This is a genomic window from Microcoleus sp. S1D4 (assembly GCF_036700765.1).
Taxonomy (GTDB): domain Bacteria; phylum Cyanobacteriota; class Cyanobacteriia; order Cyanobacteriales; family Microcoleaceae; genus Microcoleus.
The window spans coordinates 1-204,570 of the sequence record NZ_JAUBPP010000011.1; the positions used below are offsets into that span (position 1 = coordinate 1).

176 protein-coding genes, 1 tRNA gene, 1 pseudogene and 1 riboswitch are annotated in these 204,570 nt (G+C 45.2%); of the genes and pseudogenes, 96 read left to right on the forward strand and 82 right to left on the reverse strand.

Annotated features, from left to right (window positions below):
• The first annotated feature begins 81 nt into the window (after nt 1–81).
• The 4 genes from tnpA to hpsL all read left to right on the forward strand — a co-directional run bounded on the left by tnpA (nt 82) and on the right by hpsL (nt 5,041).
• Nucleotides 82–429: an IS200/IS605 family transposase gene (tnpA, locus tag QT998_RS13325; RefSeq protein WP_333093421.1), complete on the forward strand. Its 348-nt coding sequence runs from the start codon at nt 82–84 to the stop codon at nt 427–429.
• A gap of 984 nt (nt 430–1,413) precedes the next feature.
• Nucleotides 1,414–1,845 (forward strand): reverse transcriptase N-terminal domain-containing protein, encoded by a 432-nt coding sequence (locus QT998_RS27495; protein ID WP_442921590.1) that lies wholly within the window; start codon nt 1,414–1,416, stop codon nt 1,843–1,845.
• A 46-nt stretch (nt 1,846–1,891) separates the two neighbouring features.
• Entirely contained in the window at nt 1,892–3,235 is a 1,344-nt protein-coding gene (locus tag QT998_RS13330) for a group II intron reverse transcriptase (protein WP_442921592.1), read from the forward strand.
• Nucleotides 3,236–3,376: 141 nt separating this feature from the next.
• Nucleotides 3,377–5,041: a hormogonium polysaccharide biosynthesis protein HpsL gene (gene hpsL / locus QT998_RS13335; protein WP_333115006.1), complete on the forward strand. Its 1,665-nt coding sequence runs from the start codon at nt 3,377–3,379 to the stop codon at nt 5,039–5,041.
• A gap of 203 nt (nt 5,042–5,244) precedes the next feature.
• On the opposite strand, the gene QT998_RS13340 is transcribed toward hpsL, so the two are convergent.
• From QT998_RS13340 to QT998_RS13380, 9 genes are all read right to left on the reverse strand, one after another.
• The gene (locus QT998_RS13340) at nt 5,245–5,691 is read right to left on the reverse strand and encodes a hypothetical protein (protein WP_333093424.1); all 447 of its coding nucleotides are present in this window, start codon (nt 5,689–5,691) and stop codon (nt 5,245–5,247) included.
• Nucleotides 5,688–6,560 carry a ParA family protein gene (locus QT998_RS13345; protein ID WP_333115004.1) on the reverse strand — a complete coding sequence of 291 codons (873 nt, stop codon included), beginning with the start codon at nt 6,558–6,560 and terminating at the stop codon, nt 5,688–5,690. Before QT998_RS13345 ends, QT998_RS13340 begins: the two co-directional genes overlap by 4 nt.
• Before the next feature lie 237 nt (nt 6,561–6,797).
• Complete coding sequence (locus QT998_RS13350; protein WP_333115002.1) at nt 6,798–7,394, reverse strand: hypothetical protein; 597 nt, start codon at nt 7,392–7,394, stop codon at nt 6,798–6,800.
• A complete protein-coding gene (locus QT998_RS13355) occupies nt 7,381–8,535 on the reverse strand; it encodes an AAA family ATPase (RefSeq protein WP_333115000.1) in 1,155 nt (384 codons plus the stop codon). Before QT998_RS13355 ends, QT998_RS13350 begins: the two co-directional genes overlap by 14 nt.
• Before the next feature lie 321 nt (nt 8,536–8,856).
• Nucleotides 8,857–10,647: a translational GTPase TypA gene (typA, locus tag QT998_RS13360; RefSeq protein WP_333114997.1), complete on the reverse strand. Its 1,791-nt coding sequence runs from the start codon at nt 10,645–10,647 to the stop codon at nt 8,857–8,859.
• Nucleotides 10,648–10,709: 62 nt separating this feature from the next.
• The gene (locus QT998_RS13365) at nt 10,710–10,919 is read right to left on the reverse strand and encodes a hypothetical protein (RefSeq protein WP_333093431.1); all 210 of its coding nucleotides are present in this window, start codon (nt 10,917–10,919) and stop codon (nt 10,710–10,712) included.
• Between the two features lie 4 nt (nt 10,920–10,923).
• Nucleotides 10,924–11,697: a glucose 1-dehydrogenase gene (locus tag QT998_RS13370; protein ID WP_333114995.1), complete on the reverse strand. Its 774-nt coding sequence runs from the start codon at nt 11,695–11,697 to the stop codon at nt 10,924–10,926.
• 4 nt (nt 11,698–11,701) lie between these two features.
• Entirely contained in the window at nt 11,702–12,412 is a 711-nt protein-coding gene (locus QT998_RS13375; protein WP_333114993.1) for a serine hydrolase domain-containing protein, read from the reverse strand.
• Complete coding sequence (locus tag QT998_RS13380) at nt 12,409–12,981, reverse strand: serine hydrolase domain-containing protein (RefSeq protein ID WP_333114991.1); 573 nt, start codon at nt 12,979–12,981, stop codon at nt 12,409–12,411. The genes QT998_RS13375 and QT998_RS13380 overlap by 4 nt, the downstream gene beginning before the upstream one ends.
• A 643-nt stretch (nt 12,982–13,624) precedes the next feature.
• On the opposite strand from QT998_RS13380, the pseudogene QT998_RS13385 reads away from it, so the two are divergent.
• The 12 genes and pseudogenes from QT998_RS13385 (at nt 13,625) to QT998_RS13440 (ending at nt 22,483) form a co-directional block, all read left to right on the forward strand.
• Nucleotides 13,625–13,954, forward strand: a pseudogene (locus QT998_RS13385) (type II toxin-antitoxin system RelE/ParE family toxin).
• Entirely contained in the window at nt 13,941–14,327 is a 387-nt protein-coding gene (locus QT998_RS13390) for a helix-turn-helix domain-containing transcriptional regulator (protein ID WP_333114989.1), read from the forward strand. Before QT998_RS13385 ends, QT998_RS13390 begins: the two are co-directional and overlap by 14 nt.
• 59 nt (nt 14,328–14,386) lie before the next feature.
• On the forward strand, nt 14,387–16,564 hold the full coding sequence (locus tag QT998_RS13395; RefSeq protein WP_333114987.1) for a pentapeptide repeat-containing protein: 2,178 nt from the start codon (nt 14,387–14,389) through the stop codon (nt 16,562–16,564).
• A gap of 15 nt (nt 16,565–16,579) precedes the next feature.
• The gene (locus QT998_RS13400) at nt 16,580–16,756 is read left to right on the forward strand and encodes a hypothetical protein (protein WP_442921968.1); all 177 of its coding nucleotides are present in this window, start codon (nt 16,580–16,582) and stop codon (nt 16,754–16,756) included.
• A 273-nt stretch (nt 16,757–17,029) separates the two neighbouring features.
• Nucleotides 17,030–17,854 carry a M15 family metallopeptidase gene (locus QT998_RS13405; protein ID WP_333093436.1) on the forward strand — a complete coding sequence of 275 codons (825 nt, stop codon included), beginning with the start codon at nt 17,030–17,032 and terminating at the stop codon, nt 17,852–17,854.
• A 227-nt stretch (nt 17,855–18,081) separates the two neighbouring features.
• Nucleotides 18,082–18,660, forward strand: coding sequence for a pantetheine-phosphate adenylyltransferase (gene coaD, locus QT998_RS13410; RefSeq protein ID WP_194012120.1), 579 nt, complete (start codon nt 18,082–18,084; stop codon nt 18,658–18,660).
• Complete coding sequence (locus QT998_RS13415) at nt 18,543–19,229, forward strand: DivIVA domain-containing protein (protein ID WP_333093437.1); 687 nt, start codon at nt 18,543–18,545, stop codon at nt 19,227–19,229. The genes coaD and QT998_RS13415 overlap by 118 nt, the downstream gene beginning before the upstream one ends.
• A gap of 339 nt (nt 19,230–19,568) precedes the next feature.
• Nucleotides 19,569–19,895, forward strand: coding sequence for an acyltransferase (locus QT998_RS13420; protein ID WP_333114985.1), 327 nt, complete (start codon nt 19,569–19,571; stop codon nt 19,893–19,895).
• 89 nt (nt 19,896–19,984) lie between these two features.
• Complete coding sequence (locus tag QT998_RS13425; RefSeq protein WP_333114983.1) at nt 19,985–20,620, forward strand: acyltransferase family protein; 636 nt, start codon at nt 19,985–19,987, stop codon at nt 20,618–20,620.
• A gap of 261 nt (nt 20,621–20,881) precedes the next feature.
• Nucleotides 20,882–21,049 carry a hypothetical protein gene (locus tag QT998_RS13430; RefSeq protein ID WP_333090741.1) on the forward strand — a complete coding sequence of 56 codons (168 nt, stop codon included), beginning with the start codon at nt 20,882–20,884 and terminating at the stop codon, nt 21,047–21,049.
• 102 nt (nt 21,050–21,151) lie between these two features.
• A complete protein-coding gene (gene surE, locus QT998_RS13435) occupies nt 21,152–21,958 on the forward strand; it encodes a 5'/3'-nucleotidase SurE (RefSeq protein WP_333090739.1) in 807 nt (268 codons plus the stop codon).
• Between the two features lie 126 nt (nt 21,959–22,084).
• Nucleotides 22,085–22,483 carry a hypothetical protein gene (locus QT998_RS13440; RefSeq protein WP_333090737.1) on the forward strand — a complete coding sequence of 133 codons (399 nt, stop codon included), beginning with the start codon at nt 22,085–22,087 and terminating at the stop codon, nt 22,481–22,483.
• Between the two features lie 337 nt (nt 22,484–22,820).
• Here QT998_RS13440 and QT998_RS13445 read toward each other — a convergent pair whose 3' ends face one another.
• Complete coding sequence (locus tag QT998_RS13445; protein WP_333090736.1) at nt 22,821–24,047, reverse strand: LL-diaminopimelate aminotransferase; 1,227 nt, start codon at nt 24,045–24,047, stop codon at nt 22,821–22,823.
• Nucleotides 24,048–24,285: 238 nt separating this feature from the next.
• A complete protein-coding gene (locus tag QT998_RS13450; protein WP_194070951.1) occupies nt 24,286–24,609 on the reverse strand; it encodes a thioredoxin family protein in 324 nt (107 codons plus the stop codon).
• A gap of 144 nt (nt 24,610–24,753) precedes the next feature.
• On the opposite strand from QT998_RS13450, the gene QT998_RS13455 reads away from it, so the two are divergent.
• Entirely contained in the window at nt 24,754–25,497 is a 744-nt protein-coding gene (locus QT998_RS13455) for a lipoate--protein ligase family protein (protein WP_333090734.1), read from the forward strand.
• Nucleotides 25,498–25,976: 479 nt separating this feature from the next.
• On the opposite strand, the gene QT998_RS13460 is transcribed toward QT998_RS13455, so the two are convergent.
• Nucleotides 25,977–27,236 (reverse strand): esterase-like activity of phytase family protein, encoded by a 1,260-nt coding sequence (locus tag QT998_RS13460; RefSeq protein ID WP_333090733.1) that lies wholly within the window; start codon nt 27,234–27,236, stop codon nt 25,977–25,979.
• Between the two features lie 78 nt (nt 27,237–27,314).
• Between QT998_RS13460 and QT998_RS13465 the strand changes: the two genes are divergently transcribed.
• Together QT998_RS13465 and QT998_RS13470 are read left to right on the forward strand one after the other, a co-directional pair.
• Nucleotides 27,315–28,592 (forward strand): tetratricopeptide repeat protein, encoded by a 1,278-nt coding sequence (locus QT998_RS13465; RefSeq protein ID WP_333218045.1) that lies wholly within the window; start codon nt 27,315–27,317, stop codon nt 28,590–28,592.
• Nucleotides 28,593–28,881: 289 nt separating this feature from the next.
• Entirely contained in the window at nt 28,882–30,927 is a 2,046-nt protein-coding gene (locus tag QT998_RS13470) for an ABC transporter ATP-binding protein (RefSeq protein ID WP_333114979.1), read from the forward strand.
• A 550-nt stretch (nt 30,928–31,477) separates the two neighbouring features.
• On the opposite strand, the gene QT998_RS13475 is transcribed toward QT998_RS13470, so the two are convergent.
• The 4 genes from QT998_RS13475 to QT998_RS13490 all read right to left on the reverse strand — a co-directional run bounded on the left by QT998_RS13475 (nt 31,478) and on the right by QT998_RS13490 (nt 35,248).
• A complete protein-coding gene (locus QT998_RS13475; protein WP_333114977.1) occupies nt 31,478–31,696 on the reverse strand; it encodes a hypothetical protein in 219 nt (72 codons plus the stop codon).
• A 27-nt stretch (nt 31,697–31,723) separates the two neighbouring features.
• Nucleotides 31,724–32,941, reverse strand: coding sequence for a DNA double-strand break repair nuclease NurA (locus QT998_RS13480; RefSeq protein ID WP_333090726.1), 1,218 nt, complete (start codon nt 32,939–32,941; stop codon nt 31,724–31,726).
• Nucleotides 32,942–33,302: 361 nt separating this feature from the next.
• Nucleotides 33,303–34,097: an HAD family hydrolase gene (locus QT998_RS13485; protein WP_333114975.1), complete on the reverse strand. Its 795-nt coding sequence runs from the start codon at nt 34,095–34,097 to the stop codon at nt 33,303–33,305.
• A 410-nt stretch (nt 34,098–34,507) separates the two neighbouring features.
• A complete protein-coding gene (locus QT998_RS13490; protein WP_333114973.1) occupies nt 34,508–35,248 on the reverse strand; it encodes a DUF928 domain-containing protein in 741 nt (246 codons plus the stop codon).
• Between the two features lie 345 nt (nt 35,249–35,593).
• Between QT998_RS13490 and QT998_RS13495 the strand changes: the two genes are divergently transcribed.
• The 4 genes from QT998_RS13495 (at nt 35,594) to malQ (ending at nt 41,620) form a co-directional block, all read left to right on the forward strand.
• On the forward strand, nt 35,594–37,393 hold the full coding sequence (locus QT998_RS13495) for a CHASE2 domain-containing protein (RefSeq protein WP_333090722.1): 1,800 nt from the start codon (nt 35,594–35,596) through the stop codon (nt 37,391–37,393).
• Between the two features lie 741 nt (nt 37,394–38,134).
• Nucleotides 38,135–38,893 (forward strand): MinD/ParA family ATP-binding protein, encoded by a 759-nt coding sequence (locus QT998_RS13500; protein WP_333090720.1) that lies wholly within the window; start codon nt 38,135–38,137, stop codon nt 38,891–38,893.
• A gap of 198 nt (nt 38,894–39,091) precedes the next feature.
• Entirely contained in the window at nt 39,092–39,217 is a 126-nt protein-coding gene (locus tag QT998_RS13505; RefSeq protein WP_194070524.1) for a photosystem II protein Y, read from the forward strand.
• Nucleotides 39,218–40,111: 894 nt separating this feature from the next.
• Complete coding sequence (gene malQ, locus QT998_RS13510; protein ID WP_333090719.1) at nt 40,112–41,620, forward strand: 4-alpha-glucanotransferase; 1,509 nt, start codon at nt 40,112–40,114, stop codon at nt 41,618–41,620.
• 350 nt (nt 41,621–41,970) lie between these two features.
• Here malQ and QT998_RS13515 read toward each other — a convergent pair whose 3' ends face one another.
• Both QT998_RS13515 and QT998_RS13520 read right to left on the reverse strand, forming a co-directional pair.
• Nucleotides 41,971–42,852, reverse strand: a complete 882-nt coding sequence (locus QT998_RS13515) for a helix-turn-helix domain-containing protein (RefSeq protein WP_333090717.1) — start codon at nt 42,850–42,852, stop codon at nt 41,971–41,973.
• On the reverse strand, nt 42,849–43,643 hold the full coding sequence (locus QT998_RS13520; RefSeq protein WP_333090750.1) for a pseudouridine synthase: 795 nt from the start codon (nt 43,641–43,643) through the stop codon (nt 42,849–42,851). Before QT998_RS13520 ends, QT998_RS13515 begins: the two co-directional genes overlap by 4 nt.
• Before the next feature lie 430 nt (nt 43,644–44,073).
• On the opposite strand from QT998_RS13520, the gene QT998_RS13525 reads away from it, so the two are divergent.
• A complete protein-coding gene (locus tag QT998_RS13525; protein WP_333090716.1) occupies nt 44,074–44,865 on the forward strand; it encodes an LmeA family phospholipid-binding protein in 792 nt (263 codons plus the stop codon).
• 177 nt (nt 44,866–45,042) lie between these two features.
• On the opposite strand, the gene QT998_RS13530 is transcribed toward QT998_RS13525, so the two are convergent.
• From QT998_RS13530 to QT998_RS13545, 4 genes are all read right to left on the reverse strand, one after another.
• Nucleotides 45,043–45,960, reverse strand: coding sequence for a phosphatidate cytidylyltransferase (locus QT998_RS13530; RefSeq protein WP_333090714.1), 918 nt, complete (start codon nt 45,958–45,960; stop codon nt 45,043–45,045).
• 501 nt (nt 45,961–46,461) lie between these two features.
• The gene (gene cbiT / locus QT998_RS13535) at nt 46,462–47,055 is read right to left on the reverse strand and encodes a precorrin-6Y C5,15-methyltransferase subunit CbiT (RefSeq protein WP_194012222.1); all 594 of its coding nucleotides are present in this window, start codon (nt 47,053–47,055) and stop codon (nt 46,462–46,464) included.
• Nucleotides 47,056–47,183: 128 nt separating this feature from the next.
• Nucleotides 47,184–48,770 carry an aminotransferase class I/II-fold pyridoxal phosphate-dependent enzyme gene (locus tag QT998_RS13540; protein ID WP_333090712.1) on the reverse strand — a complete coding sequence of 529 codons (1,587 nt, stop codon included), beginning with the start codon at nt 48,768–48,770 and terminating at the stop codon, nt 47,184–47,186.
• A 50-nt stretch (nt 48,771–48,820) separates the two neighbouring features.
• Nucleotides 48,821–50,092, reverse strand: coding sequence for a glycosyltransferase (locus QT998_RS13545; protein ID WP_333090711.1), 1,272 nt, complete (start codon nt 50,090–50,092; stop codon nt 48,821–48,823).
• Nucleotides 50,093–50,393: 301 nt separating this feature from the next.
• On the opposite strand from QT998_RS13545, the gene QT998_RS13550 reads away from it, so the two are divergent.
• Complete coding sequence (locus tag QT998_RS13550) at nt 50,394–50,654, forward strand: gamma-aminobutyric acid A receptor, epsilon-like protein (protein WP_333114971.1); 261 nt, start codon at nt 50,394–50,396, stop codon at nt 50,652–50,654.
• 137 nt (nt 50,655–50,791) lie between these two features.
• On the opposite strand, the gene QT998_RS13555 is transcribed toward QT998_RS13550, so the two are convergent.
• Nucleotides 50,792–51,151 (reverse strand): hypothetical protein, encoded by a 360-nt coding sequence (locus QT998_RS13555; protein ID WP_333090708.1) that lies wholly within the window; start codon nt 51,149–51,151, stop codon nt 50,792–50,794.
• 121 nt (nt 51,152–51,272) lie between these two features.
• Here QT998_RS13555 and ychF point away from each other — a divergent pair, with 121 nt between their 5' ends.
• On the forward strand, nt 51,273–52,364 hold the full coding sequence (gene ychF / locus QT998_RS13560) for a redox-regulated ATPase YchF (RefSeq protein ID WP_333090706.1): 1,092 nt from the start codon (nt 51,273–51,275) through the stop codon (nt 52,362–52,364).
• A 20-nt stretch (nt 52,365–52,384) separates the two neighbouring features.
• Nucleotides 52,385–52,750, forward strand: a complete 366-nt coding sequence (locus tag QT998_RS13565) for a phage holin family protein (protein WP_442921969.1) — start codon at nt 52,385–52,387, stop codon at nt 52,748–52,750.
• 95 nt (nt 52,751–52,845) lie between these two features.
• Here the strand turns inward: QT998_RS13565 and QT998_RS13570 are convergent, their stop codons facing one another.
• The gene (locus QT998_RS13570) at nt 52,846–53,307 is read right to left on the reverse strand and encodes a DUF3531 family protein (protein WP_194070847.1); all 462 of its coding nucleotides are present in this window, start codon (nt 53,305–53,307) and stop codon (nt 52,846–52,848) included.
• A 15-nt stretch (nt 53,308–53,322) separates the two neighbouring features.
• Complete coding sequence (locus QT998_RS13575; RefSeq protein ID WP_333090702.1) at nt 53,323–54,342, reverse strand: Sll0314/Alr1548 family TPR repeat-containing protein; 1,020 nt, start codon at nt 54,340–54,342, stop codon at nt 53,323–53,325.
• Between the two features lie 389 nt (nt 54,343–54,731).
• On the opposite strand from QT998_RS13575, the gene QT998_RS13580 reads away from it, so the two are divergent.
• Nucleotides 54,732–55,403 (forward strand): ABC transporter ATP-binding protein, encoded by a 672-nt coding sequence (locus QT998_RS13580; protein WP_333090700.1) that lies wholly within the window; start codon nt 54,732–54,734, stop codon nt 55,401–55,403.
• 233 nt (nt 55,404–55,636) lie between these two features.
• Nucleotides 55,637–56,380, forward strand: a complete 744-nt coding sequence (gene rsmG, locus QT998_RS13585) for a 16S rRNA (guanine(527)-N(7))-methyltransferase RsmG (protein ID WP_333114968.1) — start codon at nt 55,637–55,639, stop codon at nt 56,378–56,380.
• 98 nt (nt 56,381–56,478) lie between these two features.
• Here rsmG and QT998_RS13590 read toward each other — a convergent pair whose 3' ends face one another.
• The 3 genes from QT998_RS13590 to rpiA all read right to left on the reverse strand — a co-directional run bounded on the left by QT998_RS13590 (nt 56,479) and on the right by rpiA (nt 59,824).
• Nucleotides 56,479–57,234, reverse strand: coding sequence for a Fe-Mn family superoxide dismutase (locus QT998_RS13590; RefSeq protein WP_333114967.1), 756 nt, complete (start codon nt 57,232–57,234; stop codon nt 56,479–56,481).
• A 216-nt stretch (nt 57,235–57,450) separates the two neighbouring features.
• Nucleotides 57,451–58,635 carry an aldo/keto reductase gene (locus tag QT998_RS13595; RefSeq protein ID WP_442921970.1) on the reverse strand — a complete coding sequence of 395 codons (1,185 nt, stop codon included), beginning with the start codon at nt 58,633–58,635 and terminating at the stop codon, nt 57,451–57,453.
• 472 nt (nt 58,636–59,107) lie between these two features.
• Complete coding sequence (gene rpiA, locus QT998_RS13600) at nt 59,108–59,824, reverse strand: ribose-5-phosphate isomerase RpiA (protein ID WP_333090695.1); 717 nt, start codon at nt 59,822–59,824, stop codon at nt 59,108–59,110.
• A gap of 214 nt (nt 59,825–60,038) precedes the next feature.
• Between rpiA and QT998_RS13605 the strand changes: the two genes are divergently transcribed.
• Nucleotides 60,039–64,484, forward strand: a complete 4,446-nt coding sequence (locus QT998_RS13605; protein WP_333090694.1) for a tetratricopeptide repeat protein — start codon at nt 60,039–60,041, stop codon at nt 64,482–64,484.
• A gap of 531 nt (nt 64,485–65,015) precedes the next feature.
• Here the strand turns inward: QT998_RS13605 and QT998_RS13610 are convergent.
• On the reverse strand, nt 65,016–69,233 hold the full coding sequence (locus tag QT998_RS13610) for a PAS domain S-box protein (protein ID WP_333218047.1): 4,218 nt from the start codon (nt 69,231–69,233) through the stop codon (nt 65,016–65,018).
• 19 nt (nt 69,234–69,252) lie between these two features.
• On the opposite strand from QT998_RS13610, the gene QT998_RS13615 reads away from it, so the two are divergent.
• Complete coding sequence (locus QT998_RS13615) at nt 69,253–70,437, forward strand: anion transporter (RefSeq protein WP_333114962.1); 1,185 nt, start codon at nt 69,253–69,255, stop codon at nt 70,435–70,437.
• 52 nt (nt 70,438–70,489) lie between these two features.
• Here QT998_RS13615 and QT998_RS13620 read toward each other — a convergent pair whose 3' ends face one another.
• Nucleotides 70,490–74,176 carry an alpha-mannosidase gene (locus tag QT998_RS13620; protein WP_333114960.1) on the reverse strand — a complete coding sequence of 1,229 codons (3,687 nt, stop codon included), beginning with the start codon at nt 74,174–74,176 and terminating at the stop codon, nt 70,490–70,492.
• A 182-nt stretch (nt 74,177–74,358) separates the two neighbouring features.
• Between QT998_RS13620 and QT998_RS13625 the strand changes: the two genes are divergently transcribed.
• From QT998_RS13625 to QT998_RS13640, 4 genes are all read left to right on the forward strand, one after another.
• On the forward strand, nt 74,359–76,332 hold the full coding sequence (locus tag QT998_RS13625; protein WP_333114958.1) for a hypothetical protein: 1,974 nt from the start codon (nt 74,359–74,361) through the stop codon (nt 76,330–76,332).
• Nucleotides 76,333–76,407: 75 nt separating this feature from the next.
• A complete protein-coding gene (locus QT998_RS13630; protein WP_106151135.1) occupies nt 76,408–76,524 on the forward strand; it encodes a photosystem II reaction center protein I in 117 nt (38 codons plus the stop codon).
• A gap of 354 nt (nt 76,525–76,878) precedes the next feature.
• Nucleotides 76,879–79,422 (forward strand): DUF3769 domain-containing protein, encoded by a 2,544-nt coding sequence (locus QT998_RS13635; protein ID WP_333114957.1) that lies wholly within the window; start codon nt 76,879–76,881, stop codon nt 79,420–79,422.
• Nucleotides 79,423–79,504: 82 nt separating this feature from the next.
• Nucleotides 79,505–80,173 (forward strand): hypothetical protein, encoded by a 669-nt coding sequence (locus QT998_RS13640; RefSeq protein ID WP_333090684.1) that lies wholly within the window; start codon nt 79,505–79,507, stop codon nt 80,171–80,173.
• 285 nt (nt 80,174–80,458) lie between these two features.
• Here the strand turns inward: QT998_RS13640 and QT998_RS13645 are convergent, their stop codons facing one another.
• Nucleotides 80,459–80,971 (reverse strand): phycobiliprotein lyase, encoded by a 513-nt coding sequence (locus tag QT998_RS13645; RefSeq protein ID WP_194009974.1) that lies wholly within the window; start codon nt 80,969–80,971, stop codon nt 80,459–80,461.
• Nucleotides 80,972–81,168: 197 nt separating this feature from the next.
• Nucleotides 81,169–81,495: a hypothetical protein gene (locus tag QT998_RS13650; protein ID WP_333218049.1), complete on the reverse strand. Its 327-nt coding sequence runs from the start codon at nt 81,493–81,495 to the stop codon at nt 81,169–81,171.
• Nucleotides 81,496–81,656: 161 nt separating this feature from the next.
• On the opposite strand from QT998_RS13650, the gene QT998_RS13655 reads away from it, so the two are divergent.
• Nucleotides 81,657–83,903, forward strand: a complete 2,247-nt coding sequence (locus QT998_RS13655) for a hypothetical protein (protein ID WP_333090746.1) — start codon at nt 81,657–81,659, stop codon at nt 83,901–83,903.
• Between the two features lie 320 nt (nt 83,904–84,223).
• On the opposite strand, the gene QT998_RS13660 is transcribed toward QT998_RS13655, so the two are convergent.
• Nucleotides 84,224–85,633, reverse strand: a complete 1,410-nt coding sequence (locus QT998_RS13660) for a (Fe-S)-binding protein (protein WP_333114953.1) — start codon at nt 85,631–85,633, stop codon at nt 84,224–84,226.
• A gap of 294 nt (nt 85,634–85,927) precedes the next feature.
• Nucleotides 85,928–87,349 (reverse strand): FAD-binding oxidoreductase, encoded by a 1,422-nt coding sequence (locus tag QT998_RS13665; RefSeq protein ID WP_333090680.1) that lies wholly within the window; start codon nt 87,347–87,349, stop codon nt 85,928–85,930.
• Between the two features lie 84 nt (nt 87,350–87,433).
• On the opposite strand from QT998_RS13665, the gene QT998_RS13670 reads away from it, so the two are divergent.
• The 3 genes from QT998_RS13670 to QT998_RS13680 all read left to right on the forward strand — a co-directional run bounded on the left by QT998_RS13670 (nt 87,434) and on the right by QT998_RS13680 (nt 90,593).
• Entirely contained in the window at nt 87,434–88,909 is a 1,476-nt protein-coding gene (locus QT998_RS13670; RefSeq protein WP_333218051.1) for an ATPase domain-containing protein, read from the forward strand.
• 176 nt (nt 88,910–89,085) lie between these two features.
• Nucleotides 89,086–89,457 (forward strand): response regulator, encoded by a 372-nt coding sequence (locus QT998_RS13675; protein ID WP_333114949.1) that lies wholly within the window; start codon nt 89,086–89,088, stop codon nt 89,455–89,457.
• Nucleotides 89,454–90,593, forward strand: a complete 1,140-nt coding sequence (locus QT998_RS13680; protein WP_333114947.1) for an ATP-binding response regulator — start codon at nt 89,454–89,456, stop codon at nt 90,591–90,593. The genes QT998_RS13675 and QT998_RS13680 overlap by 4 nt, the downstream gene beginning before the upstream one ends.
• 413 nt (nt 90,594–91,006) lie before the next feature.
• Here QT998_RS13680 and QT998_RS13685 read toward each other — a convergent pair whose 3' ends face one another.
• Nucleotides 91,007–91,861 (reverse strand): DALR anticodon-binding domain-containing protein, encoded by an 855-nt coding sequence (locus QT998_RS13685; protein ID WP_333114945.1) that lies wholly within the window; start codon nt 91,859–91,861, stop codon nt 91,007–91,009.
• A 354-nt stretch (nt 91,862–92,215) separates the two neighbouring features.
• Between QT998_RS13685 and QT998_RS13690 the strand changes: the two genes are divergently transcribed.
• The 5 genes from QT998_RS13690 to QT998_RS13710 all read left to right on the forward strand — a co-directional run bounded on the left by QT998_RS13690 (nt 92,216) and on the right by QT998_RS13710 (nt 97,293).
• Nucleotides 92,216–93,061: a Crp/Fnr family transcriptional regulator gene (locus QT998_RS13690; RefSeq protein WP_442921971.1), complete on the forward strand. Its 846-nt coding sequence runs from the start codon at nt 92,216–92,218 to the stop codon at nt 93,059–93,061.
• Nucleotides 93,062–93,536: 475 nt separating this feature from the next.
• Nucleotides 93,537–94,205: an HAD-IB family phosphatase gene (locus QT998_RS13695; RefSeq protein WP_333090672.1), complete on the forward strand. Its 669-nt coding sequence runs from the start codon at nt 93,537–93,539 to the stop codon at nt 94,203–94,205.
• A gap of 227 nt (nt 94,206–94,432) precedes the next feature.
• Nucleotides 94,433–95,062 (forward strand): methylthioribulose 1-phosphate dehydratase, encoded by a 630-nt coding sequence (gene mtnB / locus QT998_RS13700; protein WP_194067388.1) that lies wholly within the window; start codon nt 94,433–94,435, stop codon nt 95,060–95,062.
• A 144-nt stretch (nt 95,063–95,206) separates the two neighbouring features.
• Nucleotides 95,207–96,241, forward strand: coding sequence for a patatin-like phospholipase family protein (locus QT998_RS13705; protein ID WP_333090671.1), 1,035 nt, complete (start codon nt 95,207–95,209; stop codon nt 96,239–96,241).
• A 236-nt stretch (nt 96,242–96,477) separates the two neighbouring features.
• Nucleotides 96,478–97,293 carry an MlaE family lipid ABC transporter permease subunit gene (locus QT998_RS13710; RefSeq protein ID WP_333090670.1) on the forward strand — a complete coding sequence of 272 codons (816 nt, stop codon included), beginning with the start codon at nt 96,478–96,480 and terminating at the stop codon, nt 97,291–97,293.
• A gap of 117 nt (nt 97,294–97,410) precedes the next feature.
• Here the strand turns inward: QT998_RS13710 and QT998_RS13715 are convergent, their stop codons facing one another.
• Entirely contained in the window at nt 97,411–98,883 is a 1,473-nt protein-coding gene (locus tag QT998_RS13715) for an SGNH/GDSL hydrolase family protein (RefSeq protein WP_333218052.1), read from the reverse strand.
• A gap of 248 nt (nt 98,884–99,131) precedes the next feature.
• On the opposite strand from QT998_RS13715, the gene QT998_RS13720 reads away from it, so the two are divergent.
• Nucleotides 99,132–99,476 (forward strand): Dethiobiotin synthetase, encoded by a 345-nt coding sequence (locus QT998_RS13720; RefSeq protein ID WP_333090667.1) that lies wholly within the window; start codon nt 99,132–99,134, stop codon nt 99,474–99,476.
• Between the two features lie 47 nt (nt 99,477–99,523).
• Here the strand turns inward: QT998_RS13720 and QT998_RS13725 are convergent, their stop codons facing one another.
• Entirely contained in the window at nt 99,524–99,721 is a 198-nt protein-coding gene (locus QT998_RS13725; protein ID WP_333090665.1) for a hypothetical protein, read from the reverse strand.
• 250 nt (nt 99,722–99,971) lie between these two features.
• On the opposite strand from QT998_RS13725, the gene QT998_RS13730 reads away from it, so the two are divergent.
• Nucleotides 99,972–100,367 (forward strand): hypothetical protein, encoded by a 396-nt coding sequence (locus QT998_RS13730; protein ID WP_333090663.1) that lies wholly within the window; start codon nt 99,972–99,974, stop codon nt 100,365–100,367.
• Between the two features lie 15 nt (nt 100,368–100,382).
• Here QT998_RS13730 and QT998_RS27500 read toward each other — a convergent pair whose 3' ends face one another.
• Together QT998_RS27500 and QT998_RS13740 are read right to left on the reverse strand one after the other, a co-directional pair.
• On the reverse strand, nt 100,383–101,093 hold the full coding sequence (locus QT998_RS27500; RefSeq protein ID WP_442921555.1) for a glycoside hydrolase family 24 protein: 711 nt from the start codon (nt 101,091–101,093) through the stop codon (nt 100,383–100,385).
• A 798-nt stretch (nt 101,094–101,891) separates the two neighbouring features.
• Nucleotides 101,892–102,551, reverse strand: coding sequence for an NAD(P)H-binding protein (locus tag QT998_RS13740; protein ID WP_194067395.1), 660 nt, complete (start codon nt 102,549–102,551; stop codon nt 101,892–101,894).
• Between the two features lie 121 nt (nt 102,552–102,672).
• On the opposite strand from QT998_RS13740, the gene QT998_RS13745 reads away from it, so the two are divergent.
• Nucleotides 102,673–103,389: a DUF1997 domain-containing protein gene (locus QT998_RS13745; protein WP_333114941.1), complete on the forward strand. Its 717-nt coding sequence runs from the start codon at nt 102,673–102,675 to the stop codon at nt 103,387–103,389.
• A gap of 170 nt (nt 103,390–103,559) precedes the next feature.
• Here QT998_RS13745 and QT998_RS13750 read toward each other — a convergent pair whose 3' ends face one another.
• The gene (locus QT998_RS13750; protein WP_333114939.1) at nt 103,560–104,885 is read right to left on the reverse strand and encodes an O-antigen ligase family protein; all 1,326 of its coding nucleotides are present in this window, start codon (nt 104,883–104,885) and stop codon (nt 103,560–103,562) included.
• Nucleotides 104,885–105,469, reverse strand: a complete 585-nt coding sequence (locus QT998_RS13755) for a PEP-CTERM sorting domain-containing protein (RefSeq protein ID WP_333114938.1) — start codon at nt 105,467–105,469, stop codon at nt 104,885–104,887. The genes QT998_RS13750 and QT998_RS13755 overlap by 1 nt, the downstream gene beginning before the upstream one ends.
• Before the next feature lie 28 nt (nt 105,470–105,497).
• On the opposite strand from QT998_RS13755, the gene QT998_RS13760 reads away from it, so the two are divergent.
• Both QT998_RS13760 and QT998_RS13765 read left to right on the forward strand, forming a co-directional pair.
• Nucleotides 105,498–105,911: a hypothetical protein gene (locus QT998_RS13760; RefSeq protein WP_333090653.1), complete on the forward strand. Its 414-nt coding sequence runs from the start codon at nt 105,498–105,500 to the stop codon at nt 105,909–105,911.
• Nucleotides 105,892–106,062: a hypothetical protein gene (locus QT998_RS13765; RefSeq protein WP_333114936.1), complete on the forward strand. Its 171-nt coding sequence runs from the start codon at nt 105,892–105,894 to the stop codon at nt 106,060–106,062. Before QT998_RS13760 ends, QT998_RS13765 begins: the two co-directional genes overlap by 20 nt.
• An 830-nt stretch (nt 106,063–106,892) precedes the next feature.
• Here the strand turns inward: QT998_RS13765 and QT998_RS13770 are convergent.
• Nucleotides 106,893–108,200: a hypothetical protein gene (locus QT998_RS13770; RefSeq protein WP_333114934.1), complete on the reverse strand. Its 1,308-nt coding sequence runs from the start codon at nt 108,198–108,200 to the stop codon at nt 106,893–106,895.
• A gap of 256 nt (nt 108,201–108,456) precedes the next feature.
• Nucleotides 108,457–108,669, reverse strand: a complete 213-nt coding sequence (locus tag QT998_RS13775) for a hypothetical protein (protein ID WP_333114932.1) — start codon at nt 108,667–108,669, stop codon at nt 108,457–108,459.
• A gap of 585 nt (nt 108,670–109,254) precedes the next feature.
• Here QT998_RS13775 and QT998_RS13780 point away from each other — a divergent pair.
• On the forward strand, nt 109,255–109,428 hold the full coding sequence (locus QT998_RS13780; protein ID WP_333114930.1) for a hypothetical protein: 174 nt from the start codon (nt 109,255–109,257) through the stop codon (nt 109,426–109,428).
• A 121-nt stretch (nt 109,429–109,549) separates the two neighbouring features.
• On the opposite strand, the gene QT998_RS13785 is transcribed toward QT998_RS13780, so the two are convergent.
• Entirely contained in the window at nt 109,550–110,212 is a 663-nt protein-coding gene (locus QT998_RS13785) for a hypothetical protein (protein WP_333114929.1), read from the reverse strand.
• Nucleotides 110,213–110,790: 578 nt separating this feature from the next.
• Nucleotides 110,791–111,822, reverse strand: a complete 1,032-nt coding sequence (locus QT998_RS13790) for a YihY/virulence factor BrkB family protein (RefSeq protein WP_333114927.1) — start codon at nt 111,820–111,822, stop codon at nt 110,791–110,793.
• A 151-nt stretch (nt 111,823–111,973) separates the two neighbouring features.
• On the opposite strand from QT998_RS13790, the gene QT998_RS13795 reads away from it, so the two are divergent.
• Nucleotides 111,974–112,612, forward strand: coding sequence for a hypothetical protein (locus QT998_RS13795; RefSeq protein WP_333114925.1), 639 nt, complete (start codon nt 111,974–111,976; stop codon nt 112,610–112,612).
• Nucleotides 112,613–112,873: 261 nt separating this feature from the next.
• Here the strand turns inward: QT998_RS13795 and QT998_RS13800 are convergent, their stop codons facing one another.
• Both QT998_RS13800 and thrC read right to left on the reverse strand, forming a co-directional pair.
• Nucleotides 112,874–113,074, reverse strand: coding sequence for a hypothetical protein (locus QT998_RS13800; RefSeq protein ID WP_333114923.1), 201 nt, complete (start codon nt 113,072–113,074; stop codon nt 112,874–112,876).
• Nucleotides 113,075–113,125: 51 nt separating this feature from the next.
• Nucleotides 113,126–114,262, reverse strand: coding sequence for a threonine synthase (gene thrC / locus QT998_RS13805; protein WP_442921553.1), 1,137 nt, complete (start codon nt 114,260–114,262; stop codon nt 113,126–113,128).
• A gap of 120 nt (nt 114,263–114,382) precedes the next feature.
• Between thrC and QT998_RS13810 the strand changes: the two genes are divergently transcribed.
• The 4 genes from QT998_RS13810 to QT998_RS13825 all read left to right on the forward strand — a co-directional run bounded on the left by QT998_RS13810 (nt 114,383) and on the right by QT998_RS13825 (nt 118,564).
• Nucleotides 114,383–114,670, forward strand: a complete 288-nt coding sequence (locus tag QT998_RS13810; RefSeq protein WP_194009179.1) for a hypothetical protein — start codon at nt 114,383–114,385, stop codon at nt 114,668–114,670.
• Between the two features lie 266 nt (nt 114,671–114,936).
• Nucleotides 114,937–115,986, forward strand: a complete 1,050-nt coding sequence (locus tag QT998_RS13815; RefSeq protein ID WP_194067409.1) for a fatty acid desaturase — start codon at nt 114,937–114,939, stop codon at nt 115,984–115,986.
• Nucleotides 115,987–116,180: 194 nt separating this feature from the next.
• On the forward strand, nt 116,181–117,683 hold the full coding sequence (locus QT998_RS13820; RefSeq protein WP_333090636.1) for an AAA family ATPase: 1,503 nt from the start codon (nt 116,181–116,183) through the stop codon (nt 117,681–117,683).
• On the forward strand, nt 117,683–118,564 hold the full coding sequence (locus tag QT998_RS13825) for a ParB/Srx family N-terminal domain-containing protein (protein ID WP_333090635.1): 882 nt from the start codon (nt 117,683–117,685) through the stop codon (nt 118,562–118,564). The genes QT998_RS13820 and QT998_RS13825 overlap by 1 nt, the downstream gene beginning before the upstream one ends.
• Nucleotides 118,565–118,954: 390 nt before the next feature.
• Here QT998_RS13825 and QT998_RS13830 read toward each other — a convergent pair whose 3' ends face one another.
• The 3 genes from QT998_RS13830 to QT998_RS13840 form a co-directional block, all read right to left on the reverse strand.
• Nucleotides 118,955–120,262, reverse strand: coding sequence for a voltage-gated chloride channel family protein (locus tag QT998_RS13830; RefSeq protein WP_333114919.1), 1,308 nt, complete (start codon nt 120,260–120,262; stop codon nt 118,955–118,957).
• Between the two features lie 524 nt (nt 120,263–120,786).
• Nucleotides 120,787–120,909, reverse strand: a complete 123-nt coding sequence (locus QT998_RS13835) for a hypothetical protein (RefSeq protein ID WP_333114917.1) — start codon at nt 120,907–120,909, stop codon at nt 120,787–120,789.
• Nucleotides 120,910–120,941: 32 nt separating this feature from the next.
• Nucleotides 120,942–121,148, reverse strand: coding sequence for a hypothetical protein (locus QT998_RS13840; RefSeq protein WP_333114916.1), 207 nt, complete (start codon nt 121,146–121,148; stop codon nt 120,942–120,944).
• A gap of 97 nt (nt 121,149–121,245) precedes the next feature.
• Nucleotides 121,246–121,342: riboswitch (Fluoride riboswitch) on the reverse strand.
• On the opposite strand from QT998_RS13840, the gene QT998_RS13845 reads away from it, so the two are divergent.
• From QT998_RS13845 to QT998_RS13870, 6 genes are all read left to right on the forward strand, one after another.
• On the forward strand, nt 121,298–121,477 hold the full coding sequence (locus QT998_RS13845) for a hypothetical protein (RefSeq protein ID WP_333090631.1): 180 nt from the start codon (nt 121,298–121,300) through the stop codon (nt 121,475–121,477). Its footprint overlaps the riboswitch before it by 45 nt.
• 297 nt (nt 121,478–121,774) lie before the next feature.
• Nucleotides 121,775–122,878, forward strand: a complete 1,104-nt coding sequence (locus tag QT998_RS13850) for a Rho termination factor (modular protein) (protein WP_194070781.1) — start codon at nt 121,775–121,777, stop codon at nt 122,876–122,878.
• A 273-nt stretch (nt 122,879–123,151) separates the two neighbouring features.
• Nucleotides 123,152–123,847, forward strand: coding sequence for a Uma2 family endonuclease (locus tag QT998_RS13855; RefSeq protein WP_333114914.1), 696 nt, complete (start codon nt 123,152–123,154; stop codon nt 123,845–123,847).
• Nucleotides 123,848–124,085: 238 nt separating this feature from the next.
• Nucleotides 124,086–125,984, forward strand: coding sequence for a serine/threonine-protein kinase (locus QT998_RS13860; RefSeq protein WP_333114912.1), 1,899 nt, complete (start codon nt 124,086–124,088; stop codon nt 125,982–125,984).
• Nucleotides 125,985–126,459: 475 nt separating this feature from the next.
• A complete protein-coding gene (locus QT998_RS13865; protein WP_194070777.1) occupies nt 126,460–126,726 on the forward strand; it encodes a hypothetical protein in 267 nt (88 codons plus the stop codon).
• Between the two features lie 459 nt (nt 126,727–127,185).
• Nucleotides 127,186–128,532 carry an EAL domain-containing response regulator gene (locus QT998_RS13870; RefSeq protein WP_194070776.1) on the forward strand — a complete coding sequence of 449 codons (1,347 nt, stop codon included), beginning with the start codon at nt 127,186–127,188 and terminating at the stop codon, nt 128,530–128,532.
• Between the two features lie 291 nt (nt 128,533–128,823).
• Here QT998_RS13870 and QT998_RS13875 read toward each other — a convergent pair whose 3' ends face one another.
• Nucleotides 128,824–130,008: an RNA-guided endonuclease InsQ/TnpB family protein gene (locus QT998_RS13875; RefSeq protein WP_333114910.1), complete on the reverse strand. Its 1,185-nt coding sequence runs from the start codon at nt 130,006–130,008 to the stop codon at nt 128,824–128,826.
• Between the two features lie 194 nt (nt 130,009–130,202).
• Here QT998_RS13875 and QT998_RS13880 point away from each other — a divergent pair, with 194 nt between their 5' ends.
• Nucleotides 130,203–130,865: a response regulator transcription factor gene (locus QT998_RS13880; protein WP_194009191.1), complete on the forward strand. Its 663-nt coding sequence runs from the start codon at nt 130,203–130,205 to the stop codon at nt 130,863–130,865.
• Nucleotides 130,866–131,050: 185 nt separating this feature from the next.
• Here the strand turns inward: QT998_RS13880 and QT998_RS13885 are convergent, their stop codons facing one another.
• Together QT998_RS13885 and QT998_RS13890 are read right to left on the reverse strand one after the other, a co-directional pair.
• A complete protein-coding gene (locus QT998_RS13885; protein WP_333090621.1) occupies nt 131,051–131,776 on the reverse strand; it encodes a pentapeptide repeat-containing protein in 726 nt (241 codons plus the stop codon).
• A gap of 187 nt (nt 131,777–131,963) precedes the next feature.
• Nucleotides 131,964–133,163, reverse strand: coding sequence for a phosphoglycerate kinase (locus QT998_RS13890; protein ID WP_194009193.1), 1,200 nt, complete (start codon nt 133,161–133,163; stop codon nt 131,964–131,966).
• A gap of 185 nt (nt 133,164–133,348) precedes the next feature.
• Between QT998_RS13890 and QT998_RS13895 the strand changes: the two genes are divergently transcribed.
• The 3 genes from QT998_RS13895 to ylqF all read left to right on the forward strand — a co-directional run bounded on the left by QT998_RS13895 (nt 133,349) and on the right by ylqF (nt 135,075).
• Nucleotides 133,349–133,759: a universal stress protein gene (locus QT998_RS13895; protein ID WP_333090620.1), complete on the forward strand. Its 411-nt coding sequence runs from the start codon at nt 133,349–133,351 to the stop codon at nt 133,757–133,759.
• Nucleotides 133,735–133,968 carry a hypothetical protein gene (locus QT998_RS13900; RefSeq protein ID WP_333090618.1) on the forward strand — a complete coding sequence of 78 codons (234 nt, stop codon included), beginning with the start codon at nt 133,735–133,737 and terminating at the stop codon, nt 133,966–133,968. Before QT998_RS13895 ends, QT998_RS13900 begins: the two co-directional genes overlap by 25 nt.
• A 252-nt stretch (nt 133,969–134,220) precedes the next feature.
• Nucleotides 134,221–135,075, forward strand: a complete 855-nt coding sequence (gene ylqF, locus QT998_RS13905; RefSeq protein WP_333090617.1) for a ribosome biogenesis GTPase YlqF — start codon at nt 134,221–134,223, stop codon at nt 135,073–135,075.
• A gap of 19 nt (nt 135,076–135,094) precedes the next feature.
• Here the strand turns inward: ylqF and QT998_RS13910 are convergent, their stop codons facing one another.
• Complete coding sequence (locus QT998_RS13910; RefSeq protein WP_333090615.1) at nt 135,095–135,910, reverse strand: MOSC domain-containing protein; 816 nt, start codon at nt 135,908–135,910, stop codon at nt 135,095–135,097.
• Between the two features lie 345 nt (nt 135,911–136,255).
• On the opposite strand from QT998_RS13910, the gene QT998_RS13915 reads away from it, so the two are divergent.
• Nucleotides 136,256–136,969, forward strand: a complete 714-nt coding sequence (locus QT998_RS13915) for a carbonic anhydrase (protein ID WP_333114907.1) — start codon at nt 136,256–136,258, stop codon at nt 136,967–136,969.
• 171 nt (nt 136,970–137,140) lie between these two features.
• Here the strand turns inward: QT998_RS13915 and QT998_RS13920 are convergent, their stop codons facing one another.
• Nucleotides 137,141–138,328, reverse strand: coding sequence for a tetratricopeptide repeat protein (locus tag QT998_RS13920; RefSeq protein ID WP_333114906.1), 1,188 nt, complete (start codon nt 138,326–138,328; stop codon nt 137,141–137,143).
• Between the two features lie 560 nt (nt 138,329–138,888).
• On the opposite strand from QT998_RS13920, the gene QT998_RS13925 reads away from it, so the two are divergent.
• The gene (locus tag QT998_RS13925; RefSeq protein ID WP_194013129.1) at nt 138,889–139,161 is read left to right on the forward strand and encodes a GlsB/YeaQ/YmgE family stress response membrane protein; all 273 of its coding nucleotides are present in this window, start codon (nt 138,889–138,891) and stop codon (nt 139,159–139,161) included.
• Between the two features lie 253 nt (nt 139,162–139,414).
• Here the strand turns inward: QT998_RS13925 and sppA (QT998_RS13930) are convergent, their stop codons facing one another.
• The 3 genes from sppA (QT998_RS13930) to QT998_RS13940 all read right to left on the reverse strand — a co-directional run bounded on the left by sppA (QT998_RS13930) (nt 139,415) and on the right by QT998_RS13940 (nt 143,478).
• Nucleotides 139,415–141,235 carry a signal peptide peptidase SppA gene (gene sppA, locus QT998_RS13930; protein ID WP_333114902.1) on the reverse strand — a complete coding sequence of 607 codons (1,821 nt, stop codon included), beginning with the start codon at nt 141,233–141,235 and terminating at the stop codon, nt 139,415–139,417.
• Nucleotides 141,236–141,601: 366 nt separating this feature from the next.
• Entirely contained in the window at nt 141,602–142,651 is a 1,050-nt protein-coding gene (fni, locus tag QT998_RS13935; RefSeq protein ID WP_333114901.1) for a type 2 isopentenyl-diphosphate Delta-isomerase, read from the reverse strand.
• 143 nt (nt 142,652–142,794) lie between these two features.
• Complete coding sequence (locus QT998_RS13940) at nt 142,795–143,478, reverse strand: SDR family oxidoreductase (protein ID WP_333114899.1); 684 nt, start codon at nt 143,476–143,478, stop codon at nt 142,795–142,797.
• A gap of 79 nt (nt 143,479–143,557) precedes the next feature.
• On the opposite strand from QT998_RS13940, the gene QT998_RS13945 reads away from it, so the two are divergent.
• Both QT998_RS13945 and fghA read left to right on the forward strand, forming a co-directional pair.
• A complete protein-coding gene (locus tag QT998_RS13945) occupies nt 143,558–144,667 on the forward strand; it encodes an S-(hydroxymethyl)glutathione dehydrogenase/class III alcohol dehydrogenase (RefSeq protein WP_333114897.1) in 1,110 nt (369 codons plus the stop codon).
• 90 nt (nt 144,668–144,757) lie between these two features.
• Nucleotides 144,758–145,612: an S-formylglutathione hydrolase gene (fghA, locus tag QT998_RS13950; RefSeq protein WP_333114895.1), complete on the forward strand. Its 855-nt coding sequence runs from the start codon at nt 144,758–144,760 to the stop codon at nt 145,610–145,612.
• A 22-nt stretch (nt 145,613–145,634) separates the two neighbouring features.
• Here fghA and QT998_RS13955 read toward each other — a convergent pair whose 3' ends face one another.
• Nucleotides 145,635–145,919 carry a tetratricopeptide repeat protein gene (locus QT998_RS13955; RefSeq protein WP_333090601.1) on the reverse strand — a complete coding sequence of 95 codons (285 nt, stop codon included), beginning with the start codon at nt 145,917–145,919 and terminating at the stop codon, nt 145,635–145,637.
• 106 nt (nt 145,920–146,025) lie between these two features.
• A complete protein-coding gene (locus QT998_RS13960) occupies nt 146,026–146,940 on the reverse strand; it encodes a branched-chain amino acid transaminase (protein WP_333090599.1) in 915 nt (304 codons plus the stop codon).
• A 461-nt stretch (nt 146,941–147,401) separates the two neighbouring features.
• Here QT998_RS13960 and QT998_RS13965 point away from each other — a divergent pair, with 461 nt between their 5' ends.
• Nucleotides 147,402–147,770 carry a Lin0512 family protein gene (locus QT998_RS13965; protein ID WP_194010532.1) on the forward strand — a complete coding sequence of 123 codons (369 nt, stop codon included), beginning with the start codon at nt 147,402–147,404 and terminating at the stop codon, nt 147,768–147,770.
• 149 nt (nt 147,771–147,919) lie between these two features.
• On the opposite strand, the gene QT998_RS13970 is transcribed toward QT998_RS13965, so the two are convergent.
• Nucleotides 147,920–149,032: a hypothetical protein gene (locus tag QT998_RS13970; RefSeq protein ID WP_333114893.1), complete on the reverse strand. Its 1,113-nt coding sequence runs from the start codon at nt 149,030–149,032 to the stop codon at nt 147,920–147,922.
• A gap of 477 nt (nt 149,033–149,509) precedes the next feature.
• Between QT998_RS13970 and QT998_RS13975 the strand changes: the two genes are divergently transcribed.
• The 3 genes from QT998_RS13975 to QT998_RS13985 all read left to right on the forward strand — a co-directional run bounded on the left by QT998_RS13975 (nt 149,510) and on the right by QT998_RS13985 (nt 151,552).
• Nucleotides 149,510–149,650, forward strand: a complete 141-nt coding sequence (locus QT998_RS13975) for a hypothetical protein (protein WP_333090595.1) — start codon at nt 149,510–149,512, stop codon at nt 149,648–149,650.
• 68 nt (nt 149,651–149,718) lie between these two features.
• Nucleotides 149,719–150,201, forward strand: coding sequence for a YqhA family protein (locus tag QT998_RS13980; protein WP_333090593.1), 483 nt, complete (start codon nt 149,719–149,721; stop codon nt 150,199–150,201).
• A gap of 631 nt (nt 150,202–150,832) precedes the next feature.
• The gene (locus QT998_RS13985; RefSeq protein WP_333090590.1) at nt 150,833–151,552 is read left to right on the forward strand and encodes an SAM-dependent methyltransferase; all 720 of its coding nucleotides are present in this window, start codon (nt 150,833–150,835) and stop codon (nt 151,550–151,552) included.
• Between the two features lie 52 nt (nt 151,553–151,604).
• Here the strand turns inward: QT998_RS13985 and QT998_RS13990 are convergent, their stop codons facing one another.
• From QT998_RS13990 to QT998_RS14005, 4 genes are all read right to left on the reverse strand, one after another.
• Nucleotides 151,605–152,705: an iron-containing redox enzyme family protein gene (locus QT998_RS13990; protein ID WP_333114891.1), complete on the reverse strand. Its 1,101-nt coding sequence runs from the start codon at nt 152,703–152,705 to the stop codon at nt 151,605–151,607.
• Nucleotides 152,706–152,903: 198 nt separating this feature from the next.
• Entirely contained in the window at nt 152,904–153,431 is a 528-nt protein-coding gene (locus tag QT998_RS13995; RefSeq protein ID WP_333090588.1) for a rhodanese-like domain-containing protein, read from the reverse strand.
• Nucleotides 153,421–154,188, reverse strand: coding sequence for a sterol desaturase family protein (locus QT998_RS14000; protein ID WP_333114889.1), 768 nt, complete (start codon nt 154,186–154,188; stop codon nt 153,421–153,423). The genes QT998_RS13995 and QT998_RS14000 overlap by 11 nt, the downstream gene beginning before the upstream one ends.
• Before the next feature lie 15 nt (nt 154,189–154,203).
• Nucleotides 154,204–154,794 carry a type IV pilin-like G/H family protein gene (locus QT998_RS14005; protein WP_333114887.1) on the reverse strand — a complete coding sequence of 197 codons (591 nt, stop codon included), beginning with the start codon at nt 154,792–154,794 and terminating at the stop codon, nt 154,204–154,206.
• A 309-nt stretch (nt 154,795–155,103) separates the two neighbouring features.
• Here QT998_RS14005 and QT998_RS14010 point away from each other — a divergent pair, with 309 nt between their 5' ends.
• Nucleotides 155,104–155,664 (forward strand): Uma2 family endonuclease, encoded by a 561-nt coding sequence (locus tag QT998_RS14010; RefSeq protein WP_333114885.1) that lies wholly within the window; start codon nt 155,104–155,106, stop codon nt 155,662–155,664.
• 7 nt (nt 155,665–155,671) lie between these two features.
• On the opposite strand, the gene QT998_RS14015 is transcribed toward QT998_RS14010, so the two are convergent.
• On the reverse strand, nt 155,672–157,453 hold the full coding sequence (locus tag QT998_RS14015) for an AAA-like domain-containing protein (RefSeq protein WP_333114883.1): 1,782 nt from the start codon (nt 157,451–157,453) through the stop codon (nt 155,672–155,674).
• A gap of 175 nt (nt 157,454–157,628) precedes the next feature.
• Here QT998_RS14015 and QT998_RS14020 point away from each other — a divergent pair, with 175 nt between their 5' ends.
• From QT998_RS14020 to QT998_RS14050, 7 genes are all read left to right on the forward strand, one after another.
• Nucleotides 157,629–158,174: an NfeD family protein gene (locus QT998_RS14020; RefSeq protein ID WP_333114881.1), complete on the forward strand. Its 546-nt coding sequence runs from the start codon at nt 157,629–157,631 to the stop codon at nt 158,172–158,174.
• Nucleotides 158,175–158,303: 129 nt separating this feature from the next.
• Nucleotides 158,304–158,864 (forward strand): paraslipin, encoded by a 561-nt coding sequence (locus QT998_RS14025; protein ID WP_333090579.1) that lies wholly within the window; start codon nt 158,304–158,306, stop codon nt 158,862–158,864.
• Between the two features lie 116 nt (nt 158,865–158,980).
• Entirely contained in the window at nt 158,981–159,406 is a 426-nt protein-coding gene (locus tag QT998_RS14030) for a type IV pilin-like G/H family protein (protein ID WP_333114879.1), read from the forward strand.
• A gap of 199 nt (nt 159,407–159,605) precedes the next feature.
• Nucleotides 159,606–160,139: a type IV pilin-like G/H family protein gene (locus QT998_RS14035; RefSeq protein WP_333114877.1), complete on the forward strand. Its 534-nt coding sequence runs from the start codon at nt 159,606–159,608 to the stop codon at nt 160,137–160,139.
• A gap of 107 nt (nt 160,140–160,246) precedes the next feature.
• Complete coding sequence (locus QT998_RS14040; RefSeq protein ID WP_333114876.1) at nt 160,247–160,774, forward strand: type IV pilin-like G/H family protein; 528 nt, start codon at nt 160,247–160,249, stop codon at nt 160,772–160,774.
• Nucleotides 160,775–160,784: 10 nt separating this feature from the next.
• Nucleotides 160,785–163,235, forward strand: coding sequence for an AAA-like domain-containing protein (locus QT998_RS14045; RefSeq protein ID WP_333114874.1), 2,451 nt, complete (start codon nt 160,785–160,787; stop codon nt 163,233–163,235).
• 54 nt (nt 163,236–163,289) lie between these two features.
• Entirely contained in the window at nt 163,290–164,348 is a 1,059-nt protein-coding gene (locus QT998_RS14050; protein ID WP_333090573.1) for a potassium channel family protein, read from the forward strand.
• A 179-nt stretch (nt 164,349–164,527) separates the two neighbouring features.
• On the opposite strand, the gene QT998_RS14055 is transcribed toward QT998_RS14050, so the two are convergent.
• Together QT998_RS14055 and pyk are read right to left on the reverse strand one after the other, a co-directional pair.
• Nucleotides 164,528–164,599: transfer RNA gene (locus tag QT998_RS14055), tRNA-Thr, on the reverse strand.
• Between the two features lie 196 nt (nt 164,600–164,795).
• Nucleotides 164,796–166,583, reverse strand: coding sequence for a pyruvate kinase (gene pyk, locus QT998_RS14060; RefSeq protein WP_333090572.1), 1,788 nt, complete (start codon nt 166,581–166,583; stop codon nt 164,796–164,798).
• 471 nt (nt 166,584–167,054) lie between these two features.
• Between pyk and crtR the strand changes: the two genes are divergently transcribed.
• Nucleotides 167,055–167,945 (forward strand): beta-carotene hydroxylase, encoded by an 891-nt coding sequence (gene crtR, locus QT998_RS14065; protein WP_194010554.1) that lies wholly within the window; start codon nt 167,055–167,057, stop codon nt 167,943–167,945.
• A gap of 189 nt (nt 167,946–168,134) precedes the next feature.
• Here crtR and aroH read toward each other — a convergent pair whose 3' ends face one another.
• Together aroH and sppA (QT998_RS14075) are read right to left on the reverse strand one after the other, a co-directional pair.
• On the reverse strand, nt 168,135–168,542 hold the full coding sequence (gene aroH / locus QT998_RS14070) for a chorismate mutase (protein WP_333090570.1): 408 nt from the start codon (nt 168,540–168,542) through the stop codon (nt 168,135–168,137).
• Nucleotides 168,543–168,787: 245 nt separating this feature from the next.
• On the reverse strand, nt 168,788–169,606 hold the full coding sequence (sppA, locus tag QT998_RS14075; protein ID WP_333090569.1) for a signal peptide peptidase SppA: 819 nt from the start codon (nt 169,604–169,606) through the stop codon (nt 168,788–168,790).
• A gap of 317 nt (nt 169,607–169,923) precedes the next feature.
• Between sppA (QT998_RS14075) and QT998_RS14080 the strand changes: the two genes are divergently transcribed.
• Complete coding sequence (locus QT998_RS14080; RefSeq protein ID WP_333114870.1) at nt 169,924–170,994, forward strand: DMT family transporter; 1,071 nt, start codon at nt 169,924–169,926, stop codon at nt 170,992–170,994.
• A gap of 128 nt (nt 170,995–171,122) precedes the next feature.
• On the opposite strand, the gene QT998_RS14085 is transcribed toward QT998_RS14080, so the two are convergent.
• From QT998_RS14085 to QT998_RS14095, 3 genes are read right to left on the reverse strand one after another with little or no spacing between them, the layout of a single operon-like run.
• Nucleotides 171,123–171,410, reverse strand: coding sequence for a hypothetical protein (locus QT998_RS14085; RefSeq protein ID WP_333114868.1), 288 nt, complete (start codon nt 171,408–171,410; stop codon nt 171,123–171,125).
• Between the two features lie 50 nt (nt 171,411–171,460).
• Nucleotides 171,461–172,156, reverse strand: coding sequence for a phage tail protein (locus QT998_RS14090; RefSeq protein ID WP_333114866.1), 696 nt, complete (start codon nt 172,154–172,156; stop codon nt 171,461–171,463).
• Nucleotide 172,157: 1 nt separating this feature from the next.
• Entirely contained in the window at nt 172,158–173,369 is a 1,212-nt protein-coding gene (locus QT998_RS14095) for an AAA family ATPase (RefSeq protein ID WP_333114864.1), read from the reverse strand.
• A 47-nt stretch (nt 173,370–173,416) separates the two neighbouring features.
• Between QT998_RS14095 and QT998_RS14100 the strand changes: the two genes are divergently transcribed.
• From QT998_RS14100 to tcmP, 3 genes are all read left to right on the forward strand, one after another.
• Nucleotides 173,417–174,310, forward strand: coding sequence for a M20/M25/M40 family metallo-hydrolase (locus tag QT998_RS14100; protein ID WP_333114862.1), 894 nt, complete (start codon nt 173,417–173,419; stop codon nt 174,308–174,310).
• A gap of 69 nt (nt 174,311–174,379) precedes the next feature.
• Entirely contained in the window at nt 174,380–178,081 is a 3,702-nt protein-coding gene (locus tag QT998_RS14105; protein ID WP_333115008.1) for a hydantoinase B/oxoprolinase family protein, read from the forward strand.
• 102 nt (nt 178,082–178,183) lie between these two features.
• Nucleotides 178,184–179,479 (forward strand): three-Cys-motif partner protein TcmP, encoded by a 1,296-nt coding sequence (gene tcmP / locus QT998_RS14110; RefSeq protein ID WP_333114860.1) that lies wholly within the window; start codon nt 178,184–178,186, stop codon nt 179,477–179,479.
• Between the two features lie 63 nt (nt 179,480–179,542).
• On the opposite strand, the gene QT998_RS14115 is transcribed toward tcmP, so the two are convergent.
• Nucleotides 179,543–180,271 (reverse strand): DUF5131 family protein, encoded by a 729-nt coding sequence (locus QT998_RS14115; protein WP_333090559.1) that lies wholly within the window; start codon nt 180,269–180,271, stop codon nt 179,543–179,545.
• A gap of 222 nt (nt 180,272–180,493) precedes the next feature.
• Here QT998_RS14115 and QT998_RS14120 point away from each other — a divergent pair, with 222 nt between their 5' ends.
• Nucleotides 180,494–181,141, forward strand: coding sequence for an RNA polymerase sigma factor (locus QT998_RS14120; protein WP_333090558.1), 648 nt, complete (start codon nt 180,494–180,496; stop codon nt 181,139–181,141).
• Nucleotides 181,142–181,260: 119 nt separating this feature from the next.
• Entirely contained in the window at nt 181,261–181,581 is a 321-nt protein-coding gene (locus QT998_RS14125; RefSeq protein ID WP_333090556.1) for a 2Fe-2S iron-sulfur cluster-binding protein, read from the forward strand.
• A 149-nt stretch (nt 181,582–181,730) separates the two neighbouring features.
• Here QT998_RS14125 and treS read toward each other — a convergent pair whose 3' ends face one another.
• Nucleotides 181,731–185,114 carry a maltose alpha-D-glucosyltransferase gene (gene treS, locus QT998_RS14130; protein ID WP_333218054.1) on the reverse strand — a complete coding sequence of 1,128 codons (3,384 nt, stop codon included), beginning with the start codon at nt 185,112–185,114 and terminating at the stop codon, nt 181,731–181,733.
• 247 nt (nt 185,115–185,361) lie between these two features.
• On the opposite strand from treS, the gene QT998_RS14135 reads away from it, so the two are divergent.
• Together QT998_RS14135 and QT998_RS14140 are read left to right on the forward strand one after the other, a co-directional pair.
• A complete protein-coding gene (locus QT998_RS14135; RefSeq protein ID WP_333114857.1) occupies nt 185,362–185,565 on the forward strand; it encodes a hypothetical protein in 204 nt (67 codons plus the stop codon).
• A 27-nt stretch (nt 185,566–185,592) separates the two neighbouring features.
• Nucleotides 185,593–185,820 (forward strand): photosystem II protein, Psb35-related, encoded by a 228-nt coding sequence (locus QT998_RS14140; RefSeq protein WP_194011939.1) that lies wholly within the window; start codon nt 185,593–185,595, stop codon nt 185,818–185,820.
• Between the two features lie 192 nt (nt 185,821–186,012).
• Here the strand turns inward: QT998_RS14140 and QT998_RS14145 are convergent, their stop codons facing one another.
• Nucleotides 186,013–186,258, reverse strand: coding sequence for a DUF433 domain-containing protein (locus QT998_RS14145; RefSeq protein WP_333114856.1), 246 nt, complete (start codon nt 186,256–186,258; stop codon nt 186,013–186,015).
• 373 nt (nt 186,259–186,631) lie between these two features.
• On the reverse strand, nt 186,632–189,592 hold the full coding sequence (locus tag QT998_RS14150; protein WP_333114854.1) for an ATP-dependent Clp protease ATP-binding subunit: 2,961 nt from the start codon (nt 189,590–189,592) through the stop codon (nt 186,632–186,634).
• A gap of 384 nt (nt 189,593–189,976) precedes the next feature.
• Between QT998_RS14150 and QT998_RS14155 the strand changes: the two genes are divergently transcribed.
• Together QT998_RS14155 and QT998_RS14160 are read left to right on the forward strand one after the other, a co-directional pair.
• Nucleotides 189,977–191,392: an MBOAT family O-acyltransferase gene (locus tag QT998_RS14155; protein ID WP_333114852.1), complete on the forward strand. Its 1,416-nt coding sequence runs from the start codon at nt 189,977–189,979 to the stop codon at nt 191,390–191,392.
• Nucleotides 191,393–191,645: 253 nt separating this feature from the next.
• Nucleotides 191,646–192,632, forward strand: coding sequence for an SGNH/GDSL hydrolase family protein (locus QT998_RS14160; RefSeq protein WP_333114850.1), 987 nt, complete (start codon nt 191,646–191,648; stop codon nt 192,630–192,632).
• A gap of 234 nt (nt 192,633–192,866) precedes the next feature.
• Here QT998_RS14160 and gloA read toward each other — a convergent pair whose 3' ends face one another.
• From gloA to QT998_RS14180, 4 genes are all read right to left on the reverse strand, one after another.
• On the reverse strand, nt 192,867–193,295 hold the full coding sequence (gloA, locus tag QT998_RS14165) for a lactoylglutathione lyase (protein WP_333090542.1): 429 nt from the start codon (nt 193,293–193,295) through the stop codon (nt 192,867–192,869).
• A gap of 110 nt (nt 193,296–193,405) precedes the next feature.
• Nucleotides 193,406–193,915 (reverse strand): cupredoxin domain-containing protein, encoded by a 510-nt coding sequence (locus QT998_RS14170; protein WP_333114848.1) that lies wholly within the window; start codon nt 193,913–193,915, stop codon nt 193,406–193,408.
• A 19-nt stretch (nt 193,916–193,934) separates the two neighbouring features.
• Nucleotides 193,935–196,190, reverse strand: coding sequence for a heavy metal translocating P-type ATPase (locus QT998_RS14175; RefSeq protein WP_333090540.1), 2,256 nt, complete (start codon nt 196,188–196,190; stop codon nt 193,935–193,937).
• A 216-nt stretch (nt 196,191–196,406) separates the two neighbouring features.
• Complete coding sequence (locus QT998_RS14180; protein WP_193972516.1) at nt 196,407–196,601, reverse strand: heavy-metal-associated domain-containing protein; 195 nt, start codon at nt 196,599–196,601, stop codon at nt 196,407–196,409.
• A gap of 274 nt (nt 196,602–196,875) precedes the next feature.
• Between QT998_RS14180 and QT998_RS14185 the strand changes: the two genes are divergently transcribed.
• From QT998_RS14185 to QT998_RS14200, 4 genes are all read left to right on the forward strand, one after another.
• Entirely contained in the window at nt 196,876–197,574 is a 699-nt protein-coding gene (locus QT998_RS14185) for a DUF305 domain-containing protein (RefSeq protein ID WP_333090539.1), read from the forward strand.
• A 676-nt stretch (nt 197,575–198,250) separates the two neighbouring features.
• Entirely contained in the window at nt 198,251–200,176 is a 1,926-nt protein-coding gene (locus QT998_RS14190) for an efflux RND transporter periplasmic adaptor subunit (protein WP_333090538.1), read from the forward strand.
• Nucleotides 200,177–200,238: 62 nt separating this feature from the next.
• A complete protein-coding gene (locus QT998_RS14195; protein ID WP_333090537.1) occupies nt 200,239–203,352 on the forward strand; it encodes an efflux RND transporter permease subunit in 3,114 nt (1,037 codons plus the stop codon).
• A 143-nt stretch (nt 203,353–203,495) separates the two neighbouring features.
• Nucleotides 203,496–204,173, forward strand: coding sequence for a response regulator transcription factor (locus QT998_RS14200; protein WP_333090536.1), 678 nt, complete (start codon nt 203,496–203,498; stop codon nt 204,171–204,173).
• A gap of 168 nt (nt 204,174–204,341) precedes the next feature.
• Here the strand turns inward: QT998_RS14200 and QT998_RS14205 are convergent.
• A partial coding sequence (locus tag QT998_RS14205; protein WP_333218056.1) for a hypothetical protein occupies nt 204,342–204,570 on the reverse strand: 229 nt, incomplete at its 5' end.

Consider the following 204,570-nt stretch of genomic DNA (forward strand, 5'->3'; position numbering starts at 1 on the left):
ATTTTAAATCACCCTAACCTCTCGTCAGTCCTATCCTATGGTACTCTTGCTGCTTAAAAACTGTCCGAAGTATTGATCAATATGCACTTTGTTTTTATCCCGAAACGCCGTCAAGCCGTCCTGGTAGGCAAAATCGCGGAACGGCTGCAAGAAATTATTTTTGAGGTAGTGACTGAAAACAGATGGAAGATTATTGCTTTGGAGATTATGCCAGGTCGCGTACATTTATTGGTTAACGTTAAGCCGACTGATTCTGCTAGCTTTGTCATGCAGAGAGTCAAAGGCAGGGCTTCGAGTTACTTGAGGAAAGAGTTTCCTGAATTGTTGAAATTGCCTACTTTGTGGACTCCCACTTATTTTGTCGGTAGTGTTGGCAACGTTTCAACCGAAACTGTGAGAAAATATATCGAAGAACAGAGAAATAAATAATTTGCAACACTCGCAGCCTAAAGGCTACAACTGCGTTTCATCCCCGGCTTATTGACCGGGGTTCTCACGCGATACCCTATAGATGATGCAGCAGTCATATTTTACAAGGTCGCGAGTGTCAGTTAAGCCCGCCCCAGTCACGCGCACAATCGCGATCGATCTTTTGGCGCGCGATCGGCTTTAAGAATAAATAACCACACTTACCAAAATATTTTTGATTCTATTAATTCTACGTTCTATAGCCGTTGTCAAGCGTGGTGAGGTATGCCCTATGCCCAGCGGCACCTCATCTTTATGAGAAATGCTACACATCCCGCTCCAGTGTGCGTTTCGTTCTGAAAAAACCAAGAAATGGGGGGAATTCAGGCTCTAACAAGGTAATCCAATATGGATTGAGTTCGCACTTTAATCCCTTGTTAGATGACAACTTGTTCGTCTTGTGGGTGAGAACACTGTTCAAGTCCCATCCCGCTGGTGTTGCGGTGAAAGCATCACCCCTACGGTAGCGACTAGCTATCAATCCGTAAAGCGGGGTGAAAAGGCGGCAACTGGAAAACTTATTCTAGAATCCCGCCGAGCAGGAGTTTATGGGTAGCGAAAGCAAAGGTACATCCGAACCATCGTGAGAGAAAACCAGCGAAACAGGTTGATACGCGCTTGAGTCCCAAAAGGGCAAGGATTGGTAATAAAGGGACTTCACCCTCAATTTACCACAGGGTTGGCAATTACTGGCTTGACCAACCAAGCACTCTGTAATAAACCCGGTGGAAAGTACCACCCTAAAAACTCTAAACAAAGACGAACAGGAACGAAATAACCTACCGTTTGCTCTCTGAAAAAGTCGATTTTCAGAGTAGGTGCTAACCGTATGCAACGGCAAGGAGAGATTGGGTCAAAAGCGAAAGCTCCGCTGTAACGAGGGAGATATGCAGACAGACCCACGGTGTCTGGGAAGATAGAGTCTCCAGTAGCAATGTAAAAGTCATGAGCACGGTAAAACCGATGTATGAATGGAACAAGACTCCCTGGCGAAAGCTGGAAAAAGTCGTGTTCAAGTTGCAGAAAAGAATCTATCAAGCCGCCAATCGTGGTGATATGAAGGCACTTCGTAGACTCCAAAAGTTATTGATGAAATCCTGGGCTGCAAAATGCTTAGCGGTTCGTAGGGTTACTCAGGATAACAAAGGAAAAAAGACGGCAGGTGTGGATGGTGTCAAATCACTAACCCCAAAGCAACGCCTTGACCTAATAGGTAATATAAACCTGAGTACAAAGGTCAGCCCGACCAGGCGAGTATGGATTCCCAAGCCTGGTACAGAAGAGAAGCGACCTTTAGGAATCCCGACAATGAAAGACCGGGCATTGCAGGCGCTTGTTAAACTGGCACGCTTAACCAGAATGGGAAGCGCGTTTTGAACCGAACCAATACGGGTTCAGACCTGGACGCTCGTGCCAAGATGCTATCGGGGCAATATTTAATGCGATTAGGTATAAGCACAAATATGTGCTAGATGCCGACATCGCCAAATGCTTCGACAAAATCGACCATGAAGCGCTGCTTAAAAAATTAAATACATTCCCGCTTTTGTGCCGCCAAATCAGGGCATGGCTCCGAGCAGGGGTGATGGACGGACAGCAGTTGTTTCCAACACTTGAGGGTACGCCACAGGGTGGAGTCATTTCTCCACTACTGGCTAATATAGCTCTCCACGGGATGGAACATCGAATTAAGGAATTTGCCAAAACCTTGGACATCAAAAAGCCAAAAGGAAAAGGGCAAATAAGCTGGCAACAGAAATGTAAAAGCATATCCTTAATAAGATACGCCGATGACTTCGTAATTCTCCACGAAGACTTAACTGTTGTTCAAAAGTGTAAAGAGATTATCTCTGAATGGTTAAAAGGCATGGGTTTGGAGCTAAAAATTAGTAAAACAAGGATAGCTCACACAATGAGCAGCCATGAATGGCAGTCTCCAGGATTTGATTTCCTGGGGTTTAAAGTCAGGCAATATCCCTCTGGCAAATACACTAGCGGGAAAAATCCCCAAGGTGAACTACTGGGTTTCAGCACAATCATCACCCCAAGCTCAGCAAAAGTTAAAATACACCTCAAAGAAATCGCAAGAATAATAGACATCCACACAGTTAAGTCTCAATCACATTTAATTAAGAGGTTGAATCCTCTAATCATAGGGTGGGCTCACTATTACCGAACGGTTCCAAGTAGTAAAGTCTTCTATAAATTAGACTCCTTGGTGTATCAAAAACTCAGAGCTTGGGCAAATCATCGCCATCCGAAAAAATCGAAAACATGGGTGTCAAATAAATACTGGCAAACCATAGGCAATGATCACTGGGTATTCGCAACCAGGGAAGAAGGGATTAACCCTCTCCGGTTACGTAAACATGGTCAAATAAAAATCATAGACCATGCCAAAGTTAAAGGCGAATCGTCACCATACGACGGAAACCTGGTGTATTGGAGTACAAGAATGGGAAAACACCCTGAAAGTCCCAAAAGAGTGGCCACACTTCTTAAGATTCAAAAGGGTAAATGTTCTCACTGCGGATTACATTTTCGAGACGAAGATGTCATGGAAGTTGACCACAGAATTCCTAAATCAAAAGGTGGAAAGGATTCTTATGACAACTGGGACTTACTTCACAGACATTGCCACGATACAAAGACTGCAACAGATGGCAGTCTGGGTACAAAATCTAGCTGTAAAAGTGCTAAACCTAAGCCACCCTCACACACAGAATGGTTCTGGAAAGAGGATATGTTGGTAACGCGGTATGAGTGACAATCACCGAGTCATTGAGGAGCCGTGTGAAGAGAAATTTTCACGCACGGTTTTGGAGAGCGGCGGCTCTTGTGAGAGGGTCGCCGACTTTAATTACATCAGAGTGCCTTCAGCCTTCTACATAAATCCCTTCTAGAAGTTATGTTGAAAACCAAGCGCAAATCCAAAAAATCCAAACACAAGCACAGCGAAAAAACAACAGCACTCAGCAAAAAAGAAGTAGCCGCACAAAAACGCAAAACTTCAAAAAAGCGCAATGAATTAGTACAGGCGATCGTCATTTGCTGCCTGGTCAGCGCTGCTGTCAGCATCCCCCTGTTATTCGTAGCGCGCCCTAAGATTGCGATTGCAGGAGGCGTTGCTGTAGCCATTTTGCAGTTTTCCTACAAATACCCCCGTCAAGCTTTGTGGAGTTTTCTAATTTACCTCCCTTTTAGCGGTACAATTACTTACGCAATTGGCGGCGGGAATGCTGCATTTCAAGTAGCCAAAGATGCTTTCTACATACCCGCTCTCATCGGCCTCATTCAAAGCTGCAAAAAGAAACAGTTACCCCTGTTTATTCCGAAAGAAATGCTTTCAACCTTCAGCATCCTGTTGATGATGGCAATGCTGACTTTAATTTTTGTCAACGGGGAAATGCAGCTCAACCCGATGAAGGGCGACAAACCCATTCTGCAAGCAATTCTCGGCTTAAAAGTATTGATAGGTTACATACCGCTGATTGCTTGTACCTATTATCTGATCCGCACTAAAAAGGATTTGGTATTTTTTGGTAGAATGCACGTAGTTTTGGCGATCGCCTGCTGTCTTCTCGGTTTGATTCAATACCTGTTGCTGCAAAGTGGCAAGTGCGCCGGCACCAGAGGAATGACCGGAGAAGAATTATATAAAGCCACGCTGCAAGCTAGATGTTTTGTCGGAGGTTCTCTGGTATTCAGTCCCGAAGTCAAGTTTATCCGCTTACCGGGAACTTTTGTAGCCCCTTGGCAGTGGGCTTGGTTTTTAATTTCTAATGCTTTTTTAACCTTTGCTTCAGCCTTTTGCGATCCTTCATTCTGGTGGCGAGTTATCGGTTTATTTGGCATGGCATTAGTATTTACTAATGCAGTTATTTCTGGTCAAAGAGCAGCTTTAGTTATGGTTCCAGTTACCACCGCTATCCTGCTCGTTCTCACGGGTCAATTTGTTAATTTCAAACGATTTATTCCCATCGGTGCAGGATTGGCAATTCTGCTGTTTTTCGGTGCAGCAACTAATCCGGGAGTTGTCGAACAGCGGTGGGAGAGTTTTGTTGACCGCTGGAATGCTGCACCGCCGCAGCAATTTCTGTTTAATCAGTTCGAGCAGAGCCACAATTTTATCATTGACAAACCTCTCGGTAGAGGTTTGGGACGAGCTACTAATTCAACGCGGATCTTTGGTTTCACGCAGCTAATTGAGACTTTCCAACCTAAATTGATGTACGAACTAGGTTATCCGGGAATGATTGCTTTTCAAATCATGCTTTTACACTTAGCTTTTCTAACTTTTCGAGCTTACCGTGCTGTGAAAGACAAAAATTTGCGGAGTTACGGAGCTAGTTTTTGGGTTTTTGTGGGATTTATTACGATCAATCCTCAATACTATCCGCTGGATGTAGATCCAGTGTCAGTGTATTACTGGGTTTTGGCGGGGGCGATTTTAAAGTTGCCCAAAATTGACAAACAAGTGCAGGATGAAAAACACTTGGAACTTGAGGGACATGAGTTGGAAGTTCACGACCAATTAAAGGAGAAAAAGATTATTGCATCGGCTCCAATTTGAGCAACGTTATATCGGAAACGCTCTAATATCATCTCCAGTCGAACAATTACAATCATTAAGCCAGGTTCCTAGTGCGGGCTTGAAGCAGCAGCATAAAAGCGGAATTCAGTCCGCACTACGAGCCGTTTTTATTGTGTATGCTATTCCAGATCCCAGTTAGAAAGGCAAATTAAAACCCATTTTTTTGATTCAGATACTAATTTTTAAAGCGTTTGTCGATCGATATGTCGCGACAGCATCAAACTCTGTTTAATTCTACCAATAATTAGCTCAAACATTTTTTTTCGAGATGGATTCTTGCTACTCGGTGGCATCCCCAACTCGCAACACATCAAATTCAAGTCAGTTGCACTCATCGCCGACAATTTTTGCCTCACCTCTAATTCATGACCCTTCTTAGCTTGCAAACGCAGTTCTTCATAAACTTCTAAAACATTTCCTGCCGATAAATTAGCAGGCTTATTCACATCAGCAGCCGTAGATAATTGCGAATTTTTAGACCCAGCAGAAAGCACGCCCCGCTTAACTTGAGCCTCAATCCTGGTTAATTTTTTGGAAACCTCCCGCAAGATTTCCTTAAGTTCGCCAATTTCATCAATTAACCCCTCGCTTTCTTGCTCATTAGCACCAAATATTTCTTTTTTAATCATTTCAGATACGCCTCACACTCGCGCCACAGTTGCTCAAACTCTCTAACTAATTCTCGCGGCAGTTCTCCCTCATTAATCGCCCGTTTCAACCCGACGCTTTCCCGAATCGTCGATTCCAAAAATCTCACTTCTATGTTATTGTCTTTTGATATGTCAGCGCAAAGTCTTTTAACTTCTCTCATATAAAACTGAACTTCATTTGTCAGCAATCCTCCATAGGTTTTAGCTTTATTCATAAACACTGCTATCTTGGGAAACGGATAAGGTTCAATCCGTTTCTGGAGCGAGTTTAAAACTAAACTCAATCCCCTAGAACCAAAATAATCTGGATTGACGGGAATTAATATTAAGTCGCAGCAAGAGAGTACGCTATAGGTGAGGAGACTGAAAGAAGGCGAACAGTCAAAAAGCATCAAGTCGTATTTGGGGAGATTGGGAGAGTTGGCGATTTTGCCGCTGAATTGGCGGATGAAGTCTTTAACACTTTTTCCCTCAAATCCATCCAAATCCAACCAATACAGTTCTTCAACTGAAGGGATAAAATGTAATTGTTCGTCAATCTGATAAATCGTGTCGAAACCAACTGGAAATTTAAAGTTTTGTCCGGCTTTTTTAAAGACTTCGAGGGCGTCGTAAATTGTGAGTCTGTGCTTCAGAGATTTTTCGTACCACTTACCAAACTTATCATCTAAATGACCTGTATTTTCGTTAAGCCCGATCGCCTCTGTGAGCGACATTTGTGGATCTAAGTCTAACATCAAGACTTCTAAGTCGGTTCCTTGGGATATAATATTTCCCAGACTCCAAGTGACGGTAGTCTTTCCGACACCGCCTTTGAAGTTGATTACTGCTATTGATTTAGGACTCATGGCTGGCTTTGTTTGGATTTTGCTCAAATATAAATTAAAACATATTGTGGCGGTTAGTCGATCGCGCGATCGTACATTAGGGTCACTAGGTGCAACATTTTCTATAAAAAGGAAAGTTTGATATTATATCATTAACTAAGTAGAACAACTTAAACAAAACAGAAAACCCAGATACTCGATGGCTTTAAGAAATCGGGGATATAACAGAACATCATGTCACATCAACTAACTCATTCTTTACAACTGTAGCCGTTGCAACTCCGTACACGCATAACGGAGAGAAGGCAAAGTAATGCGATCGACTCCCTGAGGACATATTTCTCTAGCCAACTTTTTGGCCGCCCTTTCAGCTAGTTCAATCCTCTCTTTTGCACTCATTTTGTTATCTTTATAATCAGTATTTTCATTACATTCTTGCCCTTCCATATTGTTATTAATGTAATAAAACCACGTTTCAATATTTCGGGCGGGCACAAAAATAGCAACTTTCTCATTAGGCAGTCGCGGATCTTTGTTTAAATTACCTGCTGTTTCGTCTAATGCTATATTTAAAGAACGCATTCGATCGTCCAAGCTATCTTCATCAGCATCAATCATTACTACTACAGCAATATTTCTGTACTTACGGCTTCTATAACTTTTAATCAGCTCTGGATAATGCTTTAGTATCAAAGCATTGTTATTTTTAATTGTTTTCCCTTTAGGATTGCCAAAGTCTTTAATTTTGCGATCGTCCAAGCCCCGGCAGATCAGATATTGTCTGATAAATCGCTCTTGGTCAATATCTTCACAGAGAATAGTTACTTCTGGTAAATCATCTCTACTCGTCGTCATAAATCCATCCAAGTTCTATAAGCTTAGCAACTGATAAACCTTCTTCTTCTGTATCAGTAATTCGCCGCACGCGGACAGCTTCATTATCTCTTCGTTCAAACCAATAACCTGAATTGCTTGCTAAGTAATTAATTAATGAGGGGTGATGAGAAATTAACATTACTTGTGCTTGATTTTCCAGACAATAGTCCATCACCCTACCCCACCAAGGTTTTATTTCCGGTAAAGCCAGGAAATTTTCTGGTTCATCAATACACAAAGTAAAATTATCATCAGGAGAACAATATATTAAGGTGTATAGAGCAATTAAAGCTTTTTGACCGTGCGATAATTCATTAAGCCTATAAGCAGCCTTGCTGGGACGGGTAAAAGATGCTGACAAAATCCTAACATCACCGGATTTAGAATTTTGAAATGAATCAAATCCTGGGATAATCTTTTGTAATTCCAGCGTTAATTTAATGATTTTACCTTGAGATTCTTGAGATAAATAGCTGTACCAAGCTGCATAATTTGACATATCCCAGTTAGGTGAACTTGCCTCCTTAAGGCTTTCTGATTCCATTATATAAGGATTGATCTGTACAATAAAAAAGTTAGAAATCCGTTTTTTGAACCATGTAAGCATTTGATTGTCATGTCTCTCGTAAATAAAACCAATGCCAGAACGCGACCCATCAAAAAACGGTAAGTAAACACTTTCACGATTTGGATCGTCATTATATAGTCTAGCTTGGCCTAAAGACTTACTTTTATCTTCTGCATCTACCCAGAAATCAAACAGAGATTGTCCATCAAAATTCAAGCTTTCCAGACGCATTCTAGGCGGTTTAAACTCTCCTTGATGTTGTATTTCTAGGGTGTATTTATAAATGCCACCATTTCCTTGAATATCTAATTCAAAATTTTGAATGCCGGATTTTTGCCATCTAGTTAAGTCCTTGCGTGCAAACAAATCTGATACCCTATACTCTCGCTGTAAAGCTTGCTCGCCTAAAATAAATTTCTGTAGTTTTCTTAAAACCTCGAAAACGGTAGTTTTGCCCGATCCATTTGAACCCAGAAAGAGATTTAAGCTATCTACTGTCAATTCAAAATTAACCAGGCACCTAAAATTATTTACATAAATTCTCTTCAGCATAAATTTTATTGATAAACGTTAGGATAATGAGCCCTTTAAGAGTGAATGAGAAATACATCCGTTCTCCTACAAGACTTTGTACTTGCAAAGCAAAGTCAATTAGTTATTTTTATGTCTTGAAATGGTTCACCGAAAGGATTATTTAACCAATTATTAGTTAAGTTCAACGGGGGTTTTCATGGTTCCATCTGCTTAATTGCTTATCAAATTTAGATGGTTCTCCTAATTACTCGGTTGTTTACAATTATTAATATTGTCTTTAAATACAGTAGTTTGAAGTTGACAATAAGGGCTGGCAAAATTACCAGCCCTTAATTTGTTTTAGCGTTTGACCAACTTCTTGGACAGCTTCCGCAAGCGAATTGATTTCGGTGTTACTTCCACCAATTCATCCTGACCGATGTATTCCAAAGCGCGCTCCAAACTCATATCGACTGGTGCTTGCAATTGCGCCAATTCTTCACCGCCAGATGCGCGGTGGTTTGTCAACTGCTTCGACTTGCAGATATTGAGCTCCATATCTTCATCTCGGTTGTTTTCTCCGATAATCATCCCTCTGTAAACCTTGGTTCCAGGGGTAATGAAAAATACGCCACGGTCTTCAGCATTTTTCAGTGAATAAGTAGTTGCAGTTCCTTCTTCAAAGGAAATTAATACTCCGTTGCGACGGGCGATAATTTCTCCACCGAGGGGGCGATAGTCGAGGAAGCTGTGGTTCATAATTCCAGCGCCGCGAGTCAAGCGCATGAACTCGCCTCGGAATCCAATCAAACCGCGAGCGGGGACTGAAAATTCGATTTGGGTGCGACCGGTGCTGCTGACGTGCATATCTTGCATTTCTGCTTTCCGCTGACCGAGGCGTTCGATGCAGCCGCCGACTGCTTCTTCGGGTACGTCTAACACCAAACATTCAAAAGGTTCGCAGGGACGACCGCCGACTTCGCGGAAGATTACTTGGGGCTGGGATACTTGGAATTCGTATCCTTCGCGACGCATATTTTCGATTAGGATTCCGAGGTGGAGTTCGCCACGGCCGGATACGAGGAATTTGTCGGGAGATTCGGTTTCTTCGACGCGCAGGGCGACGTTGGTTTGGAGTTCTCGCATTAGCCGATCGCGAATTTGTCGCGATGTTACCAAACTACCTTCTTGACCGCAGAACGGCGAATCGTTCACCGAGAAAGTCATCTGCAAAGTTGGTTCGTCTACTTTGATTAAAGGTAGCGCTTGCGGGTCGTTGGGGCAGGTAATTGTCTCGCCAATATACGCATCAGCAAAACCAGCAACGGCGACAAGATTACCAGCAGAAGATTCTGGGATATCAATCCGCTTCAGGCCTTCAAAGCCCATCAATTTGGTAATTTTTGATTTGACAAGCGCGCCGCTTTCTGTGATTAAGACTGCTTGTTGACCAATTCTAATCGTGCCGTTGTGGATGCGACCGATGACGATGCGACCGACGTATTCTGAGTAATCTAAGGTGGTTACTTGCAGTTGTAGTGGCTTGTTGGGGTCGCCTACGGGGGGTGGTACGTGGTCGAGGATTTCTTCAAACAGGGGCTTCATATCTACCCCTTCGTCTTCGAGGTGTTTTTTGGCGTAACCGCTTAAGCCGGAACCGAAGAGATAGGGAAATTCGCACTGATCGTCGTCAGCACCTAGTTCGAGGAACAGATCCAAAACTTTATCGACGGCTTTGTGGGGGTCGGCTCGCTCGCGATCGATCTTGTTGACAAATACGATCGGGCGCAGTCCTTTTTCTAGGGCTTTTTTGAGTACGAACCGGGTTTGCGGCATCGGGCCTTCGTTGGCATCTACGATCAGCAAACAGCCGTCAACCATGCCGAGAACTCGTTCGACTTCGCCGCCGAAGTCCGCGTGTCCGGGGGTATCGACGATGTTGATCAGGGTTTCTCCGTACCTGACGGAGGTGTTTTTGGAAAGGATGGTAATGCCGCGTTCGCGCTCGATGTCGTTGGAGTCCATGACGCAATCTGGGATTTCTTCCCCTTCGCGGAAGATCCCGGACTGTCTGAGGAGAGCGTCTACAAGGGTGGTTTTGCCGTGATCGACGTGAGCAATGATGGCGACGTTGCGAATGGGAAGACTCATAATGCGTCCGAGACGTTAAACGGATTTAACTAAAGATTTCTTAATAATTGTAGCGCATTGAGTCAAGGGGCGATCGGGCGCTGCCGAATTGACATTTTGCCTGACCTACAGACGCCAGCATTATTAGGGATCTTTTTTATAATAAACACCAGTAGGGGCGATCGCCCCTGAAGACGCAACCAAAGAGCTGGCAAGCCGATCGATCGAGCATTTACCGACTTGCCTCGAAATAAAATCCCAGCCGTACAGTGTCCGAGAAGTGTTGCGAGCACAGGCTTAATCCAGCGTCTGCACGCCACCGCCGTTGACGAACAGCACCTGTCCGCTGACCCACTGAGATACAGGGGCTGCAAAGTAGAGAACGGCTCCGGCGATGTCTTCAGGCTCGCCCAAGCGTTCAAGCGGAGTATGGGCAAGCATTCGCTTTTCGACCTCTGGAGTCAGAACCGAAGCCAAGGCGGCCGTTCTGACAGCTCCAGGGCCCACGGCATTGACGCGAATTACCGGGCCGTAGTCGAAGGCCAGGTTTGCCGTCATGTGATTGATGGCGGCTTTGGAAGCAGCGTAGGCGCTGATGGCGGGGCTTTTGTTGATGGAACTCATCGACGACATATTGACGATCGAACCGTAGCCCGCTTTTTTCATGTGCGGCGCGCAGAGTTGCGACAGTCGCCACGCGCTGAAAACATTGAGTTGAAAGGGGCGCTCGAACTGCTGCTGCGAAATCTCGAACGGACTTTCTTTGCCGGCACCGCCGCCGCCAGCGTTATTGACCAGAACATGAATGCTTCCACACTCGGCGATGGTGCGTTCCACCAGACCAATTAAATCTTCGTCACGGAGCACGTTGCACTCCACAGCCAAAGCTTTGCCGCCACCGGCACCAATCTCATCGGCAACCTTTTGGGCGTCCGCTACTTTCAAATCGGCAATAACCACGGTGGCACCGAAATCAGCCAGCATCCGGCAACAGGCTGCACCGATGCCGTTGCCGCCGCCGGTGACGATGGCGACTTTGCCGCTCAAATCGAAAAGAGTTGTAGGCTGCATAAACTTAATTTCCTCCGATCAAATACCGGGCGACAGCTTCGTAAGCTGGTAGTGAAGTCGAATCGTTAGCGCTGTTTCCAGCGATGGGATGGGAGGCGAAACGCACGATGACCATTTCGGCTGCGGGGTCAATATAAATCGTTTGTCCGTGCACGCCACGCGCCGCAAAAGCGCCGTGGGCGTTTCCGGTATTCCACCACATATCCCGATAAGACCAGCCTGGTAATTCGGGATGGTCGGATTTGGCGAAAGCGGCTTTGCTGCCGCCGCCGGCGATATCTTCGATCGCGCGGGCGGGCAAAACCTGCGTGCCTTTCCAGCGGCCTTGGTTGCGAATCAACTCGCCAAAGCGTGCCATATCGCGCAAACCGGCGTTGTAGCCGCCACCAGCGAAGGGAGTACCCAGTTCGTCCACCGAATAGTAGCCGTCCTGTTCCATGCCGATTTTGCTCCACACGCGATCGGCCAGAAGTTCGTCCACCGACTTGCCGCTGGCGCGGGCAACCAGCCAGCCCGCGAAGTCAGCGTTGGGGGTTTTATAGCCGAAAGCTTCGCCGTGGATGCCGGCCTTTTTCACCGTTTTTAGCGCGGCGTAGTAGCCCACGGGCCCGCTGTAATCTTGGGGTTTGGGTAACGGGTTGCCGGCGCCGGAATACTCCCAGATTTCGGCTTTGGGGTTAGCGTATTCTTCGCTGAATTGCAGCGCAGTCGTCATGTCCAGCACTTGGCGCAGTTTTGGTCGCCAAAGGCGGAGTCTTTGAGTTCGGGAATGTATTCGGCTACCCGCTTGTTTTCGTCCAGCTTGCCTTCGGCGACCAAAACTGCGCCCAAGGTGCCGGTGAGAGATTTCGTCACCGACATCGCGGCGTGTTTGTTGTCGGCCGCCAGCGCACCAAAGTATTTTTCATAAACGATCGAGCCTCGGTGCAAAACCAGAATGCCGTCTGTGTAGTTTTGCCACAGCGATTCTTCCCATGTCATGTCTTTAGTGGCATTCAGCGGGCGGAATGCGATCGAGTCAATTCGTGGATCGAGACGGTAAGGCAGCGGATCTGGCGCGCCCAGTCCGCGTGAAACGTTGACGGCGGGCATGAACTCGTTCATGTGCGCGACGCTCCAGCGCAGGGCGGGAAACTGGAAAAACGAGCCGTCGGCGAATTTCAACTGCTTGTCTTTGGGCGCTGGGAAACCTTGCATCCAGCCCATTGCGATCGGATCGCTTTCCCGCGCGGAGAGAAATTTGTTTTCGGTTTGAGCCGAACTCGCGAAAGAAAAGACACTCATGCCTAAAAAAACAAATAAACAAACAAATGCAGAAACAGTAAATCCGTAATAAAAAAGTTTATTTTTACTTCGCATCGAAAGAAACCATAAAAAATAATGAGTCAAAGCGAGGCGCATCTTGCTTTCCTCGAAAGAAACGCTGCGCCGGCAACTAAGCCGCGCGCTGCAGCCAAACTTTCTATCATAACTCATATTCCGCAATTTTAACATACTTAAAATCTACATTATTTACCCTACATTGTCACATACCCTAATTGCTAATCAATGTAAATTTTAAACTATAAATTATACCTTTTAAGCAAATTTTTATTCAGTCAATATACAACGCAAAATTGTATTTATGACCTTATTAATTCATATAAAAAGTACAAAATAAATGTGATTTTTTTCTCGTTATTATGCTCTGGCTGATAATGCAGAGCGGGAGGTTCTGCCTCTCTTACCCTAAAATTCGGAAAAAAAGACTTGCACTACATAAGTCACGTCATCGATATCTAAACCGCATATTCAAGCCAGATGCAACATTGATAGATACAGATAATTTCAGATAATTTGTGATTGTTGCAAGAGGTATAGAGAAAAGTGAATTTGGTAATGTTTGGTTTTTTATTGTGAGTTAGGGCGATCGGCAAAACTTGAGATTATGGAAGTGCAACCCAGAGATATTAAGCGTTATATTAGACAAAATGGCACAGTTCCGTTTGCCGAATGGTTTGGCTCCCTGCGAGATGTTAACGCTAAAATCTGGATTGACAAGAGGCTGGAGCGGTTTAGCAGTGGCAATTTGGGAGACAGTCGTTCAGTTGGGGAAGGAGTTTGCGAACTTAAAATCGACTATGGCGCAGGCTACCGAATCTACTTTTGACAAGTGGGATCTGCGATCGTGCTTTTGCTGTGCGGTGGGGATAAAAGCATTCAAGACGAAGACATTAGCAAAGCTAAGGAATATTGGAGAGATTATGAAAGACACTAAAATGCCGGCTAGTGATAGCTATCATTCTTTTAAAATTTCCAATCTCAGAAATCCAAACTATTCTGCTGCTTACCTTTCTCTAATATTTGGAGAAGAGGAAGAAGGTGATTTAGAGATGGGAATAATGCGAAAAGCACTGCGAGATGTATTTGAGGCTTTGGGCGAACCAAAGATGTCTGCAGAGGATGCTAATTTGCATTTGGAAAAGTTAGATAGTTTGTTGTGGCGAGAAGGAAGCGCGACAATTTATGCTTTAGCCCATTGGCTGAAGGCTTTGGGATTGCAGTTAACGGTTGCGGTTGATGAAGGGGAGAAAGGGGAAGAGGAAGATGCTGTTGGTGGTGCTGAGTTAGCAGAAGTTGGTAATATTTGAACGGGCGCTAAATTCCCAAACGTGATTTTTAAAGTTTTTTTTGATTTCAGGGGAACACTATGTCAGAAACCGAACTAGATTTAGGATCTATAGCCGCGAGAGTATTGCAGCTTGAAGAAGAGCAAGTTATTCTGAAAAAATATTTAGCCAAACTTAAGAGGCAGTTAGAGGCACAGAAACAGCGATTTAACGATCGCCCCGAACCGCAAATGCTAGAAAGTTTGACTGCTGAAATTGCGTCCCTGCAACAGCCGTGTGGTTTGGGAAATAGCGATATGTCTGTCATTTCAGAGCAGCCGATCGAACTTGACACCGACACAGAAAAGCCAAAGTCAGACTTTCAGTATCAGTTAGTATGCGATCGTCCCAACAGTCGCGCTGTGTTGGTGGAGGCTCTATCAGTAGCACAAGAGCGGCTGATTATTGTTTGCCCTTGGCTTAATTGTAACAGCATTAATGATGAATTGCTGCAAAAAATTAGAGAATGTTTGAACCGAGGATGTTTGATAGATATTGGCTGGGGTTATCTGGGAGACAGGCAAAAAATCGGCAAAGGATGGCGCTACAATGCTTTAGCAGATTTGCAAGAATTAGAAAGCGAATTTCCCGATCTATTTTGTCTTTATTTATTTGGTACTCACGAAAACTTTTTAGTCTGTGATTCTAGTTTTGCCATGTTGGGCAGTCATAATTTGCTGACTAACAGCGACCAAAGTGCCGAAAAAGAAGTGGGAATTCGCACGAATGACTGCCAAATTGTCAAGCAATTAATTGAGCGATTTGATAGCAGCGAAGTATTAAATGAGGAGGAGATAGAAAGGCGGTTTGTAGCGAGTTCGGATTACTTGGATAGAGCGGATTATTTGGAAGGATTGGCGGATGCTGAAGATATTGCTTTAGAGGATAGCTGTGAGGATGTGGAGGATGAGTCTGAGGAATGTCTGGAACCTGTTGTTAGTGTTGAGGAGTTTGTGGAGCGTTACAGTGAGGGAAAAAGAGATTTTACGGGGATTAATTTAGCCGATGCTAATCTAACCGATAAAAACCTAGCTTCTGATGTCAACCTGAGCAAAGCTAATTTAAAACAAGCTAATTTAAGGGGTGTTAATTGGCAGAGGCTCAACCTCAGCGGGGCAATTTTAAACGGAGCAGATATGAGGAATGGACTTTTCTGTAGCACAAATTTTAGCGAATCTAAATTATGCGGTGTCAATCTTTCTAAGGCAAATTTATCCAGTGCCAATCTGGAGCGGGCAAACTTAGTTGATGCCAACATTGAGCAGGCGGATTTATCCAGTACCAACTTCGATCGGGCAAATTTAATCAATGCCAATCTTTCTCAGACTAATTTATATGCAGCCAATCTTTATCAGGCTAATTTATCAAGAGCTAACCTTGTTCAGGCTAATTTACAATCGGCTAAACTAGAAAAAACCAAATTGAGTAAGGCGAGTTTAAGAGGAGCAAAACTAGAAAATGCAAATTTTAGTGAAGCCGATTTGAACGGTGCCAACCTCAGCGGTGCTAAACTCAGTCAACAAACAAAATTCACAACTGCAAACCTCAGTCAAGCTAACTTAAGCGGGCTATACTTAAGAAAAATAGACTTAAACAATGCTGATTTGACAAATGCAAATCTGAGTAATTCTAACCTTTTAGAAGCCAACCTCGATCGAGCAAATCTCAAGGGTATTCAGCTTGAAGGAGCGATTTATAATGAAGCAACTTTATTTCCTACTGATTTCGATCCTGTGAAAGCTGGCGCTTACTCAATTGCTCCTTATGTATCGCTGCCAAATGTCGATCTAACTGGTAAGGATTTGAGCGGTGTTAACTTAAAAGGAGCAGATTTACAAGGAGCTAATTTAAGTTTAGCGCAATTGAATGATTCCGATTTTAGAGATGCGAATTTGAGTGGGGCAAAGCTTCAGGGAGCAAGGCTAGACAACTGTAATTTTAGTCGAGCTAATTTGAAGCAGGTAAACTTGAATGATGCAAGATTAGTTAGTGCCGATCTAACGACAGCCGACTTAACTGAAGCTGATTTGCGACAAGCTGAATTAAACAGTGCAAAGCTGGGTGGTGCTGACCTAATTTCAGCAGACCTCCGCGCGGCAAAATTACGCTATGCAGACTTATCGGGCGCTAACTTAACAAATGCAAAAATAGGGGGAGCGGACTTTCAAGATGCTACGCTCACTGGTGCAATTATGCCAGACGGATCTACTCACGAATAAAATTAGTTAAGGGGTTTGCTAAACAAACTATATTCAAAAAGTCTCAAATATACTCTGTTTCCAGAGCTAGCGGCCGACAAGGGTTGGACTCTGACAGAGATTACCACTCGATCGGGCGATCGCTACAGCACGCTGAAAAATTATGCCCGATCGCCCGCTAAGGCAATGGCTGACAAATTCGTGCTCTGCTAAAATTGGCGCGGACGTTTGATGTGCCGATCGCACAATTGTGAAATTTTGCCCAAAAGTAGCAAATGACACTTAAAATAAACCAGTACCAACCAGTTAGACCAAAACCGGCGGCATCGGAGCCCAACTAAAACATATTTGAGAGTTGGCGGAGGAGAAATGGCGAAGTCTGGAAGAGATGATATGTACTCAGCGGCAATTGTAGCTGTGCGATCGCCCGTATCGGTCTACAATTTGTAACGTTGAGCCTTATTGAAGTGCAGGAGTGGAGCTGGCTTGGATAACGCTAGTCTGTCAAGAAAACCCCCGCAAGCCTCGGAGCTTGTCGCCGACGAAATTCCAGAAGCAGTGCGAGACCACCCATACCCAGAAGCAGGATCGAGCCAGTCCAAGAAAAAAGGGCTGATTTGGAAACTGCTAGGGTTGGCGGCATTAGCCTGTGGGGTCAGCATTTGGCTGCACCTCAACTTTAACTTTTTCCCAGCCACCAGTCAGGCAGAGCAAAGTCAAAAAAACCCAGCAGCCGCGAGTTCGCCTTCGGGATCTGTCGCGAGTCCAACTACTAGCTCAAAACCCGCAACCCCAGACAACCTGCTGGGACACTTGCCTTACCCAGAAGCACCAGCCGCAGACTTGGTAAATGTCACCTCCGACGGTGGCATCAAACTCCGCAAAGCCGCAGCAGCCAAATATCAGGAAATGGCCAACTCCGCCGCAGCATCAGGGATCTATTTCGCCCCCATATCCGGCTTTCGCTCCGTAGAAGACCAACAACACGTATTTTTTGACGTGAAAGCCGAACGCAGGCAAAACGCCACCAAGCGAGCCGAAGTCAGCGCCCCTCCTGGATATAGCGAACATCACACCGGTTACGCGATCGACATTGGCGACGGCTCCGCCCCCGAAACTAACCTCAGTCAAAGCTTTGACAATACCCAAGCATTCAAATGGCTAGAAGCCAACGCTCCCGCCTTCAGCTTTGAAATGTCTTTCCCCAAAAACAACCGCCAAGGCGTCAGTTATGAACCTTGGCACTGGCGGTTTGTGGGCGACAGGCCAAGCCTCGAAACTTTTTACAAAGCTCATTCGTTGAAAAAGTAGAAGTCAGTTGTCAGTTGACAGTTGACAGTTGACAGTTGTCAGTTGTCAGTTGACAGTTGACAGTTGTCGGGAAAATCAAGGAAGATTTTCGTAATTCCCCGCTCTCCCACTCTCCCGCTCTCCCGCTCCCCCACTCTCCCCCTCTCCCACTCTCCCCCTCTCCCCCTCTCCCGCTCTCCCACTCTCCCCCTCTCCCCTTCACCCCCTCTCTCCGTTGGACCCAACTCGTGATTGCAATCTATCCAGGCAGTTTTGACCCCATTACCTTCGGTCACGCAGACATTATCGAGCGGGGCTGCAAATTGTTCGATCGGGTAATTGTTACCGTAGTCAAAAACCCCAGCAAAACCCCTCTGTTCACCGTAGAGCAGCGGATCGAGCAGATCCGGTGCTGTACCCAACACTTGTCAAACGTAGAAGTAGACAGTTTTGAGGGTTTGACAGTAAACTATGCTAAGATTCGACAAGCCAAAGTGCTGCTGCGGGGGCTCCGGGTATTAACAGATTTTGAAATGGAACTCCAGATGGCCCACACCAATAAAACCCTTCTGGGCGAAATTGAAACAGTTTTTTTGGCAACTTCTAACGAGTACAGCTTTTTAAGTAGTAGTGTAGTTAAAGAAATCGCCAAGTTTGGTGGCTCCGTAGATCATCTTGTTCCGAAACACGTCGCCCTAGATATTTACAAATGTTACGCCAGCAGGAACCAAATCGCATCGAACCCGATATTACCGCCGGCAGCGCTGAGAATGAATCACCTCAGAACACAGCCGCTTTCGGAGAACCCACCCGAACCCCAGGAGTAGACATCCAGCGGGAATTGAACCGGCTTGAGGAAATTGTTCTCGACAGTCCGCGCATTCCTCTGACCAGACGCACTCTGGTGGATGAAGAGCAGTTGCTCGATCAGTTAGACTTGGTGAGGCTAAATTTGCCGCTCGCCTTTGGGGAAGCCGAGATAATCATTCGGCACAAGGACGAACTGCTCGAAGAAGCCCAAATCTACGCTCAGGAAGTGATAGAAGCAGCAGAACAGCGAGCCGCAGAACTTTTAAACGATATGGGCCTGATCCAGCAGGCGAAGATCGAAGCAGATCAGTTGCGACAGCAAGTTTTGCTCGACTGCGAGGCAATTCAGCAGGCGACGCTGGCGGAAGTCGAACAAATTCGCTACCAGGCTCAAGAGGAACTGGAAGAAATGAGAGTTAGGGCGATGGCTGAATGCGAGGAAATTCAAAACGGCGCCGACGATTATGCTGACCAAGTGCTAGATAATATCGAGCACAAGCTCAGCGATATGCTGCGCGTGATCCGCAACGGGCGCGATCAGTTGGATAATGTTTCTGCGTCGCACATCCATCACAACAACGGTTAGCTAACTGCTTTTGACGAAACGGCGACTTAGGGGTAATTTTCTGAATTTGTAGGCGATCGTCCCAGTGGTAGAACAACGCTATTGCCCTTTCCGGCAGACTTGGCGCAAAATTGGGCGATCGAGTTCTAGAGAAACGGCACCGTCGAGTGTCCGACTCCCCACTTTGTGAATGTGAAAAATTTAATCATTGGTATCAGATTGAGGATTGTAGCAAGATTTTTTTGAATTGGTATAAGTTTTGTGAAAATAGGAGCAAAAATAATATTTTCTGCTAGGGTGAAAGTCCGTGAGGCATACAATTGCTGATTTGACCCTAATTTTTGGCATCTACTTTTTACCATGCAGAAAGCTGCTAATCGGTTCGCTGAATTTGATTTGATCCGAGCTTTAGCGATCGTCGGTGTTGTGATTATTCATGCTGGATTCTCGGCATTTCGCGATGACCGAATACTGTTTATCGCGATCGACACATTGCAACTGTTCTGCGTACCTGCATTTTTACTGCTGAGCGGTTTTTTCCTCACCAACAAAACCGACAATCAAAATAATCCCGCACAGATATTCAAAAAAAGACTGTCAAAAATTATACCTCCCTATCTGTTTTGGTCAGTAGCTTTGTACATCTTAAATAGTTGGGGATCGCTCCCAAAAATTGATTTACTGTGATTGTTCAGAGATATCTTGACAGGTTCAGTAATGCCTCCCTATTATTTCATCGTTGTAATTTTCAATGCTACGGTTGGTGGTGGCTGCGAGTGAAATTAAGAGTTTTAGAACCCCGAAAAGTTTTAATCTTGGGTTTAACAATTCAAACAATTTTTACCATGTTTTTTTACCTGGCAGTTTTCAAATACATATCAATACCTCTACCTTTGATGGAGCGCTGGATTTTTAGTTGGATTTTGCCATTTTCTGCAGGTCTATTTTTGGGCGCAACCTATGACAAAATCAAACCCGTTCTAGAACGCAGAAAAATGCAACTTTTAGGAGCAACTATCCTATTTTATCTAGCAAGCATTTGGGAATATTACCTGCTCGGCGAAGTTAATGCGGAGGAATGGTTTCTGCGATCGTTTTTTAAAATACCTGCTCAAGCATACGCAATTTTATTCGTCTTGTCAGTCCTGGCATTTTCTAAAAGGCTCGCATTTCCCGATAAAGTATCTGGGTCAGTCAAAATATTAGCTGCTTATTCATTCCCTATATATCTGCTAGATTCGACAGTCGTGCAATATGTGTTGTTAGTGTTTTATAAATTTATTGAACCCGTACATCCGCTGCTGAAGCTCGGCTTTTTAGTTACCGGGACGTTGTTGGCTTGTTTGGCGATTATTTACATCTTGCAGAAAGTTTTGCCCAAAAAATACAGCCAGTACATTCTGGGAATTTAAGCAGATTTTGTAGGTCAGCGGGTAGTCTTGCATATAGCCTTTCTCAAGCGTGGTGAGGATAGCCCTATGCCCTATGCCCTATGCCCCATGCCCTATGCCCCATGCCCTATGCCCTATCCCGGATAGTATCTCATAGGAGATCTCGAAAGGCTATAGCCTTTCTCAAAAAGGTGAGAAGTCAGTCGATTTTAGATTTTAGATTGAGGGATTCGGGGATTGAGGAATTGAGGAATTGAGCGATCGATCGATACCTCATCGAGAGTGAGACCAGCTATATCTCCTTACACCCTCGGTATCCGTTTGGCAAGGGCGGCAAAAACCGGACTGTTTACCTGCAACCACCAGCGCTGGCGAGCTCGCCAGCGCTGGTGGTTGCTTCCAGGTGAATCAGAAGGATTTGAATACTTTTTCGTCTCTGTTTTTGTTTGAGTCCGGTTAAACCATTGTCGGCAGAATTGAGGTTTCAAAGTCGAGCGATCGCCCTAGTTGAATCTAGTTTAAGATTATTCTCAGGCCTGTCAAAAAATTTCAATGAAACTTTTAATTAGCAACGACGACGGCATCTTTGCCCTAGGCATCCGCAGCCTCGCCAACGCTCTCGCCACCGCAGGCCACGACGTGAGCGTAGTTTGTCCCGACAGAGAGCGCTCCGCTACAGGGCACGGCCTAACCATGCACCAACCCATCCGCGCCGAAATTATCGAATCTGTTTTTGACCCCGCCATCAAAGCTTGGGCTTGTTCGGGCACTCCCGCCGACTGCGTGAAATTAGGTTTGTGGGCTTTACTTGACAAACCGCCGGATTTTGTGCTTTCCGGGATCAACCACGGGCCGAATTTAGGTACGGACATCATCTGTTCTGGCACGGTTTCGGCAGCAATGGAAGGAATCATGGAAGGCATTCCCAGCATTGCTTTCAGCCTCGCTAGCTATACTTCGCAGGAATTTGGGCCGGCGGTGGATTTTGCTGTCACCTTGCTGGGACAGTTGGAAAAACAGCCAATGGCTAAACCGACGCTGTTGAATGTCAACATACCAGCGGTGACACAAGCAGAAATTACCGGAGTGGCGATCGCCCGTCAAGGCATTCGGCGCTATTTCGACATATTTCAAAAGCGCACAGATCCGCGCGGCAAAACTTATTATTGGCTGGCTGGGGAATTGTTAGAAGATGTAGAAGAAACCGCCGATCCGTCGGTGGCTCATGCTATTCCTACAGACGTACAAGCTATCCGCAACAATAGAATAACCGTGACTCCGCTGCAATACAATCTCACCTGCCATCCCGACTTGCACTCGTTGCGCGATTGGCAATTTGAAGGTTTTTTCGAGCAGTGAGCTCAGATCGACCAGATCGCGGCTGTAAACTAGGAATTAAGGATAAAGTGCCTGTAAAGGTTTATGCCTTTGGCGTTACACAAGCTCTCAATTGGTTGTTAGTTTTTTTACTCCAGAAAAACAGTTATGAACGCTCCCACCTATAACACCCATTCTGTCACTTGCCCGATTTGCAACCGTTCCAGCGTCCTCGGCCCCGTTGGAATGGTCAGCGGACTGTTCACTTGTCCCCACTGCCATTCCCACATGGTAATTAGCTGGAGCGGTCATTTTGTGCGCGATCCTTTTAGTCTCAAACAAATGACGGTAGGAAAAATGCTCAGGCGTCAGAGCCGGCCCCTAGCTCGCCTCCAGCGAGACTTTGGGTTCGGCAAGCATTTTCCGCTGCTGGCAATTTTGGGAAGCGTGGTATTTTTGGGATGCGCGATCGCAGCTACGGAACAATCGCTGCCCAGACAAAATTCATTTCAAGGATTTTTAGAGTGGGTAAGCGGAACTGACAATTCCCAAGATGTCTCGCGTTAACATTTCTAAAAATAGATTTTCACATATCTTGTATGAAAATATCTATTCCTTTAGGTAGAAATAACGACAGAAGACTTGCGGATTTCGAGTTGCAACCGGGTTTTTGATGGTTGTGGCGGGCTATAACCTGTGTATTTTGTAAAAAACCCGGTTTACGATCGCCCTTGCGTAAGTGCTAGTAGTGGGAAATTATACCAATTTTCAAAAGTAGCCATACTTTTAAGAATTGGTATTAAATCCAAAAAAGCCGATCGCAAAACCGCAGATGCAAGGCAGATGCAATGCCGATAAACGCAGATTATTTGCCCAAAACAGAGCGATTGAATGCAGTGCAACTCTAATTGAGAAATTCCGCAATTTTGCTCGCTGCAACTGTTAAAATTTCTGGTGGCTCGACTAAGGCAAATCGCACGTAGCCTTCTCCTGATTTCCCGAAACCGGCACCGGGGGAAGCTGCGACTCCTGTACTCTCTACTAGCTGAGTGCAAAATTTGATGGAATCAGATGTCCAAGGTTGGGGCAGTTTCGCCCAGACGTACATGGTAGCGGGGGGTACGGGTACTTCCCAGCCGATGTTTTGTAGGGCGCTTACAAAGCTATCCCGCCGTTTTTTGAAGGTTTCTACACTGCTTCTGACGGTATCTTGAGGGCCTGTTAATGCGGAGACCGCTCCGTTCAAAATTCCTAAATATTGGTTGAAGTCTACTGCGGCTTTGATCTGTCGCAGGGCTGCAATTAGCTCGGAGTTGCCGATCGCGTATCCGACTCGAAAACCTCCCATGCTGTAGGATTTAGATAGTGTAAAAAACTCGATCGCCACACTCTTATCTCGATCGGCTTGAAAAATTGACGGTGCCATCAATTTACGGTTTTTCTCGATATCCTCCGAGGCCGCGCGCGCACCATCCACCGCCCCTGCGGCATCGTCAAACACCAAATCCACATAGGGGAAATCGTGTACTAAAACCAGATCGTGTTGGCGACAAAAAGCCACGGCTTTCTCAAAAAAAGCCAGCGGGGCGATCGCAGTTGTAGGATTGTGAGGATAGCTCAAAACCATCATCTTCGACTGAGCCAGCACGGGCATCGGAATATCTTCAAAAACTGGTAAAAACTGATTTTCTGCTAATATTGGCATCGGATAAATTTGACCGCCGGCCAAATACACGCCGCCTGCGTGGGAAGGATAACCCGGATCGAGCAACAAAGCAAAATCTCCGGGGTTCATTACAGCTAAAGGCATATGCGCCGTGCCTTCTTGGGAGCCAATTAACGGCAGCACTTCTGTTTCTGCATTAACTGAAATCCCAAATTTTTGTTCGTACCAGCAAGCTGCAGCTTCCCGGAAAGTTCGTGTCCCGTTAAACAGTAAATAGCCGTGGGTGCTAGAGTCTGACAATGAATGGGCGATCGCATCTGTAATATGAGCCGCCGCAGGCAAATCGGAAGAACCCAGAGACAAATCTATCACCTTTTTTCCCGCTGCTTTAGCGAGAGACTTTGCCCGATCCATATCGGCAAATACATTAAATTGCAGGGATTCTAAACGTTTGGCAAATTGCATATTTTTTGTGAATGGTTGAGGATATTATTGAATGTTTTTATAATTTTTGAACTATTCTATTTTTTGAAATTGCCTTTTAATTTGCTTGCGAACAAGATTTTTTTTGACTTACCGCAGAGAGCGCAGAGGGCGCTGAGTTTGAGAGGAGTATTGAGGAGAAAATAGAGATGTTCAAAAATATTTGTGCTTGCTCTAGTTGTGAGTTGGGAGTTGGCAACTCCCGCATCGTTTCCCAACTTTATAAGTGACCTTCGAGCAAACCGAGCAAAGTTTGTTTGGTAATAGCTCCCTCGTGGGAAAGCACTACTTCGCCATTTTTAAACAGTCTGAGTGCTGGGACTCCTTCAACTTTATACTGCTTGACAGTATTAGGATTGGGGTCAATTTCCATCTTGACCACTTTCAGCTCGCTGTAGTTGGTCGCCACCCAGTCTATCGAAGGCGCGATCAGTTTGCAAGGCCCGCACCAACTCGCCCAAAAATAGGCAAGCACTGGTTGCTCAGCTTTCAGGACTTCTGTTTCAAATTTTTCGTCGTTAATGACAATTACACTGTTGCTCATGGTTCTGCGATTAATTTTGCTATTTATTTCTCAAGCACCTACGGGCTTGAAACTTGCACCAACTTTGAAGACAGCTCCAAAAAACTGTTACTAATTTTAAAACATTCTGCGAATTATTGACTGTAAACTGAGGACTGGGGACTGATGGCTAATTCTGTTTGGCGTTTAATTCCGCTGCTGTCAGCGTCTGGGAGGTTGCAGATGGCGATCGACAAATGGCTGCTGCAACAGCATCTAGCCCAAAAACATCCGCCAACTCTGCGATTTTACACCTGGCAACCAACGGCGATTTCCTTGGGCTACCACCAGCAGCGCTGGCCGGAGTTTTGGGAGCAGCTATCTTGGCAGGGAATGCCTGTAGAATTGGTGAGGAGGCCTAGCGGCGGGCGCGCCGTGCTCCACCAAGGAGATTTAACTTATGCAGTGGTAGGGTCAGGATTTGGCAGCAGTCGCCTGAAAGCTTATCAGACTATTTGCGAGTTTTTGATTGAGGGTTGGAGGGCGATGGGTTTAGACTTGCACTACGGGGAAGCTAAACGGGGTTACATTCACAATCCGAATTGTTTTGGTACTGCGACGGGTGCTGATTTAGTTACGCCCGATGGCTGCAAGTTAATTGGTAGCGCGCAATTGCGCCGGGGCGATGCTATTCTGCAGCACGGTTCGATGCGCTTGCAACCGGATGTTAGTTTGTTCGATCGAGTTTTTGACGAAAAATCAATTCCTGTCAAATTACCTCTATCTGAAGGGGGAGATGATTTGATTGCAACTGTAATTGATGTTTTGAGTGCGGCGGCTTGTCGCTGTTTTGAGATTGATTTGGAAGTGCAGCCACTTTCGGAGGAGGAATGGCAGGATATTTGGGAAACAAGTAACAAGCTATTGTAAATTTAACTTTTGCGAACAGCCAAGACTGCCGTTATACAAGAGATTTATTGTATAAATATTCGCTCCTGGAAGAGCGAGACAGATCGGCTTGTTAGCAGTTAAATTGTCTGTTAAAAAACAATCCAACTTGTGTGAGTTAAGCCCCAAAGCCCGCCCTGGATATACAATATAGCCTTTCTCAGTAATATTAGGTGCTAGGAGTGGGCATAGGGCATAGGGTATAGGGCATAGGGCATAGGGCATAGGGCATACCTCACAAAGCTTTAGAACCGCTATAGAACTATTACAAAAGTCCTTTTCATCCAGAGTTATAATTTAAATGCGCGGCAGCTTGTACGCAGATAATTTCCAGATTGTTGATGAATTCTGAAAAAAATCTTTTTTTTGGCGTAACACTTGTTACACCTATGATTGCTTTGCTTCCGAGCGCTTCACTTCCAATGACGAGACGCTTGACAGTTCAGTAGAGTATTTACAATCTAATTTTTCTTTTTTAAACTCAACAAAATAAATTGAGTTCTCTCTGCTTCATGAAAATTGTCATCGCTCACTAAAACAACACTTTGGCTGCCGTCTGGCAACTGCGGCCCGAGAGTCATTCCCTCTAAATTGTACAGCGGAATTCCCAGTTCGCTCAAGTCGAGCAGCAACTTTTTCCTCACAGGCTCGACCATTGCCATTGTTCCTTTAAAACTCTTGATTCTCGAAGTATCTGTCGCCGCTCCAGCCGCTACTTGATAAATTCTAGCGCTGTATCCCGACAGCCCAAAAGAACGCTCTAAACTCAGAAATTGACCGCCGCCAACAGTTACTAATTCTGTTAAATTGTTCAACAAACTCATGGGAACTTGGTCTAGCTGGTAAAGATTTTCTGAGACTAATTGCGGCGTTTTATCGACGATGATATAATGTAAAATGCGTATTTTGCTTGCTTGTTCCGGGTCTGCATCTTGCATTAATGGTGCTGCCGTCGCTGCGAACAAGCGAAACGGATCTAGACCGCCCGGACTAAAGGTTTCTGGGTCGATGCTTAAAGATTCAAAACCTGAATTGTCCAGCACTCCTTGCTGCTGTTGTTCGTCGCTGGCATCGGGAATGTAGCGGTTGGGAATAGGTAAATTACCCCGCAATTTCCCGGTTGTGAGGTCAAATTCGCCGACAAAAGGAGGGATGTTAGCATGGGTAAAGCCTCCGCTAGCGACAAATACTGAATTGCGGGGAGAAAGGGCGATGCCTTCGGGATTTATGGAACCCCAAGCAAAGGTTTCACCGTCTGTTTTTTTGAGGGAGGTAACGCTTTCAACGGCAACTTTTTTCAGGCGAATACTTGCTGGATCGCTGGAGGCGAGATCGAGTCGGAGACTGTAAAATCTGGCTTCTCCGTTTTCGCTCTTGTCGTCGGAAAGAGCGTAAAATCGATAAGCTTTGGAAGTCACGCCACTAATACCTTTTGGATCGTAGGTAATTCCTGACAAGCCGCCGACTGGTGTTCCTTCAAAATTCATTTTTGGCAATTGATACTCTCCCAAAAATTCCAGGGACATTTCAGGAAAAGAGCGGTCTTTAGCAACTGCAGGAGGCGCGCAAGCGGTGCATATGGTTAACAGAATTAGGGTTAAACTGAATAAGCGCAAAAGCCGATCGCCCAGCGCCTTAAAATCCCAATAATTGCTCAGTATGCTAAATTTTATTTTCTTGCTCTTGTTGAACAGTTTGCTTTTGTGCCATCTTTGTGACATAATTTATACCATTTTGTAGATATGCAAAATTTGATGTTTCGAGCCCAGATGCCGAATCGCGGTAGTCATATTTCTTTTATGAGAAATTCTGTACCAATTGGGTGCTTGCTTTTTTTGTGGTTGTGTGCTGGTTCTATTGCTAGCGCCCAAACTAATCCACCGGGCCTCGATCAATTTTCTCCTAATCCTCTAGAAATTACCACCCCCGATCCGCTAGCTCCCGCCAGTGAGCCTTTGAGCAGCAGTCAGCGGGACGAACTGACAGCGGCTTTGGAACAGTTAAACTTAGAAGCAGCGGCTAAACTACAAGCTGGAGATGGGGCTGGTGCTTTTGATATTTGGTTCCGAGAATTGCGGCTGCGTAGGTATCTGGGCCCGGCGGCGGAAATTGCTGCTTTGAGTCGGGTAGGAAGTGTTGCTTGGAGTAGCAGTAAAAACATCGAACTACAGCTTATTACTAAACGGCTGGAAGCAATTTACAAACAACTGAAATCGCAAGTACCGATCGATCTTGATTTGCTCCAGGCTTTGGCTGCGGCTTTTAGCCAGGTGCGGGCTAAGGGCCCGACTGTAGAAGTTTACCAACAAATTCTCGAAAATGCGCGCCAAAACCAAGATATATTGGCTGAGGGTCGGATTTTAAAGGCGATCGGGCTAATTCACATTAATTGGCTCAGTTACGAAAAAGCTGCTCCCGTGTATGAGGAATTGGCAAGTTTAATTCAGGAAAACCGCGCTTTATTTGCGGCTAATGCTGGGGTACAAAATTCTGTTTTATCGGCGGGAAACGGCGCGCCGCCGCAGCCTGTAACTGCTCCAACTGAGGTGGATGCTTTGAGACAGTTGGCCTATGTTTACCAGCAGTCGAAACAGCCCCTAAAGGCGATCGCAGCCAGGGAAAAATTAGCATCCGTGTATCTTAACCTGCAAAACCCCAGCGCTATACCGCCGCTAAAAATGGCGATCGCCACCGATTACCAAAGTATAGGTCAAATCAACTTAGCAGCTCAATACTATCAGGAAGCTTATAATTTAGCTGTTCCCATTCAACAGTACGCTCAGGCTAGCGAAGCTTTAGACAAATTAGCATTGCTTTACCGAGCGCAAAAGCAGTGGGAGCCGACTTTGCGGATTTATCAAATGCAGTTGCTGTTGGAAGAGCGGGCTTACAATTGGTACGGATTGATGAATGCTTACGACAATATCGGTCAAGTTTATCAGGAAATGAAGGCTTACGATAAAGCTTTGGAATCCTATCAAAAAGGGTTGGAAGTAGCGAAAAGATTGGGACACCGAAAAGAGTATTTTGCTAAGAAGATTCTCAAGGTTAACAAGCAATTGCAAAGAAATTCGTAGTTGTTAGCAGGTAACAATGACAAATTGCAAGGTTAGTAATGTGCCGTTGCTGAATACAAATATGAATTCAAGATTTCCCAATTGCTATAAGCTAAGTATGGTGAGCTTTGTGATATCGCAAAAATTTGATTCATACCGTGAATCAGCAACGCCAGAACACCACATTTTGGTTGGGATTCGTTCCTAGGGCCCAACCTACTGTTTACTGCTGTTTGCTGATATTTGTGCAAGATATTGATTCTATTTGTTAGAATTATTAGTTAGATCTATTTTACAGTCTTTGCCATCAATGACCATTTCCTCACCAGTAGCAGATACCAAAAACAAATCCGGCCAGGAAACAGACTGGCGGTTATTCATGAGGTTGGCATCTTACGCAACCCGCAGCAAACGCTTGCTGATTATTTCGATCGCACTATTAGTACCGCTAGCAGTCTCAGGAGCAATTCAACCGATTCTGATCGGACAGGCAATTTCGGTAATTCGAGCGGAACCTACCTATGAGTTTTTGCGGGGATTGCCTTTATCTACTGCATTAAACGTGTTAGCAGTTTTGCTGATGCTAACTATAACATTTAGATTGGGACTGCAATCAGTTCAAGGCTATTTAGTCACGAAAGTAGGGCAAATAATTACAACTGATATTAGAAATGATTTGTTCGCCCACGTCACATCGCTAGCAGTGAGATTTTTCGATCGCACTCCTGTCGGTAAATTGATGACGCGCCTCACCAGCGATGTCGAAGCTTTGGGAGAGGTATTTTCGAGCGGGGCGATCGGGATTGTCAGCGATTTATTTTCAATTTTAGTAATTGCCATTTTCATGTTTACCATGCAGTGGCAACTAGCTTTAATGTTGGTGACAATCATGATACCAATTACTGCACTAATCGTTTATTTTCAAAACCAATATCGCCGAGCAAATTACACTACCAGAGAAGAACTTTCCGATCTTAACGCCCAACTGCAAGAAAACCTGACTGGTATTGGCGTAGTGCAGCTATTCCGCCGCGAAAGATTCAACTCAGAATTGTTTAGAGTCACTAACAAACGCTACATCAAAGCAGTTGACACCACAATCTTTTATGACTCTGCGGTATCTGCGACATTGGAATGGATTGCTTTAGTGGCAATTGGAGCCGTTTTGTGGCTGGGCGGTGAAAAAGTTCTGCAAGGTAGTCTTAACTTTGGTACTCTCTCGGCATTTATTTTATTTGCTCAGCGTCTCTTCGATCCGTTGCGGCAATTTGCCGAGAAATTTACCGCGATTCAAGCAGGATTTACCGCTGTCGAACGGATTAGCGATATTCTTAACGAACCGATCGAAATTCAAGATCGAACTATCGTACAGACAGAAGAAGGAAGAGGGCAGAAGGAAGAAGGAAGAGGAAAGAGGGAAGAGGGAAGAGGAAAGAGGAAAAAGGGAAGAAGGGAATATTATTCGCCGCTGTTAATTACCGGTCATCCTGAGACAATTTCCTATAACTTATCTTCAACTGAGCCAGAATTGGTAGAGACTAATCCAAGTCCCAAAACTTCAGAATATCGTCTATCAATCAACAATCGACCATCGACCATCGACCATCGACAATCGAATAAATTCGCATCAGGAGAAATCCAATTTGACAATGTGTGGTTTGCCTACAAAGATAACGAACACGTCCTGCAAAACCTCAATTTTACGATCGCATCCGGCGAAAAAGTAGCATTGGTGGGCCCCACCGGTGCGGGCAAAAGTTCGATTATCCGTCTCCTGTGCCGCCTTTACGAGCCGACGCAAGGACGCATTCTCATCGATGGTGTGGATATTCGCGATTTGCCTCAAGCAGAATTGCGCCGACACGTAGGCGTGATTATTCAAGATGGCTTTCTATTTGCTGGGGATGTGAAGAGCAATATTAGCCTGGGAGAAAATTACTCTATTGAGGAAATTGAAGCAGCAGCAGAAAAGACTAATGTTGCTCGTTTAATCGAACAGTTACCTCAAGGTTATGACACGCAATTGCGGGAACGGGGAACGAATCTTTCGGGGGGACAAAAGCAATTACTAGCGTTTGCTCGCGCGGCGATTCGCAATCCCAATATTTTAGTTCTAGACGAGGCTACTGCTAGTTTGGATGTGGGGACAGAAGCTTTAATTCAAGAGGCTTTGGAGCGTTTGATGGAAGACAGAACGGCTATAATCATTGCCCACAGGCTCTCGACTATCCGAAATGTCGATCGTATTTTGGTGCTCAAACGCGGACAGTTAGTAGAGTCTGGAACCCACGAAGAATTGTTGCAGCAAGAAGGGTTGTATGCCAGTTTGTACAAGTTGCAAATGCTGGGAAGTTAATATCTGAAGGAAGAAGGAAGTTCGGCAACGAGCAATGTACGGGATGTAACGGATGTAACGGATGTAACGGATGTAAGTCCGTCGGAAGAAGGAAGAGGGAAGAGGGAAGAAGGAAGAGGGAAGAAGGAAGAGGGAAGATTTGGCTCGTTACCAGGCTCTGCCTGGTAATGCAGGTGCGCAGGCTCTGCCTCTCTTTATCCCTCAGCTTCTGGAGAGAGGAGTGTTGCAGATTTAATTTATAGCGGTTCTCAAACAAGTGAGGTATGCCCTATGCCCTATCCCAGATAATACCTCCTATGAGAGCACAGAAAGGCTATATTAAATTTTAGTTTCTTAGAGCAATACTTCGGACAGTTTTATATCTAGTCGAGTCTCCGAAACCCTTGCGGGCTATAGACTAGACTCTTTTTTCAATGTTTGAGTTCAGCCCTAAGTTTCAGAAAATGCGTAAAAAATGGCAGGGCTTACTCTGTAAGGCTTACACGGCCGTTAAAAAACTGTCCGAAGTATTGTTAGAGAACAAATCAAAAAATTCAAATCTCAAATCGAATCACTTGCCAAAAATTATTTTCCGAAGGGTTTCCGGCAAGTGAGTTATATGTTGGAAAAGTTGATTTGGCCCGATGCCAAATAATAACTGCATCACCAGCACAATTGCTGCTAAAGCAATTGCTGTACCGATGCTAGCTTTCAATACTTTAAAAGCCCAATTAAATACTAGCCAAGATACAAGCAAGGAAGCAATTAAAATGATTAATTCTAGGGGCATATAACATTTTTAACTCTAATTTTAAATTTAAGCAATACTGCCACGTTTCCGGGTTTCCTTGTAAGAAATTCCGACATTTTTTAAGCCTGCTTTAATCATTTGCTGCTCTAACAAAGCGAAAAAGCGAGTTCGATCGCCCCCAGTGACAACTGCTTGGTTGTGAGCTTCTGCCAGCGTCACGGGATAGCCACCGCCTTTGTGTACTTGAGCCAGCATCATTCCTAGGGTTAAATCTAGCTGTGCTGCATCTTCTGCTACCCATTCCGGCACTTCTATTCTAGCAATTTCTGTGCCGACGTGAACGTAACAAAAATAGACGGTATTCAGGCCGTATAAATCTAAAATTCGAGCTTGGGATTTCCACAAGGGGCTTCTTTGTCCGGGCGAGAGGACTGTTGCCCACAAAATGGCATCGCGCAAGGGTTCAAATACTTGACAAGGTGCTTTTTCGGCGAAAGAAATTGTGGCGGCAAATCCGACGTTCGGGCAGTTTGTCATGCAGTCTGGTACTTCGTGGGTGCAAGCTTGAAAGCGCAAAAAAGATAAGGTTTCGCTACTGCGAGAAGCGCTTAAGTATCCTAATAGGGGAATTTTTGCTAAGCGCAATTTGTCCCAAGCTTCTAAAATTGGCTGCAAAATTAGATCGCGGGCTTCGCTGGGTAACTGTTCCAAAAACCAATAAATCAGGGAACCGTCTACCATTGCTAAAGCTGGCGCGGGCAATTTATCGTCGTTAACTTTTGCCCAATCGCAGCCCATTTCTGCCAAAGCAATTGCTTCGGAAACTGCGCGCCGGTATCCCATCCATTCTTCGGTTCTAATTCCCCACTGTCGCGAAGCATACAAGTCTTCGGGTTTGTAGAAAACCTCGGGCACGCTATCTAAAACTGGGTGGCGGCTTTGGCCGTAGTGCAGCATGACTGTGCCGATGTTTAGCAGGTAGCAGTAGGCGATTTCGTGATGGTTGGGCGATATTTGCGAGCCGTCTGTGGCAAATACTGTGTGGGCGGCGGGGGGTGCGGTGATGTAGGTGCGATCGCCCAAAGGCTCGATCGGAGTTGCAGCATTGAATAAAGTGCGATCGCGCCAACTTTCTTGCAATTCCACCAAATTGTCCTGTCCAGTTGCGGCCTTTGCTAGTAAATTCTGAGCCACTTCCAAGCGTTGGCGAGCCGCAGCCGCTTCCACATTCAAGTGTTGGCTCATTCCGTGCATTGCCTTAGCCGCTTTAGTTAAATCGAGCATTGGTTTTAAGCCTCAGATTGCTTTTCCGCATCGGAATGTAAGTCCTTGGGAAAAGATGGACTGGCATTCCGATGCGGAGAACTTGGAAAAGAAGGACTGGTATTCCGAACGATCGAACCTATTTTATTACGCTCGTCAGAAAAAAAATCGATTTTTTTTTCGGTATCCTTGATTTTTTGGGAAGTTTATGTTATGTTTATATTATAATCGAAACATATGCAAAAATATTTTTTACGCAACCATCCCATTATATAAAAATACCATACCAGCGCCGCAAAAGTCAACCAAAAAAGTGTAAAATTTCAAAATTTTTTTTGACTCTGCTCACAGAAAAAAAACCTAATTGCCAACAAGTCTAACATCAATATTCGTCGGGGAGCCAATCGGCCAAATCTCCGGCAAACTGAGACAGAGAAAGCAATTGAACTGGTGGATTTTGAGCCACCGATTCCCGTTCGGCCGAAGTATTGTAACCCCAATCAGCCAAAAATAACCTCACCTGAGATAAATCCGGCTGCTGCTTCACAGATAGCAAAGTTTTTAACCGGTCTTCCACAAACCAAATAGTCGCATCTTTGCCTGAAGCTGCCAAAAATTCCCGCAAAATTTGGTGTTTCGGCTTGTTGTATTCTTTGCCAAAAATCAACTCTGACGGCATTTGTACGCCCGCTAGCTGCAAAAGTTCCTCCACAAAACGGCCTTCCTTGGTCGTGACGATCGCCACTTTGACCGAACTCTCTTGCAACGAGTGCAGGCGATCGGCTACTCCTGGATAAAAGCGGTGCAAAGACAGCCACCCAGCTAAATCCTCAGCAATCCAACGATCGCGCAGTCCATCTAACATAGCACTGACAGACTGGGCTTTTAAATTATTTTCGGTCAATAAATGCGGGACAATATTGGGCCAGTCCAGCAAGATTTGCTCTGGGGTGATTCCTGTCACCAGCGCGCGGATCAGCAGGGGCATTTCCCAACCGGTTTCGATGGCGGGTCGCACTCGGTAAAAACTCAAAGCTAAATCTGGATCGGGGACTGTTTCGGCTGGTTTCCAAATTTGACAGTAGCTACGCCAAGCTGTTTGGAAATATTCGATTAGTCCGTCACAAATCACACCGTCAAAATCAAGAGCTAGAATTGTAGGAAATTTATTAGTCATCAGTCTGTCGATTTTAGATTTTAGATTTTAGATTGGGTGATGGTGCAATCATTTGGCAGTCATTAGTTGCTCAAATTTGGCTTGTGAAAAAGTTGCGTAGCACAAGCTTTTGATGGAGTCTGTCAACCGCAGATTTAAGACAGATTAACGGAGATTTACGCAGATGTATTTCTACATAATTTGTGGGTGAGTGCTAGAGGTTTGGTAAGCTGTTGTGCATTTAAATTGTAGATTTCGACGATCAATCAAAAATCCTCTCCCAATCTCCCCCTCTCCCAATCTCCCCCTCTCCCCATCTCCCCATCTCCCCCTCGCGCCCGGTATTTTTGACTTGGGGCGCGATCGGGTAAAGAAAGTCATTTTTCACGTCGCCACCAGCAGACGGACAAAACTTTAAGAAATGGCGAGTTTTAAAGAGGCCCAACTAGCGGTTGAGTTGCCACTGATTCGAGTCCTTGGGATTGCAATAATTGCGTCCACTTGGCTGTCAGCTTCGTATCCCCTGGTGTCTGACGGCGCATTTGGGCTAGGGTAGCGAGAGTTTCGTACCAAATCCCATTTTTAGCGTAAACGTTGAGCTTAGTCATTTGGTCGGAATTTGCCAAATCGCTTTTAAGAGTTCCCTGGGGTTCTATGCGCTGTACGAATCCTTTAACAATTAAATCTGCCGATCGATCTTCGGGGTCGCATACCATTGAAAACGACCATACGTATCGCTTGCCAACTTCCAGGGATTTCTTGTTATCGCTGCTAGCAGGAACGCTAACTCCCACAATCCCGGATTTGTCAGTTTTAAATGTTTTTTCGTAGACTACTTTCTCTTCGTTGTCGGTCAGCAAAGTAAACTCTATTTTTGCTGAGGTTTTAGGAACGTAGACAAAAATTGTGGGAGACTCTGTGAGAGTTAAACCGATATTAGTTGGAGGCACTAAGGGAGTAATCGATAAACCCGCAGGACAAAGCTTGCTGCCGCGATGCGTCCCTCCTTGTCGGCTGCCGGGGGCTGTGACATCGGGGGGCTTGAAATTAACATTCTGACTCAGCACTATCGGCCGGGATTGTGCCCGCATTCCTGCGAGGGAACTGGGGACGGTAAGTGCGATCGCAGCGAAGCCGATCCCCAGTGTAGCTAGATGTTGAAAACGTTTCATTTTTTTGTACCTTTCACTATAATATTGCAAACACAGGCTTTCGCTGATGGCGACAAATATTTTTGAGCGGTTGATCTAGGGCGCAGATACACAATTTTAACCTTGACATATCATCCATAACATTAATTAATTCGATCGGCAAGTCGATTGTCCGTCCCCAAAATCCGGCTGTCGAGGTCGCGAGTATCATTGCATACACATTCTGTCGCCGCAAAATGTAAATTTTTGTTACAAAACGGTCGGAGTTTCCGGATTTTCTAAGATGGAGGAAGTATGCGCTGCCGGCGGCTGCCAGCGAAACAACTGCTGTGCGGTGAAACGATTCAAACTTGGATACTGAAATAAATGAATAAAATATCTCATAAAATTCGATCGGCAGCAACTCAATTGAGTCAACTGTATAAACCATCACTAGCATTTGCTAAATCTGTATTAATTGCCAGCGCGGCAGTCACAATATCCTTGATGGGTGTCAGACAGCTAGGAATACTCGAACCGCTAGAATTAAGCGCTTACGACCAAATGCTGAGGTGGCGTCCCGACGAAAAGCCGGACTCGCGCTTGCTAGTTGTGGGAATTACCGAAGCAGACATTCAGAAACTGAAACAGTGGCCGATATCCGATCGCAAAATAGCTGAAATCTTACAAAAACTGGAAAAAATGCAGCCTGCAGTCATCGGTTTAGATGTACTGCGAGACGTACCTTTAGGAGACGGGCGCGACGAACTAACTAAAATTTTACAAAAGAGCGACAAAATAATCGGGGTATGCTTAGTCACCGACGGGAATCCAGACAGTCCCGGTTCTCCGCCACCGCCGGGGATACCAGAAAACCGGGTGGGATTTGCAGATTTTGGAGTCGATCCCGGTGGCATACTGCGGAGGGCTTTATTATTTATGAAACCGCCAAAAATTGAGGGCAACTCCACGGTAGAAAAACATCTTTGCAATGACAATTCTCAAGTTTTAGCTTCCTTCAACCTCCAGCTAGCACTCAACTACTTGCAAAGACAAAAAATTTATCCTCAACTGGCACCCGATCAATCTTTATGGCTAGGAAAAACTCAAGTCAAAAAACTAGAAAGCAATGATGGAGGATACAGCAATGCTGATGTCAGGGGATATCAAATATTAATTAACTATCGTTCCCGGCAGAATCTCGCCAACCAAGTTAGAATTACGGATATTTTAGAAGGGAAAGTTGACCCTAATTTAGTTAAAGATAAAATAGTATTGATCGGCTACACCACAGAAACCGTTAAAGATTTCTTTTATACTCCTTACAGCGGGCGGCGGCAAGACAAGCAATTCATGCCCGGTATTGTGGCACACGCACAAGTAGTCAGCCAAATTTTGAGTGCTGTTTTAAACAACAAACCGATGTTTTGGTTTTGGCCGGAATGGGCAGAAATTCTGTGGCTTTCGGGATGGTCAATTGTGGGAGCAACAGTAGCATCGCGGATGGCTCACCCAGCGCAGTTGGTGGGGACATTTGGAGCACTGCTGTTGGTGTGTGGCGGTTGTGGCTTTGGGATTTTTCTGTTGGGAGGGTGGGTGCCGGTGGCAGCGCCAGTTTTAGGATTAATCCTAACTGGTGCTAGCATTGTATCGGCAGACAGATTTAATAAAGCCGGATACGGGAAAGTAATTAGCGATCGAGTAAAACAAGTATTCAAAATCGAAATTGACCAAGCCCAAAAAGAACAGCAGGTGGCAGAAATCACAGAATCTGATTTCTTTAAAGAATTGCAGCAAAAGAAAGAGAAACTGAGAGTTAGCAAAAAAGAAACCCCTCAACCAGCACCTTCCCAACTGCCAGAAATAACAGCAAGTGCTGCAGAGCTTCCCAAGGCCGAAAGTGAGCCAGACGAATATTTAGCTCAGTTGCAGAAAAAAGCCAAACAGCAGAAGCAGCGCGCTACTGTGGCTAAAACTGTGACTGCATCGGAAAGCGGCTCAAAAACCGATGTGAACAATACCGAAAACGGCGCTAGTTCAAGGGAAACCAAACCCGATGAAGAGTTCAACGATTTGCAAGCGAAGGCAAAACAGATGCGGCAACGCCGTGCGGCTGAAAAGAAGATCAAAGAGGAAAAGATTGAGAGTTTAACAGACAAAGAAGATTTTGTCCAAAAGGAAGATTGACAGACTATTCGACGGCATCTGAAGTTGCATCCAAATCATTGTTTTTTTCCGTTTATACCTCTCATTAATTCCTGAGTTTATAGAGTCTGATTGATGGTAAATTTACGAAGGATATCATGTCCTATGGATTCCCATAACAAAAACGGTTCGTAGTGGGGACTGAAGTCACCACTACGAACGAAATGATAATTAAATAACTGTCGCTCGTTACTTGTTACTGTCGAAGATCCCGATCGTGCTGCTGGGGCGAAGAAGAGCCTTTCTTTGCATCGCTGCTTTGGGAAACAGAGGAGTGTGGCAGATATTTAAGTTATTAAATTTTCGTTGCTTAGCAGCAACGTCGGTTCATATCATATTCGGTCGATTACCATAACAAAAACGGTTCGTAGTGGGTACTTCAGTCTGCTCTTAAGTTGCGGAGGCTGATTGACGCACTACGAACTATACGAACTAATTTTACTATGGTTAGTCGAGGGGACACGATATCACACGATTTGTATAGGATATAAATCATTAATCTGTTGGGAGGATCTCAGTTTGGCAGTTGAGCGTGCGAGCTTCCCCGCGCGCGAGTACAATAGGCGAGTGTGGACGATCGCAATATCACAAAAAAAATGCTTTTTGCCAAATTGAGATGCTCTGAATCTGTTTATATACAAGTATAAAATAATAAATAATTTCAAGGTCAATAAATGACTAGACTTAAATAGATAATTGTTCCATCTTTGTAATAGGCGTATCATGTCCAAAATCATCTCTGTTCACTCTTACCGGGGCGGCACTGGCAAATCGAACACGACTGCAAACCTGGCATCTATTATCGCTCGCGACGGAAATCGGGTCGGCATTGTAGACACAGACATTCAATCGCCGGGGATTCACGTACTGTTCGGTTTCAGCGAGAGCAACATGGATCGCTCCCTGAACGATTACCTGTGGGGCCGATGTCCGATCGCCGAAACGGCCTACAATGTGAGTGAGTTGATACCAAAATTAGCGAATAACGGCAACCTCTTCCTCGTTCCTTCGAGCATTAAAGCAGGGGAGATAGCGCGAGTTTTGCGCGAAGGCTACGACGTGGGACTGCTTACCGACGGCTTTCAAGAACTGATAGACGTTCTGAATTTAGACTACCTATTTATCGACACGCACCCTGGGCTCAACGAAGAAACCCTGCTCAGCATCACCATTTCCGACATTTTGCTGCTAATTCTGCGTCCGGATCAGCAAGATTTTCAGGGAACGGCTGTCACGGTAGATGTGGCCCGCAAATTAGAAGTTCCTAGGATTTTGATGACGATCAACAAAGCCCCAGAATCTCTGGATTTTGAGGATTTGAAGCAGCAAGTAGAGAGTATTTACAACATCCCAGTTGGCGGGGTGCTGCCCCACAGCGAGAAAATGATGCTGCTAGCGAGTAAGGGGGTGTTTGCACTCCAATTCCCTAATGACCCTCTAACTAAGGTGGTGGAAGGGATTGCCAAACAGATTGTAGGATAATGGGTGTGTCGGTGGTCGGCCCGGATGCAATAGTTTCGAGCTCCATGCTTGCGAAACGATGTCCCCGATTGCGCCGGCGAGTGCCGGGGAGAAACTTTCACTCGCGACAATATTTGCTTGAAGAGTAAGGAGAATGGCGACAAAATGAGATACAAATAGATTATGAGAATTTGTTAAAAAACTTTAGGAGGAGCACTCATGGAATTTGATTGGCGCATACTAATAGTATTGATGCCCGTCTTGTTGGCAGGCGGCTGGGCTGCTTACAACGTCGGCGCTATAGCTCTCAAACAAGCGCAGAAATTGTTGAACAAGCAAACTTAAACTCAGCATTTTCACTGGTAATTTCGCAGCCGACTGTTTCTTGAGATACAAAAACAGTCGGTCTCTTTGTGCCTTGGCTCAACAAGAGCGATGGCTGATGTGATTGGCGGAGGGCGATTGGCGAATGATATCGTGTCCGGTAGATTGACATATCTCAGATTGGATCGCGCGTGCGTCAGTCAGAGCCTGCATAAGAGCGGACTCGGGGACACACGCGCGAACTGTTTTTGTGATGGTAATCTACCGGACATGATATGACTTACTGGATTGCGATCGTGGTTTGGAGCAGGGGTTAACGGCAGTTGCTTCATGTTTGGGAATTTGTTTGATTTTTGACCTGAAGGGCAATTTACGACTCTAGAGAGAGTTTGTGCAAGTCAAACAACAGTTATATTCAGGACTTGTGCAGAAACCGGGTGCGATCGCACAAAAATACAGTCCCGGACGCACCCACACACCTAGAAGCCGGGTTTTTTTACTCCTTCTGTGGGTGAGTGCGAATGAGGCGCATAGAAAAAACCCTGTTTCGACGCACCCGTGCGTAAGTGCTCAAATAGTTAGTAGCAAGCGCTACCGGGTCAGAGAAACCAATTGTCTATATTAGACGAATCCCATAATTCTTGTGGATCGGGCGCATAGAGCCTGCTTTTTAGAGGTTGTTTGGAATTAATCTATTGGGGCGAGGGCGTAAGTGAAGAGCTTGATGTTTTTGGCTGTACTCAGCAGTTGTGATGAGATGGCCATACAAATATTTAGCAAGTACGTTCCGGCAAAAAATATGAGACAATCGCCAAAGTATTTGCGCTGAAAAGATCCCTAAAAACTGCGAAGTTTAACCAATAGGGAATATCTGTCAAATTGTCAACGTTTAACTCCTATATCTAAGGATAGATTATGCTTTTTCCCCGATCGAGCGGCATTTTACTCCACCCAACATCTTTTCCCAGCCGATTCGGCATTGGGGACATGGGCATAGAAGCATATAAGTTTATTGACTTTTTAGTGGAAAGCGACCAGCAATACTGGCAGATATTGCCGCTGGGCCCTACTGGTTACGGCAATTCTCCTTATTCGTGCTATTCAGCAATGGCAGGAAATCCGATGATGCTGAGCCCGGAAATTATGCGGGACGAGCAATTGCTCAGCGATGAAGATTTAGATAGTTTGCCGGAATTTGCGCTGGATACTGTAGAATTCGATCGGGCGATCGCGCACAAAATGCCTCTGCTCAAAAAAGCCTGCGAAAACTTCAAAGCGAAAGCATCGCCGGTGCAGCAAAAAGAATTCTCGGGTTTTTGCCAAACCAAAGCGTTTTGGCTGGAAGATTATGCCTTATTTATGGCACTAAAAGATAGCTTCAACGGAGCTAGCTGGCACACTTGGGAACCAGAAATTGCCCGACGCAAACCGGAGGCGCTAGACAAGTGGCGGCAGCAGCTAAATACTGAGATTTATTACTACAAATACGTCCAGTTCGAGTTTTTCCGCCAGTGGACAGAGTTGAAACGCTATGCGAACCTGCGCGAAATTAAAATTATTGGCGACATTCCGATTTATGTAGCTCACGATAGCGCGGATGTGTGGTCAAATCCCCACTTATTCTGTTTGGATGAAGCAAGCGGAGAACCAGCTTTAATGGCGGGTGTTCCGCCGGATTACTTCAGTGCCACAGGTCAATTGTGGGGCAATCCAGTCTACAATTGGGAGGCGCTGCAAGCAAATAATTTTGAGTGGTGGGTGCAGCGTTTTGAAGCGCTTTTCGATTATGTAGATGTGAGCCGGATCGACCACTTCCGAGGATTTGACGCTTACTGGGCGGTGAAGCGCGGGCAGCATACTGCGATGGAGGGAAAGTGGATTAAGGCGCCGGGAACGGCTTTGTTTGAAGTAATTAATGAAAAGTTTGGGAACTTGCCGATTATTGCTGAAGATTTGGGGGTAATTACTCCTGAAGTAGAGGCTTTGCGCGATCGGTTCGAGTTTCCGGGTATGAAGATTTTGCAGTTTGCTTTCGGCGCGGGCCCGGAAGATCCTTTTTGGCCTTTTAATTACGATCGCAACTGTGTAGTGTACACGGGCACCCACGACAACGACACGACTGTCGGCTGGTTCAATCAACTGCAACAGTACGAAAGAGATGAGGTTTTTCGTTATTTGGGCTGTATCGATCCCCAAGGAATTCACTGGTCTTTAATTCGCATGGGTTGGACTTCGGTTGCTAATTTGGCAGTTGTGCCGTTTCAAGATTTGTTGGGTTTGGCTACTGATGCGCGGATGAATTTTCCGGGGAAAGCAGACGGAAATTGGGGCTGGCGGTATCGGCGCGAAGCTTTGAATTGGGAGGTGCGCGATCGGCTAAAAAACATGACTTACATCACCGGGCGCACTCCTAATAAAAATTGAACAAAAATGGGTAATTGGTAATTGGTAATCTGCTCGTGTCCGGTCAATTATATCAATTCCGGTTGCACTCATACATGATGTTAACGATTAACTGTTAACGGTTAACTGTTAACAGTTAATCGTTAATTTACTATTCCGATGCTATCGGAAACGATATTACCCGTAACAAAAATGGTTAGTAGTGCGTCCTAGCTTCCGCTTTCATGTTACGGAAGCTAGGACGCACTACTAACCTAATTAAGAGCGAGTGCGGTTAATCGATCGCGGATGATAGGAGTCAATAAAGAAGGAGATGTCACTAAAACTTATCGACGGCTAGTTATTAACTATTTCCGATTGCCTTTTTCCGATTAACCTTGATTTTTGGAATCGGCTGAAGGCTTGAGTTCGTCTGCTTTAAAAATAAGTTGTTTGGCGACTCCGGGGTTTCCGATTAGTTCTGGTTGTCCGTTATTCACAGCAATCATTACCCCGCCGGCGTTACCAGCTACAATTACCAATTTGCGATCGGCTTCCCAGGTTTGTACAGTCCCGGTCGGCAAAATTCCCTCAAATTCTGTTTTGCCATCGACTTCAATCTGCATCCAGGAATCTGCCTTAAAAGTGAGGCTAACCATCACTGGTTTGTTGCTAGATTTATTGGGATTTTGACCGGTTCTTGCTGCTTCGACAGCCTCGTAACTATTGGGTTTCTGTTTTTTTGAGGCGCTCGATGCTGAGGCTGCTAAACGAGCTTGTTCTTGCTTCCCGAGGGCTAGTTCTTCGGCTGTGGCATCTTTTTTGCCTGTCGCAGAATTGCCCATCAAGTGAGATAAGCCGTTGACTGAACAGATAATTAGAAATGTGTAAAAGATGTAGAGGTGCATCGGGCGCAATTGAGGCCCATCTTGCCAGGATAGCTTGGTGCTCGATCGCGCTGGCGGTTCAATCGGGAAAAAGTCCGCAAACTGATTGGCATCCAAACCCATTGCTTCGGCGTAGCGCTTGATCAAACCTTGAGTGTAGACCGGTTCGGGGAGTTGGTCGAGTTGACCCTCCTCGATGGCTTGCAGGAGATTTCGGCGAATCATTGTTACCACGGCTACTTTGTCCAAAGAAATCGAATGCTGTTCGCGGCACTGCCGGAGTTGAGCTCCTATTTCCGCTAGCTTATTTTGAGGTGGTTCGGGTTCTTGGGGGTGCAGTTTTTGCTTAGTTGTTTTGAAGAATAAAAACAATAAATTCTTTGTCATATGCTGTGCTCCTCGAGATTTGCTGGCACGCTTATTGATGTTAGGTTGACTAGATTCCATAAAAAAATAATTTCTGCATCTTCTAGGGGGCGGTAGCAGCCCGGTGGCAATATTGGCGAACCAGGCTGCTGCAATAGAATCGGGCCAATGGCTGTGCGGTGCAGGCGTACCACGGGATATCCCAACTGCTCGGCAATACGCCGAATCTGTCGGTTTCTCCCTTCTGATAGAATGATTTCTAACAGAGTTTGGTCTCCGGCGCGATCGAGAATTCTCACTTTTGCGGGCAAAGTCTTTCTACCGGACAGAATGATGCCCTGACGCCACGCTTGCAGTATGGTTTCCGGGGGATCGCCCCGTACCCAAACCTGATAAGTTTTGGCGATCGAGTGACGCGGATGGGTCAAACAAAATGTCAGCTTACCATTATTGGTGAGCAAGAGAGCGCCTGTGGAATCTGCATCTAAGCGTCCTACGGGATGAATGCCTTGACCATAGCGCAATTTTGGTGGTAATAAGTCGAGAACTTTCGATCGGGCTCTGGGATCGCGGCAAGTAGAAACTACGCCTGCTGGTTTATTGAGCAACAGATAGACACAAGCGGGTCGATCCGTTGGTTTCACTGGCACTCCATCGACTTCAATCAAATCGCGATCGGGATTTGCTTTTTGTCCTAAGCGAGCAATATTGCCATTAACTCGGACTCGTCCAGCGACAATCATCTGTTCTGCCAGACGGCGAGAGGCAATGCCCCACTGGGCGAGAATTTTTTGCAGCCTTTCATCAGACATGACGGGAGTGTGGGAACCGCCAACACAGGAGCGTTGGGGGAGGAAATACAATAGGGTTAATGGATTTAACCTTACTACCAATGTTGAATTCCTAGTCGGAATAAATTTTTATGGTGGGCAATCCTTACAGGGCGTTGCGCCCGGTGTAGATTGTCCCGATAAGATAACCCTGAATCTTTTTTGGCAAAAACTACGAGGGAAAGACTCGTGGCAAGCTATCGCCCCGCCGTTAGTTTGCTGTTAATTTGAGAGGTGTGGGTCTGACTAGACGATAATCAACACTACCATAAATCCCGTACATCCGGTTAAATTTATACGCTCGATCGCCAAATTTGCCTTGGGATCGCACAAACTGGGTTTGTAAGGCTGGATGCGAGTCCCAGTTAAAGTTCTGTGCTTGAATATTAAGGCTTATATTTTTTAATGGTTTATGACTGTCGATCGCAACTCACTTCAATTTGACAATCAATCTGGCGCTGCTAGCTCTGATGGAACTGCTAATCTCGCCGAGGGACAAGGAACACCACCGCCTGGTAGAGGCAGCCGGATCGCGAGTTCGGTGCTGTCTCCGGCGGTGCAGTTGTGGCTGCGATCGCAAGTTCAGCAGGTTGACGAGTTGAAGGTGAAAATTGAGGGGAGCGATCGACAAATCTTCAGCGGTGCGATCCCCAAAGTAACGGCGGCCGCCAGCGGTGCTGTGTATAAAGGATTACATCTAACAGAAGTTGCTATAGAGGGCTGTGGCATTCGCACCAACCTCGGTCAAGCTCTCAAAGGCAAGCCGCTGCGCCTGCTCGAATCCGTTCCCGTCACGGGCGTTTTGAGGCTCGCTCAAGCGGATTTGAATGCGTCGCTGAAAGCACCTTTGCTGGCTGATGCTTTGAGCGAATTTTTGCTGCCAATGTTACCGCTGACAGATAGCGAAAAATCTCTGAAATTGCAAGATTCTCAGATAAAAATTGAGGCGGGGAAGTTGACGCTTTCGGCGACAATTTTGCGCGCTGGCGGTAGCAAAATTCCTTTGGTATTGCGGACTGGTTTGCGGATTGTCAGCGGTAGCGAATTGATGTTTGAAGCACCAGAAATAGAAATCGATGGAGAATTAAAGAGTAGTGATTTCAATGATTTTAAAATTGATTTCGGACAGGAAGTTGCAATTGATGAGTTGATTTTGAGTCCGGGGGAGATGGTTTGTCGGGGTGGAATTAGAGTTTTGCCTTAGTTAGTTAACTGTTGACTGTTGACTGTTAACTGTTGACTGTTGACTGTTAACTTTAACCTGATTCCTCGGCAGAGCCTGGAATACATACCCCAATGCCCAATGCCCAATGCCCAATGCCCAATCCCCAATCCCCAATCCCCAATCCCCAATGCCCAATGCCCAATTCCCAATTCCCAATTACCGATTAATTAAAAAAGAGTCGATCGCCGGTAACAGCAAAGTCACAAAATAGTAGACTAAGGGTGCGGTAAAAACATAACTGTCAGTGCGATCGAGAATGCCGCCGTGACCGGGGATCAATTGTCCCGAATCCTTAACCCCCGCGTCTCGCTTCATCATCGACTCAGTTAAATCTCCCAACAAACTAGCAACCCCAATCAACAAACCAAAAATAGCCCCAGTATAGGGCCACCCAGGCCATTGTAAATACCAAGACCCGGCGACGGCCACGGCGATGCTGCCGCAAACGCCAAATACAGCACCTTCAACGGTTTTTTTGGGGCTGATGTGGGAGAGGCTAGTGCGGCCGAAGAATTTGCCGACAAAATAAGCCCCAATGTCAGCGGCCCAGATGCAGAAGAAAGCCAGCATCAGCGAAGTCAATCCTAAAGATAGGTTGCTGTGACTTGTCCAAGACAGGGACGGGTGAATGTTAACGGGCGCATTGCTGGCTACTGTTTGCGAAAATTGGGTTGTAGCAATATTTGCCTGGTCGAAACCGACTCGCAGCCGTACCCAGTAGCTAGGTAAATAACCGCCGTAGAACAATCCTAAAATTGAGGTAGCAATATCGGCGATCGTGGATAATTTAGGTTGGAATAACAGGTAAAAACAGATTAAGGTTCCGGCGAGGGGAAACATCGCGTCTACGAGTTGGGGGGCCAGGGCGGCAGTAATGAGCAGGCCTTGACTGACAGCTAAGGTAGTTTTGGCTGCAGGTGCAATGCCTTTAGCCCGGGCTAACTGAAAATATTCCAATTGACCGAGGTAGACGATGACTCCAAAACCGAGGGTGAAGTACCATCCCCCCATAATAATCATTCCCAAAGCTAGGGCGATCGCAACTATTCCACTAAAAATACGGGACCAAGGCATAAAATGAATTTCTCATAGCAGATGGTAAATCGGTCGATCAATTTTGGATTTGAGATTTGAGATTTGAGATTTACAAGGGCAGATAAATCTGGGACATTGAACCTCAGTCCAAATTTGGGTGAGCGACGATTGTACGTGCCGCGGTATCCGTCTTTGGGCTGTGATTCGATGCAAAAATGCAAAAATGCTGCGATGCAAGAATTGTTAAGGTACGGCTTCCTCCCTTGCACGGGCAACCCCCATCCCCAATCAATCTTCCAAAATCTCAACTCAGGCGGTCAATCCAACTATGCTCGCCCTCATTCTTAGTATGAACGTTAAGCGAACTTAAAAAAGGTTAAGAATTACATTTAGGAATGGGAATGGGGCATCGGGAATGGGGCATCGGGAATGGGGCATCGGGAATGGGGCATCGGGAATGGGGCATTGGGCATTGGGTATGTATTCCAGGCTCTGCCGAGGAACCAGGTTAACAGTCAACAGTCAACAGTCAACTGACTTCTAATCCAGCTTTTCGCCACTGAGAATGAAAATGGGATTGACGGCGGCAAAGGTTTGACTCAGGCCGCGAGTTTCTAAACGGTTGACGGCGGATTGGACTACTTCGATGTTGCGGACTTGCAACTCGGCGAAGCTTTCGGAAAGGGCGTAAAGATTTTCTAAATTCGATGCTGTGGCGACAACTCGACCGCGGGGCTGCAAGTACCGCCAGACTTCCTTGAGAATCATTTTAATCGGGCGACCTCCTTCGATGCAGACTCGGTGGGGGGGTTGGGGCAGATTTTCGAGGCATTCCGGGGCACTGCCTTCTATGACTTCTACGTTGTCGAGCTCGAATCGATCGCAATTTCTGCGAATTAAGCTGGCTACTTCTTCGTCCCTTTCGACGGCGATAATCCGACCTTTGGGACAAAGCAAACCTGTTTCTACAGCAATTGTACCAGTACCTGCACCAATGTCCCACACTACTGAATCTGCTTGCAGTCGCAGGTAGGAGAGTAACAGCAGTCGGACTTCTCGCTTACTCATGGGAATTCCCGGTAAACGTTCAAATAAGTCATCGGGAATACCAGGAGTCACGTAGGGCCAAAGCATAGTTTGATTTTAAATAGAAGGCAGTTGTCAGTTGTCAGTTGTCAGTTGGTAGTTGTCAGTTGTCAGTTTGGCAGTTGGCAACCCCAAGGGAGGAAAGCACTATTTGCTACTTTCGATCTCCTTCATATTTACTGTCGCACAACCTTGAGAGTTTGGAGGTCGGGATCGCTACAACCTGTGATTTTTCCGCCGGCGGCAAGGATTTGTTGCAGGTAGTCAACGGCTTCTGGGGTAATGATTTCACCGGGCATCAAAACTGGTATTCCTGGGGGATAGGGACAGATGAGCTCGGCGCACAGGCGATCGACCGCTTTGTCTGCAGCTACAGTTTCCACTGCGGAAAAGAAGGCATCGCGGGGGGAGAGGGGAAGAGGGGGAGAATGAGGGAGTCGGAGAGGGGGAGAATGAGGGAGTGGGAGAGGGGGAGAATGAGGGAGTGGGAGAGGGGGAGAGGGGGAGAGGGGGGAATGGGAACAATCTTGCTTCTTGCTTGTTGCTTCTTGCTGAAATATCGAGCTATTAAATCCGTTAAATCCCGCACATCGATCGCTGTCGAACTTGCTTCTTTCTGCTAAAACTGTGAAAGCTTTAACTAGATTGTCGATATCTGATTCTGTATTCCCCAAACTGATAATAAATGTGAGATGTTGCGGCATGGGAAGTTCTGCTGTGACTGCGAGTTCCGAGTGCATGATTTCATCTGCAAAAAATCCTGTGATGCCTAAATCGGATACTTTTACTGTTAGCCTCGTTCTGTCTAATGCGGCACAACCGGGCGTGTTTGATGGTTCTAAAACTGATAAGCCGGGAATTTGATTGAGACGATCGCGCGCTGTGTCTGCTAATAGTAAGGTTTGAGCCATTAATTCTTTGCCGTGGAGGGCGATTTGTTGGCGGGCGGCGTCTAATGATGCTAACAATAAGTAGCTGGGACTGGTGGATTGTACTAGCTGCAATGCTCGATCGAGTTTTTGGATATTTATACGATCGCCCTTGAGGTGCAGCATCGATGCTTGTGTCATTGCACCGAGGGTTTTGTGGATTGATTGTACCGTTAAATCTGCCCCGGCTGATAGGGCCGGTTCTGGTAAGTTTGGGTGAAAGTTAAAGTGCGCGCCGTGGGCTTCGTCTGCTAATAACGGGATGTTGTATTGATGGGTAATTTGGGTGATCGCCCGCAAATCCCCGCAAACGCCGTGATAGGTTGGGTAGACGACCATTACTGCTTTCGCGTCGGGATGTTGTTCTAGGGCTGCTGCTGTGGCTTCTGGGGTGATGCTGTTGGCAATATCCCAATCCGGGTTGTATTCTGGATTGACAAAAATCGGAATTGCGCCGGATAAAATCAAACCTGAAATCGCGGATGAGTGGATATTTCGAGGTAGGATAATTTTATCGCCGGGGCCGCAAGTTGCTAAGATGGCGGCGATAATTCCGCAAGTCGAACCGTTAGCCAAAAACCGAGTTGATTGGGCTCCAAATGCTTGGGCGGCTAATTCTTGAGCTTCGGCAATTGCACCTTCTGGGTTAAAGAGATTGTCTAACTCCGGCAATTCGGGCAAATCCGATCGAAATACTGTTGCACCGAATAAGTCAATTAATGGCCCTGAGATTCCTTGTCCGCGTTTATGTCCGGGGGCGTAGAATGGGGTGTGCGGATGATTTGTGCGATCGCGCAAAGCATCTAATAGAGGTGTTTTGGTTTGAGAGTTCATCCGTGATTGGCTAAATTTGCCTTTTCAGGAAGAGGGATATCAACCCTCCACTAAGCTAAGACTGGCTTACCTGTCAATATAACCTGTTCAATAATATCAGCCGCTTTTTTGACTCCGCCCGATCCCACAATTGCCTCTTGCATCTCGATCGCCCTTTTTTTATACGACTCTTGGGTTAGGACTTTCTCAATTGCCGATCGCAATTTAGTCACGCTCAATTCCTTCAAAGCAACCACTTCACCAACACCCGTATAAGCAATGCGCCCTGCCACTCCAGGCTGGTCATTTGCCACAGGAATTGCCACCATAGGCACTCCATTGCTCAAAGATTCCAGACTCGTATTCATCCCAGCGTGAGTAATCGTGAGCGTTGCTTTTTGTAGCAGTTCTAATTGCGGTGCATAGCCAACAACTATCGGATTTCCCGGTAAATTTGGCAAGGATTCGGGAGTCGCACCTCCGCCCAGATCGATGACCAATTGAGCATCTAACCCTTCACAAGCAAAGGCGATGATTTGAAAAACTTCCAGCAAGCGATTTTGAATAGTTCCCATTGAAGCATAAATCAATGGTTTTCCAGTTAATTGTTCAAAACTAAAAGGTACTGGTTGGCGCGTCGCAGGGTTGTGATAAGGGCCAGTGAAATGGAAATGTGGGGGTAAATTTTGTCTGGGAAAATCGAATTCAGCAGGTTGCTGACTAAGTTGAGCGAGTTTAGAATAATAATCATTCGGATTAGAGTACAGAGGTAATTTCCACTCTTCGCGAAATTCGGCGATCGTCTCTCGAATCGGCTTGGTAAGCAAATTTAGTAACTGATAGCCGATTTGGTTGCGTAAGCGCCCTTTCCAAGTTGGACTATATTCCCAAGTAGTGCAAATCGGAGGAATGTTGGGTTCACGATTCAGCATCAACCCATTGCATACAGTTACAAAAGGAAGGTTGAGAATTTCTGCAACCGTTCCTCCTTCCAGTAAATATTGGTCTACAAGCAAAGCTTCTACACCGGCTTTTTTAATAGCGGTGGTCGCCTTTGTGAGAACAAGAGCCGAAGTTTTAGGAAGTGCTTTAAGATTATATCGCAAGGCAGCGAGTCCGCTGAGTTTTCCCATTTCGGTCAAGTTTTGTGCGATCGCTCCGAGGGGACATTCCTCTTCAGCAAATGACTGGAATTCTAATCCGCTGGCTACAGTTCGGACTTGAGCATCGAGGAAGCCAAATACCGTGACTTGATGTCCTCGACTAAGCAGTTCGCAGCCTAAAGCTATCATGGCGTTGAGGTGGCCGGTGGATGCCGGACAAATAATACCGAAGTGTGTCATTAGTAAATACTCCTTTGAGGTTAAAGTTTTTTTGGTAGTAGTGGGATAAGTGGTTTGTGTTGGGCGTTGGGGGCGATCGTACCTCTTCGTTAAAGCTTAGTGTTGTGAGGGAGGAAGTTTTCTAGCTTGTTGATGGGTTTAAGAAGTAACTAAAAGCTAGTAATTTTTGAGGAGTATGGTTGCTGTAGTCTACTCCAAAAAGCTGATTTAAAATGGTGCAAAATATAAATTTTAATAACTTTTCACTATTTAGATAGATGCGGTATTTTGATCTTTTTATCTACCTTAATTATGTTGAGTTATGAAAATTGCCGTGATTTCTCCCAACCCCACTCCGTTTCCAGGCCCGCAGATTCCCAGTACCGAACCGGGGCTGCCGGAAATTCCTTCGTCGCCACCGGTGCCGGGCCCCGTACCCGAACCGATTCCTGGCCCAGTACCGGAGCCGGTACCAGCCCCAATTCCGCAGCCAATTCCCGAACCAGTGCCGGAAACTGTACCCTCGCCGATTCCTCAAACAGTTCCGGGGCCTATTCCTCAGACAATCCCTGAACCAATCTAAATTATGTTTTAGTGCTTCGGGAAGTTTAAGATTGTTTGTGAGGTCAATCGCAAAAACCGACTTTTTCCAAAGTCCCCAATCTTTTTGATGAATATCAGACTTGAAAAAACTCGGTTTTTGCCTAAATTATCGATTAACTACTTACTGAAGTTGATCGAACTCTCTTTACAAAAGTTAATACCACGCAAATCAGTGTATGTGCCGTCAGAGTATTGGGCCCTGACATCAAAAACACAGCCCCCCGATATATCACCCTCGTACTCAGCTGAATCAAATTCAAAAGGGACAGTGCCCCGATCGGCAAGCGGACCGTCTAACAGGTTTTCTCCCCAATCATCGTCGGAACTACCCGACTGGAGGACTGTCATCGTCTTGCCGCTGTTGTTAATCACCGAAATTTTGACCATCTCAGCGAAAACGCTAGCTGCTGTGATCCCTAACAGAGGCAGCGACAGCCCCACAGCGATCGTTACTTTGCTTAACCACTTGTTAACCATGGAGCCATCTACCTCAAGTTGTATATTTATTCAAGCTTAGCTGTAAAAGTTAGAAGGGACAAGTCAGATATATTGCTATTGCTTATGATATTTTGATACAGTGATATGTTTCTAAATAGCTATGCTTACTGCCGGAATTGTCGGACTGCCTAATGTTGGCAAATCTACTTTGTTTAATGCTCTGGTTGCTAATGCTAAGGCGACTGCTGCTAATTTTCCTTTCTGTACGATCGAGCCAAATACGGGTATCGTGGCAGTACCAGACGAACGGTTGAAGGTGCTGAGCAATATTTCCAAATCCGTGCAAACTGTGCCGACGCGGATGGAGTTTGTGGATATTGCGGGTTTGGTGAAGGGGGCGAGTCAGGGGGAAGGACTGGGAAATCAGTTTTTGTCTCACATTCGGGCCGTGGATGCGATCGTCCACGTTGTCCGCTGTTTTGACAATGATGATATCATTCACGTTGCCGGTTCTGTCGAACCCCAGCGAGATATTGACATTATCAATCTGGAACTAATTTTAGCAGATTTGGCTCAAATTGAACGCCGGCTCGATCGCACTCGCAAACAAGCCCGCAACAACAAGGAAGCTCAAGCAGAAGTGGACGTGCTTGAAAAGTTGGTTGTGGTTTTGAATGCAGAAAAACCAGTGCGCCAGTGCAGTTTAACTGACGAAGAAGCTGAATTAGTTAAAGGCTTAGAATTGTTAACAAACAAGCCGATTATCTATGCGGCTAACGTGTCTGAAGACGATTTGGGAACTGGAAATAGCTATGTCGAACAAGTTCGGGAAATAGCAGCTAAAGAAAATGCTAAGGTTGTCATAGTTTCGGCGCAAGTTGAGTCAGAATTGGTAGAGTTGCCAGAAGAAGAACGGGTAGATTTTCTCGAATCTCTCGGCGTGACTGAAGGTGGCTTAAAATCTTTGATTCGAGCTACTTACGAATTATTGGGTTTGCGGACTTATTTCACTAGCGGGCCCAAGGAAACTCGCGCTTGGACGATTATAGCGGGAATGTTAGCACCGCAAGCTGCAGGAGTGATTCACTCGGACTTTGAGCGGGGTTTCATCCGGGCCGAAACTGTAGCGTATGAAGATTTGGTTGCTACGGGCGCGATGAATGCAGCTAAGGAAAAAGGCTTAGTTCGCAGTGAAGGAAAAGAATATGTTGTACAAGAGGGGGATGTGCTGTTGTTCCGATTTAATGTTTAGTTGTTTCAGGAGATAAGCAAATGCACATAGATATCGTTTCGCTAATAATTGCTTGGCTGGTAACTTCGGTGAGCTTTTTTATTCTTTCCAAGTTGCCCATCGGGGTGGACATTGACACTTTTGGAAAAGCGATGGTTTCGGCTGCAGTTTTTGGATTGCTGAATGCTTTAGTGCGGCCGATTTTTATGTTGTTTACTTTTCCAGCTTTGTTGCTAACTTTTGGTTTGTTTATGATTGTTATCAACGCTGCTATCTTTGGATTGGCGGCTTGGCTAGTCGAAGGGTTTCGCTTGCGGTGGGGAATTTGGAGTGCTTTGTTGGGCGCTGTAGCCCTCGGTTTTATTAACTCTTTGCTCTACAGCATTTTGCCTACTAATATTCGGTAGAGAAAAGTAACGCGAAAGGGGCGGGTTGATCTGTGTTGTTAGCTATAGCAAATATCCCCGGCCAAACCCGCCCCTAATGACCAATGACTAATGACCTATGATGAGTAATTGTCAGGGACAAAAGCCTCTCGACTGCGACTATTTTCCACAGGCCAGTCTGGATGTTCTCCACCGATAATCAATTCTTCAACCGTCACGAATTCTTTGCTTAGTTGCTGGAAAACATTAATTAAAATATCGATGCCGATAGCGTCGCTAGTCCCTAAATCAAACCAACAGCGAGCCCAAGAACCTTGATACTCCATTTCTCCCATATTGTGCATCAAAGCCATCATGCTTTGGTCGGCTAGATTAACATCGTAATCCATGTCACTAATATCTAAGCCTTCATCTTGAACTTGCAAATTTTCGGCATTAAATCCCCCTAGTTTTCCCAAGAAAAACCAAGAGTCAAATACTTCTTCAACATACTGTTTTTCACCGTTTGAAGGCACGTTGCTAAACTTCAGCCAAATCCAGAGGTCAAAGGGGTTAAACTCGCGAAACTGTACTTTCATGGTTTTTTGGTATTTTTATAGTGGTGGTAAAGCCGTGGGCCCCCAGATGCCACCTGCATCTCTAATTTTATCGCGCATTGGGTCGCAGTTGCGAGATTTGCTGTCGAGACGGTTGCGGGTTTTACACTGCTGAAAGAAGATTTCGGCTACTAGGCTGCGCGGTAGTTGGTCTGGTTTGACTAAGGCTGCGTCGAAGTTTTGACGGGCTTCTTCTAGTAGGGTTTTGTTGCTTTCTTTTCCCCTGGCTTCGGAAAACAAGATTTGTGCTTTGAGATAAAGAATTTCTGGATTGTTTGGCGTTTCTGCTAGGGATTTGTTAGCAAATTCTAGGGCGCGATCGTATTTTTTTAAGTCTCGATAGCCTACTGCCATGCCGCGATAAGCTAAGTAGCGGGGAGAAGCTTTGTCTTCCAGTCGTTTAATGGCTTCGCTGGGGTTGGAAAATGGCAGGTTTGTGGCTAGCATTAAGTCCATGTAGCCTTTAAGCAGGTTGAGTTCTGGGTCGTTGGGAGCTATTTTTTCGGCTGCATCTAGGTATTGAAATACTACTCGCAGTTTGTTGAGTGCTTGGGGCGCGCCTTTGGCTGTTCCTTCTTTTGCTATGGCATTTGCTCCTTCTAGAAAGTGACCGACTGCTGTGTATAGGTTGCCGCGTAATGGGTTGGTTTTTGTCAAGTTTTCGCCAACTTCGCGGGTTTTTTGCGCGTAGGAATTCATCGAGTTGAAGTCTTGCTCGATGTATGATAGGGAGGCTGCCATTGCATAGGCTAGCGGTTCGTTTGGTTCGGCTAATAGTGCTTGTTGAACTTGGACTTTTGCTTGTTTGTAGTTTCCTTGTTCAAACATTGTTTTGAAGGCTGCTTCGGTGTTGGGCCCGATCGCCTGTGGGTTGCTGCTGCGAAAAGGATCGCCCGCTACTGCGGAGTTAATGCAGATGCTCAGGACGATCGCACTTGCTCCAAGGGCGATCGCCCGCACTGTCTGTTTAGAATTTAACATTTGTTTCCCAAGCGATGCTAAAGGGTTTTTTGTCATTGTCAATTCTCACTGGTGTAATATAGTGTAAACTAGAAACCTATGAGTTACGTTCTCAGACCTAGAGAGCCGCGAGCAAAAAAAGAATTGAATTTGCTTGATTTTTTCCGGCTGTTGCGGTATATTTTAATAATGGGAGTGTCACTAATTATATCTAAAAAGACAGATTTCCATTATTAGAATATACCATGAAATAAGTTAAAAATCAAACGCCCAAGCTCAAAAAAAACGGGAATTTTTTGTAAAGATTTATGTAAATTTTATGTAAAATTATTTTGGGCGATCGGCACGATTTAAAAACAGCCTTAACTATTAATAGCACAACCAGAAGCTGAGGGATACAAGATTCCCAATTCCTAATTCCCAATTCCCAATTACCAATTGCGTTAATGCTTTATCTAAAAAACTTAGTTTATCATCCTACAGCCTGTCCGAAGGCTATTCTGAAAAATGTTAACTTAGAACTGCCATCGCAACAAATGGGGCTGATTGTAGGCCGCAGTGGCTCCGGCAAAAGTACCCTCTTAGAAATATTAGCAGGTTTAGCAGAAAAAACTAGCGGCGACATCCGCTGGCGCGAACAAGAATTAACACCGGAACACTTGCAACAGTTAGGAGGTTTAGTGTTCCAGTTTCCCGAAAGGCATTTTTGCGGAGGCACAATTTTAGAAGAATTGCGACTGGGACATCCTGAATTGGGACAAGAACAAATTAACTCAGCAATGGCAGAAGTGGGACTCGGACATTTGCCGTTGCGTAGTTCTCCCCACGCTTTGAGCGGTGGACAACAGCGGCGGGTAGCCCTGGCGGTGCAGCTAATTCGGCAGCCGCATTTGCTGCTTTTGGACGAACCGACGGCGGGTTTGGATTGGTCGATGCGCCGGCAGTTGGTAAGCTTGTTGGGTAAGTTGAAAAGTCACTGGACTTTGTTGATTGTCACTCACGATGCCAGCGATTTGTTGAGCGTTGCTGATAAATTTTGGACTTTAGACCACGGGGATTTGCAGGAGGTCGATCGGGCTAAGTTAGAAGCTAAGGAAACGAGTTTTGTTAGTCAGTAGTCAGTTGGCAGTTGGCAGTTGGCAGTAGTCAGTAGTCAGTAGTCATACCAAATCCGGGTTGGGTATCCTCTTTATCAACCAGTCGGCGCAGGCCGACATCGTTTATGTAGACGCGGTTTCAACCGCCGAATCATCAAAGAGATATGTTACCCGAATCTAGTATCTGTGAAGCATTTTTAGGTATTTTGGAGCGGAGAGAATTTGCAGAGTTTACGAAATAGTAGGAATAGAAGATGAATCAGATGACAGTGCCTGTGTTGCCCGAAATGAATGAGTTGTGGCAACAAACGCTGAATTGGCAGCCGGATGAGTCGCAGCAGCAACAATTTCAGCGGCTTTACGAGTTGATTGTTGAGGGAAATCGTTCCTTGAATTTAACTCGAATTACTGAACCTGTTGAGTTTTGGGAAAAACATTTGTGGGATTCTCTGCGGGGAATTGCGAGACTGCTGCCAGCTAATCAAAATTTGGCGGAAAATAACGATTCTCCCGCCGATCGCCCGTTGAAAGCGATTGATATCGGGACTGGTGGCGGTTTTCCAGGGTTGCCGATTGCGATCGCCCTGCCGGATTTATCTGTCACCTTGCTCGATTCTACTCGTAAGAAAATTACTTTCTTGGATACTGTTTTGCCGTCTTTAGGGATCGCAAATGCTGTGACTTTGCTGGGCAGATCCGATGAAATTGCCCGACAGTTGCCGCACAAACAAGCTTACGATTTAGCTCTTCTGAGGGCTGTTGGAGCCGCTTCTGCTTGTGCTAAATACGCGCTACCTTTCCTGAAAAATGGCGGTTTGGCTGTGCTTTACCGGGGGAATTGGACGGCGGAGGAAGAGACGGATTTGCAAAGTGCGATCGAGCGTTTGGGCGGCACACTTGAGTCAGTCGAATCATTTACAACGCCGACAAGTCAGGGCGCGCGCCACTGCATTTACTTGCGGAAAACTGTACAGCAGTTCGATCGCCCGATTCGTTAGCTAGAGAACCGCTATTTGGCGGGATTAATATCAAGGGATGTTTGTATTTTAGAGATAACAAATAGTGTAGCTCGATCGCAGCTACACTATTTGTGAAACTAACCGATCGCCTTTTCGTAGCGCTTGTTAACTTCCGTCCAATTAACAACATTCCACCAAGCTTTTAAGTAGTCAGCACGCAGGTTTTGATACTTGAGATAATAAGCGTGTTCCCAAACATCGTTGCCCATGATTGGATAATTTCCTTCCATGAAAGGACTGTCTTGATTGGCGGTAGTTGCAATCTCTAATTTGCCTGCTTTGTTGCGAACCAGCCAAACCCAACCGCTGCCAAAACGCTTAGTTCCAGCCTCGTTAAATTTGGCTTGAAAATCGCTAACACTGCCGAAATTTTGCTTGATTGCTGTGGCAATTGCTCCTGTGGGTTCGCCGCCGCCTGTGGGACTCATGATTTCCCAAAACATACTGTGATTGAGGTGTCCGCCGCCGTTATTACGCACGGTTGTGCGAATATCTTCCGGCACTTTGCTCAAATCTCTGAGCATATTTTCCGCACTAATATTTTTAAGTTGCGGGTGTTTGCTGACAGCTTCGTTGAGGTTTTTAACGTAGGCAGCGTGGTGTTTGTCGTGGTGAAACTGCATTGTCCGCGCGTCGATGTGCGGTTCTAAAGCGTTGTATTCGTAAGGCAGAGGCGGCAGTGTAAAAGGCCCTGGAGTTTGAGCTATTTTTGTATCTTTGGGCGCTGAACTTGCTTGCAATACACTATTTCCTGATGCTTGGCAAGCACCTGCGGTAAGAGCTCCGACGCTAGCTGTCAGCAAATACAAGAAATCTCGGCGTTTGAGAGTCATAAAAAATACCTAAGTGGATTATTAACTGTTTGATCTCAGATTAAAGCAAAATGGGAGGGAGTTTGGAAAAAAAAGTTATATCGCCCGAATGGATGAGACGGATGGGTGATGGTTGTGAGAGTTTTTTGAGTATACGCTAATTGTGTGCGCCTGAGTAAAACTCATGTGTTCCGGTTAACTAACCCGATTTCTATGTTGAAACCGGGTTTTTTTTGATTATTCTTGGGAAAGACGCTGCACGGATTCGCCTCCAAAAAGCAGATCTGCTGCTTGCAGAATACCGGGTATTTTGGCGGCGTGGGGGCTGTGGGCGAGACAGCGGCGCAAGTCCAATTCATTGAGGCAATCGGCTTTTTTGCCGGGAAACCAGTGGCTGGCGTTACCTAAGAGGTTGTAGCGCATCTTGCAATAGTCGATCGCATCGTAAGCATTCGCCAAATTCCACAGCCACAAAATCACACGAATGTTAACCTCTCCGGGAGTATTTTCGATAGTTGGTAAACCGACATCCCAAGTCTTAAACCAATCTTCTCCTAATTTATCAATCGCTGCCTTTTCCAACCTTGCTAATATCGGCGGCAACAATTCATCGGCTCTATCTAACAATTTTACAGTTGTCAGATGCTCGTTAAAATCTTCAGGTTTGGCAGCACCCAAACTCAAAGTATGTACTTGCGGGTGCGACAAACAAAACAAATCATTAAACACCATCGGACTCAGGGGATAGCACAAATCAACCAATTTTTGCGATGGGTTGTAAAGTTGACCGCCTTTGTCAGAAGGGCTGATAATAAAAACGCCCATGTCGTGACGTTTGGCCGCTTCAATTGCGGGCCAATTAATTTGATTGATGTAGTACCAGTGCAAGTTAATATAATCAAATTGATTGGTTTCAATGGTTTTAACAATCACATCCGTCGGCCCGTGAGTTGCAAAACCAATAAACCGAACTTTGCCTTCTGCTTGCAATTGTTTAGCAACATCCATGCAGCCGCCGGGACGCATAGATTCCTCTAGCAATTCCCACGTATTAATGCCGTGTAAGGAAAATAAATCGACGTATTCTAGTTGCAAATAAGCTAAGGATTTATTAAATTCTTCGCGAAACTCCTGGGAGTTGGCTTGGGGATTTACTTTTGTTTGAACTATCAATTTTTCGCGGGTAAACTGCGGCAAAATTAAGCCCAACTGCATCTCGGAAGTGCCGTAACCGCGAGCAGTTTCTATGTGATTGATGCCGCATTCGATAGAATAACGAATTGTGGCTTCTACATTTTGTTGATTCTCTGGTGGAATCTCATTTACTGGCACGTCTTGCCATTTGTGGTGATATCTCATACCGCCACAGGAAAAGACGGGCATGGATAATTCTGTGCGGCCGAATCTGCGATATTGCATCATAAATAGAAGGAAGAAGGAAGAAGGAAGAAGGAAGAAGGAAGTTCGGCAACGAGCAATGTACGGGATGTAACGGATGTAAGTCCGTCGGAAGAAGGAAGAGGGAAGAGGGAAGAAGTCCAACGTCATTAGTCATTAGTCGGTAGGGGCGGTGCCCCCGTGCCCGCCCTCTTAGCTTAGCAGTCATTAGTCATTAGTCATTAGTTATTAGTTATTAGTTATTAGTTATTAGCTATTAGTTATTAGTTATTAGTGCTGTCCCTCCGAGCGAACCTCCAACATCATCAGGAATCAGGAACCATAATCATGATTGCAGTTATCAATAAAGTCCTAAATTTATTGGTGGTTAATATACATTAATCAAACAGGCTTTTTGTTTTTTTAGACTGCACTCTACCTTATAATAGTTTTGTTTAGAACAGGCAAGATGCCTGTTCAACCAGGATTTTTTTGACAAGCTGCAGGTCAGCTTTGACTATTTAGAAATCTCCCGAACTGCGGGTTTGCCTTCCTTGATTTCGCCGACTAAAACTAAATCAGTACAGCCTACAAATAAGCCATTTTCTAACACACCAGGAATGTTATTCAATGTTTTTTCCATTTCTGCGGGGTTAGGAATGTCATCAAATTTGACATCAATTACCATGTTACCTTGGTCGGTAATTACTGGGCCGGCTTTTTTGATTCCCATGCGGAGTTCTGGTTTGCCGCCCAATTTTTCGATGGCGCGAGTAACGGGGGTGATTGCCATCGGTATTACTTCGATGGGTACGCGAAAAGTAGAGCCCAATTTATCTACCATTTTGGAACTGTCAACTACTACAATAAACTGAGTTGCGAGGTAATCGACAACTTTTTCGCGGGTGTGCGCTGCGCCGCCACCTTTAATTAAGTTGAGGTGCGGATCGACTTCATCAGCGCCGTCTATAGCTACGTCAATTCTGTCAATCTCATCTAATGTTGTCAGCGGCACTCCGTATTGTTTGGCCAATACTTCTGATTGAAAGGATGTCGGGACTCCCTTGATATCTTTGAGTTCACCTGATTTTATGCGATCGCCCAATGCTTGAATAGTATAAGCTGTAGTTGACCCCGTGCCGAGTCCGACAATCATACCAGATTTTACGCGATCGGCTGCTGCAAAGCCGACTTGCTGTTTCATCAATTTTACGGCATCTTGTTCTGTGGTCATGTTCGGTACTCCTTAATAGTTTTAAGATTATACCATTTATTATGGATTTATTTAACCGCAGAGAGCGCAGAAAACGCTGAGAGGAAGAAGAATAAGAGAGGAAAATAGCAAATTATTTCAAGTGGAAACTTCTCTCTTTCTTCTCTGCGCCCTCTGCGCCCTCTGCGGTTAAATAAAAAAAATCTAGTTCACAAATCGGCGGATAATTGCCATCATGAAAATCGGATTTTTGGATACCTACACTTGGGATTACAATATTGATACTCCTTACCGCGAACCTTTGGGTGGCACTCAGTCGGCTATTTGTTATTTGGCTGAGGCGTTGGCTGCGCTGGGAAGCGAGGTATTTTTACTTAACAATACTTCCGAGTCTGGGATGTCGCGCGGTGTTGATTGCAGGCAGCGGGTAGGGAATAAAGCTAATTTAGAATTGCTGCGATCGCTCGATTTTTTAGTTATAGTCAATATGGTCGGCAAAGCGCTGGAAATTAAGCCGCTTTTGGACCAACATACTAAGTTAATTTTGTGGATTCATAACGAACCCGGCTTTGTCTTTCTTGAAAATTTTAATAATCCTCAAGAAGTTAATGCTTGCGATGCGTTTGTTTTTGTTAGCGACTGGCAGCGCGAGCAATTTCACACTCGTTTTGGGATTGACTTGAATCGCAGTTATGTTTTAAGAAATGCGATCGCACCTTGTTTTGCTAACATTTTTCACGATAATATTTCTATCTTATCTCAAAAATCTCTACCGCCAATTATAGCTTACACCAGCACTCCCTTTCGCGGACTAGATATTTTGTTAAAAGTCTTTCCCGAAATTCGTCAAGCTGTCCCCGGCACTAGATTAAAAGTATTTTCTAGCATGAAAGTACACCAAATAGACGACAATGATAACAATCTTTTTTTCGGTAAACTTTACCGCCAATGTCAGGCAACAGCAGGCGTTGAGTACATCGGTTCTATACCGCAACCCGAACTCGTCCGGCAACTGCGTTCTGTCGCGGTTTTAGCTTACCCTAATACCTATTTGGAAACGTCATCTATTGCGGTGATGGAGGCGATGGCCAGCGGTTGCCGGATTGTGACGAGTGATTTGGCGGCTTTGCCGGAAACAACGGCTGGATTTGCGCGTCTAGTTTCTCTGTCGGGGACAGAAAATTTGGCATCGGTAACTAATTGGAACCGTGCCGGAAAACCGGATTGGGAGGGATATACAAGGCGGTTTGTTGAGGCGACAGTCTCAGTTTTAAAAGAGTTTGCGGGGGCCGGCAGCGCCACTGTTGAAAATGATCTGAGACGGCAGGTAGAATATATAAATCGAGGGTGTACTTGGTCTGTGCGTGCCGGAGAGTGGGTAGAATGGTTGAATAGTATTAGTGTAAAACCTGTAAGAGTGGCAGAGAAAATGATCGCGGATTCTTTGGTAGATTTCAAGGCAGTTAAAAGTTATTTCCTAAAAGGCAATCGGCTGAAAGATGCAGGCAATTTCGAGGGCGCTATTGAAAATTATCAGCAAGCTTTAGAGTTGAATCCAGCCGAGGTGGAAGTTCATAAAAAGTTGGGGGAAGTTTATATTTTGCAAGGAGAATTTGCTAGGGCGATCGCCCAATGCAATCTCGCCCTTAAATTCCAACCGAATTTTGCTGCCGCTTACTTGACGCTGGGTAATGCCCTGCAGGCTGAAGAGAAGCTGGAAATGGCAATTAAAGCTTATTTGCAAGCTTTAGAAATTCAGCCGGAATTTGCCGAAGCTAGCGCGAATCTCGGCAGTATGTATTACAAGTTAGGGCAATTGGAACAGGCGACAAATTGTTACCAAAAAGCTCTTGCTATTAATCCCAATTTGTGCTCGGTTCATTTGATGCTGGCAGGCGTTTTGCAGCAGCAAGGAAAGTTAGATGCAGCAATTGCTTGCTGTCAAAAAGTGCTGCAACTGCAACCTGGAGATGCTAGCGCCAGGGAGAAACTATCGAGTTTGACTCAAGAAAAACAGCAAGAAACTGGCAGCCAAGTCATCGAATTAGAAACAGAATCAGACGCAGCGCAACCAATATCTGTCAATAAAGATGAAGGCTACGGCTTGCAGCCTTCTAGCATCAATTTGCCGCCTGCGCCTACCACAGAAAATTTAAATACTCCGTTTACCAATCCCGCCGCAGTTTCCGAACAAGTTACCTCGCTGAAGGTTCCAGACAGCAGACAAGTTGCCAATTATCAAGAAGTAGAACCCTACAAAAAACTGGCAGAAAACTGTTTAGTTCAAGGTAAAATTAAAGAGGCGATCGCAGCGTGCCAGCAAGCCCTAAAAATTCGCCCTGATTACATCCACGCTTACGTCACTTTAGGCAATGCTTTGCAAGCGGGAGGCAAAATTGAAGCTGCTATTCGATCCTATTCTCAAGCCTTAGAATTGCAGCCAAACTTTGCGGAAGTGCGGGCAAATATTGGCAGTATGTACTTTAAAATGGGACGTTTGGAAGAGGCGATCGCCAATTACCAGCAAGCCATTGCCTTGAGTCCCGATTTAGCGGGCGCTCACTGGAATTTAGGGAAAGTATATCACAAACACGGCAACGTTGAAGCAGCGATCGCGTGTTTTAAAAGAACATCCGAGCTCAACCCGCAGCTTGTCGGTGCCGACTTCCACTTTAACTTAGGTAATCGGCTTTTCAGTCAAGGAAAGCGCGACGAAGCCGTCGAAAGCTACGAAAAGGCGATCGCCATTAAACCCGATTGGGCAGAAGCCTATGCTAACATCGGCAGCGCGCGATCGCAACAAGGCAATCTCGATGCTGCCATCACTTACTATCAAAAAGCTGTAAGTTTCAAGCCAGAATTAGAAGTTCTGCACTTCAATTTAGGCAACTCATTCTTACAGCTATGCAGGTACGAAGAAGCAATTATTCATTACCAAAATACTCTCAAAATCAAGCCAGATTGGCCGGAAGTTCACGCTAACCTAGGCAGTTGTTTTTCCATGCTGGGACGGCTGGAAGAAGCTTTAACCAGCTATCAGCAAGCTTTGACACTAAAACCGGATTGGGCAGAGGTTTACTGCCGGATGGGACACATTCAAAAACAAGATAAGCCCCTAGAGGCGATCGCACATTTTGAAAAGGCGATCGAATGCAGCCCCAAATTCAGCGAAGCCCACCAACAACTCTGCGACTTGCTAAGCCACTCCACCAACCTCGCCAGAGCCCGCAGCGTCGCCGACAAATACTGCGAATTTTGCGGCGACAATGCCCCAGTCATGTCAGCCACAGCCTACGTCTTTTCCTACCTACAATCAGGTGTCAGTAAACAGGCAATTCAGAAACTCGAAGAAATCGAAAAACTCTGCTACGAAAAAGTCGAAACCTTTAGCGTCATCGAACTAAAACTGCTTTACGAAATCTTCCTATTTGCAGTTTCCCACCTGCGAGACAACCGCCAAAAAAATGCCAGTTTCTACCGATTAGTTGCCAAGGAATACTACAAAAAAGCCGTCATGCAGCGGCAGCAAATCAACCGCATCAAATCGGCAAATTTCCTCACAAAACAACAGCCCTTAAAAATCGGCTTCCTTTCCAAACACTTCCGCCGCCACTCAGTAGGCTGGTGCAGCGAAGCTTTAATTCGCGAATTAAGCCGCATCACTCCCCACGTTCATCTTTACGTCACCGGCAAACTCAACCGAGATGAAGTTACCGAACGATTTGAAGAAATGGCGGGCAAGTTTTACTGGCCGAAAAAATATCCCAACGGCTTTGCTGATGGCGGCGAAATCCTCGCAGAAGTAGTGCAAGACGATTTGGATGTTTTAATAGATTTAGACTCGATGACAGTGCCGACAAATGTCGAAGTGCTGTATCAATATCCTGCGGGAATTTGCGTGTCTTGGCTGGGATTCGATGCGCCCTACATTTCGGAAAATCACTACTTTCTCTGCGACGAACACACTCATCCCCCAGGCGTTGAAGAACATTACTTAGAACAGTTAGTTAGGTTGCCTAGTTGTTCGGTAGCAATTGGCGCGCTGCAAAGCATTGCCGTGAATCGAGAAGCCATTAGAAATGCTCTGGGAATTGGCTTAAATCAAATGGCTTATTTGTGTGTTGCGCCGGGGAGAAAAACGAATCCCGAAATGGTACAAGCTCAAGTTAGAATTCTCAAACAAGTACCAGATAGTTTGTTGATTCGCAAGGGCCAAGGCGATCCAGATGTTATTCACAGCACTTACCGCGAAGAATGCGATCTTCAAGGAGTAGATTTTGCTAGAATTAAGTTTATCGGGCAAACCAGAACCGAGGAAGAACACCGCGCTATTTATTATGTAGCTGACGTGCTGTTAGATTCCTATCCTTACAACGGCGGTACTCACAATTTAGAGGCTTTGTGGGCGAATTTGCCAGTAGTAACTCGATCCGGCGACCAATATCTTTCGCGGATGGGTTACGCTTTTCTCAAAAGCGCAAATCTTGATGTCGGCGCGGCTTGGAGTTGGGAAGAATACACGCAGTGGGGAGTTAAGTTTGGGCGGGACGCTGGTTTGAGAAATGCGGTGAAACAGCATTTAATAAAATCTAAACAGCCGGAACATCTCGCACCTTTGTGGAATCCTAAAAAGTTGGCTGAGGAGATGTATGAAGTGTTTCAGAAACTGTTAGCTAAATAGGTTAGTCAGTAGTCAGTAGTCAGTAGTCATACCAAATCCTAGTGACGCACTCCCTTTATGATGCGGTAGGGTGCGTCGCTACCGCATCGTTGCAAATAGCCAGAATTTTCGATGGCGACGCACCCTACTTTTACTTTTCCTCTGTGCCCTCTGTGGTTCAAAAAAAAAGAGATCTCAAGTACAGAAACGCGATTTCTGGATATTTTTACGCAACGCCGAGTAAAGTTTTGTAACAAGTTTCGTGAAAATGCGTAAAAATCCCGCGCCAAGCCTGATATATAAATGCTGATTCATAGTACGGCGATCGCCCTAACTTTATGCCAGTTGGGGCGATCGCTTTTTTTACTCAGGATCGAAAACTTAACAACTTAAACACCTCCGACAGTCCTCTCTCCCGTAAGTTGCCAGATAAAAGGAGGCAGAGTCTGCGGATCTGCATTACCAGGCAGAGCCTGGTAACGAGCAATAACTAATGACTAATGACTAATGACTAATGACTAATGACTAATGACTAATGACTAATGACTAATGTCAACTAGCCACTCGATCGCGCCCGCCCGACTTAGCCCGATAAAGCGCCTTATCAGCAGTTTCAATCAGCATCTTCGGCGAATTTTGATTTTCAGAAATCGTCGCCACCCCCATGCTGAGAGTCACGCAATCGGTGACAACAGACTTGACGTGGGGAATTGCTAAAGCTTTGACGCGCTGGCGGATTCCCTCAGCAACAGCCTGTGCGGTCGCGATGTCGGTATTTGGCAAAATCACCCCAAATTCCTCGCCACCGTACCTAGCAGCTAAATAAAGGCGTTCTGCGGGTGCATTCGTGCAACTATCCCCGATCGCCCGCGCGACTTGCTGCAAACAAGCATCCCCAGCCTGGTGGCCGTAGTTGTCGTTGTAAAGTTTAAAACAGTCAATGTCGCACATGATCAAAGATAGCGGTTCCGAACTGCTCGATAGTTCCCATTCGCGGTTAATCACCTCGTCAAACCGACGGCGGTTAGCTAGCTGAGTCAGACTGTCCAAATTCGCCAAGCCATCCAACCGCTGGTTAGCTGCTGCTAGCTGCTGGTAAAGTAAAGATTGTTCGATCGCGATCGCCACTTGAGTAGCCAAATGACTAAGCAAATCCATGTCAAACTGCTGCCACTGGCGGGGGGCAGAACAGTGGTGGGCAATCAGCAAACCCCACAACTTCGGTAATTGACAAGTAGGATTACCGTTGCGATTTTCGATTCCCTGCTGCACGATGGGCACAACTAAATTCGCTTTCACCTGACACCCTGCCAAAAAATTGACGTGGCACTCAGCAAAATTAGAAGTGTGAATGTCCTCGACCGCTCGAATTCTGTTCTTCAAATACTGTCCGACATAAGTATTAGCAAAACAGCAATCCTCTACACCCATACCCATCAGCGGCATCCATTCTTCCCCAACCGACTCCACCACCACATCTCCGTTCCAATCGGGTCGGAAGCGGAAAATAATCACGCGATCGGTTGCCAAAAATTCCCGCACTTCCGCTACTGTAGTGTTGAGAATATCTTCGATATCCAGAGAAGAACGGATGCGCGACTGAATCTGCGCGATCAGGCGTTCCCGTTCTACCTGCTGCCGCAGCGCTACTTGCGCTTGCTTGCTTTGAGTAATGTCCCTACCTTCCGGCAGCAGCAATACTATTTTGCCAGTTTCATCCTCGACAGGTTTGAGAGAAAAATCAACTGTTGCCGTTTCATGTGCGCCTTGAACTTCCACTTCATAGCGGACAAATTCGCCTTTGGCCGATCGAGAAATTGCCTCTTGTAACTGTTCCCGAACTTCCTCAGAACTTCCCCACCACGGCCCCTCCCAGAACGGGCGGTTTGCCACATCCCGCAGCTTAATTCCCGCAAAATCCAGAGAAGTTTGGTTAGCTTCCAGCAGAGTGCCGTCCGGTTTCAATAAGCTGACAAATTGAAACGAAGAATCAAAAATTGCTCGAAAGCGCCTTTGAGAATCTCCCAACATTGCCGTCACCTTTTCGCGAGAAGTAATATCGCGGAAGCGCCACACCCTGCCAATAATATCTTGTCCGACTCGAATCGGCTGCGTGTAGCGCTCAAAAGTCCGACCGTCTTTAAAATCGAGAATATCGCAGCCTTCGGACTCCGCATCGCTATAAATTTCTTTAATTTTCTGCAAAAAAGCCCTCGGGTCTATAACGTGCTTGGTGAGAAATGTCAGCCGCACCGTTCTATCCATCGAGTTTCTAACTTCTTCATGAATCCCCCACATTAAAACTAACTGTTCGTTAAAACTAATCAGTTCTCCGGCGGTACTAACGGCAAGAATGCCATCGGTCGTTGCTTCCATAGTAGCGTGCAGCAAAGAGCGCGATCGTTCTAATTCCGATGCTATTAATTTGCGTTCCGTGAGGTTTCGCACTGCTTTTACCTGCACTAAACGACCGTCGCAAACGACGAATTTACTCCGCACGTCAGCAGGAAAAGCAGTCCCGTCCCGCTTGAGAAAAATTGCTTCGCAGACTGTATTGGTGCTAGCGGAAATCATTTGTGGCGCTACTTTATAAGATTTTGGCGATAGCAATTCCAGCAAGCTCATTCCCACCATTTCCTCTGGATTGTAACCGAACATTTCGGCAAAGTCGCTATTGACGCTCAATATTGTGTCGCGGTCGGCGATCGCCACTGCTTCAAAATAAGCTTCGCTTTCGAGCAATTGTGCTGCTGTATTGCTGCCATTTCCCACAGTATAACTGCTATTAATTAGCTGTTGTAGTTGCGTATTTGCCGAATACAAAGCTGCCATTGCTTGCCGATACATAGCAGTGCGTTTCTCAACTTTTTCTGTGAGGCGATCGCGATATCTTCGCAGTTCCCTTTCGACTTTAATTAAATCTGTAATATCTACTGCAAACACGATCGCGCCAGCAATTTGACCTGTTTCATCCCGGTAAGGTATCCTATCTATTCGCACCCAGCATTTTTGACCGGAGACTGTGGGCAGAAGTTCGATTTTTCCCAGCTTGGGAACCCCCGAATTCATGACTTCCAAATCTTCTAAATAATATTGCTCTGCTTCGTCTGGATAGATTTCATAAAAAGATTTTCCTTCTAATTGATTGGCTGGCAAACCTCTCGATGCAGCGGCAGCTTTGTTAATTCGCAGCAGGCGACTTTCCCGATCTTTGTACCAAATCATCGCCGGCACAGAATCAAAAATAATTTGTTGTTCTTGGTGTTCCCGGCGCATTTCTGCTTCTGCTTGTTTTCTTCTAATTATTTCTTGTTGTAGTTTTGTGTTAGCTTTTTTGAGTTCTGCCGTGCGTTTTTCTACTCTTTCTTCTAGTCGGTCGTAGTATTTGCTCAGCAAGTTTTGTTGCTGTTCGCGCCGTATTGTTTCTGATTTAGCATTTTCGCTAGCTAACAAACTTGAAGATACAAAATCGGCTAATATTTTGGTTAATTCCTGTTCTTCTTCCGTCCACTGACCCCCACAATTTTCACGTTCGGCACTGATGATTCCTACCATTTGACCTGCTAGCACAATCGGTACGTTTAACAAAGCAGTCTGACCGCGATCGGCAAAATAAAGATTGGCAAGTTCTTGCGTTCTCGGGTCATCTTCTGCCGCCACAGTGGCGATGGTAGTTGCGGATTTTAAGGCTTGAAAATAGGCAGGACAGTCGGCTGCTGTGACGATTATTTGTACTGAATGAAGTTTAGTATTTTCTTCGTAAAAGTCGATGCAGTGAAGCTGAGTTTTGTCTTCGTCGTACAGCCAAATGCTGGCTCGATCGCAGTTGACGATACTGATAGCGGCTTCTGTGACTTCGCGGATGAATTGTTCTATATTGTTGCGTTCTTTAAGTTGAGTTTTGGCTAATTTGGCGATCGCCAAAGTTGGACTGCGCCAATTTTTTCTCAGGTTTGGCGACGCTGCTAGGGGCGCAGTCGCCTTAATTTCTTCGCAAACTAACAGTACAGTCGGTCGCTGGAAATTGACAATTGAGCGATCGCCATTATTGTCCTCTATTTTCCAGTCTACCCCAGCCAAAGCGCGCGCCGTTGCTTTGACCCAGATAACCCTACCATCTTTGCAAGTCAAGCGACCTTCCCAATAGGCAACTCCAGCAGCCAGCTTACCGTTTTTTGCCTGTGTTAGTGCAGCAAATTCGGTCTGCATTTTCTCTTGATCTTGACAGTAAAATATATTAAAAATTGAATGATAAATTAATTCCTGCGACCTGTAGCCGAGTCTCGTCTCGCCGAATTGATTGATTGAAAAAACTCTTCCCAAAGCGTCTAAAACGAAGTAAATGCCCGGAAAATTGTCGTAGAGAGTTCGATACCAATCCTGTTCAACTTGTTTGTTGCACGAAATGTTCGCTGCAGCGAGATCGCCGCCCGTACCGCCCAAGTGAGAATTGTGGTTTTCTGCGTTGCTTGAATGAATTTTTTTAGCAAACACTTTTAGCTTAACTCGACTGTAATTAGTTTTACTTTCTGGAATTGAACTTTCTTGTGAAACTAAATTAAACCTGTTATTTAGAAAAATTACAAATTGTAACAAAATTGCAACTTGCCCAGGGCGCTGGTTTTTGCTTCCCGACGTAAATCCTCTGTTTGTTCGTAGTTGGTAGATTGTCTGTTGGCGATATTTCCCGCTAGTTGCGGTGCTAGCAGGTTGAGTTGCAATTACCGCGTCTGTACTTGTAGTATCTCCGACAATGGAACAAACCGACACTCAAGGATTTTAAGTATCTATGATAACACTCAACTATCTAATCTTGGGGCTGACTTACTTGGGTTTCGGTTTGGGATATTTGCCGGGGCTACGGATGAACCGGGCTGCGATCGCAATTGTCGGGTCAGCTTTTGCCGTAGCTTTGGGGATACTCGACCTCAAAACTGCTTGGGAGGCGATCGACCCCAGTACGATCATTTTTTTGCTAGGAATGATGGTGATTAATTCTACCTTGGAAGCATCGGGTTTTTTTCAACTAGCTTTAGAGTTTTTAACTCGCTTTACTCGTTCTCCCTTCGGCATTTTAGTAGCTGTTACTTTTGGCAGCGGTATTTTATCAGCATTTTTTCTCAACGACACTACTGCTATGTTGCTCGCCCCATTAACACTCACTCTAACTCGCTCCTTATCCCTCAATCCTCTCCCTTATCTTTTGGCTTTAGCAGGAGGCACTAATTTAGGTTCGGTAGCAACAATCAGCGGAAATCCACAAAACATTCTCGTCGGCTCTTTTTCGGGAATTAGCTATTGGGAATTTTCCCGATCTCTCGCACCGGTAGCTTTAATTTGTTTAGTAGTTCAAGTAATTTGGTTGTGGTGGCTTTATCCCGAAGTGCGCTCTTGCAAATCTTTGCCTGCGGTTTCTCAAGTTCGGTATCGCTTATTCAAGCCTTTATTAGCGAAAAGTTTGTTGGTAACAGCAGGACTTTTGGTAGCTTTTTTAGCCGGAGCACCTTTAGCCGAATCTGCCTGGATAGCTGCCAGTATATTGTTGATTACGAGGCGCATCAAGTCCGATCGCATTTTGCAGCGCGTGGATTGGAATTTGCTAGTGATGTTTGCGGGATTGTTTATTGTGACCAAGGCCGTTCAACAACTCGGTTTGTTGGATAACTTAACTAATTTGACTGGTACGCCGCTGAGTTTGTTGGGAACAACAGTAATTCTTTCTAACTTAATTTCCAACGTACCAGCCGTGTTAGTTCTGCAATCGCTGATTCCGAAAACAGATACACAAGCTTGGCTGTTGCTGGCCGCGGGTTCTACCCTGGCAGGGAATTTAACTTTATTGGGTTCTGTGGCCAATTTGATTGTAGCTGAAATTGCCGAAAAAACAGGCGATAGATTGACTTTTAAGGAGCATTTAAGATTCGGGCTGCCGCTAACTTTCGTTACGTTGGGAATTACGTATTTTTGGATCTAATTTGCAGAACAGCACCAGCCTAAACTTAGCACTTAACCAGCCAACAATCTCCTCATCTCTTCCCTTCCCCTTCTTCCTTTGCGTCCTTTGCGCCTTCGCGGTTCGTTACAACAGTAAAACTTGCAATTTTCCAAGGCTCTATCTTAAAACCTCGCCCTTGAGACAACTTTTCAGACAAATTTGCAGGTCTTTCTAACAAATCAACTGACCCTACAATCTCCAATTCCAAATCGCTATCCAATTCTAGCACAGCCTCTTTCCCCTCCGATTCGCAACACCGCAAAATCCAAACATTAGCATCATCTTCCGACTGTTTAAATGCCATCAGCGCTAAATTTTGGGCAGACAAATCCAAAAAATTACCAACTGCGGGTAAACTCTTGTTGCGATTTTGCCCTAACTGCGGGAATACCTTTACTAGCAGCGGCAAATTCAACTCGTAACCCTGTCGAACTGTACCGGCATCTTGCCAATTTCCAGCGTGGGGATAGACTGCACAAGTAAATTCTGAAACTCCTTTATCTGCTTGTTCGTCCGGCCAAATCGAACCCCGGAGTAAAGTCAGCCGGATTTGATTTGGTTGAATGTCACAACCGTATTTACAATCGTTGAGCAAACTCACTCCAAAACCGTCATTGCTAATATCAGTCCAGCGCAAAATCGGTACTTCCCATTTGGCTTTTTCGGCGGGTGTTTGCGGTTTAGTTGTGCGATCGATCGCCCCGCCGGGAATTTCGCAAGTTACAAAATCTGCTTCTACATTTAACCCAAAAGCTGCTTTAACCAAAACGTAAGTTTCTTGCCAATCTACAACCGTCTTAATTTTCAGCAGCGGCGAACCTTTTTCTAGCGTGTAATCTTGGCAAAACTCCGATTTGCCAATTTGCAGAACAACCCGCAAACTCTGCCGTAATTCTCCCCGATCAATCCAATAAATCTCTTTGAGTATCGGCGCGGGTAATTGATGTTTTTGATAATTCGGATCGATGTTCCAAGCATCCCAATATTGACCGCTGTCTTGAAAGGCTTGCAGTTGATTGCCTCCGGCTGCATTCAACACTTCTCTGTGATTAACTTTATCCCAAATGCTGGATAAATTGCCAGTTTCTTGGTCTATTTTTGCCAGAATAAGTTCATTTTCTAACACCATTTCTGGGGCGGCAAAATGCGTTTCTTGACAAAGTGCGTTTTTTTGTGCTATACCGTATGTAAGTTTCGATAAATCTGTCTTATTTTCCGTGGCTGGACTCGCGCCCGCATTACCCACAGCTTGAGAGTCTTCGCGACACAGCCAAAACACGCGGTAGCCGATCGCCGGAACATCCTCTGCACAAAATAACATGATAAATTGCGATGGCGGTCGATCGGCCTTAACAACCTGCGAAACCAGCCTCTGTCCCGACAAATCGTAAATTTGCCAAGCTAAACCAGCAGAATCGGGAAGCGGTAGATTGACAACCTCAGAGCGCGACCAATTGAGAGGATTAAAAATCAGAATCGGTTGAGCGTCCGGCTGCGGGGGAGAAGGCAGAGAAATTTGAGCGGCGATCGCATCTAAAGATTTTAGCAGAATTTGGTGGCAAGCGCGATCGGCCTCAGCAAAGGCTAGATTAGCATCCGCGTAGACTTGGGCGATCGCCGAACCAGGCAAAATATCGTGAAACTGGTTAAACAACACTTGTTTCCAAGCCGATTCTAACTCAGATTTCGGATAAACCGCACCCGTGCAAATCGTTGCCAGCGAAGACAACAACTCCGCTTGATAGAGCAATTCTTCACAGTGGCGGTTTTGGCGTTTTTGGTCAGCGCGAGTCGTGTAACAGCCCCGGTGGAATTCTAAGTAAAGTTCGTCCTTCCAAATCGGCAGAGGGCCGAGATTTTTGAGTTGCGAGATAGAAGGATTGGCAAATTCTAGCGCCCGCAAATTCTCCGGCTTGTCCGATTCTCGAACATCATTTTCAGGCAAAGTTGCCGCAACATCCGGCAAAAACTGACTCTCAATCAAAGCCAAATAATCAACCGCCTTGGCAAACTCCAACCTGGGAAAAAAAGGCGACAATTTCCAGCGTTTCGCCACCTCCAGCATATCGCGAGTCGGGCCGCCGCCGTGGTCGCCAACTCCCGGCAACCAAAGAGCATCTGGCAAATTAGTTTTAACTTGCCAATCAAAAGCATAACTTGCCATTTTTACAGATTCTATACTTTCGCCGATCGCCCCAGACATCATGCTAAATATTTTAGTACCATCCAACCCTTCCCACCAAAAAGCACCGTAGGGAAACTCCGTCGAATCATTCCAGCGCAACTTCTGAGTCACAAAATAATCAACACCGCCTTGTCGCAAAATCTGAGGTAATTGCCATCCAAAACCAAAAGTATCCGGTAGCCAAGCCACCCGCATCAATTCCCCAAACTTTTCCTTTGCATAACGCTGTCCGTAAACAACTTGTCGCACCATTGACTCAGCAGAAATCAAGTTTAAATCCGGTTCAACCCACATCCCGCCGACAACTTCCCAACGTCCGACAGCCACCTGTTTTTGAATCGCAGCAAATAAGTCCGGGCGGTGTTCTTCCAGCCAAGCATAAAGCGCCGGAGTTGAATGGCAGAAAATCAAATCGGGAAACTCCGATTGCAATTTCAACACCGACTCAAAAGTTCGTTCTGCCGCTTCCCAAGTTTCCGGGACAGGCCACAGCCAAGCTAAATCTAAATGAGCGTGACCGACCAAATAGATTTTACTTGTATATATAGATGTAATTTTGTCAGCTTCTCCAACCAGAGAAAGCCGACTTCTTCCTCCTCCCTCTGCGCCCTCTGCGGCCTCTGCGGTTCCATCATCTAAATCATCAGAAAAAGATGTAATAGCGCCGCTTTCCCCTATATATATAGATGTAATTTTGTCATCTTCTCCAACCAGAGAAAGCCGACTTCCTCCTCCCTCTGCGTTCTTTGCGCCCTCTGCGGTTCCCCCCTCCAAATCATCAGAAAAAGCCAGCAAATATCCCAGTAAATAGTGCCGCAAAACAGACAGCGATCGATCGAACTTGGCGCGATTCGGCAAAGCCGACCAATCAATCAAATTAACCGCCAAATCAATCTCAGATTTTAGCAAATTTCCCTTGACAAACAAGGGACAATTTGCTATATTCTTGGTGGGGAAGTATTGGGAATTTTTATTTTCTGAATTACCAGCCAAAGATTTTTGCAAAATTTCTAATTCGTCGGCCACAAAACCCGGATCGAAACAAGCAGAATCTGCCGCTTCGTACAAGCAAATCGATCGCACTAAAGCACCGCTATCGTGGCCTGGACTTACCAACCGCAACATCACCCAAAATTCATCGCCAGGATTGACCGACGCACTCAACAAAACTCGATCGGCACAATCGAACAAATCACCTTGTCCGACTAACTCGCCGCCGACAAAAATCTGAGCATCTTCGGCCCACCAAGTCAAGCCCAACAGCAACCGCAAACCAACCACAGGATAGCCGTGCAAATTGTTAGGAATGACAAATTTCTGCCCTAAATAAACAACTTGCTTCCCAGATGGCCAAGCAATATGTCCTTTCCCGTTCAGTTCGGCAACCGGCCCGTTACAAATACCTACCGAACCCGCCACCGAGTCACCGTCGCAGTACCTCCAGCCAGACTGAACCTCCACTTGACTGAGGCGGCGCAACTTCTCTACAACTTCAGAAATATTATTGCTAGCGGGTGTCACAGAAGCGTTCATTTTTAGCTAAAATAGGAATTGCGTAGGAATCAGGATCGGAATCGAACCGCGAAGGCGCAAAGGACGCGAAGAAATAATGGTTTCAGAGGGTTTGAAACTGCGATTAATATCTCGGTTTGATTTTACAGCAAAATTTAGCAATTCCGGCGCAAATCTAAAACCTGAATTCAATAATTAAACTTATGTCTAACGGTTACTACGGCCCATACCAAAGCCGAATATTAAATTTTATATCCAAACAGTCCCGCCAAGTCGCCGATAATTGCGATCGCACTTGGCGACAAATTAAACAAACAACCCTCAGCGGTACCCAAATTCTACTTTATCCAGCTTACTTGCTGGTGCAAAGTTCCCGAATGTTGACCAGACAGTTGCGGGAATCAAGTCCCAAGGTAGATTTACCTGAATTGCAAAAAGATGTTGGGGACGAAAATCCCGATTTGCTACCAAATTGGGATGAGGGAGAAACGTCGGAAAGTTCGATCGGCAAAATCCTGCACTTAGCCGAAAATCTTCTAAATCCGTCACAAACTGCCAAAACTTTAGCCAGTGCCCCGCTGTTAATAAATCAGACAAATTCAGCAACGGAGAAACCAGCTAGGGGTTTGCTTCCAGCTATCAATTTTTTCAGTGCAAAAACTGCCAAACATCAAACAACTTCCGCCTTAGAACATCCGCTAACCAAAACTCAATTAGACAGCAAACCAAAAGTTAGCGCAATCGCGACTTTCATTCCAGCGCGCACTTTAGTTTTGGTGGGAAGAGAAAATCAGGTTTTAGATATTTTGACACCCCAACAGCAGGAATTGCTGGAAAATCGGATAACTTGGGAAGTCGCCAACAACGGGCCGGAACGGCGGCACATTGCCCAAAAAGAATTAAAGTTTAATCTCGGTTTGGAGTCGGCTGCTAAAAAATCTCAGTTAGCGCCGGTGCGTCGTTTTTGGGAATTGATGGCTTGGCTGCAGACAAGTCCGGTTGCGGTGAAAAGAAATCAGTTTGGAGAATCAATTTTCGCAGTCAAAAAATCGATCGACCGCAACGCTATCTTACTCCAAAAAGCCACAGCGCAGATGGCTGCTGCGACAACAACCGCACTGCCGCAGTCGATTTCTGCATCAAATTCTACTGATGACAATACGCCAAAATTAGAAACTTATTTTAACAACAAGCTCGATCGAGCGGCCAATCCTCTGTCCTTTGTCACATTACTCGATCGCGCCGCCCTCAACCTCGAAGAATTTACCGTCCCCCCAGCCGCCAAAACCACCGCGGCCAATCCCGAGGTAAAACTTGATACATCAGTCGCGCCAACCAATTTAGGTCTGACCGCCCGCGAAATCCTGGAGAAATACGCTCAAAACATCGAAACAATGATTTGGTCGTCAGTAGACCACCTGCTGGGCAAAGAAACAGCAGCCAGTGATAGCACGGAGAAATCTGTAGCAATTAGGTATTATTTGCAACATCAAGGACAGCTAGAGAAAACCGAAAACACCCAAGAGGTCGATCGACCTTGGTTGAATTGGCAAGACTTATTCGGGGAACCAGGGCCACAGCAGTCGATCGAGGGCAGTTCCGAACCCGACGGCGCAACAGCTCAAATCTCAATATCACAAAACAGATCAAAAGTCAAGGATGAAATGGCAGAAGGTCGATCGACCGCAGTCTCAATATCGCCCTACCCCAAATCAATTCACCGCCTGCTCGCCGGACTCAAGCAGAGCTTGCTCGCACCAGAGTCAAAAAGTCAACCCCAAAAAGCCTCAAATTTAGCAGTAACTCAAAAAAATAGCCCTGCACCCGCAACACCATCAACCCCTGGGGGGAAACAGGAAACCCAAGTGCCAAAATACACAAACCCCAACACCGCGCCAAACAGCCAATCCCCAACAGCAATCACCCAGCAAACCAGCAAATATACCCCAACAGCCACAGCGGCCCAACCAACAAATCGCAGCGCCACCGTCCCGCCCGCCGACGAATACTTAGAAACAAAATCCGAATCAATGGGTTACATTAAACACCCGCTAGAACAAGTGCTCGAATGGATAGACCTACTCATGGTGCGACTAGAAAACATCCTAGAGCAACTCTGGAACTGGGCAAAAACCAATTGGCCAACAATCCTCCAAACCAAAGATAAAATTGAGTAATCTTTAGCCTATGATAAAAAAAGTTGCACTCGCAGCAATCAGCTCAGTATTAAACCATCTTTGGAGGCTCCCACAGTGCTAACCCTCAAAATCGTAGTTAATGTAGTTGTCCTATTTTTTGTTTCCCTGTTCGTATTTGGATTTTTGTCCAATGACCCAGCCCGGAACCCCAACCGCAGAGATATGGAATAAGCCAGCTATCTGGGCCGCTAGTTCGGGGGCCCGACACCGCAGCCCCCGAACCAGGGCACAAAGCCACAAAAATGACTCAATCAAAACTTGACCTCGCACCACCAGCGAGGTTATCTTGTGGCAAAACAAACCCGTTGAAATATTCGCTGATTCCCGCGAAACATCTAGCAAGCAATCAAGTTTATAAAGATGAGCCAGCTAACAACTCCGCCCAGCAAAAAAATTTAGGTTAACTTTGAAACGCTGCCTGTTAAGTGCGAAAATTTGGACGATCGATTCTCAGCTATAAAAAACCTCTAAAATCTAAAATCTAAAATCTAAAATCTAAAATCGGATGACTCACCTGTTGTAACTATGCCATATCCGGTACCGCCGCCCGAACCACCTGCCATCATCTACATCGCGAAACCAAAGAAAGCAGCCCTAACTGTCGCAGCCAGTGATGGAGACAACCCCAGCAACTCCGTAGAAACACCGGAACCAAGTTCAGAAATCGTTCAGCCACCCCAGCAACCGGCCCAAGTAGAAGAAGCAGCAGTCCTCGATACCGCCCCAGCCACCAACCCACAGCCTCCAGAAATCGCACACCCTCCAGCCACAGTCGAAAGCGACGAAGCAGTAGCGGGATTTGGGCAGCCGGTTGCTGCTGAAAAACCCGAAACTCCAGCAGCTAAGCAAGATTCCTCATTTACTGCTTACCAGTTAGGTTCGGTAGAAAATGCTGTGGCAGCTCGAAATCGCCAAAAAATAGCAGGGGAGCAGAGAAAAGAGGACAAGAATGCGCTAAAACCGCAAGAAAGTTGGTATCAGGCCCAAGGCCGACAGTTAGAAGAGAACGCTCCCGTGCCAACAGAGATTCCCGTTCCAGAACCCGCGCCAGAACAGCCTCCCACCGAGCAGGAACAGTTCGACATTCCCACACCAGGAACCGCCCCCGTACCAAGAACCGCCCCCAAACCCGCAACAAGAGAGCCCAAACCAAAGCCCAAACCAGCCGCGCCGGGAGTCCGCACCGCACCATCTCAGCGGACGGTGCCTTTTCCGGTGAGTCCGGCCGATACCATCGAAATTAAGGCAGACCGGCAAGAATTTGACGACAAGCAGCAAATTGTCACGGCGGTTGGTAATGTTGTGGTGCGGTTCCGGCAAACTGTGATAGATGCCGATCGGGCGATCGTCAACCTAGTCACCCGCCAAGTGGTAGCATCAGGCAACGTCGCCTATACTCGCGGCCAACAAGTAGTCCGCGGCCAGCAGATGGAATTCAATCTCGGCCTCAACTCCGGCGCAGTCGAACAAGCAAGCGGCGAAATATTCCTCCCCGCAGCAGGTAGCGAATTAACGCCCACACTACCCACAGATATTAGTGCCGGAACCATTCTCGAACAGCCTCTGAGCGATCGAATTACCAGCCAGCAGCCCCTGCGCGGAGTCAAATCCCCAGGAGCGGCCAGCGTCACCATCGGCGGTGGCGGACAGCTAGCCGCCCCCCAAGTTGTCGGCGCAGTCAACCGCATCCGCTTTGAAGCAGAACGCCTCGAACTTCTGCCCAACGGCGCCAGAGTCGCAACTAACATTCGGATTACTAACGACCCGTTTTCCCCGCCAGAATTTGAATACAGGGCGCGGAGGGCGACGATTAGAAGCATTTCGCCCACGGCTGAGGAATTAGTCACAAATTCGCCCCGCTTAGTATTTGACAACCGCATCAAAATACCCGTGTATCCCCGCAGACAAGTGTTTGACAGCCGACAGCAGAACGGCCCTTGTTTGACCTTTGGCTACGATGGCGGGGACAGGGGCGGTTTGTACGCCGAGTGCGGTTTTCAGGTGTTGCAAAACGGGCCGGTGCGGCTCACCCTGACACCCCAAATATACCTTCAGCGGGTCGTGGCAGATCACGGCGGCAATCCGTTTTTTCCCGACAGCTACGGACTCAAAGCGAAGTTGACCTCTAGGCTCGGCCCTCGTACCAATATCGAAGCCTCGGCGATATTTCTGAGTTTCGAGGATTTCCCGAATTTGCCAGAAGAGAGCTTTCGGGGCAATGTGCGCCTGCGGCAGTCGATCGGCACTCACTCTCTAGCGGCAGAATACAGTTACCGCGATCGACTGTTTAACGGCTCTCTGGGCTATCAAACCGTGCAGAGCAGCCTCGGGGCAGTCCTCACTTCCCCCGTCATCCCACTCGGCAGCACAGGCATCAATCTCAGCTATCAAGCCGGGTATCAATTTATCAATGCTGACACCGATCGACCAGACTTGCTCGAACCAGTGCGCGAAAACAACCGCATCGATTTGGGCCGCGCCCAAGCCAGCTTCGCCTTGAGCCGCGGCTTCAACCTGTGGGAGGGTAAACCGCTACCCCGCACTCCCACCCAGGGTTTGAAGTACACGCGCAACCCAGTGGTTCCTTTCTTGCAATTAGCCTTGGGAGTCCGGGGAGTTGGCACTTATTACAGCAGCGGCGACACACAAAACTCGATCGCCAGCAGCGTCGGCATTCAAGGGCAGTTCGGCCATTTCTCCCGCCCTTTCCTCGACTACACTGGATTTAACGTGACTTACACTCAGGTAGCGCGGGACGGCATATCGCCTTATTTGTTCGATCGGCTAGTAGATTTGAAAGTGCTATCTTTTGGACTTGTCCAGCAAGTTTACGGAGGATTTCGAGTCGGCTTTCAAACAGCTATTAATTTAGAGAGCAAGGAAGCAATCAGTACGAACTACACTTTAGAATACAGCCGTCGCAGCTACGCAATTATTTTGCGTTTTAATCCTGAACGTCAAGTCGGGAGCCTGACTTTTAGAATTAGCGACTTCAATTGGAACGGCACTCCCCAACCTTTTTCTGGAGACGTGAAAACAGTCGAAGGAGGCGTCCGTTTATCCGATTAATTCAATTGGCTAATTGGGAATTGGTCAAACAGGGTATTTAAAACCAACAGTCAACAGACAACAGTCAACGAACCAATAACAAATGATAGAAGTGACGGCAATATCTGCACAAGCAGCGGCTCTGCTGGTTCACTACGGCTTTGACCTAGGTGGCAAAAAAGCCGAAAAATTGGCGGGTGAATGGCTGACCAAGTACCCCGGCTACTGGCTGCGTTTAGCAGTGGTTGAAGCGCTTTATCAAGGGCGCTACAAAGCTGTTTCTGTCGATCAGCTATTGAGTATGTGGCACCGGATAGGAGAACCGCTCTATCATTTTAATCGCGAGTTTGAACGCTTAGTCTGCAACAATTTTCCTCAAGATTTAAACGTTGAAAAAGATCCTAAACTGCCGCAGGACGGTAGAGTTTTATCGATCCCCGCACCGGCAGTCAGTGTCGCAGAGTTAGATTTGCTTGCGCCGTCAGAGCCCGAAATCGATCGCGCGCCAGATGCAGAAGTCCCGAACATAGAAGTACAGGAAACAGAAAAATTACCCGATCGCGATCGTACAAAAGAAAATCAAGAAGTTGTAGTATATGAAGACCTAGCCCTTACCGCCCTCGCCGATAAAGCCGAGGTCGATCGCTTTTTACCCGATAAACCTGTGACAAAATCATTCCCAGTTGTCAAACACACTGATTTTCACACCAAGTTAAAAGCCATTGCCCTCAAAGGCCGAATCAAAAAGCGAGAAAGCAGAAAGAAAGTGTAAATTTTGGGCATTGGGCATGGGGGATGGGCCAAACAGGGCATTGGGCATTGGGCAAACAGGGCGTTGGGCATTGGGCATACCTCATATCAAATCCGGTAGCATCGGAATGATTCAGATATATATTCTCGGACTCTGTGTACTCTGTGTTCTAGCGCCGGTTAAATCATTCCGATACAAGCGGAAACGATATCACTACGCTTGAGAACCGCTATAGCAGATTCATCAGTGGGGTAAATCTCTGATTCCTCAATTATTCAATTGTTCAATTGTTCAATAAACCGAAAGTTAACTTTTCGCACTTACTCCCATCCGAATTTCCGAACAAAAAGATGCCTGTTGAGTACCGTTAGCTTGCTTAACAACGCTAGTCCGCAGCCGCAGATTGGGCATGAGATACCACAGCCTTTCTTCGGCGCGGACAGTATCTGATTCTGTAATCAATGTCAGCACATCGTCATCGCCCATCACGTAGCGGGCGTTTCCCTTCTCTTGCAACACTTGACCTTCCCTAGGATTGTCGGGATTGGGGACGATCGCTAATATTGTAGAACCAATTTGTTTAGCTTGGTTGCGATCGGGAATACCGTCCCAAGAAATCCGAACGCCCTTTAGCTGAGTTGAGGTAGGGTTAATCGAGTGTTGTTGGCAAAGTTTGACAACTGCTGCATCGCTAGCTGTCACCATTTCTATTTTGAGGTCAGATTTACCAGCCTGCAATTCGCCAGACTGAAGATTGTGTACGGTACGCTGGGAAAACCATTTACCTGCACTTAACTCAAAAAACTCGATAACATCCATAAAACTTGTCTCTAAACTTAAATACTTCTTTATTTTCGATCGCCACGGGCGTGCTATAAACTCAGAAACCCGGTTTCTGCCTGCGTACCTAGCGGTTAAACCAATGATTTTAGCTGATAAACTAGGTTTAAGAGTGCAAGTGCCACTCTATATTTTAAAGGAATAGGGCGCGCCTGCAAAACTTTCCGGGATTTGGGTCAAGCAGATTGCAGGTTTAGTTGAGGTACGAAACCCCACCGGGCGACAGCAGGCTGATGCAGCCGAGTTGACAGAAAATTAGATTCGGCATCGTATTGCGCTAAAAAAGTCTGATTCGCGCATCCAATAGGATTGTAGTACCTTAAAAAATTGAGCTTTGAGAGTGTTAGCCGATCGACAATCATCATTCCCAGACCAGCTATATTAAGAAAAACAACGATATATGTCAGGTTTTGTCGATCGGTAGATTTGGCGCTGCAGAGTTGAATTTTCACGGGCTGCGGTTGATAGCAATCGCACTCATTAAAAATTCTCAAAGCAGACACGGACTCAAACACCCGCGATTCATTGAACCATCAGCCTCATCAAGGGCAGTAGCCCGGTAGCAAATAGCCTTTAAATATGTCATCCTAAATAAACGAGAAAAGATTCTCGAGCGAGTTTCCAGCAACGTGCAGCTAGCGATCGCATACATTTAAAAAAAGACATCACCAAATTTATGAGCGAGTTTACGGAAGGGCTGGACACAATGCAGTCTGCAGAACAGACACACTGTCTGGAAATGCTGCCAAATCAGCTAGCAGCGACTTCAGACTTAGAAAAATTATACAGCTTACTAACAGATTACAAATTTATTGAATCCAAGCTGTCAGCATCAGGAGTACAAGCCCTAATAGAAGATTATGATTTAGCAACAAATCCTGATACTATTACCGATCAAAACAACGAAAACCTCAAGTTAATCCAAGAAGCTATCAGACTTTCTGCCCACATTTTAGCAAAAGACAAAAGCCAACTAGCAGCGCAACTAATTGCCCGCTTAATGCGCTTTGAAACCCCCGAAATCAACAAACTCCTAACCCAAGCAAAACAGCAGAAAAACCCCTGGTTGCGACCCCTAACGCCTAGCTTTACCCCTCCGGGCGGCAGATTGCTGCGTACCCTCACCGGACATACAGACTGGGTACAAGCTGTAGCTGTTACCCCCGACGGCAAGCGGGTAATTTCTGCATCCTCAGACCACAATCTCAAAGTTTGGCACTTAGAAACAGGAGAAGAACTTTTCACCCTCAAAGGTCATCTTACCTACGTCAATGCTGTAGTCGTCACCCCAGACAGCACTAAAGTAATTTCCGGTTCTTGGGACAACACGATTAAAATTTGGAATTTAGCAACTGGAACAGAAATATTAACATTAGCAGGCGATACTTTTGCAGTAGAAGCAGTAACAGTAACTCCCGACGGCAAGCGAATAATTTCCGGTTCCTGGGATGGCAGTATACAAGTTTGGGATTTGTCAACAGGAACAGTAATTTTCAACCTGAAAGGTCACAGCAGTTTTGTCCAGTCCGTAGCAGTAACTCCAGATAGCAAACAGTTAATTTCCGGTTCGGGAGACAACAGTATTAAAGTCTGGAATCTAGAAAAAGGACAAGAACTTTTTACCCTCACCGGACATACAGATTGGGTGAAATCAGTAGCCGTAACTCCCGACGGTAAACAAATAATTTCCGGCAGTTATGATGGCACTATCAAAGTGTGGAGTTTGTTAGAAGAAAAGCTACTTTTCACTTTAGGAGAACACAGCAGTTTCGTCCAAGCTGTAGCAGTCACTCCCGATGGAAAACAAGTAATTTCGGCAGCCGGCGACAAAACCCTGAAAGTTTGGAATTTAGAAACAAAAGCAGAACTTTTTACTTTTACCAATCACATCGCGCCCGTGAATGCTGTCGCTGTTACCCCCGACGGGAAGCAGATAGTTTCTGGTTCATCTGACAAAACCCTGAAAGTTTGGCGCTTAGAAACAGGCAAAGAAAATTTATCACCTGCAAGTCACGATGACTGGGTAAATGCTGTAGCAGTGACGGCGGACGGTACTAAAGCGATTTCTGGTTCAGGAGACAACAGAATTAAAGTCTGGAATCTCAAAAATGGGCAAGAAATTTTTACTATTGGGGGACATCAAGATTGGGTAAAAGCGATCGCAATCACAGCAGATAGCCAGCGAATAATTTCGGGTTCCGGCGACAAAACCGTGAAACTTTGGGATCTAGAAACCGGAACCGAAATCTTGACTTTCAGGGGCCATACAGACTGGGTAAATTCTGTAGCTGTTACGCCTGACGGAACGATGGCAATTTCTGGTTCAGGAGACAAGAATATTAAAGTTTGGAGTTTAGAAACAGGAGACGAAGTTTTTACATTTTCAGGTCATACTGACGGGATAAAAGCTGTAGCAGTTACTCCCGACGGAAAACGTGTAATTTCGGCGGCCGGCGACAAAACTCTGAAAGTTTGGAGTTTGGGGAAAGAAAAGAATATTTTGAAAAATATGTGGAATGTAGTCGTCAAAAATCAACTTTTCACTCTCAAAGGTCATGAGAGTTTTGTGAATGCTGTGGCAGTTACAACGGATGGTAAATGGGCAATTTCTGGCGGGCGAGAACCAAATTTGAGAGTGTGGGATTTGTCAAGTAGAAAAGAAATTTTTACTTTGACAGGTCATGGGGATGCGGTAACATCTGTGGCGACTTTGGGAAATAAAGTGATTTCGGTTTCCGATGACAATACTCTGAAAGTTTGGGATTTGTTGAGTCGAAAAATAGTTGCTAGTTTCAGGGGAGATAGTGCTTTGAAAGCTTGCGCTATTGCACCGGATGGGGTGACAATTGTGGCGGCGGAAGCTTCGGGACAAGTGCATTTTTTGAAGTTGGAAGAGGGAATTGATTATTAGTTATTGGTTATTGGTTATTGGTTATTAGTCATTAGTGATTGGTCATTAGTCATTGGTTGTTGTGCCGATCGCACTTGTGTTAAACTTTAAAAGTGCGATCGCCCTTTGCCCAATCCAGTCTACAATTATTCCGGGTCAATTCCCATCGCTCGCAGTCTTTCTGCTAGGACAGCAGCCCAAAGTGCGATCTTTCTCAATACAATAGCCTATTCATCTTGCTCTCTCCTCTCTAACTCCGCGCCCTCAGCGCCCTCTGCGGTTCATCAAAAAAAATCTCATTCAACATCAAAAACAGGGCAGACACCGCCCGCCCCAGCCAACTAACGCCTCTGCAACTTCACCCCACGAATAGAATAATCCAAAAGCTCGATCGGGTGCATCAAAGTAACAGCCTTCCCCTGCAACTCCAAATGCTTCTTAATTTGCATAGAACAACCAGGATTAGAAGAAGCAATCAACTCCGCCCCAGTATTCAGCAAATTCTCCACCTTCTGCACGCCCAACTCATCAGCAATTTCCGGCTGCAACATATTGTAAACCCCCGCACTCCCGCAACACAAAGCAGCATCCACAGGTTCTTTTAGCTTCACACCAGGAATTTGTTGCAACAACTGGCGCGGCTGCAAACTAATCTTTTGTCCGTGCAACAAATGACAAGCATCCTGATAAACAATTGTCAAATCTCCCTCAACCAAAGGATTGAGTTTCGCCGTAATGCCCGCACTTGCCAAAAACTCCTGCACGTCCTTAACATTGGCCGCAAAATTCTCAGCTTTCTCCCGATATTCCGCATCATCTGCTAAAATGTGGCCGTATTCCTTCAAAGTGTGGCCGCAGCCAGCAGCATTAATAATGACAAAATCAACATTAGTATTTTCAAAACTGTCAATCATTTGTCGCGCCAAAGATTTCGCCTGTTCAGCTTGTCCTTGATGTTCCGGCAAAGCAGCACAACATCCCTGACTTTTCGGAATCACAACCTCGCAACCGTTAGCCGTCAAAACACGCACCGTAGCCTCATTAACCGGCGAGAACAACAACCTCTGCACGCAACCTAAAATCACGCCAACTCGATAGCGTTTCTCCCCTTGTGCGGGAATAACTTCGGGTAAATTATCCCGAAAAGAATCAACTGTTACCTTCGGCAAAATAGATTCCATCGCCGCCAAGCGAGGAAATACTTTTTTCAGCAAACCTGTTTTACGAATTAGTTTGGGCAGTCCTAATTTTTGATAAACAAACAGCGGTACAAGCAAAAGCCGCAACCTGTGAGGATAGGGAAAGAGATTAAAAATCAGAGTACGAATTACATTGTCAGAAAAAGTGCGTTCTTGATTTCTAGTAACTTGGTGGCGAGTTGCAGAAATTAGCTTATCGTATTGAACCCCAGAAGGACAAGTTGTCACGCAGGCCAAACAGCCCAAACAAGTATCAAAATGCTGCGAAGTTGCTTCGTTTAAAGGTGCATCGCCTTCGTTGATTGCATCCATTAAATAAATGCGGCCTCTGGGCGAATCCATTTCTTTGCCGAGTACGCGATAACTCGGACAAGTTGACAAACAAAAGCCGCAGTGGACGCAAGTATCAATTAATTTCGGATCGGGCGGATTGTTAGCATCGAAACCGGGAATTTCGAGGGTTTCTAAGTGAGGATTTTGGGCTAAAAAATTGCTGTCTTTTGCTGGCCTTAAATCGTCGCTGGGAATTTGAGATGTTTCTGAAGTTTGCATATTTGAAGGAAGAGGGAAGTTCGGCAACGAGCAATGTACGGGATGTAACGGATGTAAGTCCGTCGGAAGAGGGAAGAAGGAAGAAGTAATATAATGGGTTTGCTAAATCAAGAAAAATCTAACTTTTAGAGAAGTTTCTAGATAGGAAGTCTACATCAGTCAATTAAACACAAACTCTTCTCTTATTTTCTTCTCCTTTCTTCCTTTGCGCTCTTTGCGCCTTCGCGGTTCGTTAAAAAAAAATCAGGTTCACAAAAGACTTAGAAATAGATTCAAAAAGGACGGTTGTCCTCACTACGAACCTTTTAATAGAAAGCGATTTGGACTAAAAATATTTTCCGGGTCAAACTCTTGTTTGATGCGGCTCATTAAATCGATCGCACTTCCAGTATAGCCCCAAACATCTAACCCTTGCTTGATATTGGTCGGCGCTGCCAAAACAGTCAAAAAACCGCCATTAGCTTCGCACCCCCTGCGTACCTGCAACAGCGTTTCAGCAGTCGCCGTCTCAAACCGCAAAACCCCCAAACCGCTGCCGGCATGAATCAAAGCGTCCTGTACCGGCAACTCATTAATTGCCTTGACAGCTTCCGACGGTCTGATGCCTATTTTACAAATAATTGCTGAATTATTGGTAGAATCCCACATTGTTTCTGGCAATCTTTCCCATAATTGATCCTCATCATTACCGTCGCAGCTAGTACCTTGCAAGCCCAACTTTTCGCCAACTGACCGCAAGCGGGCTGATTGTTGTTTAACGCTTTCGGCGATACTTTGAAACCTTACTATTAATCCCGAACCTTTACCCAAACTCTGTTTTTCTACTAACTGCGGCGACAGCAAATCAACGGCTGTTGGAGTCAAGGCAGAGGATAATAAGATTTGAGCAGCTTCAGCTAAAGCATTAGTTTCCCCAGTCAATATTACAGTTCCCGATGATTCAGGCAATGGATAAACTCGGAAAGTTACTTGAGAAATGATTCCCAAGGTGCCGTAAGCACCGGTAAACAGTTTCATCAAGTCGTAACCGGCGACATTTTTAACGACTCGACCGCCAGCTACAGCAATTTTACCGTCCGATCGCACAAAGGTGATTCCCAACAGCAAATCGCGCACGCCCCGATAGCGGTGCCGCAGAGAACCCGCACTAGCAGTAGCGACAATACCGCCCAAAGTTGCCTGCTGCGGATATGCTGGATCGATCGGCAAAAATTGACCTGCTGCAGCTAAAATTTCCTGCAAATCCGCAAACTTCATCCCCGCTTCCGCAGTCACCGTTAAATCGCCCACAGCGTGTTCTACAAGGCGATTCAGGCGCGCCGTACTGACAGCCGCTATCCCCCCTAAATCCCCCTTAAAAAGGGGGACTTTGACAACATCTTGCTCCCCCCTTGGTAGGGGCGGTGCCCCCGTGCCCGCCCTAGGCTGGGGGGGATCCGGATCTAATTTAACCAAACCCCCCCAATCGAGTTTGCTGCCACTCCCTGCCGGCAAGACGGCCCAGCGATTTTGCCGAGCACAAGCAATCACGGCCGCGAGTTCTGCCTGAGTATGCGGGTAAACAGTGCAGTCTATTGAAGTACCGGGGGCAGTTGCTTTTTCTACCCGATTCTGCCAAACCGCCTCTATGTCTTGCTGCAGACAGATGGCAGCAGTGCCAACAATATTTTCTAATTTTTGTGTGGTAACGTAATTTTCGGTAGAGAAAGATTTCATCAAGGTTATCAGACGCCCGGTAAAAAAATAATTACAACACTGCCTAAAACCATTAAATATTAATACGGGCCCGATATTCAAAACATGAACCAACCAATGTCTCAAAACCGACTTTCTGTAGGAATTACCGGTCTCAACGAAGTGATTGACGGCGGGCTGATTGCTCAGCGCTCTTATCTGGTGCGGGGCGGCCCTGGCACCGGCAAAACTACGCTGGGCTTGCACTTTTTGACCGCAGGTATTGCTGTGGGTGAAAAGTCCCTGTTTATTACTTTAGGAGAACCGGAAGCGCAATTGCGCGCCAATGCCGAAACTCTCGGTTTTGATATCGAAGCGATGGCTTTCCTCGATTTGAGTCCCTCCTCGGAATTTTTTACAGAAGTTCAAACCTACGACATTTTCTCCCCGTCGGAGGTAGAGCGAGAACCCACTACACAAAAGATTATCGAACGAGTCCAAGCTGTCAAGCCTACTCGGGTATTTTTGGATGCGATTACTCAATTTCGCTATTTAGCTGCGGATGAGTTTCAGTTTCGCAAGCAAGTTTTGTCTTTTCTGCGGTTTTTGGTGGAAGGGGGGGCGACGGTGGTGTTCACCTCAGAAGGCACGTCAAGTGCTCCCGACGACGATTTGCAATTCATCAGCGACGGAGTAATTTATTTGGAACTGCTGAGTGAAGGGCGCACTCTGTCTGTCACTAAGCTGCGCGGTTCCAACTTCCGCAACGGCCGCCATTCGCTGCGCCTGACTCAGACTGGTATGGAGGTATTTCCGCGACTGCTGCCGGACAACTATCAACAGGATTTTGTGGCTGAACCGATTTCTGCTGGGGTTCCTGAAATGGACGAACTGTTGCACGGGGGACTGGAACGGGGGACTGTGACGGTGATTACTGGGCCTAGCGGTGCGGGTAAAACGACGGTGGGAATTCAGTTTATGAAGGAGGCGGCGGGAAGGGGGGAGCGATCGGTAGTTTACATTTTTGAGGAGTCAATTTCTACTCTGCTGCACCGCTGCGAATCCGTTAACATCCCGGTTGGGGCGATGATGGCGGGGGGAAGTCTTTCGGTGATACCCGTGGAACCTTTGCTCTACTCGCCGGATCAGTTTGCCTGTATGGTACGCCGAGAAGTGGAGCAGGAAAAGACGCGGATTGTGATGATTGACAGTGTTTCTGGCTATCAACTTTCGATGCGGGGGCAAAATTTGGTGAACAATTTGCACGCTTTGTGCAAGTATCTCAAGAATATGGGAGTGACGGTCATTTTGATTAATGAGGTAGAAGGGATTGGTGGAGATTTTCGGATGACCGAGATCGGGATTAGCTATTTGGCTGATAATATTCTGTTTATCCGCTATCTGGAACGCCAACTGCATAATAGAACAGAAATCCGCAAGGCGATCGGAGTAATTAAAAAACGAGTCAGCAATTTCGAGAAAACTCTGCGAGAACTCGATATTACTCGCTACGGCATCAAAGTCAGCAAGCCGATACGGGGGCTGCGCGGCATTTTGAGCTCTGCGCCGGTGTGGGTTGAGGGGGAAGTGGATGAAGATTGAATCGGGGTTGAAAGGGTTCTGGGTCGATCTCAATCGGCTGTTTGGCGGTCGAAAATTTAGGCATTAAGTTGATAGACGGCCTTGTTGATTGAGAGGGATTTTTCCTGAAGTACCCAGACGCTAACTTAAATATAAAATCTCCTACGGCATCAGCCTTATTCCGAGGAAGCTGACAGATGACTGGCAATTCAATAATTTTAGCAGTTGACCGCAATCAGCGAAACTTGCAGCTTTTAGCACAATTTCTTAACAAAGAAGGATACCAGATGCTGGCGGCTTCTAGCTTGGAAGATGTGGCGCGAGCGATCGGTCAGCCTGCTAAAATCGGGATGGCTTTAGTAGATATTTCTGGTTTCGATAGCCAGATTTGGGAATGCTGCGAACAATTGCGAAATCACGAAATCCCTTTTCTGATACTTTCGCCCAAACAAAGCGCGGCCATTGGGCACGAAAGCTTCTCCCGCGGTGCTCGGAGTATATTGGTAAAACCTTTGATCGTTAGAGATTTGCTATCCGTTGTTCACAGCTTGCTAGGAGAATCTGCGTGAGTCGAATTTTATTGCTTGTAGAACAAAAAGAAAATCGCCGCTTGTTATTAGAATGGCTGGCAGTTTACTATGAAATATTGCTGCCAAACTCACAAGAAAATATTGACGATTTTTTAGGGTTAAATCAATCTTTTGATTTGGGGGTAATTGACGGTCAGGCTCTGAAAAGCCACTGGCAATGGGTAGCTGCCAAAAAACAGGCAGAACACCCCCTATGTTTGCCTTTTCTTTTGATTACATCTCGCTCGGATGTAAAGATGGCAACGCAATTTATTTGGCAAACTATTGATGATTTAATTATTGCTCCGGTCGAGAAAATAGAATTGCAAGCGCGGGTGGAAATTTTGCTGCGATCGCGCCAGTTGTCTTTAACTCTCAAATTGTCTCACGACCAACTCGACCGCACTCTGCAAACAGCCCAAGAACTCAACGAGATGAAAACATCTTTGCTGCACATGATTGCTCACGACGTTCGCAATCCTTTGAACTTCATCCTCGGCACTACGCAAGTTCTTACTAAATACAAATCGACATTAACAGATGAGAAAACACAAGAAATGCTAGACAAAACTCAAGCAGCAGCAAAAAGCATCGATCGGTTATTAGATGATGTTTTGCTGCTAGACCGCTCTGAGTCGGGAAAAATTGCGTTTTGCTTGCTACCGCTAGACTTAACAAAGTTTTGTGATGAGTTGGTAGCGGAATTTCAGAACAGCCTGAAGTTGAAGCCCCAAACTGAGCCGGTGACGCTGGTTTTTGTGAATCACAGTCAATCGGCGATGGCTTGTTTGGAGGAAAGTTTGCTGCGGTGCATTCTCAGCAATTTGCTATCAAATGCTATTAAATATTCTCCTCCAAATACTCAAGTAGTTTTTGAATTAAAAGTTACTGAGGTTGAGGTAATCTTTTCGGTACAAGATGCCGGAATTGGCATACCTTTGGCAGACCAAGAACGGCTGTTTGATTCGTTTTACCGCGCGACAAATGTGGGTATAATTCCTGGGACTGGACTGGGGCTGAGCATTGTTAAAAAATGCGTGGATTTGCAAGGTGGCGAAATTGTGTTGAGCAGTGAAGAGGGTGTCGGGAGTACGTTTACGGTAAGGCTGCCGATCGCCAAAATTGAAAAAGAGTAGATGATTCGGCGGTTGAAACCGCGTCTATACAAACGATGTCGGCCGGATGCCACTGGTTCGTAAAGGGGATACAAAACCCGGATTTGCTATAACAACTAGCAACTAGCAACTGACAACTGACAACTAATACTAAATCTAGGTAACATACCCCTTTATGATGGAACCGCGAAGACGCTTTAGGCGAAGCCGCGCGTCATATCAAATCCGGTAGCATCGGAATGATTCAGATATATATTCTCGGACTCTGTGTACTCTGTGTACTCTGCGGTTAAATCACCTGACGATGCAAGCGGAAACGATATCACCGCTAGAACACGAAGAGAAGAGGAAATAGAAAAGTCAGAAGATACAAGAGTTAGAAAGCTCGGATTTGGTATTAGTTATTATTCTGATACAACATTGTGTGACTGCAATCAAAGTTCTACGAGAGCAGTGGCCCTCAATAATTTTTCTAGGATAAACCGCAGCAAGGATTGAGTTGCTAATACTAAACCCAGTCTGGCTTGGGCGAGTTTTGGTGTTTCTGTTTTAACTTCGCCCCAAATCCGACATTGGCTGTAAAAAATTTGAAATGCTTGGCTCAAATTATTAGCTGTTTTGAGATAATTGACTGGTTTTTGTTGAATGCAATTATTCCCAAAAACTGGAGATAAATTGTCTAGGGCTGTGATTAGTTGCGAAATTAAAGTACGATCGCCCGAATGTACTAACCGCAGTTGCTGGCTGCTGTTGAGCCAGGGTATGGGATTTGGCTGCGCTAGCGACCAAATTTGTGGTGCTGTACGGACATCGGGCTGTGCGATCGAAATTAGGCGATCGCGGTGGGCCATTCGCAACAGGGAACAGCAGCGGGCGTGGCTGTATTGAATGGGAAACAGCCGATCGCCTGACACAACAGGAGATAATATGCGAGATTCGGGATCTGGGAGGGAATTTTGAGCTAAACGCTGCAACCAGAGGGCTAAACCTGCATCAGTCAGCTCCAGCTCAATTATGCCCCCCGGTGCGACTTTAACGGCAAAATCTGGCTCGCACAGCGGTTTGAGAGTTTCGACCAACTCGGCGGCGATCGCCTGCGGTGTCTGTTGCCGAGTTTTAGCCAATTTCAGGGCGATCGCAGAGACGTACAGCACCCCGGCGCTATCTTTACCCCGATTTAACGGAATTTGTGCCAGTGTCTCCTGTTGGGCGATCGCGCCACGGAACTGAGAGAGCAAAAAACACTTCACTGTAACTTCGGGGCACTGCTCCATATTTGGTGTATCCATATCGCCCCATCATTAGGTAAAAATTACTCTCTGAGTGTTACCGCTGGCGCTGTTGTTGTACGTTAAACTGCTGATATTACAGATGAGCGATCGGCTCGCCCTGACCGGCTACATCCAATTAATCGACATTGGAGCGATTTTTGGGCTACATAACAATAATTTACGTGAAACTCTTTGCTGAACTCTACCATTTTCATGTATTTTTTGCTACATTGAATTTTAGGTAAAACTGAAAATAATCAGCACTGTTAAGAAGCGTGCAAGTTCGATCGGGGGTTGGTTGTCTCACTTTGTATCAGAATGCTGGCAGAAGCTGTTTTTCTAACTAATTAAATATATCCCAGAGCCTCACTTATGCAATCAACTTCCACACCTGTAGATACGATCGATCGACCTTTTATCACTTGGCAGCGAATTATCGACTGGGCCCAGGAACACTACCGCTGCCGGACTTTTAGCAAAGACGAAAAGATTCCCGCCAGACCCGGACTGCTTTATTTAGTCCAGAAAGGTGCTGTGCGGCTCGTAGGTAGCGCTCAAGTTAGCGTCGGGGCGAAGCCGGGGCTAAAATCCGCTCGCAAAACTACAGAAGAAGCTTTTTTGGGCTTCGTCGGCGCGGGTCAACCTTTTGAACTGGTTGCTCAGTCTCCGTTTACTCTCCAAGCTTTCGCTCATGCCGATCAAACTCACGTAGTGTGGATGTATTGGCACGATTTGGATAATTGGCCTCACTTTCGCCGGGAAATTTTGGATGCGTTTCGCTACCAGCACCAGCGGAAACTCCTCTGGCTGAGCACTTTGGGACAGCGCCGGACGATCGACCGACTGCTGGGTTTTCTCACTTTGTTGATCGAAGAGTTCGGCGAACCTTACGTAAGTGAGGCAGAACCGGATGTGGTTCGGGGCTACAGGCTGCCTTGGGTATTGACTCACGCTCAAATTGGCAGCGCTATCGGCTCGACGCGGGTGACTGTGACGCGACTGATGGGCAAGTTGCGATCGAAAGGTTTAATTAATACTGAGGATGACAATTTAATTTGTTTGCCGACTAAGGCTAATCCCCAAAAAAGTAAAAATCAAAAGCAGGATGTAGAAGCATTCCTCGAAGACGATATCGAAGACGATATCGAAGATGATATCGAAGATGATATCGAAGATGATATCGAAGATGATATCGAAGACGAACTCGAAGATTCTTGATAAAATCTTCCGGGCCAATGTCAGCAAACAGCGTTTAGCTATTATATCAACCGCACCAGACGGCGGGAAGTTTTTCTCGCATTGCACGCCGGTGCCGTCGATTGCTTCTGCTTTGGATCTAAAATAAAGCGTTATTTTGCGACGAAAATTCAAGGCTTTCTTCCCTCTTGTTTCTTCCTTCTTCTATTTCTATTATTGTCTCTTTTTACCCGAAGAACAACTGGTAGAGTGTAGCCGAAGGAAGCCGAAGCGAGCCTTCTTCCTGATGACCAATGACTGTTGACTGTTGACTGTTGACTGTTAGTTGTTATTGGGAATTGAGAAGTGGAAATTGGGAATTCGTAGCAAGTAACCAATAACCAATAACCAATGACTAATGACTAATGACTATTGACTATTGACTAATGCCCAATGACTCCTTCGGTGTACGATGAATTGTGTAAACTTTTCCCGTTCTCCAAAGGTGCGACTGACAATGACTGATGACAAGCAAAATTCTCCAATTCCGAACAATCAGCAACGGGTGGTATTCTGCGATTTTGACGGCACGATAACTGTTGAAGAAACTTTTGTGGCAATGCTGAAGCATTTTGCACCGGAATTATCGTCTCAACTAATGCCGGAAATGTACGCAAGAAGGCTGAGTTTGCGATCGGGTGTGCGGCAGTTACTAGAGTCTATTTCTTCGGAACATTACGGGGAAATTGTGGAATTTTCTAGGGGAAAGCTGATGCGGCCGGGATTGGTGGAATTGCTGGATTTTTTGGACGAGAAACAGGTGCCTTTTGCGATCGTTTCCGGCGGTTTACGGATTATGGTAGAGGCGGTTATGGGTGATTTGGCACACCGGGCGATCGCCCTGTACGCTGTGGAATTGGACGCTAGCGGCCCTCGCTTGCAAGTAAATGCTGAGTTTGAAGGAGATGCAGAATTGGTGTCTAAGGTGCGGGTAATGCGCCGTCACCCTGCAAAGGAACAGGTGGCAATTGGAGATTCGCTGACGGATTTTAATATGGCTTTGCAGGCTTCGTCTGTGTTTGCGCGCGATCGGCTGGCCGAGTATCTAGACGAACAGCAAAAGCCTTATACTAAATGGGATAATTTTTTTGACGTGTTGGAAAATTTGTCCCAGAAATGGAGTTGAAATTATAGCCTTTCTCAGGTGAATTAGATTCTCTTGGGCATGGGCCAAACAGGGCATGGGGCATTGGTGTTTCCTGTTCGTAGAAGGGAATTGTGAATTACTTTCTTCGTACCTCACTCTGCGGTATGTGTATTGGTAAGGTGCACATTGTGCACCATACATTTAAATAGAGTAGCGCAATTCTGATTAACGTAAAAGCTGGACAAAAAACTGAGGATTTGCAAAGAATGAGTGGCGATTTGAGACCGGATTTAATTGCAGCAGCCAAACATTTTTACGATCGCGGTTGGATGGTGGGGACTGCTGGCAATCTTTCGGCCCGCTTACCAGATGGTAGTTTTTGGATTACTGCGAGTGGTCGTGCGAAAGGGCAGTTGACTGAAGTAGATTTTATCAGAATGAGCTCCGAGGGTGCGATCGTCGAACAGCCTGTTCCCGACAGTCGCCCTTCCGCCGAAACCAGCATTCATTTAGCCGTTTACAATAGTTTTCCAGACGCTAAAGCTTGCTATCACGTCCACTCCATCGAAGCAAATTTAGTTTCTCGGCTAACCGAAGGCGATGCAGTGCCTTTACCCGCGATCGAAATGCTCAAAGGTTTGGGCGTGTGGGAGGAAAACCCCCAAGTGGCGATACCCCTATTTGCAAATTATTTAGAAGTGCCTAAGATAGCCAAGGAAATCTGCGAATACTTTGCCATTTGTGCACCCTCTGTACCAGCTTTATTAATTCGCGATCACGGCATCACAGTCTGGGCAGACTCGCCAGCCGCCGCCTACAATTACGTAGAAATTGTAGAGTACATTTTTCGATACACGATCGCAGCCCGCCAATTAAATTTAGATTTGAAATATTAGATATGAATTTAGGAAATTCCTAAACGTAAAATCTAATATATCTAGGGTGTTTCGGGTGTACCTTACCGCTAAGTATCGTATCAAACACTTTTGATTTCAAAAGTGTAGCCAACAAGCAAATATCCAAAAAAGGAAACAACAATCATGTCTAAATATAACAGAGTTTTATCCATAGACGGAGGCGGAATCAGAGGAATTATCCCGGCGCAAGTTGCAGTTAGCATCGAGTCAAAGCTGCAACAGAAAAGCGGCAACCCAGATGCGAGAATAGCTGACTATTTCGATTTAATCGCCGGCACGAGTGCGGGAGGAATTTTAACTTGCATCTATTTATTTCCCGATCCCAAAAATCCCAGCAGACCTCGGTGGTCTGCACTAGACGCTGTTAATTTTTCTATCAACAGCGGTCGCGACGTTTTTAAAAGTTCATTTTGGCAAAAATTTCGCTCTATAGACGGTTTGATAGATGAGAAATATCCCAGCCCTCCGTTAGAAGAATTCTTTCGGAAAAACTTTAGTGATTGCCAACTCAGCCAACTGCTGAAACCTTGTTTAATTTCCAGTTACGACGTGGAAAGAAGAAAAGCTAATTTTTTCAACCAAATGGATGCGAAAGAACATCCCGAAGCTGACTATTTTATCAGAGATGTTGCCAGAGCCACATCGGCCGCTCCCACTTACTTTGAAATTCCCAAAATTTACTCTTTGACAAACGAATGCTACGCTTTAATTGACGGGGGAGTATTCGCAAACAATCCGGCACTTTGCGCCTATGCGGAAGTGAGAAATAAATTCACATTTTCCGACGATCGCCCAGAGAGAGGCCCGACAGCAAAAGATATGGTCATTTTATCTTTGGGGACGGGAGAAGCTCAGAAAAAATATCCCTACGAAGAAGTGAAAAATTGGGGTCAAATTGAGTGGGTTGAGCCTTTGATTAATATTATGATGACAGGAGTTGCTGAAACTGTAAATTATCAATTGCTCCAAATTTATGATGCGATTGAAAGACCAAATCAATATTTGAGAATTACTCCTGATTTGAACCACGAACCACCGCTGCGGATTGATGATGCTTCGGAAGAGAAGATATTGGATTTGGTGAGAATTGGCAAGGAGCAAGCCGAAAAGCATAACGAAGATTTGGATAAGTTTATCGACTTGTTGCTTGCCGAGTAGACATCAAATTTTAGATTTTGGATTTGAGACTTGAGATTGGATAATTGGGAAAAACTGATGATGACCACAAAACCAATCAGTCTCAATCTAAAATTTAAAATGGTATAACCTACCAACGGCAAGGCTGGCAGACTAAAAATATGTTGACAAATCGCGCAGTAATTGCTGTAGAATTGGCTAAGTCTCTATTTAGCAATGCTTGGCCCTGTTTGTAATTAATCGCGAGCTGTCAGTAATTGGTTAAAAAGTACCAAGAAAAGCGCGATCGACATTTAGATGAAACCTTCAATAACAGGTGGTTTCAGCGGTTTTTAGTGACGCTGTTCCTGGGCGGCCAAGTGCTGCTGCGGATACTCCAATGCAAAATTGACCGCCGCAAAATCATGGAACATTTAGTAACAGTAGGCCTGGATTCTTTGCGTTCAGTGCTGCTAATAGCCTTTTTTGCGGGCATGATTTTTACCGTTCAATCGGCCAGAGAATTGATTCGGTTTGGGGCGATTGGGGCGGTGGGAGGTGCTTTTGCTCTGGCATTTTGCCGGGAATTAGCACCGGTTTTAACGGCGGGCGTGGTGGCGGGACAAGTAGGTTCGGCTTTTGCTGCGGAGATTGGAGAAATGCAGGTGACGGAACAAATAGATGCCCTGTATATGTTGAGAACAAATCCAGTTGATTATTTAGTAGTGCCGAGGGTGATAGCTTGCTGCATAATGCTGCCGATTTTAACAATTTTTGCGGTAGCGGTGGGGATTTTGGGCGGGCTGTTTGTGGCGGCTTTTTTTTACGAGTTGGAACCGTCGGTATTTTTGGAATCGGTGCGGACTTTTTTGGGGCCTTGGGATTTAGTAACTGTGGCGATTAAGAGTTTTATTTTTGGGTTGATTATTGCCCTTGTCGGTTGCGGTTGGGGGTTGACAACGGCGGGCGGTGGGAAAGGGGTAGGTCAAGCTGCAACGGCTGCGGTGGTGACTTCTTGGGTGTTTATTTTTGTGGCGGATTTCTTTTTATCGCTGTTGATGTTTCACGAGTTGGGAATTACGAGAAGCGGGTAATTGTTGGTATAAGACTCGGCGGTTGAAACCGCGACTATAGAAACAAAACCCGGATGGTGCGTGGGTTGAAGAAATAACCACAGAAATTAAGTTCATAGTAAGGATTTTACTTTTTCTTCATGGCGCAGGAATATCAGGAATATAAGGAGGGCGATAGACTCGAATTGCTTGAATGGGAACTGTGCCTTCTGTTTCAGGAATGATTTCAAGGATGTGTTTGGAGTTGCTTAAATTCTGAGCTAATGTGGTAGGATATTCGCGGTTGGAATCTGCAATTTGTGGCGGAATGTATGAATCTACAAACATCGGCTTAACTTGCCACGTAATCTCAAAGCCTTTTGGTGTAGGCTTTTTCGAGTATTCGTAGGCATTTTGCAGCCACCAGTCTCTCGGTTCAATGGCGATGCGGCTAGATTTTGAAACGAACATTTTGTCGTTTGTACCGCTGCCGTCGTAACCTGTTTTGGAACCTATAACGTTAAATTTAAACTTGCTGGAGTCGCTGTTAATTTCGGTAATTACTGCTTTCCAATCTTCGACGATTAGCGGTTTTTGACTGGATATTTGGAGAATTGCGGGCCAACCGACTCCCAGACTAGCGCTTGGTCTGGTGATGGTGTAAAGTTCGGGAAATTCTGAGGGTTTTTTGCCGTCGATCGCAATTTTAGCAGAAATCGCGCCGCCGTTGAAGGTTTTATCGGCGATCGCATCTATCCGATTTCCTTCAAACTCTAAAACCAACTTGCCATCTTGCCATTTAACATCAGTACCAACTGTATAGGTTTTGACTAACTCCGGCGGCGCTTGAGGAGAAGTTGGGTTATATCGCAGGTGCGGTTTGATCAAAGCAGCTAGCAGAAAATTTCCCCACTCGTTGAGGTGAATGTCGTCCCTCAATAGCTGTTTTGGTTGCAAGCGATTGTCTTGCAAATACCTGCGCCAAGGTTCGCGAATTTCCGCAATTTCGCAGCCGTATTTATCTGCCAATTCTGGCAGCCATTTTGTAGAATGAGTATTGTGCCATTCATATCCTTTGACTTCATCTGGATTATCGCTACTGTTACCTGCGGGCAACCAATTTATATGGTCTGAATGCAAGAGTATTTCGCTAGCGGTGCGGCTGCGGACATTGGCAATTATCGCTTCGTAATCCTCATCACCTCCGTAGACGTGAAAAATTAGCAAATCTGGATAAAAAGGATACAAATCGTGTTCGCTGGGACGGATCAAAATCGGCGCGGCAAATCCTCCGATTGCCCGATTTTCCACAATCAAATCTGCATAGGGAAATCGCTGTTTCAAATCCTTTGCGACATCTTTCCACCAATCTTGCTGAGTGATGGATTGACCGTAAAATAGGATGCGTACTTGGCGGCGTTCTGTGGGAGTGCTGGCAGCAAGTAACCCCATCGTTCTTTGAATTCTGGCCCCAAAATTAGCATTATTTGCAAGAGGAGCGGGCGGCGGAAATGGCGTTTCTGCAGATATTTTGGGAAGGAGTGGAACTAACAGGAAGCTCAGACACAAACACAGCGGCCATAAGTAGCGATAAATTTTGGATTTTCTACTATTTCCCTGCCGTTTTGCCATTGTTTTATTTTTCCGTTCTATAAAACTTATTCATAACTACCAACCGTAGCTGTAGGGTACGCTGCGGCGCACCTTCCGAAAGCTGTGCGGCCGATGAAAATGCGGTGTCACAAGTAGCTGTACGGTACATGACAATGCGCGCTTAACGAGTTGCTTTTTTTCTTCTGTCTGCTATATTACCCAGTTGAGGGCGACAAAAGATGATATAATGCCAGCTAATTAATTGCAGGAGATCGATCGCACATCCAATGGATTACAAAACAGCCCGCAGTTTTCTGATCGACCAAGGAAGCGCCCTCGAAACTAAAAAAAATCCCGATGCCTTCCTGATGCGCCTCAAACAAGGTCAGCCACCGGTACCCGGACAGGTGACATCGATTTTATTAGCTTTAAAAATATTGTTTGAGGGCCTGCAAGAATCTCCCATGCTCGATCGGCAATTAATCTCGGCACTGCATTTACTCTCAGTAGAAAGTTTGCAGCAATTTGAAGCCGGACTCGGCAAAGGAGTTTCTTGGCCCCCGCTGCTGAAAGAAGATTTAAGTCGAATTGCGATCGCAGTCAAGAATATTTTTGCCGGAGTGTGGCAATAGTTTAACTCAGCCAACTCCAGATTTTTAACAATCAAAGTGATCAAACTCTACTCGCGAAAGCTTTCCAAGGATGCCAACAGAGCCGGCAGTCCCGCCAGCGAAGCAGATACCAAAGCCTCATCTTTGTAAACTCGCGATCGCGCATAGCTGATACTTTTACAGCCAGAGGCGACACCGCCTCCCTGTTCCAAATTTTCTGTTTCCAGCCGCCCTAAATTTTGAGTTTTTCGCGTCAGGCCCAACATAGCAGCATCCTCAATTAATCTCTAGATATGCGCCCGTGAGATTTCTCATGGCTTGCTCAATATTTCTATTGTTACGCAAATTCTTAATCGAGATGAAACCGTGAAATAATTATTCACGATAGGCAGGGATCGAGTTAAACTGCATAACAACTCTTATTAATTTGTTACAGGCTGCCGTTATTTCAGCCGATCGCCCGCAGCGCCACAGCAGGAACCAAAATCGCTGATTTCGCAAAAAAAACTCAGATAAATGATGCTAACTCTCAGTGCAGCCACCGTTATAGCTCAAATCAGGCCCGACATCCAAAAATTGCCCGATGGAGACTATCGCTACCGAGACTCATTTGCGCTCGATCGACCTTTTCGAGAAATCCAATTTCGCAAACGAGATAAATACATCACCGGTAGCGACTCCGACAAACGCACCGGAAAAAGCTACTGTTTTCGGGGAATCCCGCAGCACAACAGCATTATGAACATCACGGTAGCGATCGATATTTCGCCGAAAACAGCACAGAAAACCGAGTGGAAATTAGCACCGGGAAACCCGATTAATTTCGATCGGCTTTATCCACTACAAGCTGGGCCGGGATTAGAATTATACAAATGTCTGACCGCATTTTTACCGGAGTTAAAAAAATTATGAACCAGTCAATGTAACCTAAGAACTAGCATTTTCCAATTCTTCCCGCAGCATTTTTTTGTAAATTTTTGGCAAACTCGAACTCATAGAATTGTTCTCAATTCCATATCCCAAACTCGTCCAAGTTCCCGAAAGCATCCGCAAAACATCAGTTAATCTGTCCTGCCGCAACATCTGTGAAATATCAGCTTTCCAAAACTTGCGATCGCTCAACCAAGCATAAACCACAGCATCCTGATATTCCGGTTCAAAACTGTAATCTTCCCAGAATAAAAAATTAGCGCGACGGGCGTGATAGCGCTTCGCCTTCTCCTTCCAAGTCGTAGTCAAAAATTGATATCTGCCCGCCGCCGTAGTACACTTACCTCGATTCGGGCCGTTAACAATTCTCACGCACCAGTCAGGATGACGGCTCAAATCCAATACATATTTGCCGCCGTAAACAACGTGATAAGGCCGAGAAACATTTGATTCGCTAGCAGAAATAGTTCGCATCAAAGCTCGAATGTAAGGATCGCCAGTTTTCATAGCCAGCGGCGGCGATTTCCTGACATCACTTGCTGACTGCGAAAACGGCAAATTTCGCGGCAAATTGGCAACAAAAAAAACACTGCCGCCGATCGCAGCCCCGATTAAAAGTAGAAATCCCAGGATTTGAATTTCCGATCGCCTCAACAAACCAGTTTGGCGACGACCCCATTTCTGGGCTTCCAGCAAAGTCATTTCCATGTCCGCAATTTCGGCTAATTTTCTCGCCAGCCGCCTCCGGCGCACCCGAAAATCGTATTGATATAGCGGCGCAGCGAACAGCGTTAAACTCCATAAAACCCCCGCCAATTTGACCAGCCAGAAATCGAATTCACCGGCGATAGCCACATTTGTCAGAGTAGAGATTCCTGCGAGTAACTTAGCCGGATCGATCGCGCGCGCGGGCCAATAAAAAATCGCCAGTTGCACCAACAGCGCCAGATTAAACGCAAAAAAAAGCACTACAACAGCATTCAAGCCTTCTCGCAAGTGCGATCGCATACCAGTAAGCCCGCGCTTGAACTTGCGCCCTTTCCCCTTGGGGCCAGGTAGCATAATTAGTAACGGATTTAAGATTTTGACGGCGAAAAAGTGAGCGACAAAGAATAAAGGTAACTGAATCAGCCAAGCCGCCAACAACAAAGTCAGAAAGCCAATTTCATCGCTAGCGAAAGGAATGCCCCTGCGAAGGATAAAACTAAAACTCTGGGCGAGAGCAAATGCCCTTAACCACGAAATCGGATAGGGGAACCAAGCTGGCCACTTGAGAGTTTTCATGCTGGGAGAGGGAAATTTCAACGGCGGATGATAAAACTATTAAGATTTTGTCAGATTTGGCGATCGAAAAATTGCTGCAGGGTGCGAAGCCTCAATTTTCGATCGGGGCACTGAAGATTTGAGATTGACTCCACAGATGCAGGGTGCGCCAGCCCAAATTTTTGACTCAACTCGAATAGTTGTTTTTGCCTGACGCACCGAACCCAAACAAGCTTAATTCAATCAAACCACACCGGCAAACAACTCCTCAAAACTCTTTTGTGGGGCATCCGGCTTCGCCACAATTTCCACAATCTTGTTGCGAGAAGTCGGCTCAAACAGCGCCTCCACGCAGACTTGAGCTACCTTAGTGCGAGGAATGCTGTTCTCAAACAGTGTATCCGCACTGCTCATGACGATCGCATCTGAATTATCCTCATTTTTGAGACCGCCCGGTCGGACGATCGTATAAGTCAAGCCGCTTTTTTGCAAATACTCCTCCGCCTGTTTTTTCCACACCAGAATCAGCCAAAACAGATTTAGCGGGTGAAAAAACTGAGAAACGCACAGAGAAGTCACCAGCACAAAATGCTCAATTCCCTGAGCCTTAGCGGCCTCCACCAAATTTTTAGTACCTTCAAAATCCACCTTGTAAGGCCCTGTCGGGTCAAAACCAGGGGCCGCCCCCGTCGCGCACAGCAACACCGTACTATCGCCGATCGCGTCGCGCAGAGAAGTCGCATTTAATACATCCCCTGTCACTAACTCAGCCTCCGGTGGTAAAATCTGTCTAGCCGTCTCCAAATTTCGGACTAAAGCGCGCACGGGAATGCCTCGCTTGACCAATTCTGTGACAATTCGGCGGCCAGTCTGGCCTGTGGCTCCTGCTACAAATGCTTTCATAAGTCAGGTTATGCTGTTCTTGGGTAAATTTTGTTGCAATCTATTTCCCAATTGTAGGGAGGAAACTTCCTTACCGCATCCCCAAGCCGATCGATTGGCGTGTATTACAGGAGAGCATATTATGAAGCAGGATTCCGCTGAATATCAAACTACTGTTGAAGCTTCTGACGAAAATTGCTACCCAGATGCGAGTTTCCGACAGCCCGAAAGTGGAAGTGCGGATGCAGCAGAGGAAGTTGAGCCGATTTGGTTTCACGCCCATTTTGAAGACAGCATGGAGATGTACGCCGATGCTGCTACGGTGGCTGAGCATTTGAACAATCACAAGAGTTGGTTTTGTCAGTGCGCTTGGCCGATGAAAGCTGAGCCGATCGGCGAAAACGGCTACGATCTATTAATCGGGCGTTTTGGGGCTTTCGGCTACCGAGTTGAAGCGAGAATCGGTTTAGAGTTGCTGCCGCCGGACGCTGAAGGCTGCTATTTGATTAAGACAATCCCGGTTCCGAACTATACCGCGCCCGGATATGAAGTGGATTTTCGATCGGCAATGAACCTAGTAGAGATACCGTCTGACGAATTTGCCGCCGATTGGCCCGCGTCGGAACGCGCGAAGCTACCGCCTGCGATTACCAGTGCCGCGTGGAAGCTGGATTTGGCCGTGGGGGTTTGCTTCCCTAAGTTTATTCGATCGATGTCTCAACCATTAATAGAAAAAACCGGCGATGCGCTTTTGGAAAAAATCATCAAACAAGTTAACCGCCGCTTAACCTATAAAACTCAGCTTCTTTTTCACGAAAGTTTGAACATTCCTTTTCCCAAAAATCCTAAAAAACACTAACAAAACTTGCGCCCAAACTCACCTCATCCGGTGCTAGGGGCGCATTTTACCCTAAATATTACGAGCTTTCTGGCGGCTTTATCCTGACTAGATATCTTGCACTCAATCGCTTTCAAATTATTCAAACATCTGCGTTTATCTGTGTTTATCTGCCTGACATCTGCGGCTTCTCAATCCAGCAAACACTTAGGCAAGAAGTCTAATCTTCTTTTCTCACTACCTTGAGAACAAAAATGTTTAACTCCAGCAAAACTGAGCGTCCACCATACCATATATGCGTATTGAGCGCAGTCGAACCAAGTCACAGCGAAAACCAGATAAGCAATAGCAACTGCTGCCATCCCACCAATCGAGCATTGGAGCGCTAAATATAAATAATATCCCCAAAGTGCGATGCCAACAATCAGTCCCAAAACACCAACTGAAACCGTTGTATCCAAAATCAAATTGTGAGCTTTATAAGTAGGAATTTCTCTGGTGCTAATTTCAGCTTTTATGTTAATATAGTCGTAGGTAAACTCGTTCAAGTTGACAACTATAGGAGTTACTTGAGGATTCCTGATATAGGGATAGGCAATCCCTAATCCGTCGAATCCCCATCCAAATAACGGGCGCTTTTTGATGCCTCTAGCTGCAAGTTCCCACATCGGGGAACGGCTGGACATGACTTGTTCGATGCTCGGTTTTTGCCAGTTGAGGGGTCGGTTGACGGTCATGATGCCCACAGCGAGGGCTCCCATCAGGGCTATACCGGTGAGAATTTTGTAATAAGGGCGATCGAGCAAATAAGCACTGGCAACAATCAAAGCTACAATTGCACTGCGGGTAGAAGTTAGCAGCAGTGCCGGAACAGTTAAAATCAAAGTAATTACAGTTAATTTAGTAGAGGTAAATCTCCAAAACCAACCGACAATCGCAGTAATCGCCGTCAACACTAAAACTATGGATGCGTGTCCGCGATGGGAGTACAATCCTATAGGTTGCTGTCCTTGAAAAATGCTGCTGGCTAGAACATCTTCTCTGATTAGTCTGCCCATTGTAGCGGTGTAGTCAATCCGCCAGTCAATAATTTGAGGAAAGATACTCAGAGAAAGGATGATGCCACCAATTAGCAATCCTTGGAATTGGGAATTGATCATTTGCGGGCGTGCGATTAGAAGCAAACTGTTGCTGAGAGTGAAGGCGGCGATTAACAGCCAGTAAAGCCAACCGTCGCCCATTTGGTCTTGACCGAAAAAAGATGTTAAAGGAAAGGGACTGTGCAGGGTAGAGATGGCTCCTATTGAGAGAAATATCGTCCAAAGTATGAAGCTATTTTTCCAGTTTTGGGGAATCGTGAGGGATTTTTTTTGGGATAATAAAAGGGCGATGTTGAGGGAAATTATTAGCCAAATAATCAATACTTTGGGCGATGTCCAGATGAGGCCGCGGGTAGTTCCCCAGGGGTTGATGAGGATGATGCTGAGGGCATACAGGATGGTGTAGAGCGTTTTCATTACTCTTTGGTTTTCCTGTTTTTGAGCTTGAGAAGTAGACCTAATCCGCTGAGTGCCAAGAGAGTGCCTAATCCGGTGGTTGGTTCAGGAACGGCTTCGGCGGGGAGGGCGTCGTCGTCAGGGTTTTTAGTTTTGGAGGCTAGGGAGTTGTTATCCTCTGAGGCTAGTCCTGGGTATTCAAGTAAGTCGCCGCTGATGCCTGCTAAATCAAGTTCATTTTCGTTACTGTCAGTTGATGATAATTCTGGGTCTTCCAGTAAGTCGCCACTGATGCTGGCTAAATCAATTTGGTTTTCGTTACTGTCGGTTGATGATAGTTCTGGGTCTTCCAGTAGGTCGCCGCTGATGCTTGCTAAATCTACTTGGTTTTCGTTGTCTGTTGATGATAGTTCTGAATCAAGAAGTAGATTGCTGCTGACCTCAGTTAAATCTACCTTCTTTTCGCTGCTAGGAGTTGATGATAGTTCAGGATTTTCTAGTAGTTCGCCACTGATGCTAGCTACGTTTACATCTGCATAGTTGTTGGCAGTTGATGATAGTTCAGGACTGACAAGTAAGTCGCGGCTGACGCTAGCTACGTCCACGTAATCGGTGGCATAGTTATTGTTACCTTTGGCAGCATTTTTTAAAAGTGGCGTCTGGGGTAAGGTAAGGGCATTAGCGCTTCTGAGAGAAGAAGCGGGAACCGCCCGAATCGGACGACCGCCACCCCTGGGACTCGGTGCTGGACGCGGACTCGGTGCTGGACGCGGACTCGGTGCTGGACGCGGACTCGGTGCTGGACGCGGACTCGGTGCTGGACGGGGACTCGGTGCTGGACGCGGACTCGGTGCTGGACGCGGACTCGGCGCTGGACGCGGGCTGGGGATGGGAGTAGGCGATGGTGTTGGTGTTGGTGATGGTGATGGTGATGGTGATGGTGATGATGATGCCACACAACCAATGCCACCGCCACCGCTGCTACTGCTGGCGATAATCGTGCTACCGCTTTTAGGAGAGAAACCTGGTGGACAAAGTGCACGTTGAGGTGGATTTAGATTTGGAATTGGTGGAAATGGATTTGGAATTGGATTTGGAATTAGAAATGGAACTGGAGTCGGAGTTGGCTTTGGAACGGGAACAGGTACGGGTTTTTTATTTTTATCAGGAACATATTTGTACACCCAACCCCATTTGACTCCGTTATAAATCGTGATTTCTTGTGCCTTGTATGGATTCGATTGAGCGAGGTAAAGTTCCGCAGTCCAGAAATAATCTTGAGTTAAATTTATGATATTACTGGGTCGATAAGGGCGATCTTCAAATAAACCATTTGGCTGTATGAAATTACCAGAACCATAGTATGGAGTGAAATTATTGCTACCATTACGAATGTTGTCAATATAGCTTATCGTATTACCGACACTTCCAATTCCATACGGGTAGTTAGTGGTAACCCGCTGAATCCAATATAAATTTTGGCTATTCTTAGGATCCGGCTGTCTTTTGCTTCCTTTTAGGGGAACGTAATTCAAACTAATTGTAGAGCCAATTCCCCCCAGCTTTTGGGTCAGTGGATTCTGCTTACTTGTTGGAGTTACTTTAGTCCCCAAACCACAATCGGTGTCAATACCGCATGGGTACTGAAGCCTTACATTAAAACTCCCTTTTAAATTCTTTCCTTTCTTAAAAGTCCAACCTGTTGCTACGTTGTAAGTTGTTCTGAGAGTGTCTAGGAAGCTAAGCTGTTTGTACCTCCTCGTTTTATCTCGCTAACGAAGAGGTTAGCCTTATTTAAGTTAATAGGCCCATCGGGATCTAGTGCAATTAAAGAAGTATAGCCTGTTCCATTGGGCAACTTAGATTTAGATATGAGTATTCCTGCATTCTGTCTGAGAGTAAACGCACTACTAGATTGCCCGAAAAGCATGATAATGGAGCTAGTTGATAATACGAAGAAAAGTTTTCTGAATTGCATTTTTTTCACCTATTGGGCAAATCAAACAAAAAGAAATAGTGATTCGCCATTCAAAGCTCGATTAAGCGGAATTCAACAAAGGGAGTATCCACCCACCCAGTCCAAACTTTTTCTATTGGCCGACTTTCAATCAAATTCCCTGCAAGGTTTTTCTTCGGTATGGTATCACTCGTATTGTAATACTGGAAGCGGAAGTGATATATACCTGGCTTGAGTTTGTCAAAAGAGCAATGGCCACCATATCCGCTAGAGATACCAAGCGAAAATTGGCTATGGTTAGTCCAGAAGAGGCTGATATCTGGAAAAAATGTCACACTCTTTCCAGGTGTGACTAACAGAAAGTCAGATTCTTCAGGCCCTCTCATCCAGTCGGTAGCATAGCCTCTTCGCTGTACCTGACCATCTGGCATTATAAGTTCTGGGTAAAAACTGCCATAAAAGCTGAAGTAAAATGGGGTTGGTGTGTTGTTGGTAATCCGCATACCAATCTGTACAGATTGGTAGGAATTGTCATTCTTATGTGGCAGGGTTAACAATTGCTCCGGTATGAAAGTTTCAAAACGAATACCATCTACTTCCACGGCGCTGTTATTCAATCCCACAGGTTGAAGTAGGCGAAAATTAGCGAAGGGAGTTACCAACTGACCTCTCCCAGTTACTTCTATTCTCTCTAGAGGCACTTCTTTTCCATCTAGTAGTTCTTTAATATTAAAAACAGTAAAGGGATTTGTGTATACTATTGTCCCCGTCGGAGTTTCATAAGTGAATCGAACCTGATATTCCCCAGACCCCAGAGTATCAAAAGACCAAACTTTATCGATATCAATAGGGCTTTTATCGTAGGTGGGGCGATGTAATATCAGTTGAAGTAAATTATTTTGCCAAGACAGTCTTCCCTCCATAGAGGTGGATATCTGCTGTCTGACCCCAACTAACGAGCCATGATATTCTCCGTTCCCAATTTGCCTATTTATCGGTTCTCTTCGGTGCAGTGCTTGACCATCTGGTCCGAATATTTCTGGAATTAAAGCATCATAATCTATAGCCAAGGGAACAGGGGCTGGTGTATTATTAGTAAGGCTGACAGTAAAGCTGAATTCAGCAGTGACACCGGGCTTGTTTTCGGGGATGGATATTGCCACAATTTTTGGCCATTCCATTTTCAGTTGAAGGCTATTTTCTTTCAGTTGAAGGTCATTTTGTTTAACTTGATTGCTGCGTTTAGATTTTCTAGATGCCATCTTTTTTACATTTTCAAGTTGTGAATTTTCATTGCCAACAGCTTGTATACTTCCATAGGTTACTACCAGGAGCGCCGCCATTACTAAAGTTAATAAAAACCGGAAAAAATACCTCATTGCTCGCCCTCTCAATTACCGGACAATCAGCGAACAAACCAGAACCACACCGCCGCACCAATTACCGTCAACTAAAATAATTTACCGCCACCGCTAGAAGGTCGGGGCTGCTTAACTAAAGTGTATCGATAATATCCTAAAACAGGCTGACAATCATTTCGAGCCGACGCAGAACTAGGCCAATGTGACGAAGAAGAATTTGACCAATAATTGGACGGCATATTCTGAATTCTACCGGGGGACAACCATAGGATAATTACAGTTTTAAACGCTCTGGCAAGTGCTGTTGAGAGGCAATTTCCTTTTTAGTCGCTGCCACAAACTCATACTTCAGATCGATGGTGGGAGTTGGGTTAATTGTGTGATGGCAACTGCTACAAAACTGATTGCTAGCTAGCAAAAGATGGTTGTCTGCAATCACGTCTGTCGCAGTAATGTTTTTACCGTAAGCTTGTCCCCAGTAGTTCATAAGTCCTCCTGATGCCCCTGATTATAAATGAAAAGATTGATAACGATGCCACAAATGTATCTAGTTAAAAGCTCAATCAAAAATAGACAACATCATTAAGCTTTGTAACTGTTCTATTTACACGACTTAACGGCTGGACTGAATTTCGATTACAAACACGCGATCGACATTATTAGAGTACAGCATCAGTATTTTTACTGAACTTTTTGATGTTCATATTAAATCCCAAATTTATGCTCAACCGGGTATTTATATGTAGGTACAGTGAAGTTAAGTTTACAGAATATTTACAATATACTCCGTTGACTTCACACAATCTTCAAAAGTAATTGTTGCCTAGGATTATAAATTCTATCCGGTAGACTAGAAAATTGGTGATTTTACAGCGGCACAAAATACAACTTCGTCTCTAACCTTGCTTAAGTAAGTCTAATTTTTTTATGTAAGTAGTTTTACTTAAATGTGTGATGCAAGCCGAAACGTCGATTCCCTACGGGATAGCTGCGCTTCACGCACTTGTTGTACAATGGAACTCAAAAAGTCGATTCCCTACGGGATAGCTGCGCTTCACGCACTTGTTGTACAATGGAAATCAAAAAGTCGATCGCACGTTTGGACAATTTACTCAAAAAGTCGATCGCACGTTTGGACAATTTACTCAAAAGGTCGATTCCCTACGGGATAGCTGCGCTTCACGCACTTGTTGTACAATGGAACTCAAAAGGTCGATCGACAACAAACAGACAACAACCTTCTTAATAAATACCTTTAAATTTAATTTTTGGGGCAGACTCTCCAGCCCACCCCACTCATGGTTTTAAGAAACAGGATGGTGAAAATTAGATCCACACCAACTTATCTTAATATCTGACGCTTAAATTTACTTCCGCACCATCATGGACTCGATCGCAGCATTCGGCTGATACTTGTTAGTCTCATAAAATCCATTTTTGCCAGCACCGTAAACTCCAGCAAATTGCTTTCCATCAGCTTTGGGAACAAACATAATTTTTCGAGTCGGTTGTTTAGCAAAAACCGCTCCTTCTCTCATTTCATTGTCCACATTATAAGATAAAGTAGCCTTGCCGTAAATTGCTTCTGCTTTTTTCAAAGTCATTGCCGGCCCGACGCCCTCAAGTGTTTTATAATTGGGGTTGTCAGTCATCAGAAGTTCAATAACATCGGTATCTTTGAGCTTTGTACCGGCAGCGTAGATAATCCGATACTGCACTTTGCCCGATCGACTAATCGCCACTGCATCAAAGTCTACCATAAAAGGAGACTCTACCTTAAACTGTGCGGTGGAACCGAGAGCTTGTTTCAGTTGTCGGAAAGTCATTCCCACTTTTGCTTCGCCAATTGCCCGATCGCTAATTGCTACACTTGTAGAGGAAGGTTTTGTCGCAGCATTAGCCGTTTCCCCCAGCTTATGTGCGCCCCCACGCGCCACAGCAGCGCCGGGAATCGACACGAAGGTGAGGTAACTGCCGATCGCCAGCAAAACAGCTATCATCGATCCAGATAAAATTTTTAGATTCAACATGAGTAATTCCTCAAGATTTCAACTTCGATTATCAACCCGCATCTTCTTAACAGTTTTCGGGATAACTTTGTTAGTTTGGATTCTCCGAGGTGTTGGCCTCTTGACATTCCTTCCCGGCGGTGTTATTTGGGTACTGATTTTTTTGTCTTTTGTTACGGGTATCCTCAGCACTTTACTGCGCCGATAACCAGACATCCGGTATTTATTGCCTTTCTCAAAAAGGTGAAAAGTCAGTCGATTTTAGATTTGAGATTTTAGATTGGGGATTTAAAAATTTTAGACTTTAGATTGTGGGATTGAGCGATTGAGAAAACGATCGATCGATACCTCATATCAAATTCTCTCTTCATCGGAATAGTAAATTCACTGTTGACTGTTGACTGTTGACTGTTGACTGTTGACTGTTGACTGTTGTTATTTGTTGTTTGTTATTTGTTATTTGTTATTTGTTGGTTGCAATGCCCAATCCCTCCGCTTCGCTCCGCCCAATGCCCTGTTTGGCCAATGCCCAATGCCCTGTTTGGCCAATGCCCAATGCCCTGTTTGCCCAATGCCCTATACCCTGTTTGCCCAATGCCCTATACCCTATACCCTATCGATTGTTTCATGGCTTTTCCTACTGTCACGTTTAACTGAGCTCCGAGCAACATCGCCAAAGAAGAAAGATCGAGCCACAACAGCAACATAATAAAAGTGCCGATCGTCCCGTAAGCCCAAGTGAAATTGCTCAAATGCACAACATAAAACCGAAACAAAGCCGAAAACAGCGCCCACAAAATAGCAGCAAAAACTGCTCCCGAAAAAATCGGAATATCGGCTTGGTGGCGGCTGGGCCCGTAGCGATAAACAAAGGCAAAGGCAACTGATACAATCCCTAAAGCAATCGGCCACCGCCACAGCCCCCAAACAGCTAATAGTTGCGACTCTAAAGGGCAGTTTTTGGCTAGCAGCAAGCAATTTTGGACATCTTTTAAATTGCAATTGGCGACGGACTCCAACAGGCAACTCTGGCGGGCAATAGCTTGTACAATTAAGTCGCTGACAAATATGGCTGCCGATGCTATAATTAACAGCACAATTGTACCGATACTCAGACCTATAGAAATGAGTTTCGCTTTCACAAAAGATCGAGTTCGATCGCTAGGGATTTTATGGATGCGATCGAGAGCAGCCATCGCCGCGCTCATGACTCCAGAAAATGCCCACAGCGACACTACAAAACTCACGGAAAACAGCCCTTTATTGCGAGTTAACAGAATTTCTTTGATGACGCCACGAATCAAATTGCGAATGTCATCGGGTATGACTTCCCCCAAAAGACCGGCGATTTGATACAGTGTTGACTGCAAAGGTTCAAAAAGGGCGATCGCCGACAACACCGCCAATAGCCCCGGAAATAGCGCCAGTATAGAATTGTAGGCCATTTCTGCTGACAGCCCCGGCAAGCGCTGCTCTCCCGCTTGCGCGCCGACTTCCCTGAGCGTGCCCCAAGTCAAACACCGACAAAACACTAAAAAATCACTAAACTTTTTTGTGATGGCTCGAAGCTTCTTTAAAAGCGCCTTAAACAAAGCTAAACTCAGGTAGCGCAACCAGTAATAAATGTTCATAGGGCACAGGAAAGGGGAAAGGTGAAAATGCAAAATGGATGTACGGGCGATCTTCTTCGAGGGCTCCGCTAACGACAATTGGAAATCAAGAGCGTTAATTAATTAATTAAGCTATTACCCATTCTTCAATCTAAAATCTAAAATTAACAATATGGCTCAGGATGTCAGACAGTGGTTAGATGAAATTAAGCGGCTGCAACAGCAGTTAACAGAGGTTTCGCGCGATCGCGATGATGCCGGTGAAAGTGCGGCTCAGTGGCGACAGCTTTACAATACAGAAGCCGAACAGCGCCGGAATGATGCTAAATTAACTCAGCAAAGCATCGCTGCTTTGGAAGCACAAATAGAAGAGTTACAAAGTTTTTCGCCGATTGCGCCCGAAGGCGAAGATGCTGGAATTGCTCGCCAGCAGGAAGTCGCACAACTGCAAACAGTGGGCGAACTTAAAGCTAAGTTAGCAGAAGTTCTCGAAGAGCGCGATCGGGCGATCGAACAAATTAAACAATTGAGTCAAGCCCTCAAACAAGAAGAAGCCCGTCACGCCGATACTAGCAGGAATTTAACCACCGCCCTCGGAGACGCAGTTGACTTGCTGGCGAAAGCACAAACTGTTCCTACTACCAAAATGGAAACACCAGCATATTCTCTTGAAATAGTACCTACTCGCACTGCAAATCCCGGCGAAACTGCGATCGAAATTCGTCAAAATCCCGCTCCAACCGGTAGAAATTCCGCTCAGCTTCCACCTTCTAAAAACCAGTTAATAGATTTACCGCCCTTTGGGAATTAGAAATGAGCAAAGTGACTTGTGGCGAACATTTGTTGGACGGTTAGATTTTGCGCGATCGACTAATATAACAAAAACGGTTCGTACATATGAACTTTATTCCACAAAAAAAGAACTACTAATATAACAAAAACGGTTCGTAGTACGGACTTTATTCCGCACTACGAACCGACTTTATTCCGCACTACAAACCTGTAGTGTTGACTTTAACTGGTTCCCATGCTCCAGCGAAAGGAACCCATATCACTCTTGCTCTGCCTCGCTTTATGTAACTGTTTCCCAGATGGAGGTAGAGCCTCGCCTATCTGCGTTACCAGGCAGAGCCTGGTAACAAGAAGCAAGTAGTTTCTTCCTTCTTCCTTCTTCCTTCTTCCGACGGACATCGGACTTACATCCGTTACATCCGTTACATCCGTTACATCCCGTACATTGCTCGTTGCCGAACTTCCTTCTTCCGACGGACATAGGACTTACATCCGTTACATCCCGTACATTGCTCGTTGCCGAACTTCCTTCTTAAAATCCCATCGCCCCAGCTACAGCATCCAAACTAGGAGCAATTCCCTGTTTGAATTTGTTATTGCTGTGATTGATTGCTGTATCCGGGTCTTTTAAGCCGTTACCGGTGAGTACGCAAACCACTGTCGCTCCTGTCGGAACTTGGTCTTTTACCTTCAGCAAACCGGCTACAGAAGCGGCGCTTGCGGGTTCGCAGAAAATCCCTTCTTGGGATGCTAGCAGGCGGTAAGCGTCGAGAATTTCCTCATCCGTAACAGCACTAAAACTGCCACGGCTGGCTTCCGAAGCGGCGATCGCCTGTTTCCAGCTAGCAGGGTTGCCGATCCGAATTGCTGTCGCCAAGGTTTCCGGGTTCGCCACCGCTTTGCCGGTTACTAACGGCGCTGCTCCGGCTGCTTGAAATCCCATCATCTGCGGCAGGCGCGAACATTTTTTTGCTTGGTGGTATTGACAAAAACCCATCCAGTATGCTGTGATGTTTCCCGCATTTCCCACGGGAATGCACAGCCAGTCGGGCGCGTCGCCCAAAGCGTCCACTACTTCAAAGGCGCCGGTTTTCTGCCCTTCTAAGCGGTAAGGATTGACGGAGTTGACTAAAGTCACGGGATAGCTGACGGCCATTTCGCGGACGATTTCTAAGGCTCGATCGAAGTTTCCCCCAATCGCAATTACTTCGGCACCGTAAAGCAAGGCTTGCGCCAACTTGCCCAAAGCGACGTATCCTTCGGGAATCAGCACGAAAGCCCGCATTCCGCCGCGTCTGGCGTAGGCTGCCGCAGCGGCGGAAGTATTGCCGGTGCTGGCGCAAATTACTGCCTCTGCGCCGGCTTCCTTGGCTTTGGAAATTGCCATTGTCATCCCCCTGTCTTTGAAACTACCAGTGGGGTTGAGGCCGTCGTATTTGACCAGGACGCGCACCTCTCTACCGATGAGAGAGGCGATCGCCGGTGCTGGAATCAGGGGAGTGTTGCCTTCTTGGAGCGTCACTACGGGCGTGGTTTCCGTCACCGGCAGGTAGGGGCGATAAGCTTCGATCAAGCCAGGCCAACCGTAGCGTTTCGGCGAGGCTGCAGGGGCAGCGGAGTTAGCCGCGGAGTGAGTAGCAGAGTCAGTAGCAGGTAGGATCGGGGTCACGATGTCAATGGTTTTAGGCAATGGCCAAAGAATTTACACTAATTTTAGCTCGATCGGTTAATTTGATGTTTAATACGATCGGTTCAGGTTAAAGTAACTTAATGGTGTGAATGCGTAGATATGTCTACTCAATTACTAATGTCAAATAATTCATCCACTCTTTCCCGGCCTCAAATCACCGCGAGCCATCCCGAAACGGCTAGTCCTTCTGCCCGATCGACCTGCTTGACTCGCAAATTAGATTTGGTGAAGTGCCCCTACCAAGCCGATCAGCAAGTTAAGTTCCTGCACTTACAAGCGGAAATTGACTCCTTGCTGTTGCAGGTACAAACTCTCAAACAGCAGCGCTCTGTTGCTTGCTCTCAATTGGCGATCGAACACAATTCTGTTGTCAGCAACGGCAATTAGTAGTGACAACTCGTGCTAATTGTGCCGCCCCTGTGGTATAAAAAGTAAAGTTTTGTTAACCCCAGTTAACCTGAGTGTTTTTTAAACCAAAAGCGCTAGCCATTATCAACGGCGGCTAGCGATAGCTAGCATTTTCTAAAACGCCCCTGCCTGTTGTTCAACTCGTCTGTCCCTAGCTGACAGCGAGCTGATATTTTACTGTGCTTTTGTACTGCGTTAATTTTGTTAAGCCATCCACATGGCATACGGAGAATCGAAATCAATTTATGACAGCATCGATCGAAAAACCACTAAAATTGACATCCGCAAGTGACACTTCCAACCTGCGCCTCAAAGATATTCTCAAAACCCTGCCGCGCGAAGTGTTTGTCAAAAACCCCCGCAAAGCTTGGACAAAAGTCATCGTCAACGTTTTATTAGTAGCTGTCGGTTATGTTGGCATAGCAGTATCACCTTGGTATTTACTGCCCCTGATGTGGATTTTCACCGGTACCGGATTAACGGGTTTTTTTGTCATCGGCCACGACTGCGGCCACCGGTCATTTGCTAACCGCCGCTGGGTAAACGATTTAGTCGGACATCTGGCATTTTTGCCCTTAATTTTCCCGTTCCACGCATGGCGGCACGGACACAATTATCACCACAAGCATACCAACAAAATTGGCGAAGATAATGCTTGGCAGCCGATGACAGCAGCCGACTATGCTGCTGCACCCAAAGCTTTACAAATAGCTTATAGTTTAATCTTCGGCCCGATGTGGTGGGTTGGCTCGATCGCCCACTGGGCAAAAGTACACTTCATGTGGTGGCGCTTCAAAGGTCAACAGCGCGAACAAGTGCGGTTTTCAGTTTTGGTAGTTTTAATCGGTGCTGCGATCGGATTTCCGCTATTAATTGCCACCACAGGCATTTGGGGATTTGTCAAATTTTGGTTGCTGCCCTGGATGGTTTACCATTTCTGGATGAGCACTTTCACCATTGTTCACCACACAGCACCAGACATTTCCTTTAAACCAGCAGCAGAATGGAACGAAGCCCAAGCGCAACTATCGGGAACAGTTCACTGCGACTATCCCCGCTGGGTAGAGTTTTTGTGTCACGACATTAACGTCCACGTTCCGCACCACCTTTCAACAGCGATACCCTGGTACAACTTGCGCCTCGCCCACAGCAGCCTCAAGGAAAACTGGCAACCTCATCTCTACGAAACCAAGTTTTCTTGGTCTTTAATGAAGCGAATTGCCGACAACTGTCACCTGTACAATCCCGCAGGCGGCTATCTGACATTAGAGGAAGTTAACGCTCAAACCAAATAGTCAGCAGTCATTAGTTGTTGGGAATTGGTTAGTTGTTATTGGTTATTGGTTATTGGTTATTTGCTACGAATTCCCAATTCTCAATTCCCAATTCCCAATTCCCAATTCCCAATGACAACTAACAACTAACAATTAACAACTAACACCTAACAACTAACTATTAACAACTAACAATTAACAACTTATAAAATCCCTTGAGTTTTAATCCTAATAACTGTCGCAACGAAAGCGAAGTAGAAAGCAAACTCATTGTCACTTATCTGTTGCCAAAACTGGGCTATACCCCCGACAGTTGGCATCAAGAAATCGCCTTTGGGAATATTCGCCTAGACTTCCTCTCATTTCGCATCCAATACATCCCCTTAATGCTCGATGCAGACTCGCAGATGAGTATAGTCATCGAAGCCAAACATCCCAAGGAAAAATTAGACCGTCACGTCAGGAGACTGAAGCGTTACTTAACAAGTTTAAGCATTCGCTACGGAGTCATAACTAACGCTAAAGAAATTAGAATTTACGAAAAAGTCAGCGATGATATTCAGCTAGTTTTTCAGTGTGCCGGAGAAGAGCTAGAAACTAGACTTGATGAAATTATCGCTTTAATTGGCAGAGATAGTTTAAAATCTCTAAAAGCTCCAGAAAATCTCGAACAGGAAGATAGTAATATTGATTTATTAATTCCTGATTTAATTAACGAAGTATCAATACAACCGGACAATCTCGCCACCTCAGAGCCACAGTCAAGTGACATCTCAGAACCCCAAAAAATACCTGAAAATAATGCATTTAATCTGCAAGTTCAATCAGATGTAACTGTTTCCTCTAATAAGCCAAATACTATGAAAATAATTGCAGTCTACCACAACAAAGGCGGCGTTGGCAAAACTACAACAGTAGTCAATTTAGCGGCAGCGCTGAGCAAGGAAGGTAAAAAAGTTTTAGTCATCGACTTAGACAGTCAAGCAAATACAACCTTTGCAACTGGCTTGGTAAAATTTGATGATGAAGAACAAGACGATTTGAAAGATAGCAATATTCTTCACATTTTACAATCAGAAGATTTTTATTCAATAGCCGAAGTAGCACGCAAGTCTAATTTTTGCAATCCCGCCATTGATGTGGTTCCTTCCCACATCGATTTAATGTACTACGAAACGGAACTAAATCAACTAGATTACAGCCGCATGATTTTAATTCAAAAACTAGCGGAAGTTCAAGACAAGTACGATATTGTACTGATTGATACGCCGCCGTCTTTGAACTTTTATGCGAGAGTGGCGCTGATTGCTGCGGATTATTTGATTATTCCTTCTGACTTAAAACCCTTTGCCAATCAAGGACTGATTAATGTCAAGGATTTTATTAAAAAAGTTAATGGATTCAAGAAACAAATTGGCAAGAAACCTCTAGCAATTTTAGGAGTTCTGCCTTGCAAAATCTCGACAAATGCTAAATTTGTACAGTACAGTTTGCCGAAGCGGCGGGAAACAATTCCCCAACGTTACGGTATTGAAATTATGGACAGCGTGATTTACGAGAGAGATGATTTGGCTAAGTGTGCAGAACAAATTCAAATCGTGGGAGATATGGAAATTTCCGATCCGATTTCGGTACTGGACTTTAAGCCAGATTCCATCGCTGCTCAAGAATTTGAAATGCTAGCAGTAGAAGTTTTGGAAAAAACAGGTAAAAATTAATGAAAAAATTATTTCCGTCGCTGGTTGCGGTGAAAAAGATTGTATCTGCTGTGCCTTCTTCCAATTTTGCTCAGCCGGATTTGGAGAAATTAGCGAGACTGATTTTAAATTTGGGAGGATTGATTAATCCGATAATTGTTCGCCGCACGGGTATGGATTCCTACGAAATAGTAGATGGAAATTTTGAATTCTACGCGGCGGCGAGAGCAAAGGAAATTGAACCTTTCAAGGGCGAGACAATCGGTGCATTCATTCTGGAACCAGAAAATGAAGAACTTCTCCTCGCACAACTGGAAATTCTCAGAAGCGGCGCTGTCAGTGAGAGTAGGGGTGAAAGTGCAACTCCCGAAGAGTCATCTATAACTGAAAGTGTGGGTGAAAATCCGGTTTCGGAACCACCATCGAGTTTTGAGCAGCGGTTGATTAATATTGAAGCTAGGTTAGAAAATCAAATCAATGAATTGAAGGCGGAACACGCCCGCGAAAAACAGGTGTTGGCTGAGAGAATACAAGAAGTTGAAAATTTATTTTCCCAACAATTACCTCTGTTAATTGAGGCTGGGCTGGATCGCAGAATTGAGCGGTTGAAATTAGAGAGTGAAGCTGCAAAACCTCCGGCGGTAGAGCTGGAATCTGTTACACCGAGCTTGTCAGGTTCGATGCCGCTTTTGGAGGCATTGAATACTCAAGATAAAGCTCAACTGAAAGCGAGTTTAGAAGCCACTACGTTTTTGAAGGCTCCGGTGATACAATTAATACTTAAAGAACGAGATGTGCGCCCGTTTGTGTCCTTTGCTAATGTGGTGGAACGCATTAAGGGGTTAACGGACAAAACAATGATTAAAATTATTGATTATTGGCAAAATACTCATATGCTGTGATCTGTTTAAATTTCATTGTTGGGGCAGGCTAGAAGCTCGCCCCACAAGAGTTGAAATCCTAGTTGAAACCTGATTTTTGACAGGTAATTGACTAGGGCAAAAATACTTATCACTTGCAATTGCATTGTTGGGGCGGGCTTCTAGCCTATCCGACAAAATTTGAAACTGCCCGATCGCCTTTCATAGCAAAACATGGCCATCAGCAAGACTGGATAAACCGCGATTAAAAACCAACCTGCTGCTCAACAGATTTGCTTTTTAGCGTTTTCCAGCCAAATAACTAATACCAAAGCGACTAGCATCGCGATCGCGGGTTTATTTAACAGCGTAGGATCCGTAATCAGCATATGCGATTAACCGAACCATCTCAAATAAAGTTAACGGCCGCGACTACTTGATAGTTTTTTCTGCATCGAAAGAATTATTATTTGCATGATTTTGCAACTTTAACTCTTCTTGCATTGACATAAAAGAGTATTTACTCGAACTAATTCGCTGTGAACTATAAATGCCGGCATGACCTGAAAAAACATAGCTCATCACACAGGATATCGCAATAAATACCCCCGATTCGAGACCAAAAAGTTCAATTCCCATTAAAGTTGAGGCGATCGGTGTATTCGCCGCACCGCCAAAGACAGCAACAAATCCCATTCCTGCCAATAAAGGTGCTGGTAATGCCAAAATTAATGACAAAGCATTGCCTAATGTTGCACCAATAAAAAATAGAGGAGTCACTTCCCCTCCCTTAAAACCTGCCCCTAAAGTTAACGCAGTTAACACTATTTTTGCAGCAAAATCCCAAGGCGGTAACTGAGTGTTAAACGCATCGACAATAGTAGGAATACCCAAACCGATATATTTAGTCGATCCAATCGCCCACACACTCAGTGCGACAATCGCACCACCGATCGCAGTACGAAAAGGAGGATAGGATATTTTTGATTTAAAAAAGTGGCTTATTTGATGAGTGAGTCTGGCAAAAATCATCGCTACAATTCCGAAGATTGCACCAGCGATAATTGCAGAAATTAGCCCCATTGGAGTCATGGTGGGTACAAAGGTAGCATGGCGGTATGCTGTATGATGCAGACCCAATGCTAAGGTAACGCGATCGCCCACAACTGCTGCAACTAAACAGGGAAAAAGAGCATCATGTTGAATATTTCCAATTGCTAAAACCTCTAAACCAAAGATAGTTCCAGCTAAGGGAGTTCCGAAAACGGAAGCAAATCCACCACTGAGAGCAGACATTAATAAAATTCGTCGATTAGCGTGTTTAAAGCGGAATATTTTAGTTAATTGGTCGGCTAGTGATGCAGCAATTTGCAGTGCTGTCCCTTCACGACCTGCAGAACCCCCAAATAAATGAGTCATATCTGTACCTAGCAGTACCATCGGAGCCATCCGCAACGGAATAATATTTTTCGGGTTATGAATCTCTTCGAGTAAAAGATTATTTCCAGCTTCTACATTTTTTCCATATTGATCATAAATCCAACCACTTAAGAATCCAGCCAGGGGCAATAAGGCAATAATCCACAGATGAGACTCTCGCCAATTTGTTGCCCACTCTAAAGATGCTAGGAGAGCAGCAGAACCTAAGCCGGAAAGAATACCAACTAGACAAGAAATGATGAACCACTTACTGATTTTGACTAAGGCAATGAATTGCTCAAATTGCTCAAACCATTTCATAAAAAAAATTCCTATTTTTGAATTCGATTTTGGTGAATATTAAAGTAGCGAAACCTCTGTTGCAAATATCACCAAATCAGGGTTGATTTTTGCGATATTCTCCCAGAATCACGGGAAATCAAACTATTTTACTCTCGTCGTTTGCGCTCCAAAACTGACTAATATCAAATCCTCTTTTCATCGGAATAGTAAATTCACTGTTAACAGTTAACAGTTAACATCATGTATGAGTGCAACCGGAATTGATATAACACCTGTTCGCAAAGTCTATGTCCCCGTTTTTTCATCACAATCTCTGTCACCTCATACTAGACCTCTTGTATAAATCTTCGATCGATAAATTAAACGCTAATGAAAAGCAGATGCAACACATATCGATGCAGATGCTTTTCAAGATAGTTTATGACTTTGGTAATGCAAGTCTAATCTTGAGGGACGCGAATAATTTCCTCTGAAACGGAGGCATTAATGCTAATAAATTGATGACGGATATCTGAAAGTAATTTTTGAGTGCGATCGCCCAGTTATTCTACAGCTTCTTTTTCCACAATATTAATGACGTAGAACACAATTACTTCACCATCAACACGACGCGCTAGGCTTGCTGCCTCGAACAAAACTTTTGTAGAAAAGGGATAAGTATCCACTGCTGCTAACAATATAGTAGGACTTAATGCTGTTAGTTTTTCATCAGGATAATTGTCATTGCCACAATTGGTAGATTATCCGCCGATTTCAGCACTTCTTGACTAAAAATATCACTAACTTGCGGCCCTAAAACTATCCCCACCAAAATCATTCCAATCAAAGGTTGAGCAACTAAGTGACGGGAAATCTGACCCGTAAAAAAGCCCATGAATAAAATCCACAGCACACTAGCTAACATGAGATTCCTTTCTCCAGATCCTGAGTATGGACAAAGGCTTGCTAGCTTTGAGAAGTTAGTGAGAAGTTTTCACGGCCCCACTCTCCGGCAGCAAGCCAGAAAAGTAGGAGCCATCAGCCTTTTAGTCTTTCAATTAACGCAAGGAAAGAATGACGCTTCAGGCGGTTTTGGCGAGCTCCATCGCCATTAATATTCTTATACCATCTTTTGTACAAAAAGCAAAAGAAGATTATTTCTGGCAGAATCGCGATCGCAACTCGCAACGTCAGCCTGTTAGCGAAGTCCTCGCAGAGGCTCGCCCTAACTCGAAAAAAAGTAAAGATGAGTAAAGCGGTGTATCATTTGTGTCCCACAGCCAGTTAAACTCATCACAGTCGCTTTTTTTTAGGAATTGCAGTCTGTTTTGTCGATCGCCCGGGTTCTCACCGCACAGCCAGCGGCACAGTAAAGCACTGCGGCGATATGTCCTCCTGAGCGCACAGTCTGGCTAAGGTGTTTGTCTCGCACCTTATGGCTGAGAGTTCTTGGGTTAATCTCGCATCACTCAAAACGCAGGCTGTAAAGTGCAAATATACATAATTACCCAAACACCATAATTTTGATGACAAAAGGGGACTTGTAACAAGATGGATCGATCGCAAGATCAAAACCGAATAGTTGAATATTTACGGATTAAGCCAATTAGTCACAGTCAGATTTATACTTCGCAAATTGCGGTACCTGAGACTGAGGGGAGAGAAATCCCTCGCGAACGCCGCGAAGCTCTCAGAAGAAGCCTCATTGAGCAAGGTAGCAACTTAATTCCTTTAATTGTACGTCCTACAGAAGCTTACAGCAACGAAGAAGAATATGAAGTAATCTGCGGCTCAGATTGGTGTATTGTTGCGAAAGAACTCGGCACCGAGCAAATGTGGGCTTGGGTTTTTGAAATGACGGATGAGGAGGTAGCTGCTGCTCGATCGGAAATGGAACATTTAGCTCCGCAACCGACTCAGAAAACCTCACAACTTGAGACTCTACTGCAACAATTTGAGCAGTCATTTCAAAAAAAAATCGATAGTCTAACTAAACAAATAGAACAATCTGTTAAAAAAAATGAAGATTTACTAAAAAAGCAACTAAAAGCTCTAATTCAGCCTAATTTTGAGAGTGACAGAATAGAACAAATTCAGCGTCGGCTCGAACAAGTTGAAAAAACATTTCACGAAAAGGTAGATAAATTGGCTAAAAAAAATGAACAGTCGGGGAGCGATAATTCTCCGAAATCGGCGGTAATTTCTGAGACAAATCTGGCAGGTGCGTCGATCCAGTTGGATGAACTAGAAAAGCTGCTGTCAATAAAATTAAAACGCACAGTCCAAATTATTAATCAGTTTGTTTCCGAGGCGATTGAAGATGTAGAAAGCGATCTCAAAAATCAAATCGCTACACTCCGCAGCCAACTTTCCGACGGTGCGACGCCCTCAGAAATACCGCCGCAAATACAGGGTAAAAAGCAGCCGAAGGCGCAGCGTCAGAAGCAGTCGAAGGCGCAGCAAAAACCTCAGCTACCGCAGTTGCAGTTGCAGTTGCCGTTTCCGCCCCAAGAGGAAGACTACGAGGCTCTTTCACTGAGGCGGTTAAAGGATCTCGGCAAAGACCGGAAATTGCCGGGATACGCGCGCATGAAACGACCGGAAATTCTGGCGGCTCTCAGAGAATCTGACGCGCAATCAAGGGGTAATTGCTAATATTTCAAGACTAATTGTTTGGGGTTCGATCGCGTTTTTAGACAAAAGCGCGATCGGGATTTCAGAATAGTAGAACTCTTGCAAAAATCCAAAGTCCCCCACCCCAACCCTCCCCTCCCGCGGGGAGGGAGCAAGATGATTCTTGTTTCTCCCCTTAATAAGGGGGGACTTGCGGGGGGTGAATTTGACTTTTGCAAGAGGTCTAGTCCTCGGCAGAGATATCAAAAGCTTGCTAAAATAGACAGATAACCTCTTACTCCTCACCCAGCAGCCATGTCCGCAACGGCAGAATTAACTACTACCCAAGAAATACCAGAACAAGAGATACCGGAAAACTTTATCTTTCCGCCCGACGATTTATATAGTGATGAACATTCCGTAGAAACAGAACTGCACCTGCGACAAATAATCCTACTGCTCAACTGTCTAGAATGGCTGTGGCGAGATAGAAATGATTTCTATGCTGCGGGAAACCTCACCCTTTATTACTGTTCCAAGCAACTCAAATCGAAGGACTTCCGAGGCTCAGAATTTTTTGTGGTACTCGGAACTGAACGAAAAACTCGGAAAAGCTGGGTTGTTTGGGATGAAGAGGGAAAGTACCCGAATATTATCGTTGAAATCCTGTCGCCCAAAACAGCGAATATAGACAAAAACTTTAAAAAACAACTCTATCAAGATACTTTCCGCACTCACGATTACTTTTGGTTCGATCCAGAAACTTTAGAGTTAGCTGGGTTTCATTTACTTGACGGGGAATATGAAGCAATCGCACCTAACGAATTCGGGCATCTGCGGAGTCAGCAGCTCGATTTGAGTCTGGGAATTTGTGGGGAAAAATTGCGCTTTTTTACGGCTGAAGGGGAGCTGGTTCCTACTTTAGAAGAGGTTGCAGAAAGGGAGGCTCAACGAGCCGATCGCCTGGCCGCGAAACTGCGAGAATTAAATATTGACCCCGATACAATTTAGCGATCGGTTCCTCGCAAAAAAAACGGTTGATGGCTTGGTGTATTCGAGGTCGCCAAAATCGCACAGCCGACCAACTGGCGCGCCCGCAACCGCCTTTTTGAACAACAATAACCGCAGGTGATGACCGTTGCGGGCGATCGGTCAATCAACACTCACACACTATGTCAAGATTAATTAGCGCGATCGGCCAAAACTCCCAGTTTCAGTCAAGCGTAAAAATCCGACGCAGCAAGCTTCAATGAACAATCCCATCTACCCCGGCATAACTCTCAACAACCACTACCGAATCGTCCGCGAATTGGGACACGGAGGCTTCGGGCGCACCTACCTAGCTGAAGATGCCCACCGATTTAACGAACCCTGCGTTTTAAAAGAATTTGCGCCCCAAGTGCACGGAAGTTACGCCTTACAAAAATCCGAGGAACTCTTCGAGCGAGAAGCCGGAGTGCTCTACAAGCTGCAACACAATCAAATCCCGCGCTTCCGCGAACTGTTTCGAGTCAGTATTAGCGATCGAGGCTACCTATTTCTCGTCCAAGACTACGTACCGGGCCAAACCTACCGCTTCCTGCTGGATGCCCGCAAGCGTCAGGGTTTGCGGTTCATAGAAGCAGAAATCAATCAACTGCTGTTCCAGATTTTGCCAGTGCTCGAATACATTCACTCTCTGGGAGTGATCCACCGCGACATCTCCCCAGACAACCTGATTCTGCGCTTGTCTGACGGAATGCCGGTGTTGATTGACTTCGGCGGAGTAAAACAAGTCGCAGCCACCGTAGAATCTCTGTTTGCCGAAGCTAACGGTACTCCCGCCCCCGCAACTCGCATCGGCAAGCTCGGCTATGCTCCCGTCGAACAGATGCAAATGGGCATCGTCAATCCCCACAGCGACTTGTACGCTCTGGCGGCGACAGTTTTGGTGTTGCTGACGGGGAAGGAACCGCATCAGTTGCTCGACAGCCAGACGCTGAATTGGAACTGGCGGGCAGAATGTTCTCTATCTCCCAATTTGTCCCTAGTGTTGGATAAAATGCTCGCTCACGGGCCGAACCAGCGTTACTCCTCGGCTCGCGAGGTAATGCTCGCTCTCTCCGGCAATCCGCCTTTACAGCCACCGCAGCCGTCCCCAAATTTTGCGCCCGCGCCGTCGCCGGATCGATCGCCCATACCCATGCCCGCCCCAGTCCCAACACTGCCGGGAATTCCTGTGCGAGCCGCTATTAACAACCAGCAAAAAATGCCTGCTTGGCAAATGGTTTTGTTTGTGGTAGTGGTGCTTGTTGGTATGGGGGGAGTTGGCTGGTTTGCGGGCAATTATTTGTTAAACCTGCAATCAAAAGTGCAGAAAATTCCCCAAACTCGGGGCCCGAAGCAGCAGCAAGAAGATGTTTTGCGCGATCGCTTTTCAAGGCTCGGAATTGACGATCGATTCTATAGCGGTTACGTCAACCTTGTAGACGAAAATTTCTATGCCAAATACCCAGAATTGGGTGGGCGACTGCTAAAAGAAGGTGAGGACGATCGCCTGTGGCGCGAAAGGTGGCAGAAAATCGGCGACGAGTTGCTCGACAAACTCCAAAACCTCAGCAGCGACGCTAGAGCCAGGTTGGGGAGTTACGATACTGCCGATATCGATCGCTGGAAAATAGAGGTTAACAAGCTGAATTTGAGCAGTCGGGCTTTGTACGATTTGGCTGATGCTAAGTTCTTTTATTGGTTTCCGCGACAGCCGCGCGATCGCAATATCATCGGTTTGCCGATCGGACAAATTTGGCAAGCAATCACCGCCGACACCCTCGCAGCTTTGCAAGCAGGAGCAACTCTCGAAAGCGTAGAATTTGACAGCCGAGCTAACAGCAAAACCCTCACAGGTAATCTCAAACCCGGAGAAGGCAAAGCATATATTGCGCGGTTAGCTCAAAATCAAACTTTGCGCGTAAATTTGCAAGCGCCGCCAAAATCTACTCTGCTGTCAATGTATTCTCCTGGGAGAACCACCAAAGCTAGAGCTTTGCTGCAAGATGCAGAGGATCAAAGTTGGTCGGGATTGCTGGATGATACTGGTTTTTATGAATTCGTAGTGGTTTCTCAGTCATCCGAGCCGATCGCCTACGAATTGAATCTGACAGCAAAGTAAGAGATTATAACACAATTTTCTCCAAATTATACAACTGTCGGGCAATTCCTAATCCATATCCAGTCAATCATCCTCAATTCTTGAGAATCGAGTTGCACTCCATCGCTTTCAGTCATGGAACGATCTGCGTCTATCGGTGTTTATCCGTTTAAAATCTGCGGTTAAAAGGGCGATCAAATATCGAATATTGATGCAGCTCAAGTTTTTTAATCTCAAATCCTATAACCCCCGCCCAAAAACAGACACAAGCCCCCGACACTCATCGCGGGCCGCCCCAAACTTTATATGCAAGATGGATTTGCAAATCAATCTAAAATCTAAAACTTGTACCCTCTAGACTTGTCGGCTGGCGTAGCCGAAGCAAGCCGAAGTATCTAAAATCTCAAATCGATTGATGGCTATTGACGCTTTGAGGGCGATCGGGCAATAATAAGGTAATCCTGAGCTGGTGAATTTTTAGATTCAAAAAAATAATATGGTGAGATTTGCGATCGTAGCTTTATTAACTTTGGGATTAGTATTAGTGACAGCATTTGGTTTGCGTCCCGCCAGTGCAACAGTAAGCAATCCCGAATTTTATGCTTGGAACTTTGCCTCTGTAGGCAGCAGCGAACTTGTGTGTAAAAAGACAGTTGTAGTTCCGCAAAACAAAATCGTTGCGTCATCAATGCAGGCTGTCAGCATCAATTCTGCAATTGTAGATAACAAGTTTTGTGAGAACTCCACTAAGCCATTGAATTAAGACGGTGTATCCGAGCCTATCCTGATGAGCTAGCATTAAAATTTGCTCGCGCGTGCGGACTAAAGTCCGCAGCCGGAGAGTGGACTAAAGTGAACACTACGAATCGTTGTTATGGCGATCGACAAGACACGATATAAGCGGGCATTATATAAGTAATTGCCACCATCTGCTCGCAGAAAGTGTTGGCGACATTTTTTGAGGATCAATCTCCGCGAGCTTGTAATAATAATTTATAAAACTTGTATCGCGCCGCAGTTTTCTGACCTGACAAAACTGGACAAATATCGAACTATTCCCAATTTTGTCAGGTATTCGATTGTGATTTAAGAACAGATGCAAAATTATTAGCCATTTGGCTAATAATTTATTGGCTAATTGGCCTAATCAGTAGCTCGTTAGTTTGAGTATGCTAGAGTTAGTCAGGTTCTGATATATAGTGCCATCTGTAATCTAAGTATCATGCTCAAAATTTTGGTTATTGAGGACGACGAATTAATCCGGGAAACTCTTCTGCAACTCCTGGAATCTCAAAGCTATCGGGTGATTGTCGCCGAAAACGGTCGATTTGGGGTGCAGATGGCACTTTCAGAAATCCCCGATTTAATTTTGTGCGACGTGCAGATGCCGGAAATCGACGGTTATGACGTGTTGCGGACGTTGCGACAAAACTCTCTAGCCGCAACAATTCCATTTATTTTTCTCACGGCTCAAAGTTCCAAAACCGATTTTCGTCGGGGGATGGAATTGGGAGCCGACGATTACCTGACAAAGCCCTTTACTAAGGCTGAATTGCTCGGAGCCATTGCTTCTGGCATCTCGAAACGGCAAAGAATTACTCAACCGCTGACATTCGCGCTTCACCAAGCAGAAGCCAGACTCAAAGATTTAGTTAACGAATCTACCAATGCTTCAGTCTTCTCTCCTGAAAAGTTGGCTCTGGAATCTCTGCTGCGCCGCGCTTTGGCACAAGGTGAGTTTCAGGTATACTATCAGCCGCAGGTAGATATTGCTACCGGACAAATCATCGGTGCTGAAGCCTTGGTGCGGTGGCAAAATCCCGATCGAGGTATAATTTCTCCCGCCGAATTTATTCCCTTAGCCGAAGAAACAGGTTTAATTATTCAGATTGGCGAGTGGGTACTGCTTTCAGCTTGCGCTCAAGCCGCTAGTTGGGTGGCGGCGGGGTTTTCGCCCTTTAGGATATCAGTAAATTTGTCGGCCAGACAGTTATCCGACCCGGAACTCAAAGCGCGAATCGTGCAAATATTGGAAACTACAGGCTTGGAGCCTGCTAATTTAGAATTAGAAATGACCGAAAGCGCTTTAGTGGAAAATGCGACAGTCGCAGGCGCTACTTTAAACGAACTTAAAGCTCTAGGAATTCGGATTGCGATCGACGACTTCGGCACGGGTTATGCTACTTTAGGATATCTCAAGCTATTTGCCTTTGACAGTTTAAAGATCGATCGAATTTTCGTCCGCAATGCCAATGAAGACTCTCAAAATGCTGCTATTACTACAGCAGTAATTTTACTGGGTCACAGTTTAAACATGACAGTAATTGCTGAAGGCGTAGAAACAGAAGCAGAACTAGCCTTTTTGAAAAAGCACAACTGCGATATCATCCAGGGATATCTGTTCAGCCGCCCCGAACCCGCACCGATATTTGAAAGTATCTTAGTTGCCGACCAGCGTTTGTTCGCGCCGCCCGCGGCTGCAGCAACTGCTCACTTTATGCCCTTTGTACCCCTGTCGGAACCAGAAAAATCTAAAAACCTTTCCATGTCTAGTCTAGGAATAGTCTAAATGTTAGCAAGATTTGTGTATAATAAAACAAAATTCTGGCTTTTAGCTGCTATTTTCTGCGGAAAAGTTGACGATGCTTCATAAAAAGTTGTACTTTTTTGGGATAGGCAAATAAAAAAAGGAGATTTTCCCCAATATTCCTCTACTTCTTCCCATTATGTGGGAGCGGCACCGGTAATTGGACTATTTGAGGAATTGTGCCGTCTTGAAATTGGGAGCCTTTATCAAGTTGCAGCAGTTGACACTCCCCTGCTATCGAGGCGAGGGGATTCTTGGATCAGCCAGTCGAACTTATCTCTGTTTTGTCGCCACCAGCGAGTAGAGATCGGTCTGTCCCCCAGCGTGAATTCCGGTGTGCCCCACCGTATTTAAATTGATTCCTGCACGGGCTTTCAAACCCTTTGCTAAAATATTTCTTCCAGCGTTGTGGTCGCGATCTAGTATCGTTCCGCAACCGCAAATATGCGTTCGGGTTGATAAAGTTTTCTTAACAAGATTACCACAGTTTGAGCATTCCTGAGATGTGTATTGTGGTGGAACAGCGATAACTGTTTTGCTGTACACTTTTCCAAAATACTCCAACCATTGAGCAAACTGTGACCACGCAGCATCACTAATTGATTTGGCAAGCTTGTGGTTTTTCACCATATTCCGCACCTGAAGGTCTTCATAGGCTACAAAATCGTTAGATTTTACCACACACAACGCCGTCTTTATGGCGAAGTCTTTACGCTGCCGACTAACCTTTAGGTGCTTTCTTCCTAACTTGTTGATTGCTTTTTTCCGGCTTTGGGAGCCTTTCTTTTTCCGAGAAACTCGCTTCTGCAATCTCTTCAGAGCTTTTTCGCTTTGGCGGAGATACCGAGGATTAGGAACTGTTTCACCGTCGCTGTCAGTATAGAAGTGGTTTAATCCAACATCTATGCCGATAATTTTACCAGTAGAAACGGGTTCTTCTTTTCGTTCAACGTTGATGCAGAATTGGGCATAGTAGCCGTCAGCACGACGAACCACCCTGATTCGCTTAATCTCATCGGGTGCCGAGAAATGCAAATCTCTACTGCCGAGCAATCTAAATGTTCCAGCGGCAAAGCCATCGGTGAAAGTGAGGCATCTTTTGTCAGCAGAAAGCTTCCATCCTGATGTCTTGTACTCTACAGAACGACTGTGCTTTTTGAATTGTGGATATCCTTTTTGACCTGGCTTTTTAGCCTGGCAATTTGAGAAGAAACGTTGAATAGCAAAAATAGCACGTTCCGCCGAAGCTTGACGCGCCATTGAGTTAAGCTTGCCTGCCCATTCAAATTCTTTCGCCATGATGGCGCATTGTTTGTACAGGTCTACTAACTTGACTCCCTGATTGTCTACCCAATGTCTAAGAGCCTTGTTTCGGACAAATTGAGCCGTCCGAATCATGTCGTCGATGATTCGATATTGCTCCGCTTTGCCCTTCAACTTAAACTCTAAAACTATCATTGGAATAGTTTATCACTTTTGCTAAAATTTTTACTTATAAGTCTGTATGCTTAACAAGTTTTCACACTTTTTATAATTAAAGCCGTCCTATAAGGACGGGGCTTTAGACCCAATTTTTTGGTAAACTCATTTAAGTTCCTACTTTGGGAGCCGCAGTTTTAAAAACTGTCAACGGGAATTGGTGCAAGGCTGTCATGGAAAGAATCTTAGTAGTTGACGACGAAGAAGACTGTCAAACAGTCTTAGCAATGTACCTGGAAAGCCAAGGATACCGGGTGGAATGTGCTACTTCTGGAATTGAGGCGCTCTCGATTTTTGAAAATGCCCCTCCTGATTTGGTAATTTCCGATGTGATGATGCCGGAAATGGACGGGTTTGAGTTTTGCCGGCGCTTGCGTACTACCCGTTTGGGACAGTTAGTGCCGTTTATATTTTTATCAGGCCAAGGCGAGATTGAGTCCAAAGTTGAGGGTCACGCGATCGGCGCTGACGATTATCTGGTAAAACCTTTTCAGTCTGAAGAAATCTTGGCTAAAGTGAAGGGACAATTAGAGCGCTCTCACCGCATTCACGCCGAGATTGTCCGACTGCTGCAAACTTCTAGCGCTAGGCTGGAGCCAAAACTTGTGGCCGTATTGCCAAATCCTGCACCTTTGCCGCTCACACCAGCCGAGGAAAGAGTGTTTTGGGAAGTTATCCAAGGTTATACTAACAAACAAATTAGCGATCGACTGTTTATTAGCCCCCGGACTGTACAAGCTCATTTAGGCAGCATATTCAGCAAACTACAGTTAGAAAATCGCGCCCAGCTTGTGAAATTCGCCCTAGAAAGGGGATATAAACCACCTCAAAATTAGCTCGTATACCCATTCTGATTTAAGAGAGGTAATGGGTAATTGGTAATTGGTAATCGTAATTGGTCATCGCTCGTGGTTGACCGAACTCACCTAAGAAGCTCTATAGATAGAGCCAGGGTGCGCCAGCGGGTCAAACGCTCTCGTAGCTGCTAAAATAATCGCGGCTGACGCACTCTAGGACTGAATTACTCCAAATTCCCAACACAATCAGGAAAAGTAGTTATCACACAAACCCCCGGCCCCAAATTCGTACCCCGCAAGTTAGCACGTTCCAAATCAGCTTGCCGCGCATTATTAGCCGCGTCAATATTTGTCCCGCTCAATTGAGCTTTAGCAAGCCGAGTATTTGACAAAATAGCATTCTGCAAATTAGTATCGCGCACGTCAGCAAAAGACATATCCGCTCCGCTTAAATTCGCGCGATTCAAATTAACTCTAAAAAGCAGCGAACGCCTCAAATCCACATTCGACAAATTAGCTTGCAGCAAATTAGATTCGCCCAAATTAGCATTAAAAAGTTTAGCACCGCGCAAATCAGCTCTCGTCATATTTGCCCGCCCCAAAAAAGCATTAGACAAATCCGCATTTCGCAAATTAGCACTGTCCAAGCCAACACCGTACATCTCCGCATTAACCAAATTAGCATTCGCCAAATTAGCACCACTTAAATCCGCTTCTAGCAAATTAGCTTCGTAGAGATTAGCTCCACTTAAATCAGCACCCCTTAAATTTGCTCTGTACAAACTCGCCTTAAACAAATCAGCATTTCTTAAATCGCAGCCCTCACACTCCTTACTTTCCAGCAACCGCCGGACATGATCTGGATTTTGAGCTTTGACGGGAGCTGCCAGCAAAAACGGCGCTAAAACTGCTATAGTTGCCGTTACACTTGCCAAGATTTTAAGTTTCACAAACAAACCTCACTGCCACTTCAGATCGATCGTACTCGCAAACAGTAGAATTTCAACCCATTTCTTTCTCTCTTTTCTCCCTCTCTGCGCTCTCTGCGCTCTCTGCGGTAAAAAAAAACAGCATTCGCAGCCAATGATTTAGACCTGCTTACAGCAAGGCGGGCAAAGCCCGCCCTACTTAACTCAATCAAGCCTCATCTAAAGCTGCAACACCAGGCAATTCCTTACCTTCTAGCAGTTCCAAACTAGCACCGCCACCAGTAGAAATGTGGCTCATTTCTGATCCCAAATTTAACTGTTCCACAGCCGCTACCGAATCACCGCCACCGATAATTGTGGTAGTGCCGGTTTTAGTAATTCCCGCCAAAGAATGGGCAATTCCTTCAGTTCCAGCAGCAAACTTCTCCATCTCAAACACGCCCATCGGCCCGTTCCAGATTACTGTTTTGCAATCGGCCAAAGCATCTTGGAAAGTTTTCACAGAATCCGGGCCGATATCCAAACCCATCCAACCGTCGGGAATATTCTCAACAGAGACAGTTTGAGTGTTAGCATCAGCAGCAAACTTGTCAGCAACTACCACATCAGTAGGTAACAGAAAAGTAACTCCCCGTTCCTTCGCCTTAGCTTCCAAAGACTTCGCCAATTCCAGCTTGTCATCTTCCACCAAAGACTTACCAACGCTCAAACCGCGAGCCTTGTAGAACGTGAACACCATGCCGCCTCCCAGCAGCAATTTGTCGCACTTTTCGAGCAGTTTTTCAATGACTCCAATCTTGCTGGAAACCTTGGAACCACCGATAATAGCAGCTAAGGGACGCTGAGGATTGTCGATCGCACTACCGAGATACTGCAATTCCTTCTCCATCAAAAACCCAGCCACAGAAGGACTCAGATACTTAGTAACGCCCTCAGTAGAAGCGTGAGCCCGGTGAGCGGTACCAAAAGCATCATTGACATACAAATCGGCCACAGAAGCTAACTTCTTGGCAAATTCCGGGTCATTTGCTTCTTCTTCGGGATAGAAGCGGACATTTTCGAGCAAAACCACATCGCCATCAGCCATCGCCGCCACTGTAGCAGCCACTTCATCGCCGATGCAGTCGTCAGTCTTTTTGACCTCTTTCCCCAACAATTCCGACAGCCGCTTAGCAACCGGAGTCAAGCGCAACTTCTCCGTCACACCCTTGGGACGCCCGAAGTGACTGCACAAAATGACCTTAGCGCCCTTGGACGCTAAATCCTGAATAGTCGGCAGAGCAGCCCGGATGCGAGTATCATCAGTGATATTGCCGTTGTCGAGCGGCACGTTAAAGTCCGCCCGCACCAATACCCGTTTGCCCGATAAGTCTGATGCTGATAAATTTGCTACAGTTTTTTTTGTCACAGGATTAACCTCCTAATATGTGTGTTTTTGTCTAATTCCGTTGAAATGGTGGCACTCGTCACTTGCACTTGGGGCCTCGGACGCATTCAACCGCGCCCGCACACAAAACGGAAGATGAAACAAACGGCACTGATTTGGCTCAACGTAAACATTTTATCGGAGTCCGTGTCCGGGAAATGCGAACTATGTTCAAGACTGTCTTATTTCCTGTAGATCAAAGCCGAGAAGCCCGCGAAGCTGCCGAAAAGGTTGTCAATATTGTGAAAACCTACGCTTCTCGTTTAGTTATTCTGTCGGTAGTCGAGCCCCCAGCCGATGAGGGCGACGCGCCGTCAGAGGTGATGAGTTCGCCCGAAGCAGTGGCCAAGCTGCTGTCAGAGGCCCAATCGATGTTTTCCCAGCAGGGAATTGAAGCTGAAGTCATTGAACGAGAAGGCAAACCGGCTTTCACGATTTGTGATGTGGCTGACGAAATTGGCGCTGATTTGATTGTGATGGGCTGTCGCGGGATGGGTTTAACCGATGATGGGGCGTCTGACAGCGTTACCAATCGGGTGATCAATCTGTCTCCTTGTGCAGTTTTGATTGTGCCTTAACAGAAGGAAGAGGGAACAAGGAAGAAGGAAGAAGTAAGAAGGAAGAAGGAAGAAGGAAGAAGGAAGAAGGAAGAAGGAAGAAGGAAGAAGTAAGACAACTCTTTCTTATTGCTTCTGGCATTTTTCTCGATTCTTTTTCCATTTTCCTGATTTCTTCCTTCTTCCCTCTGCTTCCTTCTCTCTGCGCTCTCTGCGCCCTCTGTGGTTAGTTCCTTCTTATTTATTCCTTAGATTTATTGTAAAAGTCGCTTTTCAATGAGGAAATTATCTACATTTATCTGCCTTTCATCTACGGTTGGCTGGCTCGATCAAAGATTTATGTAATAAGCCCCTTCCTTCTTCCCTCTTCCCTCTTCCCTCTTCCGACGGACTTACATCCGTTACATCCGTTACATCCGTTACATCCCGTACATTGCTCGTTGCCGAACTTCCCTCTTCCCTCTTCCTTCTTCCTTCGTATTATGAAAATTCACTGGTATCCCGGTCACATTGCCAAAGCTGAACGGGCATTAAAAGAACAGCTAAAGCGAGTAGATGTGGTGCTCGAAGTCCGAGATGCCCGCATTCCATTGGCGACTTACCACCCCCAAATGCCTAGCTGGGTGGGCGGTAAGGCGCGAGTATTGGTGGTCAACCGCATGGATATGATTACGCCTCGAACCCGCGAGGCGTGGGAAACATGGTTTGAGTCCCAGGGAGAAACCGCCTATTTTACCAATGCCGAGCACGGCCAAGGAGTGCACGATGTTTCCGATGCTGTCCAGGAGGCTGGGGTGCAGCTAAATAAACGCAGGTTCGATCGAGGTATGCTGCCCCGTCCAGTTCGGGCGGTGGTAATGGGCTTTCCAAATGTCGGAAAATCTGCTTTAATCAACCGGCTGTTAGGACAGAGAGTAGTGGACAGTGCCCGCAGAGCTGGAATAACTAAATCGCTCAGATGGATTCGCATTTCTGACGAAATTGAGTTATTAGATGCCCCCGGAATCATCCCCACCCGGATTAACAATCAAGAAAATGCCATAAAATTAGCTATTTGCGAAGATATTGGCGAAGCTGCTTACGACAATCAAGTAGTAGCCGCGGCTATGGTAGATTTGGTCCTAAAACTTGAGGCGGATGATGACACTTTAGTATCAGTATCTGGTTTCAAATCCCGGTATAAAGTAGATATAGGATCTAGTAACGGTGAAGATTATTTGCACGAGGTAGCAAAAGACAGATATAAAGGAGATGTCGAACGAACGGCGCGACAAATGTTGAATGATTTTAGAACTGGTGTGTTGGGTAAGCTTAGTTTGGAATTGCCAGTGGATTAATCAGACTCGTGCTGTACCACTAATCAGGAATGGCATTAAATAGGGATTTGGTGACTCTGAGGATTTGAACTTCGTCTCCTATTCGTACTATTTTTCCGGCGGCTTCCCGTGGTACTCGCGTGTTAACTATCGGTCTGCTCAAGTGATTTAAACCCCCATCTTTTGCCAAGTCAGGCATAATTTCCTTGTACTTGGCTATTAGTACATTTTTCAAATTTGGATAAGCTTCTGTCGTGGCCGAATTTCGCGTTGATAGGAGACAGGGCTGACGGGGTTTAATACCTTCAAATATTACTGTCCCTATTTTAAACCTAACAATTTCGTCTGCTTCTGGAAAAAGTTGGTCTTCCCAAAAAGCCGGGACATCTCCTATTTCAATATTAGCTCGCAAGCGATGTCGCATCTCGTTAACGCAAACTCTCGGAAACCAAGATGCAGTTTCGGCAATTGTTTGGGTACTGACAATAGTTGGCCCCGGTGCTGCGGTATCGTCGGGAAAGCCTGTCAGCAAGTTTTCAATTAATTGAACGGAGAAACCGAAGTAGCTACTCAACCAATATTCTATTTCGGGGCGTTCTCTATCTACATGAAAAAAAATTTCTTGTTCGGTGTCTTTAATTTTTAGACCGGCAATTCTTTTTTTGATGTCAAATGAAAAGTGCAGAAAATGGATTCCGCTGTTGCGCTTAGTGTTAATAAATTCTCCTGCTGCGTCGCAGATTGCAAAAGAGCGATCGCCTTCTAGAGCTCCGCTAGCAAGAATAGTGGCTTGACTGACTGCTATGCCGTCCAGAGACTTGACTGGATAGATATGAATGCTGGCAACGTAAGACATTTTGATTTATTTATAAATAATTGTCTTTTTAGATACACTATAGCATCCTCTGCCGGCAGAAGGATGACGGCTGTTGACTTTTTGAAATAAAATTGGGCAATTTTTTTGAAGTGTAATTTTTGCCCTAGATATTTGTAAAGAATAATTAAATAATTTTGGCCGCTATTGCCGATCTTGTGGTAACTCTTATGCTATAAAATATAGGACTTAGGCACGGGCGACCCGAAACCGGGTTTTTAACTAAAATATTTATTTAAAACTTTCTTGGGAGAATTTTAAAAGTCTGTTTTTTTGTTGGGGTGCGTCCATGACTAAAGTACAAAAAATTGAACTGAGTTGCAAATAATGACTGAAAGCGAAAAAACAGGCAGGATTTCGCGAAGAAATTTAATGTTGAGGGCTGGTGCAGGGATGCTGGCGGCAAGCATTGCACCCACGCTTTTACAAGCCCAAGCTGCAAATGCTGCAGAGATTATTTCTGAGATCACTCCCGACGGTGCTCTCAAGAAATTGATGGAGGGGAATCAACGCTACATTGAACAAAAACGGACATTTCCCGACCAAGCCCGATCGCGAATTGTCGAAGTAGCGCAGGGTCAACATCCGTTTGCAACCATCCTTGCTTGTTCTGATTCGCGGGTTGCTCCCGAAATTATTTTCGATCAAGGATTGGGTGATTTATTTGATATCCGAGTAGCTGGAAATTTTCTCGACGATGTGGTTCTGGGAAATATCGAATATGCCGCATTAGAATTAGGTGTTCCGCTATTAGTAATTTTGGGTCACGAACGCTGCGGTGCTGTTAAAGCTGCTTTAGACGGCAAAGCTGTACCCGGTCACATTGGTACTTTGGTGGCGGCAATTAAACCGGCTGTGGATGCGACAAAAAATCTCGATGGCAATGCGTGGGATAATGCAGTCAGAGCTAATGTGAAAATGAATGTGCAGAAGTTAAGTTCTTCGTCGCCTATTTTGGCTGAAGCTGTGAAAGCGGGCAAGCTGAAAGTTGTTGGGGGGCGCTACGATTTGGATAGCGGCAAAGTGGAGATAATTGCTTGATTTTGCTGTAAGTCATTAGGCATGGGCCATGGGGCATGGGGCATGGGGCATGGGGCATGGGGCATGGGGCATCTTGCCCGATCGCGAAGTCAAAGGCTAGTCCAACGTCATTGGTCATTAGTCCTGTCCCCGATCGGGAATATCATTGGTTAATAAAGTAGATATGCCAGCTTAAATCAAGCCCATTTCTTGCAGGCCTCGGCGGAGGCGTTCTGCTTCAAAGGGGCGGGACTGTTCGTGAAGGGCGATCGCTCTTTTGAATTCTGCTAAACTCTCTGGCATTTTGCCAATTTTTAGTAGCGCTACTGCCAAGTTTTGATGAGCTTCGGCGTATTCGGGAGAGATTTTAATGGCTTGTCGGTAATAAGCGATCGCATCTGCTAAATTTCCGCCTGCTTTCAGCGTCAGTCCCAAATTGTAGTGACCTGTTGCAAAATTGGGGTCTATTTTTAATGCTGCTTTGTAAGCTTTTTCTGCAGCAGGCAAATCTCCTTCATCTTTGAGCAAATTGCCCAAATTGTTGTAAGCGCCCAACTTCAGCGCCGGGAAAACATTCGTATTAATTGCCGCTTGATAGTGTTCTTTTGCTTTAACAAACTGCTGCTGCTGGTAGTAGGCAATTCCTAAATGATAGTTGAGTTCATAAATAATAGAATCATCAATTGCGACATTCGTCAATCCTCTGGTTAATAAATTAATTCCCCGCCCAATTTGCCCGCTTTCTACATAAAGCGCGCCTAATTTGCTACAAGCATAGGCGTCGTTTGGATAGTAAGCTATATAGCGTTCCATTGCTGCTTGAGCTTTTTGGAATTTATTTTTGGCGGCGATCGCATTTTTGTGATAACCAGAGTGGTAAATCGCCACATCGGGGAGAGAAGCTATTTTCCATGTGGGTTCCCTCTGCAAAATCTCAGCCGCGCTGTCGTCTATCATGGCGTGGTAGGGGCGAGAGAAGCGGATGTCGGGGCGATTGCGAAACAAGCGCGAGACGAGGGAATAGGGAGATTGAGATGCACCGATTTCTTGGCGAATGAGATTGATTAGCAGCAGTCGATCGCTCTTAATGGCCTGCTTAAGAAGAGGTACAATCTCTGGTACCAAAACCTCATCGGCATCCAAAACCAAAATCCAGTCGCCTCGGGCGTGCTTGAGAGACTCATTGCGGGCTGCTGCGAAGTCGTCGCACCATTCAAAGTCATAAACCCTCGCCCCAGATTCACGGGCAATTTCACGGGTGCGATCGCCCGAACCAGTATCAACCACGACTATTTCGTCAACAACACCCTTAACGCTGTCCAAAGTCCGCGACAGTGTTGCTTCTTCATTCTTGGCGATCGTGCACAGTGTCAGATTCATAGGATAATTGTAATTTTTTTTACCAGTACCACACAAAAATTCCGAGAAAAGATTCTCCTATAGCGGTTCTCAAAAACATGAGGTATGCCAAATTATGCGACGATCAGCTTTTCGCACGGAGGCCGTCTTTACCTCCAGAAACCTCTGAAAGCCTATAGGCACTTGCGATTCCCAATTCCCAATTCCCAATTCCCAATTACCCATTACCCATTACCGGACATACCTCATCTTTACGAGAAAGGCTATATATCAGCTTAAAAAGATAATACTACTGCGGGCGCTTGCTGCAAACCTCAATAGTCCTCCGTCATTTTCATCTAAAATTTCAAATCTCAAATCGGATGCTTTTCCTTTGGCATTGAGCATAAGTACCTTGCGTCGCGAAAAAGACTGGGTTAACTCTTTTGACTGATTAAATAGCCTCAAATTCCGAGGATTCACGACAAATTCTACCACTTTCGGTTCCTCCTTACGGTAGAGGTAATGGTGAGTCGTCAGTTGTTATTCTTGGTACATAAGACAAAGAACGAAAGAAAGTTAAGTATTCAGGAGAAAAAGAAATGTTTGGAATTATTGCTTGGGTCGTTTTAGGATTGATTGCCGGTGCGATCGCCAAAGCCATTTATCCCGGAACTCAAGGCGGCGGTTTTCTCGCAACGACAGGTTTAGGAATTGTGGGTGCCCTAGTGGGAGGTTATCTAGGTCAAGTCTTTTTCGGGACAAGCGCGGGAGCTTCATTCGGAGCATTGACTCTACCCAGCATAGCTTTTGCCGTCATCGGTGCTATCGTGGTACTTTTCGTCTGGGGATTGTTAACTCAGCGTGCTGCATAAAAAATATTTTCTATTCCGAATCCTGCAGATTTTTAGGGTATTCATAAACCCGGTTTTTTGAAAAACCGGGTTTTTCAGTGAATAGCCCCCGCTGCGATCGCTATAATAAGATTAGTTCGTAGTGAAGACTTTAGTTCTCTAACAGATGCAGACTAAAATCCTCACTACAAACCTTGTTTATTTCATCGGACGGGTGCGGCTAAAACCGCTGCTGCACAAACAAAACCCATGCCAATCGGGTTGAAGATTCAAGTTAATTAATCCGTAAATTGAAAGGCAAGCGAACGTAAACGCCTTGCGGGTCGTTCATGGACTTGACAACAGCTAATTCATCCTGCATTTTCTTAACTTCAGCAGTCAGCGGGTCGAGTTTGGTGGCTGGTTCCAAAACATGAACGCCTGAAAGTCTTTCCAAAATTCGCTCCTCCAAAGTGCGATTTTTTGGATATTCTTCTAACTGCCAGTTTTCACCTAGTTTAGCTTGCTCCGCCGCAGCTTTGATAGCGTCTTCTAAACCGCCAATTTCATCGACTAAACCCAACTGTTTCGCGGCGGTACCAGACCAAACTCTGCCTTGAGCAATTTCTTGCACCTTGTTTTTTGGCAGTTTGCGGGAGTCGGCGACTTTGGTGATAAATCGATCGTAAATGCGATCGACTACTCTCTGAATATTCGCCAATTCTTGAGGAGTTTTCGGGCGGGAAATCGTTTTACTATCGGCAAAGCGGGCGGTTTTCACCACATCCCAAGTCACGCCGTTGTTAGCAGCCAACTTTTCGACGTTAAATAGCATTCCAAACACGCCGATGGAACCCGTAATCGTACTCGCTTCGGCAAAAATTTTGTTGGAACCCATCGAAATCCAATAGCCGCCGGAAGCTGCTAAATTGCCCATCGACACGATAACTGGCTTTTTTTTGCCCGTCAGCGCGACTTCGCGCCCGATGACTTCCGCTGCCGTCGCGCTGCCTCCGGGACTGTTAACGCGCAAAACTACTGCTTTTACGTCGTCATTTTCTCGGATTTTCCGCAATTCTCTAGCAATGCGATCGCCCCCTACTTGAGTCGGCCCGCCGTCCCCATCGACAATCTCACCCTCAGCGTAAAGCACAGCAATCTGGTTTTTATTGTCAGCGCGAGTTGAGTTTTTACTCTCAGCAACTCTCGCGTAGTTTTTCAAGCTAATTTGCTTAAAAGATTTGTCTTCGCGATCGGTTCCTGTGAGTTTTTTGAGTTCCGTCGTAATTTCGTCAAAGTATACAACTTTATCAACTAACTTACCTTTGAGAGCTTCGTCAGCCATCAAAGTTCCGCCATTATCTGCCACCGCTTGCAGTTGCGGCACGGTCAATTTGCGGCTCGGGCCGATAGTTTTCAGGTATTCTCCCCAAATATCTCCGAGCAGTTTTTGGGTTTGCTGGCGATTTTCGGGACTCATTTGTTTGAGCAAAAACGGTTCCACGGCTGACTTGTATTTGCCGACGCGAGTCACTTGCACTCCCACGCCGTATTTTTCCAAAGCACCAGTCCAGAACATTGCCTGACTGCTAAAACCGTTGATTTCTAAAGAACCGTAGGGATTGATAGCAATTGTGTTGGCGACTGAACCGAGGTAATAATCTCGCTCGTTCCAGTCCATTTCGTAAGCAATAATGGGTTTTTTGGCATCTCGGAAACGCTGTAAGGCCGATCGAACTTCTTTGAGATTAGCAAACCCGCTGCTGCTGGAATCCGAACTGCCTTCGAGATAAATGCCCACGATTTTGGGGTCTTTTGTCGCAGATTCGATCGCGTCTAAAACAGTCCGCAAAGTCACTGCATCGCCGGACTCGTCCGAAAGAACTTCTTGAATCGCCGCACTCGTGCTGCGGTTCGGTTTGCTATCAGTGATATTTAAAGAAAGGTCTAATACCATTACAGACTTATCTTTAACTTGCGGGCCTGAATCTTTTGACGACGATGCCGCGACAGCAATTAGCAGTACCAACCCTCCCAATCCGATGCCGCCCAGCAGCAACAGTCCGAGGAAGGTTCCTAGCAAACTTGCACAAGTATATTTGAGGAAATCTTTCATTTAGATAATCTGTAATTGGTGATTAGTCATTAGTCATTGGTCATTAGTCATTGGTCATTGGTCGTCTGTAATTGGTGATTAGTCATTAGTCATTGGTCATTCGTTAGATCAAATCCAGTTATAGCGGTATGATACCTAGCGTGCGAGCGGGACGATCGAACTGCACTCGGAAAAACATTATTCTGATGCCAACGGCAACGATATTATGAGTCATTGCTGCAAGTATAATTTAGCAATTCTCCACTGTCGTTAGTTATTAGCTGCGGACTAATGACTGCTGACTAATGACGGAAAGGGAGCGGGGACAGCACTAATGACTAATGACTGATGACCAATGACTAATGACCAATGACTAATGACTTACTTTTATTTTAACCTTTCCAAAACCCCAGAATATTTTAAATCATGCAAGTTAGCGCAGCCCGTACAAAACATCACGGTGGCAATCTCTGCAATTAAAACCTCAGCGAGGAGGGCTGCGACTGATTCCGATTGCGCTGCTGCTTCCAGAAACGGCCGCGCCAGCCCTGCAACATCCGCGCCGAGGGCGAGAGCTTTCGCTGCATCCAAGCCGTTTTGCAAGCCTCCAGAGGCAATCAGGGGAACATCTGGGGCGGCAGCGCGGGTGCTGACAATGCACTCGGCTGTGGGTATTCCCCAGTCGGCAAAGGTTGCGCCCAACCTGCGCTGCTTGCTATCTTTGGCTCGCTGTCCTTCTATTTTCGCCCAAGAAGTGCCTCCGGCTCCGGCAATGTCGATCGCGCTTACTCCAGCCTCCAGCAATTTCTGTGCCATCTTTCCTGAAATACCGTTGCCAACTTCTTTAGCAATTACTGGGACTGGTAATTTTTCGCACAATTTTGCAATTTTATCTAACAGTCCTTTAAAGTTAGTATCGCCTTCGGTTTGAACGCATTCTTGCAGAGGATTTAAATGTAAAATAAGGGCATCGGCTTCGAGAATGTCGATGATTTTTTGACATTCTGCCAAGCCGTAATTATAGTTTAACTGAACTGCTCCGATGTTAGCAAATAGCAGAATATCGGGAGCGCGGCGGCGCACTGCAAATGTCGGAGCTAGTTGAGGGTTTTCGACAGCGCATCGCTGGGAACCGACTCCCATTGCTAGTTTGTATTCTTGAGCGACATCGGCGAGGCGGTAGTTGATTGTCTGGGCTAGTTCTGTGCCGCCTGTCATTGAGGATATTAGCAGGGGTACGGCTAGTTTTTTGCCGAGGAATGTGGAGGTTAAATCGATTTGGGCGCGATCGAGTTCTGGCAAACAGCAGTGAGTAAAACGGTAGTTTTCGAGTCCGCTGGTAGTTTCGCGAAATTGTACGTCTTCTTCGAGGCAGATCCGCAGATGATCTGCTTTGCGGGTTTCGGTTTGCGAGGGCGAGGTTTGCGGCAAGTTCACAGTGGCTGTTTGGGGAAAGAGTTGTGATTTGGGAATACAGTAATTTTATTTCATTTTTGAGTTTTTTTTTACCGCAGAGAGCGCAGAGGGCGCAGAGGAGTAGAAATGAGAGATGTTTGCAAATTATGTTTTCTGTTGCTTTGTTATCCAGGAACGGTCATCGGTACGCCGTTATCTGAAGGTTTTAATTTCAGCAGCAAAGGCACTGCTTTTTGCACCCAGGCTTTGATTGAGGTGTAATTTACCGCATCTTCGCCGAAACAAATGTCTAGCATATCTGTGTGAATTATGCCGGGATTTAAAGGAACTGCTGCCATACCTGGGGGCAGTTCTTGGGCTAGCGATCGTGTAAGTCCTTCAATCGCCCATTTAGAAGCGCAATAGGGCGCGACTTCCGGCGAAGTTGACCTTCCCCAACCGGAACTAAAGTTGACAATTATGCCGCTTTTTCTCGCAATCATTGCCGGGACAAAGTGGCGAATTACATTAGCAGTACCTTTAATATTAACATCAATTAGCTGAGAAAATTCTTCGCTGCCGACATTCCAAAGCGGCGCGGGATGGTTGACTAAAGCTGCATTGTTAATGAGCAAATCGGGAGCCTGATTATTTGCCAGTATTTCTGTAGCCCAAGCTTTGACTCGATCGTCGCTGGTGACATCCAAACAAGTAAAATAATGGGGTTTACTATATTTTTGGTTGAGCTTTTTCACCGCTTCCGAAGAACGGGCGCATCCTAAAACTGTGTGTCCCAATTCAATAAATTTTTCGGTCATGGCAAGACCGAGACCGCGACTGACTCCGGTAATTACAATTAATTTGGTCATAGATTTGCTGAAGTTTGGCAGAAAGTAATACAATACATATTGACTGGTAAATTGACAAATCGATCGCAGGGAATAAACCATGAAAGTAAAAGCAGCAGTTGCTCGCAGTGCCGGCCAACCTTTGACTATTGAGACGGTCGATTTGGATGGGCCGCGGGCTGGAGAGGTGCTGGTGGAAATTAAAGCGACTGGTGTTTGTCACACCGATGCTTTCACTCTTTCCGGCGCAGATCCCGAAGGTTTGTTTCCTACTATCTTAGGCCACGAGGGAGCCGGGATTGTGGCAGATGTTGGGCCGGGAGTGACAAGTGTCAAAAAGGGCGATCGGGTAATTCCACTTTACACTCCCGAATGCCGCAACTGCGAATATTGTTTGAGCAAAAAAACGAATCTCTGTCAAGCAATTCGCCTGACTCAAGGCCAGGGAGTGATGCCCGACGGCACGAGTAGGTTTTCCATAGACGGTGAAAAAATTCACCATTACATGGGAACTTCTACCTTTGCAAATTATACAGTATTGCCAGAAATTGCGGTAGCAAAAATTCGCGATGACGCTCCTTTTGATAAAGTTTGTTTGATCGGCTGCGGCGTAACCACGGGTATCGGCGCTGTCATCAATACGGCAAAAGTAGAACCAGGTTCTAATGTGGTAGTTTTCGGTTTGGGCGGCGTGGGTTTAAACGTAATTCAAGCCGCTCGCATGGTAGGAGCTAACATGATTGTCGGCGTAGATTTGAATCCCGACAAGCGAGAAATGGCAGAAAAATTCGGCATGACTCACTTTGTTAATCCCTCGGAAGTGGAAGGCGATTTAGTGCCTTATTTAGTAGATTTAACCAAAGGCGGAGCTGATTACAGTTTTGAATGTATCGGCAACATTAATGTAATGCGCCAAGCTTTAGAATGCTGTCACAAAGGTTGGGGCGTGAGCGTAATTATTGGGGTAGCGGGAGCAGGTCAAGAAATTAGCACCCGCCCGTTTCAGCTAGTAACTGGTAGGGTTTGGAAAGGCTCGGCTTTTGGCGGGGCGAAGGGCAGAACTGATGTCCCCAAGATTGTTGATTGGTACATGGATGGTAAAATTGACATTGACAGCTTGATAACTAAAGTAATGCCGATCGACAAAATTAATAAAGCCTTTGATTTAATGCACAAAGGCGAAGTAATTCGCACAGTCTTAACATTTTGAACAAACAACTTCTCTCTTCTCTATTCCTCTGCGTCCTCTGCGCCCTCTGCGGTTAAAAAAAATCTAATTCCAAAATGAAATAGAATTAACATGATCTCTCACACCCTAAAACTGCACAAAGAATATCAAAGCTTTGGCGGCAAACTCGGCTTTTACAGCCATCAATCCTCAACCTGCAACAGCGAAATGAAATTCACTGTTTACCAACCACCCCAAGCTCAAACTCAACCCGTACCAATTCTCTATTTCCTATCAGGTTTAACCTGCACCGAAGAAAATTTTATGGCAAAAGCGGGGGCGCAGCAATTTGCGGCAAAATACGGGTTAATGCTAGTTGCGCCCGACACTAGCCCGCGCAATACTGGGATTCCTGGGGAAAATGAGAGTTGGGACTTGGGAAGTGGCGCGGGTTTTTATATTGATGCGACAGTTGCACCTTGGAATTCTCATTATCGAATGTACAGTTATGTGGTTGATGAATTGCCGAATTTAATCGCCGAAAACTTTCCAGCGATACCGAAAAAACAGGGAATTTTCGGTCATTCGATGGGCGGACACGGGGCTTTAATTTGTGCGTTGAAAAATGGATCTCGCTATCTTTCAGTTTCGGCTTTTGCGCCTATTTGCGCGCCCGTGCGCTGCCCTTGGGGACAAAAAGCTTTTGCAAATTACCTCGGTGGTGACAAAGAGATTTGGAGCGCTTGGGATGCTAGCGAATTGGTTGTGGCAGCACAGTACAACCGTCCGATTCTGATTGATTGCGGCACTGCTGATTCGTTTTTGGCTGACGGGCAGTTGTTGCCGGACGTGTTCGCGGAGGCTTGTGCGAAAGCGGGACAACCGCTAACTTTAAGGATGCAGGATGGTTACGATCATAGCTATTATTTTATAGCGAGTTTTATGGAGGATCACATTCGCCATCACGCGGCTGTTTTGTGCGGGTAAACTTTGTTCGATCGTTCGGACTTTAGTCCTTAAACCTAATTTGATTGTGCAGGGCACCCCAAGGAACTAAAAGCATATCAGCTATTTGCGATTGTCCTCTTGCCCTGTAAATATCCATAGCTTTCTCAAAATCTTCAATTCCCCCCTGTAAATCTCCAGCAGCAGCTCGAACATCAGCACGGATCATATAAGCTTCTACAAAGTCAGGATTGAGATTAATTGCTTGAGTAAAAGCTTCAACTGCTTCATGGTACAGCCCTCTACGACCGAGGTCAAATCCTTTTTCATAAAATTCTTGAGATTCCATCGCATTTCTTAATTTCTGCTATTCATCTTGTATAAAGGAGCGAGTGATGGTTTGTAGTGAGGAGTTTGGTCACGAAAAGAAGGACTGAAGTCCTCACTACAAACGGTCAATTTAGGTCGATCGCAAATACCCAGTCTTTGTATTGGCTGTCGCGATTTTCGATAATCCCGGTGAGTTTGTCCAAAATCTTTTCGGTGATGGGTCGGTTTTGAGGCAATTGATAGTTTTCTATTCGGTTGATTGGGGTAATTTTGGCGGCGGTTCCGCAGAGGAAAATCTCGTCTGCAATCAACAGTTCTGATTTATCAACTGGTCTTTCTATGACTTCTATTCCTAAGTCTCTGGCGATAGTTATAACGCTGTCTCTGGTAATTCCTTCGAGAATATCTTGATCGAAACCTGGTGTCACTAATTTACCGTTTCGGGCGATAAATATGTTCATTCCTGAAGCTTCGCTGACTTTTCCTTGGGTGTTCATCATAATCGCTTCGTCGAAGCCGGATTCGACTGCTTCTGTTTTGGCTAAGGCTGAGGTGATGTAAGCGCCGCTAATTTTGCCTCTTAATGGTAAGCTGCGGTCTTCTTGGCGGTACCAAGAGCTAATTCTACAGTTAACTCCTGCTTTGGGTAAGTAGTCGGAAAGTTCTAATCCGTAGACAAAGAAGTCTGTTTCTACGTTGTGAAGTCGGGGGGCAATTCCTAAGCTGGATGTGTAGACGAAAGGGCGGATGTAAAATGATTTTGTTGGTTGATTTTTTTTGACAAAATCAATGATTATATGTTGAATTTTGTCGGCGGGTAAATCACAGTGGAGGAAGCTGGCACTTTGGCTTAATCTTTGACAGTGGCGCTCTAATCTAAATAGAAGGATGCGATCGGGATTTTGGGGGTCGGGAATTCCTCGCAACCCGCCTAAAACTCCGGTTCCGTAGTGCAGGGCGTGGGTGGCTATGGAAATGTTGGCGTCGCTAAATGGCAGAAATTGGTTTTGAAAGTAGGCAATTGGTAGAAAACTATCCATGATTTAAGCTGGAGATGAGTTTGGCTTTCCGCGAGGAGTCGTGAATTGGGTTATACTACCATAAGTTATACCAATTTCATAAAGTAGCGCTAGATATTACCCCCCCCAACCCCCTTCGTAAGGGGGGGCTAAGACTTCATCAGCACATCTTTAGAAAAATGGTATTAGACGATTTTAGATACTTCGGCTTCGCTATACAAGTTTTAGATTCTTCGACTTCGGCTTCGCTGTACAAGTTTTAGATTTTGGATTGAGAATGATTGATGACTATTGGGCTTTGATGGTTGCATACAGTTGCATTATTTGTTGAAACTGGGATGATTGTTTTGTGGTTTTATCGATCGATAAAATAATATAAATAGTGGTCAGGTTGGGAGATAATTGTATTGTTTTGAGAAAGAGTGCGATCCTCTTTGGGGCTTCGCTAACGACTGCAAGCAAATATCAACGAAGGGGTAACTGTGGCACGTAAATGTTTCATCATTGAAATGGGGATGGGTATTGACCAGCACGGACAGGAACCGACTGTAGCGGCGGCTAGGGCTGTACGGAATGCGATCGCCAATAATGCTCTGTTAGGTGTCTGGGAAGTGGCGGGTTTGACTGACCCAAATCAGATGATTGTGGAGGTTAAGGTGGCTGTTCCTTACCCGGAACAAGTGCGACCCGATGAGGTGTTGGCGGTGCTGCCTTTTGGTAGCAAAACTCTGATTGTGGAGCAAGGAGGCATGGTGGTGGCGGGAAGGGCGATCGCCTCTCTGAATGATAAAAATGATGAAATGTTAATCGCTGTGGCGGCTGTGACTGTTTTTGTGGACACTCAGGACTAATTTTGTGTTGTTTGAATAAATCAGCCCTGAAGTACGATCGCCCTTGAGAAAATTACGATCTATTTAGGCAAAGTAGTAGGGTGCGTCAGAGATTTTGCCTCAAATAGGGGAGAAAAGGCGAAGTTCTGACGCACCCTACAAATTTAGTGTTACTCCGATCGGGTGAAAGTGCGATCGGACGCTGTACGGTCTTTCCGAAGCAAGTTGAGCAAACCGAACACGCCGAACACGCCCAGCCAACCGAAGTTATTGGGGCGATCGCGCCGAGCACTCAAAACTCCAGAATTCGCCCCAGCCGGCGTCACTGTCGTAACGTCTGTCGTAACGTCTGTGGAGCTTCCGGTAGTACCAGTTGTACCTGTCGTACCAGCCGGCATCGGTGTCGTACCTGTTGTACCTGTTGTGCCTGTCGTACCAGTTGTACCAGTTGTACCAGTTGTACCAGTTGTACCTGTTGTACCTGTTGTACCCGTGCCAGCACTTCCAGGAGTGCCTGTCGTATTGGTTGTACCAGTTGTATCGGTTGTGCCTGTCGTACCAGTTGTACCAGTTGTACCTGTCGTACCAGCACTACCAGGAGTGCCTGTCGTACCCGTGCCAGCACTACCAGGAGTGCCTGTCGTACCCGTACCAGCACTTCCAGGAGTGCCTGTCGTACCAGTCGTATCGGTAGTGCCAGCAGTACCAGTTCTGCCTGTCGTACCAGCAGTACCAGGAGTGCCTGTCGTACCTGTCGTATCCGTTGTACCAGCAGTACCAGTGGTATCGGTTGTACCTGTTGTGCCTGTCGTACCAGCATTACCAGCAGTACCAGCAGTACCAGGAGTGCCTGTCGTACCTGTCGTACCAGTCGTATCCGTTGTACCAGCAGTACCAGTGGTATCGGTTGTGCCTGTCGTACCTGTCGTACCAGCATTACCAGCAGTACCAGCAGTACCAGGAGTGCCTGTTGTGCCTGTCGTACCAGTGGTATCGGTTGTGCCTGTCGTACCTGTCGTACCAGTGGTATCGGTTGCACCTGTTGTGCCTGTCGTACCTGTCGTACCTGTCGTACCGCTTGTACCCGTACCAGCGCCTGTACCAGTTGCATCCGTACCCGTGCGAGTGCCTGTACCGTTGGTGCCAGCGCCTGTACCGCTGGTGCCAGTGCCTGCGGTACCTCCCGACTGGGCAGAGGCAGGCACTGTTAAGGAAACCGTTGCTAAACCTACACTACAAGCCCCTGCTAAAATAACTTTCAACAACAATTTAGAAGATTTCATGATTATGCTTGCTTTTGCATTATAGATTCCTGCGAGCGGGTTTTGAGGCCAAAACAGCAGGTTTAAATTGACAGCGTAACTTACAACTTTTATAAGATTCACTGCGGGACAATCAAGGTAATGAAGCCCATTGATTGCGGTTACTTTGATTGATTTTCCGTGGAAAATCACACCAATATGTCCATACTTTATAAGGTATTACCACTCTGGCAACTTCGCCATTCATCTTTAGGAATATTTCGGAAAAGGGCGTTTCTTTCAAGTGGATGATATTTGCTTTTGGGGTTTACGAGATCCATCAAAACCTAGGGATAGGGCATATAAACCCGGTTTCTCTGATTTTGTGGCTTAGTGTTGCGTTCGCTTAACTCCCTCAGATGAGTTAGTTGAATATTTTTTTAGCGCTACTGTTTCTGATGTTGCTGCTGGCATTTTTGTCACTCGCAGCCTACGGATCAAACTTTCCCAGCAAACTCAATGATCTCAAAAAGCTCTCAGGCGATCGCCCGCTGGTTGCCGAATTCGCCCGTAACCTTTCAACTGCAAGGTTTTGATGGGGCTTGGGGCGCGGCCGCAGCACAATTGCTTGCTGGTCAGTGCGATCGGGCAAAACCCTGATATAGTAAACCCAAAGGTATGCCAGAGAGCGGTTCTTCTCTCATAAATTTCCCCAGCGGATATCAACTATGCTGCATCGAATTCTTGCCAAAAGTCGCTATCTAATGATAATTGCTGTACTCGGTTCTTTTATAGCCTCTGTGACACTTTTGATCTACGGTGCCCTTGAAACGATCGCTACCATCGGCTACATTATCACTACAGGGCCGATTTCCAGCGAAAACTCTAAAACACTGATTCTGTCCTTTGTCGAAGTTGTAGACTTGTTTCTGCTAGCCACAGTATTTTACATTACGGCACTCGGACTTTACGAACTGTTTATTGACGATCGCATCAAAGTACCAGACTGGCTAGAAATTCACACCATAGACGACCTCAAAACCAAACTTGCCAGCGTGATAGTCGTCGTATTGAGCGTATTATATCTCGGCCAGGTAGTTAAGTGGAACGGCGATCCGAACATCCTTTCATTAGGAGTGAGTATCGCTTTAGTAATCGCTGCGCTGACGTATTTTCTGAGTTCGCAGGTAAAAAAGCCCAAGTCAGATTAAGGCCTGTTTGAGCAGGGAAATTACCAAAATTTTGCTGATAGAGCAACGGCATCCTAATGGGACTCTAGGCTCACAATAAATTTTATATAAAACCTGTTAATCGCTATAGCAATCCTCGCAGGATTTGTAGGACTGCTCAGTTCGAGCGAAAGCAGGGCCCACAGGCGAGGAAGAGCCGATCTAATCGTGTGCCTAGGCTCTTCATCGCTTACACAGTTTCCTTTCGCTCCAACGGGGAACCACTTATTTAAATTGATAAACGGATTGCTAGGGAATTGCAATCTATCAATAGGATGAATATTATTAATTTTACGTTCAATCGAAAGTAATACTTTTACAATCGCACGAAGTCAAACAGGAAGAGTTTTTCCATTTTTTGATTGGAGATTGAAGAATTGAGGGATTGAGAACTCGATCGCTCAATACCTCATCTTTAGATCGAACTGCTATAGATTTTTCATTTTTTGAGTTGAGATTTTAAATGGGGGAATCGATCCAAAGATAAGGGAGCGAGCTCTCCCTTATCTTTGGATCGAAGTGCTATAAAACTTGATTAAATAGCTCTTGGGACAGATGGCTGCACTATTACTTATTCGATATTTTAAAAAGAGTAAACTTTGTTACAGAATTTATGCTCACTTCATCCAATCCTCTGAAACAAGTATTCCACTGCCCGGAAGAATCGAATTTTTACTCGCACTGCTTGGAAAGTTTAGTGTTAAATGCCAGCGACAATTCTAGACTTATCGTAGAGTTTGGTTCAGGAGAAGGAAGTCCAGTTATTAAGTCTTTGCTGAGAACAGATTTTAGCGGGACAATACAAGGATTTGAGCTAAATAATGTAGCTTGGAAAATTGCTCAGTCTCAAATTAAGCAATATCAGATCAGCGAACAATATACGGTCAACAATTGCTCTTTTTTTGATTCGCTTTTATATCAGTCGGCGGATTGTGTCATCTCGAATCCGCCTTATTTGCCTGCGGTGGATGACAAGATTTATCAGCCGCTGTTGCACGGCGGGAATGATGGTTCGACAATTGCTAAGAAACTTTTATCTTTGGACTGCGATCGAGTTTTGCTGATGGTTTCTAGCTATTCTAATCCTGTGGGTTTGATCGATTATGCGTTGGATCGAGGGTACTCGGTGGCGAATTTTGAGATTGCACCTTTAACTTTTGGCTATTACAGTTCGGAGCCCAAGGTGAAAAGCGCGATCGCCACTCTCAGAGAACAGGGAATGGCTTTTTATTCAGAAAATATCTATCTGCTGGCTGGAGTTTTGTTTAAGAAGCACCAAAAGTCGCAAAGAGATTTGTCGATCGAGCTAATTCAGTTAATGACAGCATTTTAAGCTAATTCCTGGTAGGGTGCATCAGTCTTTGATACACCCTAGGATATAGCTGTTAATTGTGCTCTGTGGCTTGGATCGATCGCACTACAGCAGCAGCAGCCCGATCGCCGATCGACTTCTCCTGATCGTAGCCCAACACCAACTCCCACGCCTCCTGCGGGTATCTGTCAACCAGCGGAATCGCCACCTCATCAAGCATCCAGCGCCCGTGACGTTCGTCTTCGCGGATGTGCAGTTCCCAATAGCCCATCGCAGCCTGCGAGAGGCCCAGACGCTGGGCGGCCGCTAGATAATTGCGGTAAGCGACGGGCCCGGCCACTTCAAAATAGGTGAGTCCGCCGTTGTAGCGCAGAAAATGGCGCTTGCGTTCCGTCAGCAGGAAATTGTGATTGATGCTGGCGAGCACTTGCCAAGGCACCAAATCGAAATACGCCTCCGGTTCCGTGTTCATACCGAATTCTGCCAGCATTTGGGCAAAATAGGTCGAGTGTTTGCGGGCTAAGCGACCGCCGCCGTATTCTTCGATCAGCACTCGCGTAAGGGTGCACTGAATTTCGTTGCCGGCACCGCCGATGATGCGAGAAACGCGGCTGGCTTCCACTAAACCGTCGAAGGAGGCGATCGCCAGCAAGTGCTTGTATCCCTCTTCAGTCATCTGTTCTCGCAGGTAGCGATCGATCTCAGTAAGCTCTGGATCGACATCGGCAGCGGCGCGATCGCGCAGGGCTTGCTTGACATCCTCGATGTTTTGCAGCGCTGCAACGTCGATTTGGGCGATTTCCCATTGCTGCCAGGGTGCTTCGATGCGATCGCGCACAGAACGCAAATAGTGCGATCGCTCATTGTTGTAGCGGCGCAAATCGTCGTACCAAAACAAGTTGAGGCGGTTGACGCGGTAAAGTATGCGCTGCAAGAAGCGGTGAGCGGCCTCATCGCCCGGTTCCTGTTGGTAAGCTGCTTGAATTGCATAGGCGATCGCGCTTTCAAAATCGCTGACAAGTAACGGTTTTGCCGCCACCGTCTTGTCTAAATCCTCGACTTCTAGCAAATTGACAAATTGGCGATCGGCTGCTTCGTAATTTGGGGGTACGGGTTGCTTTTTGGGAAGACTCGGCGACTCAGAAGAAGAAAGTATCTCTAGGGTGTTTTGCATGGAATCAAATTATGCTAACTCAGATTATTGTGCTGCCTGCCAAAACAGCCAACCTTTGCAGATTGCCGAATATTCTGGCTGCTTATTTTCAAGATAGCTAATCATTCAGCCGGCTACACCTTTCTATTGATAGATATTTTCGACTTACCCTTGTTCTCGGCTCTTCCTTTAACTAACTAACCCATTACTCCTGACAGTCTATTTCTGCGATCGAGTAATTGGGGCTAATATTTCAGCGTCTTTTTTAGCAGGTATAGCTTGCCGCCATGCTGTGATACCGCCTGAGAGGAAAGCCAAATTCAACCCAGTTTTTTGCAATTTTTGGTATGCTTTAACTGAGCGCGCTCCCCGCGCACAATAAAGTACAACAGTTGGCTGAGGTTGATTAAATTTGACACTGGATCGAGCCATAGCTTGCACTTGCTTGACACCGAATCCAGCTTCAATGTCAGTTATCGGAACCAGCGGACTTTCACCGATGCGATCTTCTGCGTATTCTTCGGGCGATCGCACATCTATCAAAATCACTGGTTTCAACTTACCCTGCTGCAATTCGGCAACAGTTACTTGTTTCGTATTTAAACTGGCGATAAAAGTTAGGATATCCATGTGATGAAATAGGGCAACTGCACCCACAGAAGCAACACTCGTCAAACCAAAACCCATAATTGCCAGGAAAAGGCGAGAATAGCGCTTAATACCTGGTTTTGCATTTTCATCTAGCATTTTTAATCATCCTTGAAAATGGATAGAACATTTGTCCGACATATCCAGCAGGTATAGAATCAGAGATTCCATATTGATCAGGCATTTTTTTGGTTGGCATATAGATAGTGCCAAATAGCAAATCTAACAATGGCAACTGAACAGCAAAGTTTTTGTTGTGGATTTGGGGAATTTTACTGTGATGCCAGTGATGAAATTGTGGGGTTGCTACGAACCATTTTAGGATGCCAAATTTTAATTTAATATTAGAATGAATTAAAAAAGCGATCGCCGCCGAATAAAGAGCATAAACCACCAAACTCTCCTTAGTAAATCCCAACCAGTAAAGAGGCATAATTTTGCAAATCTGAGTAAAGATTTGCTCGCAGGGATGCACCCGCACTGCGGCTAACCAGTCCATGTGTTCAATGGTGTGATGGATTGCATGAAATTGCCAAAGCCAGGGTACTTCATGCAGTAGTCTGTGAGCAATATAATATGCCATATCTGAAACGATAACTGCTTCTGCCAACTGCAACCACAAAGGTTGAGAAGCTACTTTGCTTTGCAATTCCGGGTTTAGTAAATTAGTCATCAGCGACAAAATTACAGTCACAACAATAGCGCCGGATCTACCAATAAAGTGACCTGTAAAAAAATAGGTGGCATCCGTTGCCCATCCGAGACGGAATATCTTTTGCTTGTGCAAGGATAAAATTCTTTCGAGGGGAATGAAGATGCAAGCTAAGATGATGAAGCCTTTGACAATTTCTGGCATAATTTTGGTCGCAATTTACTTATTCAATTCTACTGTCCCATCACCGCAAGCTAATTTACCGTTAATATTTATTGGCTCAGCAGGTGGAGTTGGAGTATCAGACTTGGCAATACATAGTATAGTTAGCCTCGTACTTGTATCGGCAGCTTTCTTAGCCTTGGCAAGAGGAGTAGGTACTAAAAAAACAGCTCCGATAACGCTCTTGATATCCTTTTGTACTGTGCGGGATACGCCGTAACTAAATGCAGCTTTTTCACCAGCAATTACTGAATAATTGTAGTTGGTTGTTTGAGACTTAAGACCAAGATCGAGGGCATCAAGGGAAGTTGCAAAAACACCTTTTTCGGCAAAATAAGCTTGTTGAGCGCGGTTCATTGAGCTAACATATTGTTTAGCTTCTGACTGCTTCGCTTTATTGCCACAAGAGAGCAGATTCGGCAACGCGATCGCACCAAGTATTATGCTGCCCATAGGAAAATAAATAAAAGTGATTTTCAGAAAAGTTCCTACCCATGATTTACGTTTTTTGTCAGGGAGAATCTTTTTTTCTGAAGATTCCACTTTTTTATCGAGTGCATCGAGTTGAGGATTTTTCTTAAGCTGCATGATTGTTCTTCAAATGTGTTAGCCGATTAGTTGTCCAGCGAGTAATTATTGGAGGAGAGGCGCGACAATATTCAGGTTTCAGGTAAATGCCTCATTGAGGTTAAACTGAATATATCACTGAGTGCGGCGGGGTATGCAAACCTCGCATATTGTGCCTTGCTTCTACTCTATCTCTATTAAATCACCAGGCTATTTGAGAACTCGACTGACTTTTCATCGACTTCTCATCGACTTTAGACATCACTGGCATTTGGCATTTAATAGGGCGTGTGACTATAATCGAAGAAATAATTAGAGGAACGGTAAGTTATGGCAGTGCAGTTGCTCAAAAGACTTTTCACCGTAGAAGAATACCATCTGATGGGTGAAGCTGGGATTCTTTGTGAGGGCGATCGCGTAGAATTGATAGAAGGAGAACTTGTTGAAATGGCCGCTATTGGAACTCGTCATGCAGGTTGTGTTAACCGGATTACCCGACTCTTTTGCCGGCTTCCAGAAGAAAGGGCGATTGTGACGGTACAAAACCCCATTCAAGTCAGCCAGCGAACCGAACCGCAACCCGATCTAGTATTGCTGCAACCTCGCGCCGATTACTATTCAACTGCCCATCCTGTCCCATCCGAAGTTTTACTATTAATAGAAGTAGCTGACACTTCAATAGATTATGACAGAGACGTGAAACTTCCTATTTACGCTCGATCGCAAATTCAGGAAGTATGGATTGTCAATTTACAGGAAAACTGCTTGGAAGTTTACCGCCAGCCGACTGTTAACGGTTACAGTTTAATGCTGAGGTTTTGGCGGGGCGACGAAGTTTCGCCGCTGGCTTTTCCCGAATTTGTAGTTAGTGTGGATTTGGCGATCGGGTAAATAGGGATTATTTGCAGTCAAGCCGATCGCCAAAATACTCCTGATACAACCGACATCTCGGAATGCAATGATTTCCATCCAATTTCACCAACCCCATACTATTTAACTTAAACCCCAATTCTGACCTCAATCTAACTGGCTGAGAAACATTCACAACCTCTCTCATCGCCTCCATTAATTCCGAATATTTCTCTAAATTCCATAAATGTCGCCGCAAATGATCGCTGTAAATTCCCGCTTCAGTTGCAGATTCTTTCACTAACCGATCTAAAGTCACATCTTGACGCGAAATATGATACATCCCTAGCCGCACTAAATAAGGATTTCCGCCCACTAACCCCATCAAGTCTGCAACTTCATTCCCACTCCAATTCAATCCGTGCCGCTTTGCCAAATCTTGCACTTGCTGGGAATTAAACTCTGGTAATTCAATCGGTAAACCCACATTAAAAGGCGATTTGTTCACATCCAGCGGGATATAGACTTCCGTCGAATGCACCACAATCAAACGAAACTTTTTCCAAATATCTCGCCGTTTTGCTTCTTCGTGCAAAGCTCGCAATAACCCAAAGAAGTCGTCGGCAATTTCCGGTGATTCAAACAGGCGATCGCTCTCATCCAAGCCTAACGTCAGAGGTTTTGAGGATTCTGACAGCAAATACTGTTCAAAATAAGCCTTGCAGCACTGATTACTGCCAATTAAATCGGCTAATTCCCAACACTTGGGCAACTGCTCCAGCATTCCTAGCTCTTGACCGATGCTAGCACAAAACCACTGCAAAAATGTATCTGAATTAGCGAATATTTTCCGATTGGCTAGCTGAAAACTCAGCGCTACCGTGCGAGAACCTTGCTGTTCTGCGTGATGCAAAATCCTCGCCATCAAGGAAGTTTTGCCCATCTGTCTGGGCGCTTTAATGCGGATCAGTGCTCCCGGTTGGGCGATCGTCTCATAACAGCGGGATTCGATCGGAGGGCGATCGATATAAAAACAAGAAGTGAGTTCAACTTGTCCTCCCGGCAATTCTGGCGGCGCTGCTGGCAGGGGTTGAATTATTGACTGTTTTGTGCTAGTAATTGCGTGCCATTCTACAGCTAATTCATGGTCGGCAGTTAACGATGTGCGACCTTCTTTGATAATGGTTAAAATTTGTGATATTAACTTAAATGAGTCGCCAACACCGCGCCACAGCCAGGGCTGAATTCCTGCTAAATAGCTCAGTAAATCAAAGGAAAGCGGTGTATTTAATTCAAATAAAATCGGTAAAATTGCAGGTTTACGAGCAGTTAGATTGTGCAATTCCTTGGCTAGCTGCACTTGTTCCAATATCATTTCGCTAGCGGCCGATTCTTCGGAAATAAGCAACAGCAAATAATCGCAACGCTTTAAATATGAGCCTGAGTCGCTGCTGTTGTTAATAAAAAAGACCTCGTGGCCTCCCGCACTCAAAGCTTGGTGTAACTGCTGAGCAAGGGTTTTGTGTGAGGTCGATCGGGCGTTGGCGAAGCCCTCGAAGACGATCGCCACTGTGGCCCTCACCAGCACTACCTCCTCTGGCTCTGAATTCGCCTCAAAATCGGCTATATCGCGCCATTCCTGACCCAATCCGCGACAAATTTCTATGAAATTGGCATAATCCACAGGTTTGCCATTCAGAAAATGGCTGACTGTAGATTGGGCCATCCCTAAATCCTCAGCCAGGATTTTCTGACTGGGGAAGCCATTTCTCAGGAGACAGGATTTAACTGCGCGAATGCACTCTTCGCGCACCCTTAGCGATCGTGGCATTGCTTATCACAATCAAAACACTGAAACCATCATAAATGCCAACCGTCCCTAAAGTCGATGAAAAGTCGATGAAAAGTCGATGAATTTTCAAATAACTCAGTCGCAAACTCAAATAGCCACCTGATTAGATTAGAAATAACAAGGTTGAATCCCATCAAAACGAGGTAAAAGCATTGTGTATTCTATCCTAATTTGGTCGCTGGCCTCAGCCACTAATCAACCAGGTTTCGCCTTCACCCCGCCCCTATTCTGGCTGCTACTGGGAGTTGTGCTTAGTGCGATGGAGCTATTAATCATTAAAACTCAGCCCCAAAAATACAGATTTTACCTGCTAATGATGGGAGCTTCGGCTGTAATTGAATCATTTATTTTGTGGAGAGGTTCGGTAGCATTTCAATTTAGTTGGGCGAACATAATGTATGAAGATTTTGACTGGCAAATCTTCTACTGGATGGGGATAGCCATCGCGCTGAGCATCTGGATTAGACCAATTTTTATTGTTCGCAAAAAGTTTGTGATTCCCGAAGCAACCGAAGCGACAACTATCTCCGAAATTTTCCCCGGAGAAACCGGAATGGTGATTTATGAAGGGGCTTCGTGGAAAGCTCGCAATGAAGATTCCCAAGGGGCGATCGCACCCCGACAAAAAGTTTACGTTTTGCGCCGCGAAGGAAACACGCTGATTGTTGTACCTGACAGATTAATTCACATCAACGGCTAAATCTGAGTTGGCTCTTTTATGACTCGGCGAGTTAAATCGCTTCTTGCCAAACAAAGTCCCTCTAAGAGACTAAGAAATCACTATCAACTGTCAACTGTCAACTGTCAACTATTTACCAGGAGATTCACTATGTATCAGTATTTTTTGACGGTATTGTTTGCCATCACTGGAGTATCCTTAGCCAACAGCGTAAAAATTGTCCGTCAAGGAGATGAGGCATTAGTTGAAATTTTCGGAAAGTACGATCGAAAAAAACTAGAACCGGGTATAACATTTTTGATTCCCTTTGTCGAAACAGTCGCCTATAAACAAACTCTGCGCGAGCAAATTTTAAGGCTGTCACCGCAAGAATGCACGACGCGCGATCGGGTTGCCGTCACCGTTGATTTTATTGTGTACTGGCGAATTATTGACTTAGAAAAAGCTTCCTACAAAGTGCAGAATCTCAAGGAAGCGATGTTAAATATGCTGATTCTTTCAATTCGGACTCACCTTGCTAAATTATCTGTTGAGGAACTCTACACGGCTCGACATGAGATTAATAATGCTTTAGTGGAAGAGTTGGATACAACGACAGATCCTTGGGGTGTGAAGTTTACAAGAGTGGAATTGCGCGATTTTGCGATCGGCAGTAAAGTGATTCAGCCCACATCCATTGACCGGAAAGAAGTACAAAAGCTGCGAGCTTAGAGATTAGTATTCCATCATTTTCCTCGTTACCAGGCTCTGCCTGGTAACGCAGATCCAGAAGCTCTGCCTCGCCGATTTTAATTCGCATTGTATATACCATTTAAGGAGACAACACCATGACTAACAATAAAGAATCAATAGTTCGCAATGCAGCTTCTCGCGGTTGTGGATGCTTATTACTTATAGCCGGTATTGGAGTAATGAATGGGATAGCTCTGCCATTTTATCTAAATAATACCAATAGAAGCAAGCAGTCAGAAGCAAAACAGTATGTTGGATCAATGAACAAAGCCCAACAAGCTCACTTTGCTGAAAAAAGTGCTTTTGCTACTTCTGTTAATGCTTTGGAAATTGGGATTAAAACCGAGACGACCAATTTCAAGTATTCAGTTCGCACCACTAAAAAAGCAGGATTTAATTATGGAGTATCCAAGGAAAAAGACTTCAAAAGTTATGTCGGCGGTGTCTTTCTAGTTCCTGCTAAAAACTTTGATCTAAATGCTGCTAAAGAGGAAATAACTACAACGTTCATCTTGTGCTAAACTGATTCTCCCGGTACAATTAAACCAGCGGAACCCACCTATGAAAATGGTAAAATTGCTTGTGGGAAAGGCACAAAAGAATGGCCAAACTAATCTAACTATACGCAATATAATGACCGTCGATTACAATATCAAATCGGCCTTCACTTGAGGTTTACTGGACTAAAGTTCTTACAACAAACAGAGAGGATACAAAACTATGAGTCAACAAAGTTCTAAATCAGCTAGCATTTCACCTAATGGTTGCGGATGCTTACTGCTTTTAATGGGCATTGGAGTAATTGGCGCGATCGCTCTGCCATCATTTCTGGGTGATAGCGGGCATGATGAGTATATGACATCGTATATGACATTTCAAGCGCAAGAGTATGTTAGCTCAGTGAACCGAGGTCAGCAAGCCTATTTTGCAGAAAAAAATGCTTTTTCCAGTTCTGTTAAGGCTTTGGGAATGGGCATTCAAACAGAGACAACACATTTCAAGTATTCAATTCGTGCCACTAAGAAAGCAGCATTTAATTATGCAGTAGCAAAGGGAAACAACTCCAAAAGTTATGTCGGTGGTGTTTTTCTGGTGCCTGCTAAAAACTTTGAGCCAAATGCTGCTAAAGAGGAAAGAATTACAACGTCCATATTGTGCCAAGCTGATTCTCCCGGTACAATTAAACCAACGGAACCCACCTATGAAAATGGTAAAATTGCTTGTGGTAAAGGCACAAAACAATGGTCCCAATAATCTAACTATACGCAATATAATGACTGTCGATTACTCATATCAAATCGGCATTCAAGTGAGATTTACCGGACTAAAGTCTTTACTACAAACAGAGAGGATACAAAACTATGAGTCAACAAAGTTCTAAATCAGCTAGCATTGCATCTAATGGTGGTGGATGCTTAGGGATTTTAATCGTGATTGGAGTATTGCTTTCGATAGCTGTGCCATCCTTTCAGGTTAAGCTTAGGAACAACAAGCAATGGGAACCCAGAGATTATATTAGCTTAATCAACAAACGTCAGCAAGCCTATTTTGCCGAAAAAAGTGTTTTTAGCACTTTTGTTAAGGCTTTAAAAATTCGCATTATTAAAACCGAGACAGAAAATTACAAATATTCCCACCATACAACAAAAAAAGCAACATTTAATTATGGAGTCTCAAAGCATAAAAATCTTAAAAGCTGTGTCGGTGGAGTTTTTGTAATTCCTGCTCCCAAAGGTGAGTCAAATGCTTCTAAAAATAAAAAAACGACCACATCTATATTGTGCGGAGCTGATTCTGCTGGTACAATTAAACCACCAGAACCAACTTATCAAAATGGTAAAATTGCTTGTGCTACAGGCACCAGAGAACTGAGACAAAGTTATCAATAGAGGCAATATAATGACAGTCGATTATCAATATCAAATTGGTGGCAGTCTTCCGCAAGATGCACCTACCTATGTAGTGCGACAAGCTGACTCGGAACTTTATCAAGCTCTGAAAGCTGGAGAGTTTTGTTACGTGCTCAATTCCCGGCAAATGGGCAAATCCAGTTTGCTAGTGCGAACTGTACAAAAGCTCTCGGCTGATGGCATTGCTTGTGCTACGATCGACCTTTCGGACATTGGCAACCAGCAAGTCTCTCTGGATAAGTGGTACGGCGGCGTCGCTTACAAGCTTTTGTGCAATTTCAAACTGTTTAACGCAGTCGAGTTTATGACTTGGTGGCGGGAGAGAGAGTTGATGTCGCCGGTGCAACGCTTAGGAGAATTAATCGAAGAGTTATTGCTGGTCAAAATCTCTCAAAATATTGTTATTTTTATTGATGAAATTGATAGCGTTCTCAGTTTCAAAGAATCGCTAGATGACTTTTTTGCCTTGATTAGGTCTTGCTACAATAAACGAGCGCACAAATCAGAATATCAGCGGTTAACATTTGCTTTGCTGGGAGTAGCTACGCCATCTGATTTAATTAGCGATGCAACTCGCACGCCGTTTAATATCGGTCGAGCTATTGAACTTCATGGTTTCAGCTTACAGGAATGTTTGCCTTTAATCAAGGGTTTTGAGGGGAAAGTTGACAATTATCAAGCTGTTTTGCAAGAGATTTTGGAGTGGACGGGCGGTCAACCGTTTCTGACTCAAAAGCTGTGTAAATTGATAGTTCAAGGGCAGAAATTAGGAAAAAAAACTGAAGTCTTCACTACGAACAGATTGTCGATCGCGGAGATTGTGCAAGCTCAGATTATTGATAATTGGGAAGCTGCTGATGAGCCAGTGCATTTGAAAACAATTCGCGATCGCCTTCTCAGAAATCAGCACTGCGCCAGCAGATTATTAGGACTCTATCAAAAAATATTGCCGATCTTAGAACCTTCCGATTGTGGGGGCAGTGCCCCCGTGTGGGCCCTGGCTGGGCGGATCTGCGCCGATGATACCCCCGAACAAACTGAATTGAGATTGAGTGGATTAGTGGTAAAACGAGGTGGTAAATTAATGGTAAATAACCTAATTTACGCATCTATATTCAACCATAACTGGGTAGAAAAAGCCCTTGACAATTTGCGACCTTACGCCGAAGCTCTAACAGCATGGATAATATCAAGTTGTCAAGATAAATCTCGTTTTTTGCGCGGTCAAGCACTGCAAGATGCGCGAGAATGGGCTGCTGGCAAAAGCTTGAGTGCTCACGATTATCAGTTTTTAGCTGCTAGCCAAGAAGCCGAATTTACCGAATTGCACGATCGCGAACAGCAAACTAAATTAGAAATACAATTATTGCGCCGGCAAAATCAGTTATTAGAAGAAGTAACCGCAGAGCAAAACCTGAGAAAAGCTACTCAACTTAAACTCTGGCGTGAAGAACGACTGAAAGTACAAATTTTTACTGTAAGTTCAGGATTGCTGATTTCAATCTTAATTGCTGCTTTTTGGATCAAACCTTCAATTGAGGAAAGAAACCAGAAAATTCTGACTCTCAGTTTGTTTTCCGAAACTCTATTTGCAGCGGGTAAAAAACCAGAGGCTTTAATTGAAAGCATCAAAGCTGTCCAAGAAATGAATTGCTCCCTTGGAGTCAAATCAGATATCCAAGTCCGGGTTTTAACGGCACTGGAACAAGCAGTTTACAGTTTCGATCGACGCATAACTTTCCGCGCTTCAACTGCAAAGCTAGCTTTTGTTACTTTTAGCCCAAACAGTCAACTTTTGGCGACTGCTAGCGAGGATAATACTATTAGAATTTGGCAGAAAAACGGCAGTTTGAAAGCTGTTTTAATAGGTCAGCCTCATCAAATTATCGATGTCACTTTTAGTCGAGATAATCAGAGGTTGGTGGTAGTTAGCGATGATAATACAGTTAAGGTTTGGCAAATTGACGGCAAGTTAATTCAAGTTTTTAAGGAAAAAATACGCCCGATCGCAAAAGCTAATGTAAAACAAAGAAATCAAATAACTGTCTCAGTAGCAGGTGAGAAAGATGTGAAAATATTGAAGCCAAATGGTATACTAATGAGTATGTTTAAACATCCCAGTCAAGTCACAAATGTTAGCTTTAGTCCCGATCGCCAAATACTGGTATCGGCGAGTGCAGACAACATGGTGAGACTGTGGAAAGTTGATGGTACATTGCTCAAAACTTTAAAGGGTCACAAAAGTGCGGTGCAAAGTGCGATTTTTAGTCCTGATGGTAGGGCGATCGCTAGTGCGAGTGCAGATGGTACGGTGATATTGTGGAATTTGAATGGGGAAGATTTGCTGATACACGGTTGTAATTTAACTCGCAATTCTCTTCAGGTTAAGTCTCAGCTTCAAGAAAGCGATCGCCGCTTGTGCGACGGTATTATAAATTAGGACGGGGTTTTTAACCCAATTTTCGAGATAATAGCTAATCAGCAAGCGAGATAGGTGTATTCAACTCTAGAGCAAAAGTATCAGCATCTGGAAAAAGAGTTAACGGGCGGCGCGATCGCCCTTGGTGGTGTTTTATGCACGGGTACTCTCTGGTATTGGCAGGTGGAAAAATGGTCTTTGCTGGATGCAGCTTATATGACTGTATTTACCTTAGCAACTGTCGGCTACGGCGAAATTCACCCCCTCGGTAGCCGCGGGCGAATGTTTACCATGTGCCTGATTTTGATGGGTGTCATGGTGATTGGTTTCATCGTTAACCGCTTTACAGAAGCGCTAATTCAAGGCTATTTTCAAGAAGGAGCAAGAATTAGGCAGCAGCGGCGTTTGGTAGATTCTTTGAGCGGACATTATATTCTATGCGGTTTTGGGCGCACGGGCCGGCAGATTGCCTTGGAATTTGAGGCAGAAAAAATCCCTTTTGTGGTGGTAGATTCGGCGATACAGTCGATCGAGGCTGCCTTGGCGCTGGGGTACAAGGGGGTGCAGGGAGATGCGACTCTGGACGAAATTTTGCTGAATGTGGGGATCGATCGCGCAATTTGTATTGTAGCAGCTTTGCCGTCGGATGCCGAGAATTTATACACTGTGCTGTCGGCAAAAACTCTGAATCCGAAGGTACGGGCGATCGCCCGCGCCACGACAGAAGAAGCCGTAAAGAAGTTGCAGCGGGGCGGAGCCGATGTGGTTGTATCCCCCTACATTACGGGGGGAAAACGCATGGCGGCGGCGGCTTTGCGCCCTCAAGTTCTGGATTTTTTAGACGGGGTTTTGACGGGAACCGACAATTCTTTTTACATGGAAGAATTTCTGGTGAATCCGAATAGTTGTATGTACGTCGGAGAAACTTTGAGAAATGCCAAATTGCGATCGCAATCCGGGGCTTTAGTTTTGGCAATTCGTCGCCCTGACGGCAATTTGATTGTAGGGCCAACTGGAGAAACTACGATCGAAGGAGGAGATATGCTAATTTGTTTGGGCACTGCCGAACAATTGCGCGCCCTGAATCAAATCCTCAGCCCGCTGAGTTCTCGCGTCCCTCGCCCTCCAAAATAAAATCAATTAATCACGACTAAAGTCTGGACTACAAATCTAATTAATAGTTAATATCAATTCCGGTTGTACTCCTGGTGATGTTAACAGTTAACAGTCAACAGTAAATTTACTTTTCCGATGAAGAGAGGATTTGATATAAATTTCATGGCTTCGTTTTCGCAAAAACAGCTCAAACTCAAAGCCGATGGCGGGATTTGAACCCGCGACCGACCGATTACGAATCGGTTACTCTACCACTGAGCTACATCGGCACAGACAGTTTTGAAGAATAGCACAAATTTTAAAAAAAATCAACGAGTTGTAGAATTTAATTCCAAACTCCACAACTGAGAACTTGAGGACGCTGAGCGATAAAAACCCGGTTTCTACCCCAATTTTCGACGCTGGATCGACATTAAAGCAGAAACTGGGTTTTTGACCCCGCAGGCGAACAAAACTCAGAACTTGTCAAACAACCAGTTCCCCGTCAGTTGAGCCTGCTCTTGCGCCGGAATAAACCAAACCCCGCTGCATATCCAGCGTCAGCATAGTGCCGTCCCGAATTATCCGCATCGCATTCTCAACCCCCACCATCACTGGCACGCCCAAACGCAAACCGATAATCGCAGCGTGAGAAGTCAAACTTTCCTCCTCCGTCACAACACCTGCTGCTTTGCGAATCATCTCCACAAAATCGGCGCTGGTGCGCTCCACTACCAAAATGTCTCCAGCGCGGAAATTCGACACATCCGTAGCAGTGCGAGCCACCCTGGCCATCCCGCTTACCGAGCCCAAACCGACACCGGTGCCTCTGCCTAAAACTGCTGTCACTACTTCAACTTTGATCAAATCCGTTGAGCCAGCAACCCCCTGCAGAGTACCGGCGGTCATCACCACTAAATCTCCGTCGGACAATAATTCTTTTTCTTGGGCGACAGTTATCGCAGATTGAAATGTCTGGCCTGTTGAGGGCAAATCTAGCACCAACAGGGGTTTGACTCCCCAGACTAATTGCAGTTGTCGGGCTACGTCTACGTGGGGAGTAACTGCCAAAATTGGAGTTTTCGGTCGGAATTTGGAGACATTGCGGGCTGTAGAGCCGGTTTTGGTCAGTGTCATAATCGCCGCGGCGTTTAGCTGTTCGGAGATTTGGCTGACTGCTTGGCTGATGCCGTTGGGGATCGATCGACCGACATCTTCTACATTTCTAATATTGCGCTTAATTTCTTCCCTTTCGATGCGGATGGCAATTCTCGCCATCGTCGCCACCGCTTCGACAGGAAAATTGCCGACAGCGGTTTCATTGGAGAGCATTACCGCATCAGTTCCGTCGAGAATCGCGTTAGCCACGTCGGAAATCTCGGCGCGGGTAGGACGGGGATTGTTGACCATGCTGTCGAGCATCTGGGTCGCGGTAATCACCGGAATGCCCATGCGGTTGGAAGTCGCAATCAGCCGCTTTTGCAAAATCGGCACGTCTTCGGCGGGAAGTTCTACTCCCAAATCGCCCCGGGCGACCATCACGCCGTTGCAAAGGGCGAGAATTTCTTCCATTTGTTCGATCGCCTCGTGCTTTTCGATCTTAGCAATCACCGGTACTTGCTTGCCCGCACTAGCAATCAGTTCTTTAATTTCCAGCATATCCTGGGGATTCCGCACGAAGCTCAAAGCCACCCAATCGACACCTTGGTCGAGGCCGAACATTAAATCTTTGCGGTCTTTGTCAGTCAGGGCTTTGATTGACAGGTAAACTCCCGGAAAATTTACGCCTTTGTTGTTGGAAAGGGGCCCACCAACGACGACGCGGCAGAACAGTTCTCCCCCGCCGCGGTCTACTTTTTCGACGCGCATTTCTACTTTCCCGTCGTCGAGCAGAATCGTGGCTCCCTCTGGGACTTCCGAAGCTAAGGTTTCGTAGGTGACGGAAGAAATCAGCTCTGTGCCGACAACTGGGCGGCTAGTCAAAATGAAGGAATCGCCGTTTTTGACAACTATAGAGCCTGTTTCAAAGCGCCCTAAACGAATTTTCGGGCCTTGGAGGTCTTGGAGGATTGCCACCGGCTGGTTGAGTTCAAAGGAAGTTTGCCGGATTAAGCGAATGCTGCGCTGGTGGTCTTCTTCTGTTCCGTGGGAAAAGTTGAGTCGCAAAGTTGTAGCACCAGCTTCTATGAGGTTGCGCAGCACTTGTGGGTTGGATGTGGCAGGGCCAATGGTGGCGACAATTTTAGTTCGGCGTAGGGCTTTTGGCAATTGCATCAGCGGTGTTCTGGGGAGGCGGGTGGAAAGACAGTCGGTCGATTTGAGATTCTTCGACTTGGGCCTACAAGTTTTAGATGTGAGATTTAGTCTACAACAGATGAATCTGGGAGCTGAACTCTTAGTCTAAAATTTGGGGCTGCTGGCGAGTTTTGTGGGAAACTTGTATCCGTTTTTGGGCGGGGTCAAGATGCCTATAATACAAAAACTCTACCATTGTGGCGATCGAATTTGCGATCGGGCGAAATTTTAAATATCCCCTCTCGAAAAGTTGGTCAGCTTGCGGGTAAAACAATTTTAATTTGGGATTGGATATTTGGGATTGTCCCGCGCACCTAAGAGTTTGAGTCCAGAGACATCTCTAAACTTAGTGGGCGATACATTAGATTCAGTTTTTTTACCAAACTTTACTATAGGGAGACTTGTATCTTATACTACGCAAGGGTGAAATATTAAGGAGTGTTAACAAAGATGTCGGAGGCAGGACGGCCGCTGACAGTGCCGAAAGAGTTTCTGAGTCCTCCCGGTGACTTGAATCCGACGCTGCTGTTGTTTGTGAGTGCATTAGCGACGATCGCGATTTCCTTTGTGGGTTACTGGTACGGGGAATGGCCGGATTGGTGTTGTTTTTTGCTGAACGTGCTGGCGTTACACATGGCTGGAACGGTGATTCACGATGCGTCTCACAATGCGGCGCACCGCGATCGCACAATTAACGCTATTTTGGGACACGGTAGCGCGCTGATGTTGGGCTTTGCTTTCCCGGTATTTACGCGGGTACATATGCAACATCACGCCCATGTTAATGACCCAGAAAACGATCCAGACCATTATGTTTCTACTGGCGGGCCTTTGTGGTTAATTGCTGCGAGGTTTTTTTACCACGAGATTTTCTTCTTTAAGCGCAAACTGTGGCGGAAATACGAACTTTGGGAATGGTTTTTTAGCCGTTTGTTTGTAATTGGAGTGGTTTGTATCTCCATTCAATACGACCATTTAGGTTACGTGCTGAATTTTTGGTTTTCTCCTGCTTTGGTGGTGGGCTTAGCCTTGGGGTTATTTTTTGATTATTTGCCGCACCGTCCGTTTCACGAGCGCGATCGCTGGAAAAATGCCAGAGTATATCCGAGTCCGATTCTGAATATCTTAATTTTGGGGCAGAATTATCACCTGATCCATCATTTGTGGCCTTCAATTCCTTGGTACAATTACAAGCCGGCTTACGAGGCTGTAAAGCCGCTGTTGGATGAGAAGGGTTCTCCTCAAAGTTTGGGAATATTGGAAGGGAAAAAGGACTTTTGGAGTTTTATATATGACATCTTTTTAGGGATTAGGCTGCATCACAAGAAAGCCACTGATTGATAAAAACCCGGTTTCTTCGAGAAGCCGGTTTTTTTTGCAATTTATTAGTAAATCAAACGGCTATCCCGACATTTTGGCGATCGGTTAATCTAATGTCTGGTAATGGGTAATAGGTTCCGAATCGATCGCCAATTACCAATTACCCCGCAGCCCAATATACATTTTTCCCCAAATATCCGAAAGAGCCGTCTATTTTTCCCCAGCCACCGCCACAGCTAAATTCCAATCGGGGCGCAAATTTTGAGCTCCGCGCAAATAAGGATGATAAATTTCGGTATGTGCCGGCCAATTGATGTGAATTAAAAAGCGGATGCAGCGTTCCAAAGAACCCTTAACGTGCATTTGCTGCACATCCAACAAAGGAACATTGCACCAGCGGGGACGTTCGCGGGCGATCGCGGCCGGAAAGATAGCATCTAAATCGCGGGTGACAGAAAACGTAGCACTAATCATTAATTCCGGATCTAAATTATTTCTTGTTTCTAATTCATCTAAAAGTTCTCTCACCGATTCTCGAATTGCTTCCACCGAATTCTCGCTAGCAGTTGTTGCCCCGCGAATCGCCCGCACTTGCCATTCCACGCAAATATTCTCCATTTTTTTGTCAGTTGGTAGTTGCTAGTTGTCAGTTGTCAGTTGTTAGTTGTTAGTTGGTAGTTGTGAGTTGTGAGTTGTGAGTTGGTAGTTGTGAGTTGGTAGTTGTTAGTTGTTAGTTGTAGTTGTTAGTTGTTAGTTGTTAGTTGTTAGTTGTTAGTTGCAATTACAAATTACCAATTGCCAACTGCCAATTACCAACTGCCAACTGCCAATTAGCAACTGCCAACTGCCAACTGACTATTAAATCACGGGCGATACAGCCACAGCGGTAAACCGCTAGTCGAAAGCTCGAATTCCAGCAAGTTTTTGTAAGCTGAAATCCCCGATGTATCCAGACTACTCCCCAAGACCCGATTTAGGAAAGGTTTGGCTTTTTCTAGCGTACAGCACTCGGTTTTTTCCGGGTCGAGGCCTGCGAGTTCGGCTGTCCAGCGGCGAGCGTCCTCTTCTGTTCCGAGTCGATCGACCACACCCAATTCTAAGGCTTGCTGACCGCTAAAAATGCGACCGTCGGCAAAGGTTTTGACTTTTTCAACTGGGAGTTTCCGGGCTTCTGCGACGGTTTCGACGAATTGCTGGTAGGTGGTGTCGATCAAGTCTTGCAGAATTTGCTGTTCTGGCTCGGTCAATTGTCGATCGAATGCCAAGATATCTTTATACGGCCCCGATTTAATCACCTCAAAAGAAACGCCGACTTTTTCAAGCAGCTTTTCTAGATTGTTGCCGCGGATAATCACGCCGATGCTGCCAGTAATTGTACCGGGATTGGCAACAATATGGTGAGCGCCCATGCCGATATAGACTCCGCCAGAAGCTGAAATATTGCCGAAACTAGCGACTATTTTGATTTTTTCTTGCAAACGCTTGAGCGCGCTGTAAATTTCCTGGGAATCGCCGACTGTCCCCCCAGGGCTGTCTATCCGCAGCAGCAAGGCAGGAAATTTGCGTTCTTCAACGGTTTTGAGCGCTTCTAGAACTCGTTTGCGGGTTTCTCCGGCGATGGCTCCGGTGACTTCGATACGGGCGATTTGTTTGCGGTAGCGGGGCTTGAATGGCCAAATCATGGGCAGTTTACAGGCAATGTAGGAAATTTTGTAGCTAACTTCTAGTGTGACTCATCTGAAGGCACTTGGCAGTTGGCAGTTGGCAGTTGGCTGTTGTCAGAGGGAAGAGGGAAGAAGGCTACTCGATGAGACTGAAGAAACCGGGTTTTTTGCAGAGATTCAGGGTTTGAAGCGAATATCTGGGTGAAAAAACTGGGTTTCTTGCCGATCGGTCGATCGCACTTAACCCACCTTCGATATATAATTGTAAAAATTGCTTAACAAATCTACATTATTTTTCTGAGAGCCACTCTCATCAATTATTTGGAGTCCCCGCCATGCAGCTAAAACTTACCGATTCTAAACTACCCTTTGCCCCGCTGTTGTTAATCGCGCCGTTTTTCCTGTGGGGAACCGCAATGGTAGCGATGAAAGGAGTGATGCCGCACACGACACCTCTATTTGTGGCATTTGTGCGTTTAGTACCTGCGGGCGTGTTGGTGCTGTTGGCGGCGGCGCTGATGGGAAAGGCACAGCCTGCGGGTTGGAAAGCTTGGCTGTGGATTTCGCTGTTTGCTTTAGTTGACGGTACTTTGTTTCAAGGCTTTTTAGCCGAAGGTTTGGCGAGAACCGGTGCGGGTTTGGGCTCGGTGATGATTGATTCTCAACCGCTAGCTGTGGCGATTTTGTGTTTGTGGTTGTTTCAAGAAAAAATTGGTTTTTGGGGCTGGTTGGGATTAGTAATTGGCGTTATCGGCATCAGTTTGATTGGGTTGCCCGATGGCTGGATTTTGGGGCTGTTTTCTCCCGAAGGCGCGCAGGTTTCTGGGGGTATGGAACAGTTCTTTGAGGGTGGGGAATGGTTGATGCTGTTGGCGGCTTTGTCGATGGCTGTGGGTACGGTTTTGGTGCGCTGGGTTTGCCGCTATGTTGACCCGATTGTGGCGACGGGCTGGCACATGATTTTGGGCGGTTTGCCACTGTTGGCGATTTCGGCGACTACTGAGTCAGAGCAGTTTGTGAATATCGATTTTTCGGGCTGGATGGCGCTAGGTTATTCTACCGTGTTCGGAAGTGCGATCGCCTACGGTTTATTCTTTTATTTTGCTTCTAGCGGCAGTTTGACGAGTTTAAGTTCTCTGACGTTTCTTACCCCAATTTTTGCTTTGCTGTTCGGCAATTTGTTCTTGGGCGAGGTGTTGAATTCGCTGCAATCTATGGGGGTAGGGCTGACTTTGGTAAGTATTTATTTGATCAACCAGCGGGATACTTTGGCGGAAAAATTGGGAAAAGTGCGGAATGGTGAAGCTAATTCTGAGGAGAAAGTGCAGTTATTAGAGTCGTCTGAGTTGAAGAAAGTTGAATTTCCCGTGAAATTACGAGCTACAGAGTTGGAGTCAGAAATTTAGAGATTTGGGAAATTTATAGCCGTTTTCAGGTAGGGAAACGGCACTGCCGTGTCCTGTATTTCAGAAAATTGAAAACTGCTATGGGGATAATTCGTTAAGTCTTGAATCATTGGTGTTTATGAGGACTTTCACAAGTTATGTTTCTCCTTCAAAGCTTCCCATCTAGCTTCGTCTGCATCGAAGTCAGGCGGGACAGGCTGAGTATTCTCAAACAAAGCTTGAAATGCTTTCACCTTCGTTTTAAACTTCGTCTGAGATGTCTCAGGTATCGCACTTTTCGACTCGCTAGCCAGTTTAACAGCATCAGCCACCGGCCAAACGATGATTTCCACATCTCCGGGCGGCATATCCAGGGATTCCAAAACTACTAAATTCCCAGCCTCATCTATTTTACCTCTAAGTTTGTATACTTGCATACTAATCTCCTAATTTTTGTCTCTATTATACGACATAAAAATCTGGATAGTTACCAGTCATCCTCTTCAATAATTTGAATATTTCTACTCTCAATCTCTTCTATAAAAATTTTCAGACTAGGATTATCTTGGTAATGCTTCATTAAAACTTTATGCTTGCCATATTGTTTGGCAATCTCTCGATAATATTCAGGATTTTTAGCATTCTTGTCAATTGTAAATTTGTGTTGCTTGGAAAGCTCATAACTTAACGTATTAAGACAGTTTTTGCATTTACCTTTTTTCTGTTTATCTGTATAATACAGTGGGAGCAACCAACACTCAATAGAATGTACAGATATTGCAAAAATTATCTTCTGTTGATTGGTGTTGTAAAAATCCTCACCAATCCCGTCCCTAAATTTCTCAATAACTTTTGCAATTAACTGCTGAGGAGTAAACTCATCACCATTGTCATCTCGACTGGGAATATTATAATTAGAATTTTCTGAATCCACCAAAACATCAGTATCTATTTGAATAATGATATAGTCAAAAAATCGAAATGATTCTTGAAACTTTTTTGAATGACAATAATCAAACACTAGAGTCCAACCGCCGGATTGGGACTTATTCTGATTGTCTTTATTTCTTTTTGGCTGAAGAGGTGTTACCTCTATATTTTGACTATTAAAAAATCCAGCTAAAATCTTCTCAATTACAATTTGGTCAGTAAGTCCCTCTGTAATCAATCCAAAAATAATCATATTAAAAATTCTTAGGAAGTCCGCCGATATAGCCTCTCAAAAATGCCTCTGATAAATCTACAGGTTCTTGTCCATCCAAAGGTTTGGGGTTGAGAATACGTCTAGCTTTAGTATAACCTAATTGGTTCCGGGAAATCACAAGCAGCCGCTGTTGGTCATCATCTAAATCCAAACCATCTAAAACTGCTGGGTTGTGAGTTGTCAAGATGACTTGTTTATCATTCTTTTTTGCTAGTTCGACTAATTCTTCGATTAATCGGCGGCATAATCTGGGGTTGAGAGAAGCGTCAATGTTATCAATTGCAAAAAATTTAGGTGTGATATCGCTTATGAACAAGGTAAAGTAAAAAAGTAAAAACAAAAAACCTTCATTCGAGCTTCTTTGGTCAAAGTAACTTAAATCTGTATCTAAGTACCTATCTGTGATTTGGAGAGAAGTTTGCATCGCTGATAGATTTTGAGGAATTTCAAAATCTTGAAACCAATCTATCAATCGCAGTTTTTTCTTGATTTCATTAAGCTGTTCTTGGTTAGCTGAACTCAAAACTTTTAATAGCTTAAACAAGCCTTCTCCATTAATTCCTAATGGTTGAACTTGTCCTTCTTTTTCAAAGATTCGTAATGCTGAGTTTTCAGGAGAATAAATTATAAACTCATGTATGGAAAATGTTTTCCAATATTGCAGAAATGATTGTGCCTCATCTTGGGTTTTTGCTATATCATCTTTGACTTTTAATAAGGCTTGTAGTGATTGTTCCAAAGACGATTCATTTCGATCTTTCTGGGATTTTTGCCAAAGATTAATAGCATTATCTAGACTGTTGTGAGTACCCTCAATAAAGTTGAGTACAGGAATAACAGAAATGTAAGGGCTATTTTTATTTAACCACTTAGAATAGGGAGAGTTATCATTTTGTAAAACACAACAAAAGCGTTGTTGCTCATTTCCTGTTAAATCAATTTTAACTTCTTTACTAAGATTATCTTTTTCAAAAGCCGATCGCATTAATTGAGGTTCTGTAACTCTGATGCCCCTAGATGCTAGAAACTCATTATCCAGTTTATCATCAGCCGCCGCAGAAGCCAGGGCGATCGCCTCTAGGATATTACTCTTACCGCAGCCATTTTCACCAATCAATACGGTGACTCGTCCTAATTCTAGCTTCAGCTTGTGAATGGACTTATAATTTTTGATTCTGACTTCTCCAATCATAATTCAATCTCATATAATCTGAGTGTACTCATTGTATCTCCGATCGCATGAATCTCAAAGAACGCTTGCACAGCCACCTAATTCAAATTGTACGCGATCGCAACCCATACCTCGCATCCGAAGGGCATTTTTATGCTCAGCAATACATCCGCGAACAATTGGGACAGTGGGGAACTGTAGAAATCGACGATTTTGCGGTGCGCGGGCGAATTCATCACAATTTTATCTTGGATTTACCCCCCCTCAGTCCCCCCCTTGGTAAGGGGGGGAAGCAAGAAGGATCGCCCCTTGCTAAGGGGGGGAAGCAAGAAAATTTGCCGATCGTAATTGGTGCTCATTACGATACTGTGCCGGGGACGGCTGGGGCTGATGATAATGCTACTGGGGTGGCTGTTTTGCTGGAACTCGCTAGGGCGATCGCACTTCAACCGCTACAATATCCAGTACAATTAGTTGCCTTCGATATGGAAGAAGCTGGTTGTTGGGGTAGCAAGCATCATGCCGCTAAATACAAACAACAGCAACAGTCAATTCGGTTGATGATTTCTTTGGAAATGTTGGGTTATTGCAACAACAAACCCAACTCTCAAAGCTACCCGGCGGGACTGAAATATTTTTATCCGAATATTGGTAATTTTATTGCTTTAATCGGGAACTTACGGACTGTTCGCGATATGATGGCCTTGAGCGGAAATATCCGCAAATCGGGTCAAGCTTGCGAGTGGTTGCCGGTGCCGAATCGAGGTTTGATTGTGCCGGATACTCGCCGCAGCGATCATGCTCCTTTTTGGGATAATGGTTATCCGGCGATTATGGTGACGGATACGGCTAATATGCGGAATCCGCATTATCATCAAGCGAGTGATAAGATTGAGACTTTGGATTTGGATTTTCTTGCGGGTGTTTGTCGGGGTTTGGTTGAGGCTATTGGGTATCTATAATTTTATTTTAACGAACCGCGAAGACGCGAAGGGCGCGAAGGAAGAAAGAAGAAGATGGGAGAAGAAGATATGAATGTTTTTTACGATCGCACTTCTTGGCAATTCTGGATCGATCGCGGTGGTACTTTTACCGATATAGTAGCCCAAAAGCCGGATGGTAAGCTCGTAATTCACAAGCTGCTGTCGGAAAATCCCGATCGCTACACCGACGCAGCAGTGCAAGGAATTCGCGATATTTTGGGGATTGGGGCGGGGGAATCGATCCCGGCGGGGGAGATTGCAGCGATTAAAATGGGTACGACGGTGGCGACAAATGCTTTGCTGGAACGTAAGGGCGATCGCACTATTCTACTAATTACTCAAGGTTTCGGCGATGCGCTGAGAATTGGCTATCAAAACCGCCCGAATATTTTTGCCCGCCACATTATTTTACCAGAAATGTTGTACGATCGCGCGATCGAAGTTGCCGAACGCTACAGCGCCAGAGGTGACGAGTTAATGGCTGTGAATTTGGATTTTATCCCATCTTTGCAGCAAGCCTACGATGAGGGAATTCGCAGTTGTGCGATCGTATTCATGCACGGCTACCGCTACTCGGAACACGAAAAAAAAGTTGCTCAAATAGCGAAAGAAATTGGCTTTACTCAAATTTCCGTATCTCACGAAGTCAGCCCTTTAATGAAGTTAGTTTCGCGGGGAGATACTGCGGTTGTCGATGCTTATTTATCTCCGATTTTGCGGCGTTATGTCGAACAAGTAACGAGTCTATTATCTGTAGGGGCGGTGGATGGTGCCGGCCCGCCCTCCTCCTCCTCGCCCTCCCAGCCCCCTAAATTAATGTTCATGCAATCCAACGGCGGCTTAGTAGATGCCGCCAAATTCCAAGGAAAAAACAGTATTTTATCCGGGCCTGCTGGGGGAATTGTCGGTGCTGTTCAAACGAGCAAAAAGGCAGGTTTTGATAAAATTATTACCTTTGATATGGGCGGAACTTCGACAGATGTTGCCCATTTTAACGGCGAATACGAACGCGAATTTGAGACGGAAATTGCTGGGGTGAGATTGCGATCGCCCGTGATGGCAATTCATACTGTAGCAGCCGGTGGCGGTTCAATTGTCTTTTTTGACGGGGCTCGCTACCGTGTCGGGCCGGAGTCTGCGGGGGCTAATCCCGGCCCTGCTTGCTATCGCAAAGGTGGCCCTTTGACGGTGACTGATTGTAATGTGATGTTGGGGAAAATTCAACCGGATTTTTTCCCGAAAGTGTTTGGATTGAATGGAGATTTGCCGATCGCCCCTGACGTAGTAAACCAAAAATTTGGGCAACTAGCGGGGGAAATTGGGGGCGAGAGGACGGCAGAAGAGGTGGCGGAGGGTTTTTTGGCGATCGCCGTGGAAAAGATGGCTAATGCGGTGAAAAAAATCTCGCTTCAGCGCGGTTATGATGTTTCGGAGTATACATTGTGCTGTTTCGGCGGCGCGGGCGGCCAACACGCTTGTGCGATCGCCGATGCTTTGGGGATGAAACGGGTATTTATTCACCCTTATGCAGGTGTGTTGTCGGCTTACGGTATGGGTTTGGCTGATGTGCGGGCCATTCGCGAAAGGGCGATCGAGCAACAATTAAATGCAGAATTATTACCTGAGTTGCATCATATTTTAACCCTACTGGAGGCTGAGGGAAAGAGGGAATTGAACCGCAGAGGCGCAGAGAACACAGAGAATGAGTCAGAGGTTTTAGTTGTTAGCAAGCTGCGCTTAAAATATCAGGGAAGTGACTCGGTTTTGGCGGTCAATTTTGCTGACAATATTGAGCCGATGCAGTCTGAATTTGAAGCAGCTCACCGACAGCGTTACAGTTTTATTATGCCAGAAAAACCGCTGATTGTGGAAGCGGTTTCGGTGGAAGTTGTAGAAAGAATGGATGTGCCGGAAGCCTCCACAATTTCCCCTTCTGGTGGGACGGGAATCTTGCCTGTGCAACCAATTTCAACCGTGCAAACCTATGTTGCTGGCGGGTGGCGGGAAACGCCTGTTTATCAGAGAGACGATTTGCGATCGGGCGACTGCATAGAAGGCCCTGCTATGATTGTTGAAGCTACGGGAACTAATATCATAGAACCGGGCTGGGAAGGGGAAATCACCGAAAATAATGATTTAATTTTGAACCGCAGATGCACGCAGATGGACGCAGATAATATCGGCGTTAATTCGCGTTTATCTGCGGTTAAATCCGACCCAGTTTTGCTGGAAATTTTTAATAATTTGTTTCGGGCGATCGCCGAACAAATGGGCGTCACATTGCAAAACACAAGTTCCTCAGTTAACATCAAAGAACGTCTCGACTTTTCCTGTGCAATTTTCGACAAAAACGGGCAATTAGTTGCCAACGCGCCGCACATTCCCGTGCATTTAGGTTCGATGAGCGAAAGTGTAGAAGCTTTAATTTTAGCACAAGGCAATGCGATTCAACCGGGCGATGTTTATGTTTCTAACAATCCCTACAACGGCGGCACACATTTACCAGATATCACCGTTATTACTCCAGTATTTGCTGATGATTCCTCCGTTCCTTTGTTTTATGTAGCCTCGCGGGGACACCACGCCGACATCGGCGGCATCACTCCCGGTTCCATGCCTCCCAACAGTACCATAGTAACTGAAGAAGGCGTATTACTGGACAATTTTCAGCTAGTAAGCGAGGGCAAATTTCGCGAACCAGAATTACTGGACATTCTCACAACTGGAGATTTTCCTGTTCGCAATGTCGCACAAAATATCGCGGATTTGCAAGCGCAAGTTGCTGCAAACAATCGCGGTGTAGCAGAACTGATCGAGATGGTAGAATGTTACGGCTTAGAAATGGTACAAGCTTATATGGGCTTTGTGCAAAATAATGCTGAAGAATCGGTGCGGCGCGTAATAGATGTTTTGCAAGATGGCGAGTTTACTTATCCGATGGATAGTGGCGGACAGATTAAGGTAGCTATTACAATTAACAAGTCGGCGCGCAGTGCAAAAATAGATTTTACTGGCACATCTTCTCAGCAATTTAACAATTTTAATGCTCCGGCTGCGGTGTGTAAAGCGGCTGTGTTGTACGTTTTTCGCACCTTGGTAGATGACGATATTCCTCTAAATGCGGGCTGTTTGAAACCTCTGGAAATCATCAATCCGGCAGGCTGTATGCTGAATCCGCGCTATCCGGCGGCGGTGGTGGCGGGAAATGTGGAAACGTCGCAGAATATTACGGATGCTTTGTATTGTGCGCTGGGGGCGATCGCATCTTCCCAGGGCACTATGAATAATTTCACCTTTGGAAATAACCGCTATCAATATTATGAAACAATTTGTGGCGGTTCGGGTGCTGGTGCAAATTTTGACGGTACTGATGCGGTGCAAACTCACATGACTAATTCGCGTTTAACCGATCCAGAAGTATTAGAATGGCGGTTTCCGGTGTTGTTAGAAAGTTTTGCCATCCGGGCTAATAGCGGCGGGAATGGATGTCATCGCGGGGGTAATGGAGTGGTGCGGCGAGTGCGGTTTTTGGAGGATATGACGGCGGGAATTTTATCGGGGCGGCGGGTGATTTCTCCCTGCGGTTTGCATGGGGGTGAGGCGGGGAAAGTTGGGCGGAATTATGTTGAGAGATTTGATGGAAATGTTGAGGAATTGGGAAGTACGGCGAGTGTGGAAATGCGATCGGGGGATGTGTTTGTCATTGAGACTCCGGGTGGTGGAGGTTATGGTGGTTGCAGGGAAAATTAAAATAGGATTACATTTTTTAATGTAAACAGATTTCTTTTTTATGCTACGCTCTATTTAGAAAATAAATTACAAATACAATTTATAATAGCACTGGTGTAAAAAATGGAAGGCGATCAACTATCTCTACCTCTATTTCCACAAAATTCAAATGAGTCAGAAAATTACTTTACTCGAAAACGGTTATGGTCAGCATCTAAGCATCGGATAATGCTAAGGTATATTCAGTGTTTTTGTTACAATCTTGGTGGTCAAAAAGCTTATCAATCAGAGCATCTAAATTATGTCGATGGGTTCGCAGGAGTAGGAAAATATACAGAAGGAATAGGAATTGAAGACTTTGTAAATAATTCAAATTTTTGGTCGAAATATAAACATGAATTTGAAAATACTGATGGTTCACCATTAATAGCTCTCAAATGTGCGAAACTCTTCAGGCAAGAAAATCGTGTAAACTTAAGATGTTTATTTATAGAATCTAATCGTAATTTCAATAGAAAGCTTCATGAGCATTGTGAACGTTTAGCAGAAAAATTGTCATATAAAATCTATAATCCACAAACATTTGAAGTTGCTTTGCCTGAGCTAATGAAAGACTTGCAAAACTATCCTACATTATTTTTTCTTGATACCTTTGCTGTTAAAGGAATGAGTTTCGATAATATATGCGAAATAGGAAACTATGTCAGCCAGTATAAGGGCGAACTGTTTTTACTTTTTCACAATATACACGTAGCTCGTAATGCTGGGCAGTACAAAACTACCTATGCTAATTCTAAAGAACAACAAACTGCCGAGACTTATATAAAAAATTTGACAAAACTTCTAGGTGTTAATTCTGATATAGATTGGAAACCAAAGTGGCTGGAACTAAAAAGTGAGCCTCAAAAATTTGAAAGGTGGGCGCTGGAATACTTCAAAGAAAGAATGAGAAAAGAAGGCGGTTTTAGAGGTGTAACTAGCTTTGAAATTAAGGAGACTTATAATGATGTCAGACCTCAATACAGTATTGTAGTTGGCAGCAATCATCCAGAAAAAGCATTTGGTTCTTTTCTGAACGATTTTGTTTGTGACGAAGATAAACTCTTATTTTTTCAAGATAATTATCAAGGAATTGAAAAATTTCTTGATAAAGAATGGGAAGCAGAACAGAAAAGACGCATCGCTATAATTAAAACACAATCTATCCAAATTTTGCGTGAATTCAAATCAGAATGGAAATCTTTTGAAGATGTAATTACTCATATTATTTTAAAATTGAATGATTTGGGTTGTTTAAAAAGAACTCAGTATTACAACGATATTCTAGGTTCACTGTATCAAGAAGGGATGTTAGAGATACAAAAACCTGGTTCCAAAAAGCCTTACACACTAAATAGTTTGTTAAAGATAGTAGAATAATATGATTATTAAATTTTAGTTGTAATAATTGCTCCTCTGTTACTAGCATTTATTCATCTTCGATCATCTAAGCAATTTTTGTCTCTGTTTATTCTCAGCTTTTGGCATCTCATCCCAAATTTTATCATCGAGAAGTCTCCCAGCAGCTTTAGGTGTTCTACCTCCCCATTGCTTGAAGAAAAACGCGACTCCAGCCTCCTGACACTGATCCCTAATACTTTGCGCCCATTCTACCTGCATCGGACGGTGTTTTTGCCCCGACTCTCCACCAACTATTACCCAATGAATTCCGGTTAAATCAAGCTGTAACGACCCTAAAAGTGGTTCGCACGATAGGAATCTGACTTTTGCAGGTACTTGTCGCAAACAGTCAATCCTGTTAACGTAGTTTTGATTTTCAACAGACACGCCCATCCAAATATTATCAGACCATTCAAGTTGAGGGGCTAACTCTACTAAACGTTTATCTCGCTTGGTAAGGATTTGATAAATGTGATGAGGAGTTTCACGCATTACATCAAAGACTTGTTTCAAAAAATCAAGAGAAATATCTTCATGGAACAAATCGCTCATTGAATTAACAAAGATGCGACTAGGCTTTCGCCAACCCCTAGGTTCGTTCAAACGCTTGGGATGTTCTTGAAAAGTAAACCCATTAGGAAAATTAGTATGGAAACGCTTTGTTAATGCTTCTGCATAACAATGAGTGCAGCCGGGACTGACTTTATCGCAGCCAGTTGTGGGATTCCATGTGCGATCGCACCATTCGATACCAGTATTAATGCTAGACATACAAGAATCTTACCCTTGAAACAATAAATTATCTTTTGATGTGCGCTGGATACATATAGTTTATATGTATCAATTTAGATTGATGCAGCATCGCCTACAACTCTATTATATAATTAAATTGACGTAAATATCAACAAGTTTTAAGCAGTTGCATGAACTGTAGATCCTAGTGTAGAATCATGCTGCACCAGCATTTATTCCCACAACCTTTCCAGAACAATTGTGCAAACACCTGTTTTTTCCGAACTAAACCATCCTGTGGTTAAATCCCTGTTCCACCACAGCGATCGCGAATTATTGACTTTGTTTCAAAACCATCCCGATCAAGGTCGCTTCTTCACGGCAATTTTTTGCCGCTACGCTCAAATTGTCCACTCCCTGATCCGCCATTCCGTGCGATCGCCCGTACAAGGCGATTACCTGTTCGCACACACTTGGCTGCACATCTATCACGAGCTCCGAGGCCTCGATTTGCGCCACGAAATCCCAGAGTCTGATGGCGAAAATCTCAGCCTCCAAAACTGGCTGATTAATGTCACCGCTATCTGCATCAATCAAGCCGAATTGCCACCTGTAGAGTCGATTCACTACTCCTTGCAATCCGCTCCACCTCCCCTCTGGTGTTACGTCAAACAAGCCTTAGAATTGTTGGCTCCGCTGCCGCGTTTAGTCGTGTTGATGGCTCAGACTTTCCGCTGGAGCGAAACACGAATCGCAGCTTATTTGCAAGCAGAAGGTGAAGCAATTTCGCCCGCTCAAGTCAAGGCTTTGCTCCAAAAAGGATATCAAACTTTAGAATCAAATCTGCCGGAGGATATTCGCGCTATTTATCTAGATGAACCTCTAGAATATCAACAAGCACTTGTCTAGCAGCCGATAATTCCGCTAATATCAATTATTCTTCAGTATCGCGTTGCGCGGACTTCGTTTGATAAGAAGCGGTTTCAACCGCCTCCTTCTTAAACTCGGAAATAATATCAGAGGTGGAAATGGCAATTTATCAAGTTCGGCTGGTGAATGAAGCTCTCGCCCTCGATCGCACGATCGCCGTACCAGACGACCAGTATATCTTAGATATAGCAGAAGATGCCGGCATCCGCTTGCCCAATGGATGCAAGCAAGGAGAGTGTTCTGCTTGCGTTGCTAAACTGCTCAGTGGTGAAATCGACCAAAGCGAACAAAAGTTTTTGAAGCCGTCAGAATCGCAAGCTGGCTACGCTGTTACCTGTGTAGCTTACCCACTTTCTGATTGTACTTTGTTAACGCATCAAGAACAAGTTTTGTATCAAGCAGCTCTTTATTTTAAGTAATGCAAAGTTCTTGATTCTTGAGTCTCGCGTTGCGCGGACTTTGTTTGTATAGTCACGAATTCTATTCGCCGATAAAATCGTTATCAAAGCAGATTTAGTTAATAAAAGGTGCGCGCAGCGCGCACCTTTTATTAATACTTAAAAATCAGCTAGGACTGACGCTCGACCTGAAGCAATTGCAGAACTCGCTGGAGCGGAATTTCTGCCAAATCCAAGCGGTACTGGAGTTCGTCTGACAACTCAGAAACCGCTTTTTCTAAAATGTAAGCATTCAGCAAAACTTCCAATTCCGGTACAGATTTTGGCAAGAAACTTGCATCCGCTGCTGTTGACAAATAGCTCTTGAGAAAAGTCAGGCTAACCCAGCGGTGCCAAACATTCGCCCACTGCTGCATTTCAGGTAAGTTTTCAGGGCGGATCATCCCACTTTCTACTTCGTTCCCCAGCGCCATAGTAACGGCGTAATTGAAAGATTGCAGCATTCCGGCAACATCTCGCAAAGGCGACCTCTTCATCCGCCGCTCGCTTAACGGTCGATTCCGTTCTCCTTCAAAATCAATAATTACGAAGTCTTTCCCTGTATACAGAACTTGTCCGAAATGAAAGTCTCCGTGACAGCGAATTCTGTCGGCGGTGATTCTCAAGTTCAAAATAGACTTGAAACGTTCCATCAGCAAGTCTTCGCGGTTGAGAAGAGTTTGTCCCAACTTTTGCGTTTCTGGCGGCAGTTTAGACAGCCGCTTTTTCAGCAACAGCAAAGTTCTTCCTGCCAGATTTCTCATGTATTGATAGATGGAACGCTGGTAAAATGAGGTGAAATTTTCTGGAGCAAAAGCGGGATCTTCTGTGTCCGAAGCTAAAGCCAGGTGGAGTTCGGCTGTCCGCTGACCTAAAAGTTCTGCTGATGCGAAGTAAGAGCCGATTAGTTCGCGAGCTAATGCGGGTACTTCTAGGGATAAATCGGCTAGTAGCGAGCTTGACTGTCGCATTTGTGCGGTCAAAGCGCTGGGTAAATAATCTTCGGGGGAAGTAGATAAAATATCGCCTGCATACTTTGCTTCTACTGCCATTACTTGCTCGAAATAGTCGCGCAGCGAGTCTAATGTATAAGACAAAGCATCCCTGCTGTCGGGGATTAGTTTTTGCAGTATTCCGACTGTAACTGGTTTTTGACCGGCTGTGCGATATTTCAATTCTCCGGCAATGGGAGCGTAGTTTTCGAGCGACTGGCTATTGGTTAAAAAGCGTCCGATTTCTAATTCTGGGTTGATTCCTTCCTCGAATTTTCGCAAGATTTTCAGGACTAACCGATCGCCGTAACCGGCCGATGTATTGCTTTGTTCTTTTTTGAACAGGTACGGTTCTAGTTGCGATAAATCTTGTTCTGAGTTCAAGAAATTGTCGGCAATCCCTACGAGTTCGCCCGCTGTACCTTGGTAACTGGCATTGGTGGCGATCGCCCCCAGCAGCTCGCTCAGAAAACCTTTGTCCCCCGCAGCATCAAATAGCACTCCGACTTCCTTGGTTTCTGAGAATTGCAGGCGCGCGATCGTCGGTCGATCGTCCGGCTCGTTTTTGAGTTCTTCCCAACCTAAAGGCAAAACGTAAGTTTCCGCCATACCTTCGGTATAATTCAAATGCAAAAACAGAATGTAAACCGTAGATTGCTCCCCGGCACTATTTTTATATCCAACAGGTACAATTTCCTTAATTTCTAATGATTGAATTATCCTGTCTGCACCGCTAAACCAGCGATTGGATTGCAAGTAATTCGGCAAAAGAGAGATCAACATATTGTTGAGCTGACTTTTAGGAGAAAAAGCAGTTTCCCAAGTACCGACGATCGCCAAACTCGGCAAATCTGTATTCAAACCGTTCACCGAAAAATCCTCTTGCTTGACAGTAAGAGTAAACCAGTAAAACGTGTGAGGGCTCAAGCTCAAAAAATAAGGCGATTCGCCAACTGGCGGAAACTCAGTCCGGCCGAAAATCTCCACCGGAACAGCACCTTTAAACGGCGAAAGGTCTAATTCTGCCGTCTGGACGAAGCGGGATAAATTAGTCACTACGAGGATGTGTTCGTCTTGATAGGTGCGAACAAAAGCTAAAACTTTGCGGTTTTCTGGATACAGAAACTCGCAAGTTCCGCGACCGAATGCTTGGAAGCGCTGGCGCACAGCAATCAAGCGTTTCATCCACCACCACAGAGAACTCGGATTCGCCCGCTGCGCTTCCACATTAACAGATTCGTAGTGATATTCAGGGTCAACAATTGGCGGCGCGTACAGTCGCTGCGGGTTGGCGCGGCTGAAACCGGCATTGCGATCGCTACTCCACTGCATCGGAGTTCTCACCCCGTTGCGATCGCCCAAATAGATATTGTCACCCATGCCAATTTCATCGCCGTAATAAAGCACCGGCGTACCAGGAAGAGACAGCAGCAAAGCATTCATCAACTCAATCTGGCGGCGGTTGTTTCCCATCAGCGGAGCCAAGCGGCGGCGGATACCCAAATTAATTCTCGCCTGAGTGTCTTGAGCGTAAACCCGATACATATAATCTCGGTCTTCATCGCTCACCATTTCCAGCGTCAATTCATCGTGATTCCGCAAAAACAATGCCCACTGACAGTTATTAGGAATCTGCGGAGTTTGCTGGAGAATGTCGCTAATTGGAAAGCTATCTTCCATGTGCAAAGCCATAAATAGACGCGGCATCAACGGAAAATGAAAGTTCATGTGACATTCATCCCCAGCCGAATAATATTCAACCGCATCTTCCGGCCACTGATTCGCCTCCGCTAGCAGCATCCGGTTCGGGAATTTTTCATCTACGTGCTGGCGCAACTGTTTGAGGAAAGCGTGAGTTTCTGGCAAGTTTTCGCAGTTAGTACCCTCGCGCTCGTACAGGTAAGGTACAGCATCCATTCGCAATCCGTCTACGCCCAATGCCAACCAGAAATCTACCACATCTAAGATGGCTTGGCGAACTGCCGGATTGTCGTAATTCAAATCGGGTTGGTGGGAATAAAAACGGTGCCAGTAATAAGCTTTTGCTACCGCATCCCAAGCCCAATTAGATGTTTCAAAATCTTGAAAAATAATCCGAGCATCTTGATATTTTTCCAGCGTGTCGCTCCACACATAAAAATCTCTTTCGTTACTGCCTTTCGGAGCGCGCCTCGCTCGCTGAAACCACTCGTGCTGGTCGGAAGTGTGGTTAACAATCAACTCAATAATGACTCGAATTCCCCGCTGGTGCGCTGCTTCTAAAAGGTTTTTAAAGTCATCTAAGGTGCCGTAAATCGGGTTGACGGTGGTATAGTGAGATGTATCGTAGCCGTCGTCTCGGAGCGGTGAGGGAAAAAATGGCAGTACCCAAATGGCGGTTACTCCCAAGTTTTGCAGGTAATCTAGTTTTTTTGTCAGTCCTTGAAAGTCGCCGATGCCGTCTGCATTGCTGTCGGCAAAAGCGCGAATTGGTACTTCGTAAATGATAGCATCTTTGAACCACAAGGGATCGTCATTTAACATTGAGATTGCCATAATTTGTTTGGGTAATTGGTAATGGTTATTTGGTAAGTGAGATTTAGTAATTAAGATTTGTTGTTTCAAATCCAAACCGATAGATTATAACTCATATCTTTGCCCAGTTCCTCATGCTAGTGGCATAGTTTTAATCGTAAATTTTAAACGCAAAAATTATAAATTCTTAACTAAAATTTCATCATAAGATGCCATGAATTCTGCGATCGCGGATACAGCATAAAATTCGAGTCTGGTGGCGCATGCTGCATCGGTGCGCGCTAGCAGACGCTACATACTGGTGGCGCGGCAGGCACTACACGCGCAAATTTCCGGTCAAGTCCTGTCACCTTCTCTCAGTTTCCTCAAAGGTGTGGTATTTACTACCTCCCGGACGGTTGCCACGCAAATACACTACCTTGACATTCTCATTCACAGTTTGTTACATTTCTTTACATAACGCAACAAAAGTTAAGGAAAAACAGCTATGACTATCGTAATCGCCCTTTTAATCGTCGGTTGGGTAGCAGCCTCAGTGATTGGCACTCAAGCATACTTCCTCGGCGAACAGTCAAAGCCCATCCACGATCGCAACTGGAACGACGAATCTTTTGAACAACTAGCAAAAGCTGTGACTGGAACAGATATTGATTACAGCGTTCGCGTTCCGGCTTACAGCATGGATGCTTACACCAGCCGCACGATGGGCAATTAGTAATATTAAGTAGCACGCTTCACTATTTTCAACAATATGGAGTCCGAGGGATTACGATAACAAAAACGGTTTGTAGTGCGGACTTCAGTCCGCTCTCTTGTCGCGGACTGAAGTGCGTACTACGAACCTTACTGATTTCGGCTAATCTACCGGACATATAACAGGCCAGAAAGCCTGTTTTTAATTGTTTAATCACAGACAGAATGCCTGTGCCACTTTCATAGGAATTTCTACTTCTTCAACTCGCCACGCTGCATAAGCAAGCGCTTCATATATATCTGCTTCTTCCAGGTAGGGATAGGCCTGCAAAATGCCTGACGGTGAGTGTCCCGATGCCATCAGTCCGACTATCGTGCCAACAGTGACTCGCAAGCCGCGAATGCAGGGTTTTCCACCCATTACTTCGGGATTCAGAGTGATTCTAGTTAGTTGTTTCATGATTTTAAACTACCAGGCTTTCTGGGCTGTGCTACTAGAAAATTGATTGTTTGTGGAACCGGCCATAAAGCCATTGGTGTCAACTTAAGCCAGAAAAATTTTGTATCTTTCGTTTATAGCCTAGGCCAGATCCCCCTAAATCCCCCTTAAGAAGGGGGACTTTGAGAAGACTTTTGTCCTTCTTCGCAAAGAGAGTTGCTAGTTGGAAAGATCCCTCAAAAAGGGAAGTAGGGGTTGACTTTGAGAAGACTCTTGTCCCCCCCTTCTTAAGGGGGGTTAGGGGGGATCTAGCCTTAAATCACCCAACAGAAGTCTCTGAGTACGTTTGATGTTAAGTTGACACCAATGGCCAGAAAGCCTGTTCCTAATCCAGCTACAAACTTTTACCTACTAGCGCGGGGAGAGAGTCTTTTTTGCGAAACTGCAAACTGTTATTTTTGCAGTCGATCGCAATTGTATCGCCTTCGACAAACGCATTTTCCAGAATCTTGTTAGCTAGCGGGTTTTCCAACTCCCGCTGGATAGCGCGTTTCAGCGGACGAGCGCCGTAAACTGGATCGTAACCGACATCTGTGATATGGTTTTTCGCCGCATCTGACAGTTCCAAAGTGATTTTTTGCTCCGCCAACAACCGCTCGATCCGCTTAACTTGGATGGTGACAATTTGCCGCAGTTCGATCTTGCTCAAAGTGTGGAACAAAATGATCTCGTCTACCCGATTGAGAAATTCGGGCCGGAAGTGCGATCGCAAAGCAGTCATCACCCGTTTTAACATTTGTTCGTACTCTTCGTCTGTCTCCCGTTCTTGAGTCAAGGATTTTTCATTGTCAGACTTGTTTTCAGACTTACTTTCAGACTTACTTCCCGTCTTAACTTCACTATCAATATCAACTCGCTGAGCTGACACCTCGACAGTACCATCATCATCAACTTTATAATCTGTCTTGGGAATTGATACCTCCTTCGTTTCCTGCTTGCGACTAGCAGGTTTTTTGGGAGTTTTTTCCTTCTTCGCAAACACCTCTAAAATGTGATCGCTACCGATATTGCTAGTCATCACAATTACGGTATTTCTAAAGTCAACCACTCGACCTTGAGAATCGGTAATTCTGCCATCATCCAACACTTGCAGCAAAATGTTAAATACATCCGGGTGCGCTTTTTCCACTTCGTCAAACAGCACTACCGAATAAGGATGTCTCCGCACAGCTTCGGAAAGTTGTCCGCCTTCGTCGTAACCGACATATCCGGGGGGTGCTCCTACTAACCGAGAGACGCTGTGCTTCTCCATATATTCCGACATATCGATGCGGACGATCGCATCATCGCTGTCAAACAAAAACTCAGCCAACGCCCGCGCCAACTCAGTTTTTCCCACGCCTGTGGGGCCCATAAACAAGAAAGAACCGATCGGTCTACCGGGATCTTTCATGCCAGCCCGCGCCCGCCGGATCGCCGCAGCAACCGCCGTTACAGCCTCCTCTTGACCGATGACTTTTTTGTGCAAATGGCTTTCCAATTGCAGCAATTTTTGGCGTTCCGACTCTAACAATCGGTTGACCGGAATTCCCGTCCATTTCGCCACAATTTCGGCAATGTCACCCTCAGTAACTTTTTCCCGCAGCAGCGAAGAACCTTGAGCTTGCTGTTTCAAAAGTTCGGCTTCCTTGGCTTCGCGATCGCGCACCGCCGTCTCCAATTTACCGTACTTCAACTGCGCGGCTTTATTCAAATCGTAAGCTCTTTCTGCTTGCTCAATTTGCACTCGCAATTGGTCTTCTTCTGCTTTCAACTTATTGATGCCATCCAATAACTGCTTTTCGCCCAGCCACTGAGAGGACAATTTTTCCTGCTTGACTTTTAAGATGTCAATCTCTGTTTTGATGCGTTCGATCCGGGGGCTGATGGTGGGGGTTGGAGAACCTTTTCCCTCGCCTTCAATCGACAATTTTTCCATTTCCAACTGCATCACCCGGCGGTCGATCCCTTCCAGTTCCACGGGTTTGGAGGTAATTTCCATTTTCAAATGGGCGGCCGCTTCATCTACGAGGTCGATCGCCTTATCCGGCAAAAAGCGATCGGAAATATAGCGAAAAGACAGAGTTGCAGCAGCAACCAGCGCCGAATCGGTAATTTTCACCCCGTGGTGGCGTTCGTAGCGGTCTTTCAATCCGCGCAAAATTGAAACAGTATCTTCCACAGTCGGTTCGCCGACAAATACTTGTTGAAAGCGGCGTTCCAGTGCCGGATCTTTTTCAATATTCTTGCGGAATTCATCGAGAGTTGTAGCGCCGATGCAGCGCAATTCGCCTCTGGCTAACATCGGTTTCAACAAATTTCCGGCATCCATTCCCGAACCGGAACTGCCGCCGCCGCCAGTCCCAACAACGGTGTGCAATTCGTCAATAAATAGGACAATTTGCCCGTCGGAATCGATAACTTCTCGCAGGACAGATCGCAATCGTTCTTCAAATTCACCTCGGAATTTTGCCCCAGCAATTAAACTGCCCATGTCGAGGCTAAATAGCTGGCGGTTTTTCAAAGATTCGGGCACGTCGCCGTTAACAATTCTCTGCGCTAAACCTTCGGCGATCGCAGTTTTTCCGACTCCGGGATCGCCAATTAATACTGGGTTGTTTTTTTGACGGCGCGAAAGAACTTGGACGACGCGGCGAATTTCTTCGTCGCGGCCGATTACTGGATCGAGTTTTCCTGCTTTGGCGGCTTCGGTCAAATCCCGGCCGTATTTGCTGAGGGCGTCGGAATTGGCTTCGCTATCTCCTTGGGGTTTAGGGTTGCGGAGGCCGGCTTTCGCGGTTTCGGAACTTTTTTCTGAGACTTTAGCGGTGGCGCGGACTGATTTGATTGCTTCTTCGAGTTTTGGTCGATCGATCGTCCCTGGGGCCGGTTTGCGATCGTAACCGGGGCGACCGGGGGGCCCATCGCCCCTAGTCAGCAATCGCCTACCAACTCGTTCATCTTCTACTAAGCCAATTAATAAATGTTCAATGGCGATAAAATTATCTTGCCCAGTCTGTCTGGCAGACTCAGCAGCATCTAACATCACGTCTAAGCCGCGACCGAGGTATAGTTGGTCAGCGTTGGTAACTTTGGGCTGTCGTTTGGCAAAAGCTTCTAACTGTTGCGCTAAGCGGGTTACATCTACTCCAGCCAAGCTGAGAATCGTGTTTGCTGTCGCGAGCTGTTCGAGAATGGCGATCGCTAAATGTTCAACCTCTAGCTGCTGATTGGCAAAGCGGCGGGCTACATCCTGGGATTTGACAATCGCTTCCCAGGCTTCATCGGTAAATTTGCTAGGGTCTGTTGGCTGCACGTTGCTTCCTCGCAATCAAGGGGATTCCTGTGGTTATCCGTTAATATATCGTCTCACAACTATCATAATCTTTAAACACGATTGTGAATCTATGAGTGCGGTTAATTCTGCTGAAGTTGCAACATAATTGAGCTTTTGCAAAAGCTTGCAGCCCGCAATCTAGGGAAATTTTTTGGACTCTGCGACCTCCGCGCGCGATCGAACTTATCAAAATACAGTAGTTCCCCATTCTCTCAACTACTCCAGAGAATCGCCATTCCCCTAAGTTCGTAGTGAGGACTTTAGTCCGCATTCATGAAGGACTAAAGTCCTCACTGCGAACCTTTTCATTGGTGTATTTAACATTTATAGATTGCCCTAACCTTGTTTGACATTCTAAAATTTATGCTATTTCCAACTTACCAATTTCTAGTATTTTTTCTAATTATTTTTAGCATAATTATATCCTTGAAGTCCCAAGTCGGTTTATATAAAATCGTCTTGCTAATTTCCAGTTTATTATTTTATTCATTTTGGAGTTTAGACTTTCTATTACTCCTAGTTTTAGGTACTGCCTACAATTATATCATTCTCCGAGCCACCTGCCACGGCAGATATAAAAAACTTGCCTTAATTTCTGGCATAATTTTCAACATTGCCAACCTCGGCATCTTTAAATATTGCAACTTCTTTGTAACATCCTTGTTTGAGGTACTCAACCAACTACAAATTCCCGCCAGCATTCAAATGTTGCAAATAATCGCCCCAGTCGGCGTATCCTTCTACACATTTAGAATGATTTCCCATTTAATCGACTGCTACCAAAAGAAAATCCCCTGTCCGAAATTTGTAGACTACGCCACATACATTACCTACTTTCCCCAAATTGCCTCTGGGCCCATATCGCGGCCTCGCGAATTTTACAGCCAGCTAAATTCATCCAAAAAATACGACTATCAAATCGAAGAAGTCATAGTTTTAATTTTGTCTGGACTCTTCAAAAAATATACTTTATCGAGCTTTTTGTTTAACTTCACCAAACTCCCATTCACAGTTCCCCAGCAATACAGCAGCATCGATTTAATCCTCGCGGCAATTTCCTATTCATGTTTAATTTACGTAGATTTTAGCGGCTACTCGGATTTAGCTAACGGCATCTCTTGTTTGCTGGGTTTCAAACCCATTGCCAACTTTAATATGCCATATCGATCGCTCAGCTTGCAAGAATTTTGGAAAAGATGGCACATCAGTCTTTCCGAATGGCTGAGAGATTACGTTTACTTCCCCTTGGGCGGCAATAAATACGATAAATTAAGGAAGTACGTAAATTTACTGATGACAATGGCGATCGGCGGATTTTGGCACGGCGCAGGTTTAAACTTTATTGTCTGGGGAACAATTCACGGTTTAGGATTGATTGTCAACCATTTATGCAAAGATATTCCCCAAGCTATCCACCTAAAATTAAACTATTCCTTTCCCCGACTTGCTAAATTTTGCAGTTGGCTGCTAACATTTAGCTTTGTGACTTGTAGCTGGGTATTTTTCGGCACGCCCAACTGGGAAACTGCAATGAATTTTTTTCAGGGAATTCTGAATTTTTCCGCTGCAACTTTTCAATTTAACTTTTGGCAATTGTATTTAGTAATTGCCATCATTGGCGCGATCAACATTTGGGGCGAGAGAATTTCCCAACTCTTGCAAAGAGTATTTTCCTTAAAAAATATTTTCTTGAGAGTTGTCTTAGTTTCGCTGTTCGTGTATGCTATTTTGATGTTGGGGCCGAGCACCGTCCCACCTTTTATTTACTTTAATTTCTAAAAAAGCAAATAAATCCACCTAATTAAACGTAAAATAGGGATAGCTAAAAAGATTCCTGTATATGTCTTCTTCCCTTCTTCCTTCTTCCTGATGACGTTGGAGGGAAAGCTCGGCGGGGACAGCACTAATGACTAATGACTAATAACTAACAACTAAGAGGGCGGGCCCGCACCATCCACCGCCCCTAACAACTAACAACCAATAACCAATGACTAATGACTAATGACTTCTTCCCTCTTCCCTCTTCCTTCCTATGAAAGATCGAGAAATTTTACTGATAGTTATTTCTGTAATTCTCACCTTAATATTTTCCAACTTATCCTTATTTCTCAAAAACTTTGCTTCAACTCCTTTCGCCAATCCCGGAATTAAACAAGCCGCGCGGCAGATAGAAATAGACAGTTTCAGGAAATCAGAACAAGATTTTTGGAGCAAAATCAAAGATATCAATTTCGATAGCATCCCCAAAAAAGCCGAAACTTCTCCAGTCCAAACCGCCACAAAATCCGCACCTCCTCCCCCAAAACCTGCAAAAAAATCAACTCCAGCCAAACCCAAACTAACCGTACCTTATCGCAAATTTTTATTTATTGGAGATTCCGTAATGTTCGATTTAGGAATTCAACTCCAGAACACTCTTAAGAACAAATACAACATCGCTGATACAAAACTTGACTACAAAGTATCCAGCGGATTAAATCGGATAGATTATTATGACTGGTATGCCAGAACCAGCAAAATCATCCAGGATTACCGCCCAGATGTAGTGATAATTTTGTTTGGAGGAAACGACCCTCAAGATATCATTGATTCTCAAGGAAAATATCGGGCAATTCTGACCCCAGAATGGCAAAAAGCTTATCAAGAAAGAGTAGACAAATATGCCAAGTTACTTGGCTCGTCCTCCGTGAGAAAAGTGTATTGGATCGGTCAATCTAACTCTAATAAATCGCCGTATATCAAAGCTTTTCCTGTCATGAACAATATTTATAAAAATGCTAAAAAAGCTTCTCCCAAAATTGAATTTATTTCTACTTGGGAAACCTTTGCAGAATCGGGAAAATTTGTGCCGGTAGTTGCTGACAAATCGGGGAAGCGAGGCTATGTAAAAATTAGTGACGGCGTGCATTTTACCTCCCACGGATCTAAGATTATCAGCGACGTAATCGTTGACAAAATGGTCGCCGACAAAATATTAAAATCTCCCCAACCTCCCAAATCTCCCAAAAAGAAACCCTAAACTTCAGTTTGCTAACAGTGCAGGATTGTCGCATTGTTAATACCAAATCCGGGTTTTGGATACCCTCGATCAACCAGTCGGCGCAGGCCGACTTTGTTTGTGTAGACGCGGTTTCAACCGCCGAGCGAGTAAAGGAGGTATATTACCCGGATTTGCTATCACTAGGGTGCGCCAGAAGTAGAGTTAGAAACTAACTCCAAAAGTTGGTTTCCGGGCACCCTAAAAAGAGACTTTCTAGGATGCGTTTGTTGCAGCTATTTTATGACTGCTGCTGCTTTGATTTTTTAGTTGAATTAATTCAACTTTATATCCATCTGGATCTTCTACAAAAGCAATAACAGTTGAGCCGTGTTTCATCGGCCCGGGTTCGCGGCTGACTTTACCGCCGCGGGCTTTAATTTCTTCGCAAGTACCGTAAATGTCGTCAACGCCGATCGCAATATGACCGTAAGCATCTCCTAAATTGTACTCTGTTACGCCCCAATTGTAGGTTAATTCCAAAACCGTAGTGTCTGATTCGTCGCCGTAGCCCACAAAAGCCAGGGTAAATTTCCCATCTGGATAATCTTTTTGCCGCAGCAGTTTCATTCCCAACACTTCCGTGTAGAATTTGAGAGATTCTTCCAGGTTGCAGACTCGGAGCATCGTGTGTAGTAATTGCATTTAGCTCACTCCAAATTTTTTAAGCTTTCATCTATTTTAGCGATTTCTTGCCGAAAAAACTCGCGCCTCAACCGTCGCAGTTGCAGCAGGTTGACAACTGTCTATTTGATTTACTTTTGTACTTCCACCACACCCCGAAACATATTCATGCCGCAAGTAAATAGGTATCGTCCGGGTTTTTCAGGAGTGAATTCAATAGCTGTCACCTGATTTAAAGGTAATTCTCGCACAATGTGAAAATCTGGTAACAACACTTTTTCAAGACAACTATTCGGGTCACGCCTCAAGAAATTTAGCCGGACTAATTGACCGGATTTCACAACTACACTAGCAGGCTCGTAACCCCCGTCTACAGTAATCGTCAACTCTTGTATTCCCTGAATAGATTCAGCTTGCTGACCTTTTGCTTTACTGAACAAAAACCACCACAACTCCAAACCAATTAATGTCAAACCACCGAGGGTGACACCAACTTTTAAACCTAGCGGCTGTTCGATGCTGCGAAATTGAGTGGTTGAATTAGAAGCAGCGAGGGGTTCGGCAGCTTGAACTCCCGATGCTATTCCGATCGCAATTCCTAAACTCGCGAGAGTTCCCCACATTTGACGATGGTGCAACATTTGTCTAATTACTCCTAATTTAGGCCAGAGACTTTGGTTTAAAATTACGCAAGCGCAAAGCATTAGTAAGTACGGAAACTGAACTAAAAGCCATTGCTGCACCGGCGAGAATTGGACTTAGCAGCCAGCCAAAAATTGGGTACAAAACGCCAGCGGCGATCGGGATTCCAGCGATGTTGTAAATAAAGGCAAAAAACAGATTTTCGCGGATGTTCCGCATGGTGGCGCGCGAAAGTTGAATTGCTGTAATTATGCCTTGTAAGTCTCCAGAAATTAGGGTAATATCGCTAGCTGCGATCGCAATATCTGTGCCGGTGCCGATCGCAATTCCCACATCTGAAGCGGCCAAAGCCGGTGCATCGTTGATCCCGTCTCCCACCATCGCGACAATTTTTCCTTCCCCTTGCAGGGCTTGGATTTTAGCTGCTTTTTGGTCTGGTCTAACTTCCGCAAAAACGCGAGTAATACCAACGGATCGGGCGATCGACTCCGCAGTCGCGCGGTTGTCCCCAGTCAGCATCGCCACCTCCAAACCGAGTTTTTGCAGTGCTTTCACCGCCTGCGCTGACGACGGTTTGAGAGCATCAGCAATGCCCAGAATTGCCTCTATTTTGCCCTCAGATGCCATCCAAACCACCGTTTTGCTATCACCTTCCAAAGCTTTCGCGCGCAGTTCCAGATATTCAGTATCGCAACCTAGTTCCTGCATCCACCTCAGCGTTCCCAGGGCGATCGGCTTTCCGCCGACAACCCCTCGCACACCACTCCCGGCGATCGCCTCAAAATCCTTAACATCCGTCAAATCAACCTCTTGAGATTGAGCGTATCTCACAACAGCTTCCCCCACAGGATGCTCGGAATTTCGCTCGACAGATGCCGCCAATTGCAGCAATTTTAACTCATTGCTATTTTCCGTTCCTTTAATTGTGACAAAATCAGTAACAGTCGGCTTACCCTCAGTAAGAGTTCCAGTTTTATCTAACACAATGACTTGAATTTTATGAGCCAACTCTAAACTTTCGGCTCCTTTAATTAAGATCCCATTTTTTGCACCTTTTCCAGTGCCGACCATCACAGCAGTCGGAGTCGCCAAACCCAAAGCACAAGGACAAGCAATAATCAGCACCTCCACCATTGTAATTGTTGCTAAAGTAAAGTTTCCCGTCGCATTAAACCAGACTACAAAAGTAGCTAAAGCGACGGCAATTACTGCCGGAACAAACCAACCAGTCACCTCGTCTGCCAACTTTTGAATTGGTGCTTTTGACCCTTGGGCATCCTGCACCATCTTGACAATTTGAGCTAAAAAGGTATCCTTGCCAATCTTAGTAGTGCGAAACTTAAAGCTGCCCGTTTTGTTAATTGTCGAGCCGATAACTTCGTCACCAACCTGCTTTTTGACAGCCAAACTTTCTCCCGTAACCATTGCTTCGTCTACGGTTGAAGCACCTTCAATCACCTCTCCATCTACGGGAATTTGTTCGCCGGGCCGCACCTGCACGATGTCGCCAATTTCCACTTGGGCGATCGACACTTCCAACTCTTCCCCGTTGCGAACAATCCGAGCCGTTTTCGCTTGCAAACCCATAAGTTTCCGAATAGCCTCAGAAGTCTCCCCCTTCGCCCGATTTTCTAGAGTTTTACCCAACAAAATTAGAGCAACAACACTCGATGACACTTCATAATAAACGCTCGGTATCAAACCCTTAGCTATGAAAAAACCCGGAAAAAATGTTACAAATACAGAATAAAAGTAAGCCGAGCTTGTACCTAAAGCAATCAAAGTATCCATAGTCGCAAGTCGGCGTTTTAAGGCTTTCCAAGCTCCCGTATAAAATGAGTTAGCGCACCAAAATTGTACTGGTGCTGTCAGCACTAATTGCAGCCAAAAATTGTGCAGCCAGCTAGGAATAAATGGCAAATGCAAGCCAGTCATAGCGGGAATCGAACCCACAAATAATATGAGGCTAATAGTTCCTGCTACGTAGAGTTTGCGCTGCAACAATTGAGATTCAGCTTGACGATCTTTTCGCTGGCTGTCATCCTCTTCCGCCGCTATTTCTGGAAGTGGCAAAGCTTCATATCCCGCTGCATCAACAGCTTCTTGAATTGTGGCTACACTGGTTTTTTGAGAGTCGTATTGAATGCTTGCTTGTTCCATGCCAAAATTGACATGACACTCAATTACGCCGGGAACAGACTGAATTGCTTGTTCGATAGAAGAAGCACAAGAAGCACAACTCATGCCCCGCAATTTAAGTGTGAGATTGTCCATAGGGGTTACTCCTAAACTGAATAAGAGCGCAGGTTGTCAAGGTATTTAGTAATTAGCCTAACCGAATTGACCAATTACATAGGAGAATTGCGATCAAAATGAGTGGTGCGGTGGCTGGACGCTACATTTGTAATATTCAGCATTTCACCCTAATATGAAATTACAATGAAATTGCTGTATTCCTAAAGTTAGAACTCGCTGGCGTTAGCCTTAATATTAATCCACAGGATAGCCAGCAGATGCGATCGCTTTTCTAACCTCACTTTCCGATTTAGCGGTTTGAACCGTGACAGCTTTTGTCTTGAGATCCACCTCAACAGTGGCATCTGAATCCACTGTTTGGACTGCTTTTGTGATTGTAGTCGCACAAGCAGAACAAGCCATCTTGGGAACTTTTAATTGTAGAGTCATAATTTGAACCTCAGCAGAAACTACTCTGCTCAATAAATGAATTAACTTCATTGTAAACTCTCCTGTAAGGAGGAGAGTCAAGTCAATTTGAGATTTAAGATTTGAGATTTATACCGATTCTACTTGTAGGGTAATCATTGCACGCCTTACATATTTATTTAAATGATGGCAACATAATAATTATTTACCAATCTGAATCAAAATTTCATCCTAATTTCATTTATCTGTGAAAACATCAATATAAATGGCATTTTTAAGGATTTAACTAAAGTCTATGAAATCAATCTCATTAAAAACAGGCTTTGCAGCGCTGACATTAACCGCCCTCACCAGCGGCGTGCTAGTAGCTTGTTCAAAAGCTCCTTCCAGCGAAACCCAAGCCCCAAATATTACGGCAGCAACCCCTGCTAGCAGCCAGCAAAACGTGGCACAAAACCACAACATGAGTGGCATGAATCACAATATGTCAATGGATTTAGGCCCGGCTGATGCCGACTATGATTTGCGATTTATTGATGGCATGACAGTACACCATCAAGGTGCTGTAAACATGGCTAAAGAGGTGCTTAACAAATCCAAACGCCCTGAAATGAAAAAACTAGCAAATAACATTATTGCTGCTCAGAACCGCGAAATCAATCAAATGAAAGAGTGGCGAACAAATTGGTATCCCAAAGCCAGCAGTACGCCAATGGCTTATCAAGCTCAAATGGGTAACATGATGGCAATGACTCCCGAACAGATGCAAAGTATGATGATGAGCATGGATTTAGGTGCTGCTGACGACCAATTTTATTTGCGGTTTCTGAATGCTATGATTCCCCACCACGAAAGAGCTTTGGTGATGGCTGAAGATGCCTTGAAGAAGTCAAAACGCCCGGAAATTAAAAAATTATCTCAAGAGATTGTGACTTCGCAAAAGCAAGAAATTCAGCAAATGAAAGAGTGGCGTCTAGCTTGGTACAAACAGTAATTTAGCTGGCTCAACCAAATGTGACACAAAGCCAGAAAATGAGTGAAACGAATCACATTCTGTTAATTGTTCAGGAAACACTTGCATCACAACAGCCAGAAATTAAGCTAAGGAAATAGTAGCCAAAGCGTTAGGGATCAACCATAATATCGCTTCTTTAAGACTATCAGCAGTTTTACTACTTCCTTTTATTACATTTTTTACGTAAAATTACTGTAGACAATTTAACAGGAGTTGTTATAAAGTATAACAGTCACTCAAAAAAATAAAGCGGTATTCCATGATATTGCAGAGCTTGGAACTAAACACAACATCTGAATCAAATGCAGCAGTACAGGAGCTAGTGAACGGATGGACAAAAGAAATTAAATCGCAAGAATATCTCGCAACAGTGAAAGAAACTAAAAAGCACAATCCCTTGGCATTAGGCAAAATTTATATTCGTATTTTAGAATCTGGAGGGCATCTGGGCTGCTGAGGCTAAATTTCATCCTAATTTCATTTGGCAGTGAAAGACTAGGTTGAGGAGAGAAAATTTAGCTCTTAGTCATTGCTTAGCCGTCGTTTATTGAAAAAGGCTGATAAGTAGCTCCCGTTAATTCGGTTAACTTACTTTGGCAAAATACCAACCGCTAAGCCTTGGGTACTCAACCTGATTTCTAGGAAAATGCCAACAATGATATTGCACAAATATTCTGAGTCCCAGGCAATTATTAGTACCTTTTCGGGAACTTTTTTCAGCCTAATGGTGCTAACTTCTCCCGCGGCTGTTTTCGCCCACGCGGGACACGGAAATGAATTTAACCAAAGCGGCGAAACCTCTCAAGCTCCTGCTGCTATTTCTGTCGATGCCGTCACCGCAAAACGGTTAGGAATTAAAGTCTCCCCAGCGGTTCGCCAGCGACTAGATATAAGCATCAAAACCACGGGACAAATTGAAACTTTGCCCAACCAAAAGGTAGAAGTGACGGCTTCGGTTGCTGGCAAAGTGGTAGAGTTGCTAGTTAAGCCTGGGGACAAAGTATCAAAAGATCAATCGGTTGCTGTTTTGTCGAGTTCAGAATTAGGACAGTTGCGGGTTGAATCTCTCTCAAAACGTGCCGAAGCTGAGGCGGATTTGCAGCAAGCGCAAGGCGATTTGAAACTAACTACAGAAAATTACGATCGCCAAATTCAAATATCTGCAGCGGAAATCGCCCAAGCCAAAACTCAACTAACAGCAGCAACTCAGCAGTACCAGCGAGAGCAAGAATTAGTAAACAATCGTTCGGTTGTGAAAGTTGCTCAAGAAAACTATCAGCGTCAAGTTGAAATAGCGCAAGCTGAAATAGCGCAAGCTGAAATAGAATTAACTGTGGCTAAAGAACAGTTCGATCGCGATAAAGAATTAGTAGCCGCAGGGGCGATCGCGCGGCGGACAATGCTGGAATCGCAAGCCCACTTCGCCCAAGCCAAAGCGGCTGTTGCTAAGGCAAAAAGCCGTCCCGAAGTTATCAAAGCGGAAACCGAAATTAAACAAGCGGAAGTAGACCTGCCAATGCGGGAATTGCGCGATTCTCAAGGCAGAGTAGCAGAAGCAAAAGCTCAACTCACCAAGGCTCTGAGCCGCCGGGAAGTGTTGGAAGCCGAGAACCAAGTCAAACGCGCCAAAACTGCGGTCGAAGTCGCTCAGTCGCGGATTCGCTTGGCCGATGCAGCCTATCAAGCGCGGCTCCAACAATTAGGAACTATTGCCAATGACAAAGGATTTGTTACTATTATCGCTCCGATTTCTGGCACGGTAGCCGATCGCGAAATCACCCCAGGAGAGTCCGTAAGCGCTGAAAAACCGTTGATGACTCTCTTAAATGACAGCCGCGTTTTTGCCACAGCCAATATTTACGAAAAAGACCTGAATCAGGTAAAACAGGGCCAGGAAGTCAGCGTGAAAGTTGCTAATTTGGGCGATCGCACTTTCAAGGGAAAAATCACCTTAATTGGCTCATCCGTGCAAGGAGAAACGCGGGTAGTGCCCGTGAAAGCAGAACTAGATAATAGTCAGGGCGAATTAAAGCCGGGACAGTTTGCAGAATTGGAGATTTTAACCGACAAAACCGCCACAAATATTTTAGCAATTCCGATCGCAGCGGTAGTAGATGTTAACGGTAAAACAACAGTTTACGTTAAAAATGGCGATGCTTATCAAGCGGTTGACATTGAACTCGGTCAAACAGCCGGAGATTTAGTTGAAATTAAGAGTGGTTTATTCGAGGGAGATTTGATAGTAACGCAGCGCGCGCCTCAACTTTACGCACAATCTTTGCGGGGCGGCAGCCAACCCTCAAAAACCGGGGAAAAGCAAGAGGCAACTCCGAAAGTAACAGCAGCTAATTTGAATAATTTACCCGTGCCGTTGTGGGCGGGAGTTGGGGGAGGAATTGCGATCGCATCCCTAACTTTTGCCGCCGGAGTATTTTGGGAAAATCGGCGCAAATTCCCAGTAATAGCAGATGCTGCAAATAATAGTTTTTCCATCTCTCAACCAGCCATTGACGATGAATTGCTACACAATCACAACCATCACGTTAAAACTGAAGAGTCAGAAATTAAGATTTTGAAATAAATAATTGCTTCTTTATTTAACTGAGGCAAAATTTTAAGAATTATAAATGAATTGTCTAAAAAATGCTTAATTCAATCCTCAGATGGTCGATCGCTCAACGTTGGCTAGTTGTAATCGGTGCAATTCTAGTCACTTTTTTGGGTAGTTATAATTTAACTAAAATGCCCCTTGATGTTTTTCCTAATTTTGCCCCGCCTCAAGTAGAAATTCAAACCGAAGCCCCTGGATTAGCCCCTGAAGAGGTAGAGTCTTTAATTACTTTACCAATTGAGAGCGCAGTCAATGGAACTCCGGGGGTAGAAACTGTGCGCTCCTCTTCGGCGGTAGGTATTTCAGTTGTCAAAGTAATTTTCAAAGCCAATACAAATATTTATCAAGCGAGACAATTCGTTGCTGAACGTTTACAGCAAACGCGATCGAAGTTGCCTCAAGGTATTGAAGAACCACAAATATCTCCTATTTCTTCTCCGATAGGCACAATTTTAATGTATGCCTTTACCATAAAAGCCGAAGAAAATCAGCCAAAAACTGATTTAATGGAAGTGCGAAGATTAGTCGATCGAAATGTTACCAACCGATTACTAGCTGTACAGGGAATATCACAGGTGATTGCCTATGGAGGCGATGTCAGAGAGTATCAAGTTTTAGTAGATCCAGTCAAATTAACTGCATTGAATATCTCTTTAGAAGAGGTGACAAAAGCAGCAGAACAATCAAATACCAATGCCTCTGGGGGATTTTTGATTACACCCGATCGCGAAGAAATAATTCGGGGCGTAGGTCGGATTGAAACCATTCAAGAATTGGCCGAATCAGTAGTAATATCTAGAAATGGAAAACCCATCAAACTGCGCGATGTGGCAGAGGTAAAATTAGGAGCAGCACTAGCTAGAGGAGATGGTAGTATCAACGGTCAAAGGGGAGTTATTTTACTGGTAAACAAGCAGCCTCAAATCGATACTCCAACTGTAACCAGAGCCGTTGAAAAAGCAATGGAGGAAGTGCAGGCAGGATTACCGAAGGATGTGAAAGTAGAAGTGACTTTTCGCCAAGAAAGTTTTATTGATTCTGCTATTGAAAATGTGCTAAATTCCCTGCGAGATGGCATCATAATTGTTTCAATAATCATGCTGATGTTTTTGATGAATTGGCGCACAACTGTCATCACTCTCAGCGCAATCCCCTTGTCCGTTTTGATCGGAATGTTAATTTTATCATGGTTTGGAGAAGGCATAAATACTATGACTTTGGGCGGATTGGCAGTAGCAATTGGTTCAGTTGTGGATGACTCCATTGTGGATATGGAAAACTGCTATCGGGGATTGCGAAAAAATCAAATAGATGGTAAGCCTAAAGAAGATTTTGAAATAGTTTACAGCACTTCGGTAGAGGTTCGCATCAGTGTAATTTTCTCTACAGTAATTATTGTGATTGTATTTGCTCCAATTTTCTCTTTGACCGGAGTAGAAGGGCGAATCTTTACCCCAATGGGAGTAGCTTACTTAGTTTCTATTGTGGCCTCTACTTTTGTCGCCATGACTCTTTCCCCTGCTCTTTGCGCTATCTTATTAGCAAATCGTCAATTGCCATCGGATGATACTTGGGTGTCAGCATTTAGCCAACGGCTTTATCGTCCTGCTTTGAATATGGCAATTAATCGTCCGAAATTCATCTTATTGCCAGCCATCGCTGCTTTTATTGCTTCCTTAATTGTGCTTCCCTCACTAGGAAGAGTATTTTTACCCGAATTTCAAGAGCGATCTTTAGTTAATACAATGTTACTTTATCCTGGGAGTTCCCTGTCTGCTACTAATGATATGGGACTTTCAATGCAGAATGCTCTCAAAGATGACCCTCGATTTACTGCTGTACAATTGCGATCGGGACGTGCGCCCGGTGATGCTGATGCCGCTGGGGTAAATCTAGGACATTTGGATGTAGAACTAAGCGATATTGGTATTAATAATCGAGAAGAAAGTATTGCTAAAATTAGAGAGGAATTTAATAAATTACCCGGTGTGGCTACTAGCGTGGGAGGCTTTATTTCCCATCGCATGGATGAAGTGCTTTCAGGAGTCAGAAGTGCGATCGCGGTGAAAGTTTTTGGTCCTGATTTGACAGAATTAAGAGCGATTGGGAAGGAAGTAGAAACAGCTATGAGTCAGGTGAAAGGTATTGTTGATTTGCAGTTAGAACAACAAATTCCTATTCGTCAGTTACAGATTAAATTCGATCGCGCTTTGGCTGCACGTTACGGACTTACCATTGGAAGTCTTACAGAAACTATAGAAACTGCCTTGAATGGAAAAGTTGTATCTCAAGTCCTTAAAGAACAGCAGTTATTCGATTTGTTGGTGTGGTTGAAACCGGAAAATCGCAGTAATATTGATACTATCCGCAACTTATTAGTTGATACTCCTTCGGGACAGAAGATCCCACTAGCACAAGTCGCAAAAATTGAATACAGCACTGGCCCTAATACCATCAACCGCGAAAATGTTTCTCGTTTCTTGGTTGTGGCTGCGAATGTGTCAGGACGAGATTTACGCTCAGTTGTTAATGAAATTAAGACGAAAGTACAACAGCAGGCCATCTTGCCTTCAGGTTATTTTATTCAATATGGCGGACAATTTGAATCGGAAGAACGGGCGACTCAAAACCTACTAATATTTGGTAGTTTAGGAATAGTAATTATTGCGGTGCTGATGTATTTTGCCGTTAAATCTTTTGCGAGTGCAATTATGATTATGATTAACTTACCCCTGGCATTAGTAGGAGGAATTTTCTCGATTGCGATCGGTGGTGGCATCATTTCTGTAGCTTCACTTGTGGGTTTTATCACTTTATTTGGAGTCGCGGTTCGTAACGGTTTGCTTTTGGTGGATAATTTCAATCAAAAACTAAGCAAGGGAATGCCTTTCAAGGAAGTAATTAAGGAAGGTGCGATGGAAAGATTGGTGGCGATTTTGATGACAGCTTTTACCTCTGCTTTAGGCATGGTTCCCCTGGTAGTTGGTACAGGCGCAGGCAAAGAAATTTTGCAACCTCTGGCGGTTGTGGTGTTGGGTGGATTGTTTACTTCTACTGCCTTAACTCTGTTAGTTTTGCCAGCTTTGTACGCTCAATTTAGAAAATTTTTAGCACCTAAAACAACTCATCTCATGTCCGATAAATAGACAATCATCAAAAACATTTAGTAGTGCCACCTTGCATCCACAGCAGCATCGGACTTAAGTCCTATGCTGCGAAATAATCTTATTGCGATCGATCGACCGGGCACGATATCATACTGTTGAGAAAGATATCTCGATATAAAAAAATGAGAATTTTGTTAGTTGAAGACGATCTTCGCATTGTCAAACCCCTTGCAGAAGACTTAAGGCATCAAAACCACGTTGTAGATATAGCGACTGACGGGCTAGAGGGTTGGGAATATGCGCGATCGGTCAATTACGACCTAATTTTGTTAGATTTAATGCTGCCCAAATTAGATGGTATATCACTGTGCAAGCGTCTGCGTGCCGATCGCTCTCACGTTCTCATCTTGATGCTGACAGCACGCGATACCACCTTAGATAGAGTCATTGGACTCGATGCAGGAGCTGACGATTACTTAGTTAAGCCCTTTGAATTAGAAGAATTAGCCGCCAGAATTAGAGCTTTATCTCGGAGAATTCCAGAAACCAAACCCCTCATTCTAACCCACGGTAATTTACAACTCAATCCCACTAGCTGCACCGTTACTTATGCAGGAAACGCCTTATCTTTAACTCCCAAAGAGTATATGATATTAGAATGTTTCTTAAAAAGTCCCACTCAAGTTTTAACACGCTCTGCAATTTTAGATAAACTGTGGAATTTTGATAAAGCTTCAGGAGAAGGAACAGTCAAAACTCACATCACAAATTTGCGTAGCAAGCTCAAAGCAGCCGGAAGTTCCGAAAATTTTATCGAAACAGTTTACGGCATTGGTTATCGACTCAGCAGCCATCACTAATAACTCAATACGGTTCATATAAAGCCGATACCTCTCTAGCTTGCCCCTACTCCCCCTTAAAAAAAGGGAGGGACAAAAAGTTACTCAAAGTCCCCCTTATTAAGGGGGAGTCAGGGTGGATTAATTGTCGAGAGGCGAAATCAAGGTTATGAAGGCTATTGACCAACTTTATGCGAGGCATTTAACAGGTTTATCTTGACCAGATAAATCAAAAAGCAACTCACTAAAATCTTCTATTTGATTAGCCATTAATCTTAAAGCTTCAGGAAAAATATGAGTACCTTTCATTCGAGCCAATGACACTAAAAATTGCCTGACCATTGCCCAATTAGCAGGTGCATTGCCACCGCGACGAATATCGTTATCCTCGTTTAACGTCACATCTTTAACCCCATGC

What these genes read in the sequence shown, in the direction of transcription:
- tnpA (WP_333093421.1), top strand. Translation starts at nt 82, where the DNA reads ATGCACTTTGTTTTTATCCCGAAACGCCGTCAAGCCGTCCTGGTAGGC.
- QT998_RS27495 (WP_442921590.1), top strand. Translation starts at nt 1,414, where the DNA reads ATGAGCACGGTAAAACCGATGTATGAATGGAACAAGACTCCCTGGCGA.
- hpsL (WP_333115006.1), top strand. Translation starts at nt 3,377, where the DNA reads ATGTTGAAAACCAAGCGCAAATCCAAAAAATCCAAACACAAGCACAGC.
- QT998_RS13340 (WP_333093424.1), bottom strand. Translation starts at nt 5,691, where the DNA reads ATGATTAAAAAAGAAATATTTGGTGCTAATGAGCAAGAAAGCGAGGGG.
- QT998_RS13345 (WP_333115004.1), bottom strand. Translation starts at nt 6,560, where the DNA reads ATGAGTCCTAAATCAATAGCAGTAATCAACTTCAAAGGCGGTGTCGGA.
- QT998_RS13350 (WP_333115002.1), bottom strand. Translation starts at nt 7,394, where the DNA reads ATGACGACGAGTAGAGATGATTTACCAGAAGTAACTATTCTCTGTGAA.
- QT998_RS13355 (WP_333115000.1), bottom strand. Translation starts at nt 8,535, where the DNA reads ATGCTGAAGAGAATTTATGTAAATAATTTTAGGTGCCTGGTTAATTTT.
- typA (WP_333114997.1), bottom strand. Translation starts at nt 10,647, where the DNA reads ATGAGTCTTCCCATTCGCAACGTCGCCATCATTGCTCACGTCGATCAC.
- QT998_RS13370 (WP_333114995.1), bottom strand. Translation starts at nt 11,697, where the DNA reads ATGCAGCCTACAACTCTTTTCGATTTGAGCGGCAAAGTCGCCATCGTC.
- QT998_RS13375 (WP_333114993.1), bottom strand. Translation starts at nt 12,412, where the DNA reads ATGACGACTGCGCTGCAATTCAGCGAAGAATACGCTAACCCCAAAGCC.
- QT998_RS13380 (WP_333114991.1), bottom strand. Translation starts at nt 12,981, where the DNA reads ATGAGTGTCTTTTCTTTCGCGAGTTCGGCTCAAACCGAAAACAAATTT.
- QT998_RS13390 (WP_333114989.1), top strand. Translation starts at nt 13,941, where the DNA reads ATGAAAGACACTAAAATGCCGGCTAGTGATAGCTATCATTCTTTTAAA.
- QT998_RS13395 (WP_333114987.1), top strand. Translation starts at nt 14,387, where the DNA reads ATGTCAGAAACCGAACTAGATTTAGGATCTATAGCCGCGAGAGTATTG.
- QT998_RS13415 (WP_333093437.1), top strand. Translation starts at nt 18,543, where the DNA reads ATGTTACGCCAGCAGGAACCAAATCGCATCGAACCCGATATTACCGCC.
- QT998_RS13420 (WP_333114985.1), top strand. Translation starts at nt 19,569, where the DNA reads ATGCAGAAAGCTGCTAATCGGTTCGCTGAATTTGATTTGATCCGAGCT.
- surE (WP_333090739.1), top strand. Translation starts at nt 21,152, where the DNA reads ATGAAACTTTTAATTAGCAACGACGACGGCATCTTTGCCCTAGGCATC.
- QT998_RS13440 (WP_333090737.1), top strand. Translation starts at nt 22,085, where the DNA reads ATGAACGCTCCCACCTATAACACCCATTCTGTCACTTGCCCGATTTGC.
- QT998_RS13445 (WP_333090736.1), bottom strand. Translation starts at nt 24,047, where the DNA reads ATGCAATTTGCCAAACGTTTAGAATCCCTGCAATTTAATGTATTTGCC.
- QT998_RS13450 (WP_194070951.1), bottom strand. Translation starts at nt 24,609, where the DNA reads ATGAGCAACAGTGTAATTGTCATTAACGACGAAAAATTTGAAACAGAA.
- QT998_RS13455 (WP_333090734.1), top strand. Translation starts at nt 24,754, where the DNA reads ATGGCTAATTCTGTTTGGCGTTTAATTCCGCTGCTGTCAGCGTCTGGG.
- QT998_RS13460 (WP_333090733.1), bottom strand. Translation starts at nt 27,236, where the DNA reads ATGTCACAAAGATGGCACAAAAGCAAACTGTTCAACAAGAGCAAGAAA.
- QT998_RS13465 (WP_333218045.1), top strand. Translation starts at nt 27,315, where the DNA reads ATGAGAAATTCTGTACCAATTGGGTGCTTGCTTTTTTTGTGGTTGTGT.
- QT998_RS13470 (WP_333114979.1), top strand. Translation starts at nt 28,882, where the DNA reads ATGACCATTTCCTCACCAGTAGCAGATACCAAAAACAAATCCGGCCAG.
- QT998_RS13475 (WP_333114977.1), bottom strand. Translation starts at nt 31,696, where the DNA reads ATGCCCCTAGAATTAATCATTTTAATTGCTTCCTTGCTTGTATCTTGG.
- QT998_RS13480 (WP_333090726.1), bottom strand. Translation starts at nt 32,941, where the DNA reads ATGCTCGATTTAACTAAAGCGGCTAAGGCAATGCACGGAATGAGCCAA.
- QT998_RS13485 (WP_333114975.1), bottom strand. Translation starts at nt 34,097, where the DNA reads ATGACTAATAAATTTCCTACAATTCTAGCTCTTGATTTTGACGGTGTG.
- QT998_RS13490 (WP_333114973.1), bottom strand. Translation starts at nt 35,248, where the DNA reads ATGAAACGTTTTCAACATCTAGCTACACTGGGGATCGGCTTCGCTGCG.
- QT998_RS13495 (WP_333090722.1), top strand. Translation starts at nt 35,594, where the DNA reads ATGAATAAAATATCTCATAAAATTCGATCGGCAGCAACTCAATTGAGT.
- QT998_RS13500 (WP_333090720.1), top strand. Translation starts at nt 38,135, where the DNA reads ATGTCCAAAATCATCTCTGTTCACTCTTACCGGGGCGGCACTGGCAAA.
- QT998_RS13505 (WP_194070524.1), top strand. Translation starts at nt 39,092, where the DNA reads ATGGAATTTGATTGGCGCATACTAATAGTATTGATGCCCGTCTTGTTG.
- malQ (WP_333090719.1), top strand. Translation starts at nt 40,112, where the DNA reads ATGCTTTTTCCCCGATCGAGCGGCATTTTACTCCACCCAACATCTTTT.
- QT998_RS13515 (WP_333090717.1), bottom strand. Translation starts at nt 42,852, where the DNA reads ATGACAAAGAATTTATTGTTTTTATTCTTCAAAACAACTAAGCAAAAA.
- QT998_RS13520 (WP_333090750.1), bottom strand. Translation starts at nt 43,643, where the DNA reads ATGTCTGATGAAAGGCTGCAAAAAATTCTCGCCCAGTGGGGCATTGCC.
- QT998_RS13525 (WP_333090716.1), top strand. Translation starts at nt 44,074, where the DNA reads ATGACTGTCGATCGCAACTCACTTCAATTTGACAATCAATCTGGCGCT.
- QT998_RS13530 (WP_333090714.1), bottom strand. Translation starts at nt 45,960, where the DNA reads ATGCCTTGGTCCCGTATTTTTAGTGGAATAGTTGCGATCGCCCTAGCT.
- cbiT (WP_194012222.1), bottom strand. Translation starts at nt 47,055, where the DNA reads ATGCTTTGGCCCTACGTGACTCCTGGTATTCCCGATGACTTATTTGAA.
- QT998_RS13540 (WP_333090712.1), bottom strand. Translation starts at nt 48,770, where the DNA reads ATGAACTCTCAAACCAAAACACCTCTATTAGATGCTTTGCGCGATCGC.
- QT998_RS13545 (WP_333090711.1), bottom strand. Translation starts at nt 50,092, where the DNA reads ATGACACACTTCGGTATTATTTGTCCGGCATCCACCGGCCACCTCAAC.
- QT998_RS13550 (WP_333114971.1), top strand. Translation starts at nt 50,394, where the DNA reads ATGAAAATTGCCGTGATTTCTCCCAACCCCACTCCGTTTCCAGGCCCG.
- QT998_RS13555 (WP_333090708.1), bottom strand. Translation starts at nt 51,151, where the DNA reads ATGGTTAACAAGTGGTTAAGCAAAGTAACGATCGCTGTGGGGCTGTCG.
- ychF (WP_333090706.1), top strand. Translation starts at nt 51,273, where the DNA reads ATGCTTACTGCCGGAATTGTCGGACTGCCTAATGTTGGCAAATCTACT.
- QT998_RS13565 (WP_442921969.1), top strand. Translation starts at nt 52,385, where the DNA reads ATGCACATAGATATCGTTTCGCTAATAATTGCTTGGCTGGTAACTTCG.
- QT998_RS13570 (WP_194070847.1), bottom strand. Translation starts at nt 53,307, where the DNA reads ATGAAAGTACAGTTTCGCGAGTTTAACCCCTTTGACCTCTGGATTTGG.
- QT998_RS13575 (WP_333090702.1), bottom strand. Translation starts at nt 54,342, where the DNA reads ATGACAAAAAACCCTTTAGCATCGCTTGGGAAACAAATGTTAAATTCT.
- QT998_RS13580 (WP_333090700.1), top strand. Translation starts at nt 54,732, where the DNA reads ATGCTTTATCTAAAAAACTTAGTTTATCATCCTACAGCCTGTCCGAAG.
- rsmG (WP_333114968.1), top strand. Translation starts at nt 55,637, where the DNA reads ATGAATCAGATGACAGTGCCTGTGTTGCCCGAAATGAATGAGTTGTGG.
- QT998_RS13590 (WP_333114967.1), bottom strand. Translation starts at nt 57,234, where the DNA reads ATGACTCTCAAACGCCGAGATTTCTTGTATTTGCTGACAGCTAGCGTC.
- QT998_RS13595 (WP_442921970.1), bottom strand. Translation starts at nt 58,635, where the DNA reads ATGATGCAATATCGCAGATTCGGCCGCACAGAATTATCCATGCCCGTC.
- rpiA (WP_333090695.1), bottom strand. Translation starts at nt 59,824, where the DNA reads ATGACCACAGAACAAGATGCCGTAAAATTGATGAAACAGCAAGTCGGC.
- QT998_RS13605 (WP_333090694.1), top strand. Translation starts at nt 60,039, where the DNA reads ATGAAAATCGGATTTTTGGATACCTACACTTGGGATTACAATATTGAT.
- QT998_RS13615 (WP_333114962.1), top strand. Translation starts at nt 69,253, where the DNA reads ATGATAACACTCAACTATCTAATCTTGGGGCTGACTTACTTGGGTTTC.
- QT998_RS13620 (WP_333114960.1), bottom strand. Translation starts at nt 74,176, where the DNA reads ATGAACGCTTCTGTGACACCCGCTAGCAATAATATTTCTGAAGTTGTA.
- QT998_RS13625 (WP_333114958.1), top strand. Translation starts at nt 74,359, where the DNA reads ATGTCTAACGGTTACTACGGCCCATACCAAAGCCGAATATTAAATTTT.
- QT998_RS13635 (WP_333114957.1), top strand. Translation starts at nt 76,879, where the DNA reads ATGCCATATCCGGTACCGCCGCCCGAACCACCTGCCATCATCTACATC.
- QT998_RS13640 (WP_333090684.1), top strand. Translation starts at nt 79,505, where the DNA reads ATGATAGAAGTGACGGCAATATCTGCACAAGCAGCGGCTCTGCTGGTT.
- QT998_RS13645 (WP_194009974.1), bottom strand. Translation starts at nt 80,971, where the DNA reads ATGGATGTTATCGAGTTTTTTGAGTTAAGTGCAGGTAAATGGTTTTCC.
- QT998_RS13660 (WP_333114953.1), bottom strand. Translation starts at nt 85,633, where the DNA reads ATGCAAACTTCAGAAACATCTCAAATTCCCAGCGACGATTTAAGGCCA.
- QT998_RS13665 (WP_333090680.1), bottom strand. Translation starts at nt 87,349, where the DNA reads ATGAAATCTTTCTCTACCGAAAATTACGTTACCACACAAAAATTAGAA.
- QT998_RS13670 (WP_333218051.1), top strand. Translation starts at nt 87,434, where the DNA reads ATGAACCAACCAATGTCTCAAAACCGACTTTCTGTAGGAATTACCGGT.
- QT998_RS13675 (WP_333114949.1), top strand. Translation starts at nt 89,086, where the DNA reads ATGACTGGCAATTCAATAATTTTAGCAGTTGACCGCAATCAGCGAAAC.
- QT998_RS13685 (WP_333114945.1), bottom strand. Translation starts at nt 91,861, where the DNA reads ATGGATACACCAAATATGGAGCAGTGCCCCGAAGTTACAGTGAAGTGT.
- QT998_RS13690 (WP_442921971.1), top strand. Translation starts at nt 92,216, where the DNA reads ATGCAATCAACTTCCACACCTGTAGATACGATCGATCGACCTTTTATC.
- QT998_RS13695 (WP_333090672.1), top strand. Translation starts at nt 93,537, where the DNA reads ATGACTGATGACAAGCAAAATTCTCCAATTCCGAACAATCAGCAACGG.
- mtnB (WP_194067388.1), top strand. Translation starts at nt 94,433, where the DNA reads ATGAGTGGCGATTTGAGACCGGATTTAATTGCAGCAGCCAAACATTTT.
- QT998_RS13705 (WP_333090671.1), top strand. Translation starts at nt 95,207, where the DNA reads ATGTCTAAATATAACAGAGTTTTATCCATAGACGGAGGCGGAATCAGA.
- QT998_RS13715 (WP_333218052.1), bottom strand. Translation starts at nt 98,883, where the DNA reads ATGGCAAAACGGCAGGGAAATAGTAGAAAATCCAAAATTTATCGCTAC.
- QT998_RS13720 (WP_333090667.1), top strand. Translation starts at nt 99,132, where the DNA reads ATGGATTACAAAACAGCCCGCAGTTTTCTGATCGACCAAGGAAGCGCC.
- QT998_RS13725 (WP_333090665.1), bottom strand. Translation starts at nt 99,721, where the DNA reads ATGTTGGGCCTGACGCGAAAAACTCAAAATTTAGGGCGGCTGGAAACA.
- QT998_RS13730 (WP_333090663.1), top strand. Translation starts at nt 99,972, where the DNA reads ATGATGCTAACTCTCAGTGCAGCCACCGTTATAGCTCAAATCAGGCCC.
- QT998_RS27500 (WP_442921555.1), bottom strand. Translation starts at nt 101,093, where the DNA reads ATGGAAATGACTTTGCTGGAAGCCCAGAAATGGGGTCGTCGCCAAACT.
- QT998_RS13740 (WP_194067395.1), bottom strand. Translation starts at nt 102,551, where the DNA reads ATGAAAGCATTTGTAGCAGGAGCCACAGGCCAGACTGGCCGCCGAATT.
- QT998_RS13745 (WP_333114941.1), top strand. Translation starts at nt 102,673, where the DNA reads ATGAAGCAGGATTCCGCTGAATATCAAACTACTGTTGAAGCTTCTGAC.
- QT998_RS13750 (WP_333114939.1), bottom strand. Translation starts at nt 104,885, where the DNA reads ATGAAAACGCTCTACACCATCCTGTATGCCCTCAGCATCATCCTCATC.
- QT998_RS13770 (WP_333114934.1), bottom strand. Translation starts at nt 108,200, where the DNA reads ATGAGGTATTTTTTCCGGTTTTTATTAACTTTAGTAATGGCGGCGCTC.
- QT998_RS13775 (WP_333114932.1), bottom strand. Translation starts at nt 108,669, where the DNA reads ATGAACTACTGGGGACAAGCTTACGGTAAAAACATTACTGCGACAGAC.
- QT998_RS13780 (WP_333114930.1), top strand. Translation starts at nt 109,255, where the DNA reads ATGGAAATCAAAAAGTCGATCGCACGTTTGGACAATTTACTCAAAAAG.
- QT998_RS13785 (WP_333114929.1), bottom strand. Translation starts at nt 110,212, where the DNA reads ATGTTGAATCTAAAAATTTTATCTGGATCGATGATAGCTGTTTTGCTG.
- QT998_RS13790 (WP_333114927.1), bottom strand. Translation starts at nt 111,822, where the DNA reads ATGAACATTTATTACTGGTTGCGCTACCTGAGTTTAGCTTTGTTTAAG.
- QT998_RS13795 (WP_333114925.1), top strand. Translation starts at nt 111,974, where the DNA reads ATGGCTCAGGATGTCAGACAGTGGTTAGATGAAATTAAGCGGCTGCAA.
- QT998_RS13800 (WP_333114923.1), bottom strand. Translation starts at nt 113,074, where the DNA reads ATGTCCGTCGGAAGAAGGAAGTTCGGCAACGAGCAATGTACGGGATGT.
- QT998_RS13810 (WP_194009179.1), top strand. Translation starts at nt 114,383, where the DNA reads ATGTCTACTCAATTACTAATGTCAAATAATTCATCCACTCTTTCCCGG.
- QT998_RS13815 (WP_194067409.1), top strand. Translation starts at nt 114,937, where the DNA reads ATGACAGCATCGATCGAAAAACCACTAAAATTGACATCCGCAAGTGAC.
- QT998_RS13825 (WP_333090635.1), top strand. Translation starts at nt 117,683, where the DNA reads ATGAAAAAATTATTTCCGTCGCTGGTTGCGGTGAAAAAGATTGTATCT.
- QT998_RS13830 (WP_333114919.1), bottom strand. Translation starts at nt 120,262, where the DNA reads ATGAAATGGTTTGAGCAATTTGAGCAATTCATTGCCTTAGTCAAAATC.
- QT998_RS13840 (WP_333114916.1), bottom strand. Translation starts at nt 121,148, where the DNA reads ATGTTAGCTAGTGTGCTGTGGATTTTATTCATGGGCTTTTTTACGGGT.
- QT998_RS13845 (WP_333090631.1), top strand. Translation starts at nt 121,298, where the DNA reads ATGACGCTTCAGGCGGTTTTGGCGAGCTCCATCGCCATTAATATTCTT.
- QT998_RS13850 (WP_194070781.1), top strand. Translation starts at nt 121,775, where the DNA reads ATGGATCGATCGCAAGATCAAAACCGAATAGTTGAATATTTACGGATT.
- QT998_RS13855 (WP_333114914.1), top strand. Translation starts at nt 123,152, where the DNA reads ATGTCCGCAACGGCAGAATTAACTACTACCCAAGAAATACCAGAACAA.
- QT998_RS13860 (WP_333114912.1), top strand. Translation starts at nt 124,086, where the DNA reads ATGAACAATCCCATCTACCCCGGCATAACTCTCAACAACCACTACCGA.
- QT998_RS13865 (WP_194070777.1), top strand. Translation starts at nt 126,460, where the DNA reads ATGGTGAGATTTGCGATCGTAGCTTTATTAACTTTGGGATTAGTATTA.
- QT998_RS13870 (WP_194070776.1), top strand. Translation starts at nt 127,186, where the DNA reads ATGCTCAAAATTTTGGTTATTGAGGACGACGAATTAATCCGGGAAACT.
- QT998_RS13875 (WP_333114910.1), bottom strand. Translation starts at nt 130,008, where the DNA reads ATGATAGTTTTAGAGTTTAAGTTGAAGGGCAAAGCGGAGCAATATCGA.
- QT998_RS13880 (WP_194009191.1), top strand. Translation starts at nt 130,203, where the DNA reads ATGGAAAGAATCTTAGTAGTTGACGACGAAGAAGACTGTCAAACAGTC.
- QT998_RS13895 (WP_333090620.1), top strand. Translation starts at nt 133,349, where the DNA reads ATGTTCAAGACTGTCTTATTTCCTGTAGATCAAAGCCGAGAAGCCCGC.
- ylqF (WP_333090617.1), top strand. Translation starts at nt 134,221, where the DNA reads ATGAAAATTCACTGGTATCCCGGTCACATTGCCAAAGCTGAACGGGCA.
- QT998_RS13910 (WP_333090615.1), bottom strand. Translation starts at nt 135,910, where the DNA reads ATGTCTTACGTTGCCAGCATTCATATCTATCCAGTCAAGTCTCTGGAC.
- QT998_RS13915 (WP_333114907.1), top strand. Translation starts at nt 136,256, where the DNA reads ATGACTGAAAGCGAAAAAACAGGCAGGATTTCGCGAAGAAATTTAATG.
- QT998_RS13920 (WP_333114906.1), bottom strand. Translation starts at nt 138,328, where the DNA reads ATGAATCTGACACTGTGCACGATCGCCAAGAATGAAGAAGCAACACTG.
- QT998_RS13925 (WP_194013129.1), top strand. Translation starts at nt 138,889, where the DNA reads ATGTTTGGAATTATTGCTTGGGTCGTTTTAGGATTGATTGCCGGTGCG.
- sppA (WP_333114902.1), bottom strand. Translation starts at nt 141,235, where the DNA reads ATGAAAGATTTCCTCAAATATACTTGTGCAAGTTTGCTAGGAACCTTC.
- QT998_RS13940 (WP_333114899.1), bottom strand. Translation starts at nt 143,478, where the DNA reads ATGACCAAATTAATTGTAATTACCGGAGTCAGTCGCGGTCTCGGTCTT.
- QT998_RS13945 (WP_333114897.1), top strand. Translation starts at nt 143,558, where the DNA reads ATGAAAGTAAAAGCAGCAGTTGCTCGCAGTGCCGGCCAACCTTTGACT.
- fghA (WP_333114895.1), top strand. Translation starts at nt 144,758, where the DNA reads ATGATCTCTCACACCCTAAAACTGCACAAAGAATATCAAAGCTTTGGC.
- QT998_RS13955 (WP_333090601.1), bottom strand. Translation starts at nt 145,919, where the DNA reads ATGGAATCTCAAGAATTTTATGAAAAAGGATTTGACCTCGGTCGTAGA.
- QT998_RS13960 (WP_333090599.1), bottom strand. Translation starts at nt 146,940, where the DNA reads ATGGATAGTTTTCTACCAATTGCCTACTTTCAAAACCAATTTCTGCCA.
- QT998_RS13970 (WP_333114893.1), bottom strand. Translation starts at nt 149,032, where the DNA reads ATGAAATCTTCTAAATTGTTGTTGAAAGTTATTTTAGCAGGGGCTTGT.
- QT998_RS13975 (WP_333090595.1), top strand. Translation starts at nt 149,510, where the DNA reads ATGATCTCAAAAAGCTCTCAGGCGATCGCCCGCTGGTTGCCGAATTCG.
- QT998_RS13980 (WP_333090593.1), top strand. Translation starts at nt 149,719, where the DNA reads ATGCTGCATCGAATTCTTGCCAAAAGTCGCTATCTAATGATAATTGCT.
- QT998_RS13985 (WP_333090590.1), top strand. Translation starts at nt 150,833, where the DNA reads ATGCTCACTTCATCCAATCCTCTGAAACAAGTATTCCACTGCCCGGAA.
- QT998_RS13990 (WP_333114891.1), bottom strand. Translation starts at nt 152,705, where the DNA reads ATGCAAAACACCCTAGAGATACTTTCTTCTTCTGAGTCGCCGAGTCTT.
- QT998_RS13995 (WP_333090588.1), bottom strand. Translation starts at nt 153,431, where the DNA reads ATGCTAGATGAAAATGCAAAACCAGGTATTAAGCGCTATTCTCGCCTT.
- QT998_RS14000 (WP_333114889.1), bottom strand. Translation starts at nt 154,188, where the DNA reads ATGCCAGAAATTGTCAAAGGCTTCATCATCTTAGCTTGCATCTTCATT.
- QT998_RS14005 (WP_333114887.1), bottom strand. Translation starts at nt 154,794, where the DNA reads ATGCAGCTTAAGAAAAATCCTCAACTCGATGCACTCGATAAAAAAGTG.
- QT998_RS14010 (WP_333114885.1), top strand. Translation starts at nt 155,104, where the DNA reads ATGGCAGTGCAGTTGCTCAAAAGACTTTTCACCGTAGAAGAATACCAT.
- QT998_RS14015 (WP_333114883.1), bottom strand. Translation starts at nt 157,453, where the DNA reads ATGCCACGATCGCTAAGGGTGCGCGAAGAGTGCATTCGCGCAGTTAAA.
- QT998_RS14025 (WP_333090579.1), top strand. Translation starts at nt 158,304, where the DNA reads ATGTATCAGTATTTTTTGACGGTATTGTTTGCCATCACTGGAGTATCC.
- QT998_RS14030 (WP_333114879.1), top strand. Translation starts at nt 158,981, where the DNA reads ATGACTAACAATAAAGAATCAATAGTTCGCAATGCAGCTTCTCGCGGT.
- QT998_RS14035 (WP_333114877.1), top strand. Translation starts at nt 159,606, where the DNA reads ATGAGTCAACAAAGTTCTAAATCAGCTAGCATTTCACCTAATGGTTGC.
- QT998_RS14040 (WP_333114876.1), top strand. Translation starts at nt 160,247, where the DNA reads ATGAGTCAACAAAGTTCTAAATCAGCTAGCATTGCATCTAATGGTGGT.
- QT998_RS14045 (WP_333114874.1), top strand. Translation starts at nt 160,785, where the DNA reads ATGACAGTCGATTATCAATATCAAATTGGTGGCAGTCTTCCGCAAGAT.
- pyk (WP_333090572.1), bottom strand. Translation starts at nt 166,583, where the DNA reads ATGCAATTGCCAAAAGCCCTACGCCGAACTAAAATTGTCGCCACCATT.
- crtR (WP_194010554.1), top strand. Translation starts at nt 167,055, where the DNA reads ATGTCGGAGGCAGGACGGCCGCTGACAGTGCCGAAAGAGTTTCTGAGT.
- aroH (WP_333090570.1), bottom strand. Translation starts at nt 168,542, where the DNA reads ATGGAGAATATTTGCGTGGAATGGCAAGTGCGGGCGATTCGCGGGGCA.
- sppA (WP_333090569.1), bottom strand. Translation starts at nt 169,606, where the DNA reads ATGATTTGGCCATTCAAGCCCCGCTACCGCAAACAAATCGCCCGTATC.
- QT998_RS14080 (WP_333114870.1), top strand. Translation starts at nt 169,924, where the DNA reads ATGCAGCTAAAACTTACCGATTCTAAACTACCCTTTGCCCCGCTGTTG.
- QT998_RS14085 (WP_333114868.1), bottom strand. Translation starts at nt 171,410, where the DNA reads ATGCAAGTATACAAACTTAGAGGTAAAATAGATGAGGCTGGGAATTTA.
- QT998_RS14090 (WP_333114866.1), bottom strand. Translation starts at nt 172,156, where the DNA reads ATGATTATTTTTGGATTGATTACAGAGGGACTTACTGACCAAATTGTA.
- QT998_RS14095 (WP_333114864.1), bottom strand. Translation starts at nt 173,369, where the DNA reads ATGATTGGAGAAGTCAGAATCAAAAATTATAAGTCCATTCACAAGCTG.
- QT998_RS14100 (WP_333114862.1), top strand. Translation starts at nt 173,417, where the DNA reads ATGAATCTCAAAGAACGCTTGCACAGCCACCTAATTCAAATTGTACGC.
- QT998_RS14105 (WP_333115008.1), top strand. Translation starts at nt 174,380, where the DNA reads ATGAATGTTTTTTACGATCGCACTTCTTGGCAATTCTGGATCGATCGC.
- tcmP (WP_333114860.1), top strand. Translation starts at nt 178,184, where the DNA reads ATGGAAGGCGATCAACTATCTCTACCTCTATTTCCACAAAATTCAAAT.
- QT998_RS14115 (WP_333090559.1), bottom strand. Translation starts at nt 180,271, where the DNA reads ATGTCTAGCATTAATACTGGTATCGAATGGTGCGATCGCACATGGAAT.
- QT998_RS14125 (WP_333090556.1), top strand. Translation starts at nt 181,261, where the DNA reads ATGGCAATTTATCAAGTTCGGCTGGTGAATGAAGCTCTCGCCCTCGAT.
- treS (WP_333218054.1), bottom strand. Translation starts at nt 185,114, where the DNA reads ATGTTAAATGACGATCCCTTGTGGTTCAAAGATGCTATCATTTACGAA.
- QT998_RS14140 (WP_194011939.1), top strand. Translation starts at nt 185,593, where the DNA reads ATGACTATCGTAATCGCCCTTTTAATCGTCGGTTGGGTAGCAGCCTCA.
- QT998_RS14145 (WP_333114856.1), bottom strand. Translation starts at nt 186,258, where the DNA reads ATGAAACAACTAACTAGAATCACTCTGAATCCCGAAGTAATGGGTGGA.
- QT998_RS14155 (WP_333114852.1), top strand. Translation starts at nt 189,977, where the DNA reads ATGCTATTTCCAACTTACCAATTTCTAGTATTTTTTCTAATTATTTTT.
- QT998_RS14160 (WP_333114850.1), top strand. Translation starts at nt 191,646, where the DNA reads ATGAAAGATCGAGAAATTTTACTGATAGTTATTTCTGTAATTCTCACC.
- gloA (WP_333090542.1), bottom strand. Translation starts at nt 193,295, where the DNA reads ATGCAATTACTACACACGATGCTCCGAGTCTGCAACCTGGAAGAATCT.
- QT998_RS14170 (WP_333114848.1), bottom strand. Translation starts at nt 193,915, where the DNA reads ATGTTGCACCATCGTCAAATGTGGGGAACTCTCGCGAGTTTAGGAATT.
- QT998_RS14175 (WP_333090540.1), bottom strand. Translation starts at nt 196,190, where the DNA reads ATGGACAATCTCACACTTAAATTGCGGGGCATGAGTTGTGCTTCTTGT.
- QT998_RS14180 (WP_193972516.1), bottom strand. Translation starts at nt 196,601, where the DNA reads ATGACTCTACAATTAAAAGTTCCCAAGATGGCTTGTTCTGCTTGTGCG.
- QT998_RS14185 (WP_333090539.1), top strand. Translation starts at nt 196,876, where the DNA reads ATGAAATCAATCTCATTAAAAACAGGCTTTGCAGCGCTGACATTAACC.
- QT998_RS14190 (WP_333090538.1), top strand. Translation starts at nt 198,251, where the DNA reads ATGATATTGCACAAATATTCTGAGTCCCAGGCAATTATTAGTACCTTT.
- QT998_RS14195 (WP_333090537.1), top strand. Translation starts at nt 200,239, where the DNA reads ATGCTTAATTCAATCCTCAGATGGTCGATCGCTCAACGTTGGCTAGTT.
- QT998_RS14200 (WP_333090536.1), top strand. Translation starts at nt 203,496, where the DNA reads ATGAGAATTTTGTTAGTTGAAGACGATCTTCGCATTGTCAAACCCCTT.